Origin of the sequence: Rossellomorea sp. NRS-1567, from assembly GCF_050467885.1 — a bacterium.
Classification (GTDB): domain Bacteria; phylum Bacillota; class Bacilli; order Bacillales; family Bacillaceae_B; genus Rossellomorea; species Rossellomorea aquimaris_C.
Window position 1 is genome coordinate 1 of sequence record NZ_JBITPL010000002.1, and the last position, 230,686, is coordinate 230,686.

Here is a 230,686-nt window from a genome sequence, read left to right on the forward strand (position 1 = left end):
CCCCGCGGAAAGCGAGCATCCTGGAGCGGAAATCAACTATTACTTTCTCCTCTACAATAGCAACAAACTTTACGAAAAGAGCCAAATAGAAAGAGGCTGACCTAAGACAGCCTCTTTGACTATTTGGCTAATGTTTGTAAAAATGCTAATGCTTCATCAAAGGTTTTCACAGGTATTACCTTCATATCAGTACCAATGTCTTCAGCAGTCCTTTTGGCAGCAGTATAGTTCGATTCAAGTTCAGGATACTTTTCTTTCATTTCTTTAGTAACAGTTTCATGTGGAGCAAGGAAATATTCTGCCCCTGCTTTGTCAGCAGCAATGACCTTCTGCTCTATACCGCCAATTCGTCCTACTTCCCCTTTTTCGGAAATCGTACCCGTCCCCGCAATAGAATGACCCTTCGTAATGTCATCCTTCGTTAGTTGATTGTAAATCTCCAAGCTAAACATCAACCCTGCTGAAGGACCACCAATTTCTTCAGTATCCAGTTCCACCGAGGGATCGGTTTTGATTTCTTTATCGTCACTTAGCGTAATTCCAAGACCAACTTTATCCGGCATATCAGGGAAAGCCTCCAAGGAAATCGTTTCCACCTTTTCTTCCTTACCCCGAACGTAAGTAATCTTCACAGAATCCCCACTTTTTTTCTTACTGACATATTCAATGAATTCCTCTGAAGATTGAAATGTATTCCCATCAACGGCCGTAATACGATCACCAGGCATTAAGACTTCTTCTGCCGGCATAGATGGGTAAATATTCAAGACATATATACCATTGTAGGTGTATTCATAGAATTTACCCGCTTTTTTATAGGCCACTTCAATGGCATGGTTTTGAGAGTCAGCCATAAGGTGCAGTTGACGAAGATTATACTCCTCGTCACTTTCATGAGGACTTCTGATTTCCTCAACCGGAAAGATATATTCGTACTTTTTTAAGCTGGCCAAAAGATAGGCATAGATATTTGCTCTTCCCATCCTGACGGTTGTAAGCATTAATTCACCTTCGTCCTCATAGCCATTCTTCACCTCTACGATCGGATCCAGTTCATGGGCCCCTCCCGGCTTCGTTACATAAAAGGGAAGATAATAAAAGGATGTAGCAACCATGATAATGGTCATGATGACTAAGGTTCTGATTAATGTTTTCGTTTTCATGCTCTTTACTCCTTCCAATTATCTAAAGCTTTCTGAATAGAAGGAATAACCTTCTTCGCCTCTTCCTCCCCCATATCGATAATTTCATCAATATTTTTAAAGGCTCTGGTGCTATACATTTCCACATGGGGTCTGATCATAAAGTCAGAAGCAAATTCACGGTGTGCGACGATTTCTAATTGAAGGATATCGATGCTTTGCATAATCACGTCATAAATCGTTGTGATTTCAGCATTCCTTTTTACATGAGATACATCGACGCCGATGACGATGTCAGCACCCATCTCTTTAACAACCGAAACAGGTACCCGGTCAATGACTCCTCCGTCCACTAGTAAGCGGCCGTTTATTCTTTCAGGTACAAATATACCCGGGATCGCAATACTTGCCCGGACCGCACTTGAGATAGGGCCGGTCGTAAACACCACTTTTTCTCCATTTGTAATATCTGTGGCAACAACACTTATGGGAATATTTAAATCTTCAATATTTTTATTATGTGTAAAAAGCTGAATGAATTCTTTTATCCTCTTACCCGAAATAAAGCCCATCTTCGGAACGGTAAAGTCTAAATAATATTTTCTTCTGAAGGTGGTGGAAAGCTTGTAAAGGTCTTCCATCTTATGCCCTACCCCATAAAAGCAGCCCACAAGAGCCCCCATACTGCTTCCTGCAATCATATCTACAGGGATCTTTGCATCATCAAATGCCTTTAAAACCCCTAAATGTGCAAATCCTCTTGCCCCACCCGAGCCGAGGGCTAATCCAATTTTGGGTCTGTCCATGCCCTTCCCCCTTTTGCCGAGTTATCGGTACATTTCATCATATGGTCTATTTCAATTATGTATGAGTATATTGAATAATATGAGGACAAGTTGAATTAATCCCATTTTATCATTCTTTTCCCGATTCACAAGGAATTGATATAGAAGGTACTATTTCATAAGAGGGGGAAGTCCGGTTGTACAAATCGAAAATCAAAACCTTGGCTTTATCGATGAGCGTGACTTTATTTGCGGCATCTCTCATCATAATGCCGGGAGAATCTCTTGAGGCCTCCATCCGGGGATTAGATATGTGGTGGGAGATCGTATTCCCCTCGTTATTGCCATTTTTCATCGTGTCAGAAATGTTGATTGGTTTTGGTGTAGTCAGATTTATCGGAGTCATGCTGGAACCCTTGATGAGGCCACTATTCCGGGTCCCAGGGGTCGGCGGGTTTGTGTGGGCAATGGGAATGGCCTCAGGATTTCCATCGGGAGCCAAACTGACGGCCCGTCTGAGGCAGGAAGAACAAATCACGAAATTGGAAGCGGAACGCCTTGTTTCCTTCACGAACTCTTCCAATCCTTTATTCATATTTGGAGCTGTGTCGGTTGGGTTCTTTCAAAATGCTACCCTCGGAATTGTTTTAGCTGCCGCTCATTATATTGGAAACATCTGTGTAGGTGTCGTCATGAGATTCTATGGTGGAGAAGAGAAGGAAGAATTGAGAAATCGTTCTTCCGGGAAAAAAGGCTTTATCATTCGGGAAGCCTTTTCTGCTCTTCATCGCACCAGACTGCAAGATAAGCGCCCTATAGGGAAACTTTTGGGAGATGCTGTCACCTCTTCCATTCAAACCTTACTGATGATCGGTGGTTTCATTATCTTATTTTCGGTCATCAATAAAATGCTTTATCACTTGCATATTACAACCTTTATTGCAGAAGCCTTTTCAACTCTATTTATTCTGCTGCAATTACCAGAACAATTAAGCATTCCTTTTATTTCAGGCTTGTTTGAAATCACGTTAGGCTCTAAGCTGACAAGTGGAGTAAATGAAGCTACTCTGCTTCATCAAGCCATTATTACAAGTTTTATATTGGGGTTCAGTGGGTTCAGCGTCCAAGCGCAAGTGGCAAGCATATTAGCAGAAACCGATATCCGGTTCAAGCCCTTTTTCTATGCCCGATTTGTTCATGGAATAGCCGCGTCCGTCACGACCATCATCATTTGGAAACCGATATACGAGAGATTTTCCGATGAGCAGCTCTCCAATGCCATACCTGTATTCGCCATGAAAAACAATGCATTCTGGACGGAAATGCTGTATTGGTTTAAGACAGCAGGTCCAGTCATCACGATATTCAGTTTGATTCTCTATATTGTTCTGTATGTAAGAAGAAAAGATTAAAAATAAAGAATGGGGTTGATCCCTTTGGCTATGACAATACCCTTCTCACAAACTGAGAAGGGTATTGTCTGCACACTTGGATCAACCCTGTATTCATTATTGGGGCTTATTTAAATCACTAAATTTTTCCTTTAATGATTCTTCCACCCGTTTCGGCACTAATTCGGATATGTTGCCTCCATATTTAGCCACTTCTTTTACTATACTCGAGCTCAAGAAAGAATATTGATTATTCGTCATAATGAAGAACGTCTCGATATCATCTTCTAAAACCCTGTTCATTGACGTAATCTGCATCTCATACTCAAAGTCTGATACCGCACGCAATCCTCTAATGATTGCTTTCGCATTCACTTTCTTTGCGTAATCAACTAAGAGCCCTTGAAAAGAATCGACAACTACATTAGGAATGTCTCCCGTAACCTCACGAATCAATTCAATTCTTTCCTCTACAGAGAATAGTGATTGTTTAGAAGAGTTATTTAAGACCACCACATAAATTTGATCAAAAACTTTCGCACCCCGTGTAATGATATCTAAATGTCCATATGTAATGGGATCAAAACTACCCGGACAAACTGCAATGCTCGTCATTATATTACCCCCTATTTATCGTTTCTTCCTTCGTTCCCCTTGGAAAAAATGGAGATTCTTATGATTCCATACGTTTCTTCCCTTACTTTCTCCAAGCACCCGGCTCTATCTCCCAGTGTAATCTCCGAGTCATGTTCACACATGACGTAACCGCTTTCATTCAGAAGATTGTGCTCGTCGATGAATTCCAGGAGTTGTTGAAGCTTCTGCTGTTTATAAGGAGGATCCAGGAATATATAATCAAAGGTTATCTCTCTTTTTAAAATTGCCTTTAACGCCCTTGTTGCTTCGTTCCTATATACTTCGCTTTGCTCCACCAGGTCACAATCGTGGAGGTTTGCCTTAATGGTTTGAAATGCTTTTGCATCACGGTCCACGAAAATCACAGAATGGAGTCCACGACTCAGGGCTTCTATTCCTAGTCCACCGCTTCCTGCAAATAAATCCAATCCTGTACCCCCTTCAAAATAGGGACCTAACATATTAAATATAGACTCTTTCACCTTATCTGTTGTCGGCCGTGTCCCACTGCCAGGAACAGCTTTCAACGGTCTTCCTTTTAACGTTCCTGATATTACTCTCATAATCATCCACCATATATGTATTTTTTCTTCACTATCCTATCATATCTCGACAGATATCGCTACATACTGAAATTGCCCCAAAACATGTATAAAATCATTTTGATAGGTGATAATGGAAGTAACAGCATCCTAACTGATGTTGTTGCCAACCGCGGAGAAGACTTACGATTCCCCATAAGTTCTTCCTCCGGTTTCTCCTCTCCCTTTGCCTTCTTTCCAGAAATGGATATAGAAGGACCCTGCAGAAAGTTCTGCAGGGCTTTTTACGTTCTTTCATCATCTCTGTTGGAAGCTTCCTTATTCATCACTTCTACCTTGAACAATTTCTCAAACCAGTGAACATCCATATAAATGGAACCCCCAACCGTTTGGATGGGATTCGTTAATAAGCCGTAATTTTCTTCATTATAAATAAAATAATCTTCATTCACATAAAACCTGAATGTATTTCCATTCAACGATGTGAAAAATACGTTTGGCTTTATCTCTTGAATGTCCAGCCCCAAAGCCGAAACTGCTTGTGGAAATTGAATAAGTTCTTTCTGTTTATACAATATGTAAGACAGGTTATGTGAATTTTTGTTGAGGAGTACAGGATTATTGCTTTTAAGAATCATTGGGACATTCTCTTTTCCATTTACACTTTCAGTAAAAAATGTAGAGTCAAAGCCTGTAACTTTTCCTAAAATCATATCTAATTTTGTTGCATCAACGGTTTTGGTCTTGTCCTCTTCCATCCTCCGTTTAAATGCATCCAATTGGGAAGAGGTCAGTCCTTCCATTACTTCTTTATAAGCCCATGCAGATTTTGAAGTGTGCGGTTGTTTCCCCAAAAGGATGCTAACGATAAATTCTTTAAGCCAAGCCTCTTCATCAGTGGAAAAATACTGTTGATACAGTAAGCTCCCTTTCAGTTCATTCAGCAGCTCCATATCAGCTGTGTTCCTCACAATCAAATATGGAGATACATAGTGCTGGATTTTATCCGTGATGATGACGGTCACAAATCCTTCAAATGAACCTGGTTGGACTGCCTCAGCCTCTTTTATGTCAGTCCGATCGTACAACATTCTCACTGTAGATGAAGCTTTCTCCATCAGTGGATTTCCTGTCCAGTATAATGCGGAAGGCTCCCCCCGACCAATGAAAGAATAATAATCGATATAGTTCTTTTTTTTATGGCTGGCAGATTTATATCCTGCTACCCATTTCCCAGTCCTCAAACTCTTTTCTGTTATGTGAATATCTGTATTTAACGTTTCGATAGAAGATAGTGCAGGGTGCCAATCTTTCACTAACATACCTTCTGTTTTGGTCTGCTGCTCGAATGAATAGGTAATCGTGATCTCTTTAAGGTCTTTATAGAGATTACTTAATTGGAATTCTCCATTTTCTTTCGTTAAACACTTATCCCCTCTGTCATTTACACATGAAAAATCCTTTGCATCACTTGGCCATTGAATGGTTATTTGTTTAGGGATTGTTGATAAGAAATGAAGGGTTTGTGTCACAAAAAATGTGTTTTCCTCATGTGTGATGGAATAAGATTGATTTACCTTTACAGCCCCAGACTCTTCGGCACTTTCTGTTGTGAATCCCATCCATTGAAAGAAAAGAATGCTGGAACTAATCAAAATCATAAGTAGTCCAAATGTAAATAGGGTGCGTTTCATACTATACTCCTTGACTCCGTCTGTTACATAAAGAATAGCAGATTCCGGCAGCTAATGGTTGAATATTTTTAGATTATTTCCAATCATTTAACCAAAATCAAGGTCTTTACTGTCTGCGGGAAAAGAAGCTTGGTTTAAATGATCTGCAAGCATATGATCCCATTCATTTTTATCCACCAAGCCATTACTTAAAAGAGTTTCTTGTAAATCTTGAAGCGTAGAGTTTTGCCATTCATCCTCCTCTACCAGAGATAGAATTCCGTGCGCCGCAAGCGTAGACAAAATGGCGGTCACGATAAAAGAATCACTATTCTTTAATTCAATTTCTTTCTTTTCATGTCTCCCGCCAATAACATACAAACATGATAATCCCAGGACGATAAATAGAAATAACCATACCATCACGATCACCCCTATAAGTTATTTTGAATCTTTACTTATCACTATATGTTTGAAATAATAAGGAATTGATAAACTCGGTAAGAAAAGGAGATTGAATGAATGATTCAACGTTTTATTGAATTAGGAGAAGGATATTCAGATATTTATGAACTAATGGAGCTTGCAAAAACCAATAAAGAGCGCTTGCAGCATATGATGGCATTTCATACTATTGTTAATAACCGTGCCGTATCATCCCTGGCGCTCGTGATGAAACCTACAGAACAGGGCAAATTCCAAGCCATTTATGTTTGCCGGGAAGGAATTCCAAATCCGAATATCACACCAAACCAGCGCTACTCCCTTTTTGAAGAAACGGCTAAGGAATTAGACAGGGTCATCATCCAAATGGATGTGAAACCCTCCACTCTCTATCCGGAAAAAGCATTGTACTATCAGCATCTGATCGCGATATTGCGATTAAATCATTATATACTGCCTTTACAATAAATGAGGTTAATCGTGCAGCTTTTTTCTTAGGGGAGATGTATCACCCCTAAGAAAAAAGCTGCCAAAATAACTCTCTTTGGCAGCAAACATTAAAATCCCATTTTGTAATCATATTCCTTTGCCTTATCCGGGCGGGAATTTTCAAAAACAGACTTAATAAATGGCTTATGCGAAGGATCTACCTTTTTCACATAGGAATAGGCAGCTATTCTTTCCATTACCGTGTCGATTTCATCTTGATTACAATAAAGTACAACATATTTCATTTTCTTCGAAACATAGTGAACATTCCCAAATCGCCTCAGGGACTTGGCATGCTTCAAACTATGTAACCAAACAACTAAACCTTGTCTCTCTGTTAACATATAGTTTCCCCTCTAGGAATCACTTTTTTATAAGTCTAGCATAATAATGTGGCGGTAAGCAATACGTAATGGTGTGAACTTTCATTTAAACAAAGCGTACAGTGAATACTACATTATGAAGGACAGAACGGAGGGTCACCATGGATTTGAATATGATTTGGGACTTTTTTATCGATCAACTTCGACAAGAGGACGGGATTGAAGATGCGCATGTGAAATCGAGCGCAGGCATCCCATTTATCTATATAAGATCCAAGAAAGAGAAGAGTGACATCGAGTACTCCATTAAAAAATGGTCGGCTAGAGCGATGCGGGGAAAGAGACTGCATTCTGATACGATTTTTTTCAGGGAAGAAGTATCATTGTATGTATATCGGCATCGGTTCTATGTCCCCCAGGAAAAAATGTTTTGCTGCGGGAACCTCTGTGTGGACTGTGTTCGGTTAAGACAGTAAGGAATAAGGATCAATACCACAAAATGAAAAGAAGAGCAGACACATTGTCCGCTCTTCTTTCCATATGATCAGGCTGAACAACCGCAGCTTCCGCCAGAACCGCAGCCTCCCCCGCATGATCCTCCGCTTGAGAAGAAAGGATTCCCTGAAGGAACCTTTACATTTTTAGACACGGAATGTCCAATTAGCAGGCTCACTTGATCAAGCAGATCCTGCAGCTCGTTTTCCACTCTTCTGAACTCCGCTACATTCTCATCAAGGTCCATTTCTCTTTTCACTTCACGGATTTCTTTCATGATGGTTTTGTAGTCCGGGTGGTAACGACCGAAGCGTTGAACTTCTTCGTAACTTTCTTTCATTCGCGAAAAGGTTTGTACTTTTCGTTGAGTTTCAGAATTGTTGCGAAGTTTATATAAAGACTTACGATAATTTTCTGCCACATCAGATTCTAAAATCCACTGAGATAATTCATCAGCTGAATCCAATATTTCCATTCTTTCTATAGTAGCAAGCATAACGCTCACCTCCGTAACGATATTTTACCACGTTTCACGCAAGGAAGCGAATATGTAAATTGAATTTTTTGGTTGTATCCACTTTATCCAGTGATGTATTTATCCCCATAAAATACCGCCGTGAAAAAATATTTTCACGACGGACATTAAGAAACAATGATTATTGAATCGTCACATAAAACTGTTTTTCCATCCCTAACGGTTTGTTATTCGTCCCTACTATTTCAACGTTGAGAAGATGCACACCTTTTGGTAACCCTTTTACAACAAAGGCGGCTGTATGATACTCCTTATACAAATTGCCGGTATTTGAACGAACGACGATCTTTCCTTTTTTCGCTCCGCTTTTTTCTGATGTGAATGTTACATTGGGAACGATACATTCAATATACACTTGACTTCCTTGTACCATATGTTTGATGGAAAGAGGCTTTTCCTCAGATTTCGCAGCTTCAACTTTTTTAGTAAACGTAAAGCTTTCCGGTTCAGGCATTTTTTCCTTACAGCCGCTTAATAACATAAGTAACGCAATGGATAGAAATATGATTTTCTTCATCGTGTACACCACTCCTTACTAATAGCCTTGCCCAACCGTTTCTCTTTTTACTCAAAACTTTTTTTGGACTTTCACACAAAAAAATAGTGCCTAACTCTCGGCACTATTCATTGATTGGAACATACTGATCATCATGGAGGCCATTTGGACTCCGTTTGAGAATTTTTGTACTCGATGAGGAATCGTTTTTTGAAAATGGTTAATCGACGCAATTTCGAATTTCTCTAATTCATTGGGATTTCGAGAAAGTGTACGATACCACTGTGGCTGATCTCTTAAAAATAATTTCAGATCTTCTTTGGTATAAATATACTCAATAATGTCCGCTCGCATCTTTAGTCACCCTCCTAATCTTTCCGGAATGAAAATGGATGGGAGGGTTTAGATGGTGTTTCAGTTTTGGTTGCTGTCCCTGATCCTCTATTGTTATTTGACTGAAATTGACTAAGTACTCCTTGTACTGCTCCCAAGGCCTCACTTAAGCTGTTAATATGTTGTTGCAATTGATTAGCGTCCATTTTTTTCACCATATCTCCAACCTGATCCATCCAGCCGCTTTTACTTCCTTGGTTGGTTGGGTTTGATTCTTTCGCGGCTTCGTCTTTATACTTATCCCACCTTGTATCATCTTCCCCCAGTAAGTACCAGTCTTCAAAGAGATCCTGCCAATTGGCATCACCATTACGCACATCTTTCACAATTTTCGGATGCTTTCTCACAAATCCTTTAAACTCTTTTACCTTAGGGTGTAGTGATTTACCCATTATATGAACACCTCCATTACAGGCATCTACCTACTACACTTTATGAAGGATTCAAAAGAATGGTGATACATTCCTTTTTGTAGTAATATTTACATGTATATTAACGTTGATTTTACAGTACCCAATGAATGTTTTGGCTGTGAATAAAGAAAAGGATGTATGAAAATGAAAGAACAGGTACAACAGTTGTTTGATGAATGTCTTACAGGAGCATCGGATGAGGATCTTCTAATCTTGAAACAGCTTCTCGAAGGAGTTAAACGTAAGAAAGACAATGAAAATGGATCAATCATAGGCGGAATATTTGCCATGGACCGCGAAGTGAAAGACGGGAATTTCGAAATAAGTATTCCGATTACGCCCGTTACACATAATTCACTGCAGATCGTTCACGGAGGAGTAACCGCTACTTTAGTGGACTCCGCTATGGGCACATTAGCCAATATGATGCTTCCAGAAGGATATGGAGCTGTAACGACAAATTTAAACATTCACTACTTGGCACCAGGGATAGGAGACCGTTTAACTGCTCATGCTACTGTCGTTCATCAAGGAAGCAAGACCATTGTAGTGGACGGGAAAGTTATCAGTTCAGACGGTAAGATTGTTGCTCATTCTACCGGCTCGTTTTTTATTTTCAAAAAGAAACGGTAAACTTTTATCAATAAAAAAGGTTGTTTCCCTGAGACATAAGGGAATCAACCTTTTTATTCTTTGTCTTCAAATTTCTCTATAAAGTTTTGTGTGTAGTACCTTTTATATACCCCTACGCCAAGATGGGTGAATTGTTGTTCCAGTAGAATCTTTCGGTGGCCTTCTGAATTCAGCCAGCCATGAACGGCTTCTGGAGCGTCCGAGTACTGGGAAGCGATGTTTTCCCCTGCAGTCTTGAACATAACATTTTCACTTTCCAGACGCTCAGATAGGTTCCCGAAGGTGGGTGAATCATGTGAGAAATAATCTTCTTCATACATTTCTTGACTATGACCCCTTGCTACCATTGCCGTTTCTTCATCCCATTTTAGTATATCTGCTTCGAATTGATGTCTGATTACATTTGTAATATCAAAAATCTGCTGTTCACTCGCACTATTCACTTGATCCCATTCGTCCTCGCTTGGCTCTTGTTCCTCAGCCAATTCCCCTCTATACATCATTTCATATGGATGCATCTCGATCAGTGTTTGACTATCAAGAAAGCGGATACTCGTAAGTCTTCCTGTGAATTTGTCCAGATAAAGCTGGGCATAAATATCTCCAAGGGTTACGAGAAGCCGGGTATTCAGGTCTTCTTCATTTAATTCAAACTGATAAGCACCTGATTCGTCATTTACAACGATTTCAGAATCCACAATGGTAAAACGGTAAATGTCTTCTAAACGTTGTCCCAATTTATAAGGAGCCACATCCACCTGATTCCCAATGGCAAACAACGTAACGACTTTATGATTGTTAACGCCCATTTGTATGTATTGTTTATCCGATATCGGGTAGATCCACCATTCATACCCATAGGAGCTTGGTTCGACCCGCTCTGGGTCTCCAAAAGCTTCAGTTACCTTTTTCGTATCTTTGCCAATCCAAGTTGATAAACCTGATGCAGGTCGTTCACCTGGAGCTTCGATTGATTGATTTAATTGGTTTTCGTTGTCTTCTTTAAGAGTTTGGGTTTCTGGTCCTTTAAGAGGCTCATTTTCTTGTTTTTGACCTTGATAAATACCAATAAATAAAATAATGACAAGAATGATCAAAATACGCAAAACGGTTCTCAGAAATTTCCCTCCTCTCTACTTTCTCTATCAGGATATGCCACATATACTAGAATTATTATACCATTGTTTATGATTCAAAAACTTCAGTCTAGTATAAAGGATAGCATATTTTCATTCCTTCTAAAACAAATGAATCTCGGGTGGGGAAAGGTTTCTAGAACCAAATGAAATAGAGATGATCCTGTTTGGATCATCCCCTCGAGATTAAAACGGTTTATTTCTGAAGTTTGATTCGGATATATTTTCTAACGCAACGTAGGCCTGTCTGCCCAGAGAATCCCTTATAGCAAAATCCCCTAAAGTTATCATGCCGATCAATCGATCTCCCTCGACAACTGGAAGTCTTCGTATCTGATGCTCAGCCATGATGTTGGCCGCTTCTGATGCTTCGGTGTCAGGTCCTACGGTTATTAGGTGTTGACTCATGATATCTTCTACTTTTGAAGAAGCAGGATGTTTTTCAGCAATACAGCGGAGGACGATATCCCTGTCTGTCATCATTCCCACAATCTTTTCACCATCCACGATGGGAATGGATCCTACATTGTGTTCTTTCATTTTTAAAGCAACCTCATACACATTGTCCAGTAACGAACAAGTTTCAATATCCTTTGTCATCATGTCCCTGATTTTTGTCATTTGGATCCTCCTCATACGTTCCGAATTCCTTCCTATATCTTTCACTTTCTCCTGCAGGATATTCATTTTTTTAAAAATGACAAATTCAAATGATTGAAGACATTGCAAGATAAAGGTTTTTCCACTATTATTAAGAATGAGAAATACCGCATTTAGTATCATTGTACATACACCGATATAAATGCTTCTACCATACGAAAAGCATCAGGGCTCTTAAGTCCTCATGCCGGACAATATAGGAGGGAATTTTTATGCGTTTTGAAGGAACTGAATTTGAAAGCTTAAAAGTGGACTTAAACCGGTTAGACGAGATTATGGAATCTCACGGACTTGTTCGTGCAGGTCAATGGGATTATGAAAGAGTCACGTACGATCGTAAATTCGAAATCAGGGAAGGAATCTTCTATTTACGAATCCAAGGTCTTGCTACTGAGGGAGATATCGGAAAGCATGACGCCGTTATTCAACTTATGACTCCATTATTAGGAAAACATTACTATCCACACGGTATAGAATACGGTGAAGGTGAAGAATTCCCTAAACATCTGATCACTTCTTGTGAAAAACTTATTGCAGATGTTAAAAAAGAAGCAACGAACTTTGCCTGGTAATATCAGTTTATGTAAAGACTGTCTATCTTCGGACAGTCTTTTCTCTATCATCCATTCAGCATTTATCCAAACTCCACTAAGTGCCCTATTCTAGATACGCTTGGACTCTAATATAAATAGATGTAAAACCTTCGGAATTTCACTTTCTTCCTACTGTTCATTCTTCTCATTCTCTCATATAATGATAGTAATAGGTTTCTGTTAGAAAGGGGTACACCATTGTCCAAGTTTTTCACGAAAAAAGTTTTAATGATCACACTTATCATCTTAATACTGGCTATAGTTGCTTTTTTTATATTACCTGTTTCAGTCCCCTTGATTACTGCGATTATAACAGCTCTTTTCCTTGAGCCTGCCGTTAGTTTTATACAAAATCGTTTCTCTGCAAAACGCCGAATGGCGGTACTTTCAGTTTTTATTCTGTTCCTGCTACTTATAAGCGTATCCTCGTTCTTCGTTACTACAAAAGTCGTTGGTGAAGGTATTAAGCTGATAGAAGATGCACCTAAATATGTAAACCAATTAAGCGATATTTGGCTTGATTACGAGGATCGCCTGCTGAATGCGACAGAGGATCTTCCTGATGAACTAGTGAGAAGCTTCAGTGAAGACGTACAAAGCTTTTTAAATAGTGGAAAGACGAAGATTCTTAACTCTGTCAATATTGAAAAGATAAGTGTGTTTTTATCTTATATACCCAATTACTTAGTGAGTTTTCTTGTATACTTAATTGCTCTCTTTCTTTTCATGTTGGACTTACCTCGAATTAAGAAATCCATTTATGGTCACCTGACAGAAAGAACAGCAGAGAAAGTGGCGTTTATGACTTCCCGACTCACCTATGTTATTTTTGGATTCTTTAAAGCACAATTCCTGGTGAGTATCATCATCTTTGTCGTTTCCTTGATTGGACTTCTATTCATTGCTCCAGAAGTTGCGATCGTGATGTCGATTATCATATGGGTGATTGATTTTATTCCTTTGATAGGATCAATCGTCGTTTTGGCACCATGGGCTATTTTCCATCTGCTGACAGGAAATATCGCTTTAGGAACTCAACTCGCAGTATTGGCAGCCATTCTTCTAATCATAAGAAGAACAGTAGAGCCTAAAGTAATGGGTACCCACATTGGTTTATCCCCGCTTGCTACATTAATCGCCATGTACCTCGGCCTAAAACTCTTTGGTGTATTGGGCTTTATTATCGGGCCGCTCATCCTGATCGTGTTTAATTCGGCTAAAGAGGCTGGTATTATAAAAACGAATTTCAAGTTATGAAAATAGACCAATTCCCATTCGCAGGGAATTGGTCTTTTATACTTTATTTTCTCTTAAAAGAAATCGTAAAAGAATGGAGGCTTGCCCTGGGATAAGGATTGGAGCTTATGAAAATCCTCCTCCCCAGCCGGAAGTTTTCCCATTTGGAGCAGCTCCTCTGGGGTATGCACTCCAAAGATCAATGCCGTGAAAGCTTTGATGTCCAGCGAAATCGGTGCCTCAATCTTTTCACCAACCACCACTTCATTTTTATTAAGAATAAAAGTGCTGTTATTCCAAGCCGCTGTCGAATCCGTAATGGAGAATTCAAGTTGATACGGAAAATCGATCTCTTTTACATATCTCTTCAAGAAGTTTTCTACATCGACGATTCTTGCCATGAAGTATGGGTGCTTCTCCACTTTAATTCTTGGGTCCTTCAACATATAAGGTAACACTTCACAGGGGTTCAATATAAGTTCAGCTTCATTCACCATGGAGTCATGCTGACAAATGAAGTTCCATAAACCAATTCTTGCATCACTTGTCAGTGGAACAAACTCTTCCACCTTCATCTTTTCCTTTTTCACTTCATAAGTAAGGTACCCGGTTGCTTCCCCTGCATCGTTATAATATATCGCTATCCACAGATTGGTGATGCTCCTTTCCCTCCACCAGTTTTTTGAACGTACCAGCATCCCGTTATGCTGCTCCGCATAGCGGTCATAAATCGATTCCAATTCATTTGGGTATGTATCCTTCTTAAATCTCCTGATTTGGCCATTGTATGGCTTTAATGGTACAAGATCCTTCTTCTCAAGCTGTACCTTGTGGAAAGATGCAAATACTTCCCATCCAAATTTCCGATAGAAATCAATGGAAAATGGATGAAGCATGGATAGGAATGTGCCATCTTCCTTCATCTTCAGTAATGAATGATTCATTAATTGGCGCACATACCCTCTTCTTCTGAACTCCGGATAGGTGGCGACACCGGCAATACCTCCCATCGGATACACATGTTCACCCAGTTGTACTTGGAGCGGGATCAAATGAAGCTTCGCAGCTAAGTTCTCTTCTTCATATATTCCATACACAGTATGATCTTTGGTCTGTTGAAGGCGTCTCTTCCTGTCTTCACTTGGTACTACATATTGAAACGCATATTCGGATAACTGTAACGATTCTTCAAACTGCCCGTGATTCAATTTTGTAATCATAATCTATCTGCTCCCTTCTACTATTTCTACATTCGACGGTCCTTCTACCATTCCCTTTAGTAAAACACCTTTTAATAGTCAAAAAAAACCTATTATGTGATTGTTCACATAATAGGTTTTTGTTTAATATCCGAGTATGGCCCGAATGACTGAGGTTGTTTCTCCGCCTTTATAGAATACGTAAAGAAGCAGATACACAGCGACTCCTGTAATAGCCGTAAAGAACCAGATAAAACTCGTAATCGGCCCCAGCTTACGGTGCCTTGCTAAACGGTCTTTATAGCCCGTCCACAAGCTCATCAAGCCAAATACTGCCCCGGTTGTGGCCAATGTTATATGGAAAACAAGGAAAATCGTATAATAAATCTTGATGCTATCGGGGCCGCCAAAGGACGTGTTTCCAACAAAAATCGTTCTGCTCATATAAATAATGAAAAAAATAAGCGCAAAAACACCTGCAAGTGTCATGGTTTTTTGATGTTGCTCAATCCTTCTCTGTTTAATCTGCCACCAGCCAATTGCAACTGTGACTGCACTCAACACGATAAAGGTGGTACTAATGGTAGGTAAAATAGGTAAACCCATCTCTGTTCCTCTCTTTTCTAAAGATAATATGCTATGTAATCAGAGGAATGACGTTCATCATCCCTTCATACTTTACTGTTCTGTCAACTTAGGATCAACGGGATCATAGGAGAGCTTTTCTTGTTTCTCCTGATCTTGGCGATACCATTGAAAAAACAGGTTGAACAACATAACTCCAAATACAATTTCCTGAACAATCTTCATGATCACTCCGCCAAGCTGTTGATCATTTTGTGTAGACATATCCGTAAATAGCTCCGGACCAGTCAGCGTCAACCCTTCCAGAGTGTTAACAGGTACACATAGTGCCAACGCTTTAAGAAACTCCTGTGGATCATAGTAAGGGGCATATAAAGGATTCTCTGCAAAAATGATCAATCCGCATGCCGGAGTCAATAAGACTGCACTCCCAAGAATATATCCAATACGCTTGAGCCCGCTTAAGTCAATATCGTCATCCACTGGATTTAGTAAAGGCCACCACATAAATAAAGATAATAAGAATAGTATAACGGTTGCCAAACCGTGAAGAGTGGCATCAGTTCTGACATTATCAAACACTAGAGGGATATGATAAATCGAAAAGATGATATTGAAAGATAGTAAAGAGATCAATGGTTTTGTCATAAACTTAAATACTTGCTTAACCACCGGTAACTCAACTGCAGCTTTCCAGACCCATTTAGGAATTCCCAATACGAGCAGTGGAGTGACCACTAAATATAGTAACGCCATCTGAGTCATATGAGCAGAAAATAAAATGGTACCTAGTACCTCCACCGGCGAACCCTTAATTCCATATAATAGGACCATTGCCAGAATAAAATAAGTGGCTTCTTTGCTGGTCAATTTTTCACTTTCTTTAAAGCCGTCTCTCCATTTGACAGTGATCAAGAAATACACGACCGTAATAAATACTAAAGCCAATATAAAGAATGGGCTCCATAAAGCCATAAAACCAAAAATACCCAAAGGCATTTGCTCACCTCATTTCACATTTAACACCTATCCCCATTATACTGACAACCCTCCCCCACTTCAACGGAAGGTAATGACAAGTTCTTGACAATTAGAAAAGCGGAAGCGGCTTGAACAGGCCCGACAAGCATAAGACGATTCTGCCGGAAAGGCGTTTTTTGCCTTTTTGGCAGAATTGGCTTATGACCTCGAGGGCCTAGCCGCTGGAGCTGGACAATGAAAAGCGGAGGGGCTTCGCCTAGAGGCGACAAGCATAAGTCAAACATACCGGAAAGGCGCTCTTGGCCTTTTTGGTATGTTTGACTTATGACCTCGAGCCTCTAAGCCCCGTAGCTGGACAATGAAAAGCGGAAGCGGCTTGAACAGGCCCGACAAACACATAAGAACTCCAGCACAACAAAAAAAGCCAGCCATCCGGCTGACTTTTTTCTTTAGATCCATACAATCGTTACAAATGCTAACACTGTGATAAATGCAACAAGTGCACCAGAGTACAGGAACAATGCAGGTGCTTCATGTCCTTTATGACTCATATGCATGAAGTAATAAAGTTGAAAAATTAGTTGAACGACCGCAAGTAAGAGGATGAAAGGTACAATAAAGTACTTATCAAAATCTCCTGCCACTGCAATGAACGCCACCAATGTTAAGAAAATCATTAACATGAAGGATGTAACCTGCATTCTCATGTCCTCTGCATTTTTCTTACGACGATATTCGTAATCTACACTTGGGTTACCTGAATTTGATTGTTGATTCGCCATCAGTTTATCCCACCATTCCCATTAAGTATACTACTGTAAAGATAAATACCCATACAACGTCGATAAAATGCCAGTATAGAGAAGCTAAATAGAACTTTGGAGCATTGTAAAGGTTTAGACCACGTTTAGCGTTACGAAGCATTAAGCTTACAATCCATAGAAGACCGAAAGCTACGTGCCCTCCGTGGAATCCAACTAGTGTGTAGAAGGCTGAACCAAATGCACTACTAGTAAAAGTATGCCCGTATTCATGTACGTAATGATTAAACTCATAAATCTCTAATCCAAGGAATGCTGCACCTAGAAGAACCGTGACTAATAACCAAGCCTGCATGCGTTGGAAATTATAGTTCTTCATATGATACATTGCATAAACACTTGTAAGAGAACTTGTTAAAAGTAACATAGTTGCAATAAATGCAAGTGGTAAATCAAAGATGTCAGCAGCAAGTGCATGACTGTCACTGGGAACTCTGTCTTTAAGCGCTAAATATGTTGCGAAAAGAGATCCGAAAAGAACCGTTTCTCCACCAAGGAAAAACCAAAAGCCCATAAACTTGTTTTTCCCCTCAAGGGTTGCCTTTTCAGGGGAGGCTGGCCAGGTCTTTGGCGTGAATTTTTCTTCAGCATGCATTATGCCTTACCCCCTTTATCATCATCCATTAAATCTTCTTTATGAACATGATATCCATGATCATCAATTACAGAACGGAAGAACATTGCACCTAATGTGATAAGCATTCCAATTACCAGAACAGGGATTGCCCATGCTTTATCACCATCCGGATGATACATAGCACCAAATGCTGCTATGAATAACCCAAGTGAAATGATTACCGGTAAAATCGAGTTATTCGGCATATGGATATCTCCGATAGGTTCTGCCGGTGTCAAATCTTTTTTACCTTCCATTTTTTCTAACCAATAAGCATCCAAACCACGGATAAGCGGAGTTTGCTTAAAGTTATAGAATGGTGGTGGTGATGGAATCGCCCATTCAATGGTACGTCCGTCTCCCCATGGGTCATTAGAAACTTTAACCCCTTTGACTTGAGTCATGATGACGTTAACAAGAAGTACAATTACCGCGACTCCCATGAAGCCTGCTCCAATAGAAGAGATTAAGTTTCCTGTTTCTAATCCTTGACCAGGTAAGAACTTCCAAATACGACGAGGCATACCCATTAAACCAAGGAAATGTTGAATAAAGAATGTTAAGTGGAATCCGATAAAGAATAACCAGAAAGCGATTTTTCCTAAGAAATCATTTAACATTGTACCGAACATTTTTGGCCAGTAATAGTGAGTACCTGCCAATAGAGCAAATACTACCCCACCAACGATAACGTAGTGGAAATGGGCAACAACGAAATACGTATCATGGAACTGATAGTCAGCTGTTGCAGCTGCGTTCATGATTCCGGTTACTCCACCTGCTACGAAAGTAGGGATAAACGCTACTGCGTAGAGCATTGGAGTCGTGAAGCTGATACTTCCTCCCCACATCGTAAGGAGCCAGTTAAAGATTTTGATACCTGTAGGAACGGCAATGGCCATTGTCGCAACGGCAAAGATTGCATTTGCGATTGGTCCAAGACCTACTGTAAACATATGGTGAGCCCAAACCATGAATCCTAAGAAACCGATAAGTACGGTCGCAAATACCATGGATGAGTAACCGAATAAACGTTTTCTAGAAAAGTGTGGAATGATCTCCGAGAAAATTCCGAAAGCAGGTAATACAAGGATGTATACCTCAGGGTGACCAAAAATCCAGAAGAAATGCTCCCAAATAATGGTGTTACCGCCATTCGCTACATCAAAGAAATTCGATCCGAACATACGATCAAATAACATTAAGAATAATCCTACCGTTAAAGCAGGGAACGCGAATAAAATAAGTGCCGAAGTAACAAATACTGTCCATGTAAATAGAGGCATACGCATATATGTCATACCCGGAGCACGCATATTAATGATGGTTACAAGAAAGTTGATCCCACCTATTAATGTACCTGCACCTGAAATCTGTAACCCCAGTACATAGAAATCAATCCCATGTCCTTTAGATGCCATTGAGAGTGAAGCATATGAAGTCCACCCGGCATCTGGTGCCCCACCTAAGAACCATGAAAGGTTAAGGAAAACTCCACCTGCGAAGAATAACCAAAAACCTAATGAATTCAGGAAAGGAAATGCAACGTCACGAGCACCGATTTGTAAAGGTACAACCGCATTCATGAATGCGAATATTAACGGCATGGCCGCTAAGAAAATCATCGTTGTACCGTGCATTGTTAAAACTTCGTTGTATAAGCCAGCACTAACAAAGTCATTGTTAGGAACAGCAAGCTGTATACGAATGATAAGAGCTTCTAATCCACCGACTAAGAAGAAGAATCCTCCAGCCATAAGGTAAAGGATGGCGATCTTTTTATGGTCTACTGTTGTTAAATAGTCCCAAACAGTCGCGCCGAAGCCTTTTTTCTGTGCATAGCTACTCACGATTAAACCTCCCTTTAACTAATCCCCAATTAATCTTGAACTTTTAATCCCATCAGATATTCTGCAAGGGCATCAAGTTCGTCTTCCTGCAGGTTACCATATGTACCTGTCATTTTGTTACCTGGCTTATACTGTTCAGGATCTACCAGCCAATTTTTCAGCTCTTCTTTGTTGTGATCCAGAATACCTGCGATTCGAGTACGCTCACCAAATGTTGCTAAGTTAGGAGCAAGACGAGCTGATTCCGGACGTCCATCCTGAGGTGATACTGCGTGACAGCTTAAGCATTTTTGGTTGAAGATTTCTTGTCCTTGTTGTGCTAAATCAGAAGATGGTTTAGGTTCTCCTGCATTTTTCATATCTTCTACCCATGCCGTAAACTCTTCCTTAGGAAGCGCTTTTACTTTAAAGTCCATTAAAGCATGAGAAGGTCCACATAGCTCAGCACATTTTCCGTAGAATAATCCGCCTGCATCTTTAGACTTTTCTCCATCAAATTCAAGGAAGAATGTGTTTACGTTGTCGACGTTTGTATCAATCTTTCCTCCAGCAGCTGGAATCCAGAAAGAGTGCTTAACGTCAGAAGCTGTAACATTGAAGTAAACCCTTTGATCGGTTGGTACAACTAAATCCTGTGAAGTGATGATTTTTTCATCCTCATACTCAAATTCCCACCAGTAAAGGTTTGCGCGAACGTTTATAACTAAAGCTTCGCGATTACCATCTGCGTCTTTTTTATCCATAGCCTTTGTATCAGCTAATTCGAAAGTAGACGTTACGGTCGGAACAGCCAGGATAAGAAGAAGGATAATTGGAATGACTGTCCACACGATTTCAAGTGTGTGACTTCCTTCAACTTGTTTCGGGATAGTAGTATCTCCCTTTTTTCTACGGAAACGAATAATCGCTACCATATAGACGATGACTACTACAATGATTACTAATACCATTATTAATGTAGACAGTATCATTAAATCATATTGTGACTGTGCTACTTCACCAGCTGGCTGTAATGTGGAGAGAAATGGCTCTCCACAACCAGAAAGAACTAGCGCTAACATTGCTACAATTGAGAATAAGCGCCACTTAGATAGCCTTGCTTTCATAGCTTAATCAAACCCCTCTTTCATGTAATATACTTTTGAATAAAACAAGGACTCATAAAAAATATCTATTTGGATTTCTTATCAGAAAGAATTCCCACTAATCTTATAGTACGGTAACGATAACCATCGCTACGAACAAGATAGTTAAATAATTTAGTGAATAGACAAACATAAGTTTTGACCACTTAATATCATCTTTCATTTTGTAACCTGCGAGTCCCAGTGCGAGCCAGCCAATGTTAAAGGCTGTTGCAAGGATAAAGAAGAACATTCCTAAATCCATCAAGAAGAATGGCAGTGGCAGTAAAGCTGCAACCCATGCAACGATATGGTGCTTTGTTGTAGCAAATCCCTTTACTACGGGAAGCATCGGTATATTCGCTGCTCTGTATTCTTCCACTCTCTTCATCGCTAAAGCGTAGAAATGAGGCGGCTGCCAGATAAACATCATCAGGAATAGAACCCATGCAATGATATCCAGATTTGCATCTACAGCTGACCAACCGATTAGTGGTGGCACCGCACCTGAGATACTTCCTACAATTGTGTTACTTACGTATTTCCTCTTAGACCACATTGTATATAATACAACGTAACTAAATACCCCAATGATTCCTATCACACCTGCAGTGACGGTGGTCATAAATAACATTATGATTCCCACTGCAATCATAATTAATCCCAAAGACAATGCTTTGGGTGCATTGATTTTACCTGTTACGGTAGGACGTCCCTTCGTACGTTCCATCAGAGGATCGATGTCTCGATCATACACATTATTTATGGAGCAGGAACCTGCGATAATAAGGGAAGAACCTATCAATGTCAGGAACATCGTATCAAGAGAATTTAGAAAGTGTGTATTAGTAAAGTAAAAAGCTAACCACATACCTGTAAAGGTAGTAATTAAGTTGGAATTAACGATACCAATTTTGATTAGTGCTAAAAAATCCTTCCAAGCAGTTGAGGTTGTCAAATCTGCTTCTTGAGTGTTAGTCATCATTCGACTAGACATTCTCTTCCTCCTCTCTATAAAAAGCCAGAGGCCAGTTACCACCTCTATACTATATAGGAAATGATTCACTATTTCTATATCCATCTGTTAATTCATGCACAGATAAGAAATAGTATATATGCTATCAATATTATATTAAACCATATATTTTTTCCTATGGGGGGGAGAATTAGACAATAATGTGAAGAAATTGTGAAGAAAGAAAAACGCAGACGTTTCTTCATATTTCTACAAACATTTTAAACCCATCATACCATAAAACGAAGCTAAGCGCTTACAGATTTTGTTTTTCTGCAAATTAGTCATTATCTACTAATAGTTATTCTCTTCATATAAATATATATCATGCTCATAATTCTGTAACATTTTATCGGTTGAGTTTTACTGACCTTTTATGTATTATCGTAGGGGCATATATATTTTTCTACTATATTTATAATTTAGAAAGTGTGTAGAGTCTATTAATTAAGAAGGTGAATAGATTGCATAATAAAGGTGTCCACAAAGGATTAAAGTGGCTTGCCGTTCTCACTACTCTTGGTATGTTATTTGTTCTATTGGGTGGAGCCCTGGTAACGAAGACCGAATCCGGTATGGGCTGCGGACGATCTTGGCCACTATGTAACGGACAATTGATTCCAAGCGATATAACGTTCGAGCTTGTCATAGAATTGGCACACCGGGTTGTCTCCGGTGGTGTAGGATTATTAGTATTGGCATTATCGATATGGTCATGGAGAGCGATTGGATATAAGCGTGAAACAAAATTCCTTGCTGCACTCTCTTTCTTTTTCTTAGTATTGCAAGGTTTAATCGGAGCTGCCGCTGTACTCTGGGGGCAATCGGACTTCGTACTTGCCCTGCATTTTGGGATTTCTCTTATATCATTTGCTTCAATTCTATTATTAACACTTCTGATTTTTGAAGTCGATCAGAAATTTGATGCTAACTCATTGGTCATTAATAAACGTATGCGATTCCATACAATAGGAGTCACTTTATATAGTTATATTGTTGTTTATACCGGTGCTTTAGTCAGACACACGGATTCGAGCTTAGTGTGTAAAGATTGGCCGTTATGTGTTAACTCTTCTCCGGGTCTCCCCTCCAATCTCTATGAGTGGATTCAAATGGGGCATCGGACAGCAGCAGGACTCATTTTCTTATGGATTGCCTATATCACATATATTGCGATTAAAGAGCATAAGCACCAAAAGGTTATTTATTGGGGATGGATCATCGCATTTACGCTGGTATCCCTTCAAGTCATGTCCGGAGCACTCGTGGTGTTCACAAGATTAAACTTGGGAATCGCTTTATTGCACGCTTTGATCATCTCTTGTCTATTTGGATTACTCTGTTACTTTATCCTGCTCATTTCAAGAAGTAAGCTGAAAGCATAATAAAAAAGGATTCCGGTCATGACCGGAATCCTTTTTTATTATGCTTTTTGAACTTCTATTAATAGGTCACCAGGACTGATGGCGTCACCATTTTGCACATAGATGTCTTTCACTACCCCTGCAAACGGAGCTTGAACGGTCGTTTCCATTTTCATGGCTTCGGTGATCATTAAATGATCCCCTTTTTCAACCGCCTCTCCTTTTTCTGCAATTACCTTAATCACGGTTCCAGGCATGGAAGCACCAATATGAGTCTCATTTTTAGCGTCAGCTTTCATCTTGGTTGCCACTGTCGACTTAATGTTTTCATCTTTTATCACAATTTCACGTGGCTGACCATTCAGTTCAAAGTAGACGATTCGTGTACCATCTGCCTGAGCCTGGCCAATGGAAACGAGCTTGACAATAAGTGTTTTCCCGGTTTCAATTTCAACCTCGATTTCTTCACCAAGTCTCATTCCGAATAAGAAAGTAGGCGTATCGAGAACGGAAATATCACCAAATTGATCCATTGTATGTGCGTATTCCATAAACACTTTAGGATATAGAGCATATCCAAGAGCATCGAAACTAGTGACAGGGCGTTGCAGGTCTTCGAAGAGCTTTTCTTTGAGTGCTGTGAAGTCTACGTCATCGAGGAGCTCCCCAGGTCGGACGGTTAATGGAGTGCGGCCTTTCAGAATCACGCTTTGTAAGTCTTTCGGGAATCCGCCATGGGGCTGACCCAGATATCCTTCGAATAACTCAACCACTGAATCAGGGAAATCAATCTTTTCCCCTTTTTCGATGACATCTTTCTCTGACAGATCATTCTGAACCATGAACAATGCCATATCCCCAACAACTTTTGATGAAGGAGTAACCTTTACGATATCCCCAAAGAGGTGGTTGACCCTTGCATACATTTCTTTTACTTCTTCCCAGCGATGACCCAATCCTACAGCTTTTGCCTGCTGCTGAAGGTTACTATATTGTCCCCCGGGCATTTCGTGCTTGTAAACCTCTGAATGAGGAGACATCATGCCGCTCTCAAAGTCTGTATAGTATTTTCGAACGTCTTCCCAGTAGTGGGAAAGAGTCTCCAGTGATTGAATATCTACATTCGGTTCTCTTTCGGTTCCTTTCAAGGCGTAATAAAGTGTATTGGCACTTGGTTGAGATGTTAATCCAGACATCGTGCTAAGGGCTGTGTCGACAATATCCACACCTGCTTCAACGGCTCTTGCGTATGTGTATATACCGTTTCCACTTGTATCATGGGTGTGTAAGTGGATAGGCAGACTGACCGTATCTTTCAGTTCTGAAATAAGTCGGTAGGCAGACTGTGGTTTTAAGAGCCCCGCCATGTCTTTAATCGCTAAAATATGTGCTCCGCTTGCTTCTAACTCTTTTGCCAGATTCTTATAGTAATCAATACTATATTTGGTCCGGGTAGGATCTTCAATGTCCCCTGTATAACAAATGGCTGCCTCGGCGATTTTCCCACTTTGCCTTACCGCATCAATGGCTACTTCCATCCCCTTAACCCAGTTTAAACTGTCAAATATCCTGAAGACGTCAATACCTGCGAATGCTGATTTCTCAACAAATTCTTTAATGACATTATCAGGGTAGTTCTTATATCCAACGGCATTTGAAGCTCTCAGCAGCATTTGGAATAGAACATTGGGAATGTCCTCTCTCATTGTTAATAATCGATTCCAAGGATCTTCCTTTAGAAAACGGTAGGCTACATCGAACGTTGCCCCTCCCCACATTTCATAGGAGAACATATCAGGAAGCAGGTGAGATGTCGGTTCTGCAATTTGCTTCAAGTCGTTTGTTCTGACACGCGTAGCCAGTAAGGATTGGTGAGCATCCCGGAAAGTTGTATCAGTCAGGAGCACTGAATTTTGTTCCTTGACCCAATTGACCAACCCTTCGGCACCATGTTGATCTAAAATTTGCTTTGTCCCAGGTTTAAAGTCTTGTTTCAAGTCAAGAGCCGGAATCCTCGGCTTCGAAAATACAGGCTTTTTCTTCTTCTCGATTCCCGGGAAACCATTCACGGTTACATTTCCGATATAAGAAAGCATCTTCGTGCCACGGTCTTTTCGTTTCGGAAAAATAAACAGTTCAGGTGTCGTGTCAATAAAGGATGTATCGTATTTACCTGTTATAAAGTTTTCATGCTTAACGACATTTTCGAGGAAAGGAATATTCGTCTTTATTCCACGTATTCTAAATTCTTGAAGATTTCTGACCATTTTGGATGCAGCTTGTTCAAATGTCAAAGCCCACGTGGACAGTTTAACAAGAAGGGAATCATAGTATGGAGTAATGACGGCTCCCTGGAACCCGTTACCTGCATCCAATCGAACCCCGAATCCGCCGCCTGAACGGTAAGCCATGATCTTCCCGGTGTCAGGCATAAAGTTGTTCAATGGGTCTTCTGTTGTCACACGGGATTGAATCGCGAACCCATTTGTCCGGATTTCTTCTTGAACAGGTATGCCAAGCTTACTACTATGTAGTGCATGACCTTCGGCAATCATTAATTGCGATTGAACGATATCCACTCCGGTAACCATTTCCGTAATCGTATGCTCTACTTGAACGCGAGGGTTTACCTCGATGAAATAGAACTGCTCATTTGCAACCAGGAACTCAACCGTCCCTGCGTTCACATACTTTACTTTATCCATCAACCGGACGGCTGCCTCACAAATATCCTCTCTCAACTGATCACTCAAAGATACGGATGGTGCTATTTCAACTACCTTTTGGTGACGTCTCTGGATGGAACAATCTCGTTCATATAAGTGAATAATATTGCCGTCTTCATCCCCAAGAATTTGAACTTCTATATGTTTAGGGTTCTCAACAAATTTCTCAACATAAATTTCATCATTACCAAAAGCTGCTTTTGCTTCAGATTTAGCGCGCTCGTACGCTTCCTTTAAGCTTTCCAGGTTACGGACGATACGCATTCCCCGTCCTCCGCCACCTAATGAAGCTTTGATGATGATCGGGAAGCCGTGGTCCTTCCCGAAGGCAATGACCTCTTCCAAAGTCTCTACGGGGCCATCTGTTCCAGGAATAACCGGTATATTCGCTAATTGAGCCTGATGACGTGCCTTTACTTTGTCACCGAACATATTTAAGTGCTCTGAATGAGGCCCTATGAAGGTAATACCCTCTTCTTCACATCGTCTGGCAAAATGAATATTTTCGGACAAAAAACCATAACCGGGATGGATGGCATCGACATCGGCGTTCTTTGCGATTCGAATGATCCCCTCTATATCTAAATAAGCATCAATTGGTTTCTTTCCTTCTCCTGTCAGGTAGGCCTCATCAGCTTTATATCGATGATATGCTCCCGAATCTTCCTTACTGTAAATGGCGACGGTTCTAATATTAAGCTCCGTACAGGCACGAAACACACGGATGGCAATTTCACCGCGATTTGCTACTAATACTTTTTTAATTTTCTTCAATACACTCTCTCCTTTAGGCTATTCATGATTGAAAATCTTTGTAAAGCAGTCTATGAAAAAAGGGCTGACCCGAAAGATAATAAAGAAGTATCTTAGGGGGCAGACCCTAGACTTAGAGTTTTAGATACTCTATCAAAGTGACCTACATTTTTACACCATATATTTTTTTGCTATTATCCATATTCTCCGAAGGATAGCCATTTTCCTTCTTTATTTTATATTTTTCTTCATATTTTACAAACATCGACACATTCACAAGGACACCCATCGACAAAGATAGCACTAATAGTGATGATCCTCCATAGCTGATGAATGGAAGTGGGACACCTGTAATCGGAATTAGTCCCGATACCCCTCCTAAATTAATGAAGGCTTGAATACCGATCATACTGGATATTCCGATGGCCAGCATGGTTCCAAACGGGTCCTGGCATTTAACTCCCGTATATATCCCCCGAAGCACGATATAAGAAAGTCCGAGTATGACGAAGCTTACACCGAATACACCCAATTCCTCAGCAATGATAGCCATAATGAAATCCGTTTGCGGCTCAGGAAGATAACCCAGTTTTTGAACACTCTGCCCTAATCCAAGCCCTTTTACCCCTCCAGAACCAATGGCAAGGTATGAGTTCACCAAGTGGTAGCCTTCCCCTTGGGCATATTTAAACGGTGATAAATACGCTTCAATCCTGCTAAGTCTTTCTCTCGTAAAAATAAAGCCTCTTGCCAGGTATATGACCGGTGACAGTACGACCAACAGACCTACTCCCAGACCAGCCAGCTTGAAGAATGTTTTAAAACTGATCCCTGAACAGGAAATAACGATTGCTCCAATGGCGAAAATGATAGCCGCCGTACCAAAGTCAGGCTCTAAAAAGACTAAAAAACATATAAAACCTAAAAATAGTAATGGCGGGGCAAGGCCCTTATTAAAATCATCTATGTATGCCTGTTTCTTGGAGTATACAGAGCCAAGATAAATAATGACGGCAAGCTTGGCGAACTCCGATGGCTGAATGGGCATGAAACCTAAATTAATCCAGCTTTTTGCGTTGTTTACTTCATAACCGAAAATATGGACCCCAATTAATAATCCGATAACGATAAACATGAGTCCCTTGATTATTTTCCCCACTTGGAATGCTTTGTATGGAAACCAAGCTGCTATCGTAAAGGCAAAGAACCCGATAAGAATATTGATCATCTGCCTTTTATAGAAATGGTCACTTTCCCAACCAAATCGTTCTACAGCCATGACCATACTCGCACTATAAATCATTACCAGACCAAACAGACAAAGAAATACATATACAGCGATTAACGAATAATCATAGGACTTTGCTATTTTTTTAATCATGACATTTCAATCCTTTTTCTCTTATATCATTTAAATTAATCCCAACCAGTCAGAAACTGTAACAAAAAAACTCAAACAACAGATCTATGTATTGTTTGAGTTGTCATGACTATTTTACTTTTTTGTAGATGCTTCATGAAGGGCAGAAAGTTGTCTTTCTAAAGAATCAATCAGCTCTTTTCCATCTTGATCATCTACTAATCCTAAACGGACTGCAAATTCTATTTCACGAGATAATCCGAACATTTGGGTATCCAATACTTCCTCATAAAGAGGACATTGGGGCATCGTTAAATTATCCATTTGTACTTTAATAAGTTGTAAAATCTTTTCTGCGTCGGCCTTTAGCAGTTCATAGGCTTTTTCTCGATGATTAATTGTCATTTCTGACGCCACAGTGATCCCCCCATTCCGAACAAATAGCTTTCCTGTCTTAAAATTTTATCGTTAAATCAGAGAAATTGCAAGAAAAATAAGTGTATTCCCCGGGATTCTATGACAGAAATTCGAATTATTATTTCGGAGGGATCCTCAAGAAAATTCTTTTACAAACGCCTATCCGAAAACTCTCTAAAAAAACATACCCTTATGTGACATGTCGTGACCCTTCGTTAAAATATACTCCAGGAATATTCATCACTGAGCATTTCAAGAAGCTTTAGCCCTGCACTGCTATTCCCGACATGATCTAGTGCAGGACCAAAGATACCGATTCCACACTTCCCGGGAATAGCACCCATGATTCCACCTGACACTCCACTTTTCGCCGGAATACCCACTTTAATGGCAAATTCACCGGAAGTATTATACATCCCGCACGTAACCATGAACGTTTTACAAATTCTCGCAACATCTCTCGTAATAATTTCGCGCCCGCTTTCAGGGTCAACGCCATCATTGGCAAAAACGGCCCCCATCTTAGCAAGGTCGACACAGCTCATTTCCACCGCACATTGTTTTGTATAGAGAACAAGTAAATCTTCGACATTTCCGGTAATCACACCGTGCTGCTTCATATAATAACAAAGCGATCTGTTTAAATTGGCTGTTTGAAGTTCTGAATAAGCCACATCCTCATTATATGATACCTTGTCCCCGGTCATATGATTGATGAACTCTATTAATCGTTCCCACTTTTCCATTCCTGTATTTCCTTTAATCATATTCGTAACTGCGAGTGCACCAGCGTTGATCATCGGATTAAGGGGTTTGGAGGGCTTATGTGTTTCGAGCTTCGCTATGGAATTAAAAGGATCACCAGTAGGCTCCATGCCAACCTTGGAGAAGACATGATCCTCCCCATAGTCCATTAAGACAAGAGCAAGAGTGATGACTTTCGATATACTTTGCAGTGTGAACTTCTTTAAATGATCTCCTGCATAACAAGAATGATTTTCCAGAGTATATATACTTATCGCCAAGTCACTTGGGTTTTGATCCTTTAATGCAGGTATATAATCTGCAACCTTTCCTTCAGCTGAAAAAGGTCTTGCTTTCTCCACTAATTCTTCCAACAGCTCCTGAGTTCTAATCACTATAGTATCATCTCCTTTAGTCCTACCTTTAGTTTCCCTACTTTCACCGATTGAAAACGTTGAAAATGCTTTCAGCTTTGTGTGACAAACCTTTAAATAACAGATATACTGAAACTATCAGCGAGAGGAGGAGTCTCAATTGGAAAGCATAGTACCCATAAAAGGTAAGGTGAAATTCACAATAACTCTGGATTCCGGCGTTTGGATATTTGATGATCGAAAAGTGGATTTAACTACATATTTTGATGAAAAAAATGAGACGATCGACGAATTGGAAGAATATACAAAAGCCGTGTCCAAGCATTGGTCACGGGAAATTCAGGAAGGTGCAACCTATCCCCCTACACTTAAGACAGAGAAAAAGTATGAAAAGGAAAGAATTCTAAACGGATCATTCGCTATTCCGTTTGCACCTTTTCTTACAAATGCGGAGCCTCTTGAGAATGCAGCATCTCTTGTGATTGAAACAGAAACGGATGAACATCGCATGGATCTTGCACACGCAGATCAATTACTCATCGGGTTCTCAAAAGACGGAAAGCCACTAAAGGAAAATGGCCCCGTTCATATCTACTATAAAGACGGATCAAATAGAGAAACCCCCATTACCGATGTAAGAGCCTTTCGGGTAGAATAAGAACATCAAGAAAGCGCAGTGTCGAAAAAAACCGGTTCAGGAACCCCTGAACCGGTTTTTTCATACGTTATTATTGTGTTTAAAATACGGTCGTATTAAAGAAGATCAGCAGCAAGTTGAGCAAGACCCGATCTTTCACCTTTCATGAGCTTAACATGCCCGGCCAGTTTTTGATCTTTAAATTTTTCTACCACATACGTTAAGCCATTATTGTATTCATCCAGGTATGGATGATCGATCTGAGCTGGATCTCCCATCAAAACGATTTTACTTCGCTCTCCCACCCTGGTTAAGATCGTTTTCACTTCATGTTTCGTTAAGTTCTGGGCTTCATCAATGATGATATATTGATCTGGAATGCTTCTCCCCCTTATATAAGTTAAAGCTTCCACTTCAATTGAGCCCATACCCGCGAGGATATCATCCAGCTCACCAGGCTTCTTCGTGTTGAATAAGTATTCGAGGTTATCGAAAATGGGCTGCATCCAAGGTCTGAGCTTTTCTTGTTTTTCCCCTGGAAGATAACCAATATCCTTACCTACCGGGACAATTGGACGAGCCACGAGCAATTTATTGAATTTATTGAAGTCCTCTGTCTGAAGAAGACCTGCGGCCAGAGCAAGCAGGGTTTTTCCAGTCCCGGCTTTTCCAATCATGGTGACCAGCGAAATATCATCTCTCAGTAACAGTTCAGTTGCCATTGTTTGCTGAACATTGCGGGCCTTGATTCCCCACATATGCTCTTGATCATAGACCAGCTTCTTCACTTTCAGTCCTGATGCATCCACCATTCCAAGTGCAGAAGCAGAGCTTCCGAGAGCATCCTTCATAATGAGGAATTGATGGGAATAAAATCGTTGTTTCGTTATATCGGTAAGGGTCAGTTCACCTTTATCATAAAATTTGTCGAGTAACTCTCTCTCTGTGTACAGTTCAATAAAACCTGTGTAAATATCGTTTACCTCGATGACCCGGTCACTCAGAAAATCCTCTGCCTGTAATCCCAACGCATCAGCCTTTACCCGAACGAGGGTGTCTTTACTAACCAGAATGACCGATTTTCCATCCTTTTTCGCTTCTTCTTCGAGAGATAAGTTTTTTGCTACGGCAATAATCCTGTTATCGTTTGTTTTCTCTAAAAATATTTCCTGAAGCTGTTGAAATGAGCGGTGATTTAGTTCAATTCTTAGTGATCCTCCCGTATATAGGGGAATTTTTTCATGAAGTTTTCCTTGTTGCCGTAAATTATCTATCAGCTTCGATACATGTCTTGCGTTTCTTCCGATTTCATCCATATAACGCTTTTTGGAGTCCACTTCTTCTAAAACGACTGCAGGTATAACCACCTCATTATCTTGAAACGAAAAGATGGCTTGTGGATCTTGTAATAAGACATTGGTATCTAATACATAAATTTTATTCAAATCGATGCCTCCTGCTCCTGATTTCTTATTACTATTGTATGTAGCCAATGTTGATCCGGTTATTCCCAGCTACTCAAATAGGACGGCCCGTTTCTTAAAATATATGAATAAACGTATAAAGATAGAAGAAAATTACACAATAAGAAAAGATATTGATTCTAAATCGGGAGGTATTCACATGTTTAAACTCATCTCTCTACTTGTGGTAACCATCATTCTTGGTGCCTGCGCCAATAAGAATGAGGTCGGGTATGATAATGATTCAAACAGTAACAACAGTAAACCAATCACTGTTCAGGATAGCAATATCCAACATGCTGAACGAAAATCAGGACAGCAAATTTCAAGGCATTTAGTTGACCTGACGACGAGTGTACCAGATGTTAAAGACGCAACAGCTGTAGTCTTTGGTAAATATGCGTTTGTTGGAATAGATATCGATTCCGACATTGAGCGCTCACAAGTCGGTTCAATCAAATATTCTGTAGCAGAAGCTCTTCAAAAAGACCCATATGGTGCAGAAGCCATTGTCATCGCTGACCCGGATCTTTATGCCCGTTTGAATGAAATCAGCAAAGACATTCAACGGGGTGAGCCTGTCCAGGGGATTATGAACGAACTGGCTGACATATCCGGCAGGCTAATGCCTGAAATCCCTCGATCGTTAAAGCAAGCAGATCCAGAAAATGCTCCGAATGAACCAAAAAAGAAAATGAATAACACCAAAGAGAAACAACTTAGGGAAAAACAGGAAAATCAGACTTACGATAAGATTGAATAATCCTTTAGATCACTTAACAAAATGAGAAAAAGCCATGAAAAAGCTTAGAGTACTAAGCTTTTTTCATGGCTTCAATTACTTGACGGTCCAAACGGTCTGCGGCCGCCTTATCATAAGTCTTCACATAGGCAGGTTCTGTCGATATTTTCGATCCATAGAACATGACATCTCTTACTTCATTGATAGCAAGTTTAACAAGAGTCAGCTTTAAAGGCACTCCTACCAGTTTTTCCTCAGAAACCCCTGCTTTTCCGCTTATGGAATAGGTTGATTCATTTGCTATCAGATTCACAACGGCAAGTGGATTGTTCTTTAGATTTGCAACAATCCTGGAGCGCTGATCAACAGCAAATAACAAGGTGTGTTCGTCCTTTGCATAAATCCAAGAGATCGCACTTACATTTGGTCCATGCGTTTGGTGATCAATTGTCGCGAGTGTAACAAATTTTTCTGATTGAAGTTCTTCAAAAAGTGCAGGAATCAAGCTGGGTTCCACTTGGTTAGCCATACAATCCCCCCTTATGCAGACTCATTTTTTCTCTGTTAGTGTTTCATTTCATTCGTGATTCACCTTGATTATACTATACCAAATTCTATTGTTAAAAGCATACAGGAAAGTTAAATAAAGCGTTTGACTATACTACATGATATACTAAAAAGACTAGACTTATGATTAGAACAAATTGAGGTGTAATGTATGAGAGTAAAATGTGCTCTATGTGAAGTGATAGAAAGTATTGATGATTATTCCTTACAAGCGAAGAAGTTGCGTAACCGGCCCATTCATACCTATATGTGTGATAAGTGTCATGATCGTATTAAAGAAAAGACGGAAGAACGTGTGTCGAGTGGGAATTTCAGGTTTTACCGTTCTCCTCAAGTAGAAGATGACTTTTAGACAAGTCGGTTCAGGAACTATTATTGGTCTTGTTTCTGGTACCTTGTTAGGATTATTTCTAAAATGGATGCAAGTATTAACTGGCATCAAGGTATACGTCCTGTTATTGAATGTGGATTTCATCCCTGGGTTCGGTAATAAAGACCTGCCTGAATGGATGGAATTTTTGTTCCACTTGGTTATTTCATGTGTGATCGGGGTAGTGTTCGTGTATATGATGGAGAGGCTGAAAGTTTCTAGTAGTGGCTCTTGGCTTCTCTCCCTTGTGCTGACAGTCCCGACTGTGTTTCTGTATTTCCCTCTTTCGTACCTGGCAATTAAAGATGTACCCGGTCTAATGTATGGAGAGGCAATTTTCTTATGGACAGCTGGACATATCCTCTACGCTCTGTCTTTACCCCCACTATATCATCTATCTTCTGCACGAGGTCCATCCACATAACGAAAAAAGCTGTAGTCTCATCCATTTGAGACTACAGCTTTTTTCAGCTTAAAACGTGCCTTTTTTCTTCTCGTTCGTTAGTCGAATCTTATAGATCACTAAGATAAGAGCTGCAACGACCAGACCTTCTGCTACTGGTAAAAAGATACCCAGAAACGTTAATACGGTACATCCCAGAATAAGAAAAGAATAAATCAATATTGATTTCATCACCGGCAGTTTCTTCGCAAAACCGAGCTTATATACTAAGATTGAGAGCCCTACTATGGTTATATAAAGCAACCACATACCCATTTCCGCGTTCTGATCAACACGATAAAGGGATGCGAAAAAGGACAAACGCTCAGTTACATCCATTTCCTACTCCCCCTCACTTAGTTTATTGTGACACCTTGCTCTTCTTTTCTGCTCTTTCACGTTCATTCTTATCAAGAATCTTTTTACGAAGACGGATCGATTCAGGAGTTACCTCACAATATTCATCATCGTTTAGATATTCAAGAGATTCTTCTAAAGTCATGATTCTTGCCTTTTTAATGGTTACGGTTTGATCCTTGTTAGCCGAACGAACGTTTGTCGCTTGTTTAAGCTTTGTGATATTAACGGTAATATCATTTTCTCTTGTATGTTCCCCAACGATCATTCCACCATAAATTTCTGTACCGGATTCAACGAAGATAATACCACGATCTTCCACTTGCATGATTCCGTATTGTGATGCTTTCCCAGTTTCCATAGAAACAAGTACACCTTGACGACGTCCGCCAACGCGTCCTTTTTGCAGGGGCTGATAGCCGTCGAATGTGTGGTTGATGATTCCATATCCACGAGTAAGAGTCATAAACTCCGTTGAATAACCGATTAATCCACGTGCAGGAACCATAAACATTAAACGGACCTGTCCGTTACCGTTGTTTACCATATCCAGCATTTCGCCTTTACGTTGACCAAGTGATTCGATTACCCCACCCATGTATTCTTCAGGGATGTCGATTTGAACACGTTCTACAGGCTCACTCTTCACGCCATCGACTTCTTTAATGATAACCTGTGGTTTAGATACCTGTAATTCGTAGCCTTCACGACGCATGTTTTCAATGAGGATGGAAAGGTGAAGCTCTCCACGACCTGAAACCGTCCATGCATCAGGTGAATCTGTTGGTTCAACACGTAAACTTACATCCGTTTGAAGCTGAGCCAATAAACGTTCTTCAATTTTTCTTGAAGTAACAAATTTACCTTCTCTACCCGCAAATGGACTGTTGTTCACCAAGAATGTCATTTGAAGTGTAGGCTCGTCAATACGAAGAACAGGAAGTTGATCCTGATGTTCAACAGGACAAACCGTTTCACCGACATTAATATCTTCCATTCCGGAAACAGCGATTAAATCACCCGCTTTTGCTTCTTGGATTTCTTCACGTTTTAATCCGAAGAAACCGAAGATTTTTGTTACACGGAATTGTTTAACAGAGCCGTCAAGCTTCATTAATGCTACCTGTTGGCCAACCTTCATTGTCCCTCTGAATACACGTCCGATTCCGATTCGACCAACGTAATCATTGTAATCGAGCAATGCAACTTGGAATTGCAGTGGATCTTCAGAGTTGTCTACTGGTGCAGGAATATGCTCAATGATTGAATCATATAAACACTGCATGTTTTCGTCTTGTTTTTCCGGATCCGGATCTGTACTTGCTGTACCGTTGATAGCTGAAGCATAGACAACCGGGAATTCAAGCTGTTCATCATTTGCATCCAGTTCAATGAATAATTCCAGAACTTCATCGATTACTTCTTCCGGACGTGCTGAAGGCTTGTCAATTTTATTTACAACTACGATAGGTGTAAGGTTTTGCTCAAGTGCTTTCTTAAGGACGAAACGAGTCTGAGGCATACAGCCTTCATACGCATCTACTACTAGTAAAACACCATCTACCATTTTCATGATACGTTCAACTTCTCCACCGAAGTCAGCATGTCCTGGTGTATCAAGAATGTTGATACGAGAATCTTTATATTGAATCGCCGTATTTTTCGCTAAGATTGTAATACCGCGTTCTCTTTCCAAATCATTTGAATCCATCGCGCGTTCAGAAACTGTTTCATTTTCGCGGAAGATTCCAGATTGCTTTAAAAGCTCGTCTACTAATGTCGTTTTCCCGTGGTCAACGTGAGCAATAATAGCAATATTTCTAAGGTCATTTCTTAATTTCATATTTCCACTCCTGAATATTGGATTTCTTTATACTATTAAAGATAATATATTTCAGTTCAACTAGACCATTATATCACAGCATATAGAAAAGCCCTAATAAATATTTCATAAAGCCTTTTCTTCCCACTAAAAGTTTCCATAGTAAATTCAATCACATCGAGATACCTCTTTGTCTACTCTACCCATTGCACATTATCGAATTGATAGGTAAAATTTAATTGGAAGAGCTATTATGGTTTTAATCTAAAGAGGAAAATGATTTTTTTCATTTTATTTGGAGGTTTTTTCTTGGGGAATATTAAATGGATTTTTGTATTATTTTCTATATTAGCGGCTGTTTCTCTTATGGGAATCGCAATTTCAATCAGTTTACAAAGCATCCTGCTTGCTATTGTCAGCTTCATTTTTCTATTTATAGTGATGGGATTCGGTTTCAAGACAAAGAAGAAATATCGTGATGAAGGACGATTGTAGATTAAAAAGGGGAGACGAAGCAATGAAATTGCCCGTCTCCCTTCTTTATTTCTTTCGTTCAAGATAGTCAGTCAAGATGGTTTGGTGCAGTCCGGGTTTTCCTACAAACAGCGAGCTTTTATTCAACGGATTCAGGGTTTCCCCATTAAGATCAGTTACAATTCCCCCAACCTCTTCAATCATAATTTTCCCAGCTGCAAAATCCCATGGAGCCAGGCGCATTGTTAAGTAAGCATCCAGTCTACCTGAAGCGACATAAGCCAATTCAATGGCAGCTGATCCATAGGACCGCGTTCCCCTGACATCCTTCACGAGTGGTTCAAGAATTGTTCGGTCAATCCGTTTATTCTCAGTCACCCACAGTGCATTTAAAGCTACAATGGCATCTTGAACCGGAACTGGATCAAGCTCCGGCAGCTTCACATCATTCATATAAGCTCCGTTTCCTTTATTTGCAAAATATAGCTCATCATGGACGACATCATATATGTATCCCAATTTACCTTCTTCTCCATCGTAGATGCCGATAGAGATGGCAAAATTTCGTTGTTGATGAACAAAATTCATCGTTCCATCGATCGGGTCGATTATCCATGTGATACCTGATAACTCCTTAAAGTCATCGCCATATCCTTCTTCACCGAGGATTTGGTGATCCGGGTACGTATTACGGATATTTTCAGTAAAGAAATGCTCTGTCGCTTCATCCATATCGGTTACCAAATCGTTTCGATTCGACTTCGTTTTAATATTCAACTCTGTCTTGAATGATTGACGAATTCTTTCTCCGGCTTCCCTTATCCACGATCTAACATTGTGATCTAATTCCGTCCAATTTGTCATTGATCATTAGCCTCCAATTTATGTAACGAAAATCTTATTACTAATATGGTCGTTTTCATTAAATCCGACTCATAATCATCCTTTAAACAAGAGCCGAAATATACTACTACTCCCTTAGCTAAATAGCTTAATGGAAATTAAAGGCTGTTTCAAGTTATTCACCTTGTCGTCTACTGCAGTATTAGACTGATCATAATCACAGGGCTTTATTAATACCCACAAAAAAGCGAACTCTCTATGCCTATGAGCTCGCCGTTCAACAGTTGAATTTTGACAATATACTTTATACCCACTAGAAAGGATTAAAGCTTTATAAGGCCTTCATTTTCATTAGTTCTTCCCGAATACTCATGAGTTTCTGTTTGGACTTGGTCTGGGTTTCTTTATTCTTCATTTGAATTGCTTCGAACAATACAGCTAATTCATAATCCATTTCAAGTCTTAATACATTCATTCTTTGCTGCTGGACATCACGTTTTTTAGAAGTGTTCATTACTTGTTTCATGGCCATACACCCCTTCCGAGTTTTCAATTTATCTGATTGTTCTGATAATATTTACTACATGTTATGAAGTATCATCCAATCTTGTAACTAAAATGTGCAGTCACCCATAGATAAATCAATTCACTACAAGCTTGTACCTCATTATGTTAAGATATTGGTGGTTATAAGGAGGATACAACATGAAATTTAATGGTTTCACACAAGAAGATTTCCAAGTTTTCACGATTAATGGGTTAGAAGATCGAATGACTGCCATCCAAGAACAGATCAGACCTAAACTTGATTATTTAGGCGATCATTTCGCACCCACTTTAAGCGCCTTAACAGGAACGGAGATGTTTTATCATGTGGCTAAACATGCACGTCGATCGGTTAACCCTCCTGATGATACCTGGGTTGCGTTCGCGAACAATAAACGGGGTTATAAAAAACATCCACATTTTCAGATAGGTTTATGGGAAACCCATGTTTTTATCTGGTTCGCTATGATCTATGAAGCTCCAAATAAAGTTGAATTCGGTAAAAAAGTTGAAGAAAATGCAGTTAAGATAAGATCAATGATTCCAGGTCACTTTGTTTGGTCCGGAGATCATACAAAGCCGGATGCCACTACTTTTTCTTCCATGTCACAAGATGAATTCATCGCTTTAAGTGAAAGAGTACAGAATGTTAAAAAAGCTGAGCTTCTATGCGGACTTCATCTGGACCGGGATATAGCTGTCAAGCTGAATGGTGATGAATTTATCCAAGAAGTTAACAGTGCCTTTGAAACACTTTTACCCCTTTATAAAATGAACTAAACCATATCACCGTTGGGAAAAATGCAGAAAGAACGACTGCCAAAAATGGCAGTCGTTCTATTGGTTTAGTTCATTGAAATTTTGTCAGACTCCTGAAGCTCCTTCATCTTCTTTACCACACGATAGGAGGAATAGCCACTGGATTCTTCAAATTCATTGCATATTCTCTTTTCATCTGCTTTACCGGGGACGATTTCTTTAAAACGCTTATACCGATTCATAAGGTCATCTCTAGAGACACCTTTTTCATAAGCTTTCTCGATTGCTTCGAAAAAGGCAATAACGTCGATGACTTCTTCTGTTGACCAGTCTATATCAAAAGGATATTGATATTCCATTGTTTACAACAACTCCTTGAATGATGATGTATTAATTCCATTTCTTCCGGATGCCCTCTGCTTGAGAGATCATTCGTTGAATGAGATCTTTAACCGATGGGACGTCATTGATCAACCCCATCACTTGTCCTGCCCACGCAAACCCTCCGTCTACTTCCCCATCGTAAATGAATCGTTTATTGGCTTCACCGCTTATGTATGCTTTTAATCCTTCATAGCCAGCGTTCGATGTTTCAGCAGCCAGTATCTGTTTGGTCCAAGAGTTTGAAATGGCCCTTGCCGGTGCCCCCAAAGATCGTTTGATGACTACTGTACCATTCTCGTCCCCTTCAATCAAGGTACGCTTATAAACTTCAGAAGCATGTACACATTCCTTTGTAGCAATAAATCTCGTACCCATCTCAACTCCCTCTGCACCAAAGCTGAGAGCAGCCATCAATCCCCTTCCGTCTCCAACGCCTCCGGAAGCAATGACCGGAATGGAAACGGCATCCACCACTCCGGGAATCAAGACGAATGTACCAATATCATCTTTCCCCAGGTGACCTCCTCCTTCTTGACCAACAACCATCACTGCATCCGCACCCAGCTCTTCCGCTTTGATTGCCTGTCTTTTCGAGGCGACCAATACAAGCTTAACTATGTCCATTCCCTGGAGTTGCTGAAACAGGGGAGTCGGGTTCCCTCCTGTAACGGAAACGACCGGCACCTTCTCTTCAATGGCAACGTCAACAAACTCGCTAAAGGGGCGTCCATTTTGACCTATGGCAAAGTTCACCCCGAAAGGTTGATCTGTTAATGACCTTACCTTTAGAATTTCTTCTCGTAACTGTTCAGGATTGTCTAAAGACATGGCAGTGATCTGGCCAAGACCACCCGCATTCGACACCGCCGCTGCCAGCTCTGCATACGCCAGATGTGCAAGCCCTCCTTGTATAATTGGATATTGAATGTTTAATAACTCTGTTACCCTCGTATTCCAATTCAATTGAATCCCTCCATTCACTGAACTATTCTCGGTAAAGGAGGGAAAATCCTTTTCTTGATGGGACCATAATAAAAAAGAGTTACTGAAAGACAGTAATATATGATCAATGGCGGTAAAAAATAAAATAACAATGGATGGGCACATGCCACTATGCAAAGATTTTCTTAAGTGCTATAATTCATTTGTTTGTTGAAAATATAGTGAGAAAAGTTATGAAATCATGAGCAAGATCCTATATAATAATAACTTTAGCGTGGCTATTAAAATTGCTATTAAGAATATAAAGAGGTGTTGAATGAATTGTCTCAGAATGAAACGCCGTTATTTTCCGGCTTAATTGAACATAGTAAAAAAAATCCCGTCCAATTTCACATTCCCGGTCATAAAAAAGGTGCAGGTATGGATCCTGAGTTTAAGGATTTTATTGGAGTAAATGCCCTTTCCATCGATTTGATTAACATTGGTCCTTTAGATGATTTACATCAGCCTAAGGGGATGATAAAAAAAGCTCAGGACCTTGCAGCCGAAGCGTTTGGTGCCGATCATACCTTTTTCTCTGTACAAGGAACGAGTGGTGCCATCATGACAATGGTCATGAGTGTATGTGGGCCCGGAGACAAGATCATCGTTCCCAGGAACGTCCATAAATCCGTTATGTCCGCCATTGTATTCTCAGGAGCCACACCGATCTTTATCCACCCGGATATTGATGAAGACCTGGGAATCTCTCACGGAATCACAACAGATGCCGTAGCAAAAGCATTGGAACAAAATCCGGATGCCAAAGGTGTTCTGGTCATCAATCCAACTTATTTCGGAATTTCTGCAGATCTCAAAAAGATTGTAGAAATCGCTCACTCGTATAATGTTCCAGTACTTGTGGATGAAGCTCATGGCGTTCATATACATTTCCATGACGAGCTCCCCCTTTCAGCAATGCAGGCAGGTGCAGATTTAGCGGCTACCAGCGTACACAAACTTGGCGGTTCTATGACTCAGAGCTCAGTCCTTAATATGAAAGAAGGACTTGTTTCATCGAAACGGGTACAAACGATTTTAAGTATGTTGACGACCACTTCGACTTCCTACTTATTACTGGCTTCCCTCGATGTTGCCAGAAAACGTCTTGCAACTGAAGGTCGTGAGCTCATCACCAAGACGATTGAACTGTCACAGGATATAAGAAGACAGATCAACGAAATTGGCGGTTTATACTGTGTAGGAGAAGAGATCCTTGGAACGAAAGCCACCTATGCCTACGATCCAACAAAGTTGATTGTGTCTGTGAAAGATTTAGGGATCAGTGGATTTGATGCTGAGAAGTGGCTTCGGGAAGCTCATAACATTGAGGTTGAGATGTCTGATCTTTATAACATCCTTTGCATCATCACTCCTGGTGACACCGAGGTTGAGGGAAATCAGTTGGTCATGGCTTTAAAAGAGCTTGTGACGAGTCTCAAGAAACAGGGAGAAATGATACCTGTTAAAGTCATGCTCCCTGATATACCTGTTCTCTCCATTACTCCCCGGGATGCTTTTTACGCAGATACGGAGGTCATTCCGATTGATGAATCCGTCGGGAGGACAATCGCTGAATTCATTATGGTTTATCCTCCGGGAATTCCGATTTTCATTCCTGGTGAAATCATCACACAGGAAAACATCAACTATATTAAAACCAATATAGAAGCAGGTCTTCCTGTACAGGGACCTGAAGATTATGATTTACGTCACTTGAGAGTCATTAAAGAGCATAGAGCGATCAGGTAACAAAAAAAGGATGAAGAAGGCCCCACCCTTCTTCATCCTTTTATTTATAAGAACCCCTTTAAGATACTTACACTCCCTGCTCCCCTTGGCAGGTAGGTATCAGTCGTCTAATTCTTTATCGTCGTTGCAATCACAGCAGTTAGAGAATAAAACAGAAACCTTCTCATCCTCATAGTGATCGATAGTGTTAAGGCATGATTGACATACAATTGTTCCCATCTTTTTTCCTCTCCTTCACGTTGTTTTTTGTAAACGCTTTATCTTATCTGTTTCTATAATAATATAACACATTTAAAATATCAAGCCTAATTTGTATAACATATTTAACTTTTTATCCTCTTAATCAATCATACTATTAAACATTAAACTATATGTAAGTGTTTTCATTAACATACCTGATTTTTAATTGATTTTTTTGCTCAACAGCCTTTGGATGGTGAAGAGCAAATAAAAAAAACTGCGCGAAAGAAGGCTTCTTTCACGCAGTTTATTAGCATTATTCAACGGTCTTGATTCTATTTGGATCCAAAGTTTCATACCCCTTATCCCGCAGGCCCTTTACAATATCGGATAAACCCTCGCTCGTCCACGTGCGATCATGCATGAGCAGGTTTGCCCCATCATTCAGGTAAGGGCTGTTAACCATAATATCGGTGATTGCTTCTTTGTTCTGATATTGCTTTTCCCAATCATATCCATATGTCCAGTTCATTAGTGACATCTTTTCTTCTGCTGCAATTTGTCGGCTATAGTCAGTATTCTGACCAAATGGAGCCCTGAAGAATTTAGGTCGTTCCCCAATGATGGATTCAATAAGATCATTCAGTGACACAATTTCTTCTTTTTGTTTTTCAGGAGAGATTTCTTTCAGACTGCTGTGACTAAATGTGTGATTACCAATCGCAAATCCCATATCATGAATCTTTTTTAAAGTCTCTTTTTCTTCTGGTGTATCAAGAAAATGACCATTAACAAAGAAGATAGCCGGAGCATTCAGTGCTTTGAGATCATTTGCCATCTGTAAGGCATGTTGATCCGGTGCATCATCGATCGTAAGGAGGACCACTTTTGGATTTGCATCACCTATAGGATTAATGCTCCAATTGTTTTCATTGATCGTATAGTCCTTTGATTGAACTGCCTCTTCTGATGGCTCAGATGTTTCTTCTTGCTCAGTATCATTTTTTGGTGAAGCGGTACCCTCACTTGTCTTCTTGTTTTCTTTATCCACTTCAGACTGTTCAGGCTTCTTGGCTTCTTCATTGGTGGTTGTTGCTTCACTCGAGCATGCTGTTAATAGTAGTAGAGTTAATCCAGTTGCTAAAATCTTTTTCATGTCTATCACCTTTCCGTATTCACTTTGAATATTTTAACATATTCTTAAGTGAATCTGGGAAAGAATTAAAATATTTCCAGTATATTTTCAAATACTACTTTGAAGGCAAAAAAGCATGTTAAACTGAACGACGTAATAAACAAGGTCAGCTTTCTTGACTGAACGATTTTCTTCGCAGCAATAAACGCCAAGTAAAAAAATATAACAAACATGATCCACTTATATTCTAAATGATCCTTATCGGACATCCATTCAGCTATATAAAAAACACTCCATAAAATCATTTGTACCAAAAAAGCAATATACGATTTCATGTTCATTACATCCTTTAAATGATTTATTTTAAGCTTCCTTCTTTTTATTTACCCCGATTCATGGATTGAAACCTAAAGATTATTTGATAAAGGCAAGGAGCAGCCTTCGATCATCGTATTATTATAGTATATTCTTTTAAGATTACTTTCATTATGTATGTCTTTTCAATTATGTAACATTTCAATGACTTGACCCTTTTATGATTTTTCATATGATAAAATGTGACTGAAGATCAGTACAAAAGTCATTTATTTACAAATCCAAAGTTCATAGCATCGTTTAAGAAAAGAGGATGATGTATGAAACATATACTCGCTTTAGCAATACTAATCATTTCCACGATGTTGTTTTTGACTTCATGTGATTATATTTCTTCGAACAAAGTTGTTTTAGCAGAAGATCAGTTTATAGAAAAACAGGTTATCTTTTTTACCGATGAACGAAACGTTTCTAAAGAAATACCCTACTACGATGCAATCATTGAGCTGAAAAAACAGTACCCTGATAGCCTTAAACGTTTAAAGGTAGTGAGCCTTAATAACGAAGCACCCAATAAAATAGCAGATTCTCCCCCTGCTTCACCGGCAATCGTTGTGGTAGAAAACAATCAGATCATATGTAAAGTGGAAGGCGATATTACTAAAGAAGACATTATAAAACCCGTTTCAAGTGCAATCGAAAGTTGGGAGCAATAATTTTCGTAAAAAAAGGGATTGAAGCAAAAAACGCTTCAATCCCTTTTTTTTAATAGCACCAAATAGTAAAAGGAGTATCCTGGCAAACCGGGATACTCCTTAATTAACTTATATTATTTTACGATGTGAATCGGGCTTCCCATAGCAACTTCTGCTGCTTCCATGGAAATCTCACCTAGTGTTGGGTGAGCATGAATAGTCATTGCAACGTCTTCAGCTGTCATACCGGATTCAATAGCAAGTCCAAGTTCAGCAATCATGTCTGATGCTCCTGCACCAACAATTTGTGCTCCGATAATTAAACCGTCTTCTTTACGAGTTACAAGCTTCATGAAACCATCTGTAGCATTAAGTGCCAATGCACGGCCATTAGCCGCGAATGGGAATTTAGCAGCGATTACTTCGATGCCTTCTTCTTTCGCTTGAGCTTCAGAATAACCTACTGTAGCTAATTCCGGATCTGTGAAGCACACAGCTGGAATACCAAGGTAGTCGATTTCTGCTGGTTCACCAGAGATGACTTCAGCAGCAATTTTACCTTCATAAGAAGCTTTGTGAGCAAGTGGTGGTCCATCTACGATGTCACCGATCGCGAAGATGTTCGGGATGTTCGTGCGGCATTGCTTATCAATTTTGACAACTCCGCGGTCCGTCATCTCGATTCCTACTTCTTCAAGACCGATTTCATCCGTATTCGGGCGACGACCTACCGTTACTAGAACGTAATCAGCTTCAACAGATTTTTCCTCGCCTTTTACTTCATATTTAACGACAACGCCGCTGTCACTTTCTTCAACGCCTTTAGCCATGGCCTTGGTAACAACCTCTACGCCTTTTTTCTTAAGATCTTTTTTCACAATTGCTGTCATTTGCTTTTCGAATCCGCTAAGAATATCGTCAGCACCTTCTAAAATTGTTACTTCTGATCCAAGATTTGCGTAAGCAGTTCCAAGCTCAGTTCCGATGTAACCTCCACCGATTACAACAAGCTTGCTTGGGATCTCTTCTAATGCAAGAGCACCTGTAGAATCAAGTACGCGTTTTGAGAACTTGAAGCTTGGGATTTCAATTGGGCGTGAACCTGTTGCAAGGATCAAGTTGTTGAACTTGTATGTTTGGGCAGAGTTATCATCCATCACACGAAGTGTATTAGCGTCTACAAGATAAGCTTCACCACGAACGATTTCTGCTTTGTTTCCTTTAAGAAGACCTTCAACACCGCCAGTTAATTTCTTAACAACGCCAGCTTTCCACTCTTGAACCTTATCAAAGTTCACTTTTACGTTTTCAGCAACAATACCCATGTCATCAGAATGTTGAGCATTGTGAAAACGGTGACCCGCTGTGATCAAAGCTTTAGATGGGATACAACCAACGTTTAAGCATACTCCACCTAAATTTTCTTTTTCAATGATTGTTACTTTTTGTCCCAGTTGTGCTGCACGGATTGCAGCTACATATCCTCCAGGACCTGAACCGACTACTATCGTATCTGTTTCAATTGGGAAATCTCCTACTACCATTGTATTACGCCTCCATTAATAATAATTCTGGATCGTTCAACAAACGCTTGATATGGTTAAGTGCATGTTGAGCAGTAGCTCCGTCGATCATACGGTGATCGAAGCTCAATGATAATGCTAACACAGGTGCTGCTACAATTTCACCATTTTTAACTACAGGTTTTTCTGCAATACGTCCAACTCCAAGGATCGCAACCTCTGGGTGGTTGATGACCGGAGTAAACCATTGTCCACCGGCAGAACCAATATTAGTGATTGTGCATGAAGCACCTTTCATTTCATCACCAGAAAGTTTACCATCACGAGCTTTTCCAGCTAGTTCGTTAATTTCATTTGAAATTGAGAACATAGATTTACGATCAGCATTCTTCACAACAGGTACTAATAGACCTTTGTCAGTATCTGCAGCGATACCAATGTTGTAATAATGTTTTTGAACGATTTCGCTCGTTGAATCATCAATGGATGTGTTTAGTGCAGGGTATTCACGTAAGGCACTTGTTAATGCTTTAACGATGTAAGGTAAGAACGTTAATTTCACACCTTTTTCAGCTGCAACTTCTTTGAACTTCTTACGGTGAGCCCAAAGTTTCGTTACATCGATTTCGTCCATTAATGTTACGTGAGGAGCTGTATGTTTAGAATTCACCATTGCTTTGGCAATTGCTTTACGCATACCACTCATTTTCTCACGAGTTTCAGGATATTCACCCTCTGGAGCTTTTGGTGCAGCCGCTTTAGAATCAGCTTCTGGTGCTTTTTCTTCTGTTTTCGCTTCTTCAGCAGTTTCAGCCGGCTTAGAATCTCCGCTTAAGAAAGCATCGATATCTTCTTTAACGACACGTCCGTTTTTACCGGAACCGGATACTTGGCGAATTTCCACACCGTTTTCTCTCGCATATTTACGAACGGAAGGCATAGCGATAACACGCTTATTAGGATCAACTTCTGCGTCAGCATTTTGATTTACACCTTCAGATTTCTCTTCGGCAGCTTCTGGTGACGCATCTTTCTTAACATCCCCGCCTTGTTCTGCGGTTCCTTGAACTTGACCTTCTGTTTTCTCGTCAGCTTTAGGAGCTTCTTTCTTCTCTCCATCGTCTCCTTTGAACTGAAGATCTTCGTAACCAGGAGCATCGAACTTAATCAGTGTATCACCTACTACTGCTACAGTACCTTCGTCAACAAGAAGTTCTTCAACTGTTCCTGCTACCGGAGATGGAATTTCTACTACTGCTTTATCATTTTGGACTTCACATAGTACATCGTCTTCTTCAACTTTATCGCCAGGCTTAACAAACCATTTTACGATTTCACCTTCATGAATACCTTCACCAATGTCTGGTAATTTGAATTCGAATGACATGGATTCTACCTCCTGTATTGAATAATGATTAAAAATAGATGAATGTAAACATTATCTCTGTCTAATTTTCTTATATCTATAATTGGAAAAGAGAAGGGTGGAATACCCTTCTGTTTTCATTTAAATATTAAGGAGGAGCGTAAATACTCCTTACCCATTAAAAGTTAAGTACTTTTTTCGCCGTTTCAAGAACATCTTTGTGGTTTGGTAACCAGATTGGCTCCGCTTGGGAGAAAGAGTACACTGTATCAGGCGCCGCTACACGAAGTACCGGGGCTTCGAGGCTAAGAATTGCACGGTCATTGATCTCAGCAACAACGTTCGCTGCAATACCGGCTTGTTTTTGAGCCTCTTGAACAACAATGGCACGATTCGTTTTTTCAACAGATGCCATGATTGTATCGATATCCAGTGGGCTGACTGTACGTAAGTCGATTACTTCAACTGAATGGCCTTCTTTTTCAAGCTCTTCAGCCGCTTTTAATGATTCGTGTACCATAGCTCCGTAAGTGATGATGGAAAGGTCTGTACCTTCACGTTTAACCTCGGCTTTACCAAGTTCGATCGTGTACTCCTCTTCTGGAACCTCTTGACGGAATGAACGGTATAATTTCATATGTTCTAAGAAAATGACAGGGTCATTATCTCGAATGGATGAAATTAATAAACCTTTAGCGTCATAAGGTGTTGATGGAATAACAACTTTCAGACCAGGTTGCTGAGCCATCAATCCTTCTAAGCTGTCCGCATGAAGTTCTGGAGTATGTACTCCACCACCGAATGGGGAACGGATTGTGATTGGAGAAGTATACGTTCCACCTGAACGGTAACGCATACGCGCCATTTGTCCACTTACTGAATCCATTACTTCATATACGAAACCGAAGAATTGGATTTCCGGTACTGGACGGTACCCTTCTAATGCTAAACCGATTGCTAAACCACCGATTCCTGATTCTGCTAGTGGAGTATCGAATACACGGTCTTCACCGAATTCTTTCTGAAGTCCTTCCGTTGCACGGAATACACCACCGTTTAGACCTACGTCCTCACCAAAAACTAAAACGTCTTCGTTGTTGCGTAGCTCTGTGCGCAGTGCATCAGTGATCGCTTGAATCATTGTCATTTGCGCCATGGCTTATTTCGACTCCTTTTCTTTGTAGATTTCTAATTGTTCTTTCAAGTTGTAAGGAAGCTCTTCATACATATTGTTAATGAAATCAGTAACTTTTTGTTTAGGAGTTCCATCTGCTTCTTTAATAGCTTGTTTAATATCTTCTTTCGCTTCTTCGATCACTTCGTTTTCTTTCTCTTCACTCCATAATCCTTTACCTTCCAGGAATTTACGGAAACGCACCAATGGATCTTTCTTTTCCCAGTCTGTATCCATTTCTGAAGTACGGTAACGAGTTGGATCATCACCAGCCATTGTATGTGGTCCATAACGGTAGCAAAGTGTTTCGATCAATGAAGGACCTTCACCATTCACAGCACGATTACGAGCCTCTAATGTAGCTGAATACACGGCTAATGGATCCATTCCATCCACTAATATACCAGGGATACCAGCAGCAACCGCTTTTTGAGCAATTGTACGGCCGGCTGTTTGTTTATCACGCGGTGTTGAGATTGCGAACTGGTTGTTTTGAACAACGAAAATAGCTGGAGCTGCGTACGCACCTGCAAAGTTGATTCCTTCGTAGAAATCACCTTGTGAAGATCCTCCGTCACCTGTATATGTAACGGCAACAGCTTTCTTACCACGTTTCTTAAGACCTAATGCCACCCCGGCAGTTTGGATGTATTGAGCACCGATGATGATTTGAGGTGATAATACATTCACTCCTTCAGGAGGCTGATTCCCTTTAAAGTGTCCACGTGAGAATAAGAATGCTTGAGCTAACGGAAGACCGTGCCAAACGATTTGTGGAACATCACGATATCCAGGCAGGATCCAATCTTCCTTCTCCAAAGCAAAGTGAGAAGCAATTTGTGATGCCTCCTGTCCAGCTGTTGGTGCATAGAAACCTAAACGTCCTTGACGGTTCAGGGAGATTGATCTTTGATCAAGAATACGAGTATAAACCATACGACGCATTAATTCCTGCAGATCCTCATCAGAGATCTCCGGCATTGCGTCTTCGTTTACTACTTCGCCTTCTTCGTTCAAAATTTGGAACATTTCAAACTTGTCTTCAATTTGTTCGAGCGTCTTAACTGCATCGAATTGTGCCTTCTTTGATTTAGAAGCCATCGAAGTCACCTATCCTTTCTTTATACATTTATTTTGGTTTTTTACATACAAAGTTTAGATTACCCAAATTCAGTATGACCTACTACAATACTTGTGGATACACACTATTACTAGTTTTCCACAAATACCAAGAAAGAAAACCCGAAATTACATTCGAGCTTATCTGTATCAGTCATAATTTCACAATGACTAATACAATCCATGAATACCTTTACTAGTTTACAATATAGAAATTCAGGAAGTCAACGACAAAGTATTATTAATTCTTGTTTCCAATTGACCCCGAAAATTATCACTACCAATTATTTTCAAAACTGTATCAATACTCATTCAAACTCTGTTATATATAAACACCTGAAACAACTTCATCTGTTATAGAGTAAGGATGCCCCTAATCTCCTATCTTCCCTGATGATCTTGTGACCTATTAGGAATGAAGATCATTCTTATGGCGTCCAAAGACAAAAAAAGTGATGGACGCGGAAGTTTTCCTCGTCCATCACTTTTTATCATCCTTTATTCTGAATCTTTCACATCAAGCCCGGCGCTCGAATAAAATTTTTGTTTCAGATTATTGAATTCTTCTGTCTTTTTATTATAGTCCTCATTATAATTCACTATTTTTTCATATTGGTCATTAATAGAGGAAATTTGTTTCTCAAGCTCTTCCATTGTAAGTTCTTTCTTTTTGAACATATTATAAAGTTCTTTATCCAGAGATAGAACATCCAGATAAGAAGATGTTAGCTTTTCATGAAGCTGATAACGCTCTTCCATCGTTTTTTTCAGCTTTTCTGCTTCCTTTTTAAGGTCTTGGCTTTCTAACTTATCAACATATTCATCTGCTTTCGCAAACTCTTCCTCGGCTTCACTCATGGACGTACGTTCTTGATCGATGAATTCTTTTCTTTTTTTGATGTTGTCCAGAGCTTCATCGGAAAGCTTTACAATTTGGTCAAACTCTTTCATCCCAAGATCCATAATCTTAGTGTAAATCTCTTTTTCTTTTTCTTCTAATTCTTGAAGAGGTTTTTGAACTTCAACATATTGACCTTCTTTAGATACTGTTTCTTCAAGAACATTATACATATTCTCTTCGGGTGAAGAACCACCGACACAGCCCATTAGTACAAAGATAGCGGCTCCTAAAATGAAAGCAAAACGAAATTTCGACACAACTAGATCCCCCTTAACTATTTACCACCTTCTACTATATCTATGTCTACAACATTTGACAATAGGGATTTACAACTGTGGAAAAAAATGTCGATTAGCCTATTCTTCCTATTAAAATGAATATGTCATTTACTCGGTGAGTATTCCACCTTATAATAAATCTCATTCATTAACTTTTCCGGAGTAAAATGATAGACTATTATCATACATAATAGATAATTTTAATGAATAAAGTAGAGAAGTGATTGATCATCCGGCCCTGTCTGTAAGTGTTCTTTAAAGACATGTTACGCCTTTTCATTCATATCTCTACCGTACCTGAGGAGGAAAATCAATGATTACGATGAATGACATCATCCGTGAAGGTCACCCTACATTAACAATGGTGGCAAAGGAAGTGGCTATCCCGCCATCACAAGAAGATCAGGAAACATTAAGAAGCTTGTTAGAGTATGTAGTAAATAGCCAAAATCCTGAAACGGCAAATAAGTATGGGCTTAGACCGGGGATTGGTCTTGCTGCACCTCAAATCAATACTTCTAAGCGGATGTTAGCTGTGAATGTGACTGACAATCAAGGTAAACTATACAGCTATGCTCTATTTAACCCGAAGATTATCAGCCACTCAATCGAGAAAGCTTATTTAACATCAGGTGAAGGATGCTTGTCAGTAGACCGAAATGTCCCCGGATTTGTTCCCCGTTATGCCAGAGTGACGGTTAAAGGCTGGGATGTTGATGGAGACGAAGTGAAGCTGCGTTTAAAGGGACTCCCATCCATCGTGTTCCAACACGAAATCGATCATTTGAATGGGATCATGTTCTACGACCATATCAATCCGAATAATCCTTTCGAGCCGATCCCGGATGCGATTGCCATAGAAAGATAATATAAAAAGACTTCTTCCCGTCTTCAGAAGAAGTCTTTTTTGTTATTCATTATATTAATTCAAGTTCCTTCAAACCATGATATATTCCATCGTCATCGACGTGTTTCGTAATCAAATCTGCATGTTTTTGTACTTCTTGCACAGCATTCCCCATGGCAACACCGGTACCGACGGATTGAATCATTTCAATATCATTTAATCCATCTCCAAACGCATATACATCTTCCATTTTAAAACCGAGCTTCGCGATCATCTTTTTGATGCCTTCTGCTTTCGAACCACCTTTTGGCAGGATATCCATAGAAAATTGATGCCAGCGTATGAACGTGAAGTCATTGTATTTCTCCCGGTAAAAGCTCTCATCTTCCTTTGTACAAAATAACAAGGATTGATAAATATCTCTATCCTTATAAAAATCCGGAGCATAATCGGGATGTGGAAATTTCAAACTTCCCATACTCTCTTCTATATATTTATGATGTTTCAGGTTTGACTTCATCGTTTGATGATTTAAGTGAACCACCGGATGCTCATTTGTATACGCATCCTCGAGTAACTCTTCTAACTTTTCGATTTTTAATGGGTTTGTGTAGATTACCTCATTTTCAAAAACCACATACTGCCCATTAAAGGAAACAAAGGACTCGATTCCTAATTCTTCCCTCAGGCTCTCATACATGAATGGAGCCCTGCCAGTTGCAATGGCTACATAAGTACCGTTGGATTGTAATGTTTGGATGGCTTCTTTCGTTGCTTGAGGCAGCTTCTTATCGTGGTCAAGCAGTGTACCATCTATATCGAAGAAAACTATTTTAGACATATCTGATCTCCTTTTCATACGTAATCGATCATCTGTTTTACCCGTTGTTTAAAGTAATCCTTTGCGGCATAAATGTCAATGAATGAGTATAGACGCTTCCTTTTACCAAACTTAACCATGTAAGAGATTCAATAAATTCCGTACAATATAAGTAAGACAACAGAGACTTCGGTATTATCTTTCCTTTACTTCAAAGGAAAATCTCGGTAAACTATTGATAAGGAGTGATCCACCATGTTAAAAAAGCTCAGAAAGAAGCTTTTAAAACAGTGGAAAGAATTGCTTAGAAAAAAAACGATTGCATAGTATTTCATGCTGCCGGACGAACTTAAGCAGTCACACTACTAAAATACATGCAATTCGGCTATACTGTCATACGTTTACACAAATAATAAGGGACTGATGCCACTAGTGAGCTTTTTCGTCTCCATTGGTTCAGTCCCTCTTCTCTATTTTTGTAATGTTTTAATGAAGGATTCTCTCAAAAACTTTATTTACACGAAAGAATCCTTTATAATTTATAGCATACATAAACAAGATGATTAATCCCTACATAAATGATAGGGTCATTTAGAAGAGTTAGAGTGAGGACCGTCCTCTATGGTGAATTCTCGTGAAGGATAGATTTCACTCGCCTTTCGTTCATATCGAAAGGTCGCCCTGTGTTAAGGAAATGATTCATGGATCAATCGTTTTTTTACCACAGGGCGTAAATGAGCCATATATGAACATAGTAACTGTTCAGACCATAATGGTATATCTATACCTATTAGCAGGGAAGCTAGCCCTCTAATGTCCAGCTCCAGCGTCAAGCCCTATTCGTCATGCCATATCCCTCAAGCGGAGACTGGTATTATGCCTATAGGTGCCTAGACGCCGCTTATGTTATGTTAGTTGATAACTTTTTTATCATAGATGAAAGTTAGATTTTTTGAAAACGGATAAGGAGAGAGAAAAGACATGATTTTTAAAGTATTTTATCAAGAAAGTAAAGCAGAAGTGCCTGTTCGCGAATGCACTCAATCTCTTTACATGGAAGCAGATTCAGAACGTGAAGTACGTCTGAAATTAAAAGACAAACCGTATAACATTGAATTCGTACAAAAGCTAGAGGGCGCTTTTTTAGAGTATGAAGAAAACCATCATTCTTTCGAGTTGGAGCAATAATCCATGAAATTTGTCAAGAATGACCAAACCGCAGTATTTGCCCTTGGCGGTTTAGGTGAAATCGGTAAAAACACATACGGCGTACAATTTCAAGACGAAATCATCCTGATCGATGCGGGAATCAAGTTCCCTGAAGACGAACTTCTCGGTATCGATTACGTAATCCCGGACTATACGTACCTGGTGAAGAATGCGGATAAAATCAAAGGCCTTTTCGTGACACACGGACACGAAGACCATATTGGTGGAATCCCCTATTTACTGCGCGAATTAAACATCCCGATATACGGCGGGAAGCTCGCACTGGGACTTATTAAAAACAAGCTTGAAGAGCACGGTCTATTAAGAAATGCGAAACTAAATGTCATTCAAGAAGATGACATCATTAAATTCCGCAAGACGTCCGTAACCTTCTTCAGAACGACTCACAGTATTCCGGATTCATACGGAATTGTTGTGAAAACACCACCTGGTAATGTTGTACACACAGGTGACTTTAAATTTGATTTCACGCCGGTTGGCGAGCCCGCGAACTTAACCAAAATGGCTGAAATCGGAAAAGAAGGCGTACTTTGTCTTCTATCTGATAGTACGAACGCTGAAGTTCCAAACTTCACAATGTCGGAACGTAAAGTCGGAGAAAGCATCAATGACATTTTCCGCAAAGTGGACGGTCGTGTCATATTCGCTACTTTCGCATCTAATATTCACCGTCTTCAACAAGTGGTGGAAGCAGCTGTCTTTCATAATAGAAAAGTCGCTGTTTTCGGAAGAAGCATGGAAGCGGCCATTACGATCGGTCAAGAATTAGGGTATATTAACGCCCCTAAAGATACATTCATTGAACATAACCAAATAAATCGATTACCTGCGAATGAAGTCGCGATATTATGTACAGGTTCCCAAGGTGAACCAATGGCTGCATTATCCAGAATCGCAAACGGTACTCACCGTCAGATTCAGATCCAGCCCGGGGATACCGTTGTATTCTCTTCTTCACCGATCCCTGGAAATACGATCAGTGTAAACCGCACAATCAACCTATTATACCGTGCTGGAGCAGAAGTCATTCATGGACCATTAAGTGATATCCATACATCTGGTCATGGTGGACAACAGGAAATGAAGTTAATGCTCCGCCTGATGAATCCAACCTTCTTTATGCCGATACATGGTGAATTCCGCATGCAGAAGATGCACGCTCAGCTTGGTGTAGACTGTGGAGTACAGCCTGAAAACTGCTTCATAATGGACAATGGTGAAGTTCTTGCATTAAGCAATGACTCCGCACAAGTAGCTGGAAAAATCCCTTCAGGAAACGTCTATATCGACGGAAGCGGTATAGGTGATATCGGTAATATCGTACTTCGCGATCGCCGTATCCTTTCAGAAGAAGGCTTAGTCATCGTCGTTGTAAGCATCGACATGAAAGATTTCAAGATTGCTTCCGGCCCGGACCTGATTTCAAGAGGATTTGTGTACATGCGAGAATCAGGTGACCTTATAAATGAAGCACAAACGCTTATTTCTAAACATCTGAACAAAGTTCTTGAGAGAAGAACTTCTCAATGGTCAGAAATCAAAAATGAAATCACAGATACACTGGCTCCATTCTTATATGAAAAAACAAAACGACGTCCTATGATTTTACCAATCATCATGGAAGTCTGATCTATCAAAAAAGAGGCTGACCCGATAAAAAGGTCAGCCTCTTCTTTATGATTATAAAACCTTCTTTTCAAAACGATTAATATCCGTATCTGCACCGATTACAATCAGGATATCACCTTCACGAATTTGTTCATCGGCTTGTGGAGACACAATAATATCCTTTTGTCTCTTAATCGCCACGATATTGATCCCGAATTGAGCACGGATATCCAAATCAATTAAAGAATTCCCACTCAGATGTTCATTCGCCACAATCTCTACGATGGAGTGTTCATCCGACAGTTCCAGGTAATCCAATACATTATTCGAAACGATATTATGAGCAATCCTTCTTCCCATATCGCGTTCTGGATGAACGACTTGGTTCGCACCTATTTTCCGCAATACTTTTTCATGATAATCATTTTGAGCCTTAACGGTAATTTTTTTCACACCGATTTCTTTCATCATCAAGGTGGTTAAGATACTGGATTGGATATCGTCTCCAATAGCCACGATGACGTGATCAAAATTTCTGATTCCCAGGCTTTTTAAGACGGATTCATCCGTTGCATCTGCCACTACCGCATGAGAAGCAATGGAAGAGAATTCATTTACTTTATCTTCATCCTGATCAATCGCCATAACCTCCATGCCTTGATCTGATAATGAACGGACAATACTGCCTCCAAATCGTCCTAAACCAACAACCACAAACTCTTTTTTCACCATACATCCCCCCGCACTCTCTATATCCTTTATTTTAGCATAAAAAAAAGGAGAAAATGAAATTTCTCCCTGTTGTACTCTGTATTAAATTTAGATGGGATTTGTAGATCGATCACTTCTTGCCTTTAATATAATCTGCATCAAATAAAAACAGCCTCATTAACAGATATAGAGATGGAATCAATAATAGCAACCCTGCTATGAAGACGATGACCAGGGCCATTCCCATCGTTGGATTCGTCACACTTGTTTCAATCGTAATAAACGGTTTAAGAATATAAGGTAAATGCGATGCACCATAGCCAAAAAAGGCAAAGAAGAATTGCAGCATAACCAATATAAATGCCGTTCCAAAATTCTTACGCATGTATATCATTAGCGATGCACCAAAGAAGCAAAGAAGTGACAACCCAAACATCCACCAAATATCAATCGCCTTCGCAAAATGCTCTGCATTATGCTCTCTCAACGATACAAATACTAATAAACTTGCGAGAATCGTAGGTGCACTCCAAAACAGGGAAAACGTTCTTAATTCCTCCCTGGAATCCATATCTCCTGCACGGTTTGCATAATAGGTTAGAAATGTCGCACTGATAAATAACACCGACACAATGGAGAGGGCGACTACACTCCATGAATACGGGCTGGTAAAGAGTTCCTTGGCGAGGAAGATCACCTTATCCCCCTGTTCTTCCAGAAATCCACCTTCTGAAATGGTTAAAGCCGTTGATAAGGAAGCAGGAATTAATAACCCCGTCGCCCCATATAAAAACAGATATACGATATTGTCCTTTGACCCGTAATTCCCGAAAGCATAGAAGCTCCCTCTTATGGCTAATAAAATGATGGCGATACTTCCCGGAAGTAATAATGCCGTTCCATAATAATAGGCTGTGTCAGGAAAGAATCCGACAAGACCCACAAAGAAAAAGACAAAAAAGACGTTGGTTACTTCCCATACCGGAGAAAGGTATCTGCTAATCAACACGTTCAATGTATGCTCCTTGCCTTTCAATCTTCCATAAAAGGCGAAGAATCCGGCTCCAAAATCAATCGAAGCTACTATCAGGTAACCATAAAGGAAAATCCACAATACGGTAATCCCCACAAATTCCAAACTCATACCCATTCCTCCCTTAAAGCTTGAAACCCCTTCTTCTCAGGCCACCTGAAAAGAAGGAGTACTTTTATATCTGCTTAACTCGCTTTCTTAGGAAAACGTTGTTCTAATTCCGCCTCTGCAGGCTTGTCTTTAAACATTTTAATCAATACAACCACACATAGCACACCCAGAAGGATATAGAGGCCTACAAACAATGCAAACGTCAAGCCTACTCCATCGGCTTTCGTTGCCGCATCCGCCACTTTCATATACCCTCTCATAATCCATGGCTGTCGACCCACCTCGGCATAAATCCATCCGAATTCGATTGCCAGCATCGCCAGTGGTCCACTCGCTACAATTCCCCATAACAACGGTTTATTCCATTCATTCCGCTTCTTCCACTTCCAGAATAAAACAAATGCTGCAGAAATAAAGATACTGTAGAACCCAATTGATACCATCAGGTCAAACATATAGTGAACCCATAAAGGCGGCCGCTCATCTTCAGGAAATTCATTCAAACCTATAACCTCTGTCTCAAAAGAACTCCCGGCCAGGAAACTTAAGAATCCAGGTAAGCGGATCTCATTATGGACCTCATTATTTTCATCCAGCGTTCCGAATACGATTAGGTCAGCATTCTCTTCCGTTTCAAAATGCCATTCCGCTGCTGCAAGCTTTTCGGGCTGATACTCGGCAAGAAATTTAGCCGATAAGTCCCCTGCCAGAGCAGTGGCAAAAGCGAAAATCAAAGCAGAAACCATCGTTAAACGCAGGGCTTTCTTATGATATTCCCCGCCTTTTTTACGAAGAATCGCGAATGCCGTAATCGCCGCCAACACTAAAGCCGACGTCAAATAGGCAGTCGTCAACACGTGAAACACTTTCGTAGGCGTCGCAGGATTCAGCATCGCAGCAATCGGGTCGATATTAATCGCTTTCCCATCCTCTAATTCAAATCCTTGAGGAGTGTTCATAAACGCATTCACCGTTGTAATAAACAGCGCTGAAGCCGAAGAACCAATCATAACCGGAATCGTCAACAGCCAGTGAATCCACTTATTCTTAAAGCGGTCCCAAGTATAAAGATAGATTCCTAAAAAGATAGCCTCAAAGAAAAACGCAAAAGTTTCCATAAATAATGGCAGTGCAATTACCTGTCCGGCCACCTGCATAAACGAAGGCCACAATAAGGACAGCTGCAACCCTATGGCTGTACCTGTTACAACCCCCACCGCAACCGTAATCGTAAAACCTCTTGCCCATCTTCTGGCAAGCAAAAGGTAATGAGGATCATTTCGTTTGATTCCCATGAACTCCGCAATGGAAATCATAATCGGCACCCCTACCCCAATCGTCGCAAAAATAATATGGAATGCAAGGGTTGTCGACGTGAGCATTCTGCTCAAAATCACACCATCTAAAACCATTCTATACTCCCCCTACTGATCTACTTACTATCGTAAACAGCTCTTTTCTACTGTTTATCACTTATTGTTCATTATAAAACCTGAAAATGAGTTTGTGATGTGTTGAACATGAATATTTTGTGACGTTTTTCACAAACATCGATTTGTCTTTTATTTTAGAGGTTTTTGGGGTGGTTGGCAATGATGTTGCTTGGGGGGATGGGGCTTGTTTTTCAAGATGGTATTGGTACTAATTTTGACTACGGATTATTGATGAATGAAGTTTTTGGGGAGAGAGTAGATTCGACCTTTTCCTTTACCTTGTAAAGAAAGGTTCATGTTATTTAGTAGAAGATAGGCCACTCTGGAGGATTCAACACCTAAGAACTCTCTTGCTTGTTTGTTGGTAATAATCGGGCTTACAAGGAGTAAGTAATCGTAAATGGCCTGTTGGTGAGCATTCCGGTCAAATACTCCACAATCAGGACAGTACCAAGACCTCATGTTACGTACCATATTGAATCTCTCGCAGCGGGTACACCTAACACCGGGTATGATTCCTTCATGCTGTTGTTTAAATTTAGAATATGGAGCATGCTCCTTCATTAGGGAATTGGCAATCTTTTTAATTTCCTTCATTTCAAGAATTGAATTCGAAACTGAGCAGCTATGTTGAATGGTAAGAAATTTTGCAACGAGATTCTCTATTCTGATAGCCCTACCTAAAGTATCCTTACTCTGACTAGAGGTAGATATTAATGAAGAAGAGTTTGTGAATACAACTAAAAATTCAATTGGGATAATAGGGAGTTTTTTCTTTTGGAGCCATTGTGTGAGGTGTATCTTATATCTATTCGCTTGAGAGAGGGGATTGGGAAAGCCTGTTACTTCTCCCTTAAGAGTCCGGGAAAATTGTTCAAATTGAGTTCCGAATTCCATGGATCCCGCTATATTTTTTATTTCTAAAATCAATATAAAATTTCTAGTGAGAATTAGAGTATCAATTTGAAAGAAACTCTCCCCCATTGGTATACAAAGATCGTTAAGGACGAGCATATGTTGATTATCAATTGTACTCAATTGTCGGTCTACTTTACATTCTCCATGGTAACCTGCCCAAGCCTTGAGCAAGTTTTCTTCAATCTTAGATCTGAGGCTGGATTCTCGGGGTAGTCTCCTTACCAAGGCTTCAAAATAGAGGATAGTTAGGGGGATTTCTCTTACTTTAATGATCAAATTATCATTCCTTTCGAATTTGGTAATAATAGTATTCTACTTTCAAACAAGAATTCCCTTTATTATTGGAAAAATTTCAGTAATGATTTTTTTATCGACCGTTATAGAGATTTATCAACCGTTATTTTGTTTTATCAACCGAAATTTGAATTTATCAACCGTTTTTTCATTATATCAACCTTATTTTCACGATACCGACCGTTCTGCAAATTCTGACAAATCCCGCACCACCACCACCTCCACCACTCCCCTTCCATAAACAAAAGAAAAGAACCCCACACACACCAGTGCAGGGGTCCTCCTAACTTACATCGCATCCAACATTCTGAACTGTGATTTAACCAGCTCATAATAATCACCCTGTTGCTCCATCAGCTCATCGTGGTTACCGGATTCTTTGATTCTTCCATTCTCCAGAACAAAGATATTGTCCGATTCACGAATCGTAGATAGGCGGTGGGCGATGATGATCGCGGTCCGGCCGTTCAACAGTTGTTTCAATGCGTTTTGAATTTTGACTTCTGTTTCTGTATCGATGGATGCTGTCGCTTCATCCAATATGATGATACGGGGGTTCGCCAAGAGTGCTCGAGCGAATGACAGTAATTGTCTTTCACCGACGGATAAAACGTTGCCTCGTTCTTCTACTTCGGTTTCGTAACCATTTGAGAGTTTTTCGATAAATTCATTAGCTCCGATCGCTTCGGCGGCTTTCTTTACTTCTTTGTCCGTAGCATCAGGGCGTCCGAATCGGATGTTATCCATGATCGTTCCCGAGAAGATGAAGGTATCCTGCAGGACGATGCTGATTTGGCTCCGTAAGCTTGAAACCGATGCATCCCTCAGGTTCACCCCATCAATTTTCACTTCACCCTTCGTCGGATCGTAAAAGCGGCTGATCAGGTTGGCGATCGTGGTTTTACCAGATCCGGTATGACCGACTAAGGCGACGGTCTGGCCGGCTTTCATTTCAAGGTTGATGTTTTGGAGTGCTTTTCGTGTGTCATCATAGGAGAATTCTACATTCTCAAACTGTATTCTTCCTTTGATGTCAGTCAGGTTCAGCGCATTTGTTTTTTCATTTACAATCGGCTGTTCATCAAGGAATTCGAAGATACGCTCTGATGAAGCCATTCCGATCAGTAGTTGATTGTATACTTGACCGAGCCTTGAAATGGGTTCCCAGAACATCCCCAGATAGAAGGCGAATGAAACGAATTCTCCCAGTTCCAGTGAGCCGCCTTGGATAAGATGGGCACCGTACCATATGAGGACCGCTGTCCCGATGGCGTTTGTCAGTTCTACCAGCGGGCGGAACATGGCATTTTTCTTTGTGGCCGTTCTCCAGCTATCGAAGTTCTCGGTGTTTACCCCATCGAAGAAGGCCATGTTTTCTTTTTCTTGAGTGAATGATTGAGTAACCCGGATCCCCTGGATGCTTTCATTCAGGTGGGAGTTCAATTTCGATTGCTTGAGACGCACCATTTGCCAGGATCTGCGGATGTTTTTTCGTAAGCTTGTTGAGATAAAGAACATGATTGGCAGAATGACCATGACGGCAAGTGTTAACTCAGGGCTTAACGTAAAGAGAATGACGATGATTCCAATGAGTAGAATGATATCCATCAATAGATTAATAACTCCGTTTGTAAAGAGCTCTTGAAGGGAGTTTATGTCATTCATGATTCGAACCAGGATGGAACCGGCTGATCTCTGATCAAAGAAGCGATGGGATAGCCATTGAACATGGCTGAATAAGTGCTTTCTTAAATCATAAATAACCCCTTGCCCCAGTTGATTCATCCACCTGATCCTGAGCACATTTGCTACGTAGTTCAATACATAGAGCCCTGCGATAATTCCAACGAGTGTAAATAGTAAATTGGAATCCTTCTGCCTGATTGCTTTGTCTAATGTGTATACCCCAATCAGAATAGGTACGATCAACCTTACTGCTGTTGTGATTAGAACGGTAATGATGGATAAGGGCAGAAGTTTTTTAGAATAGGGCTTTAAATACGTTAATAACCGGTAGAGTTGTTCCCAGTTAAACGACTTATCGATCACTTGATCTGTAGAGTAATGGAATCTGCTTAATACACTTTTGTTCACTTTGTATTTCTGACTCAAACCCTCTCACCTACCCTTCCTGAGTTTGTAATATTTTTTTCTGGTCTTTGTATTGGATGTCATAGATTCGTTGATACGGTCCATTATTTTTCAGTAGGAAGTCATGAACTCCCCTCTCTACGATTTTCCCATTTTCCAGTACAAGGATTTCATCTGCATGCTTGAGGGATGAAATCCGATGGGCAATTATAAAGGTCGTTCGATCCGACATGACTTCTTTTAGCGCTCTTTGAATCCTGAATTCAGTTTCCATGTCTACGGCGCTTGTTGCGTCATCAAGGATCAGGATCGATGGATCTGTACAAATCGCACGGGCAATGGCAATCCGCTGCTTTTGACCACCTGAAAGACCTAAGCCTCTTTCACCAAGCCTTGTGTCGTAGCCATCGGGTAATTCTGAAATGAAATCATGGGCTTGTGCCCGTTTTGCTGCTTCCATGATTTCTTCCATGGTTGCTTCCGGCCGTCCATACGATATATTTGCTTTGATGGTTGAGGAGAATAAGAAAGATTCCTGAAGTACGAAACCGATATTTTTTCGAAGTGATTTTAAAGAGTAGTCCTTCAGATCCCGCCCATCGATAAGGATTTCTCCCTCTTCAGGTTCATAGAAACGAGTGATAAGCTGGGTGATACTCGTTTTACCAGAGCCGGTACCTCCGATCAGACCGATGACTTTTCCGGGTTCAGCCTTAAAGGTAATATCCTCGAGGGCAGCTTCATCATGAACGGTGTAATTCAGTGACACGTGCTTGAACTCTACTTCACCATTCATCCGATCGACGTGAAGAACCCCTTGATGATCTTTTATCTCTTCGTCCACTTCAAGAATTTCGAGCAAACGTTCCCCTGATGCTTTCGATTGGGAAAACAGGTTAATCGTAAATCCTAGATTCATGATCGGCCAGATAATGTACCACACTAAACTGTAAAACGCGACCAGCTCTCCAGGTTGAAGATTACCATTCATCACCAGATAACCACCATATGCGAGAAGTGTCACCACACTTACATTTCCCAAAAACTCCATTAACGGAAAGTACTTTGCCCAGATGTCCGAGGTGAAAAGGTATTTATCTTTGTAATCCCCGTTTGATTGGTTGAATTTGTTGATTTGATGATTTTCTCTCGATAATGATTTTACTGTATTGATTCCTGAAATATTTTCTTGAACATTGGTATTCAGTTTTCCGAATGATTTACGGATACCCCTGAAAGCAGGGTGAACCGCTTTATCAAATTTGTATACGGCTATTGCCAGAAATGGTAACGATACTAGGGTAACGAATGTCAACTGAGGTGAATAATAGAACATAACACCAAAGCTTACCGTTACTAAAAGGAAAAAGCGAAGCAGTTCGGAAAAACCAAAGGATAAGAAGAAACGGAATGCTTCTACATCTGCCGTCAACCGGGACATCAGATCACCAGTTTTGGCGTTATCATAGTAACTGAATGGAAGGAATTGAAGCTTTTCATACAGTTCATTTCTCATTCGATAAACCGAGGTTATACCGAATAGATCCCCATGGTATTGTTGAATAAATGTGGCAACGCCTTTCACAATCATAATGCCGATAAATCCAAAAGCTAAGTATGGAATCCACTGATAGTTCCCTTGCAGAATCACATCATCTATCGTGATTTGCAGGATCATTGGATAGACGACAGTGATCAGTGTAACAAAAATCAAGAAAATCATTGAAATGATAAAATGCCTTTTATATGGCCAATAAAAGGCTTTCAATTTTTTAAAAGTATCCATATTTTCTCCCCCTTCAACGTTGCATAAAAAAAGAACGTACTAATAAATATATCGGCTTTCGAAATATTTATCTACCCTTTTTTAGAATTTTTTACTTTTTTATGAATTATCCTTCTAGTCTTATTATTCATATTAATTGTAAAAATGAATCCAAAAAAATAGATCGGTCTTTTGACCGATCTATTCCCACATATTTCGTTTGAACTTATTCGCTTTTTTCCATTTCATCCAGCACACGATTGACGCGCTTTTCAAGCATTTTCATTCCGCTTCCGCCCGCTTGGAAGTGACGAAGATTCCCGTCTTTATCAAATACATAGTAAGCTGGTACATATTGATTTTCGAATGCATCTGTCAGTTTATGCTCACTGTCTACGAAGATTGGCTGAGTAATATCGTGCTCAGCTGCTACCTTCTTTATTTCGTCCAGGTTCAGATCATCCTCGGACCGTGGCATATGGACAGCAATAACATTCAGTTTATCACTGTATTGATCGCGAAATTCATTTACTTGTGGCATGGCTTCTTTGCACAGGTGACATGAGATGGACCAGAAGTGAATAAGTGTCGGCTTTTCTCCTACCAAATCTCCCTTTTTCACTTCTCCATTTAACCATTCTGTTGCACCGTTTAATTCCGGCATCGGTTCACGAAGCTTCATTATTATACCCTCCCTTAATTTGTATCGATCCTATTTCTATTGTTCGCAGGATGGATTTGTACTACTCCTGAAAAAATCAACATGATAAGAAAAAGACCTAACAAACGGTTAGGCCTTTATTCATTTGAAAATTATAAAGTTTTTTGACCTGGCTTCCAGTTTGCCGGGCAAAGTCCACCGGTTTGAAGTGCTTGAAGAACACGTAGAGTTTCTTCAACGTCACGGCCGATATTGTTGTGGAATACTACTTGATATTGAAGTTCCCCTTCTGGGTTGATGATGTATAGTCCGCGAAGAGCAATACCTTCATCTTCAATTAGGACTCCGTATTCGCTGGATACGCTGTGGTTTGTATCTGCAGCTAATGGGTATCTTAACTCACCAAGACCATTTTCTTTACGGTCAGTGTTGATCCAAGCTAAGTGTGTATGAATAGTGTCTGTAGAAACACCGATAACTTCTGCATCTAAATCTTCGAACTCATCGTAACGGTCTGACATTGCTGTAATTTCAGTTGGACAAACGAAAGTGAAGTCCATTGGGTAGAAGAACAATACTGTCCATTTACCGTTTTTCATATTTTCTTCGAGTGACACTTTACCGAATTCTTTGTTTGGCAATACAGCGTCCATTTCAAATCGTGGAGCTTGTTTGCCTACCATGCGTTCTGCCATGAGTGAATCCCTCCAATGAGTTTTTAATGAAATATTTCACCTGAGAAAGGAAGACGTGACAGCCTGTCCTTTCTGAATCACAATTTTCATTATAAAGGATTAGTTTTTTTAAGTCAATGTTAAATTATAATCAATTTAATATTAAAATAATTATAATTTAATGACTGCATCCCTTACTTGGTTTTCCCTATTATATAGAAGTTTACTCACTTTTCCCCTCGAATAAACATCTACATAAAGTTTACCATTTCTCAACTGGGGAATAAAACAATATGGTTTTTGATATACTCTTTGACATGCCCTATGGTGAATTGTGTATACTAGAATGGTCATTATTTAAAAGGAAGGATGTTTTGGATTGAATTACATACTTGGTCTTAGTGCTTTAAGTGACCGACTTTCCAATTTTAATTGGGGCGGTCTATTGGTGACGATCGGAATTGGCGCCTTACAGATAGTAGCGATCTGGATCGCTTTCATTATCGTGAAAGGTGCGGCTAACAAAGTGATTGAGAGAGTCTTTGATAAGTACCGAAAGAGAAATGAAGTTTCTGAAGGTCGCGCCCAAACATTACAAAGTCTTTCAAAAAATATAATCGGATACATCCTGATTTTTGTTTTCTTTGTCACGATTTTACAAATCTTCGGTATCCAGGTGACGGCGATTCTTGCAGGAGCAGGAATTATTGGTCTTGCAGTCGGCTTTGGTGCTCAAGGATTAGTAAGTGATGTGGTGACAGGATTCTTTATTCTATTGGAAAAGCAAGTGGATGTAGGAGATTACGTCTCCACTGGAAATTTCTCAGGGATTGTAGAAGAGGTTGGTTTACGAACGACTCATATTCGTGGGTTCGATGGCACTCTTCATTTTGTGCCAAATAGAGAAATCACGAGTGTCAGCAATCATTCCCGCGGAAATATGAGAGCACTTGTTGATATCGGGATCTCATATGACGATGACATTGACAAAGCGATGGTAGTACTTCAGCAGGTTTGTGATACGATCGCTCAAGAAGATGACAATATTGTAGATGGACCAAATGTGTTAGGTGTTCAGACACTTGGGGCTTCCGATGTAGTACTGAGAGTGTTATGCAAAACGAAAAACATGGAGCAATGGGGAGTGGAACGGAAGCTTCGTAAAGCTCTAAAAGAAGCTCTTGATCAAAATGGAATTGAAATTCCTTACCCTCATCAGGTTTACATTGAGAAAAAGGAAGGCTGATGAAAGTAAAAAGAGAAGGCGCCGGCCTTCTCTTTTTTATTTGTCTCTTCTCCTTTTTGCTTCAAGTAGACGCTGAAGGCGATCATCATCCCTGGTTTCTTGAGGCTCCTGTTTAACCTTGGGTTTATTTATCGGCCCCTTTTCCCCTGAAACTTTAGGTATAGACTGCTTGTTGCTTATAGGTTTCTCCCACTCATTCGGCTTGCGGTTATGTTTCACTTTTCTGCCAAGTTGTTCAAAGCTTGTTTGTTCTTTAGGAACGGAAGCGGGTATACTTCTTTTAAGCTTATTAACAACTCCCAAAATTTGGTCTAATCCAAACCTTCTAATGGCAATTTCAGCAAAGAAGAGTAGAAAGCCTATAATAATAAAGAGAGATTGAGTCGATTGTTCTCTGGATGATTTGGTTTCAAACTTTCTAAAGACTTCTTTAGTTGAGAAATACCTCTTTCCCCCTGTTTCTTCTACTATTTCGTCAAGCGTCCGGGTTCCCCCCTTGTAGGAATACTCTTTCGAATATGGAACCGAAAAGCCTGTTTGGTATGAGCTTCCACTCTCTTCACCTGTCTTGGAGATGTTCATATGATATAGTCCAGGAGATAACCGGCTCTCAAATTCGACTTCATAGTCTCCCGGATCCTTGATTCTTGTCGTTGCAGGGATCTTTTTTCCACTTTCATCAAGTGCCGTTACCTCAAGTTGTGAGACATCTCCCTCCGATGACGAAAGCTTTAGCTGAGTACGTCCCCGATCCTCCTTCACATCAATGGTGTACGGGTTGGATTGAATATCAGGAAACGATTGTGTAACAAGCTGATTAACGAACGTCGGCCATCCTTTCCACCTGATGAAATCCCCTGTCCATTTTCCAGTTGTATCAGATGTAAATGCAAATGTCCTCCCAAGACCATATCTCCAAGAGGCCAAGATTGGATCATTCTTTTCACTCTTCATTTCAACTAGAGCAGTTCCTTTAGGACTTGTGGCAATATAGGCATTCATTTGCGGAATGCCTTCGGTGAATAAAGATTCCCATTTAGACGAAGAAATCAATGGATAAAATGGATTGTCTTCAATATAGGTCCTTGTAGTAATGACAGTCTCCCTTGTTAAGATACTCGGTATCACACTGGCGTCGACAACATCATAAAATCGACCTTTTCCCCATTGGGACAAATCATTTAACAGACCTCTATCTGCTCCTTCACCGATTGAGACGGTGGATAGCGTGATTTGTTTATCGTGACCATCCTCTACAAGTGACTGGTAACTACCTGTCGTCGCAGACTGCCCATCTGTTAAAAGAATAATATGTTTTCTTTTTAAAGGTAGATCTTCTAAACTTTTATACGCTTGCTGTAAGGAGGAAAAGATTTCTGTCCCCCCACCAGGAGAAATGGAACGTATTTGCTTTTCTGCTTTTTTCCGATCAGAAAGTGGTTTGGTCTCGACGATTTCCCATGGTCGATCGTCAAATGCAATGACTCCTAACGTATCTTTATCTCTTAGAAGAGAGACGGTTCTTGCAGCTGCTTCTTTTGCAAGGGCAATCTTGTGACCATTCATACTGCCTGATCGATCGAGAACAATGACAAGACCAAGAGATGGAAGCTCCTTTTTCCCTTTCACATCCATATCGACGGGCAGCAATCGTTCAATCGGTGTTTTAAAATATCCTCCAAGGGCAAAACTGTCGCTTCCGCCAAACATGATAAATCCTCGTCCAAATTCTTTGACGCTATTTTCCATGAGAAGCATCTTATTCTCAGGGATGCTTGTGGCAGATACATTATCAAATAGAATCGTCTGATATTGCAGATAGGAAGTCAGCTTTCCCGGTAACTGCTCAGGTTTGTATGAATCGACGCTAAACCCAGCTGATTTCAGTAGGGGAGTTAATGGACTTTCTCCAGAAGGGTTTTCCACCAGGAGAACTTTGGCCGGACCTTCTGAACGGGCGAGATTGTATAAGGTATTATTTTCTTTGCTTCCATCCCCTGCAGTAAACACTTCAGCCTTATATTCCAATAAACCCGATTCACCTACGACATGCTTGAACTGAAATTCATTGTCACCTTCTTGCACTTGTACAATCTCTTTAATGATTAATCGATCATTTAAGGAGATCCTGATCTCTATCTCTTTTTTTGTTGTGCTGTACGCATTAACGGTTATGGTTGTTTCTTCTCCCTCATATTGGATCGAGGGCGTTGCAACATTTGTTACAGCCACGTCTTCTTTCGTATCCGATGAAAGAGGCATCCAGTCCACTTCAATCCCTTTTCCCTTTAATAAAGGTATGACATTTCCCCCGGAACCCGTCGTTTCCTTCCCGTCAGTGATGGCGACGATCCTTCCTCCACGGGTAAGGAGATTCGATGCATATTCCAGTCCTTCTTCGAGGTTTGTTTCCCCTGCTTTGATCTCACCTGCAAACTGATCGATGGGATTTCTTTCTAGTGAGGTTGTTCGTTCAATTTCCGGGTTTTCTCCAAAGGCAACGATTCCGTATCCATCATGTTCCCTCGTGGTTCTGGTTGCTTGATTGATCAGATTCAGGATGTGATTCTCTTGTTCCGCCACAGATGCAGAACGGTCAGCTAGAATGATTACCGACCTTCCTTTATCCGGCAACATAATAAACGGGTTAGCAAGGGCTATGATCAATAGACCCATCCCACATCCCCTTAATAGGAGGACGAGCTGTTCTTCCTTCCTCTTTAATCCCTGTTTGGCAAATAGGAAGAGTACAAACCCGAGGGGAATCATTAGCCATAACCAAAGGATTTCTTTAAAATCGATTCCCACGTCTGTACACCTCCCATTCGATGAATAATAATAGAATCGCCAAGATTAGAAACCAGACAGAAAAGGTTTGAGGAATGCTCTTTGGTTCCTCATTTTTCATTTCTTTAGTGGGTGCAAGTGAAAAAGAGGACCCTTCTGATAATTGTTTTTCACGATCGTCAAGTACAACACTGAAATATTTCGTTTCACTACCTCGTATAGCCTGATATACTCCCGGGGCTTCGGGTGCCTTGAACACTCCCTCCCCATTCCATTCTTTTACAAACTCACCTTCAGTGGAGTATATATCCCATTTATCACCAGAAAGAGGTAATGTCCTCTCTTCTTCCGGTTGATAATAGCCTAGAAAACCGTGATTTTCTGATAAAAACTGATAAGAATTATAAAGAAAGATCGGAAAACCCGGATGTAATGGGAAGTCTGATTCGTTAAGGTGCAGATTTAACAGGACAAGCTTCTGACCATTCACTTCTCCCTTCTGTATGAGAGGAATGGAATCACCTGTGGCAACTGATTGGAGATTCTTAATTTGGATGGAATGCACTTTTTCCACATACACTTTTTCCAGGTCAACATGTTTTAATAGGGGATCTTCATTCGCTGTTTTAATCCCGTGTTTCAGAGGCGTAGATTCTTTTGACCGAGTCGGAACGATCATGGCAGGGCTCTCGACCGATAATTGCTGCCACTTCTCCTTTGTGGTCAGGATGATTTCATCCCCGGACTTCTTTTGATCCTCTTCAATGGTTTTCACGTCAACTCCGATCGATTGGAATCCTTTTAATAAGAAGGGGTTAATTTCCCCTATGACGTGAATGGCTGGTTTTGAAGCAGCCTGGATACTTGAAAGACTGTTATCTTCCATGTAATCATCATTGAAATCGATGACCGCCTTATAAATCGGGCTATGGGAAAGATCAGATAATGGAACAACGGTTTCCTTTCCTGAATCCAATGTCAGTTCCACTGAAAAGATTTCTTTCTTTTCATCGAAAATGGAGAGGTGACCCCTTCGTGATACATCACTTTGATTTTCGATCACAGCGACTCCTTGATAAGAAGATCCTAACCGTTCAACCCCGAAACTTGTAAGGGAAACATTTACAGGATTAGTCAAAAGATTATGTACCTGAATAGGACTGGTAAGTTCTTCTGTAAAATCCTCTTTTTCCATTGAATCTGAGAAGATATGTATGATTGATTCCGACCCAATGGCCAATGCCTCTCCAAGGTGAATCGCTTTTTTCATATCTTCGTTGTCATTAGATAATGAAAGGTTCTTTAAACCATTGAGAACAACCCGGTCGTTTGTTTCTTCTGAGACAATGGTGGTTACAGATTTCCCCACTCCTAATAGGGTTACCTTTCCATCAGATCCTTCAATTAATGATTCAATGTCTTCTTTTGCTTCTTCAAAGTGAGATCGGTTGTTCACCACTGCGTTCATAGAGGCAGAGGTGTCGAGTAAAATGACGAGATGATCTTTTGGGGCCATTTCGTTAAATGTGTAAGGCTTTACCAGGGCAATCATTAAGAAGATAAGGATCAGAACTTGTAAAAGAAGTAAGAGATTTTTCTGTAATCTATGAAACCATGGAGAAGCTTGCCACTCCTTCATAACCTCTTCCCATAGTAGATTAGAAGGAACAACTTGATCTCTGTATTGTTTTCGAAAGAAATACATTAAAATAACAGCGGCTATAAATAAAGAAAATAAAAAAAAGATTGGATTCCCTATTCCCATCATATCACCTCAGCGGATCCATCCATTTTCTTTGAAATCCTTAAAGAATACTTCGTTTAAGGGTGGCAGGCAACTTGTTTGGATATAGCCGAACCCCCATTTTTCGCATAATGCTTCAATCTCTTTGTTGTGGTTCAGTAATCGCTCCTGATAGAGCTCTACCATCCTGGGACTTAATGAAACATTCGTTTCTCGGTGTTTTTCACTATCTAATAATTTGACATCACCTTGATAGGATGGCGTTAGCTCTTCTTCATCGAGGAGTTGAATAAAATAAACCATTTCTCTTTTAATCGAAAGTTTTCTGAGTGCTTCCTCTATCACTGAGAGTGATTCGAGTCCATCTGAAAGAATAAAGGAAACAGAGCTTTTTTTTCGTACCCCTTTTCCTACTTCCTCAAAAAAGGAGATTCCATCCTCCCCTGAAGAGTCAAGGGAAAGCTCTTGAATGTCATGGAGAATCGCTTTTGCGTCCCGTGCCCCTTTTTTCATAAAGCACTTTTGGTGATGAACTCCCATGCAATGCAATGAAAGCCGATCATCATTTGAAAGAGCTAAAAATGAAAGTGCTCCAGCTAATTCTTTTGCTCTCTTCCACTTTCTATCTTCTATTAACATGGAGTTCGAGCAATCAAGGTAAATATGAACCTTTATTTCTCTTTCATCCAAATACCTTTTGATATATACCTTTTCCGTTCTGGCATACACATTCCAGTCGATTTGCCTTACATCGTCCCCAAGTTCATACATTTGATAATCGGAAAATTCCAGGGAACTCCCATGATTGGTTGCGAGACGGGAGCCTTTATGATGACCGCTCTTTAATCGTTTACTGGTAATCCTGTGCCTTTTCAATTGAGCTAGAAACTGGCTGTGCCAAAGTGTTTTCATCGACTATCACCTTTTTGAACGTAATCGATCATTTCAAGGATGAGTTCATCCGTTCCAACACTCATTGCTTCTCCTTCAAAGTTCAGGATCATACGATGCCGCAATACGAGAGGAGCCACCTTTTTCAGGTCCCCCATGGAAACATGGTACCTACCTTGTGTTAATGCTCTCGCTTTGGCCATAAGGATGACATGTTGAAGCCCTCTTGGTCCACTTCCAAATTCAACATATTGTTGGATCCTTTCCGTTGTTCTTTCACTTTTCGGGTGTGTTGCATCAATAAGATCAATGGCAAAGTCAATCATTTCATCTGTGACCATAATTTCTTTCACCAGACCCTGAATATTTAATAATTCAGCTTTATTCAGCTTTTTCTCAAGAACGATGTCATCGGTTCCTGTTGTACGCTGGATAATTTGTTTCAACTCTGCTTTAGTAGGATAGGAAACTAAGATTTTACACATGAACCGATCCATTTGTGCTTCAGGTAAAGGGTACGTTCCTTCAAGATCAATGGGATTCTGTGTGGCCAAGACAAAGAAGGGCTTCTCCAATGTCATCGTTTCGCCTACCACCGTGACCGTGTTCTCAGCCATTGCCTCAAGAAGGGCACTTTGCGTCTTGGGAGTCGAACGGTTGATTTCATCCGCTAACACCAAGTGATGAAACAAAGGACCTTGATGGAAAATAAATGGATGTTGATCGTCCCGGCTTTGTTTCATGACCATTGTTCCCGTGATGTCTGTAGGCATCAGATCCGGGGTAAACTGAATTCGTGAAAAGCTAAGGTCCATAACATCCGAAAGGGTACGCACCAACATCGTTTTCCCTAATCCGGGTAAGCCTTCCAACAGAGTATGCCCCCCTGCAAGGATGGACCAAAGCACCCCCTCTACAATTTCCTCCTGCCCTACGATAAAGCGCTGAACCTCTTCCTTCACTTCTGTTATCTTCGAAGAAGCCCTCTTAAATGGCTGTTCCTTATCTTCTATGTTCACTCTACCAACTCCCCTGGATCAATTTCACTAAAATAGGATTGTACGATATTCTCTAAATCTTTAGGAATCGTGGATCGATCTGACGACTTCCGATAAGAAGAGTAATAGTCTTGATACACTTCCTCGTATGGACGAAGGGTTCCCTTTTGTACCGGTCCATTGCTCTCAAATCGCTCTCCACGTTCACCCTCACCTAATTTGCCGGTATCCCGTTCAATATGGTTCTGTCCTTCGATTTTTTCCGGGACAGATAGCCTCTCTCTTGATCCTTGCCCCTTACCGGCTCCGTTTCCTGCTCCAGGAGAAGAACCGTTTCCAGTTCCGGCACCATTTCCATTCCCTCCCTGGCCAGGTGAATTTGAAGCACTGTTGCCTGATTGATTTCCATTTGCAGATGAAGAAGGATCCGTATTTGCCTGTGACTTACTGTTTGCCTGATTAGATGGTGCTTTTCCGGAATCCTGTGCCAAAGAATCTGAGCCTGTTGTATCACTCTGTCCGATTGCATTCTTTAAGAGATCGGCTTCATTTTGTAGTTCATCTTGAAGTTTAGCAAGTTGATCTAATTGTTCTTCTACGCTATTCGGTTCTTTCATTAATCCTGATAATTCTTCCAAGGAGGCAATGTCCTGTGATTTCAAAGCCATTAAAAGCTGGTCTTTTTGTTCTTTTGTCATTTCATTAAAAGCTCGCTGAAGTTTATCGTTATTTTTTTCTTGAAGTGCTTTTTTTACGTATTCTACATTTATATTTGCTATCTTTTTCTTCACTTCCTGCAGCTTTTCATTCTGTTTTTCTATTAATTTCTTCTGAAACTCGAGCTCTTTAACTTTTTTGATTATTTCATCATATCGTTTGGTCGCTTCCTTTACTTTCTCGAGCTCTTCATTTTTTTTCAACAACTTTTCTTTTATAGAAGCGTTTTCTTTCTTTTTCGCCTGTTCTGCTATTCTCTTATTTGAGTCTGCAATGATCTCCTTTTCTTTCTCAATCCGATTCGCTTCTTGAAAAGAGTCATCCCATTGAGTGAAAATCAGTGAGGATAAAAAGATAAGAATTCCGCTTGATAACAGGAATGAAGGCTTGATTCTCTTCTTTCCATATTTCAATACTTCCGGATGAACCCTCTTCATCTTCTTCAATGCATCATGCACAACCAAGGAGGATAGGGCATGGCCACTGTGAAGGCTACTATAAGCAGCAGTTACACGATTGTCGTCCACGAACCTATCATAGATTAAGGCACTGTCCTTCAAGGTGGCTCTTCTTCGATAAAACAATTTCGCAACACCAATGAAAACAGAGGCGCAACCTACCCATAGGATTCTTTCCCAATATGGGATTACAACTAAGGCTGCCGTCGAAACGATGCATAGAGCAAAGACTCCTGCATATACAAGCAGGAGCTGACTGTAATACCATAATTGATTGACCCAGAGCTTTTTTCTTATTTGCCGAAGCAATTGAAGAAATTGTTGAGTATGTTCCATCTTCTCACCCTTTATTTAGCGCTCTTCACCTTCATGCTTGGTCTTAGCTTCATGATACTGAGGGACAAGGAAATCACTGCAAGAACAGTGTATATGATCAGGAATGAAATCCATAGAGGAAACGTAATTCCGCTTCGAGTGTATATTTCTTCAATCGCCATGGGTTCAAAATGCCCCATCATGACGATCCCGGGATTAAACATGGCGATTAGATACGGTGCAGGATTGGTCTGATTCTGGTAAGGACCGTTTCCGATTGCCATTGAGAGCATAAAGAGGAATAACGTCCCCCCTGCAAGAAACAGAACCGTTGCATAGGTTGTGACCATTGACACGATCGTCTTTCGAATAATGGTTGAATATAAAACTCCGACAGAACCAAATGCAAAAACCAGAAACAAACTGTATCCGAACACAAAAAGTAAATCCGTTGGGGAAACTCCCCCGAACAAGAACACAAAGCTGTATAGAGGCAAACTTGAGACAACGAGTAATAACAAATAAGATACGGACGATACCAGCTTACTCAGGATAATACTCATTGAGCTTTGATCCGTCGTCAACAACATGCTTAATGTTTGCTTCTCTCTTTCTCCGCTGATGACACCGCCTGTTAACCCGGGTGTAATAAATAACACGAGAGCAAGCTGTAAGAATGAGAGAATCATAAACATCACCCGGCTTTCTTCAGGGCGAAAGTAACCAGTATTTGAAAACCTCGTCTGCATATAGATGAAGCCGATCACGACAATTCCTACGGCAATCAAGTAGCATAACATCCCGATAAATGCTTTAAAGGAACGAAAGCGAAGTTTAAATTCTTTATTTAACATGGGATTGATGAGTAACTGCTTCATGAAAGTGTCACTCCTTTCGTGATCTCCATAAAGACATCTTCTAAATTCGTTTCAGTCTCTTTGAAACTCACAATCTGGATGTCGTTTAAAACAGCTTTTTTCAATAGCCCTATTTGCTCCGTTTCTTCTCCTTTATAAAGGAATTGAAATGTTCTATTCTCCTCGTCTACTTCGACCTTTGAAACAAAGGGGTCGTCTTCAAAGAATGCCACAGCACTCTCCACCATCCCCCTTACCCTCACGACAATCAGTTTATCTGCCTGCAGTTGAAAGTGTATATCCTGAACAGAGCCATGAGCTACGAGTTTCCCATTATCAATCACGCCAATTTCATCACACATTTCCGCAAGCTCAGGAAGGATATGAGAGGAAATTAAAATCGTTTTTCCCATTTTCTTTAATTCTTTAAGAATTTCCCTCATTTCGATTCTGGCCCTCGGATCAAGACCTGATGCCGGTTCATCGAGAATCAGCACTTCCGGATCATGTATGAGGCACCTTGCTAAACAAAGACGCTGCTTCATCCCCCTGGATAAAAGGTCAACATAGGAATCTTTTTTATGAGATAGATTCACCAGTTCCAACAGCTGGGGAATGAGCTTCTTTCTTTGCTCTGCAGGAATTTTATAGCTTGCACCATAAAAGTCCAGATACTCGTAAGCTTTTAATTGATCATACACTCCAAAGAAATCAGGCATATAGCCGATTTGCCTTCTGACCAATTTTGGATCTTTACTTATATTGAATCCGTTCACGGTAGCCGTTCCTGCAGTAGGAGCTAAGAGAGTAGCCAAAATGGAAAATGTCGTAGATTTCCCCGCTCCATTTTGACCAACAAAACCGAATACGGTCCCCTTTTCAATGGATAAGTTCAGATCATCAAGGGCCAGGAATGACCCATAGCGTTTAGATAAGTTTTGAATCTCGATCATGGTTGAACCTCTCCTTTCAACACAATGTTAGGAAGACGAACAAAAGGATCCCCTTGAGATCGTTTTTCAAACTCGAAAACGATTTCCCCATTGTCATTCATATATTTGTTCAATTTATCTTTTACTTCGATTGAGTTCGTGGATGATTCAGAAAGCACCAGCCGTTCATCTGTTTGTGGATCGACCAGAGAAAACTGAAGCACCCCTCCTGTATGAAGAGTCATATTTAAAGAGTGAAGAGTGACCTTCGATAAATCAATTTGATTAGGGAGGTGAATGGATAGCTCATATGTTCCATCTTCGAGTCCCATCTCATCTGCACCATTATGTGAGTAATGCTCTATCACCTGTCCCTTAACAGGCAACACATCCAGATCAAGTTGTTCATTTCTAAGTGTAAAAGCACCCTTATAGTTTCCCAGGGAAGGAAAGTGTTGATAGAATAATGAGAAATTTTCAGACTTGGATTCTTTGTTTTTAATCTTCATATGGAATATCTCCGCATCTGTATACCCAAAAATGACCGGGGAGTTATTTTCTTTATCCGAAGAGATCATTTGAGATGCGAAACTTTCCAAACGTTCTTTCTTTTGCTGCTTAATATTTTGCTGATTCGGGAATGGCGCTGACATATTTGAGTTCCCAATCGGAGAAGATAAATAATTCGTTGAAAGCTTTTTATCGACGTCGAGTGTATCCCCGGCTTTCATATCCCCCAAACGATACATTCTGGAACCCGACCAAATATATACATCTGTAAAATCATATGGAAAATCGTTTTGAATCGTACCGGATAAGGTTTGGTCCTCTAACACTAATTCAGGTATAAACCTTCCTACTTCTTCCTTTTCGCTTGAGCCGAGTAAAGTCCTCGTGGACCAGTATTCTACATCCCGAAATGTAATGGATCGATTATCCTTCGTCATCTCTTCAACTGCAAACTTATACTGATTTACTCCCCCCGCACTATTCCTGACCCTTGCAGGTGTGATATCTAAATGATGCCTATCTGAAACAAAAGCATAGTCTCCGCCTGAGTTTGATAATGCGCTAAAAGCTGAAATTCCATGTACGCTCTTATCTTCCTCGACTTTTAAGATACTCATTTGATTCAAATGAGGCTTCGAGATTCTATCTTTAGCTCCGGTGATAAAGATCCCTGAGGAAACGAGGACCGAGATAGCAGGAATGATCCACCATGCTTGTTCACGCTTATCCACTTTTCTTAATAAGAAATAAAGCAGAGGTACAAGGACAAGCAAGTAAATGATGAGAATGATGACGAGTGTACTTACTTTAAAATTGGTAGTCGGAAAAAGCTCATTACTGTCAGCTACTTCATAATAAATTCTCTCCAGGAAACTTTGATCTCCGTTGGACTGTCCAAGCAGAAAGTATGGCTCTGTTTTAGAAAGGACATTCGAAAACCATTCGTCATAGCTTTCCCATGCATTTAATGCAGGGTCACCCAGTGAGAATGCCGTCTGCCACACTTCTCCTAATCCTTCAGAACTTTTCACAACCAACGGGATCCCGTCTTGCTCAACCAGAACATCCGATTCTGGTTTAACGGTACCTTTAAAGATTGGTAATGAGTTAAAGGAAGCCTTAATATTCTTCTTCACATTAAAGGTGGAAGTGTCGGAGAGTGTCGATTCTTCCCTGAAAGTAAGAGGAGCCATATTTGCTACAGATCCAAGAGTATCCTCTAAATGAGGAGCCCCCCCTATAAATAAAACCCCACCTGTGTCGACCCAGCTTTTCAACGCTCTTTGTTGATTCTTGCTAAGTTCTGATATGTTATATTGGTCAATGATAAGATAATCAAGCATTTGAAATCCGCTCTTCTCTTCAGGAATATTTTCCTTTGTGAGCGTTAGAGCCTCTACCCGATTCCCTCCCATGTTTGTCCCTTTAATCCCCTTCAAACGGTCAGGGTTTTCACTCAATAAACCGATGGTCGTATAATTGCTATAGATGAAATTAGGAGTTAATCGTTTATCTCCTTTAAATTTTATCTCTTTCCCTTTTTCCCAAGATCCTTGGAACAAATGAATGGTTTCCTGATTGGAGTTATGCCTGATTTCATCATTGAATCCTGGGATGGATAATGTGTATGTACGTTTTGAATTTGCTGGCACATCTATGGATAACGCTCTTGCCCCTCCAGTCTGATAGGAAGGAGCATAGTCAAACAATAGATCTCCCTTGAAATCAGAACCTGTATTTTCAACGGTTACCTTAAGGAGGAATCCTCTTCCCTCCTTCACCTTTCCATCGATTCCTTCTTCCACTGAAATTTTAATTTGCGCTTGTGCGAGTGATGTATCTTCCAAGAAAAGAAACATCAAGAACCCTAATGACATCACAAATATTGCTTTCCTCCATCTTTTCACATGCATTCCCCTCTTTCTTTCTCTCTACAAGATAGACGAAATTATTATGGGAAAAGTTTCTATTATTTTTATCTTTTTCCTTATTCTCCATCTACCTTAAGTGTAATTTTACACTATTCTTAACTCTTATCAAGACCATTTTAGAAATTTATGTTAATTAATTTTTGAATAGCTCTTTTCATAAACATCGGTGAGAATCTTGTCGCTCCATTATGGCCTCTCCGACTGGTTATGCACAGATTTCTAATAAAGGAAATTTATCTTATTAATGAAGGTAATGTGAAACGTGGACCGTTCCTTTCCGCTCCAGGCACTTGCTTTCCGCGGGGAGGAAGTCGAGCCTCCTCGGGCATGCCCTGTGGGGTCTCGACTTTTCCTCTATCTCCCGCAGGAGTCAAGCGCCTTCCGCTACAATCCACTCTGCGCTACTACTTTCTTACTGCCTATAACGATAGAAAAACAAACTGTCTACAAAGGAGGAAAAGAAAGTTTTATGGTAACTCATAATTATCACACGATAAGTAACCTCTTGTAAAGAGAGCAGTAGTCCGTATGTTATTTTCAAATTTAGCTCTGTCACGAAATCTCTTTTTAGATGGTGAGGGGAACTGCGTAGACTCCTGCGGAAGTACGGGCGTGCCGAGACCCCGGAAGCGAAGCTGAGGAGGCTCGGCCGAACGTCCGCGGAAAGCGGAGCAGTTCCCCTCACCATCCAGCACAAACTGATTGACAGAGCCAAAGCAGATTCAATGGTATTGAATACCAATCTTTGCGAAAAGAATCTTTTAAATTGACAAAAAAATCACGGAACGATATCCGTAGATAACGTACCGTGATTTATACTCATTATTTTAATCCGCCAATATAATCTGAGAGAAGGGAGATGGCAAAGTCTATCGCTTCCTCATCAGGGTTTAATTTAGAATGATGCAGTCCAAATGAAGAATTCACGCCAAGCCAAAACATAAAGCCTGGTATTTCCTCAAGCATATAACCAAAGTCTTCACCCGTCATAGCTTCTTTACAGATTACGAGGTTCCGATTCGTTTTTTGGAGGAAAGAAATGAAATGATTTGTCCATTCCGGATCATTGTAAACCTGGCGATACATGCTGCCATAATCCACTTCAATATCACAATCATAACTGATTTTCATACCTTCGATTAACGCTTCCAAGCGTTTTTTTACATTTTCCATCGATTCGGCTGAAAGGGTACGGATGGTACCTTCCAATCTTGCTGTTTCAGCGATGATATTCTGCACCGTCCCACTTACCATTTTGCCGACAGTGATGACCGCACTGTCTAATGGATCGACATTCCTCGAGACGATCGACTGCAATTGTGTGACAAAGGAAGATGCCACGACAATCATATCCTTCGTATGGTGAGGATAAGCAGCATGGCCTCCTTTTCCTTTAAAGTCAATAAATAACTCAGACGTATTGGCAAAAAGCAGCCCCTCTTTAACAGCAACCGTCCCTACTTCATATTCCGGTGCAATGTGAAGTGCGAAGATCACGTCGGGCATCCAGTCCTTCATGATCTCACTTTCAAGCATGGGTTTCGCTCCTCCAGGTCCCTCCTCTGCCGGTTGGAAGATGAACAGAAGATCATCTTCTATCGGGTGGTGAACGAAATGAGTTAAAACCCCCAGTTCAATCGACATATGAAAGTCATGGCCGCAGGCATGCATCCTCCCTTCATGTGATGAAGGAAAATCCAATCCCGTTTCTTCCGTGATCGGCAGGCCATCAATGTCCCCGCGGTAGCCGATCATCCTTGTAGGATCGGTGCCATGAACCTTAACGAAGAGCCCTGTTCTCCAAGCCTTAATCTCTAATCGGTCAGCAGGCAGGCTTGAAATATAATTCAATAGGTATTGGTGTGTTTTAAACTCTTGAAACCCAAGTTCAGGGATTTGATGGAGATCTCTCCTGATCGACTTAAAGTCTACTGTAGACATGGGTACCCTCCTTACATGAATAATAGATGGATAGTTAGCGAAAATGAGACCTTACAAGAAAAGAACAGACGCCAGCCGTCCGTTCTCACCTTGATCATGCTATTGTTGAAATGATTACAGTTGACGTAATTCTTGTTTTATTTCAGTCTTTGATTTTGTCTTTTCATCAATGTCTTTCAATTTCTTTGCGGGTGTGCCTGCCACAACCGTGTATGGAGCTACATCATCCACGACAATCGCTCCAGCTGCAACGACAGCTCCTTTTCCGACTGTTACACCTTCAAGGACAACGGCATTGGCGCCAATGACTACATCGTCTTCGATGACGACGGGTTTTGCAGATGGCGGCTCAATTACCCCGGCAAGCACGGCACCCGCTCCAATATGACAATTCTTCCCTACTGTAGCACGTCCACCAAGTACAACATTCATATCGATCATCGTTCCTGCACCTACTACAGAACCGATATTGATCATTGCACCCATCATAATCACCGCATTGTCACCGATTTCCACTTGATCTCGAATGATGGCGCCTGGCTCAATACGCGCTTTAACCCCTTTTAGGTCAAGAAGAGGAATCGCAGAATTACGGCGATCATTTTCTAATACGTAGTCTTCGATTTTATCTTTATTTTCTTCGAGAATAGTAGAAAGCTCGCTCCACTCCCCGAATACGACACCGGAATTTCCTTGAAGGAAGGTTTGGGAAGATGAACCAAAGTCGATTCCCTCTATGTCACCTTTCACATAGACCTTCACAGGGGTTGATTTGGTGCTATTTTGAATAAAAGAAATAATTTCGTTTGCGTCCATCATTTTCATAAGAATACCCTCCGTAATTATGTATAAATTCAGAATTTGTTTCTTGAATTACTTTATCAAATTAAAGGATGTAAGACAAGCCTAAACGTCAAAACTATGAGTTTTCATGAATGAATTCGTTTACAACTTCAACAAATGCTTCTACTTGTCTTAATTGAAAGGCGGATTCATAGCCCAGTAACCAAGTGTCCCTGTGTATAAGGGAATCATGTTCATCAATTAAAGGGATTTTATAAATGTCTTCTTCCATCCCGTCTAATGTGATTGCGGGTAATATGGCGTAGCCGATTCCGTTTAATGTCATCTGCTTACATGTTTCAATTTGATCAACAACGATCGTTCGCTTTGGGGTTGTCTGGAATTGCCGATGCCACCAGTCCTGAATTTCCTGATAATAATTCGAGTCACTTTTAAATTGTATAAACGGTCGATCCGTTTTCATGACTTCTTCAATCGATTGAATTTCTCTATCGACTAAGTACAGTGTATCTTGAAAGAGATGGTGTTTGGGGCCCTTCCAATCGGGAGTGCCCCGAATGATCCCGATATGCACTTCATTTTCATAGATCGCTTTAAGAATTTCACTGCTCCACCCTGTCATTAACGAGATCTTGGCATGAGGATAGGTTTCCACGAACCTTTTAAGTACTTTAGGAAGCCAATTCTGACCTACAATCGAGGCACATGCAATCTTCAAGGTTCCATGAACCTCGAACTCCAATGCTTGAATTCTTTCCTTCACGCTTTCTTCCTTCAGCAGCATTTCTTCAGCCAACTTCACCACAAGTTCTCCGGCCGGGGTTAAGGCCAGACCTTTTTGAGAGCGAAGGAATAATCTGGTACCCCAATCCTTTTCAATCGTCTGGAGTCTTTGTGACAGTGCCGGCTGTGATACAAACAGCCGCTCTGCTGCTTTACGCATGTTCATTTCCTGAGCCAGTACGTGCAGTAATTGATATTCTGAGAACGCCATCATTTTCACCTTCATAAGTTTTTCTTATATTATATCTTAATTAATATAAAATTTCATTATTATAAAGAATGGAATAGACTGATAGTAGAAACAAAGGGAGGTGCCTGAAAATGGAAGTGATTCTCTTTTTCACTGGATTGGTGGTAGCACTTATTGGAACGTTGGCAGGAAGCGGGGGATTGATTGGTATGCCGGTGATGCTTTTACTTGGTTTACCCATTCATACAGCTATTGCCACGGCCAAATTTTCAAATATCATGAGTTCTTTTTCAAGCTTTGTTTATTTAATAAAGGATCGAAAGGTTACGTGGAAAGAATGTTTACCTATTCTACCTCTTGCCCTTGCAGGCGGGTTGACAGGGGCATTTTTCTCGGATAGAATTTCTCCTTCTTTGCTCGAATGGATGGCCTTTTTCTTTCTGTTATTCGCCCTTTTACTAAGTATCATAAAAGGATTCAAGCCAAAGGAGGTGAACCGGAAGCCATTTCGGGTTTATGGATTTTTGTACTTAATCAGTACGTATGACGGATTGTTCGGGCCAGGGCAGGCAACCATGCTCATGTACACTCATCTGTTACACGGGCTTTCATATTTAAAATCGGTAGCCCTCACCCGCTTTCAGACTTTTGTAAGCTGCTTGGGAGCATTTACAGTCTATTTTCACAATGGCCACGTAGAATGGGGAGCTGCCATCCCTTTTGCTCTGGGTGCACTAATCGGGGCTCAAGTGGCAGTAAGGGTAGCAGCTAAGCTTTCTACGAAACATGTACAAATTTTATTAAACGTGCTCACGCTCACTCTAATATTACAACTGGGGAAAAATCTATTTCTTTAGAGATTGGTCCCTGGGTAGAAATAAGATGCCGATAAAGCTAAACAGGGCGAAAAGTAAAACGACTAGATATACAGATTGCAAGGAACCTGTAAGTGCATTTTGTAACAACTCGAGTATATCGGAAGACAACTGCTCCCTCTCTTGTTCATTCAAGAGCATATTCACATCATTGATGGAATAATCATTACCGCTCTCTTCTAAGTGTCTCTGCAGGCGGCTGTTCAAGATTCCTCCCAATAACGCAGCCCCTATCGTCGTACCTAAATTCCTCATGAACATATTGGTGGCTGTCGCAATCCCTCTGACCTGCCACTCGACAGTAGACTGAATGGAAACGATAAAGGATGTAGAGCTAAGTCCCATCCCTACCCCTACAAAGAATGATCCAATTGCTGCCCATAATGGACCGTATGAGGGATCCATCAAGACAAAGATAGTTCCACCTGCTATAAGGGATATCCCCCCCATCAAGGAGGTTTTAAAGTAGCCGATCTTTAATAATAAGCTGCCGGCGATTGTAGCCGATATCGGCCAGCCTATAGACATGGCCGTCAATGTAAACCCTGCGACCGTTGCACTCCGCTCCATGACACCTTGTACAAAGGCAGGGAGGAAGCTCGAGATGCCTATTAACATAACCCCTGTTGTTAGTGATACGATATTGGCGACCAAAATGGAGCGAATCTTCCATAGATCAAAAGGCATCATTGGTTGTGCCGTTCGTCGTTCGTGGTAAATAAACACAGCAAACCCCAAGATGATAATGTTGATCAGAAACATCGCCTGCCAGGAGTCCCAAGGCAAGCTTACCCCTCCTTCCACCAGTAAATACATTAAAGATGAGAGGGTTACGACTAATAGAAATGCACCACCATAGTCGATAACCGGTTTTTTCTTTTCAATATTCTCGTGTAAGTACAGCCATAGGACCACAATCGATAGTAAGCCCAGAGGGATGTTGACCCAAAACACGTACCTCCAACTCGCATATTCAACCAACAAGCCTCCGACGAGAGGTCCGCTAATGGCGGAAATCCCCCAAACACTTGATAAATACCCCTGTATTTTGGCACGTTCTTCCTTTGAATAAATATCTCCCACAATAGTAGTGGCCATAGGTAATACCGCTCCCGCACCAAGCCCCTGGATGAATCGGAATAGAATCAATTGCTCCATCGTTTGGGCAAATCCGCATAAAACGGACCCAATGAGAAAAATCACGATCCCGATTGTGATAATCGGTTTCCTGCCAAATAGATCAGATAGTTTACCGTAGATAAGAACGGTGATGGCATTCATTAATAGATAAGCGGAAAATACCCAACTATACAGAGAGAAGCCACCAAGATCACCAACGATGGCAGGCATGGCGGTAGAGACGATTGTTGCTTCAATGGCCCCCATGAACATAGCCAGCATCACAGCTATCAATACAAGCGGTTTTTTCGTCCTTTTGCTTGAACCCAATTCTAAACTGTTCATCTTGTTCTCCTTTGAATCGTCTTCAATAAACAAAATAAAGAGGATGACAAATTTGCCATCCTATATGATCTTACCGTTATGTAACTGTCATGTAGGGTTCAATCCCTTTTAAACAGTTGTCGTTGAAGTTGCTTTAATACAACTCTCCTTGTCATGATCCCTTCAAAGTATCCATCATCAGAAACCACACATAAGAATGGATGGTCCACTAAAAGCTCAAGTGCTTTCTTAAAATCTGATTCTAAGGAGACGCTGGGAAATTCAGTTGTCATGACTTCCTCTACCTTCTTTGCTTCAAGTTGTTCAAACTCAAAGCGTTCAAGACCAAGAATGGAATCTGTGATTAAACTGGAACTGATTAAGCCCTGAAATCGAAATGTCGGATCAAGCACAGGGATGGCTGAGTAACCACTCTTAGTGAGTAATAGTAACGCATGCTCCAAGGAATTCCCCACTTGAACATGAGCCACCTTCTCAGAAGGAATAATGAAATCTTTAATATTCGTTTCTAATAACTCCTTGCTACTCAATGAAATCATGTATAACCCCTCATTTTAATAAATAAGAATTTGCGTGCCAATCTTAAACAAAATAAGCAGACACTATCCATCTTAACATATTGGAAGAAAAATGTATGTTTTGACGATTGGTTTAAAGACTAAAAAAGATAACCGAATGGTTACCTTTTTTGTACATTAATCTTGTTGAGCTTCTTGTAGAAGTTCAAAAATTTCAATCGCTGTAATGTCTATGTTATCAAAAGGAAAACTGTTTCCTTTTTCATTCATTACTTCAATTTCGAATGTATCTTGTTTTGGTAAATACTTTACCTCACAAATTTTCTTTCCATTGTATTCGAAAAATCGTTGTTGAGTTTCCCCTTGTTCACCTTGTTCTTGTAATGATTTTAATCTTTGTATAATTCCAAGAAGCTGAGACATAACTGGTCTCTCCTTTCCTGTTCTAATTCTTGGTCATAGCTTTTGCATTGTACCAGATTCTATCCTGTAAAATCTAATGTTTTGTCCTTTTTCTACTTAAATTCCTTTATAATGAAAGGGTAGAAATATATTCTCCCCGAAAGGATGGATCCGATGAGTATTTATCGTATAGATTCGCGAATATCGTTAGTTGATCTAATGGATTTATCACTACAGGAACGTACAGGAAGTTATATTATAAACGAAGAGTCCCTTACCATAATCGAAACATCTGCCAGTCCTTCTATACCTCATCTAAAAAAAGGTCTCTCTAAGTTAAACATTAATCTTAAAGATATTCAATACATAATTTTAACTCATATACATCTTGATCATGCAGGGGGTGCCGGTCTTTTCCTGAAGGAATGCCCCAATGCAAAGGTCATCGTTCACCCGAAAGGACGTCGTCACCTTTCAGACCCCACACGCTTGATCCGAGGAGCAAGAGCGGTATATGGAGAGAAATTCGATGATCTTTTCCACCCGATCGTACCAATTCCGGATGACCGGATGATTGTGATGGAGCATGAAGAAAAACTGACTCTGAGCGAAAACTGTACATTAACGTTTTACCACACCCCTGGTCATGCAAATCACCATTTAAGTATCTTTGATCCTGTATCAAATGGGATGTTCACCGGGGACACATGCGGAATCCAGTATACGGTGGGGTCAAAGCACTTCTATATCCCTTCTACTTCTCCCAATCAATTTAGCCCTGAAAACATGAAGGATTCCATACGCATGTATAGGGATCTGCAGCTCGATCGCTTGTATTTTGGGCACTACGGTGTCACTGAAGAAGTATCATTTGCATTAGGGGAAGTACAAAGATGGCTTGATCTTTTCATGGAAAAAAGCGAGGAACAGTTCTCTTCCAAAAGAACAGTAGAAGAGAACGTAAAATCGATATCCGCTTTACTTTTTGAACTTACAAAGAGTAAGATGGTCCAAAAGGGCGTTGATCCTGACAACCCGATTTTCAAAATAGTAACACTGGATACGAACGTTTCTGCAATGGGAATCGTAGATTATTTCCTAAGGCAAAGCAAAGGAGAAAAACCATCATGAAAAAAGTCACCTTATACACTCAACCAGAATGCCCACCCTGTGAAGTGGTCAAAATGTATTTGAAGGAACACAATGTTGAATACAAAGAAATCAATATCAAAGAAGATGAACAAGCAAGAGATTACCTGGTAAAAGAGCTGAAGTCATATTCCACTCCGACAATCACAGTGGACTCTGTAGTGATTTCAGGCTTCAACCTAGAAGCCCTAACGGCAGCATTAAACAAATAAACATTAAGTTATTCAACAAAAAAAGTTGGCCTATTCACTTTTCACGGCCAACTTTTCTTGTATTATTCGGATTGAATTTCCTCTGGTACCTCGTAAGTAATGGATGAAATCTTCCAAGTACCTTCTTCTTCACTTAATACGACAGCTTCTATACCTGAAACCTGGGACACAGGGCCTTCTTCCTCAGCTGTTCGTTCTTCCCATACGTACCATTTCCCATCTATGTATTTTACGTTAGTAGAATCATCATACTTAAAAAATGGAACATAGTGTGGTGCGAAGTCCGATCCAAATGTGATATAACCACCTTCAACTTCATATACATTTTCCTTTATGAAGCTTGCTGTTAGATCCTTTGTGAAATACTGTGACAGCTTGTCATTAATCTGTTTCTTCGATTGTGGTTTTTCACTTAATGATACTTGGGTACGAAAGGCATCTTCCACAAGAGATAATGCGTTATCTTCAGTAAATTCTGATGCCTGGGTTTGACTGACTTGCCCGCATGCCGCTGTAACGAGCCCTACAATTAGTAATAATAGCCATAATTTTTTCATTTCCATTTGCTTTCCCTCCCTTAATAAACTTGTTGAAATTATTGTAGCAATGGAAAATTGTCGATTGGTTATCATTTGTTCGTTAAATCCTAACAAAGACTGACATATATTTTGGTTTGGTTGTAAAATTCCCCCTATTGGTGTCAGTCAAACACAAAAATCAATGGTACATTTAACCAAAAAGGGTGCCGCATGATTTCATGCGGCACCCTTTTGATTATGATAAATAGCGAACGGACCAATATATAATAAACAGTGTAATGAGAATGGTGGCAATTAAGATAGACAAGAAAATAGGATTTCGAATATAAGGATGCTCCTTCACAACATCCGGTATATCTGTGTCATATTCACCCTTCAGCCGCTTTTCCTGTCCAGCCAGTTTAAAGGTATACACCAACGAATAACCTGCTATCCCTATAACAAGCAGGGCAAGCACGATCATATATATACTCATCATAGCCCCTCCTTACAAAATGTCCTTAAGAATAATTTGTCCCAATAGGAAAAGGCTATACAAGAAAAGCGGAAGGGCTTTGCCCAGATGCGACAAGCATAAGACAAAGCTGACAGAAAAGCGCATTTTTGCCTTTTTGTCAGCTTTGGCTTATGACCTCGAGCCTCTAAGCCCTGTAGCTGGATCAAGAAAAGCGGAAGGGCTTTGCCCAGAGGCGACAAGCATAAGATGAGCATACCGGAAAGGCGCTCTTTGCCTTTTTGGTATGCTCATCTTATGACCTCGAGCCTCTAAGCCCTGTAGCTGGACATCAAGAAAAGCGGAAGGGCTTTGACCAGAGGCGCCCAGGATTTAAAAGATCAAACCATCCTCCTCAAATAAAAATTCATACGAAAGATCCATAAATAAATACAAGCCGTTGCCAAATGGGAAGGAATACGTCCGGATGGATTCTCCTGAATCAATATCGCTGTAAATGTCCGATAATAGACCTTTCTTATTGATCCTCATACGTATGATATTTTCCAGAAAGTACGGGCGCCAGCTCCAGTTCTTTCCTTTGTACCTTGGTTCTATCAGCCACTTTTGATCAGCTTTTACTACGTTACTAGTCACTTGGAAGCCATTTTCATCACAAATGTATAGCCGGAAGCATTTGTCGGTAAAATACTTCCCCAAGTCAAAGAGTATGTCATCGAACTCGGTGCTTTGTTTTTTTATCATATTCAACTTTTGACTGATTTCTTTATGTAGGACGTCTGCGAATTCATACCCTGCTTCAAGATGCTTTTTCTCATATCGAATATAGTCCTGACATTTTTCCTTCAATTTTTCTTTAAGGATATCCGGCTCCAAAAATGAGTCTGACGGGTGCTGCAGATAATATCCTTGATAATAACGACCACCGTTCAACCAGGCAAACTGCAGTTGAAAGTTGATTTCGATATTCTCAAATAAGAGGGACGCCCCAATCTTTCTCGCAAGCATTGACAAACTGTACAATATATCTTTATAGACTTTATTCCCCGCATCATTTCTCAGTTGGTATAAATCCACCTTCAAAATATCAGGTGAGAATTGAGATAGCCGATCCAACTGACCACTGTTTCCGCCCACGTTATCAATTGCAATCTTAATTCCATATGTTTTGTAATACAGAAGCAAATGAACCAGCTGATCAAAGTCCCCAATAAACGTTTTTTCAGACAGCTCAATGACCGTCCGGGTCAAATTCAAACCCTTTTTTTCGTACTCTTGAAGGAGCTCCAGAAAAGATTCCCCGTGGTCAATCATCAATAGCCTTGCATCACGGTTTAAGAAGATATATCCCTCTTCTTCCTCATCTAAAAACTTACTTAAAGCCAGTCTGGTAATTCGTTCGTCCACTTCCACTTTATATTCATCCGGTATCTCTTCATCTCCAAAAAATGGACCAAGACTCTCGATCGTTCCTTCATCCACACCTATTCTCCCTAATACCTCGTAGCCGATGATTTTATGTTCATCCGCACTGAAAATCGGTTGAAAGTACGGAATCACTTTTTCTATATTGGTTAACACCTCTAATGCGTCCATGGGCACTCCCCCACCATTACTCATGTTTTTTTGGATAATTATATCACAACTATAAAGTGGAATCGAAAAGACATAAACAAAAAGCTTTCCCCTGCCCTGTCATCTAGACATATGGGGGAAAGCTTTTAATCCTTAGTTCATCCTTATATTAGAACGGAAATTGATTCAGCCATTGGCCCCCGTCCATTGTGATGCATTCTCCGTTTATATACGCCGCCTGATCTGACGCAATAAAGTAAGCAAGACCCGCGATCTCTTCCGGTGTTCCTAATCGTTTTAACGGGACGCTATCAATAGTCCTTTTCGCCGCCTCTTCAGAAATCCAAAGCTTCTCGGCCCCGCCGGTTCTTTCAATCGGTCCTGGTGCAATGGCATTTGTACGAATACCATACTTATGGCCCCACTCGACGGCAAGAGTGCGGGTTAACGATAGGACTCCGGCTTTGGCAGCCGCTGAATGAGCCACCCCTGCACCTGCATTCCAAGCGTAAGTGGCAACCATATTAATGATGGACCCCTTTTGATTGTTCTCAATCCAATAATTTCCTACGGCATGTGAGCACAGGAACGTTCCATTTAGAACGATATCAATAACAGATTTCCAGCCATTAGGTGTAAGCTTTTCAGCAGGACAAATAAAATTACCAGCTGCATTGTTAATGAGTACATCTATTTTGCCGAACTTCTCAGCCGTAAATTCAACCATGGCCTTTACGTGTTCCTGTTCCCTGACATCCATTTGGAATACTTCAATCTTTCCATCAAGAGACGAAAACTCATCTTTCACCGATTTTAGTCGTTCTTCATTTCTCCCTGTTACGACGACGCTTGCGCCAGACTCTACAAAGTGCTTCGCCATATATTTCCCCATACCATTCGAACCGCCTGTTACAATTACAACTTGTTGCTCTCCCATATGTAACTCCCCCTTATTTATGAATGAATGTTCACTCACAATTTTATCATATAGTGATGCGCTGCAACCAATTTAAATATAAAAAAACTGATTTTTAAGAAAATATCTTTTTCTTAAAAATCAGTCTAAAAAATCAACTATCCGGATTGTTAACAATGGTATTGTGTAATTGTGCCAACGCCTTAATAATGGTTTTGTTTCTTCTATATCCTTTTGCCTCAACAGAAACATCATTATATGAAACGACTACCCGACCTAAAGATCGAGGAGTTTTAAAGCCATAAATATATGCTTTAATCGTTCCTCTTTCGGTAGGGAGAAATAGGATTTCCATACGTTTTGTCTTTTTCATAATCCCTCTCCTTTATAAAGCATTCGGAACTCTGATTCACACGGATTTCGATCCTTTTATGCCTGTCTATGAATCTTTTACTCTCCTCACTTTAAAATAAGTCATAGGAACTACTCTGTCAAACATTTCATCGCTATTTACAGACGTATGGGAAAAAGAATTTAAATAAAACGTATCATCATGGCTGCCTCAAGTAGTGGGGCAAGAACGTTACATAAGAACAAATTGCTGCTGCTCGATCTCCTTCGGGCAGATCGGTTTACTAAAGAAATAGCCTTGAGCTTTTTGGCAGTTCGCCTCTTTAAGAAAGTCAACTTGTCCCTCTCTTTCCACACCTTCTGCAATTACTTCAAGACCCAGGCTATGTGCAAGATGGATGATGGTAGTCGTTATGGCAGAATCCTTCTGATTCAAGCCAATCTCTTTCACAAACGATTGATCGATTTTCAGTATGTCAATGGGGAATCGTTTCAGATAATGAAGAGAGGAATATCCTGTTCCAAAATCATCCACAGAAATGTACACACCAAGCTCTTTAAGCTTTCTCAGCATTTTTAATGTTTGTTGGGTATCTTGCATGGCTCCCTCCGTAATTTCAATTTCTATGCAAGAAGCGGGAAGATTATACGTTGATAAATAGAAATCAATGGTATCTACTAACTGCTCCTGAAGAAATTGCTTGGGAGAAATGTTGATGGCCACACGTACCGTCTTATATCCTTTGTTTCGCCACTTTTGAAGCTGTATACACACCTGCTCCAGAACCCATTCGCCAATTTGATGAATCAAGCCTGTTTCTTCTGCCAACGGAATGAACTGTGCAGGGGATACAAACCCAAATTTACGGTTGTTCCAGCGTACTAACGCTTCGAAGCTATCAATGGTACCTGTCGCTAGGTTTACCTGTGGCTGATAGTGTACGTATAGCTCGCCCTTCTCTATGGCTCTTCTCAGATGAGCTTCCATGATGATATAATTCGGAAAACTTGATTTCATATGCGTTTGGTAAAATCGATAATGGGCTCTTCCTTTTTCTTTTACTTCAAAGAGTGCTTGAGCAGCTTTTTGAATGAGTGAATTAGAATCATATCCATCTGCAGGATAACGGCTGATTCCAACCGAAGGAGAGATGTAAAATTCCTGCTCATCTATAGTGAAAGGGTCTATGAAAAGTGCCAAGATTTCCTTCGCTTTCATCTTGGTATCTTCAAAACCGCTATTCTTCAACAGAAAAATGAATTCATCCCCTCCTTGTCTGTATAATAAACTTTCTTCATTCGTAAGGGTTACCAAACGCTCTGTGATTTTTTTGAGGAACCGGTCTCCTCCCTTTAAACCAAGGGTATCATTTACAAATTTAAACCGATCTAGATCCAGGTATAAAAGGGAGAGCTCTATCCCTCTTTCTTCCATATTATGAATGATCAAAGGGACATGATCATCCAGTGCTTTCCTGTTCCATAGACCCGTTAATTGATCATGCAGAGCCATATAATGGATCATTTCATTCTGTTCATGATGCTTGGTTATATCCTTCACGATAATATAACAGCCGTCACACTTTTCTTTTACGACGATGGGAACCATTTTCAGCTGGGTTATTTTCTCCTCTCCGGCTTCGTTAAGAAGAAGACTATAATCAATCGTTGAAGGAGTTCCCATTAGTGTTTGCATTAGCGATTCTGTCAAGAGTTTCTCATTTTGAGAGTGAAATAAATCATAGATTTTCATATTTACCAAGTTTTCTTTTGAATAGCCTGTTAATGAGCAGCCTGCTCCGTTAGATTCCTTGATGATACCTTGTCCGTCCAGAATGAATATGGCATCCAGATTATGCTCGATAATGGATTTGTATCGTTCTTTCGCTTTCATTAATTTCTTCTTCTCCAGAATGGATGAAGTTATATCTCTCGTAATGGAAACAACGTACTCTACCTTTCCATATCCATCCTTGATGGGAGTCAGTATCGATTCGTTCACAACCTGACTTCCATTCGTATGAAAAAAAGTATCCTGATAGGTAACGCTCTCACCGTTTTGAACAAGTTGGGTGTATTTCTCCTGTAAGTCCGTGGCCATCTCGAATGAAACCACTTCTTCCAAAAGGCGTCCCATATCTCCAGGCTGAATGGATGTGTACCTTTTGGCTGATTCATTTATGTATAGGTACCTGAAAGAAGGTCCCTCTTCAACCTTCATAATGAAAATCATATCATGTATATGATCTAAAATAAGTTCTTTCAATACAGTGTCAAGGACCCGTTGATCTTGACCGTTGGTGTCTATAATAGTAGTCCATTTCATGGCTTCGTCATCCTTTTAGCCTTCTGTCATTTTCTATATAATGCATCCTAATTATATTTTACTAGTTAATCCAAGAATTTCCTACATTCTTATAAGAATATTCGTTATTTTCTTTAATACCCATTACTTTATACCTATATTCCACTCCATTCGTCTGCCTATTATAGATGAGACAGGCGCGCAGCTCGGATATGAACCATACACTAATGTGAATAGAGAGAGGAGGTTTATTGTATATGTATCAACACGCATATTACCCATATCACCGTTATCCTCAGTATAGAGGAGGAGATCAGCGCTTCTTCCCTTTCTTTGGATTACCGTTTTTAGTAGGAGGATTAGCCGGGTTGGCCATTAGCCCGTTCCTTTTCAACAGACCTTGCTACGGTCCTGCATGCTATCCACCTTATCCGCCTTACGGGGGGTATCCTTACCCTCCTTACCAACAACCCTACGGAGGTAATAATTTCCAATCTTCACCGTACAACTTTACAGAGAATATTAATATATACCCCCAAAGATAAACATAAGGCTCACCTGAAAATGTATGTGTTACATTCTTTAGGTAGAGCCTTTATGATATTTACCCTCTACAGCTTTCACTTTAAGGCCTGGCTACCCCGTCATATCCTTTTAAGGTAACGCTATAATTCCTCCTACTATAAAAATGGACCTGTCAAAATATTACTAACTTTCAACAAGAAACTCCCCACCGTACCTTTCCAATCCCTTAAAAAGGAGGTATAATGAAGATTAATACAATGGAAAGGAGCCAATAACTTGAGGAATACTAGTAAATCTACCCCTTCTTCCACATCCGTAATCACCCTCTCTCAAGCTATTTTCACTGTGAATCGTCATGCGAAAACAGCAGGTAACCCAAAATACTTATATTCATTAAAAAAACGAGCCTTAATGAAAATGATCCGCGAAGGTAAGGCGAAGAAAGTTGGACTTCACTTCTCCAACAACCCAAAGAATAGTCAACAACAATCTGACGTATTGATTGATTGCGGAGAGTATACCTTTCATATCCCTCCAACAAAGGAAGATTTCAAGGAACTGCCTCACCTTGGTTCACTTGATCAATCGTTAAGGAATCCCAAATGTAAAATGGGACTTCAGCAGGCTAAAGGGATTTTAGAACATTATACAGGGATGTCTGATCGTAATGAACAGCCACCTAAGCACGGGAAGAGTAGTTATCAAAAACCTGTTTTTAAAAAGTTGGGCGATAGCTTCTTTTAATACTCAAAGATTTTAGCAGATTAACGCATATATGTCATAAAGGGTTCAGACAAATGTCTGAACCCTTTATGATTATCCTCGATCTCAATTGACTCTACAATATATGTTGATCAATTTTTAAAATCAGATCTGCAATCTCGGGTTTACTGATTTGATCTTCTGCTCCTACCATCTCACCTTTATGTTTTAAATCATTTGTAATCAGTGAAGAAAAAATGATGACTGGGAGTTTATTGAGCTTAGAATGACTTTTGATTCTTTTGGTCAAATGATGTCCGTCCATTTGCGGCATTTCAATATCTGTAATGACAAGCTGAACTGACTGTTGAATATCATGATTTCCCTCAACAAGTGATTCCAGATAGTTGAATGCATCGGCTCCATTTTCAAAAAACTCAACTTCATCATATCCTGCTTCACTCAACGTATCATTCAAAAGCTTGCGGAGTAAAGGGGAATCCTCAGCAGCGACAATCTTCTTATTCCTTCTCTCCCTTGGTCCTAACTTCTTCACTTGTTCCACCCGGATCCCTGTATCAGGATTGATTTCCAGCATGATACTCTCAAAATCCAGTAACAATATCATTGATTCGTTTCGCTTGATGACTCCTATTATTCCGGAATGCACACCAGAATACATTTCTGAAGGCTTTTCTATTTGATTCCAGGAAATGCGATGAATTTGAGTAACGTTATGTACATGAAAAACGACTTTCTGTTGATTAAACTCAGCGACAATGTACTTCGAATTGGATGTTTCCACCTCTTCCACTCCCAGTACCCTTGCCATATCAATTACTGGAAGTACCTCTCCCCTCAATTGAATGAGTCCTTTCACATGAGGATGAGAATGGGGAATAGGGATGACAGGAGTTGGTTGAATGATCTCCTTCACTTTAATTACATTGATACCAAATGTATTGTGATGAACTTCAAATTCAACAATCTCAAGTTCATTGGTCCCGCTTTCAAGAAGAATACTGTTTGATTGATTCAATTAATTTCGTCCTTCCATACAAACATGAGTATTTGCCTTACTCTTCTTATATCGAACAATCGAGGAACATGTTTACAGGTAATCATGAAAAAAGTCGTAAGACCCGTCCGGGAAGCAGACGTTTTTCAACCCTCACTTTCCATACCGTGAACTAAGTGGTAATAGAAAATGAATCCCTATGCATACTAAGGGGAGGAGGTGTATATATGACCGATCGAAGGGACTTAGAGAACCGGAACCTGCCTGATTTTGATGAAATTAGTGACCACATCCTTCCCTCACAAAACAATCTTCCCATTATTGCTTTTGGGAAGAATGCTGATGGAATAGATGAACCAGATGAACTTTCTTATTTCGAAGGACAAAGGAGAATAAATCAGGAGCACCGTGAAAACCCTCAAAAATAAAAGAAAGCGATTGAAGACATTCCTTCAATCGCTTTCCAATTATACTCCGCGCTTGTTTCCCCATACCAAAGTATGCAGCTGCGGGAGCACCCGCACATGATTTAATTCTTCCTTCTCACAAACCTCTTCAATGAGCGCTTCATAATCCAATAATAGATTTGACACAAGCTTTGGTGTATCTCCTTCGGAAACAGAAGGGTTACCTGTCTGAATATAGAATGGAACTTCAGGATAGAGTTTATGAATCTTTGTGGCGTATTCCAGATCTTTATCATCAAACACCACAACTTTTAAGCTGAATTGTGAGCCGTTTTCAATTAAACGCTGAACAATGAAATCCAGCTTCTCAAAATCAGTCTCCATTTTCGAACTTGGAGGCTTTGGAGAAAGTGTCAGGTCATCTATATCATAGAACCAATCCTGCCAGCGGCTTCCTTGCGTCTCTAAGGCGGAAGCTATGCCATTCTCCTTTAAGATGTCGACAAGCTCCTTCAAATGAGCCAACAGAGCAGGATTACCACCCGAAATGGTTACATGAGAGAACTTGTTCCCACCGACTTCTTTCAGCCTGTTCCACACTTTTTCAGCCGTCATAAGCTGAATATCCTCTTTCGCAGATCCATCCCACGTAAAGGCTGAATCACACCAGGAACAACTATAATCACATCCCGCAGTTCGAACAAACATCGTCTTTTGACCTATTACCATACCTTCCCCCTGAATGGTGGGACCAAATACTTCTAAAACGGGGATTTTCTTCATGATTGTCTCACCTTTGGTCTGTAAATGACGTAACTTGTCGGTGTTTCTCTTAAAAATACTTGAAGGCATTTAGGTTGGTGAGACAGTGTATCTAAATGAGCCTGAATGATTTCCCACATCACTTTCGCTACAACTTCAGTGGTCGGGAACACATTGCCGTTCTCTGCAGAAAACAATTCATCTTCGTTCATAACCTTATGATCAAAGCGCTTATGAATCAGCTTTTTAATGTGTTGGAAATTAATAAGAAACCCGGAATCATCAAGCTGATCCCCGCCAATCGTAATATTGGCAAAGTACGTATGACCATGGATCTCCTGACAGCTTCCTGCATCCACATGTGGAATATAATGGGCCGCCGCAAAATGCATATCTTTATTTAATTCAAATTCATAAGTGTGGTCAGGAGTCGGGTAGATTTGTTGTATCATCTTCCCTCTCCCCCTTTTTTTGCCCTTTTATATTCTTCCAGCCCTTTTTGTCTAAGCTCACATGCAGGGCACTCACCGCACCCGCTGCCTTTAACCCCATTATAGCAAGTGAGTGTATTTTCCTGTACATAACGGAAAGCACCTAAATCATCTGCCATTTCCCACGTTTGTGCCTTATTGATCCACATAAGTGGAGTATGAATCACAAACTGATCATCCATGGATAGATTGAGGGAAACATTCAAGGATTTCACAAAAATATCCCGGCAATCAGGATAGCCGCTGAAATCCGTTTCACATACACCTGTTACAATATGCCTCGCTCCGATTTGCTTCGCTAGTATGCCCGCAAATGACAGGAATAATAGATTTCTCCCAGGAACGAATGTGGACGGTAATTCACCATCCTGATGAGTGATTTCTTCATCTGCCCGTGTTAAAGCACTTGGTGCCAATTGATTTAATAAACTCATATCTAATACATGGTGAGTGACTTCCAGATCCTCTGCAATCTCTTTTGCACAGTCCAGCTCTGCAACATGCCTCTGACCATAGTTAAATGTCACCGCTTCTACTTCATTAAATGCTTTCTTTGCCCAAAATAAACACGTTGTACTATCTTGACCTCCGCTGAATACGACTAACGCTTTCTCTGTGTTCATAAAAGGTTCTCCTTTCTTTTCTACAGGCTCTTTTGCCATGAAAAGAAGAAAGAGATTCTGTGATACCCTATAACATTGGCTTTAAAGCCGTCATTAACAAAAAATAACGACACCTAAGGATGCCGTTTTCCTTAGTTTTTTATAGAGGGTTGTGCTAGAACCTCTCGAGACTTATCTATAATCCCAGTTCTTCTTCTTTTGTCATCAACCAATATAACGTTTTTTCTCAAAAAAATCTACCGTTTACGGGAATTTCATAGGAAAATTAATCTCCATCGTGACCAGGTCTCCATCTAACCGGCCGTCGTGCTTTTTAGCCTTCTTATTTTAAACGAAGGAGCCTTCTTCGTTTTCTCCGTTTTTTCGTGCTGAACCTGAGCCAGCCGATTTTCATAAAGAAACCAAACATGATCAGTGCGATGATACCCATAACCCCGAGAACGATAAAGTATCCGCTTCGCTCATCGAGTTCCGGCATATAGACAAAGTTCATCCCATACAGGCCCGCAATAAACGTAAGAGGCATAAAAATCGTCGTAATGACGGTTAAAGTCATCATGATATTATTCATTTTATCCGAGTTAATGGATAAATAATTATCCCGGATATCAGATGAAAATTCACGATACGATTCAAGCATCTCGACAAGCTTAATTAAATGATCGTACACATCATTAAAATAAAGCTGCTCTTCTTTAAGTGCATTCAATCTGCCTGAATTGCTGATTCGATATAATAAATCCCTCATGGGAACGAGGGTTCTTCTTAACTTTGACATATCATGACGAATATCGAATAATTCATCCATCAAATCACTATCAGCATCTTCATTCGTGTTATCTTCAATTTTATTGAGGCGGTCTTCAATACTATAAACAAGCGGAAAATAATCGTCCACTAACCGGTCACCAATTCCATGCATGACCTTAAAGGGACTTAGCTGATCCCCTTCTTGCTGAACTTTTTCCCATACACTATTTAATTCCCTTACAGGCTGCTTATGGAAGGTTACGATAAAACTTGCGTTCACAAACATATTCACTTCGTGAGAATCCAGGGTTTTCTGATTAATGGCATGCAGAAGGACAAATATGTACTGATCATAAAAATCTAGCTTAGCCCGCTGACTGAAATCGTCAAGGCAATCCTCTATTGCAAGTGGATGGAATCGAAAGTACAGTTTAAGTAACCGAATATCCTTACTGGTCGGCTCTGAAAAATCCACCCAATACCATTTAACCCCCTTTTCTTTTATTCTGGATAAGGGAACATTCTGTTCAATTTCCCCATTCTCCATAATAATACTCGTTCGAATCATAAGGCTCTCCCTAACTTACATTTATTTTTTTATCCATTCCCTTTTTCTTCAACATTCAAACAAAATCACTACGTAAAAGCTTGAATTAATGATAAAATATGAATCAAATTATTAAAGTAGGTGTACGTATTGGAACAGTATATTAACCCTCGGGTCAAGGACATCCAGATATCGGGTATACGAAAGTTTTTTAATATGGTGGCAGACATAGACGACATCATTTCCCTGACAATCGGTCAGCCGGATTTTCCTACCCCACAACATGTTAAGGACGCGGGGAAGGCTGCCATTGATGATGACTTCACTTCCTATACCCATAATGCAGGATTCCTCGAATTACGAGAAGCTGCGGCTTCATATGTAAAAGAAAAATATAATGTACATTATAACCCTGTAAATGAGGTCATAGTCACAAACGGCGCTTCTCAGGGGATCGATGTGATTCTTCGTACTCTATTATGCGAAGGAGATGACTGCCTTATCCCCGGACCTGTGTATCCAGGCTATGAACCGATCATTAAACTTTGTGGTGCTAATCCCGTACATGTTGATATCACACAAAATGATTTTAAGTTGGATGCCGCTCTTATTGAGGGTAGCTTAACTCCTTCTACAAAATGTGTCATATTGCCTTATCCATCCAATCCAACAGGGGTAAGCCTATCAAAAGCGGAATTAAAAGAGATTGCCGACTTGCTTAGAAATAGAAATATCTTTGTGTTGGCTGATGAAATTTATAGCGAGCTTACCTTTGATGATTCACATTATTCCATTGCTGAATATTTAAGAGATCAAACCATCGTCGTCAATGGTTTATCTAAATCACATAGTATGACCGGTTGGAGGATCGGGCTGGTATTCGCTCCAGAATCGATTGCAAACCATCTTCTAAAGGTTCACCAGTACAATGTTTCCTGTGCTTCTTCTGTCTCCCAGAAAGCTGCCTATGAAGCTCTTACAGACGGAAAAGATGATGCTGTAGATATGAAGAAAGAATATAAAAAACGAAGGGACTATGTATACAACCGATTAGTTGAGATGGGATTTGAAGGAATCGTCAAACCTGACGGGGCCTTCTACTTTTTCGTCAAAATACCTGATCGGATTCTTTTGAGTTCATTTGATTTCTCGTTGGCACTTGCCCAAGAGAAAAAGGTGGCTGTCGTACCCGGGGATGCCTTTTCAGAGCTCGGAGAAGGTTACTTCCGACTATCCTATGCCTGCTCCATGGAACAGCTGAAAGAAGGACTCGACCGTATCCACTCCTTCATCCAAACCTGACAAGAGGGACGGACCTTGTATAACAAGGTCCGTCCCTCTTCATGTTACCCTTTATATTCACCGTTATTTTTAGATGCTTCTTCTTTTTTGGCTTTGTCTTTGTGTATTTTGTTTGTTGCCGCACTTCCGATTTCGTGGGCAAATTCCGCATTGATCTTAGAAGAATCGAACCCTTTTTTGTTCTTTTGTTGTGGATCATTCTTTTTTGTACGTTTCGCCATTTCTTTTACACCCCTTTTATTGATCATGCTTATCCTTCAATGGATTAGCATAAGATTATTATTCGCTTTCTTCTTTTTCACTATACGAACCAACTCCCGTTATAAAAATGCAAAAAAAGAACCAACCCAGTTAGCTGAGTTGGTTCAAAAAAAGGAAAAGGGGGTGTTAGTGAGAAATTAATCTCCAATTTCATGCTTAATTATAGAATACCCGCTTTCCAGAATGATAAACCGCCCTTCTGCAAAAAATTCAATTTTTTTTCAGAAGAAAAGTTATTTCAGTAAAACACTTTAAAAAAGCGCTTTCATAACGTATAATGAACAAGTAAATTCTGAGAAGAGAGGTTCTGACATGTATGTGAAAGAACAGTACGTTTTCAGAAACGATCAGATTTATAAAGCTGTTATCAGAAATTATTGCAAGGATGATTTCGACGACTTGATATCCGTTCAAAAAAGAGCATTCCCACCTCCCTTCCCATCAGAATTGTGGTGGAATAAAGACCAACTCGCACATCATTTGTCTCATTTCCCTCTTGGGGCCATGTGTGTGGAAGTTGACGGGAAGTTAGTGGGGAGTATGACAAGCTTAATCGTCGACTTTGATCCGTTAGAACCTCATCATACGTGGGAAGACATAACTGATGATGGATATATCCGGACTCACAATGAGAATGGAAATACATTGTATGTGGTAGATCTATGTATCGACCCTGATTATAGGGGATTTAAACTTGGAAAAGTCTTGATGAATGCCATGTTTGAGATTGTGGTTCATTTAAAATTGGATCGCTTACTTGGCGGCGGTCGGATTCCTACCTATCATAAAGTGGCCAAAGATTTTCCGATTGAGGAATATATACAGAAATTAACGAGTGGAGAATTCAAGGATCCCGTCATTACGTTTCTTCTGCAAACAGGACGCACTCCATTAAAAGCGGTTAAAGGGTACCTGAAGGATGAAGAATCATGTGACTATGGGGTTTTAATGGAATGGAAAAATCCCTTTAAAAGTTCAAGGTTCTAGCGTGTTTTGTAAATTGATGCACTCCCTGAAAAGAAAAAAGGGATTGAAAGAACTATAAGTTCCTTCAATCCACAAGAAAGGGGGAAATGAGAATGAAAAGGCCCAAAGGGTGTGCCTTATTCTTCACAGATATAATACCCTCATTTCCACCATCTAAACCTAAATTCATTCCATTGATGTCGCTTTTTTCACAGCAGAAATGACAGCATCATTGGTGTCTAATTGTAGTGCTTGCTCTGCCAGTTCTTTCATTTCGGCACGGTTCAACTGACGAATTTGAGAACGAGCGCGTAAGATCGATGTAGCACTCATAGAGAACTCATCCAAACCTAATCCCAGAAGGATCGGAACAGCAATCTCATCTCCGGCCATTTCACCACACATACCTGCCCATTTGCCTTCTTTATGAGCCGCATCAATTACCATTTTGACTAAACGTAAAATGGCAGGGTTATACGGTTGGTATAAGTAGGAAACCCGCTCATTCATGCGGTCGGCAGCCATTGTGTACTGAATCAGATCATTGGTTCCGATAGAGAAGAAATCTACTTCCTTGGCAAAAACATCCGCCATTACGGCTGTGGATGGAATTTCTACCATGATTCCCACTTCAATATGATCAGCTACATTTGTACCATTCTTAAGAAGAGCTTCTTTCTCTTCTTCAAGGATAGCTTTCGCTTCTCTGAACTCTTGAAGATTTGAAATCATCGGGAACATGATTTTCAGATTTCCAAATGGACTGGCCTTTAATAACGCTCTAAGCTGAGTACGGAAGATATCCTGTTCGTCCAGACAAAGTCGGATCGCACGATACCCCAGGAATGGGTTCATTTCTTTCGGAAGATTTAAGTAAGGAAGCTCTTTATCTCCACCGATGTCAAGGGTACGAACCACTACAGGTTTCCCTTCCATACCTTCTAATACAGCCTTATAAGCTTCGTATTGCTCGTCTTCAGACGGTAATTCATCACGACCCATGTATAGGAATTCTGTACGATACAGACCTACACCTTCTCCGCCGTGATTCTTCACCCCTTCAAGGTCCTTAGGTGTCCCAATATTGGCAGCAAGTTCAACATGCTCCCCATCCTTGGATACCGTTGGTTCATTGACAAGCTTCGCCCATTCAGCTTTTTGTTCTTCATATCGGGCATGCTCTTTCTTATACTCTTCGATGACTTCCGGAGTCGGATTAATATGTACTTGTCCATTTAATCCGTCAACGATGATCATGTCACCATTTTCAACAGAGGAAGTAATGGATTTCGTTCCCACTACAGCTGGAATCTCCATTGAACGGGCCATAATGGCCGAGTGGGATGTTCTTCCACCGATATCTGTTGTAAATCCTTTAACAAATTCACGGTTTAATTGTGCCGTATCAGATGGTGTAAGATCCTCTGCGATCACAATCACTTCTTCTGTCACCATGCTAGGGTTCGCAATCTGCACGCCCAGAAGGTGTGAAAGGACACGTTTCGTCACGTCACGAATATCTGACGCGCGTTCTTTCATGTATTCATTGTCCATGGATTCAAACATGGATACAAACATATCCGCTGTTTCTTTAAGGGCGAATTCAGCGTTTACATTTTCAGATTTCACTTTGTCTTCGATTGGTGTCAGTAGTTCTGGATCGCTTAGGACAAGAAGATGCGCTTCAAAGATTTGAGCTTTATCTTCACCTAAATCTTCTCTTGCTTTATCACGGATCGCTTCAAGCTCTGACTTTGACGTCGCAATGGCTTCCTGGAAGCGTGATACTTCCTGTTCAGCATTTTCCACGTTTTTCTTTTCAAAGCTTAGGTCGGGTTCAACTAAGCGATATGCTTTCGCTATGGCAATACCATTTGATGCCGCAATTCCTTTTAAAAGACTGGACATTACTCAGCTAAACCTTCTTTGTTCAATGTTTCCTGTAAGCTGTTTAACGCTTCATCTTCGTCGCTACCTTCAGTAATGATTGTGATTTCTGCACCTTTACCAACACCTAAAGACATAACACCCATGATTGATTTCAAGTTTACTTTCTTTTCTTTGTATTCTAGATGTACATCGCTGTCGAATTTGCTTGCCGTTTGAACCAGTAGAGTTGCCGGACGAGCGTGAATTCCTGTTTCAGCTGTAACTGTAAATGTTTTTTGTGCCATGTAAATCGACTCCTTAATTTATCTTGTTTTTGGTTGCTTCATTAAAGTAATGGATTATGTAGAATACGTCAACTATTTCTAGTAAATAATCCATTCCTACTATAAAGCTGTTCAATAAAAAAGAATAGCATGCAATGAAGAGATACACAATTGTAAAGCTTGATTTTTTTAGTATTTCATAAATTTCCCACTGTTATGAACCTATTTATGTAAAATTTCATGTGCCTTTATCAAAAAAATCCCCCTCAGCAATGTGGGAGGGAATCTTTAGTATGAGTCATTTAATTCAAAATAATACTATTCTCTTTCTACCGTTTCTGATTTAGTCTTCATGATATTGTAGCCGATTTTTGCTTTTATGATGGTTCCCTTCAGTGTCATTTCATGATCTTCAGAGGTGTTTGTATATACGTTTACTAAGTCACATATGCAGCGAGAGAATAATTCTGAGAGTTGTTTTAATTCCTGTACCTCATGCTTGCCATCCTCTTTCATTAGTTCTTCTATGACATCCATGGCTAAACTCTTCACTCTTAGCGCCTGTTCTGTTTGGTAATTCATATAGCACTATCCCCTTTCCTTCCATTCTTTCTCTATCATATGCAGGAAAAACTAGATTAGAACAGGAGTGCTATATGGTATCTATACATTTAATTGGGCATCTCTCGTAAATAATTGCTTATATCCCATTAATATAAAACTGATGACCGTTAAGGCTACACTCCCCACTATACCTAAAAGTATGGCAATCTGATACTCGATGGCTACTAATGGACTAATCCCCGAAAGGATCTGCCCTGTCATCATTCCAGGTAAAAAGATGATGCCCATCCCTAACATATTATTGAGAGTGGGAAGAATCGCTGCATCAAAGGCATTATCTACATATTTCTTGGAGGCTGCTTTAGGGGTTGCTCCGAGCATGAGGGCCCCTTCTACCTTTTCTCTTTGATCCTTTAATCCCCCTAATAGAGTATTGATCCCCAATGTGATGCCCGTCATGGAATTGCCCACAATCATTCCCGCAATGGGTATGAAATATCTAGGTTCGTACCAAGGTGAGAAATGGATCACCACCATATTAAAGTAGAATAAGCTAATGAGTGTTCCAATTAGTAAAGATAGGGCCGCAATCCCTTTCAGTTTCTTATCCATCTCGTATTTAACCTGTTTAAATATATTCCTGATGGCGAAGGCTTCCATAATCACAATGATACCTATCGTAAGCCACGGACTTGGATGATCAAAAATATAAGTCAGTATGTAACCTGCCATGATTAACTGAATGGTCATTCTAAAAGAGGCCAGGATGATCTGCTTCTCCCTGGAAATCCCTCTCCACTTCACAATGAATAACAATAGAAGAACGAAGACGTATGCTGCTATAAATCTCCACAACTCAATATCAATAATGCCTTTATCCAAAATACTCTCTCCTTCTTTTATTTTGCTATGGTAATGATCTCTTCACCATATTGCTCGGCAACGTTGGTCGAATGAGTGACCATGATGATGGTTCCTCCATGACCTTTGGCAGTTTCGATAAAGCTTCTCATCACTTCAATTTCCATTTCCTCATCTAGAGCAGACGTTGGCTCGTCCAATAAATAGACAGGTGGCTTCATCAATAGCACCCTAGCAAGGGACAGGCGCTGTCTTTCCCCTCCGGATAACCGTTCAGCAATTCCATCCAAAGGTTTATCCAGCTTTACGATTTCCAGTGCCTTCATGAGCTCCTCACGACTTGCAAGGGGCTTTTCCGAAAAAATAAGACCCTTCTGCAAATTCTCTTCTACTGTATCCCCGAACAATAAGGGGGTTTGTGAAATCATCACTACTTCTCTACGAAGTTTTACAGAGTCAATTTCTTGTAAGGGAGTCTCATTATAATAAATCGTTCCTTCATCTGGTAGATTCATTTTATTCAGCAATTTTAGAAGAGTAGACTTTCCCGCACCGCTTTCACCGATGAGGCAGGTTGTTCGGTTTGAGGATACCTCCATATGATCGATGCTTACTATATTTTTAAATATTACGTTTTCTATTTGAAACAGCATTAGCCCCACCTCTCCTAAATTTACATTTATCATACCCTAAAGAAGCATGAAATAAAGAAGCTGGTGCTCGAAAGGAGAACTTCGAGCACCAGCTTCATTCATGTCGTGTATTCAAGGATTCGATATGTTCACGGATTCGTTTTGTGAATAAATCCACTTCATCCTGTTCCGGAACTCCACGTCCATATCTCACGCGTTCGTATATAGTGAAAAATTGGGCACTTTCCTTCAAATCAATTCTAGCGAACCAAGCTTGGACATTTTCATTCGGAAGCCTGCCCACTTCATTCTTGTAAGCTTCTTCTTCTAACATTTCCATCGATTTCCTGATTGCGTCCCTTGCTTTAGAATATTCGACCTGCTCTTTTTGATTATGCGTATCAGCCTCTCCTCCTGCCCGGGTCATCATGACAGGTGTTGTCCCCTCATTCAATGATAAATGCAAGGACGTTTTTCTTTTCTTGAACAAATAAATGATTGCAAATAAAACCAATAGGGCCAGCAATGCCTCATCTACCCATGAAAACGAAAGTCCGTCACCAAGGGTACTGAGCTGGGATTCATCATACATTTGTTGTTCCATCTCATTTCCGTCTCCCTTTTCCGGATTACTTTCAAAAAACTTCATGATCAAATCCCTTAATTTAATCAATATATTAAAGATCGGGTCGATCAAAAAGGAGAATAACCAAAACACTTTTTCAAGGAGCCAATAGACTCCTTGGCTGATCACTGAACTAACAGCTGCAAGTATCCCACCGCTTACAAACACGATGAGCAGGAGGGCAAAAGGCTTGTATATACTCTTCTTTACTCCTTTACTATCGCTGGCCAACATCCTTTGAAACGAAGTGAAGGTCCCAATGAACGCGAATAATAGAAATAGCAGACTGTAAACCAGATATGTGTTTTCCAACTCTCTTATGGATCCCGAGAATAAAGAAACAGCAGAGATAAATAGAAAAATCAATACGTTCCCACTGCTGACTTCAATTGATGGGTCCTTGATCTGTAGATAGGAGCTGACTCTCCAGTGCAGAAAGATCGCAGCGGGAAGCAAAACCCACCAGGACGCCGAGAATAATATGATCCCAATTCCAACCCCCAGGGCAAACACAGCAAATAACAGGAGAGGATTGAAGCTCTGCACTTTGAAGGATATGGCCGTGTAAGTCAGTATCAAGACCAACATCATTGCAAAAGCGGGCACGTATTGGTTCAACACGACGTCTCCAGTAAATAGAAACGTAATGGCCAGCAGGACAAACAAAAGATCAATTCCTGCATACAGCCCCATTTTGATAAAAAGCATTTTTTTATGTTTCGCTAGGAAGGAATTTTCAATGAACGATTCCATAATGTGACGACTCCTTGTTCTTCTTCTAAGCTCAGCTTAAAGATATGTGGATGGCCTTTGCCGATATTCTGCAATAAGTCCTCTTCCCTTGACCCAAGCGAACCGGCGACAATAAAGACGGACGGTACCAGTCTACGTAGATATAAATGCTGGAGGACGATGTGGAAGGGCATGGTGAATTCATCGGTAGATAAGGTAGCTAAAAGCTCCAGCCCTCTCTGCCGGTGCTTCCTTCCTGTCCCTGGTTGCAAATAGTAATAAGGGGTAAGTCCCGGTGTTCTCACATTTAAGACCAGGGAAAAAGAGATGTTTTGCTCCACGGCAAGTTGCATAAGGTAAGCAGCATGCTTGATGATTCCCTCCAACTTGCTTGTAATGGCAAAACGGTCAGAGATATTGATGGCAATCATCCACTCATTTTGAGTAGCAGGCGCGAAGATTTTCGTTTGCAGCTCACCGGTTCGCGCAGAAGCCTTCCAATGAACGTCCTGAAATCGGTCTCCCTGTACGTACCCCCTTGTGCCTACGGGGTGGAACACATCATGAAACAAAGAATGAGGGGTAGATACGTCCCCTTGCCTTAATGTAAGCTGTTGTTCCACCATTTTTACAGGTGATGAAGAAGGAAACACCATAATGGTGGTTGGAACTGAATCGAGCAGATTCAAGAGAACCTTACCACTTCCGAAAAGATGAGGGATCTCAAGTTGCATATTGGTAATACGGCATAATCCTCTTCTCTTGCCTTTGACCGGCAGCGTAATCTGCCCCTCTTCATTTTTCCGAATGGAGAATGGGATGCATACCTCGATCTCGTTTGCAATGCCCAATGAATATGGATGCTTCGTAGGCTCTACAATATCTTTAAATGTCATCTTCAATGTTGCTCCCCAAATGGGAAGTCCTTTGTTTTCAAGTTTAAACACCCAATTATCTTCCTCGTCACAATGAAGCTTTAATCTGCGTTGGAATCTTTCAATCATGATTCCCTCTCCCACTTTTAACAGATACCATTGATGAACGCGAAAATAGAGGATGATCAATAGGAAAATCCCCAATCCAACATACGATTGTACATAGAAGCTTGCTGCCCCGACAATGACAAGGAGCACTAAACTCATGGATATATAAGGGTCTTCTACTACTTCGCGCTTCCAGTTCACTGCGCCTGCCTCGCTTCAACAGGCAGCATGGCCATCTCTATTATTCTGTCAATCAATTCTTCAGGTGTTTTGGTAAGGGAGGCCTCAATGGTTAATTGAACTCTATGCTGAAGCACAAATGGTGCTACCGCTACGACATCCTGGGGTCTGACGAAGTCCCTCCCCGCTATGAATGCCTGGGCCTGGGATGCTTTTAAAAGAGCTAAACTTGCACGTGGACTTGCCCCTACTTCTACCCATTCATGCTCCCTTGTCTCCCTTGTGATCTGAAGGATATAAGATTCGATATCCTCAGAGATATGTACCTCTTTAACGAGACTTGAAAGAGATTGAATTTCACCCAGGCTCATCACCTTCTCTACTGTCTGTAAAGGCTGTGATGATTTAAATCGATTAAGAATACTGCGCTCCTCTTCGAAACTTGGGTATGCAAATGGAATCTTCAACAGAAAACGATCCAGCTGGGCTGCTGGTAGAGGAAATGTCCCCTGCTGTGATTCAATCGGGTTTTGCGTCGCTACTACAATGAACGGAGGCTGTAATGATACCGTTTCTCCATCGATGGTGATCTGTTTCTCTTCCATCACTTCAAGTAAACTTGCCTGGGTTCTGGGAGTAGCTCTATTAATTTCATCTGCTAATAACACATTAGTGACAACTGGTCCGGTTCTCAATTCGAATTCCTGGGTTTTTGGATTGAAAAACTGAATGCCTGTTACATCACTCGGCAATACATCCGGTGTAAATTGTATTCGCTTAAAATCTCCTTCAATACAATGTGAAAATGTCTTAGCCAATAACGTTTTACCGGTCCCCGGTACACTCTCTAGCAAGACGTGCCCTTCCTGAAGTAAGGCAATCAATAGAAGATCCACTTCTTTCTCCCTTCCAATCAGGACTTTGCTCATTTCTTTTTTTATGTTTTGTATAGTAGACACTTTTGCTCCCCCTCTATTTATCTATTATTTTTTAAAACAACAGTAAATATTTATCGAATATTCTAAAAATAAAACCATCCTCATTATACCATAGTATGTTGTTAAAATATCCCTTTTTTATAACGATAAAGAGCCGGTCACCATCCCTGTCTTGGGTTCGTAACCGGTAGGTCTTCTATGTTCATACAAATTTTTATTAATACTTATCCTATCCCCCGAACCGTGTTAATGCTCATAGATCATCTTCCTTGTCATCCCACCATCCACCACTAAGTTTTCTCCAGTAATGAAATCATTATCAGGATGAGCAAGAAATAAGCATGCCCTTGCTATATCTTCGGGTTTTCCGACTCTGCCCGAAGGATGCTGGTCATGGTCCTTGTCCCGTAATGATTCATAATCTTCGGTTTGAATCCAGCCGGGACTAATTGAATTCACCCGGATTCCAACCTTACTCAGTGTAATGGCCATGGAATGAGTCAAACTCACGATGCCCCCTTTTGTTGCAGAGTAGGCTTCCGTATCCGGCTCAGACATTGAAGCTCTGGTAGAGGCCATATTAATGATGCAACCTCCTCGGTTCTTCATTAGAGCAGCCCCCTCTCTACTGCAATAGAAGACACTGCTTAAGTTTGACGATAGAATGCTGTCCCAGTCCTCGGGAACCATCTCCCAAAAGGACATGAACCTCGAAACACCTGCATTGTTAATAAGTACGTCCACTACGCCATGATCTTCTTTTATCTTTGAAAAGACATTTTTTACTTGTTGATAGACTCCCACATTCACCTTATGAAACCGTGTTGAATAACCTTCTGAATTGAGCTGCAGGGATAATTCCTCCCCTTTATCCCCATCCATGTCCATAAATTCAACAGCTGCGCCTTGCTTCGCAAATTCTTCAACCAGCGACTTACCGATCCCATTCGCTCCACCTGTTATGCAGACAATTTTATCATTCAACCTTGTCATCTCCCTCTATCTTCAATTATTTTCATTTGCGATCCACTGATCATTCTTCCTAAAAAGCATACCCTTTCCCCGTTGCCCTCAACCCTCTCTCAGACATATAGAAAAGGATCAACCTGTGGAAATGCCGGGACATTCCAAGGTTAATCCTTTTATTTATTGTACTATCTTATTTTTTGTAGGTTTATTACGATCATTACGCTGATGAATATTGATTAAGGCATCCAGCTCTTTACTAAGTTGAATGGTGGCTGGACTGGTAAGCCCAAAACGAACGCCTGACTCTATCATCTTCCATCTTACCGTTTCAATTCGAGCCACAATGGTTCCATTCATCAACATCACCTCTTTTTCTTTCCTCTATTTTACTATTAATTCCACGTAGAGAAAAGAAAAAAGTATTCGAACGCTATTTTGATATTGAGTGAAATCCTGCGCAATGATTATTTTGCGAAGCGGTGTTTTCCAATGGTTAGCAATGTGTCTCTATTGGTAATCCAATCGCTTGTAGATGTTACTGGGTTATAGAAGAAGAGAGAACCTTGTCCCTGACCTCTGAAAGCCAAAGCCTCTTGAACAGCGTCTCTCGCTTCCTGAGAAGGCGCTTTGTTGATTTCCCCGTTTTGAACAGGTGAAAAGGCATAATGACCGTTTGCTACCTGGTAGATTACTTCTTTAATAGAATTAGGGAATTCAGTGGAATCCACTCGGTTTAAAACAACGGTTGCGACAGCCACTTTACCTGCATATGATTCTCCTTTAGCTTCTGCATGAACCAGTTTTGCCAGTAACTCACGATCTTCAACTGTTACTTCATTTTCCGGTATCGCTAACGTTTGACCTGGATGAATTTCATTGTCTTTCAAGTCGTTCTCTTTTTTGAGTTGAAGGACAGATACAGATTTCTCCTTACCTATATCCCAAAGAGACTCACCATTTTCTACAGTGTGTACTCCTTTAGCTGCAATAGTTTGAGTAGAGAATGAAACAATCGAAAGGGCTGCAATCCCTACTAGTAAGCTTTTCTTAATCATATTTCTACCTCCTAATTAGCGCTCCCCACTAAGATAACAACGAATAAACAGGATTTCATCAGGTAATGGTTACCACCTTCCGTTTTTGGTAGCCTGGCAAGGCATTCTAAAAAACCATAGTGCTTCATATATTGGAAATGAACAAAAAAAAACGGAGGATCTCATCCCCCGCTTCTTCTAACTTCTTGGTGTATCTAAATAGTGATAAAGAATATTACCGCCATGCTGAGCCACTCCACGAAACTGTTTAAAATCCTCTTGTTTAACGAGTACAGATCGAAAGGGAAGAAAGTCTTCTTTCATCACTCTTATTTCTTCAATCTCTCTTGTGCGCAATAAATTTAATTGTTCAAGAATTTCTGTTTCACTCATATCCAAACCTCCATCCTGAATGTCTCTATTGTAGGTTTAAAAGGATGTAAACCTCAAGAATAATTTTTTCGATGAAATTTTTAGAAAACTCTTTACCTTTTCTTGAGTTTACGTCAGAATATTAGTAATCGTTTGTAGAATTTTGGCAAAAAGGGGCGACCTCTCATGAAAAAAGCAGAAATTGGAAATGTGATCGAATTTAGAAAAGGTTTAAAAGGCATTGTAGAGAAAGTAAATGAAAACTCAGTTATCGTTGATCTGACGTATATGAAAAATTATCGGGACCTTGAACTGGAAGAAAAAACAGTTGTTAATCATAAAAACTATAAAATAGTTGAAGCATAGTACGATCATCTAAAAGGTGGAGAATAAAACTCCACCTTTTTAAATTGAGTTCTTAAACAAGAGAAAGGTTTACGGAAATGTCTTTAAGGATACTCTTATAGCATACTGTATCGTAAGGTGGACCCCCGTCATGAATTTAAATATTCACATTGTTAACAAAGCCAGGAAAAGCTTTTGGTTTGTACCCTTTTTATTTTCACTCATTTCATTAGCACTTGCTCTCATCACCTTCTATTTTGATTGGTGGTTGAGTCAGCATGAGTATCCTTTGTTCCCTAAGGTACTGTTTTCCAATTTTGATTTATCCATGACTATCATCAGTACGATTGCGTCTTCGATCATGACCATGACGACGATTACCTTTTCAACGATTATGGTCGTATTAACCACTTTTTTGTCCCAATATTCACCCAGGACCCTGCAGAACTTCATTAATGACCGTCCCACACAACGGGTTCTAGCCATTTTTGTTTCGGGTGTGGTCTATTGCATCACGTTGTTGATTCTCCTTCAGGACGAGTCCGGACAAAAATTATATATTTCTTCGGCCTTTGCCGGTATAGTGGCGATTATTTGTTTATTTGTTTTCGTCTACTTTGTTCATCATGTTTCCAATTGGGTGAAGGTAAGTAATTTAATACATAATATAACAATCAAAACGAATCAAAAAATCGATAATAGTTATTTATATAGAAAGAATGCCATCAATGAACAGCCTTCAACCTTTAATGAGGCGCTCTTTGACGAGACGGAGCCCATTTTGGTGTATAGTGAGCAATCAGGTTACATACAACAGATCAATATTGAAGGAATGATCAATAAAGCCGCCAAGGATGAAGCAGTTATCCGCATGGTGAAAACACCCGGTGAATACTTACTTGAAGGAACCCCTGTCATGACAGCCTGGACGACGAATAAAGAGATTGATGTAGAAGACTACTTGGAATACCTCGTATTCGGGCCTGATAAAGAGCCCATGGAAGACATTGAACTTGGGATAAGAAAGCTGGTTGAAATAGCCTTGAGAGCCATTTCCCCCGCCATCAATGACCCGAATACGGCAAAAAACTGTATAGAAGAAATCGGGATCATTCTATCGAAGCTGGCTAAACACAAGCTTCCAAGCTCTTATTTATCGGATGAAGAAAACAATGTGCGAATCATATTGGAACAGCCGACCTTTGGTGATTTTCTATACAAGAGTTTTTACCAGTTAAGGCATTACGGGAAGCAGGACATATCCATTATTGCAGAAATCCTCCGTTCACTGAGAATGATAGGGGAAAACAACAGCGAAGAAACGAAGCGCATGGTCTGGACGTTTAAAGACTATATTCTCGAAGGAATCGACTATGACAGCCTCCAAAACCTCGACATGCAGTACATTATGAGACATCTGGATGAATTGGCTGCAGCTTGCAGACAAACGAATTGGGATAAGGATGAAGTGCGGAATAAATATTTCCCCGAACAATATAAGACAGGCGACTCTTACCATCATCAGAAAGAATAGTAATTGGAGCCAAGAAAAAACGGATGCCCGAGGCATCCGTTTTTTCTTATTCTTTTCCTTTTTTTCCTTCTGAAAGCTCCTTGAAGGATGATACTTTGCCATGAGGATGCTGTTCCTGTTTTCTTACATTCCACTGTCTTTCTTTTTCGTGTTTTGATTGCGTCATGTTCACCACTCCTTTTTTATTAGTCTCTATTAACATGAGCAGCAGACCCGCATTTTACTCTCACCTCCATGATTATTTATTGGGTTTCATCCAAAGAAGAATGATGAATAATAAGCTCATATATCCAAAAAGCGGGTACAGATAGGACAGAAGTTCACTATATTCAAAAAAGCTTAACGAATAGATCACGAGGAAGATACCCGTAAAGGTCATTAGGGAAGAACCCTTCCAATAATTCGTTAATTGTTTCTCCAGACCAAATACCCCCCCGATCACGGAAGTGAAAATTTCACCATAAATGATGATGATATAAATCATATAAAAGCCGGAAACAAAGGATTTCATCACCACGGCCATCGGAATTTGGTATTGTGTCACATTCGGGATCATGACTAAGGTAATATGACTAGAAATAAGGATCAGTGTAAGGAAGAAACCGCCAAGATATCCTCCATACTTAATGGTATCCCGGTCTTTCACTTCTCCGGCAACGGGAACGAGAACAGCCTGAGCCATGGCCAAATTAAAGGCCACATATGAAAATGGTGCTACCACGGATTTCCATCCATCCTCAGCATGCGGTATCATAAGAAATGCGTCTAAAAAAGCTGCGTTTCGAACTGAATAAACCATCAAAAAGAGATTAAAGACAATCATAAGAGGAACAACGAACGTATTGACTGCAAAAAGCCCTTTGATTCCTACCATCATCGTGATGAAACCGAGTCCGATCGTCAACAGTATCCCTACTTGCTTAGGTAACAAGAGCTGCTCTTGAAAAACAGCTCCGGCTCCTGAAAGCATAACCGCAGAAACCCCGATCAGCATGATCATCATGACGATATTCATGATCTTAGAAAACCATTTTCCAAAAAGATATTCGTTAAACTCTTCAAAGGACTTCGCTTTAATATCATGGGACTTCAACATAATCTTCGTTCCCATTGTAATAAATAAGTAACCGCTCAATAAAATCGCAATAAACCCGACAAAGCCAAATCGGGTGAAAAACTCTACAATTTCCCTGCCGGTGGCAAACCCGGCTCCTATTACAGTACCTACGTAAACAGCAGCTATTTGAAACGAACCAGCTAATTTTTTCATCCCATCACCTCTGACAACCTTCTACTTCACCTTATGTACAAGCAGGGAAAATCAGAAGCAAAAAAACATTATTCTTCCGGAATCCAATGAATTCTGTATGTAGAAGAGTACTTACTAAAAAGGGCAGACGCAACGTATGCGCCTGCCCTTTTTTAGTTTATAGTGATTGATCATCTATTCCATTCAGCCATTGTCTGATCGGTTCAATGACTTTTTCAACTGTCCCTTCCTGGAATGGAGAATCCAGTTTGGCTGCTTCTACAAGCCCGGTGAATGAAAAGCTCCCTCCCAGTTTACAAAGATCAACATAGGCACCCCACGCTTCCTCACGATTAAGATTCATCTTCTTCCAGAATTGGAATGCACAAATTTGAGCCAATGTGTAATCGATATAATAGAATGGAGAATTATAAATATGGGATTGGCGCTGCCAGAATCCCCCATTTTCCAAGTACGAAATATGGTCGTAGTCCTTATGGGGAAGGTATTCCTTTTCAATTTTTCTCCAGGCGGCATTCCGTTCAGACGGGGAAGCTTCAGGGTTCTCATACACAAAATGCTGGAACTCATCAACTGCCACCCCGTAAGGAAGGAATTCTAGTGCTTCACTTAAATGTGAAAATTGATACTTGTCTGTATCCTCTTCGAAGAAATAATTCATCCATGGCCACGTGAAGAACTCCATGCTCATGGAATGAATTTCACACGCTTCATACGTGGGCCAAATATATTCAGGGATATCGAATCCTCTGCTGGAGTAAACCTGGAACGCATGACCTGCTTCATGAGTCAATACATCAATATCCCCTGAGGTCCCATTGAAATTCGAAAAGATGTAAGGAGACTCATGGTTTGCAATATACGTGCAGTAGCCGCCTCCAGCTTTTCCTTTCTTCGCTTCCAGGTCCATGAGATCATGCTCAATCATGAAATCAAAAAATTCCTTTGTTTCCGGTGACAGCTCTTCGTACATCTTTTTGCCATTATCTATGATCCACTGAGGACTTCCCTTAGGAACCGCGTTTCCGGAAGTAAACTTAAAGCCTTCGTCATAAAACTTCATGGATTCTATCCCAATGCGCTTTCCTTGTCTTTTTTTAAGCTCTGTAGCCAGAGGAACGATATGCTTCTTCACTTGATCGCGGAAAACCTTTACCATATCAGGCGTATAATCCGTCCTCGTCATGCGATAGTATCCTAGTTCGACAAAGTTCTTATACCCTAATGTAGTCGCAATCGTGTGACGCAGCTTGACTAACTCAGCAAACAGACGATCCAATTCTTCTTGATTTTCTTCAAAGAAAGCAACGGTTGCTTGAGCGGCCTCTCTTCTTGTATCCCGATTTACAGATTGTGTGAAAGGGCCCATCTGAGCCAATGTTCTTTCTTCCCCCTCAAAGGGAATCTTTGCAGACGCCATCAGCTTTGTATATTGGGAAGATAACTTATTTTCCTTCTGCAGCAGAGTCACGATGTCAGGCGAAAAAGTCTTCATTTCACTTTCTGCCAGAGCGAATAGCTGCTTTCCCCACTTTTCTTCTAATTCTTTACGATAAGGAGAGTTAACGAGTTCCTGGTAATATTCCGTCACCATTCCGTGAACCTCAGGCATCATTTCATCGATATAATCTTGCTCTTTTTTGTAAAACTCATCATTGGTATCGATAGAATGCCGGATATAGCATATATTTTGCATGGTATCGATGTTCAGACGAATATCATTCAGTTCCTTCATGACATCCACCTGTTCTTGTACATTGGACGCAGACTTGAATTTCCCAAGTAATTGTTGGAAAACGGGTTTAACCTCTTCTAAATTAGGCCTTTCATATGTAAACTGATCAAACTTCATTCCATTGCCTCCTCATAAAATAATCCCGATTATAGTTATTCGACTTTTGATAGAAATTCTCCTGTTTATTGTAGTATCGAATTTCAATATTGGAACCGATGTGAACGGGACGTGCCTTTAAGACAAAATAAAAGCCCCATCTCAAGAGAGACGGGGCACAGGAAGTTCGACTCAATAAGACAAGTCTTTAATCGATAATCCTAATTTCTTCAACATTTCTATCGTTTCTTTCTTCTCATCAGGAGATAGAGCTGACATCAGTTCATGAATTCGATTTTCGTGATTGGGGAATATCTCATCAATTAACTTTCTGCCGTTTTCTGTTATTTGAGCATAGGTAACCCGACGGTCCTTTGGACAAGCATTCCGCTTTAGGTAGCCCTTTTGTTCAAGTTTATCCACTACATACGTAATGCTGCCGGAGGCTAATAGAATCTTTCCGCCAATTTGTTGCAAAGGCTGATCTCCCTTATGATAAAGAAGCTCTAGGACGGCAAATTCAGTAGGGTTTAAACCGTTCTCCTGGATGTTTTTATTTATCTCTTCATTTAAGGCTTTGAAAGCTCTTGACAGGACAATGAAAAGTTTTAATGATTGTTTTGTGTCTGGAGTTTCGTTCATTCCATTCATTCCTTTTAAATAAATATCTCAGTTTCAAAATATTATACAGATAATACCTATCATTGTCAAACAGGAATCACTGCTCAAAAGTTAATAAACGAAGGGCGTTACGCATATAGCGAACCGCCCTTCGTTTATTGAGATAACGACAAATTAATTTGATTGTCTTGGTTTAAATGTGGATATTGTTGGAGATTATTGTCTCTTGTAAACCTTGAATGGTGAGGAAAAACCTTGGTGAGTAGTCTCAAGAAGCAGTTCGTTTTAATAAGCCCTTAATGTATTGCCCAAATTCGTTTGATGTTTCTTGGAGGGTTAATGACACTACTTTATTTGTGCACTTTTCATAGTCGTTCAAAAGCTGATCTAATTGCTGACTGCATTTGATCGTCTCCGCTGCACATAATCCTAAACTCTCCCCCAACCCAATCATTTCTGAACGTTTCTGATTAATTCTCATTAATAACCACTTCTGTTTTAGTAGACGACCCATTTCTTATAAACTCCTTTTTAGCTCCTAGCCTTTATTAAGTAAAATCTTTACTTGAGAATTATCGCAAGTATTATCAGAAAAGTAAATAGATTCGCAAAACAAGACAAAATATCTAGAAATGTATCTTAATTAGACATTTTCCGCCAAATATCTCTTCTACTAAAAACAAAAGGATAGACAATGGTTTCCACCTTTCGCCTACCCAAAAGTTATATTAATAGATTGGTACCCAGCCTTCCTGTGTGACGAAAATACGGACGGCAACTACTTGCTTGTCTTCACTCAATGTAAAATAATGGCGGATGTTTTCAGGAACTGAAATTAAGTCACCCGGGTTTAGATGCACTTCAAAGAAATTACCATTACTTCCTTGAATGACAAATACACCATGTCCGTTTACAATAAAACGGACTTCATCATCTGTGTGATGATGCTCCTGTTGGAAATTCCTTAAAAGCTCTTCAAGATTTGGTGTTCGCTCGGAAAGGGAAATCACATCCCAGGCCTGATATCCTCTTCGCTCTGAAATATCTTCAATCTCCTCTTTAAAAGCAGACAGAATTTCCGCTTTATCATCTTCGGTTAAAGCGTATCGGTCCCTTAGTCCTACGTCCAGCTTTCCAATATTCCAATGCTCATATATGACTCCTTGTTCACTTAAATACCTCACTACCTCTTCCTGATTATCAATGACCTGATTTTTTCCCTGGATTTTGATTGTCGTCATAATCGTACTCCTCCTTTAGTAATGGATCCCGCGTTCGTTATAGATAAAAGAGTGAGTTGATATTGAAACATAAACTCACAAGCTTCTAATAGTTTCTTAGCTTCAAAACCGGTTCTTCCCCATACTGTAATCCCGTGGTTGCGAATGAGCACTGCTCCTTTGTCTGCTTTAATAAAGGACCGAAACTCCTCGGCAAGCGTCGGGATATGCGCATGATTACAAATGATTGGAATGGACAAAGAATCATCTTCCTCCCATTTATCCCAAGCTTTAATTAATTCTTGGTTTCTGAATGTGACGACACCTTCATCCCCATACAGTTCACTGATCACATTATTCGCAACGGTATGAACGTGTAAGCTGCATCCCGCTGAACTTTCTGTAAAAACATGACTGTGCAGCAATGTTTCGGCTGATGGTCGTGCAGGAGTATCCTGGATGGCCTCACCACGTGCGTTTACGAGCAGGAAATCTTCTTCTGTTTGCTTCCTTTTATCCTTTCCACTTGCCGTAACCAGGAAAGTAGCAGGGGAAGAACTCACTCGCATCGCAAGGTTCCCGCTCGTTCCCATAAACCAATCCCTCGCTGCCAGTTCCCTTTTAATATCAGCGAGTTCTTCCCACTCCGATTGATAGGAATTCATATTTTCACTCCTCTTTCAATGACGTCCATACAATCGTGGAAGGATTCAAACGGATGATAGGGTATTCCTTTTTCTTCACATGTATGTGCCAAATAGTCTCTGGCGATCACAGTGTCTCCAAGCTTTGCCATTTCGATATCTGTTACAGAATCCCCTATCACAATGACCTCCGTACCTTTTGTTAAAGACAGCATCCTCAAGATGGAAGGCTTGCAGCATCCACATCCTTTGCTTTCACAGTGATCATCGCAAGGATGTGGCCAATGAATCTCTATGGTTGAATCGTTAAAGTTTGCTTCATTACAATAAATCCCATTAAAAGGCCCATAATCTTTTAGTAAAGGATGAACAAAGAAGTCGATTCCACCGCTTACGATATACAAAGGAATCTCATGTTCTTTTGTATACTCTACAAACTCCTTAAACCCTTTACGTATGATTGCTGTGTCTAATAGATACTGAATCATTTCCTCTTTCTGTGATGAAGGAATAAGTGAAAATAGCTTGCTTACCCCTTCTTTAATGGACAACGACTGATTTAAGATGCCGTCTTTGATAGGTTCCCATTCTGGAGGGGCAAAGGATTTCATCAACGAGATGATATTGTCGGTTTCTGTAATCGTTCCATCAAAATCACAAAAAATGATCGGACGCGTCACTATACCTTTACCTCCTCTCCCCATAGGGATAGTGCTTTACGAAGCTCACCATGAGTATCTGCAGCATCTGTGAGAGTCTCTCCCATTAAAACTGCCTCAATTGCTTGGACGAATGCCTTTCCCCCTCCAATTGCCCCATCTGGATGGCCATGGATGCCACCCCCTGCATTAATGACACAGTCTACACCAAAATCCTTCACCAAATGCGGTACAAGCGCAGGATGAATGCCTGCTGACGGTACCGGCAATGCTCTTCTTAGATGATCATCATCCTTCGTTAACTCATGGCTGAGGGACAGGACTTGGTTCTTTTCTAATGCGACACTTCCGTATGGAGATGGAAATAAAGAAAAATCAGCTCCGGCCATGCGTAGGAATTTCCCTAACCATAAAGAATAGCTCACACCATATGCAGGAGATGAAGCAACAGCACCTGCAAATGCAGGATGGGCCATAATCGGCAACCTGATCTCAGGGTCCTCCCTCAATTCCTGGAGAACATCCAGGCCGTAAGTAAACACATTGAATAAAAGGGCTTGGGCTCCAAGCTCACGTGCTTTTCTTGCTTTATCACGTAATTCTGAAGTCCTTCCTGTCAGGTTTACAGCATACAGTGTTTTCTTGCCTGTCTCTTCATACAGCTCGTGTAACACTTTTTTCCCTATACTGATCCTCTCAGTGAAAGGTGTCAGTGAATTATCAAAGAGAATCTCATCGTCTTTTACTAGGTCAACTCCCCCAAGAGCCTGGGCCCTTAATTGAGTTTCAAGGTAGGTAAGATCCCTGCCGATTACGCCTTTAAAGATGCTCATTAACAGGGGTCTATCTTGTACTCCCGTCAGCTCCCTTATTCCCTCTATTCCAAACCGTGGTCCAGGATAGGCTTTTTTCAATTCACTGGAAAACTCTATATCTACTAATTTCACTTCACCATCCAGGGAAAGCTTGCCGAATACCGTAGTAAGGATGGCCGGAATATCATTGGAATAATTATGACCGGGATAGCCAATCTGCACTTCACCCCGGGAGCCACCTTCCTCTTCCCACTCCTTTACGGAAACGACTCTCCCCTTGTACTTCCGCAATTGATCCTGTTCCAGGAGAGGTAAGTCCGTCCATGAACCGACCGTCAATCCCAGGGCGATCCCTTCTGCCTTTTTCTCGAATGAACCACTCTTTCCCTTCAGTTCATATGTAGCTATCACTTCACTCATTGTTGTCCTGCCTCCTTTTAATAATGCTATTTTAGCCGCAAGTTGACTTCATAAGCCTGTGCAAACCAAAAAACCTCTTCCAAATAAGAAGAGGTTTGCATTCGTCACTCTTTCTTATCTGTCAGCATTATTGCTGCAAGAATTAGCACCGTGCTTGAATAAGTCGGTTGCCGGGCTTCATTGGGCTTGTCCCTCCGCCTGCTCTTGATAAGAATTTCATTATTCATTATTTCAGTTGGATTATTGCACCAATTTCAACTTCTGTCAATCCCTTTTGTGGAATAATTCTAAATTTTCTATACGCGAAATCGCTTCTTTTATCCGCTCGTTTGTGGTTAATAGTCCTACTCGTACATACCCTTCTCCGAATTCTCCAAAGCCTACACCCGGGGCTACAGCGACTTTGATTTTTTCAAGTAAATAAGTAGAGAACTCTACAGAGCTGAATCCATCAGGTACTTTTAACCAGGCGAAGAAGGAACCTTGTGGAGCTTTTACATCCCACCCTATATCCTGAAGTCCGGAGATTAATAGTTTTCTCCTTTCTTCGTATGTTGAAACCAGTGCATCTACACATTCCTGGGAACTTAAAAGGGCAGTGGTAGCCGCTTCTTGAATAGCACCGAACAGACTCACATATAAGTGATCTTGCAGGAGGTTGATCGCTTCTATGACACTTTTATTCCCTACTGCAAACCCCACTCTCCAACCAGCCATATTATACGTTTTCGATAATGTATAAATCTCAATCCCCACATCCTTTGCTCCATCTGTTTCCAAGAAGCTTATGGGCTTATTTCCATCAAACCCAATAGCTCCATAGGCAAAATCATGTACAACACATATATCATGCTGATTGGCAAGAGTGACTGTTTCTTCAAAGAATGATTTTGTGGCGATTGCTCCAGTAGGGTTATTAGGGTAGTTCAGAAACATTAGCTTCGCATTTTCCAGCTCATTACGGGAGTGTTCACGATAATCAGGCAGGAATCCATTCTCCTCTCGTAGTGGCATTTTAATCATACGAGCTTCTGCCAATGCTACCCCTGATAAATAATCGGGATAACCGGGATCGGGCACCAATACCCCATCACCAGGATTCAATAAACATTGAGGGATTTCAACTAACCCGGCTTTTCCTCCGAACAGAACGGCTACCTCTGTTTCCGGGTCTAATTCCACACCGTATTCACGCAGGTAGAAAGCCGCAATCGCCTCTTTAAAGGACGATAAGCCGCGAAATGGAGGATACTTATGATTGGACGGGGAAGCTGCTGCTTCTGTCAGTTTCTCCACAATATGTGGAGGAGTCGGTTGATCCGGATTTCCCTGGCCCAAATTAATGACATCATGTCCCTCTTTGACCACAGCATTCACTGTTTTTGCGAGGGATGCGAAAAATTGTTCAGGTAATAAATCTAATCGTTTTGCCTTACCAAAGGTTTTCATACACTCACCCACTACATTTTTTTGAAAATTAATTACTTTCAAATTCTAGTCACAAATGATATAACGGGAAATAAAGAATGTAAAGGATTAAATTCCAAAAAGTCATTAATGAGGTGAAAGAAATGATTCAAAAGATAGGTCTTGCTCAGATGGATATTGTGTTCGGACACCCAGAAGAAAACAAGAAAAAAGTAGAGAAATGGGTGAAAAAAGCAAGTGACGACGGCTGTGATACGGTTGTGCTCCCTGAGCTGTGGACGACTGGATATGACCTTACAAGAATGGATGAAATCGCTGATGAAGGAGCAAAGGATTCAACCTCCTTCCTGTCTGCCCTGTCAAAGAAATATTCCATTCACATTGTAGGTGGTTCTGTTGCACAGAAAACGCAGGATGGGGTGTCCAACACGCTTTTAGTTACGAATTCAAAAGGCGAGTTGGTGAAAAAGTATTCGAAACTTCACTTGTTTAAGCTGATGGATGAACATCATTATTTACTTCCTGGGCATGAAGATGGCATCTTCACCCTTCAAGACACAGAGATGGCGGGTTTGATTTGTTACGACATCCGTTTCCCGGAATGGTTCAGAAAACAAGTTCTACTAGGTGCCAAGGTTGTTTATGTCGTAGCAGAATGGCCGGCAGCACGAATTGATCACTGGCAGACCCTCTTAAGGGCAAGAGCGATTGAAAATCAATGCTTCGTGATCGCCTGCAACCGGGTGGGAAGCGACCCGAACAATGAATTTGGGGGTTGCTCCCTCATCATCGATCCCTGGGGAGAAATTCTTTCAAAGGGATCACAAACGGAAGAATTGGTTTCAGCTGAAATCAATTTACAGGAAGTAGATCGAGTCCGAAAACAGATTCCGATATTCCAGGATCGAAGACCGGATTTTTATTAGAAAGGTTATTTTTTCAAAAAAACGTTGACATGGAAAATACTTCGATGGTACTATTCAAATCAAATGAAACATTCTGAAAGTTTAATTAAATAGTTTACGCAACTCTTATCAAGAGCTGGCTGAGGGATTTGGCCCTATGAAGCCCAGCAACCGACCATAACACCGTTGTAAAACGGGGCGCAGCATGCGCCGGATTGAATGATCCAGTAAGGCACGGTGCTAATTCCAACAGAAAGATAGTCTTTCTGAGAGATAAGAGGCGACGAAGATACCTTCTTCAAGCCTCTTTCGAACATGGAAAGAGGCTTTTCTTATGCCAAGGAAAAGCCTCCACAACACAGTCTCAATGTGACTGTACTATAAGGAGGAACGACAATGGCGATTACGAAACTCAATACATATCAACCCCTTACTGAACAGTCGGCAACTGCGCTGGCGATTGGCTTAAGGATTTTTGCAGACGGCACTCTCTTAACGTGTGAAGAAATTGGAAACGGGAATTTAAATCTGGTCTTTCGTGTATTAGAACGGGAAACAGGTAAAGGAATCATCATCAAACAAGCCCTTCCATATGCAAAACTTGTAGGCGAAAGCTGGCCGTTGACAATCGAACGGGCAAGAATAGAAGCGAGTGCCCTTAAGCTTCAGCGATTATTTGTAGGGGATCTCGTTCCTGAAGTGTACTACTCTGATCCGACACTTGCGATTACAGTCATGGAAGATTTGAGCGCACTGACCATTGCCCGGGCTGGCCTTATCAAAGGGGAAAAGTATCCCCGGCTCTCCCATGACGTTGGAACATTTTTAGCTAATACCTTATATTTCACTTCTGATTATGCCCTTCATCCTTTTAAGAAAAAGGAATACGTGAAAGAATTTTCAAATCCTGAGCTGTGCAAAATCACAGAGGACCTTGTATTCACGGATCCATTCTTCAATAGTGAAACCAATGAATTTGAAGAAGAGCTTTCCCGGGACGTCCAACATTTATGGGATGATTTCACCTTGAAACTCGAAGTGGCCAAATTGAAAAAGAGCTTTCTTACTGAAGGAGAGGCCCTTCTTCATGGAGACCTTCATACGGGAAGCATCTTTGTAGATCAGAATCAAACTAAAGTGATTGATCCCGAGTTTGCCTTTTATGGACCGATTGGCTTTGATATCGGGCAGTTCATTGCCAACCTTATTTTCCAGGCCGTTTCAAAAACTGATGAGGAGGAAACGATTCTCTATCACATCGAGAATACGTGGAACGTCTTCTCCACTGCGTTCTCCCGCCATTGGAAAGAAAGCGGAGACGTCTACACGAAAGTGAATGGCTACCTTGAATATGTATTGGAGAAGAGCTTCCAGGACAGCATCGGCTTTGCAGGATGTGAATGCATCAGAAGAACGATTGGCCTCGCTCATGTTGAAGATTTGGATGCTATCCCGGATAAAGAACGAAGATTACAGGCAAAACGGACCTGCTTGAGACTCGGTAAGGAACTGATTATAAAACGAAAACAGATCCATTCGATCGAAGAGCTCCTATCCGTAATAAAGTTCCATTTTGAATAACCAAAGGGAGATTATCATGACACAAACATTGACCGTTCCAACTTCACTAGAGTGGCATGAAGATTATTTACTGATTCTTAATCAACAAAAATTGCCTAACATAGTGGAATACATTAAACTGACGACCATTGAAGAGTATTATGATGCGATTATCACACTAAAAGTGAGAGGTGCACCTGCCATTGGTCTCACGGCTGCTTACGGTTTAGCCCAATCTGCATGTCAGTATGAAGTGAAAACGTTAGAGGAATTCATCGATCTGTTTCAACGTGAGAAAAAACACCTCGCCGCTTCACGCCCTACAGCAGTCAACCTGGTTTGGGCTTTGAACCGGTTGGAAAAGGTATTAGAGAAAGTTTCTTCTGTTAATGAAGCGAAAACCAATCTACTCCATGCTGCTATCCAGCTTCATGCAGAAGACGAAGCAGTGTGCCGTCTTATAGGGGAAAATGGATTGAGTGTATTGAAGGATAAACAAATCGTAATGACCATCTGTAATGCCGGGTCCATTGCAACGAGTAAATACGGTACTGCATTGGCCCCTTTTCATTTAGGAAGAGAAAAAGGAAAAGCATTTCAGGTATATGCATGTGAGACACGGCCCGTTCTGCAGGGAGCCCGCCTGACCGCTTGGGAGTTACAGCAATCAGGAGTAGATGTCACCCTCATCACAGATAGCATGGCTGCCCATACAATGAAGGAAAAAGGTGTAGAGGCCGTCATTGTCGGGGCTGACCGGATTTCTGCCAACGGGGATACGGCAAATAAAATCGGAACGTCCATGCTTGCCATTTTGTGTAAACATTTCAATATACCCTTTTATGTCGCTGCTCCTTCTTCTACTTTCGATCTATCCAGCATAGACGGAAACGATATTCCCATAGAAGAGCGTAACCGGGAAGAGATCACAACGATCGACGGGACGTTGATCGCTCCAGAGAACGTTCATGTTTATAATCCTGCATTCGATGTTACACCTCATGAACTGATTACCGGCATCATCACGGAAAAAGGTGTCCTGTACCCTCGCTTCGAGGAAAGTATCCAACAAACCATAGGTATTGAACAATAGCGAAAAGAAGAGCTTCCTCCTGCTCTTCTTTTGGCTTTCACATTATTCCACTAATAACTTTGTCGACGCCCACATTTCCCTCGGATTCACTTCATAAATGCTATTTTCCCGGTACATAAACTGATGAATGATAAATTCTCTTCTTAAGGTTGCAAAGTCTTCATGAAATTGCTGAATATATTCGTTCAAATCTTTTTCCTTATATTTTTCTTCCACTTTTAATCCTTCCACCATATGCTCGAGGATGAATAATTTCTTTTTCTGTTGCGAAGGAATATTTTTAATTCGCCCATTTTTCTCCAGAAAATTATTCATCACCTTCTGCTTTTCTTTCATTCGTTTTTCTGTCATCACACTGTCCCCTTTCTCTTCATGAGCGAACTGATGAAGAACACTCCCATGATGACTCAGTACTTTTTTATTCAAATAGTAGTAAACCGTGTTCTTCTCTCTTCGTGAATAAACAAGATTGCACTCTTTGAGTTTCGTTAGATGATGGGATATTGTCGGGGCGGTGAGTCCAAGTTTTCCCGCAATGGCTCCTACATGCAAGCTTTCTGATGCCAGTAAATAGACAATCTTGATCCTGGTCGGGTCCCCCATCGTTTTATGAAAAGCTACCTGCTTACTTAATTGCAACAGGTCTCCCCCTTTATATTTAGATTAGTATCTAATTAGATACTAATCTAAATAGTGGAAAAAATCAATCACTAATAAAAAAACAGGCCTTCTCCCTATGGAAAATGCCTGTAATTGAATCTATTTTTCTAACAACAGTAAGGTTTCTTTCTTATCCACCTGCTTACCGGCATAGCCTGTAAGTGTGTTATTCTTTCCGATGACACGGTGACATGGGATGATGATGGGGAATCGATTGGCCTTATTCGCTTGTCCCACTGCCCTTACAGCTTTAGGTCTTTGAATCGCTAGGGCTACATCCTGGTAAGACCAGGTTTCACCAAATGGAATCTCCTGCAGGATGTTCCATACTTCTTTCTGAAAAGCTGTTCCTTCTATCTTTAAAGGAAGATCAAATTCTCTTCTCTCTCCTTTAAAGAATTGACTGATTTGTTCTTGTGCAACCTTTAATATCGGATGATCCGTGTCAGAATCCGCTTTCCCTTCATCTTCTACAAATTGTACCGAAATAAGATGGCTCTGATCTGCTTGAAGCTCTAATTTCCCAATCGGGCTCTCCATCACAATAGCATGAAATGACATGTTGCAGGACTCCTTTAAGATTTAGGTAGATAAATGTGGAAGATCGTCCCTTCCCCGACGATACTCTCAACCTGAACGATTCCTTTATGCTCTTTAATAATTTTAAAGCTTACCATCAGTCCAAGTCCAGTTCCCCGTTCCTTCGTTGTGTAAAAAGGTTCACCAAGCTTTTTAATCTTATCCTTTGATATCCCGCCACCCTGGTCTTTTATGCGAATGTGAATCATTTCATCATCCGTCTCTTGGATCCGGATGGAAATGAACCCACCGTCCGTCATGACTTCAATCGCATTCTTGATGACATTAATGAATACCTGCTTTAACTGATTGGGCTCTGCGATGATGGTCGGGAGGTCCGTTTGGTAACTCTCCTCGTACTGAACGTTATGCATGACTGCCTGAGCACTTAATAGTTCAACGGTATCTTTCATGATCCTGATTAAATTCGTTTCTTGATATTGAATTGCCTGTGGCTTTGCTAATACCAGAAACTCAGTAATGATGGATTCAATTCTCTGAAACTCAGAAGTAATCACATTAAAGTACATTTCATGATCTCGACCCACACTATTTTCCAACAATTGAATAAAGCCTTTAAGGGCGGTCATCGGATTTCTGATTTCATGGGCAATCCCTGCAGCAAGCTCCCCAACCACACTCAATGTATCTGACTTTCTCAATTGCTCCTGCATTTCAATTTGTTCTGTAATGTCACGAATGATCGTTAAATTTAAATTAGAGAGCAAATTGTACTTGGATGACAGCTCAATGTATTGGACCTTATCCCTATGAGAAGTCAATGTTTTTAAAAATGTCGCCTGCCCGTCTTCTTTCAATTGTTGTAAGTATTCATCATATGATTCTTCACCGGGTTCTATATTCAATATTTCACGTACATCTTTACCAATTAAGTGATCTTTCTCGATATCAATGATCTTACTCACTTCAGGATTTGCGTCTACGACAACATAATTGTGATTGGTAAGAATCAGGCCGTCCAGTGAACCTTCGAAGATCTTCCTGAACCTCTCCTCGCTTTCCCGTAATTCCTTCTCCATTTGATAACGCTCACTGACATTTCGGAAGATCGTCATATTATACCCATCAACGGAATGAAGCTTAGAAGTAAATTCCAAATGCTTCAACTGATTGTTAGGCATTAGAAACAATACTTCATCCCTTACTGCACCGCTCCTGTTTAACTGTTCCATGACCAAATCAAACTTTTGGCTTTCCAGAGGATAAACAAAGTCACGGATCCTTTTGGAAAGAAGCTCTGAAAGGGAGCATTCAAAGATCTTCAGGGCTGAAGTGTTCGCTTTAAGTACTCTGCCATCCTGATCCCATAACACGATCGCATCAATCGCTTCTTCAAATAAACCTTTAAACAACTCTTCGTTTCGTTTTAATTGTATCTCCATCTGCCTCTTCTCGGTTACATCCCTAAGAATGGCCATATGAAGCTTGTGATGCACATACGGACTTGTCGTAAATTCCACAATTGAAATGCTGTGTGATTTCTTTATTGGAATTTCCCCACGGGCTTTTTTGTTTTGAGCAATCAGTTCTTTTATCTTTTCAACCTTATAATGGGCATTTTCAGGGATAAATGAGCTTATGTTCCTGTTTGTGATTTCATCCTTTTCCAATCCTACCTGTGAACTGAACGCCTGATTCACATCGTTAATATTTCCTTCAATATCAAAGAGAACGATTCCTTCTGATGCATTCTGAAAGATATTCGATAACAAATGAACATTCATATGATCTTTCCGCTCTTTTTCCTTTAGTGCCGTTACATTTTTGAAATACAGATAGGCATTAGGGGAAATGGTCGATTTTTTAAGCAATAGTTCAATATGGATGATTTTCTTATCACTAATATTCATCAAGGTTTCATCTTCAAGGTTCTTTCCTGTTTCCATAACTTCCTTATAATGAGCCACAATCGGGGCCGGAACAGAAGAAAAAAAGTTGCTGAACAATGTGCCTGCAATCCTTTCCTTCGAGGTCTCGAGCGTTTCACATGCTTCTTCATTGGCAAAGACTATTTTCAACTCTTTATTGATTACGAACATCGGCATGGGTGATGCTAAGCAAATTTCCCTATCGACGGGATGACATTCTTCCTTATTCAGCTCTTTCTGCAATTCACTTCTATTAGTCATTTCTTCATCCCCCTACTATTTTAAAAGACGACTATTGGCTCAGGTCATTATAGAGTTCGCATAGCTTCCCATACTTTTGGTGATAATTAACAGTGAAATTCATGTTTTACTCATTGTATCCTAGGGTAAGAATGAATTAGGATAAATCTATTCTAAGAGATGGTGAAGATATGAAACAGCGTGACTATTACTTCGACAATGCCAAATTCATTTTGATCTTCCTGGTTGTATTTGGACATTTGATCCGGTCCTATATAGAAAGCGATCCCTTTATCCTTTCTCTGTACAAAACGCTTTACACCTTCCACATGCCAGCCTTCATTCTTGTGGCAGGGTTTTTCGCAAAAGGATTTTATAAAAAGGGATATATTCAAAAACTGGCGAAAAAGTTAATACTTCCTTACCTTGTGTTTCAATTGATTTACACGGTGTATTACTATTTTCTTTATCAGAAATCAACATTTGAAGTGGATCCACTTAATCCGCACTGGTCATTATGGTTTCTCATCAGCTTATTCTGTTGGAACGCATTATTGTATGTTTTCATCAAGTGGTTTAAGTTCAAGCCCGCCGTCGGTTTGACAATCGCTTTTTCCATCGGGCTGCTTGTAGGATTTGCTGATGTAATTTCAAACTATCTAAGCCTGTCCAGAACATTTGTTTTCTTTCCGATTTTCCTGATGGGCTATTATTTGGATAAGGAGCACTTCGAATATTTTAAAACGAGTAAAGCTCGTATAGTGGCAGGTACATTATTTGTTCTCGTATTTTTAGGAATGTATTTCATCCCTGAATTCTCCGATAAATGGTTACTTGGCTCTAAGCCGTATGGAGACTTCGAAGGGAACAACACCATTAGTTTAGCAGTCAGGGCATTTGTTTACCTGCTGAACGTTGTGATGGTCTTTAGCTTCTTTACCTTTGTCCCTACGAAAAGAAGGTTCTTCACTAAATGGGGCAAAAATACGCTATATGTATACTTGCTGCACGGCTTTCTTATCCGATTATTCCGGGAAAGCCAGCTGAAGGATACCATTGATCCCACTACGAGTTTATTAGTCTTACTCGGTGTATCATTGGTTCTGACAATGATTTTTTCGACAAAATTTTTCACAAGCATAACGCAACCGATAGTGGAGTTTAAATCAACCAAACTACAGAAACTTCTTTCAAAAAGAGAAATGAAAACAAGATAATCCTCACTAGAAAGGGCTGACCCAATAGCAGACACGGGTCAGTCCCTTTTCATGAGTATCTATTCTCTTAAGGTATACATCGATTCATCCTTCTACACAATTTTCAATAAACTAACTATTTTATTATACTATTCGTAACTTTTCCTTAAATTCCTTCTAATACTTACAATAAATTTAAATTCATTCCAGACAAACATTGAGCTTTCTCTCTTCCTTAGATAAAATGATAATCAGTACGGTTTGTATTAGATGTACGAACAACTCGTATATGTTGGAAAATATGGTTTACAATGGTTCACATGGCTCATCCATGTGAGGTTAGTATAAAAGGAGCTTATTTATGAAGAAAGTCGTTTTAAGTACGTTAAATGCAAAATATATTCACACCAATCTGGCCATTCGTTGTCTGAAGGCCTTTGCAGAGCCCGAACATGAGATAGAACTGGCTGAATACACCATTAAGGATCCCACCCTTAACATCGCTAGTGACTTGTTCTCGAAAAAACCTGATATTATAGGATTCAGCTGTTACATTTGGAATATCGAAGAGACGATCAAAGTGATCAAGATCCTTCGCAAAATCCTGCCTGAAGTTACCATTGTCCTGGGAGGTCCGGAAGTCACATATGATGTTCCCTACTGGTTGGAGCGGCTGGAAGACGTTGACTTTATCGTGATCGGTGAAGGGGAAGAATCCTTTAAGCAGTTATTGGATGAACTGAATGGTGACAGGGACTTTTCAAAGGTCCATGGAGTGGCTTACTTAGCAGATGGAAAGCCGGTCATCAAGCCACAGCAGAATAAAATTGATTTAAGGGAAGTACCTTCACCGTTTCGCTTTCAAGAAGACCTGCCTCAATTGGGTAAAAGGGTTACGTATATCGAGACAAGCAGGGGTTGTCCATTTCGTTGTCAATTCTGTCTCTCTTCGATCGAAGTAGGTGTACGTTACTTTGACAGAGAAAAGGTAAAAGATGACATTCGATTCTTAATGAAAAATGGCGCAAAAACCATTAAATTTGTGGATCGTACGTTCAATATCAGCCGTAGCTATGCCATGGAAATGTTTCAATTTCTAATCGACGAACACTTACCTGGAACCGTCTTTCAATTTGAAATCACAGCCGATATCATGAGACCCGAAGTCATTGAATTCCTGAACGAAAATGCCCCAGCAGGGTTATTTCGCTTTGAAATTGGAATCCAATCAACAAATGACGAAACGAATGATCTTGTGATGAGAAAACAAAATTACTCGAAACTGACAAGAACCGTTACGATGGTCAAGGATGGAGGAAAGATCGATCAGCATCTGGATTTGATTGCCGGTCTGCCTGAAGAGGATTACAATTCATTCCGGAAAACCTTCAATGATGTATTTGAACTGCGTCCAGAGGAACTTCAATTAGGATTCCTGAAGATGCTTCGCGGTACAGGCTTAAGGATTCGTGCCAACGATCATCAATATACGTACATGGACCATTCACCTTATGAAATCCTCGGGAACAATGTATTATCCTTTGATGATATCGTTAGAATCAAACAGGTTGAAGATGTATTAGAAAAGTATTGGAACGATCATCGTATGGACCGGACGATCGAATATCTGGTGACCGAATGCTTTGAAACACCATTTGATTTCTTCCAACTATTCGGCTCCTACTGGGAAAATCGTGGTTGGTCAAGAATCGGACATCAACTGGAGGATTTGTTTAAAAGACTGCATGAGTTCTTATTTACAGAGACAAGCTACAACATTTCGATTATTGAAGGTCTAATGAAACTGGATTATTTGGAGAATCAGAAGTACAAACCAAGAAAGCCTTGGTGGACACATGAACTGACGAAAGAAGAAAGGTCTGCTATTTATCAAACCTTGCTGTCACAACCATCTATCGCAGGTGAATCTTTCGCTCGACTAAACTTAAATGAAAAAGAATTGTATAAGCATACACTCCTTGAAACGATTCTGTCGAAGGATGGACAAGATCAGTTTGTATTAGCTTATTTTGAGCCAGCCTCAGGCCAATCTACCGTATTTGAGTTTGACCGACAATCTGTTTCACTATAAACAAGAAAAAATGTTAAGCGAACCGCTTAACATTTTTTCTTGTTTTCTTTTGCTTTTGGCTGTTTTTGTGTCACTTCCAGAATCTTAGCCGCATTAACATCTCCAAATTCCTGACCAAATTCTTCACGGAAAGATTGTTTTTTATCCTTCATCAGCTTCTGCCCTTCATCCCTTTAGAAGAGTTTCTATTCTTTCCCTTCGCTGGATCTTCTCCTTGTGAGAATTCAGCGGAGAATTCTGCCTCTTGCTTATTCTTTAAAGGTGTTTGATTGTTCTTTTCAGCAGCATTATACTGAGCTTTACGTTTCATCATTAACTCATCTCCTTTGTATCCTTACTTTCCCCACCCGATACTCTTTCCATTCCAAAAGAAATATGATTTTGGCTGCGAAAGGTATTCCATTACTAGAAGAAAAAGTCTGAATAAATGAAGCATTTAACCAAAAACTATGCAAAAATGCTAAATGAGGATATAACATGATACTTGTCTTCTTATTTTGTTACGCTCTACTTGGATGGAAATTCGGGAATTGGAAAGATTTTTACAGCTATTATCCAACATTGTTGTTTTTTATTATTGGAGATCTACTTTCACAGTTTCTTTTGTATGACTACTCTATGTGGAAATTCCATGCGATTACAGCATTCGGGGATCACATCAGCCTGAATCATACGATCATTTCCCTATGTAAAATGGTTGTTCAATACACCTCAACCATTTCCATCTTTATCGGCAGGCTCCCCTCGTCATACCGGGGAAAAATAGCCTGGATACTATTGTGGACGGGTATTTATGGTGTGACGGAAGGCTTGTCCCATTTACTTGGAATGATGACCTATCACAATGGCTGGCATTTGGGATGGGATATCCTATTTAATATCATGATGTTCACCGTACTCATTGTTCATCATAAAAACCCGTTGGTAGGATGGATTATATCCTTCCCCATCATTCTCTTCCTTTGGATTTACTTTGATGTCCCCTATTCTGTGCTCAAATAAAAAAACGATGCGGCATGCATCGTTTTTCTATCCAATAATGACCCTTTCCTTTGGATAATGATATTTGGTTGTTTTTTCTTTTCCACCTATCATAAACAAGAAGGATAGAATGCCGACACGTCCTATAAACATGAGTGCTATAATCACGCTCTTTCCAATTGTAGAAAGATCAGAAGTGATTCCCAATGATAAACCTGTGGTTCCAAAGGCTGAAGCTACTTCAAATATTATTTCAATAAGACTGTGGTCTTCTGTAATCGTTAGGATAACCACCGACACAAAACACATAAGGATGGCCACCATCGTAACGACTAGGGACTTGATGATGTCCTGTTCGTGTACTTCTCTCCTAAAGACCTTGATCGTTTTATTGCCCCTGGCGAAGTGGAATAAGAACAAAATATTCAGGGCAAAGGTTGTTGTCCTAATTCCCCCACCTACTGAACTTGGAGATGCCCCAATGAACATTAACGCACTCAATACCAGTAATGTAGGAGTTGAAAACTCTGCTACATTCATGGTAGCAAGCCCTCCACTCCTCGTCGATGAAGATTGAAAGAGGGAGTAAAAGAAAGATTCATGCCAAGTCATACCTGAAAAAAATCGATCATACTCGAACAACCATATAACCAACGTACCGAAAATTAATAATATACCGAATGTAATGGTCGTAATTTTAGTGAATAATGAGAAATGATGTTTGCTTCTTTGCTTGTTCAATAAAAAGTCTTTTGTCTCGATTAATACCGGAAATCCAATTGCTCCTAAAGTGAGTAAGATGATCGTGATGAATTGGACAAAATAGTCATTTTTAAAAGGTATGAGTGACTGACCAGTTATATCAAAACCAGCGTTAGTCGTCGCACTTACTGAGGCAAATAGTCCTTGTGTAAATGCTTCCTGCCAGCTTGGATAATAACTCAGGAAATAGCCCCCTAATATAAACGCACCGACTAATTCAATCACAATAATGAGTAATAATATTTGTTTTAATAGATGAACAAGACCCGACAGGTTGGATTGATTTTGATCCATCATAATCAATCGTCGTTCTTTCAAACCAATTTTCTTTCCTACCAAGAGCCAGAAAAAAGTTCCAAGGGTCATGATTCCAATTCCACCGAACTGTAAAACAAATATCAATAAGAAAATCCCTACTGTGTTAAACGTATCCGCAGTACTAACAACCGTCAAGCCGGTTACGCTCACGGCACTGACGGAAGTGAAAATAGCATCAATAAAACTCCACTCTGCCCCGGGTTTATGGGCAAATGGTAAGCTCAAAAGAATCGTTGCCACAGTTACAGCGATAAGATAGAAGGTCACAATGACTTGAGCTGGAGTCAATTTATTCAAGTTTAATCTAAGTTTATACCACATATCTGTTTTTCCCTTTCAAGGTTATTTCCTTTTCTATCTTAATGAATATGTACGAAGAATGAAAGGAAAAATGGGTAATTTCCTATATGTTTATTCTTTCTTTAAGGAAAGCAGCTTAAACCACCAAGTATCAGTGATTCATTTCCTCCCATACAAACTATACAATTTCGGCGAAATATTACCATTCATGTTCGAAGAAATAAGACAAATAATAGTACTACAGAAACATCATTGTTTCAAGTCTACTACTAAGGAGGAAACAACCATGGCTAGAAGCAGTAATAAATTACTCGTTCCTGGTGTTGAACAATACCTTGATCAAGTGAAATATGAAATCGCTCAAGAGTTTGGTGTGACACTCGGATCAGATACAGTAGCTCGCTCTAACGGATCCGTTGGAGGAGAAATTACAAAACGACTGGTTAAACAAGCTCAATCTCAACTTTCCGGACAACAAACTAAATAATATTGGCTTGGGGTAGCTGGACTCACCAGCTACCCCTTATAAATGAGAACGACCCATTTAATAAATGGGTCGCTGTTTATTAGTCTTTATCTTTTTTATTCTCTTTTCTTTCTTGATGATCATTTTTCTTTTCTTCGTTATTCTTTTCGTGATTATCACGGTTTTCTTTGCCTCTGGTTTGATCTTTATCACCCTGTTTAGAAGAACCATTGTGTTTCCCATTGGACTCATTCCATTTGTGGTGGTCAGAGGAATTGATTTTGCCCTGGGACTGTGCAGGTTTTTCTTGAGGCTTATTTTCATTTGAAAGAGGTTTATTATTTTTTGGATGGTTCTCAGGTTTTGATGGTTTCTGCTTCTTCTCTTCAGATGGTAACTCCACATTTTGATTCTCGACCTTTGAATTCTCCTCTTTCTTCATTCCCTCTTTGAGCACATCTTGCTCTTTACTATCCTCTATAGGATCCCCTGCTGGTTTCGGTTTTTCAACTTTTTCAGTTTCCCGTAATAAAGACCCAGCAGTCATTCCTTTATCAGAAGCTTCTTTTCTCATTTCCTGCGATGTTTCTTTCACCGTAATGTTCATGTTGTGGTCTGTGCTGTATTCTTGAACAAACTTATTTATTTCAGCAACCAAATCATCTTCACGCTGATCATTTGAATCCTCAATAAATGAAGAGGTGATGAGAACATTCTGATTTTCTTTTAAATATCCCATTTCTTCACATAAGAGGAAGATTTCCTCTGTTACTTCACTTACATCCATGTTTTCCCAGTCAGCTAACTCTTTTAGAAGCACTTTGGCATCTTGATTGTAAGGGGTAATCTTGATCACCTGTTGTTTTTCATTCAGTGTCAATTCCATACTTGGGTTGATATCGACAGACACATAGGCATATGCCTGGTTATTCTGTAAGAAACCACTTGAAAACAGGGTGAGGATGATGATTATAGTTGTTAATAATGCAGTCGATACTTTCCAATTCCATTTAATAGATGGTTTGGCGATAGCAGTTTCATGATGCAAAGGAAAGAAAGGAATTTCATCTCCTATTGTATAATGTTGATTGGGCTGCCTTCTTCCCGTCAGAAATTCCCCTTCTGACGTCATCATAACGAGGATATCACGTCTAATTTCCATAATAATCCCATTTTTCATATCTCTAACCGCCCTTTTAAGTAATCCCGTAAATACACATAATCTCCAATAAGAATAAGAGTAATGGCAATAATATATTTTCTATTTCTCTCAATTGTTTTTCTACTAACGTTTACCTGTTTCTCTAATTTTTTTATGGGTAATCGTTTCTTTTCAAGGAGGTACTCCAATAATTCCTTGGAATTCACCACCGTTTTAGCAATGTCAATGGCATTCAGTCTGGCATCTTCATGCTTAGGTGATTGTTCGACCAGCTCATGGAAGGATAATTTGAAGTGAGAAAGATGTTCTTGGAAGGAGATGATCTCTTCACGCCTCTTCTTTCCTTCTTGCTGCTTTCCATATTCTTCAACAGAAACGATTTGCTCGATTGTTAAATTCGGGGTCTCTTCATCGTCCTCAACCAGACTCATGTCGATGCTCACATCCTGATACCTTCCGTTTTTTCTGATATAATCTATTACTTTCCGTTTGATGATTACTTCAGAAAAACTAATGATGGATGACCCTCGCTGATGATTATATTTTAAGATAGCGTCATGAAAGGCAATAAGACCGATGCTGAATTCATCATCACTTTCATAGATATACCGCTTGCAGACTGAAGATACCGTCTTTTTTATAAATGGCTTATAGTCTTCCAGAACTATGTTCAGTAATTGTTCATCACCATTTTGTACTCGTATCGCCATGTCTTCGAGCGTTTGTTTCTTCTTTTGTTTGGCTAGTAAAATTAGTAATACATTTAGCATCAGTCTCACTCCATCCTGCACACTATTATACTCATATGAAGTTGATATTAAAAGGATAATAGAGAGGAAGGGGTACTGCTTAAGTAATCTTTACAGATGCACTCAACTCAGCAAATGAAGTATCACTTTAAGTTCAGCATCCCCTTCGAGACTGACGAATCATTAGTTTCAGCCTATCCTGAAGCTATTGCTCTATACTTAGTCTTTATTGTGACCCTTGCCGTTTTCTTTTCCGCTTTTACTGTTCTGACCCTGTTGTTCCTTCTGTTTTGAAGCTGGCTGATGCTGTTTCTTTTCTTCTTTAACATCATGACGAGCTTGTTTTTCCTCGTTTTTCATTTGTTTACGAACTTCTTTTGCTTCTTTTTTCTCTTGCTTTTGTTGTTCCTTTAATTCTTTTTTTGCTTCTTTTTCTACATGCTTAGCTTTTACTGGAGCAGTCTTTGCTGCTTGAGGAGATTCCTGAGTTGTATTTTCAGCTGCATTCTCATCATTTGTTGTATCGGTTGGTGCTGGTTCCTCGACTGGTGTTTCAGGGTCTTCCACTACCAATTCATTGGATTCTGTTTCTTCTTGAGCATTTGCTTTTTTCGCCCATTTCTCTTCAAGTTTTGCAAGCTTTTCGGCTAATTTCATATAACTTTCTTCAATATTTTTTTGAAGGGCGGCTTTCGCTTTAGGGTTCTTCACTTTCTCGAGATTAGCTTGAAGTGCAATGATATTTTGTGACATTAATTCTTCCATTTGAGTCATTTCATCCGATTTTACTTCGGAATCTGATTCTTCTACAGTTTCTTCTTCATTACTTTCTTTGGTTTCTTCAGTTTCAATGTTTTCCTCTTCAGTATTCGATTCATCTGTGGTTTCGTCCGCTGACTCTTCCATTGAATTATCGTCAGAAGCTTCTTCGTTCTTACCGTGTGATGATTCGTCTCCAGAACGTTGAATCATTTCAATAGCATGATTGATTGCTTCGATGGCTTCCTCTTCTTTTCCTTCTTCAAATAAAGCTTCTACTTCAGCAAGCCTTTCTGCTGCATACTCTGCAAGTAATTTTGCTTCTTTCGCATCATCCATCGTAAAGGCAAGCTTCACTTTCTCTAAAGCAAGCTTAGCAAAATAGAAGAAATCACCAGGAAGTAATGATGGGGTTTCAGTCTTTTCCAGTTTTTCAATTTCTTTTTTAGCAGAATCAATCATGGCTTCGTCATTCACTGCAACGCCTGTACTGCCCTTTTGCTCAATTGTAACCGTATCGAACGTTTTTTCATCGTCATTCGCATAAGCCAATGAACCTGAAAAGCTAATAGATCCTGCTACTAATACAGCTAAAGATGATTTCATTAATTTGGATTTTTTTGTCATATGTACACCTCGGAAGTTAAAGTTTTATTGGTCGATCGATCGCCTTATTAAAGGAGTTACGTTAAGAGAATTTTTTTTGAGGGGGTTTATACAAATTTAAATTGAAAAAGTTCTTAAGGAGGGACTGAATGGTACAGGAGAGGTAGACATATGATTTTTCATAGTAAAAAAGCTAACGTGAATTTTTCTCACGTTAGCTTTCGATTTTTCTTTATTCGGCTTTGGCTTCTTTGGCTTCTTCTTTGGCTTCTTCCTGTTTTGCTTTCTTTCGTGATAATAAATATCCTCCAACTGATAAAAGGATTAAAACGGTCCAGAAGACGAGCTTCCATGGCTTCGATTCAGGAAAATGATGATCCAGGATCGCCACATCAGGATGAGCAAGCGTAAAGACAGCCAGCTTCACCCCAACCCAACCAACAATTAAAAACGCCGCTGATTCCAATGTAGGATATTTCTCCAATAGCTTCACAAACCAAGTTGCAGCAAATCGCATGATCACCAAGCCGATGATTCCACCAAGGAACATGACGATAAACTGACCTCCATCAATTCCACCGACATCAAACCATCCGGTTGGCTGCAAAGTAACCGCTAAAGCTACGGCAGCTAACATGGAGTCAACTGCAAAGGCGATGTCTGCTAGCTCTACCTTCAATACCGTCGTCCAGAAACCTGAGCCCTTGTTTGACTCTGACTCGACAATTCCCGTATCTTTCCTCTTTTTAACGAAATGATGAATCGACACATAGAATAAATAAATGGCCCCGATGGCTTGAACCTGCCATACATTCACTAAGAACGAAATGAGGAATAGTGCAGCAAATCTAAATACAAAAGCTCCCAGCAGACCATAAAAGAGTGCTTTCTTTCTTTGCTCTACCGGCAGATGTTTAACCATGACTGCCATAACAACTGCATTATCGGCAGCCAGAATTCCTTCCAGACCAACAAGGATGAGCAGCACCCAACCATATTCCAATAACATTGAAGCATCCATTAATGTAAGTCCCTCCTATTTACACAGTTAGTTTTCCAATAGGCAAGGATTTTTATAAAATAAAAAGACCCTTGCCTAAAAAAGGCAAAGGTCTTGCTGAGCATAATCATTATGCCAACAAAGCCGATGGAGTAATCCATGAACTGACGACTTTGTTTAGGTATGACACCTATAGCTACTCCCCTTTGACAGGTAGAAAACGTTTAAGTTGTATAGCCATATCTTACCTCATGAATGACGTTTCGTAAAGAGATAAAACTTATTGGATCCGGATTAGGATTGATCGAATGATCAGCCCAAGTACCACTCCTGGAATCACAAACAACATCGGCAAAAAGACAGGTCCTATAAATTCACCAAATAAATATACCTTCGGAGAGTACATCAAGCCAACGGTCACCATATAAGCAGACATGACAAAAGGTAAAAATATATAAGGTTCTTCCTTTGTTTGAGCAAGCTTATAAGCATCCCACATGGCAAACATATATAGACAAGGATAAAACATCAACCATTGATAATCGATTACAGAAGCTGCTTTATGGGTTTCCCCTAAAAAACTATACATGATCCCTTGATTGAAATTACTTTGGACATTGATGATAATCTCAAGAAGCACAAATAACGTTCCCTTAAACCAAAGTCCAACCAATAATTGCGGAAAACCAGGAAGAGCAATGCTCCATAGAATTCCTTCTAATTTTGTAATAGAAGTTTTCATGGGCATCCCAGCAATTGGCGTTGAAGTGAATGAATGATAGGATGTATGTACCGGATCGAATCTTGCGTAAGGGAAAATGACATCTCGAGAATCCTCCTATTGATGCTTCTCTCATTATTTTTACCATTTCCCTCCCAATTATTACGAGGATTAAGACACTATCTGACAATCTTCATGAATACGTCCTTAATTAATCTTTACATGTAATTTTTCGTTAGAAGAATGTTCAAGATAAAATTCAACCATTTTTTCAATTTGACTTGAGAGGGTTGGGCATTGAATGTGAGACCCTCTTAAGTCTTCTTGGGCATATTGACAATTAAACCTTCCTTCAAGTGTAAAATAATCAAGCGCTTCACGTTCAACCTTCAAATATCTGCGTACAAACCGAAAGCCCAGTGCCCAATTGGAAAGAGACAAGGGAACTCTTCCCCGAGGCTGTTTCTTGTACATATGCCATAGAATCTGTTCATACACTTCCTTTACCGTCACTGGTTGTGGATCGGTAAGGTGATAGGTTTTTCCTGTTCCGATCTCTTCATGGCCGAGGTATATCGAAGCTCGGACGACATATTCGACAGGAACGATATTGATGAGGGCATTTCCTTCTCCGAGAAAGGGTATCCAGGGTAAAAAGGATAATCGCTTAAACATATTCATAATAAAATACGGACCATCAAACTTAACTGTCTCACCCGTCTTTGAACTTCCTTTAACGATACCCGGACGGATGATCGTAATCGGCAGGACTCCCTTTAGTTCCGCAACGTATACCTCTGCTTCATACTTTGTCTGTTCGTAGAAATTATTAAAGCTGTCAGGATACAGAAGCTCCTTCTCATAAACCTCTCCTTTACGTGTACCGGCCACAAACGCAGTAGAGAAATAAACATATCTCTTTAATCGGTGAAGAGTTTTACAGAAAGAATTAACGTGTCGTGTTCCCTCGACGTTTACTATATAGGCAAGATTTTCAGGCACGGCAAGATCATAGATGGCAGCTAAGTGCCAGACATACTCCACTGTTTCGCGTATTTCAGCTATGTTCCCTTCTGACATTCCAAGATCTGGCTGGGTAATGTCCCCCTGCACTAAAATGAGGTCGGTTCCCCTATTTCCTGCAAGCTTACCGGCTAATACCTCTGCTTCTTCAGTCATAGTGGCCAAATGAAGCAAGTAGATCGATGATGCCTTCTCTTGACTAATTAGTTCTTCCACAATATTAAGACTCAAAAATCCTGGAAACCCCGTGATTAAATAGTTCCCTTTCTTCATATCGATTCCCCCCGCCAAGGACTGCTTTCAAAATGGGTAATAAAAAAAGCTAACCTGCAGTCTAAGGTACCTGCTCGATATGAGGAGATGACTACTTAGCTGTCAGGTTGGCTCGTTTGACTTTGACTATTCTTTATTACCGTATGCTGCACGATTTCTCTTCATTCTTCTCGTTTCCTTATCAAAGAAACTGTATACGATCGGAATGACATAAATCGTTAACAGTGTGCTGCTTATTAACCCACCAATGACTGCTATACCCATCGGCTGATTGATCTCAGTACCTTCCCCGAGTCCCAGGGCAAGAGGTAACAAGCCAAGTATAGTCGTCAATGCGGTCATTAATATCGGCCGTGCCCGGTCTTGAACAGCTTCAACAATACTATCAAAGCTATTGATTCCTGACTCTTTACGCTGGTTGATGTAATCGACAATCACAATCGCATTGTTAACAACAATGCCTGCCAGGACAATGACACCAATGATCGCTGAAATGCTTATAGGTGTTTGAGTTACCGCCAGCGCTATTGCGACCCCGATGACCATGAGCGGCACTGTAAACATAATGACGAATGGATATTTAAACGATTCAAACTGTGCAGCCATGACCATATACACAAGAACAATTGCCAGTCCAAGTGCCAGTGCCATATCGTCAATGGAGTCTTCCAGTAACTCCCTGTCACCACTGAATGAAACCAATGTCTCGTTCGGAAGTTCCAGAGATTCTATCTTCTCATCCACAGCTTTCGAGATTGCCCCGAGATTGGTGGACGAAGAATACTTCAAAGTGAATTGAACTGCGTGCTGCTGATCGATTCTCTGTATACTGACAGGACCATCTTCTATCGAAAAATCCACTACAGAATTTAATTGAATATACTTCCCTTGTCCGTTAGGGATAAGTAGTTTCTTCAAAGAGTCCAGATTCTCCGTAATATTACGGTCATATTGTACGAGGACGTTTATGACATCAGACGTCTCTGTAACCATTTGAGTCGCCAATACACCTCGTGTTACATCCTGTACAAGGGTGCCTATCTGAGCTGGTGCCAACCCTTGTTCGAGAGCTTTGTCGCGGTTCACTTTCATTTGGACTTCTTTGACCGTTTCCATTTGATCCGTCGTCACTTCTGAGACGTTTTCCATACCCTTCAAAGAATTGAATAATGCATCGACAGATTGATCCAATCGATTTGGATCTGTATCCCTTAAATTGAACGTCAGGGTTTGAGGGCTAGAACCTGATGTTGACTGAAGATTAAAAGAAATTTCCGATGAATCATTTACCTTTTTCGCAGCTTTTTCTATCTCAGGTTTTACTTCATCTGCAAAAGTGAATATGGATCTCCCACGATCTTCTAAAGGCTTCATTTTCACGTACACTTCAGCAATATTCCCTTTTGAACTTCCTCTAAAGGACTCTTCCTGAGTTGTACCGACCAGGCTTACAAAAACATCGACATCTTTTTCCTTTTCCAGCCTATCTTCAATTGCATTTACAACTTTGTTTGTCTCTTCCACGGATGCTCCATTATCTAATTCGACCCTCATATTGAAAAACCCTTCATCCGTAGGAGGTAAAAACTGTGTTCCTACTGTCGTTAAGCCGAAACCGCCAGCGACCAGAGTGAGTGCCGTAATAAACAGGACGATGAATCGGTGACGAAGGGCCCACTTGATAGATCTGGCAAATGTTTTTCTGCTTTTTGAGCGCCTGCGCTTCGCTTCGAGATTTCCTTTAGGCTTCTTCAATAATCTGCTTGCTAACATCGGGATGACCGTTAAGGCTACAACAAGGGATGCTAATAAGCTAAAAGAAATGGTCAGGGCAAATTCGGTAAATAATTCACCAAGCAAACCTGAAATAAAGACAACAGGTAAAAACACTGCAACTGTTGTTAAAGTAGATGCCGTAATGGCTCCACCCACTTCTTTGGCTCCGATACTCGCAGCCTCTCTCGGTGTTTTCCCAAGAGAAAGGTGCCGATAAATATTTTCAATTACAACAATGGCATTATCCACAAGCATTCCAATTCCAAGGGCAAGTGCTCCGAGAGTCATGATATTCAAAGCAAAATCAGCAAAGAACATTAAGACAAATGTAACGATGACAGAGTATGGAATCGCCACACCAATGATTAACGGACTCTTTACATTCTTCAGGAATAGAAATAGAACAAGCATGGCAAAAGCCCCGCCAATGATAAGGGAATTTGCAATATTTCCTATCGCTTGTGTAATGTAGTCCCCCTGATCAAAGAGAATGTCTGCTTTGATTGATTTGTATTGGTCTTGTTGAAGTAGACGATCCAGCTCATCTTGAAAGGCTTTTGAAACAGAAGCCGTGTTTGCGTCGGATTGTTGTAACACACTAAAAAGGATGGCAGAGTCCTGATTGGCACGAGTGATCGTATTCGTGTCCTGCTGCTTCTTCTCAACAACCGCTACTTCCCCAAGGGTAATCTTCTTACCATTTTGAGGATTCACTTGAAGCACCAATTTTTCCAGTTCATCAACGGACTGTAATTCACTCATAACACGGGTGGTTAAGGTTTGTCCATCAGTTTCTATGGTATCCCCAGGTGATGTTACATTATTTGCTCTAATCGTGTTAATAACGTCAGATTGACTTAGACGATTATCTTTCAGCCTTTGTTGATTTAGTTCAATGACCACTTCATCCTGGAGTGAACCAGAAACGTTTACATTGGCCACTCCTTCAACCCGGGTTAATTCCAATTTCAAATTCTCGGATAGCGTTTTTAAATTACTTTCCTTACCCTCTTCACGCAAAGAGAATTGAATGATAGGAAATTGGGCAGGGTCGAACTTAAGAAACCTGGGATTATCCGCCCCATCTGGAAGCGGAGTTTGATCTATTCTTTGAAGTACATCATTTTCTATCTCATCAATGGAGGTTGTCCATGAAAATTCAAGGAGAATGAAGTTTGAGCCTTCCCTGGAAGTAGATTGGATGTTTTTCATTCCTGGTAAAGTGGACAAGCTCTCTTCCAGTGGTTTTGTCAACTTTTCCACCACTTCTTCAGGACTTGCGCCAGGATAATTAGTCACGACGACCCCAACTGGAGGATTCAGATCAGGAATGAGCTTTAATGGGATTCTGAGGAGGGATACTCCTCCAAGAATAAGTATGAGTAGCATTGTGACAATGGTGAATACAGGACGGCGTATGGAAAAATCACTAATTTTCAAACGGGCGCTCCCCTTTCTATATCTATATCGTTCACTACGGTTCGGAAGCAGTTAATGTTAACTATAGTCTCTTCAGGAAAATCCTTCAATATTAAAGCTGCTCCAATAAAAAATGTTCACAATTTATTCACCTCGATAAATAAATACACCTAATCTGTAAACACTATTTTTATACTGAAACGTTAGGAGCATTAGCATGGCGAATTGGGTTCCATTTGTATTCCTTAGTCTTATCAGCATTATTTTGTTAGTCATAATTGTCGTTAAGAACCGTCATATGTCTGCTCGGATTTTATTATTTTGGCTTTTCATTTCCGGCTTAGCTTATGTATTCGAATATATCATCTTTGTTCTATTCAACAGCTATACGTATCATCCCCATATTTTATCGAATAATTACAATGACAGTGTGTTAGGATCGATTAGTTCTCAGGCCTTTTCAGTGCCGATCGCGCTCACGTATATTGTTGTATATCATTTAAGAGCGACCCGGATTGCCTTGATCATTGGTTTTTTCTTTCTCATTGAAACATGGTTCACCTATTCAAATTTTTACGAACACCATTGGTGGCAATCGTATTACACATCATTTTTCTTAATCATTTCTGTCATCCTGTCTAAAGCGTGGTGGAAACTTCTTGAAGATGATCCTAATCACTATGCACTATTCATTACCTTGTTTTTTGCTCTGTCGACCGTCTCCCTTTCATTTGCCTGGATTCTTTCATCCCTTTTGGAGCTATATATCCTTCCATTGCATCATTTCTCTAATCCTACACGGGACTTGATTGCGGGAAATGCGATGTACATTTGGTTTACCACCTACTTTTATACACTGGTGATCTTCTTTAGAAATAACGATAAGCAATATACATTGTTGACCATCCTTTTCCTGTTAACCATAGAAGTATTCATGGTCCAAGAAGGTGTGTTGCTATTAAAGACCCCGATCATGATGATGGTCCTTCCCCTTTTTCATTTTTCTGTGATTGCAATAGGCGGATATTATTACAATCATCATTTCCCTAATTATGTTGAACTCACACGAAAAGGACTGCCCTCTCGATAATTCATCTTTTTGAAAAAATGCGATGAATGACGAGGACAGTCCTTTTTTATTGGCACTTTTGTTTAAGATTTGCATTTAAGATGAGTGTAGGAAGAATCATGGTCCGTTCCTTTCCGCTCCAGGCACTTGCTTTCCGCGGGGAGGAAGTCAAGCCTCCTCGACGTTCCGTCTGTGGGGTCTCGACCTTTCCTCTATTTCCCGCAGGAGTCAAGTGCCTTCCGCTACAATCCACTCTGTGCTTCTACATTTTGATTCCCTAATAACGGATAAACAACAAAAAAACTCCAATTGTAGATAGGTTGAGCGTTTGTTCCCTAAAACAAACTATCTACAATGGATCATAAAATTAACATCATTATAATAGCTCAGAAATTAGTTATCATTCAATGTTTATCGTTATTGCACACCGAGGATTCAGCTTGTTTTTTTGACACTTTTTAGCTCTGTCACAAAAAACCTCTTAAAGATGGTGAGGGGAACTGTGTAGACTCCTGCGGAAGTACGGTCGTGCCGAGACCCCGTTCAGCTAAGCTGAGGAGGCTCGGCCGAACGCTAGCTGCAAGCGAAGCAGTTCCCCTCACCATCCAACTCACACTAATTGACAGAGCCCAAGCAGACTTTATGTTAATAAACAACAACCTTTGTGAAAAGAGCTTCTTATAAAATGTTAGTTTGATGCAATTGGATTCGTTTCAGTTTGTTCTTTTTCGATGGTCCAGCCGGTAAATCCATATAGAATGGTTATGACGGGAGAAATGAGACAAAAGATAGCGAACGGTAAATACTCTATCGTGGCGACTCCTAATACATCAGTTAAGAATATACCACATACACTCCATGGCACTAACGGGTTAATGACCGTTCCAGCATCCTCCAACGTACGTGATAAGTTCTTGGGATGTAACCCAAGCTTCTTATATTGAGATTGAAAGGCTTCTCCCGTTAAAAGGATGGACAGATACTGTTCCCCTACAACGAGGTTTATACCAATGGCCGATAGAGCCGTTGAAAGAATCGTTCTTCTTCCTGATTGAAGGATCGTTGAAACTTTATTAAGCAACACAGGAATAATACCAAGCTTAAATAATAATCCACCGAGACTTAAAGAGAGAATGACAAGGGAAATCGTAAACATCATGCTGTTCACTCCTCCTCTTGTTAAAAGTGAGTCGATGGATTCCACCCCTGTTTTGGATTCAAATCCTGAAAATAACACCTGAAACAATTCATTCAGCTTCAAGGACCCATGTAAGAACGAAAGACCGATTGAGACAACTATATTGATCGCAAGTGTTAGTAATGCAGGGGTCTTAAATACAATGAGAACAATGAGTAATAATACAGGAACGAGACTGTACCAATGAATCAGACCTGTTTGATCCAATCCTTCCTGTAACGATTTCAGCTGTGTTAAATTAACATCACTTGTTTCCGGTGATAAAAGCCCAAAAACGATGAGTGTAATAATGAATGCAGGGACAGTTGTCCAGGCCATATTACGAATATGAGTAAATAAATCTACCTTCACTATAGAAGAAGCCAGGTTCGTTGTGTCTGATAATGGTGACATCTTATCTCCAAAAAAAGCTCCTGAAACAATCGCTCCTGCAGTGATACTCATTGACAGTCCCATCGCCTCACCAATTCCGATAAGTGCCACACCTATGGTTGCCGCCGTAGTCAATGAACTTCCAATAACGATGCCGCTCAAGGATGTAAGCAAAAACGCAATCGCATAAAAATAATTGGGTGATACAAATTCAAACCCATAAAACATCAATGTGGGAATGGTTCCACTGAGTAACCAACTGCTCACAAGAAGACCAATGAAGAAGAAGAGTAAAATAGCTCCTAAGCCACCTTGTGCCCCAACAATCATTCCCTGTTCAATCTCTTTGAATTTTACCTTGCGACTAAGCCCATACATCATTAAAAAGAAGAGTGATAGGATAATGGGAATGTGAGGGACTGATTCGAGGCCAATAATACTGCCACTGATAATCCCCAGTACAGCGAGCAATATCACTGATGCTTCTATAACCTTTGGTTTGTTTACGCTTTGAATGTTTAACATAGTAACACTTCCTTCTCTAAGGTGAAATTGATGAATGGGAATAGAAAGAACAACAAAAAGAACTCTCCATCCCGAATAGGGACGAAGAGTTCTCCGCGTTACCACCCTAATTGGAATAAACCTATTGTCATACATTCCCACTATTCACTCACTACTATTCAAGAATAGTTGACAATTTGTTTATTCCCACTTCATAAAGGTTTGTCCCTGGATAAAGCCTCATCTACTTAGAGGATTTATAAGCAATGTAATTCAGAAATAATGGACCTAGGCTTACACCTGCCGCCTAGTCTCTGATTGCTGTCTACCTATTTCCTACTTCGTTGCTCAAGACAAAGATATGTGATTGAACCGTTAAAAGTTCGAAAGGGCACCAGCCTCTTTCACTCTTAAACGCTTTTAAGCTTTTATGTGCTAAAGTAATTATAGTAGTATTTTATCATTGTATTGAAATATGTCAATGATTTTCATTAAAAAAATGACCTCCTTTGTAAGAAGAGAGGTCATTTTAGCTATACAAATAGAGAGTGTGTAAATGGTTCTTTTGCTTCACGAACAGGTTTTCCGATGAAATAACCCTGGGCATAATGAACACCGATTTCTTTACAAAATAGCAGTTCTTCTTTTCTCTCAATCCCTTCTGCTAATACAAGGATGTCCAACTTCCTGGCAATCTTCATGACCTTACGTAAAAACTCCTGTTTTTCTGCAACGCTATCACAATGGTTGATAAAAGAACGGTCAATTTTCACATAGTCAGGCTTAAGGAGAGTCAGCATTTCGACCGTGGCAAACCCGGATCCAACATCATCAAGCGCCACTTTCATTCCTTCACGCTTATATACATCAAGGACCGATCTTAGATGTTCCACATCCTCAATTTTCTCTGTCTCGACCACTTCGAATACGAGATCTTCAGGATTCACCCCGACCTCGTTTACGATCTTAAAGGTATGACGCAAACAAAATTCCGGATTATAAATCGTGGAAGGAAGGAAGTTAATGAAACTTTTAATACCAGGATTCACCTGACCCTCCCGGCATTCGATTGCCGATTTCCTTGCTTTCTGGTCTAACATGGAGTGAAAGCCTGTTATTGCAGCAACTTCAAATAATGTTCCTGGATTTATCCTTTTGGAATGATCCTCTGCACGCAAGAGAGATTCATAACCAAAGAGACTGTAATCTCTTAAATCAATGATTGGTTGAAGATGACTGGTGAATTTACCATCCTGAATCATCTCTACCATCTCTCTATGCTTCATTAATAGCATGAATTTGCCTACTGCCATCAACGATCCGGGCTGGTTGATACAATTAATGCTGCACGTCCATCCTTCCCCTTCCAATAACTCCTCTACTCTAACAAGCTTTTCATATAGTACATTCAGATTTTCATATAGAAAAACATATGTACCATCTTCTAATTGCGAAGCATATCCCTCCAACGGTACAGTATCATTTTGAGCATTATGTAAAAAAAAGTACCCTGTATCATGATACTCCATGGTTACAGCACAATTTGCACAATCGATGTTCATTTTTCAACTCTCTCCCTTACTTATGAAAATATCCCCTTTATGTATACACTAAGACTATTCACCTATAAAATGCTACTAATATACATTTATTCCAGGATAAATTCACTTGATAATGGTAAAAAGTTCAATTGACTCCAGGTGACACCCTCCATTCCACCTACCAAAAAACACCCCTCCAAGTCCAATCCTTGAGGGGTGTTCACTACCTTTACATCAAACTATATAATCGAATATCCGGATTTTTATCATTGAACCATCTCATGGCAAAATCATTTTCAAACAAGAAGACCAGGTTGTCATGACGGTCTTTTACCAGCATGCTTCGAGAGCTTGACATTGTTTCTTTTACATCTTCTTCGTTTTCAATCCATCTTGCTATTTTTGATCCAATCGGTTCCATTTTCACATCAACGTTGTACTCATTTTTCATTCTGTGCTCAAATACTTCAAACTGAAGCTGCCCGACTGCACCAAGGATGATATCTTCCGTACGGGTCTTATAATATTGGATGGCCCCTTCTTGAACCAGTTGAAGAATTCCTTTTTGAAAGTGCTTCTGTTTCATGACATTCTTAGCTGTAACACGAACAAAAAGTTCAGGTGTAAATTGAGGGAGCTTTTCATATTGGAAGCCTTGCTTTCCTTGCACAAGCGTATCACCGATTTGATACGTACCCGTGTCATAAACCCCGATAATATCCCCACTCACAGCTTCATTTACTGTGCTTCGATCGTCTGCAAGAAATTGTGTAGACTGAGCAAGCTTAATGGATTTACCTGTGCGGGCAAGATTAACCGTCATCCCTCTCTCGAATTGTCCTGAACAGATGCGGACAAATGCAATCCGGTCACGATGAGCGGGATTCATATTGGCTTGAATCTTGAACACGAAACCAGAAAATTCCTCTGCCGTCGGCTCAATTTCACCAGCGTCAGAATTCCTTGGCTGAGGAGATGGTGCAAATTGTAAATATGTTTCAAGAAACGTTTGAACACCAAAATTCGTCAATGCACTACCGAAGAAAACTGGAGAAAGCTCTCCATTCGCTATTCGCTCACGTGAAAACTGGTTTCCTGCTTCGTTCAGAAGCAACACATCTTGAAGGGTTTGATCATAAAGATTGCTTTCCTTAAGGGAGTGTGCGCCCTCAATTTCCCCCTCATCGTTTAAGGGAATAAAACGATCTTCATCCTCCACGCGGAATTGCTCAATTCGATTATTGAAGCGATCATAGATGCCTAAGAATTCTTTCCCCATTCCTATCGGCCAATTCATCGGATAAGATTGAATTCCAAGTACTTCTTCAAGCTCTTCCAATAATTCCAAAGGCTCACGTCCTTGACGGTCGAGCTTATTAATGAATGTGAAAATCGGTATGCCTCTCATTCGGCAAACTTTGAAAAGCTTTAAGGTTTGTGTTTCAATCCCTTTCGCTGAATCGATGATCATAACCGCACTATCAACAGCCATCAACGTTCTATAAGTATCTTCAGAAAAGTCCTGGTGGCCAGGTGTATCCAGTATATTCACCCGATAAGCATCATAGTCGAAAGCCATCACAGAAGAAGTGACCGAGATCCCTCTCTGCTTCTCAATTTCCATCCAGTCAGATGTAGCGAACTTACCTGATTTCTTACCTTTTACAGTTCCAGCTGCGCGAATCGCTCCTCCAAAGAGAAGAAGTTGCTCAGTTAATGTTGTTTTCCCGGCATCCGGGTGGGAAATAATAGCGAAAGTCCGTCTTGACTTAACTTCCTGTATAAAGTCTATTTTCATTCATAAAATCCTTTCTCGTCATTCTCACTTTCTCATCATATTCGTTCTAAAGTGACAATGCAACTAAGAATCAACACCTTGATAAATCAGGCATGTTTCCCGCATCATTTCCTATAGGTATGAATTTGCATTTTTCACTACTGTGAACTGATTCACCAGAAAATTGGCTTTAAGCAGTCTTACATTTCCCTTGTCCATTGAACAATCCGGGAACTTAATGTTTCTGCTGATTCTTTTGATACCCTTTCCTGTAATGACTCCAGTAACTTTGTTTGTATATTATCTTCATCATAGGTAAAAGAATAAGACCATCGAATATCCGGAACGGCAATTAATATGAACTCATCTTTCTTGTTTTCATAGATATATACTTTTTGTTCCAAGCCTTCCAAAAAATTTTTTCTGATCTTCATAATGTGTATCCCCTTTCATGAAAACGCTTTATTGGCGCATACTAAAGACGATGTTGTCCGTACAACTTTACGAAAATCGTGTAATTGTAGGTTGTCAGACGTCTGAAAGAATTGTAAAATAAAAAACCGAAAGCATCAAGTTACAAACTTAAAATTTGAAGAGGTGAAAGAAGTGCAATATTTATGGGGTATCATGGGTATCATTGTCGTTCTGGGAATTGCTTTTGCATTTTCTACGAACAAAAAGAGTATTAATTTCAGAACCGTCCTTGGAGGACTAGCTATACAGTTATTCTTCGCTTTTCTCGTGTTGGAAACTTCTTGGGGCCAAAATTCTCTTAAGGGATTGACTCAAGTTGTAAACGCTATTATCAATTATTCAAACGAAGGAATCACCTTCCTTTTTGGTGGTCTTTATACGGAAGAATCCAATATAGCATTTATTTTTGCGTTTAATGTCCTTCCCGTCGTTATTTTCTTTTCTGCTTTAATTTCAGTCCTTTATTATCTTAAAATCATGCAATTTTTCATCAAAATTTTAGGTGGCGGACTGGCAAAGCTGCTAGGAACAAGAAAGGCCGAGTCACTTTCTGCAGCAGCGAATATTTTCGTCGGACAAACCGAGGCTCCGTTAGTAGTAAGACCATATCTGTCCAGAATGACTGAATCGGAACTTTTCGCAGTCATGACAGGTGGACTGGCTTCCGTTGCCGGTTCCGTATTAGTCGGGTATTCCTTATTAGGTGTTCCTTTGGAATATTTACTGGCAGCAAGCTTCATGGCAGCTCCTGCAGGCCTCGTCTTGGCAAAATTATTTGTACCTGAGACAGATCATACGCCTGAACCAAAAGAGCTTGATATGGAAGCGGATTCTGAGTCGGCAAATGTGATCGATGCAGCGGCTAAAGGTGCCAGCGTCGGTCTTCAATTAGCTTTAAATATTGGTGCAATGCTACTGGCATTTATTGCACTTGTCGCGATGATCAATGGATTGCTTGGCTTGGTAGGCGGCTTGTTCGGCATGGACAGCCTTTCACTGGAACTTATCCTTGGCTATGCCTTTGCTCCACTTGCTTTTGCTATCGGTGTTCCTTGGAGTGAGGCAGTCATCGCCGGAAACTTCATTGGACAAAAGCTTGTCATTAATGAATTTGTTGCTTATTCCGCGTTTGCTCCTGAAATCGGGAACTTATCGGATAAAGCGGTAGCCATCATCTCCTTCGCTCTTTGTGGATTTGCGAACCTTTCTTCATTAGGTATTTTACTTGGTGGACTTGGTAACCTTGCCCCTGACCGCAGAGGTGATATCGCCCGCTTAGGATTAAAAGCCGTCATTGCCGGTGCACTTGCTTCGTTACTAAGTGCTGCAATTGCTGGTATGTTTGTATAAAATTTATGATCCAAAAGAAGCTGTCCTCGGGTGAGGACAGCTTCTTTTTATTCTAGCCTGCAGATGGAATGAAAAGTTCATCATTTGTAAGACAGGTTCTTCTCTTCCCGGATTTTTTTGCTACATACAATCTTTGATCGGCAAGTGCGATTAGTTTTTCCGGACCTTTGGCTTCCGTTGTTTCAGCCTGCCCGAAACTCATGGAAATCGGCAAAGGCTCTAAGGTCTTCAACCGGCTATATAAGTCATTTAAAAACTGATGGATAACTTGGTCATCCGTATGAGGCAATAAGATGACAAATTCTTCTCCCCCATATCGAAATGCCTGTCCCTTATAGGTCTCCGAGAGAGTCCGAAAGACTTCCCCAACCTTTCGAATCACTTCATCCCCTGTTAAATGCCCGAATTCATCATTCACTTTTTTGAAATCATCGATGTCACCCAGGAGTATAGTGAAGGATTCATTCGCATCCACTTTCCGCCTAAACTTTTCCTGAAAGGATAGTTGATTGAATAAGCCAGACAAATAATCTCGATGGGCGAGATGATGATAGGCTTCCTTTTGCGCATAATGAGCACGCTCCCGCAGCATGATCAAAGCCCCGAAAAGACCAATGATCCAGAGGAAAAACAAATTTAAAGAAAGAGTGAAATAATGTTGAAATTCAGTTAAGTTGACGGTCACCATTCCCATCAAAAGATATGCCAGGCTAAATACCGCAAGAGAAATGAGGGCCCCTTTGGTTCTCCAATAAATGGTCGCATGCATGACAAACAATATGGAAATCGGATAAAGCGGACTATGAATCCCTTCTGATAAAAACATCAGCCAGATCAATGCAAAAAAATCGAATATTATCCCTGCTTTTAAGATGAATTGGAGACTTCTTTTATCATCCCGGGCCCGTATAAGTGCAATTTGAGTCACAAGCATATAAATGACACCCGATACTAATAAAAAGGGAAAGACCGCTTTATTGGTAGTGATATGATCAGAAAAAGGAGGTACGTAAAATATGAGTGTAGCGATCACTACAAACAGCCATCTCAAAGTAGAAAATAACTTCTCTGTTTCGTAATCATTCAAATACAAGGAAAATCTCATCAGCTTCATTCTCTCATCGTTTAATTTATAGTTTAAATTTACCAAAGATTGTGAAATCCGTCTATCACCTTATAAAAAAACAGACCAATATCTGTCATATTGGTCTGTTACTCAGAAGAAAATTATTCAGTTACACCGTACTTCAACTTGCTCTCTTCTATCGCAATATTTTTGTCACTATGAGGATATTTCGTATTTTCGATGATCTGATAATTCTCATGTCCTTTCCCGGCAAAGATGATAATATCCCCAGGTTCACTTACTTCCACTGCATGCTTAACCGCTTCTGCCCGATCACCAATCAAAGCATACTGTTGATGCTGCATTCCTTTTTCAAGATCTTTTAGAATGCTATCGTATTCTTCATATCGCGGGTCGTCTGTTGTTAAGATGACATAGTCTGCTAGTGATGCCTTTTCTGCCATCGTAGGACGTTTTGTCTTATCACGATTTCCTCCTGTACCAACGAGGAAAATGATTTTGTTTTCTTTAAACGGCAGGACAGATTGAATGGCATTTTCGATTGCATCCGGCGTATGTGCATAATCAATGTAAACGGATAGTGGTGCTTCCATTTCAACCTTCTCCATTCTCCCGCTTACAGGTGGGAGATCGCGAACAATTTCCACTAGTCTGGACACTTCCATCCCCTTCGCATACAAACAAGCCATAGCTGTCAGTACATTGTAAACATTGAATTTCCCTAATAACTTCATTTCCACCTCAAAGCTTCCTTGAGGAGATACAAGCGTAAACTTCGTTAAATCATTAAAATATTCTACATTTTCTGCTTTGAAGTCTGCGTGCCCTTCAAGTCCATAGCTGATCACTTCATGAGGAGTCATATAGCTGTAGCGCTCATACCATTCGTCATCCGCATTAAGAACAGCGTACTTTGGATTTTGAAGGTCCTGACCTAATTGAGAAAACAATAAACCTTTGGCATAGCCATAGTGTTCCATCGTTCCGTGATAATCCAAATGATCATGACTTAAGTTGGTGAAAGCCACCACATCGAAGTCGATACCCCATAATCTTCCCAACGCCAGTCCGTGTGAGGATACTTCAAGGGTGAAATTGTGAATATCACGATCTATTGCTCTTTGAAGCATCTGCTGGTTCGTTAAATTGTCGCAGGTTGTGTTTTCACTCGGGAGTAACTCTCCATCTAAATTAAAGCCGATTGTGCCGGATAATGCAGAGCTGCGGCTGTCTTTTTTCAGGATGGAGTGAATCAGATTACTCACTGTAGTCTTTCCATTTGTTCCCGTTATGCCGAAAACCGTCAGCTTCCGGGAAGGGTAATCATAATACTTATTTGATAATTGAGCCAAGGCTTTGAATGAGTCTTTGACTACGACTAATGCGGCTTTATTTAAATCAATGTCTAATTGTTTTTCTGCAACAATCAGGGTGGCCCCTTTTTCAACGGCCATCTGTGCATAATCATGTCCATCCACTGTGTAGCCTCTTGTACATACAAATATACTGCCTTCAGTCACTCTTCTGGAATCGACATGAATTTCGTTTATTTCTGAAGGTAATTCACCGTAAATGGTTTTTAATTTAATGCTGTCTAATAGATTATATGTAATCATTTGCTTACCTCTTTTGTATTAATATTGTATCTATTTTATCTTATCATCTTCGCTTTGATAAGAGAAATACCTCCTATAATCAAAACAAACTTTTCTCACACAAATGTCACCATACCCCTATTCACAATGACTAAAACAAAAAAGTCTTTGATCACCCCCATAGTAAGGGTAATCAAAGACTTCATATTTACTCTACAACCATCTTTGATTGCACATAGTGCCAAAGTAATTTTTCCGTATTGAGGATGGACGATTCATGCGTTCGCTCATATGCATGAGAAGCATCGATACCTGCCCCTATCAATCCGTGAACGATATCAAATCCTGCCCGGATTGCAGCTGATGCATCAGATCCATAAAACGGATATATATCGACTTTATATTCGATTCCGTTTTCTTCCGCTAATGAGACTAAGTGTTTACGTAATTCGTAATGATAAGGTCCACTTGAATCCTTTGCACAAATAGAAACGGTGTATTCATCCGTTGATTGTCCATCACCGATTGCTCCCATATCCACAGCCAGGTATTCTATGGTTTCGTCAGGAATATTAGAATTCCCTCCGTATCCGATTTCTTCATTATTGGATATTAAGAAGTGGGTCGTATAAGGAAGAGTGATTCCTTCTGATTTGATTTGGCGAATCAAGCAAAGAAGCATACCTACACTTGCCTTATCATCTAAATGACGAGATTTAATAAACCCGCTTTCTGTTATTTCAGCACGGGGATCGAAAGAAACAAAGTCACCGACCTCAATGCCAAGGTCCCTTACTTCTTTTGCATTTCGGACTTTTTCATCAATGCGGACTTCTATATTGGTTTCATCGCGTTTCGCTTCACCTGCATTTTTATATACATGGACGGATGTTTGATGCATAAGGATGGTACCACTGTAGGTTCTGCCTGAAGAGGTTTCAATCTGACAATACTCCCCTTCTACTGCATTCCACCTGAACCCGCCTATCATGGATAAACGCAAACGTCCATCGCTCTTGATTTCCTTGACCATGGCGCCGAGTGCATCCACATGGGCCGTCAGCATACGATGTCTTCCTGTGTCTTCGCCAGGAATTGTAATGATAAGTGCACCTTTTCGGTTTCTTTTCATTTCTACATTTAGGTCTGATAGATATTCCTCAACAAAACTCATAATCTTATTCGTGTTTCCTGAAGGACTTGGAATTTCGACAAGCTCCTTAATGATTTGAAGTGTTTTCTTTGTATCTGGATATGTATTCATTTGACTCCCTCCCTTATCGTATTATACCGTCAATTGGAAGCTTACTACAAATGTTGTTTACCGAATATTCCATCTAATACGCTCTGATCTTTTAATCGCTTCTCTTTCATATTTCTTTCTTTTCTCTTTTTGAAACGGATGAAGATAGCCACAGTTCTCACAACAGTAAAAGCCAATATTCCCTCCAACCTTCTGTCCATGGGGCAAAATCGTAAGCCCATCACCATATTCTTCTCTAAAAGTTAATTCGCTTTCCGTTAAACTTGGGTGACCACAATATAAACAACCGTTAAATCCCATATTTTCCACCATCCCTTTTTGTACATGCCTATGTAAGGAACGGGGATACTATGAATGGATTTGTAGGAAGGTTACTGTTCCCCTAATCAAGCATTAAAAAACATCAAAGAAACAGGAGTGATATAGTGAACTCATCTACACTGGACAGTTTACCTCAAGGAAAAAAACATCCGAAAGGATTATATCTCTTATTCTTCACGGAATTATGGGAACGGTATAGTTACTATGGAATGAGGGCTCTTCTCGTCCTTTATTTAACCACTGCATTTGTTAGTGGGGGATTGGGTGTGGATCCTGCCAAGGCTTTATCCATCTACGGAATTTATACAGGAAGTGTATATTTCACTCCAATATTTGGAGGGTGGCTTACGGACCGCTATATTGGGTTAAGAAAGGCCATCACCATTGGGGGCATCACAATGGCATGTGGAGATTTTTTAATCTTCCTTACCCACTCCCAAACTGGCCTGTATGCAGGGTTAGCCCTGCTGGTGATCGGAAATGGATTCTTCAAACCGAATATCTCAACCCTGGTTGGTGAGCTCTATCCACGACATGATAAACGAAAGGATGCAGCCTTTACAATTTTTTATATGGGAATTAACCTGGGAGCATTATTCGCACCGCTTATTGCAGGGTTTCTCGCAGAGGATTTATTTCTCAAAACGCTTGCGGATGGTACGATGCACTATGGATTTAAATGGGCTTTCCTTGCATCCTCCATCGGAATGGTTACTGGACAAATCATCTTTAGTACATTAAATAATAAGTATCTCGGAAACGTTGGACTAAAGCCCAATAAAGCATTAGCTGAAGAAGCGAACGAAAACCAGAATGTTCCTTTGACAAAGAAAGAGAAACAACGGACAACAGCCATCCTTATCCTCGCCTGCTTTGTCGTTTTCTTCTGGGCTGGCTTTGAACAGGCAGGAAGTTCTTTCACTTTGTACACGAAAAACTTCATCGATCGTGAAGTGTTCGGCTACACCATACCTGTTGCCTGGTTCCAATCCGTTAACCCATTGTTTATTGTGATCCTGGCACCGATTCTATCGAGTGTCTGGTTAAAGCTTTCAAGATCAAATCGAGGCGATCTGAACATGACGACAAAAATGGGAATCGGAATGATTCTCCTCGGACTCGGATTTATGATCCTCATTCCCGCAGTCATGCAAACGGGTTCGGATGAACAGAACATCACCGTAAAGGCAAACTTGTTGTTTATCGTCTTTACTTACCTTCTGCACACCCTTGGGGAACTGTTTTTATCTCCCGTTGGTTTGTCTCTGGTCAGTAAAGTAGCACCTGTTAAAATCGCATCCTTGCTAATGGGTGTTTGGATGGCTGCCATCGGTGTGGCGAGTCTTCTTGCCGGACAATTGGCTTCCCTGACAGCCACACTGGGATATTTAGAAATTTTCGCTGTCATCGGTGCAACCGCCATTATTCTCGGCTTCGTCTTACTCTCCATTTCGAAAAAACTTGTATTAATGATGAGGGAAGAAAACCATACGTAAAGAATAAGAAAACCGCTGGGCAATTAAGCCAAGCGGTTTTCCTATTTCACCTTCTTCTCAGCTACACTGCCATTCAATAATCCACCAATCAATAAAATCGTGGAGGATATGTAAAACCATACAACCAGGGTAATGACGCTGCCCAGCTGTCCATAAAACTGGGAGTAGTCATTCAATTTAACATAGGTTCCATATAACCATGAAACACCTTGCCATCCAAAGGTAGCGACCAGTGCACCGGGAATGACATGAAGGAACGAAATTCGTTTACTTGGAACCACCATATAAAGAAACAGAAAAAGTATGAACATAAAAATGGAACTTAATCCCCATTTCCCAATCACCCAAGCTTGACTCCATTCTCCGTTAATCTTCCCCTCGGTGAACCGTGCATGACGGATATATTCCTCAACCACCGGTACAATGAGTGAAAACGAAATAAGGAACATAAATCCGACTGTCAGTAACAGATCATACAATAACGCAATTAAAAATGGTTTCTTCCTCTGGATTTTATACGCTTTATTCAGTGATCTCACCATGGATTGGACAGCCATAGAAGAAAGCCAGAAGGTAAAGAAGATGGAAATGGACAACACATCTCCCCGTTGGTCATACAAAATACGATCTATATTATTTTGAATGATAGCGTACGATTTATCAGGTGCAAAAGGTTTAATCAGAAGCAATACATTGGTTTCCGAAATGGGCAGATAACTAATCAACGAAAATACAAAAATTAAAAACGGAAAGATCGATAACAACAAATAATACGCCAACTGTGCAGAATGATCGAAAAAACGTTCCTTAAAAAATCGAACTGTCACATTCTTTGAATGATGTAAGATATTCATGGTTTTAAACCCCTAAATAGGAAAAGATATTCTTATTTTCCCCTTTTATGCATAATTCAATCATTTTGAACAGCTTTGCATTATCATTTGTCCTCTCTTCATTTTCCCTGTCAATATAAGGTAAGCGTGCAGATATACTTAGAGTATCCGGGATAGCCCCTATCCTCGCCTCATTTCCCTCCTTTTCTCCACTCATCCTCTAATAAACCAAAAAGCAGAGAGTCTCTCCACCCATTTTTTATTTTCAAGTCATGACGGATTCTTCCTTCTAACGTCATACCGATTTTTGTTAACACTTTCTGAGAGGAAATGTTTTGAGGGTCACATGTCGCTGAAATTTTATGTAAATTCAACTCAGAAAACCCTCTCTTCACTAACGCATTTCCAAGGAGAGTCCCGATACCCTTCCCCCAGTAATCAGGATGTAGAACATACCCAATCTCACCAGATTGGTGAACGAAGCTTTTGATGATGATTTCACCTGCCCCAATCACTCGATCCGTATTCTCATTTACCAGGGCTTGAACATACCTTGTTTGCGGAACCATCTTTTCAGCTTTCAGCACTTCTTCTACATACGCTAATGTGTCCATCTCTGAATTCGGACCCCATGGCTGATACTGAGAAACATTTTCTTGAGACGCATAGAGATGAACGTCCTTCCAATCTTCTTTCTTTAACCTGCGTAAATATAAATGAGAAAAAAGATAAATCTTTTCCACGTCACTTCCCCCTCACATGCATTATAAATTGTTCTAATATTAACATGATTTTCTTTTTTGCGTGTAATTTTCTAAAAAGCTGTTTTATAATGCTCTGTTTGCAATGTTATTGTTATCTTAAGGAAGGAAGAAAGTAGTAGTTGTTTTCCGCTACAGGATGCTCGCTTTCCGCGGGGCTGGCGGTGAGCCTCCGGGGTCTCACCTGTCCAGCTATTCCCGCAGGAGTCGAGCATCCTTTCGCTCCAAACAACTTTCTGAGCATGTATCTTTAATAGAACTAAATAAAATCAAAAGCTTTTAGCAAACAATTTCTTTTGAGGTGAGTAGAAGCAATGTCCTATTGAAGAAGAATTCTGTCTTCTAATTAGTTTGTTATTAACACCTTGTAGCTCTGTCACGAAAAATACTATTAAAGATGGTGAGGGGAAATGCGTAGAGTCCTGCGGAAGTACGGGCGTGCCGAGACCCCGTTCGGCTAAGCTGAGGAGGCTCGGCCGAACGCTAGCTGCAAGCGAAGCGGTTCCCCTCACCATCCAGCACATACTGATTGACAGAGCCCAAGCAGACCTTTTGTTAAAAAACAACAATCCTTAAGAAAAGAGCCTTTTAAAAAAGCTAACCCAATCTTAGAATGTTGATTCTCACGTCCTGTTGTGGAAATCAATTACTATTTGCTATTGTCATAGCACCAAAGTTTTATGAAAACTGACATATTTATAAAGGATTTCTCCCTCTCATTCAAGAAATCAATAAGAGGAAGAAAATTTTCTTGCATCACTGTATGAAGCAGACGAAAGGAAAGGGAGATTCGATATGGTAAACAACAAGGAAACAATGGGGAATGAAGATGTATACACAGACTTTATTAATAAAATGACCTATGGTGAATATCTTGGCCTGGATACACTACTTGACAGTCAGAAACGTTTATCCGGTCACCATGATGAAATGTTATTCATTATCATTCATCAAGTAAGCGAATTATGGATGAAATTGATTCTGCATGAAATCAAAGCTAGTATCACCTCCATCCAAAAAGGGGAACTTTCTCCTGCATTTAAAATGTTGGCACGTGTTTCAAAGATTCAATCACAAATTATTCATGCCTGGGATGTGCTATCCACGCTTACGCCTTCAGAATATGTTCAATTCAGGGACAGCCTTGGGCAAGCCTCGGGATTTCAATCCTACCAATATAGAATGATCGAATTTGCCCTTGGTTACAAAACGAAACATGTATTGGAGATTTACAAGAAGGATCCTGTGTTATCAGTTCAGCTTAAAGAGGCATTCGTGGCCCCTTCCTTATATGATGTTTCCATCCTTGCCTTATCAAAAGCAGGTTTACCCATTCATGAAGATGTACTTCGTCGGGATTATAAGAAGCCTTACACGGAAGACCAGACTGTATTGGATGCATGGACAGAAGTCTATAAGCATCCGGATAAGTATTGGGATTTATACGAATTAGCCGAAAAATTGATCGATATTGAGGATTGGCTTCAGCAATGGCGCTTCAGACATATGAAAACCGTGGAACGGATCATCGGTCATAAAATAGGGACGGGCGGCTCAAGCGGCGTAGGCTATCTAAAAAAGGTTCTGGATCATCGTTTCTTCCCTGAGCTGTGGAATGTCCGGACGAACCTCTAAATCCTTTGCATTATGTAATTTTTTAAGGGCTCATATAGTTAAAATGAAATTCACACATTTTTCTGCCTATTTTCCAATTCCTTGTTTTATAAGGGTTGCCTTTTAAATGGTTACCTGATATTATGTAAGAGAATTATTTTTGTTCGGTATGGAAGGATAGACAAAGTTTTTAAAGCTTTTCGCCTTGAAGTTACGTGAGCAAGAATAGTAATACAATTGTGTGGAGAACACACGAGGAGGTAACATTATGTTAGAAGGTACAGTTAAATGGTTTAACGCAGAAAAAGGTTTCGGATTCATCGAGCGCGAAGGTGGAGACGACGTGTTCGTACACTTCTCAGCTATTCAAGGCGAAGGATTTAAAACTTTAGAAGAAGGTCAAAAAGTTTCTTTCGAAATTGTTCAAGGAAACCGTGGCGACCAAGCTGCTAACGTTACTAAAGCATAATTCATGCTAATTCAAAAGACTCTACTCTGTAGGGTCTTTTTTCTTTGCCATCACATAAAAAAGTGTATACAATAACCTTACCATGCTTAATAGGAGGTTTATTCTTATGGCTAGACACTCTTTTCATATATCTACTGATTGGCCGGGGCTGCGAAATGATACAGGTACTTTGAGCTCGGAAAATTTTCACACGAAAATATCTATCCCAACTGAAATGGACGGACCTGGAATAGGAACAAACCCTGATGAAATGCTTCTTGGAGCAGCAGCTACGTGTTACATCATCACCCTGGCCGCGATGCTTGAACGAAGTCATATTGAGAAAACGGACTTATCGATGACATCCGAAGGAATTGTGGAAGTCCAAAAAGGAATCATTACATACAAAGAAATCATCCACCGTCCTGTGCTGACATTAGCTCCCTCCACTACTGAAAAAGACATAACCCTTACGAAGAAATTGTTGATGAAGGCGGAGCAGTCTTGCATGATCACCCGTGCCATCAAAGGGAATGTGACAGTAAAGGTAGACCCTGAAATACATATGTAAAAAAGCATAAGCAAAGGGCATCCATTCAGATGCCCGAAGTTTTTATGATTCAGCGTGAACAAGCTTCACTAACATATGGGCAAGCATATGCTGCTCTTCCTTGTTACCTGCTTTCCATAATTCATGTAATAACTTTTCTTCTCTATTCTTCGGTTCCTCATGAGCTGCAAGATAGTCTCCCACCTTCTGGGCTGCCTTTGCCTGCTGCTCTTCATTCATCCCTAACTTATCCGCCAAGGAAACTTTATTACCTAAGTATTGTTTGAAATGATCAAAGTTTGATAATATATCCTCTTTTTTGTCCTGGGACATATTATCTAACGTTTTATCTACCTTTGACTCCATTTTTTCTTCTGTAGAATGATTTGCCATGTAAATCTCTCCTCTCATTCAATCTAGTATGTATATTCCCACCATTGGGAGAGTTAAACATTTATTTTCATATTATTGGTAATGGAACCTCCAACTCTCTCCTTCTTGTTTAAGCACTTTCTCCAGAGTGTAAACAATATAGTGGATACTGAATAATGAGGAGGACGAAATAAAATGAAGAATGTTAAGAAGGAAGTTGCCATTATTACAGGAGCAAGCAGTGGAATCGGACAAGCGACCGCAAAGGAATTAGCCTCAAAAGATATAACCGTGATGCTTGCGGCAAGACGTGAAGAACGATTACAAGAATTGAAGAATGAGATTGAACAAATGGGCGGAACGGCTTTTTACCATGTAACAGATGTGACGAACGCAGGAGAAATGGAACAACTGGCTAAAGAGACGGTAGAACTGGCCGGTCATATTGATATTTTAGTCAATAATGCAGGACTCATGCCCCTTTCATTAATAAATAAAAGAAAAATTAAAGAATGGGATCAAATGATTGATGTGAATATTAAAGGAGTACTTTATGGAATCTCTGCTGTCCTGCCGTATATGGAAGAACAAAAGTCAGGACATATTATCAATATCTCTTCTGTAGCCGGTCATAAAGTCATGCCCGGAAGCTCCGTCTATAGCGGGACGAAATATGCCGTTCGTGCGATTACAGAAGGCTTAAGACAGGAAATGAACGCTTCTCACAACATTCGAACAACGATCATCTGTCCTGGTGCAGTTGCAACCGAACTGACAGAAACGATTACGGACGAAGATATATTAGCCGCGTTTAAGGATCGTGACATGAAGCCACTCGACAGTGAAAATATTGCGAAGTCGATCTCTTACGCTATTGAACAGCCAGACCATGTAGATGTAAATGAAATCATCGTACGCCCTACGCAACAAGACATGTAAACAACAAGGAGGACTAATCATGAATACACAATTTGATAAACTATTTATTAATGGAGAATGGGTAAAAGGAAACAGTGAGAATATGATTCCCAATAAAAACCCATTCAATAATATAGAGCTTGGTTCCATTAAAGCTGCCAATAAAGATGATCTTGACACCGCTTATAAATCAGCACAAAAAGCTCAAGAAAGCTGGGCGAAAGAACTTCCTCAAGTAAAAAGAGAAGTGATGGAAAAAGCCGTTGAAGTCGTCGAAAACAATCAGGAATTAATCATTGATTGGCTAATTAAAGAGTCTGGCAGCACATACATGAAAGCGGCAGGCGAAGTGAAGGTCTCCATAAATAGTATGAAGGAAGCGGCAACCTACCCTTACAGAATGGAGGGGAAAATACTACCTTCTCAAGTACCCGGGAAAGAAAACCGTGTCTACAGAGAACCGCTTGGGGTTGTGGGAGTAATCAGCCCCTGGAACTTCCCCTTCCATTTAGCAGTTCGCTCAATTGCAACGGCTTTAGCAACCGGAAACGGTGTTGTTGTTAAACCGGCTACTCACACCCCTGTGACAGGCGGTTTATTATTTGCAAGTATCTTTGAGGAAGCCGGACTGCCGAAGGGGTTGTTAAATGTAGTCGTTGGAAAGGGATCAGAAATTGGTGATGATATCGTTGCTCACCCGATTCCCAGATTGATTTCCTTTACCGGTTCGACTGAAGTGGGCCGCGGAATAGGAGCGCTCGCAGGAAAGAACCTGAAGAAGACTGCTCTAGAGTTAGGTGGAAACAACGTCTTTATCGTTCTTGATGATGCAGATCCCGATCAGGCAGTTGAATCAGCCCTATTCGGAAAATTTTATCATCAAGGACAAATTTGCATGTCCATTAATCGGATCATGGTTCATAAAGAGATGTACGATAAATTTGTGAAAACTTTTGTATCTCGTGTAAAAGAACTAAATACAGGAGATCCTTCAGATAAAACGACCCAAATCGGGCCATTAATTGATCAAAATCAAGTAAACAGAATATTGAAGGATATTGAAATCAGCAAGGAACAAGGAGCGGAAGTGGTATTAGGAGGCAACGCTGATGAGAACTTATTGTATCCTACAGTAATGACTCATGTGACCAACTCAATGCCGATTGCAAAGAATGAAATCTTCGGACCTGTAGCAGCCATCATCCCGTTTGAAGATGACGATGAGGCGATCCGCTTGGCCAATGAACATCCATATGGCCTAAGTGGAGCAGTACACTCTTCCTCCATAGAGAGAGCGACGAATTTGTCTCACCAAGTAAAGACCGGGATGATTCATATTAATGACGAACCTGTGAATGATGAGCCGCATATGCCATTCGGGGGAGAAAAGGATTCCGGCCTTGGCCGCTTTAACGGAGAATGGGCCCTCGAAGAATTCACAACCGTTAAATGGGTCGCCGTTCAGCATAAGAGAAGAGATTACGGGCCATTTATTGAAAAGAAATAATAAGAAAAGCGAGTCGTGATGACTCGCTTTCTTTGTTTTTATAGTTCATCAAACCCATTAGCATCCGATGTCTTCGTATATTGCCTTGATTTCTGTTCAAAGAAATCAGTCTTCCCTCTATCCACTTCCTGATAGGCAATGATCCATTTTAGTGGGTTGGTCTTATATCCTTGAAATGGTTCTTCAAACCCCAGCTGTTTGGCTCTTTTATTCGCCATGAATTTAATATAATCTTCAAGGTCGCTCATTAGCAGCCCTTCAACGTGAGATCCGATGATATCTCTTCCCCACTCTATTTCCAGGAGAGCTGCCTGTTTGAAAGCATCTTGTCCAAATTCACGCAGCTCATCCGTTTGATAATCAGGATTCTCGTTAAGGACTTCTTTATATATTTTTTCAAATAAGCCGACATGCAGCTGTTCATCCCGATTGATATAATTAATCATCGTCGATGTCGCCACCATCTTTTGATTTCTGGCCAGATTATAGAAGAAGGCAAAACCGGAGTAAAAGAACAATCCTTCCAGAATGACATCATATATGATTGACTTTAATAGATTCTCAATGGTGGGGGATTCTACAAATCCTTTATATCCATTCGTTATAAATTCGTTCCGCTTCTTCAAGATTGGATCGTTCTTCCAGAAATCAAACACTTCATCCTGCTTCTTTTTGGACACGATGCTGGATAACACGTAACTGTACGAATGGTTATGGACGACCTCTTGCTGTGCCAAAATGATCATCAATGCATTCAGGCTGGAATCCGTGAGATAGTCTGCCACTTTACCGGCGTAATCGGTCTGCACACTATCAAGGAGAGCCAGTAAGCCGATGATTTTCAAAAAGGACTCCTGCTCCCTTGTTGAAAGAGTAGGGAACTGCTTGATATCCTTTGCCATGTTGATCTCAAAAGGCGTCCAGAAATTCCCCAGCATTCTCTTATACTTTGGATAGGCCCATGAGAACCTGACATCATCCCAGTTTAATATATTCGAGCTTTGTCCATTTACAATTCCGGTAGATTTATTTGGTGCCTCAGAATCTATTAAGATTCGCTGCTTTAATCCATTCACGTTATCATCTTCCTCCCTGCTAGCTATGGCAGCTTTCACATTCTTCAAAATTTGAAACAGATGTTGATCTCACATAGTAGGTCGTTTTCAATCCTGACTTCCATGCATCTAAATGAAGAGATAGTAACTCGATCGCCTTGATATCATTCCTCACATACAAGTTAAACGATATTCCTTGATCTATATGTCTCTGTCTCTTCTCATTTTGTTTAATACTCCAGTGCTGATCTACGTTATAAGCCGTTTTGTAATACCAGGTCGTCTTAGGTGATAAATCAGGTGCTGTAACGGGAATCTTATAGTCTTTCTTTTCTTCCGAGTACTCTAATCTGAATAAGGGATCTATACTGGCTGTAGAGCCGGCAATGATCGAAGTGGACGAATTGGGCGCAACGGCCATTAAATATCCGTTTCGGATTCCTTGTGAGGAAACACCATCCCTGAGTGCATCCCACCTCGGTCCGGAATACCCTTTCTTTGAAAAATATTCTCCAGTCGACCAGTCGGACCCGCTGTAATAGGGATAGGAGCCTTTTTCTTTCGCTAATTCATGACTGGCTTTGATCGTGTAATAAGCAACATCCTCGTATAGGGAATCACAATAATCAACTGCTTCATCGCTCTCCCATTTCAAACCTTTCAATGCAAGGAGGTGATGCCATCCAAAGGTTCCTAATCCAATCCCTCTATAGCGCCTGTTTGTCTGTTGGGCTTGCAGGACAGGAAGCTTATTAATATCTATGACATTATCAAGTAATCTCACTCCTATGGACACGACTCTTTCCAGCTCATCATCCATGATTGTTTTGGCTAAAGAAACAGATGCCAAATTACAGACGACATAATCTCCCGGAGATTTATAGGTAATGATTTTACCGTCCTTTATGACCTCTTCTTCCATGACGGTCGCACTCATATTCTGGGCGATTTCCGTACATAAATTACTACAGTAAATCATTCCCTTATGCCCATTGGCATTTAGCCGATTGACTGTATCGCGGTAAAACATATAGGGTGTCCCCGTTTCGAGCTGGGAAATCATGATCCGCTTGAAAATTTCAATCGCAGGAACTACTTCCCTGGAAAGATCGTGACATTCTACACACTCCCAATACTTATCCCTGAATGAACCTTCTCCATCACACTCATCATAGTAATCTTCCAGGGAATATCCCATGACCACCCTCACTTCATGAGGATCAAATAAGTACCAATCCCCTCTATCCTCCACTTGTTCCATGAATAAATCCGGTACACTTACTCCAGTGAAAAGGTCATGAGTACGCTGCCTTTCATCTCCATTATTTAATCGGGTATCAAGAAAAGGAAAAATATCCTTATGCCATACATCCAAATATACAGCGATCGCTCCTTGACGTTGACCTAATTGATCAACGGATACGGCTGTGTTATTTAATTGCTTCATCCATGGTATAACACCTGAACTTACTCCCTTGAAGCCTTTGATATTACTACCTCTGCTCCGGACCTTCCCCAGATAGATACCGAGGCCGCCACCGTTTTTACTTAGTGTGGAAACATCTGTATTACTGTCATAAATACTTCTTAAATCATCGGCTACCGTATCAATAAAACAGCTCGATAACTGACCATGGCTTTTGCCGGCGTTGGCAAACGTAGGGGTTGCAACCGTCATATACAAATTAGACAGGGCCCAGTAAGCTTCTTCAATAAGCGCCAGTCGCATATCACGGGGTTCGTTCATAAAGAGCGTCATGGCGATGATTAGCAATCGCTCCTGAGGCAATTCAAGGATTTCACCATCATGGGACTTAGTTAAATACCTCTCTGATAGTGTGACGATCCCTATGTACGTAAACAGATGGTCTTTAGATGAATCCATGACCCTCCCCAAAGAGTCAATTTCTTCCTTGCTATATGATTCCAATAGTGCGGGTGTATATAGTTTCCTATCAGTCAAGTCTTGAATTAATTCATAAAAGGAACTGTACAACACGCTTTCTTCCACTCTCCTTGAATAGGCGATTGTACGATAAAGTTTCATTAAATATAATTCTGCAGCCACATACGTCCAATCAGGTTCATGGGCAGAGATCCGTTCGACTGCCGTAAGTATCATGAAATGATAAAGCTTTTCTTTACTCCATTCAGATTGACCGTCTGCATACTTAAAAGTCTTTTCATCGAATTCTTTAAAATGAAGTTGTGGAAAGCGACTGTGGAGATTTGTAAGAATCGCTTTTGCGTCCCCTGAAATCCTTTGATCCTGTGATACGATTGACATCATCATTCCTCCCAATTTATACAGTGTGGGAAGGATTCAAAAAAAAGCCCATCCTTCTAGAAGGATGGGCTTTATGTACGAAAGATATATGAATAGACTAAAGTGCCTATTCCAATCCTCGCTTTATCCTCCCAATTCCCGAAGAAGATAACACGTGATAAACAAGGCAGGTCTCCTGACTCGTGCTTCACTCTACTCTAAGGCCTTCCCATCGTATATGACAGTGGCAGTTCCTTATTTCGTCAGCACTTACAGTTGCGGGGACAGTTCCGGATTCACACCGGATTCCCTTTTAAGTCCATTCAGACACCCTATTCACAGGTTATAATCAATATATAGTTACAATCATCAAAAAGAACACTAAATGTTGTGTTCTGTATCATCATAAACGATTAAAAATGAATTTACAAGTGAAACTATTGATTTTGTTTAGACGTTGAAATCTTTTAATAGTATCACTCTATTACACTCGTAAAGTCAAGAGTTGTAACAAGTTGAACAGAAGGAATAATCCTTCCTTTGAATTATGCTTATAACTATTATTTTCCATGAAAAGAATAGGAGAAGATTGAATACTACCTTCAAATGGACACTAGTCAGCCGACACCTGCCTACATGTTAGTTGAAGAAAATGTTACCACTCTCTATAATTCAAATAGAAGGTTGTTTGACAGTATTCTTTGGTCCCCAATATTTTTTATAGGCTGTTTAAATGGAGGAAAGCACTCGATTTAAACAGCCTCTTTTTTTAGCTACCAAGTGAAAACCTTCTTACATTTTCATTTCTGCCCGGCAGTTGATAGTCGAATGTAATCGTATACATTCTAGTGAAAGAGGGACCATATTAGTAATTCACTGTATTTCAACCTCATTACAATCTATACTTTTTAGCTTAAATACTTTCTTTTTACGGGTTTTTCCTTTAAAATGCGCATTAAGTGATTTTTTTGGAAATCACACCTTACTTCTGAAAGGGGTCTATTATGAAAAAATTATTAACGACTTTACTAGTAGCATTATTAGCGATTGGACTAGCCGCTTGCGGTTCGAACGAGGAGAGCCAAAAACAAGCTGACGATAAAGCGAAAACAGAAGAAAAAAGCGATGGAAAGGCTCAAGAAGAGCAAGCGAAGCAAATGGAAGAAATGCAAAAGAAAATGGATAAACAGAAGGTTGAAAAAGATAAGATCGTTGCCATTGTAAATGACGAAAAAATAAAAGGTGAAGATTTCAATAACGTATTGACTCAATCACAAATGCAGTATCAACAGATGGGGCAAGACCCAACAAGTAAAGATGCAGCAAAGAAAATAAAAGAACAAACGATTGATAGCCTGGTTGGACAAACACTCCTTATGCAGCAGGCCGATGAAAAAGGCTACAAAGCATCAGAGGATGAAATCAATAAACAACTGGAAGAAGTTAAAAAGCAGTACGGTGATGAAAAGAAGTTTGAAGACGCAATGAAGAAAGCCGGATTCACGATGGACGAGTTAAAAACGCAAATCGCCGAAAACATCAAATACACTAACTACGTTGAAAAAGAAATCAAAGTAGAAGAAGTCTCTGAAGATGAAATGAAGAAATTTTACGATCAGTACGCAAGTCAGCAAGGTCAGGGTGAATCAAAGGATGCACCAAAATTTGAAGAAGTGAAACCTCAGATCAAGACTCAATTAGAACAACAGAAAAAACAAGAAAAACTTGTTCAGCATGTAGAAGATTTAAAGAAAAATGCTAAAGTTGATGTAAAAATCTAATGCACCATGAAAGAAAGCCACCTATCTGTGTAGGTGGCTTTCTTATAATCTATTCCCCGATGTTTTTCTCTGCCCACGAAGGGTATGGTACAACAACGACTCAGTAAGGAAGGGTGAAAAGATAATGACGAAAAGAGCCAATGACAATCCAGAGCAGATCAATAAAGATCATGACGGCATTCTCGATCAGCATGAAAGTGAGCAAAATGTGGATCCAATTCCCCTCGATGACTTAAAAAAAGAGCAGCGGGACGAGAAAAATAAGCATCATACGAAAGATGACTCATCAAGCAAAGAATAATGCGTTAATCAAAAGCCCTGTGGGATTCCCACAGGGCTTTCTTTCTTCTTATTTAGATAACCAGTCCGTATGGAATGTTCCTTCTTTATCCACACGCTGATACGTATGAGCTCCAAAATAATCACGTTGGGCTTGAAGAAGGTTGGCAGGCAGTGACTCAGAGCGATAGCTGTCATAATAGGCCAAAGCACTCGCAAGACCCGGTACAGGGATACCTAATTTGATGGCTGTAGCCACCACTTCTCTCGCTTCCTCCTGATAGTTTTCAACGATTTCCTTGAAATATGGATCAAGAAGTAAATTCGTTAATCCCGGTTCACGATCATACGCTTTCTTGATATCTTCCAGGAAGCCTGCACGAATGATGCATCCACCTCTGAAGATCATGGAAATCTCGCCGGGCTTCAAGTTCCAGTTATACTCGTCCGAAGCAGATTGAAGCTGGGCGAAACCCTGTGCATATGAGCAAATCTTGCTTAGATATAGCGCTTTACGAATCATTTCGATAAACTCTTCTTTGTTACCGGAGAACTCCTTATTTCTTGGTCCTCTTAAGATTTTACTTGCCTTCACTCTTTCTTCCTTCATGGCAGAGATGAAACGGGCAAACACAGATTCAGTAATGATCGATAATGGTACACCTAATTCCAGTGCAGAAATACTTGTCCATTTCCCTGTTCCTTTCTGCCCTGCTGTATCCAGGATTACGTCAACAAGGGGCTTTCCTGTTTCTTCATCCACCTTTGTGAAAATATCCGCCGTGATTTCAATCAGGTAGCTGTCAAGCTCCCCCGCGTTCCATTCTTTGAATATCTCATGCAGCTCTGTTGCGCTTAAACCCAATACATTTTTCATAAGATAATACGCTTCACAGATAAGCTGCATATCACTGTATTCAATCCCATTGTGGACCATTTTCACATAATGTCCTGATCCATCCGGACCGATATATGTACTGCACGCATCGCCTTTTACCTTGGCCGCAATCGCTGTCAGGAAAGGCTCGACTAAATCGTATGCTTCCTTCTGACCGCTCGGCATGATAGCAGGACCGTATAAAGCACCTTCTTCTCCGCCCGAAACACCTGCACCGATGAAGTTGATTCCTTTTTCACCAAGTTCCTTATTGCGGCGAATCGTATCTTCAAAGTATGTGTTTCCTCCATCAATCAGAATATCTCCCTGATCTAAATGTGGAAGCAATGATTCAATCGCTTTATCGGTAATATTACCGGCTGGGACCATAATCAATATTTTTCGTGGTGTTTCTAATGACTGCACGAACTCTTTTACATCGTGAGTACCCACCATTTTCTTGTCGGGATGCTCCTCAAGAACTTCTCTTACCTTTTCATCAGACACATCATAGATGGAAACGGAGTAGCCTCTGCTTTCGAAATTTAAAGCCAGACTCTTCCCCATCACTCCGACACCGGCAACACCTATTTGTTGTTTTGTCATATATTTATCAATCCTTTCACTTCGAGTAATCATATTTCCACCGTATTTATTATAATATGAAAATAATTTTCCGTGGTGGATTTTTATGAAATAATATTTTTTTATTTCATGAAGTAGGTTAAAATTATTTTCATAAAGATTTCGCTTAGAGGAGGTTTCCCCTGCATGAAAGAAGAAAAAGTACAGCATTGTTTACCTCGTATCCGTTCTCATTACTCTCAATTCAGTGAAAAAGAAAAGATGATTGCAGATTTTATTATTTCTAATCCAGAAAAAATTATCCACTCTACCATTAGTGGTGTAGCAGAAGAATTGAACGTTGCAGATGCTACAGTCTTCCGATTCTGTAAACGATTGGGCTTTAAAGGCTACCAGGCCATGAAGATTTCTCTTGCATCCGACCTGGTGACCCCTATCGAAGATATTCATGAAACAATCAATGAAGGGGACTCTGAAGGTGTTATTGCCCAAAAAGTGTTCCGGTCCAATATCAGGACGTTAGAGGATTCTTTAAGCATGCTGAACGAAGAAATGTTTACGAAAGCTATTCAAGGGATGATAAGTGCCGGAAGAATAGAATTTTACGGTACGGGTGGATCGGGGTTTGTTGCCATGGATGCTCACCATAAGTTCCTCAGAACCGGCATGACCACTACCGCGTACAACGATCCTCATATGCAGCTGATCTCCGCTTCCCAATTGACCGATAGAGATGTGATTGTCTTTATCTCTCATTCAGGATCGAACAAAGATCTATTGGAAGTGTTGGACGTAGCCAAGAAAAATCGGGTAACGACCATTGCCATTACTCACTTGGCCAAATCCCCTCTGAGCAACGGGGTCGACATTCCTCTTTTTACGGTATCTCAAGAAACCGAATATCGATCTGAAGCACTTGCTTCAAGAATCAGTCAGCTTAGTATTGTCGATGCCCTGTACGTCAACACCATGATGAAAAGAAAAGATCTATCCAAAGCTTCCCTGCAGAAAATGCGTGACGCGATTTCCATTAAGAAAATATAGTAAGAAATAAAGGGACGGACCTTTACTTAAGGTCCGTCCCTCATCATTACTTCGGATACTTCAGGGCATTCTTTTCAAGCTTCTTATACACTTCTTCTTCTAAGTCGATATCCATTTTATCAGCCAGCTGGACTAAATAAATCAGGACATCAGCCATTTCTTCTTTAATATTTTGATTGGTCGCTTCCACTGCTTCCCGGCTAGTTTTCCATTGGAAATTTTCCAGGAGTTCATTTGCCTCTAATGAAATGGAAATGGCCAGATCCTTTTCATTGTGATTGGCATCCCAGTTTCGTTCATCCCTGAATTCAATGATTTTTTCATACAGTTGTTTCATCTTGTCTCTCCCATTTGCCTATCATCTTACCACTTCTTTACTATACCACGGGTGGCACAAAGATTGAGACAGGAAAAACCGACTTTCTTGTGCTTAAGCATCCAGTCTTTCAATGATTGTTGCATTTGCCATCCCATGGCCTTCACACATCGTTTGAAGGCCGTATCTTCCTCCAGAACGCTCCAGCTCATGCATCATGCTTACCATGATGCGTGCCCCGCTGGCGCCTAATGGATGCCCCAGGGCAATCGCCCCCCCGTTTGGATTCAGTCTGGAAGGGTCGGCTCCTATCTCTTTTAACCAGGCAAGGGCAACAGGTGCGAATGCTTCATTCACTTCGAAAATATCAATTTCCGACAATGACAATCCTGCTTTCTCCAGGACTTTCTTCGTTGCAGGTATAGGTCCGGTTAACATGAGGGTAGGATCAGACCCGACCACCACGCGGGTATGAACCTTGAATTTTGCCTTCAACCCTAATTCTTCAGCCTTCTCACGAGTCATTAAAAGAAGTGCGGCAGCCCCATCACTAATTTGACTTGCATTACCTGCATGAATGATCCCATCTTCTTTAAATGCAGGTTTTAAATTTGAAAGCACATCCATCGACGTTTCCTTTCTTGGTCCTTCGTCTTTAGAAAACGGAAATACAGTTCCATCCGGAAGGTTAACCGTCACCTCATAAATTTCCCGGTCGAAATAACCAGCCTCTTGAGCTTTTAACGCCTTTTGATGACTGGAATACGCGAACTGATCAAGATCTTCACGACTTAATCCGTACTCTTCAGCAATCCGTTCTGCAGATAAACCCTGGTGGATGATTTCGTGTTGACCCCTAAGCTTTTCACTAAATGGAGCACCCTGATAGTTTGAACCGATTGGCGTTCTTGACATATTCTCCACCCCGCCAGCGATCACGATATCCATGTCGCCGGAAAGAATGGCTTGTGACGCAAAGTGGACAGCCTGCTGGCTCGAGCCGCATTGTCGGTCGATTGTCGTACCAGGTACTTCGATTGGAAAACCGGCAATCAATGCAGCCACCCTGGCAATATCACCAGCCTGCTCACCTGATTGAGTAACACAGCCTAATATGACATCATCGATAAGCCCAGGGTCAATCCCGGCTCTCTCCACTAACCCTTTCAGCACTTCCCCTGCTAAATCATCTGGCCTCATATCTTTCAACGAACCCTTTCGTCTGCCAACCGCAGATCGTATTCCTTCAACGATAACAACCTCTCTCATCCTGCTCTTCCTTTCTATAATCCAAGATTCTTCGCTATGATCACTTTCATGATCTCATTTGTCCCTGCATATATACTGGCAACAGGAATATCCCTGTATCTTCTCGCAATTTGATACTCTTCCATGTAGCCGTATCCACCATGAAGCTGCATGCATTCAGTGGCGATTTGCCTTGCCATTTCAGTCAATTTATATTTGGCCATGGAAACCTTCGTCACGACATCTTTCCCATCTATATGTTCGGCGATCAAACCATCGAGGAATACCCTGCCCATCTCAATATCCGTCGCCATTTCCGCCATCTTAAATTGTGTATTCTGAAATTCACCAATCGCCCTTCCGAACGCTTGACGGCTTTTCACATAATCCATCGTAAGAGAAAACATTTCTTCTGAAGCAGTCTGAGCAGCAATCGCCACGATAAGACGTTCTTGCTGGAGCTTATTCATCAGATATTGAAATCCTTTGCCCTCTTCACCAATCAAATTATCTTTCGGCACCTTGCAATCCTCAAAGATCAGCTCGGCTGTATCCTGACAGTGCAAACCAACTTTATCAAGCTTCCTTCCCCTGGAGAATCCGGGTGCATCCCTTTCGATGGCCAACAAACTGATCCCTTTGTGAGGCGGGCTGATGGTCGTATCTGTTTTACATGCAACAATCACTAAATCACCTTGAATCCCATTTGTGATGAAGGTCTTTTGACCATTCACAACATAGTGGTCCCCCTCAAGCTTAGCCGTCGTTTTAATCCCGGCTAAATCAGATCCTGTACCAGGCTCCGTCATGGCAATGGCCGTAATCATTTTTCCACTCGTGCATGCGGGAAGCCACTTTTTTTTCTGTTCCTCACTTCCATACTCCGATATATAAGGGACTACAATGTCACTGTGCAATCCTATCCCGATTAAACCAGAGCCTACCCGTTCCAATTCTTCATTGATAATCACGGAAAATCCCCAATCCACCCCGCTCCCACCGTACACTTCGTCAAGATCCGGACAAAGAAACCCCTGCTCTCCCATCTTCGTCCAAAAGGCCCTTGGAACCATCCTGTTTTTCTCCCATTCATCATAAAAAGGATAAGCCTCTTTTTGTAAAAATTTCCGAAGTGCCTGCCTGAATATGCTATGATCCTCCGTTAAATAATGATGTTTCATACGTACTCACCCTCCTAACAAAGTGTTGTATTTTTATTAAGCGCTTTCATTTTACGGATAATGAATGAACATGCATTCATTTATTGAGCAAACACTTTCATAAGCTTCAACCACTTACTTAGGTTGCATTCTAATCGCACCGTCTAGCCGGATCGTTTCACCGTTCAGCATTGGATTCTCGAGTATACTCTTCACTAATTGAGCATATTCAGATGGATGACCGAGCCTTGGTGGAAAGGGTACCATCTTCCCAAGTGAATTTCTTGCTTCTTCAGGAAGTGTGTCAAACATCGGGGTATGAAATAATCCCGGAGCAATGGTCATGACTCTTATACCATCCCTTGCAAGCTCCCTGGCAATCGGAAGAGTCATCCCGACCACTCCACCTTTAGATGCACTATAAGCAGCCTGACCGATCTGCCCATCAAATGCAGCAACAGAAGCAGTATTGACGATGACCCCTCTTTCTCCGTGGTCATTTGGTGTATTACCCATCATCTTTTCTGCAGCCAAGCGTATCACATTGAACGTACCAATTAAGTTAATCTCAATTACCTTGGAAAATCGATCGAGAGAGTGAATCCCATTTCTTCCTACCACTTTCCCTGGTGGAGCAATCCCTGCACAATTCACTACTGTATTAAAACCGCCAAAAGCCTGTATCGATCCCTCCAAGGCTTCTAACACCTGATTTTCCTTTGTAACGTCTGTTTTATAAAAGCCAATGGAATCTCCATACTCCTCTTTCAAGGAAGCTGCTCTCTCTTCATTGAGATCCAATATAAACGCCTTACCGCCTTCATCAATAATCCTTCTTACTGTAGCTTCACCCAGCCCGGATGCACCACCTGTCACTACGGCGACTATTTCTTTCATTTTCACGATAAAGTCCTCCACTCATGTAAAGCATATATGTTAATTTTAGCGTTGTATGGAGAAAAAAGATACAATATTTTTATAATTCTGTCTACTCAAAATTCCCTTCCCTTACTTACCAAGGATAACGAAGCATCACTTGTTAAGAATATGAATGTAAGAATCATTTACAAACAGGAGGAAACAAAGATGACAAATAAAAATGATAATCGTGAACGAAAAAACAAATACCCAAACAACAAAAAAAGCGATACTGAATTCTCGAAAGAACTCAATATTCGCAGTGAAGTGACGAAGAAAGATTTAGGAAAATAAATTATACACTATGTGAAGGTTCCTTTTTATAGCGACCGTTTCAATTCGGATATATTGGAAAGACGCCCATTAATTTTCTCATTTATCCCCGGTTACTTAAATATCTCCATAAAAAAAAACAGACTCACGAATGAGTCTGTTTTTGGAGTTGTAAAGTTAGATTATGCTTTACGTACGTTAGCTGCTTGTGGTCCACGAGCACCTTGTTCAACGTCGAAAGATACTTCTTGACCTTCGTCAAGAGATTTGAAACCTTCACCTTGGATCGCTGAGAAGTGTACGAATACGTCGTCTCCACCTTCTACTTCGATGAATCCGAAACCTTTTTCTGCGTTAAACCATTTTACTTTACCATTTTCCATGTTTGTTGCCTCCTAAAGTGCTTTACACACAATGTATTACTATTCTTGCGATATCAGGTGAAAAATCAAATCTTGTTCTTCCCTCGTATACCGGACAAAAATAATTCTTCTATAGAATAACAGGAATAAAACAAATAAGCAAGTTCTTCAAGGAGAAGTTTTGAAAGTCAGACCTCTGACAAAACCTAACCCCCAACAAATGGTCTCTTGATATGACTAATGATTATTACCTTAACGCCCGTTAAAGCGCTACCATTATATTTATCAAGATTTATCACTAATGGGACTCTAAAATGAAGGGTAAACTGTGGTATAATGAGAGAATATGAAAGGGAGTGCCCAATGAAATCCACAAAAAATCGTTTTAGTAATGGCGCAATGGTTACGATAAAGGAAACTGGCGAAACAGTGACAGTATTGAAATGGCAATACGTAAAAAATATGAAGCGATTCTCATATATCGTAAAAGAACATCCTGGCACATTTTATTTTGAGGAAGAATTAGAAGTCAACTAAAAAGAAGTGATCATATATAATATGATCTTGGCAAGGACTCTTACGTGAATTCCCATAGAGTCCTTTTTACTTTTAATGGCAAGACGGCGCTGACCGTTTAGAATAATTTATAAAGATTGATCTACATAAAAAGAAGAAAGCCTGCATCTTTTAAATAAGATGCAGGCTTTCTTTATGTATGACCTGTGAGGGATTCGAACCCACGACCCCTTCCCTGTCAAGGAAGTGCTCTCCCACTGAGCTAACAAGTCGCAATGGGGAAGGTATATATTAAATTATAATCATGATGAGAAAAAAGTCAATCATTTTTTGTTCTATACATTCCCCATCTGGGAATTCATGCATAAAAGAACATTCGTTCGCATATACTGTGGGTACACTTCCAGGAGAGGAGCTCACAAATGAATACGGTATTACAGCGCTCATTCATGGACCAACGCACCATTGAAATCATCTATATGAATCCTGAGTCCATATGTACGAAAAGAAAAATCATCGTAAAAAAAATCGACGGGGATATTATTCTCGCCTATTGCTTATTACGAAAAGAGTTCCGCAGATTCAGACTAAATGATATTTTGGCCGCCTATCCTCTTCTTCCTGATAAGGAACGAACCATATCCTAGTTGGAAACTAAAACACGTGAGGCCGACCTGATAAAGGGTCAGCCTCACGCATTTTTGTTTATGCTGTTGCTTTTTTGGGTGTTTTGTCTTCTCTTTTAATGAAGAATTGTAACGCGAGCATAATAGCAAATAATACTAAACCAATGATGTCTGTGCTTCCCTCCGGGTAGATCAGCAATAAACCGGCAGCAACACAAAGGAATCGTTCAATCACAAACACTCTTCTGTACCAATACCCGATCATCCCTGCCCCTATGGCCATCATTCCGGTTATTGCCGTAAAGACAACCCATAATAGTCTCGGAATGGTTGTATCAATCATCAGCAACTCAGGAGACAGGACGAACATATACGGAATAATAAAGGCGGCAATCGCTAATTTAGCAGAATTGACCCCTGTCCGTATCGGCTCTCCCCCCGACACCCCGGCGGCGGCAAATGCTGCAAGAGCCACCGGTGGCGTAATGTCTGCAATGATACCAAAGTAAAAGACAAATAAGTGAGCCGCTAACTCAGGTGCACCTAACAGGATGATCGCAGGTGCCGCGATTGTGGACGTAATTACATAGTTGGCCGTTGTAGGTGATCCCATCCCTAATACAATCGATGCTATCATCGTAAATACCAGGGTCAGGATTAATTTACCTTCTGATGAATTTGTTAGATCGGCAGCAAGGTCAACTAAACCATTCGCAAGCGTCAGCCCTAATCCCGTTTTCGTCACTACGCCGACAATCATCCCGGCAGCCGCAGTTGCTACAGCTACGGAAAGCGCAGTACGTGCACCGTCTACGAGTGCGTCGACAGCATCTTTAAAGCCAATCCTTGTCTCTTTTCGAATCGCGCTAATCACGATCGTAGCAACAATTGACCAAAGGGCTGCACGCATAACACTCATACCGCTGACTAATAAAATAATGACCGTAAGAATCGGCATTAATAAGTAAATTTTCTTTAAAACTTCTTTGCGATTAGGCATTTCTTCTTCTGAAAGACCGCGAAGACCGATTCGCTTCGCTTCAAAATGAGTCATAATCCAAATTCCTGTAAAATACAAAAGAGCTGGAATGGTGGCAGCCTTTGCGATATCCCAGTAAGAGATTCCACCTATGAATTCAACCATTAAGAATGCTGCAGCTCCCATGATTGGCGGCATTAACTGACCACCCGTTGAGGCTGCTGCCTCTACTCCACCTGCAAACTCTTTACGATAGCCGAGCTTTTTCATCATTGGAATCGTAAAGGAACCAGATGTTACAACGTTCGCAACGGAACTCCCGCTGATCGTTCCTTGCAGGGCACTCGAGAAAATTGCAACCTTAGCAGGACCACCAGTGCGTTTACCAGCAATGGCCACAGCTAAATCATTGAAATATTGCCCTACGCCTGTTTTAACGAGGAATGCCCCGAATAATAAGAATAGGAAGATGAAGGTTGCTGAAACATATAGTGGTGTTCCAAGAATCCCTTCACTTGTAAAGAACATCGTCTTAACAATATCGTCCCAATCATATCCCCTGTGTGCAAGGAACCCAGGCATCAATCGACCATAATACATATAGAGAATGAAAGCAGAGGCGATAATCGTAATGGGTAAACCGACTGCACGACGGGTTGCCTCCAATACTAAGATCATCGCAGCAAAACCAACATAAAAATCAAGTGATGTCATGATGCCGACTCTGCTCACAATATCATCTTGCATAATCGGCCAGTATGCACCTATTCCTACAGATATGACAGAGAGGATGACGTCATACCATGCCACTTTATCTTTTCGCAGATTCTTTTTCCTGGCAGGAAACAGAAGAAAGACAAGTGACAAAGCAAACCCTAAATGAATGGATAACAATAATTGTCTAGGGATAAATTGAAAGATTGATGCGACTAATTGAAATAATGAAAATGCTAATAGACCATAGAAGATCACCCATTTAAACAGTCCATGGTGCAGCTTTCTCGTTGATGATTCAGGATCATATTTTTCTAATAATTCTTGTTGTTGTTCAGAGGTTAATGATTCGAATTCTTTATCTTTTCCCAACAACGGTCACTCCTTTCCACTGATCATATAGTGTTTGTTTCTTTAAATGCATCCGAACGACAGACCCTTTATCGAAATAGTCAGCTAAAGGATAGTCTTTACCATCCAATACGAGACGATGATTGGCTACCACTTGTCCGATGCGAATATCAATGTATGGAAACACTTTATTCATATTTGAAATCAAGTATTTTCCTTCTTCTGTCATCTCGAAGGTTTCATTTCCTTCTGCATTTGCAGGCATACCAATTGCAGTATCCTCATAAAGCAGCTTTGTTTGTTGAATTTGATTTGTAGATTGGCGATAAAACTCTTCTACTTCTGAGAGATGAATAGAATGAGTGTAACGAACCGAAAATGTATGATCTTCAGGAAGTGCGAAAAGGACTGGATCACCCTCAGTACTCCTCGGTTCAATTACCAGATATGTTTGAAAGGGAATAAAGATGATGTATAAAAGAACAAGAATAATGAGAGTTGTTCCTATGAATGAAATTTTCTTCATAACAAAGTCCCCACCATTCCATTTATTACTGCTGTACTTACCATTTTTTTTAGCCTATACCAAAACAAAAGAATAGACCGTTTTACGCGGCCTATCCCTTCGTCCATCTGATGGTGTGGATCTATTCCATTGAAACGCCTTTTTCATCAAAGTATTTCTTCGCACCAGGATGTAATTCAATCCCCATACCCTTTAGTCCATCTTCAGCCTTGATTAACTCACCTTTGGCATGAGTGATTGCATCTGTATTTTCAAAAATGGCTTTTGTAACATCATAGATTACATCTTCGGAAATATCAGCATTTGTTACTAACATTGCACGAACCGCAACAGTTGTAACTGCCTCATCGACTTTACTATACGTGCCTGAAGGAATTTCATCTTCAGAGTAGTATGGATATTTCTCGATCAGCTCACTGATTTTACCGGATTCAACCGGTACGATTGTGATATCTTGCGTTGCAGCCAATCCTTCAACCGCTCCTGTAGGAGTACCTGAAGTAATGAACGCCGCATCGATTGTACCATCCTGGATACCAGTAGTTGAATCATCGAATGATAGATTACGTGCTTCTAAATCCTCTAACGTAATTCCGTGAACCTCAAGGATTTGTTTCGCGTTCAGTAAAGTTCCAGATCCGGCTTCACCGACAGAAACAACTTTACCTTTCAGATCTTCAACGGACTTGATACCAGAATCCTTTGTTGTAACGATTTGAATCGTTTCAGGATATAGAGTGGCAATTCCTCTTGCGTTTTCTACTTTATTATCGCTGAACATTTCAGTTCCTTCCGATGCATAAGATGCGATATCGGTTTGTGTAAAAGCGATTTCAGTTTTACCATCTTTAATGGCCGCCATATTTTCAGCAGATGCCCCTGAAGTAGAAGCCGATGATTTGATTCCTGTTTCATCTTGAATGATCTTAGCGAATGTTCCGCCTAACGGGTAATATGTACCCCCTGTTCCACCTGTAGCAATCCCAATGAAGTCAACCTCTTTGTTACCTTCACCCTCAGATGATCCTCCACCTGATCCTCCGCCACATGCAGCAAGAATGACAGATAGAACTAGAAGTAGTGCAGTACCTAGAAATAAACTGCGTTTTTTCATATTCTAATTCCCCCTATATAATTTTATACTTTAACGAAATAATTGTAACACAGTCTGTAACAATCTTGTCAAATCAAATACATAAAATTTTAACAATTTTTATAAAAAACCCATTCTACAGCCATTACACTCTTAATGAAATCTATAGTACGGCTTGTTCTTGCCATGTCAATTATCTTACAAATGTATATTGAATGTATAAAGCGTTCAAATTTCTCCCCTCCATTTTCTACCCCAACGCATGTTTGTCTGTCCACAGTAAAAAGGACTGGAGAGGAATTATTCCTCTCCAGTCCTTCTGTTATATATCAGGAAGTAATCTAGCCTATTAATTCCTCATCCTCGAATTTCATCTTATCTTCTTCTGAAATATTTTCTTCACGGTCCCGTAGGCTATGTGCAATTCTCGAAGAAGCATTTGCCGCAATACTTGCCACGATATCATCTAAAAAGGTATGTACACCCTTCCCGTTCTTTGTATCCAGGTCACGGATGATACCGATTTTATTCTTATCAAGATGACCAAAAGTGGTAACAGCAATACTCCCATATCCTAATGCTGCACCTAGAGCAATGGTCTCGTCTACTCCAAACAACCCTTCATCTGATTCTACAATGGATTGAAGTGGTTCGGAAAGCTTCTTCTCTTCAGCAAGCTGATCCAGTTCTACCCCTACAAGTATCGCATGCTGAATCTCTCTTTTTAATAATACTTTCTTCACACTGTCGATACAATCTTCCATATTTAACTCATGATTATATGGATACTGCATTTCATAGACGATTTCAGCAATATCTTCTATAGATACTCCTCTATCTTTCAGCCTCTGTAGTGCAGCTTTCGTTACATCCCTTGAATGTACAGGTTTATTCAATGTAATACCCCTTTCTGAACAGTACATTAACTCACCTGAATTATACCATTCTTTTGAATTTTCGTATTGCAATCCGCTTTAGAGAATTATCGAAGAGAATATGATACAATCTTTCTGTAAACGTTAACACTTATTATAGGAGGATATCGTCATGACAACCGCAAGAGGAACTGTAACCGAATTAAACCTCTTTAGTAAAGAACTAAATGAAGAGATTAAGATGCTCGTATATTTGCCAGCTACTTTTTCTCCCCTCTATAAATATTCACTACTGATCACCCAGGATGGTAAGGACTATTTCCAGCTTGGAAGAATCCCTCGTCTGGCTGATGAACTTCTCGGAAATAAGGAAATAGAAAACATGATTATCGTGGGAGTCCCATATAAAGATGTTGAAGACCGGAGAAGAAAATACCATCCACACGGTGAAGAAAATGATGCTTACATTCGCTTTTTAGCACATGAATTGGTCCCGTATCTGGACGAGCATTACCCAACTTATCATATGGGAATGGGACGTGCCCTCGTTGGTGATTCATTAGGAGCGACTGTCTCATTGATGACTGCATTAAAATACCCAAATACCTTTGGCAAGGTTCTCCTGCAGTCACCTTTCGTCAACGAGAAAGTGTTGGAAGCCGTAGAAAACTTCTCACAACCTCCATTGTTAAGCATTTACCATATCATTGGTAAACAGGAAACAGAGGTGAAAACGACGGACGGCAAAGTAAAAGACTTCTTAAAGCCAAACCGTAAGCTCCACGAGACATTCGATCAAAAAGGATTCTCTTCCTTTTACGATGAATTCGACGGAGATCATACGTGGAAACATTGGCAACCCGATTTGAGACGTGCTTTGAAGATGATGTTTAACTAAACCCCGACCAGGCAAGGGACCACCCTTGCCTCTCTTTAAATGAATGCAGGGAGCTGCAGGTATCACTTGATAAAAGGAGAACCTATCCGTTCGCCCTATATTAAATTTTTGAAAAATTTGCTATACTATACATAATACAAAGATAGTTATATAGAGGAGGATTGAAGAAAATGAATTATGGTATAGTCATTTTCCCATCGAAAAAACTGCAAGATATCGCAAACTCTTATAGGAAACGTTATGATCCTCATTATGCATTGGTTCCACCACACTTGACATTAAAGAATGTCTTTAGTGCAGATGATGATCAAATCAAGGATATAGCTGATAAATTAAATGTTATTTCAAAGAAATACGATCCCTTCAATTTAAAAGTGTACAAAGTAAGTTCTTTTCAGCCTGTGAACAATGTAATCTATTTCAAGGTGAACTCCACTCCTGAACTGCAAGGGTTACACGATGACATGCATAATCAAAACTTCATGGGTGACGAACCTGAATTCGCATTCGTTCCTCACATTACTGTCGCTCAAAAGCTTTCGAATGATGAGCACTCGGATATTTTTGGATCCCTTCGTATGCTGGGAATCGATCATGAAGAAACCATTGACCGATTCCACTTGTTGTATCAATTGGAAAACGGCTCTTGGACAGTTTACGAAACCTTCCGTTTAGGAAAGGAAGAGTAAGAGTTGAAGGTCGAAGTTGCAAAAACAGAAGATCAGATCCAAGAGGTATTCAACATAAGAAAGACAGTGTTTGTGGAAGAACAAAAGGTTCCTCTTGAAGAAGAAATCGATGAATTCGAAAACGATTCCACTCACTTTGTCCTTTACGACCAAACACACGCTGTAGGTGCAGGCCGTTTCCGAATTCTAGATGGACTTGGGAAAGTTGAAAGAATATGCGTCTTAGAATCCGTCAGGGGAAAAGGAGCTGGGCGTGAAATCATGCTTGCCATTGAAAAATATGCGAAGCAGGAGCACTTATCCCAATTAAAATTAAATGCCCAAACATATGCCATCCCTTTTTATGAAGGCTTAGGTTATAAAGTTACATCTGATGAATTCCTGGACGCAGGAATCCCTCATAAAACAATGAAGAAGGATATCTAAAAGGAACAAGCAATGAAGCTGATCAGCTTCATTGCTTGTTCCTTTTTTGCTTTATCAATTCCCATATAAAGAAGTATATTACAATATCAACTCGTCGATAATGGGGAAGTGTATGGGAAGGGGGATCCTTATGGGAATCACATCGATTGCCATCGAGTTAATCGTAGGATATTTTGCTTTATTGATCCTTACAAAAATTCTTGGTAAAACTCAAATCACTCAAATATCTGCCTTTGACTTCATTTCAGCATTAATTCTTGGTGAACTTGTAGGAAACTCCCTCTATGATGGAAAGACCACTGTGCTTCCGATTCTTGCTGCCATTTTTATCTGGGGGAGTTTGATCTTTTTTACAGAGTATTTCACCCAGAAATCCCGACGGTTTCGTCATATGCTGGAGGGTACGCCTGCCTTGATCATCAATAAAGGGAAGATCAGCTTCCATGAGCTGAAGAAAAATCACTTAGATCTGAATCAACTGCAGCATCTACTTCGTGCTAAAGATATTTTCTCAGTAAGGGAATGTGAATATGCCCTTTTGGAGTCTGACGGTACGCTGAGTGTCATTCGAAAACCGCTTTATGAAATCGTACAGCGCCAAGACCTTAATATACCGGCAAAAAATGCTTCCCTCCCACTTTCTTTAATTGTGGATGGAGAAATCGTTTACGATAATTTAAAGCTGGCCGAACAAAGGGAGGATTGGCTTTTAAGCGAAATAAAAAAACAAGGCTTCCTCTCCTCCAAGGACGTTTTGTATGCTGAATGGGAAGAAGGAGAAAGCCTTTTAGTACAAGGTTATTAATGAGGCTTAATGATAAGTTCATTGTTTCTAATTGTGAATGATAGGAGTTTCTTTCGTTCGAGACTGGTAAGGTATGCGGTTACCGATGTTCTGAACAAAAGCCACTGTCCAACATTTGATACAGTTATTTTATGTACATTCAAATACTCTTTTATGATCTTTTCAAAAGTAAAGCCTACTTCACTATCATTTACAAGTGTTAGAAGAGATTTCATACGTTCTTCATGAAGATCGATATTCTCGTGAACCGTATTAACAAAGTTTTCTTCATAATCCCCGTGTCCCGGAATCGCTCCTTTGCATGGAATGTGAAGGAGTTTTTCTAATGAATCCAGCGTTTGATCCGCATCAATGATAAACGGAATGACATGCTTTTCCAACGTATCCCTTCCAAAATAACTGTCCGCTGCATATAAAACATCTTCAATAAGCAACCCCACCTGACCATATGAATGACCCGGTAAGTCAATTGCTTCAAAAGTGAAAGGACCAATGCTATTTACACCAATCTTTAACTCATCATCAATGACCACTGATTGTCCTTCAAGAAACTTATTTCTCAAATCATTAATGGGATTAGCCCCATTAAATAGATAAATCGGTTCCAGGATTGAATTCTCCATGATCGCTTTTTCAAGTTTTGGAGCAACCAATGGAGTCCCATGTTTTTTCTTCAGGAAGTGAGCTCCTCCAAAATGATCGGCGTGGGCGTGGGTGATGACACAAAAATCCAATGGCAGTCCTTCATTGGATAAAATTTTGATCACTTTCTTCATGGAAGAATCATCCAAACCACTGTCAATCAGAAGACCCTTTCCTTCTTTGATGCAGTAGCCAATGGTAACACTCCCGGTAAATGCATAGCAATGCTCGGCAAGGTTTTGTAGTTTCAAGTGATTACCTCCAAATATGTCAGGGGCCCGATATGGGCAGTTAATGTAAAAAATGCCATCAGGAATGCTCCTTTTGGGATTTTTTAAAGTGCCTAAAAAACGCCCCTCAAAATTCTCTATACATATTCGTTAAAGTGCTTTCCTTTTCCTGTTAGCTGGGCTAATAATGTTGTTGGGATGGAAGGTTTAGAGAGTGATTCGTATGAAGTTTTGCGTTGTTTTGATTGAAGTACATGATAGGACGATTCTGCTTCTTCAGTATGTCCTTGAGTTTTATTTTTCATGGGTTTTACAGGTTGTACGGGGAGAAAGGTAAACGGATGTTTTTCAACTTTTAATTCTCGTTCCTGATACTGTTTATACTGATGATGAGGAATTGGAGCAATGTATCCCATTTTCATTACCTCCTTGGTAGTAGTTACCCATATAGGGTGGTACATTAAACTTTTTATAGGCTTTATCGATTCTAGGGTCTGTACAGATATTGTTGAAATATGTATCATGCCTGGATGAATAATCTGACCAGTCCTACACCTTGGTCAAAAAATAAATAGGAGAATTAACATAAAATACGTGTTGGCACGCACCTTTATGTCCATTCTCCTTCATTTTATTTATAACTTTTATTTCTTCCCCTTGTTTAACATATTGGAGATGGTTCCAAAGTCTAATTGCTTCCCATCGTTCACAATCGACTGCACAATCTTATTTTCCATTTCCTTGTTTACGGGTTTATTGGCAATTTTAGATACGCGCTTAATGACGCTTCTAACGGTTGCTTCATCTTTGAAGTTTGCGTTTTGTAATGAGTTCGCAAGCTCTAACACTTCGTTCATGTTTACGCCTGTCTTCTTCTCTAAATTCTTAAAAAAGTTATTATTCATTTCCTTCACGCCTCCTTTGAACTATAAGCATCATATGTTAAAAACCCAGGAGCGTGATTATGAATTTCCCAAATAAAACAAAAAGACAAAATCTCTCAAATGAGGATTCTGCCTTTTGTACCCCTTTCTAACAGAAGCTAGCTCCAACGATAATCAAGAGAATGAAAAGCACAACAATCAATACAAATGTTGAGCCATAACCGCCGCCGCCATATCCACAGCCACCGTATCCATATCCATACATATAATTTCACCTCTCTTTTACCTTTAGTCTCTTATAACATATGTATAGAGAGAACAATACGTATGGGCTTTTGGAGAATTTATTGTGTGTTTGTCCAATTGTACAGGTCGAAGGTCAGGTTTCCTTCGCAGTCCAGTTGGGCAAGGAAAATGGATTCAACTTGCAATTGTCTTTTGGCTAGCTCTTTTTGTAACCAGGGCAGGGGAAATCCTACTTCTTGCAGGGCCGCTTCATCTATTTCCCCATCTGAAATGACTGCCTGTGGGGGGGTGGACTTTTGTGAGATTTTATATACATCTTCTCGAACAAGCGGTCTTTTTTCTCTTTTGAGCAAGACACTTAGATCTCCGTTGGTATCCAGTGACGCGAATTCCACATCTGCAGCTCTGAACACGTCCTTCTTTCTCAATTGTTCCAGCAGTTCATCAACGGAATACTTTTCTTTCTTTAAAGCCTTCTCATCAATATTTCCATCCTTTATGAAAACAGTCGGTTTCCCCTCAGCAAATCGCCTGAATCGAACGCTCTTAAGAGAAAGAAAGGAGAAAATGAGCGGAAAGGTAAACCATAAAAAGATGCTCATCAGCCCTTCAATTAAAGGAAGACCCAGGTCCATTGATAGTGTCCCTGCAATGCTCCCAACCGTGATTCCTGTAATGTACTCAAAAAAAGACAATTTAGATAACTGCTTCTTCCCAAGTAACTTGGTTATGGCAAATAAGGAAAGTAAGATAAATATACTGCGTAACGCCACCTCTAAATATTCAGGCATCGATTTTCACCTCTATCATCCTTTTGGTTTGAAAAGGAGTGCCCCAATGAAACCGAATATGATTGCCGATGAGATCCCTGAGCTTGTCACTTCAAACATCCCGGTCAGGACTCCCACTATACCATGTTCCTGTGATTCCTGCATGGCTCCATTGACCAGGGCGTTACCGAAACTTGTTATGGGAATGGTTGCTCCTGCACCGGCAAAATCAATGAGAGGTTCATACAATCCAAATCCTGAAAAAACCGCCCCTGCCACCACTAGTAAGCTTAGTGTGTGGGCTGGAGTTAATTTAGCAACATCAAACAGTAATTGACCAATCACACAAATGATCCCGCCTACTGTAAAGGCCCAAAAAAACATCGCTAACACTTCGTTTCCTCCTTTCCTTTACATATATTCAATGGAAACCGCATGAGCAATACAGGGTATTGTTTCTCCTTGCTGAAATGTCAATGGTGATAACAAGGCTCCCGTCGCCACAACTAAAATGCGTTTATATGTCCCTTTTTTCATTTCATTTAATAGGTGACCGTACAGGACTGTAGCTGAACAGCCTGGACCACTTGCTCCGGATTGGACCGGCTGATTTTCTCCATAAATCAGTAATCCACAATCTTTAAATTGATGATCCGAGAAGTTGTATCCTTTTTCTTTCAGCATTTCAACAGCTGTCCGCCTGCCGATCTTAGCCAGATCACCTGTGATGATCAAATCGTAGTAAGAAGGATCTCTCCCCAAATCTTGAAAATGACCTGCAATCGTATCAGCAGCAGCCGGTGCCATGGCTCCTCCCATGTTAAAAGGATCTTTTAATCCCATATCCATCACCTTGCCGATGGTTGCAGAGGTAACTCTCGGTGCAGGGGCTGTAACAGACTTTCCTTCTCCAATTACTGCGAAACCAGCACCTGTTACAGTCCACTGAGCTGTTGGAGGCTTTTGACCGCCATATTCAGTCGGGTAGCGGAATTGTCTCTCAGTTGCAGAGTTATGGCTGGATGCCCCTGTCACTACATGCTGAGCCCCATGATAATTAACCAAGAATGCAGATAACGCCAACCCCTCCATCGACGTCGAGCATGCTCCGAATAATCCGAAGTATGGGATTCCATTGGTCCTGGCAGCAAAGCTTGATGGGGTAATTTGATTAATTAGATCCCCCGTAAGGAAAAACTGTACATCGCTTTTTTGGAGAGACTGTTTTTCCAACGCAATTTGAACCGCATCTTCAATGAGAGTTCGATTGGCTTTTTCATATGTGTCCTGTCCCATCCACAGGTCATCGTAAAACTGATCAAAGTCCGAAGCTAAGTTCCCTTTTTTTTCAAATGGACCGCCAACGACACCGGTAGACAGGATGGCCGGATGTGTAGGAAAGACCCATGACCTTGAACCCTGAAGCATTAAATCACCCCCAATTGAATTAAGATTGTCTTGATTAATGCTACGACAAAGGCCGAGAAAACTCCGAATACAATGACCGAACCTGCAAGCTTGAATATATTGCCGCCGACACCCAAGACATACCCTTCCGTTTTATGTTCGATGGCTGCTGATATAACTGAGTTTCCGAACCCGGTGACAGGGACAGCACTACCCGCCCCTGCGAATTGACCGATATGATCATACACGCCAAAGCCCGTCAGAAGCATTGATATAAATACCATAGTGGCAACAGTTGGATTCCCTGCCGTCTGTTCAGTGAAATTAAAGAAATAAATAAATATATACGTAATGACCTGACCGACTAAGCAGAAGAATCCACCCACAAAGAAAGCCTTCAGTACATTTTTGAGTAGAGGTCTCTTTGTTTCGTATTGTTTTTCCAACTGTACGTATTTTTTCTGTTCGGGCGTTTTTGGTGATTTCCCCACAAAACATTCCTCCTACGTCTTTTCCTTTTGAAGCTTCACAATATCCTGGAACTTCTTTTCCGCATCTTTCTTTGGAATCGAACCTTTCTTAAGCTTTTCCTTTAAGCGGATGGTTTCTAGAAATATCTTGTAATCACTGGACAATATAAAGTCTTCATCCGGATATTTATCTTCTAAATAACGATCCATCTTTTTTTCGATTTTCTTCATATGAAATCTTTGCAGGTGCTTCACTTTATATACCACGAGCGTTTCTTCTTTTCCTTGAATGACCGCTACGTCATATAGCTCTTTCATTTTCGAAATTTCTCTCTTAATGGCATGTCCATAGCTGTCTGTTTCAGGATTGTCCACTAACTCAATGGGCGGCGGATCGGTTTTCTTCATAAGCGCAATCTTGCTGTCGTTTCCATCTTGCTTATTGGCGCAGCCTATTAAGACAAGTATCGTAAGTGGAACGATGATGATTCGTTTTTTGTTCATGACATATCCCTCTTTTATTTGTACTCATGTTTTATTTTTTTCTTAAAGTGAGATTTTATGAAAAAAAAAGACTGCCCATTTTGAGCAGCCTAACTTTTCTTCACTTTTGATCCACAACCGCACCCTTTTTTCTTAATGGGGGAATTTATTGGTTTCTTGCTATTTGTAGAAGTATTCTTCATAATGATCGCCCTCCTTTTACCATGACCCTCACGACCATTATATGTGCGATAGTGCAAGCTTGTTTCCACTAATTACCTAATGAACTACTCTCTTAACCAACTTTGGACAGCCGCCTCTAATATGGAAGCAACTCCAGCAACTGCCAATACTGTGATAATCGGGATGAAAAATTGAGGAAAAAAAACATTCCCTCCATAAAGGAATACAGCAACCCACATACCTGTACACCAATAACATGATAATAGCTCACCTATAAACCCTTTTATTCCACCTTTTTTGGGTACAAGGAAGATTTCTTCCACCCCATCTTCTGACATTTCAGGTACTTCATCAAAAAAAGGAGACCTTAAGAATTCCGTTATCTTATCAAATACGATGAGGTGAGTCATTCTAAACACAGCAATACCCAATATAATTATGTCAAGTATCTCCATATTCCCACTCCTTATATAAACTATATCCCGCCCAATTTAGTTAAAAGGGGCATTTGTCCGTTACCCAATTTCCTCTTCTACAATATGTTATTAGTGTAGTGAAAATTATTTAAGGAGGAAATTCTTATGGGTTGCGGTAATCACAGAAGAGATGACATTGCAGGTGCAAGAGACCGCGGTTGTGTATGCCTTGCTGTTCGCGCTATTAAAGATGTTCAAGATGCAGCAGATCAAGACTGTTTTGATTGTAAAAATGATTGTTTTCTTGAGCCATTAGGATCTTTGGTAAGTCCAGTTGGAAATGCACCAAATACTCGTGTTTTCAAACTTTATAATAAAAAAGGAGACCTATTCAAGGTTCACCCTAAACATTATTGCTGGAAAACACCTTACTTCCGTGTGAAGAATGTATTTGACGACTGCTGTGCCACACTTCAAGTATTGAAGAAAGTTCATGTTACAGGTGAAGACGTAGAATCAGAAGACGAATTAATGGGGTTAAACAATAACTTCATTTACGAATTGACTGGAGATTGTATCACAGTTGATCTGGATTGCTTCTGCGCTATTCAATGTATCGATGATGTAAGAGTAGAAGGAGTTTGTGACTAATCAGCACGAGAATAAAAAGCCAGTCGGAATTTCCGGCTGGCTTCTTTTATTTCAATCCAATGATTTTGATCGCCTTTATAGAATTTCTTTTTAACGTGATTTCTTCACCTTGAAACGTTTTGATATCAATGGATGCGCCATCTGCACTGGTTAATACACCACGATACACCCCTTCTTCTGTTTGAAACGCACATGGGAATGGGGCTCTCCCCATTATACTCTGCTGCATATATTCAATTTTCCCATCCAGATCCAGGTCTTTAAATGGGGTAAGTGGTTTAAAGTAACCGTCATGTGAGTGTTCCCGCCCTACTTCACCTTGATTTGGTTCTTCACTATTAGGAGTCTCTTTTATAATGGGCCGAACCTCTTGAGTTTCTCTTTTTACAATCGTATGATACTCAGGCTGCTTTAACCTCCCTAATGGAGCAGCTTCAAATAACTCAGCGCTTTTCCTTTTCATTTCGATTGGCCCGGTGTTTCTTTCTTCTTTTTTTGGTTGAACGATACTTGACGACCCTCTAAAGACTTCCTGCATGCTGCTTTTCACATCATTCAATCTGGGTTGATGTATATATAATAGTGGCTTTTTCTGTCTATTCAATCCTATCCCTCCTTACATTCTACATTTATATGTATGCAGGAACCGCCTATGAGTTTCATATTAGCTATAGATAAATACTATCTCTACATAACAAAAGAACCCCGGCTGCAGTATGCAGCCAGGGTTCCGTATGTCTTTATTTAACCTAATACATGATAACCGGAGTCTACATGCAGGTTCTCACCTGTAATCCCTCTTGAATAATCACTAAAAAGGAATACAGCCGTATCACCGACTTCTTCTTGTGTTGTATTGCGGCGGAGCGGAGCACGCTCTTCGATTTCTTTCAGTATGCTGTTGAAGTCACCTACACCTTTAGCAGACAGGGTGCGGATCGGTCCTGCAGAGATCGCGTTCACACGAATGCCGTGCTTTCCAAGATCGCTGGCAAGATATTTCACACTCGCTTCAAGAGATGCTTTTGCTACACCCATTACGTTGTAGTTTTGCATCACTCTCTCACCACCAAGGTAGGTCATGGAAACGATACTTCCACCTTCAGTCATAAGATCCTTCGCTACTTTAGCAACTGCTGTCAAGGAGTATGAGCTGATATTGTGAGCCAGAAGGAACCCGTCTCTTGTTGTATTCATGTAATCACCAGCAAGCTCCTCTTTATTGGCAAAAGCGATACAGTGGGCAAGTCCGTGAATCACTCCGACTTCTTCCTTAATCGTTGCAAAGCATTTTGCGATGTCTTCATCACTTGTTACATCACAAGGCAGCACTAATGAATCTTCTCCACCTTCCAAAGTCCCGGCAAGATCCCTAACCCCTTTTTCAAAACGCTCGCCTGCATATGTAAAGATTAAACGTGCACCTGATTGATGTAAGGAACGGGCAATTCCCCACGCTATGCTGCGTTTATTCGCAACTCCCATAACGACATATGTTTTACCTTTTAATGAAAGAGTCATTGTAATCCTCCTATTTTATACATGTTATTAGTACCTGATACTAATTCTACAGTAATATACCACAAAAGAAAAGAAGAATTCCTACAGGATTCGCCTTTTAACTTCTTCAATTTGAACTAAATGCCTTTGTTCATGTTTACCGAGAAGCTCTAACACTTGCCAAATGGGCATATCTCCAAATCGATGATGGTTCATGGATTGATTTTTCAAAGCTTCTTCCGTGTATAATTCCAGGAAGCGTGAAGTGTATGACCGGGATTCATCTAAGGCTAGAATTAAATCTTCCTTTTTTTGAAACTCAGAAGTTGGTTCTATTGGTGCCTTCAATTTCTTGGATGGATCATCAAACACGGATAAATCAGCTCTATCTTCACATGTTCCAGATTGATTCTCCGCTGACTCCAGTGCCAATGTTAAAAATCTTTTTTCAGCTCCAGCCAGATGGAGAACAATTTGAGCTATGCTCCATTCCTGTGGCGAAGGCTTTTCATTCAGCTTCTCAACAGGTACATCCATGAAGCTTTCTTTCACCTTATCTCTAATTTCCATTACCTTTGTTTCCCACATTTTCATGCCCCCCTTTAGTATCTCTTTCTTATTAGATATTAGTGATAAGAGTGTAAACTCCTCTAAAAAATAAAACTTCCCAAGAAAGTTTCTTGGGAAGTTGATTATTCTTAGCAATACTCACAGAATTCAAGCTCGCGTTTTAGTTCATCTACATATTCTTTTGAACCGGTGACGATCAAGCGGTCGTTCATGTGAAGTTCTGTATCTCCGTGTGGAACAATGGAATCTTTTCCTCTAAAGATCCGAACAAAGATAACATCTCCTGTAAACGGAAATTTCCGAAGGGTCATACCTTCAAATTGACTGTTCAGCATGCGAATCTCATAAAGCGATGTCTCTTGGTTCGTAAGGATATTCATGACAGATGGTGACTCAATGAGTGCACGCAGTAAGGCTTTCGTTGACAGGAATACAGAATATACTTCAATGTCCTGTTCTCGGAGTGTCTCATGTAAGTCAGGACTCTCTACCCTTACAATGACACGATTCACACCATATTCTTTAGCGGTAACGGCAAGTGTTGCATTGATTTCTTCATCACCGGTTGAGATCACAATGATGTCCGAATCAAAGATGTTGTTCTCTTCGAGCGTGTCTAACTCGTAATTATCAATTTCATTGATGGTAAACAAAGAATCAGCAATATTACGATCAGACTTATCTTGTTTTGTATGATACAAGACAGGTTCATAAAGGGAGGAATGGAGTTCCCTTGAAACCGGCATCGTAAGTTGATTCGCTCCCAGGAATGTAATCTTGAGCTTTTTCTCCTTTGCGCTTTCCCTCGGGAAGAGCTTTTTGAAGAATATTGGCGTAATGATACACGTGATTACGGCTACTAATATGAGCGTCCCACTCATCTGTGCTGAGATGATTTCCATTCTCTCAGCGATTTTCGCAGCTGCAATGACAAGTGATAACGTTGATGTTAGTAAAAATGCTGATGCAATCGTTGTTTTCGTATCATACCAATACTTTAATAAGTAAACCGGGATGATTTTCGAAACCAGGAAAGCAAGCAGAAGTAATGGAATCAACAGAAGCATCTTTTTATCACTGAGCAGTGAGCCAAGATCCAATTCAACCCCTACCATCACGAAGAAGATCGGGATTAAGAATCCATAACCAAAGGAATCAAGCTTATGAACCATTTCCTGATTTGGTGCCAATAATGATACCAGTACACCGGCAAGGAATGCACCTAGAATGTTTTCGGCCCCAACGGTTTCAGATACAGCCACAAGGAGGATGATTAATGTAAAGACCGCTCGTGTGCCGATTTGAACGGTACCTGTCGACAAGCTCTTGATGAAGGAATTGTTCTTCAACCTCTTTGCCAGGAAATATAAGAGCACCCCAACACCGAACAGGATCAGGAGAAGCCACATGTTTCCATGACCTTCACCGTAAAGTGACACGAATACAGCCAGTAAAATCATCGTCACAAGGTCTGCAATAACCGCCACAAGCAGAATGATTTGCCCGATGGCGCTTTTCATGATATGTGCTTCCTTGAGTGTAGGAACCACAACCCCAAGTGAAATCGTGGAGATGATAAGGGTCATTAAGAATGCATTATCAATGAGCCCGAATAAGACGAACAGATAAGACAGGCCAAGTGAAACAAAGAATATCCCGATGAAAATAATAGTCGCTACCTGGAGGCGGTTCGGTTCTTCCTTTCCATTCGGTAACCTTTCTTTTTTCTTCTTACCTCCTGAAAAAGCAGTGAAATCAATTTCCAGTCCACTTAAGAACATGAGGAAGATAAATCCAAGTGTAGACAGTGTTTCCAACCACATGTCCTGGTGAACGATGTCAAATCCACTCTTACCTATTATTAACCCCATAATGATTTCTGCGATGACTACAGGGATAAAATTGAGTTTGAATTTATGCAGCAATATGGGAGTTAAAAAAGCTACAAGAATGACAATAACTAATGATGTAACGGACGCATGCTGTTCCATCTATACCTCCCCCTCTCTCTTCTCTCTATATTAAATAATTCATAAACAATGTCGCTAAACCAAAATAAATTAAAATACTGATAATATCATTTATCGTCGTAATAAAAGGACCTGAAGCGACAGCTGGATCCACTTTTAGTTTGTGCATAAGTAGCGGTACTAATGTACCAGCGAGCGTTGCAACAAATAATGAGACCAACACGGAGATCCCAACGAGAACCCCCAGGAAGAATTCACCTTTCCATACATAGACCACGATGCTGACGACTACCCCGCATGTAGTACCAGTTATAAGTCCGGTTCCCGCTTCACGTATTACAAGAGACATCTTGTTTTCCTTTTCCAGGTCACCGGTCGCAATCCCTCTAACAGCAACAGCAAGGGCCTGAGTTCCCGTATTACCTGCCATTCCGGCGATTAAGGGTATAAACACGGCAAGAATCGCTACTTTATCTAACGTGGCTTCAAATCTCCCGATAAGGCTTGCGGTGAACATTCCTAGAAAAAGTAATGCAATCAGCCATGGAAGACGCTTCTTGGCAGCATTAAATGGACTTCGGTCGATGGAATCCAAATCGGCGATACCAGCTAACTTTGAATAGTCATCAGATGCTTCTTCTTCCATAACGTCCATAATATCATCTACGGTAATGATCCCCAATAAGTGATACTGGAAATCAACAACAGGCAAAGCAAGGAAGTCATAATCTTTCATTTGTCTCGCGACTGCCTCCTGATCTTCACTGACGCCTACAGCCATGACGCGATCACTCATGATTTCGCCTATCATCACATCATCATGGCTGATGATGAGATCCCTTAGGGAGATAACCCCGACTAGCTTTTTATCATCATCCACTACATAAATGTAGTAAATCGTTTCAGCATTAGGGGCTTCATTTTTTAATATATACATGGCAGATCGGACGGTCTGATTCTTTGATATGGCGACAAACTCAGTAGTCATGATACTACCGGCTGTATACTCTTCATAATGAAGTAACTCTTTAATTTCTTTAGCTGATTCATCATCCATGATCGTTAAATAACTAACTACCTGGTCCTTATCCAGCTCATTTAAGACATCCACCGCGTCATCGGCATACATATTCGATAGCATTTCAGCGGCGTATGTAGGATTCATCTCCGCCAATATATCCTGATAATCCTCTTCATCTATATCCAGACTTTCAAAAAGCTCCGCCATCTCTTCAGGAGACAGATAATGATACAGACGGCTTCGCAGGGCTTCATCTATTTTTGAAAAAAACTTTGCTTGGTCATAAGAGTGTAAATGGACGAATTCTGAGCGGAATAAATCCAGATCTTCTTCTTGAAGGGCTCTAATGAGAAGGTCTTCATCATACATTTCTTTTTCTTGTTTATCTCTTTCTTTTGCTTGATCCTGGGTTACTTCAGACATCATATACGCCCTCCTTCTTATCTTGAATTGTATATAGTCGTAATAATACTAGCAAATCTTAAGACGAATGTCTCTTATGAAATGATAACCGTCTTTAATATGGTTTGGGTTATGTAAGGAAGGTATATTAAATATGAATAAACATCCCTTCGATATGAAAGACTGAATCATTAATATGGCATAAAATAAGCGAAAAGAAAAGAAAAATGCCACAGGAAAGTAGGTATCATATGAAAATAGATATAATCGGAGACATTCATGGCTGTTACAATGAGTTCAAAGAATTAACACAGAAGTTAGGGTACGAGTGGACATCCGGTCTCCCCGTTCATCCACATGGAAGACTGCTCGGCTTTGTAGGGGATTTAACTGACCGTGGTCATCACTCGCTTCAGACCATTACAACGGTCTTTCATCTGTTTAAAAAAGGATCTCTTTACTATGTCCCTGGAAACCATTGTAATAAACTCTATCGCTACTTTCTTGGGAATAATGTGAAAATCCTGCACGGGCTTGAAACGACCGTGGCAGAACTGAGTGCCCTTCCCCGGAGTGAAAGAGACCGTTACCGGGATATGTTTCTCTCCTTGTATGAACAGTCCCCTTTATATCACGTGTTGGATGACGGAAAGCTGATCATTGCCCATGCCGGTATAAAAGAAGAGCTGATTGGAAAGCAGAGTAATAGGGTGAAAACATTTGTTCTGTACGGTGACATCACAGGTGAGAAAAATGAAGACGGTACGCCGGTCAGAAAAGATTGGGCTTCGGATTATAAGGGTGACGCTTGGATCATTTATGGCCACACCCCGGTAAAAGAGGTCCGAACCGTCAATAAGACTTGCAATATTGATACAGGAGCTGTGTTTGGCGGGAAGCTGACGGCTTTAAGATACCCTGAGATCGAAGTGGTGAGTGTAGGGTCGAGCATGCCCTTTGTAGAGGATAAGTTTCGGGAGTTTGAATGATGTATAGTAGTGCTGGTTCCCCCTCCAGACAAAAAAAGAGATTCTTTTCAGTTCAACCGAAAAGAACCTCTTTTTTCATTGTCTTTCAAGTAAAATCCGCATATCCCGAGGCATCACAGTCTCCAAATGCACCCATTCTTTTATAACAGGATGAAAAAAAGACAGATTCTTACAATGAAGTGCCTGCCTTCCTATCAACGCCACACTGCCTCCATACAAATCATCCCCTGCAAGTGGGTGTCCGATAAATGACATGTGAACCCTGATTTGGTGGGTTCTCCCTGTTTCCAATCTCAATTCAATATGAGCGAAATCCCGGAACCGCTTTTTCACTCGATAGTGTGTCAGTGCATACCGGCCATCCTGCCGCACTTCTCTTTCAATGATACTATCCGGTTTCCGGCCGATAGGCTCTTCGATCGTACCAATGTCCGGGTCCAACCCACCTTCTGCAAATGCTTCATACGTTCTCTTAATTTCCCGCCCCTTCTGCTGAAGGCTGAATAAATGATGAACGTGGCGGTGTTTGGCTATTAGAACAAGCCCCGATGTATCCTTATCTAATCGAGTAACGATATGAACCGTTGAACCAATACCTACCCTCTCATAATAACCGGCTATGGCATTGGCGAGACTTCCTGTCGGCTCATTCTTGGTCGGAATGGATTTCATCCCCCATGGCTTATCCACTACGAGAACATCCCCATCCTCATATATGATGGACAATGGAATCTCTTCAGCAACTAACGACTCACTCCCTTTTTCTTCAGGGAACCTCATCTCAAGAATATCCCCTTCTGTAAGGTGATATCGGACATTTTCTTCGTTTCCATTAACGGTTATAGTCCCTCCATCAAACTTCACAGCAGTCAGTGTACGTTTTGAGATCTGCTGATCGATTAGAAACTCTCTCATCAGTTTCCCGTCATAGGAAGAAGGGATAACCCATCTCAATGTATAAAATTTCATCGTACACTTCCTAGCCTTAAGTCATTCATCCGCCACAAAGGAATCATGCACCCTCTTCCAGAACGGAAACGGACGGAAGCGGGCAAAACGGATTTTCTCATCAGCGACACGATATTGAATGCTCTTCACATCTTTATGAAGAAGGGATAGATGGTCGATGGTGATCAGAAAATCCGGTCCATTCACAGGCTTTAGCATGCATGTATGATGGGCAGGTAAAATCAAAGGTGATCCGATGGTACGAAATACACGATTATTGATGGAAGCCATCTCGGCAAATTGAATAGCTGGAAGAGACGGGTGAATGATTGCCCCACCAAGCGCTTTATTGTAAGCCGTACTACCTGATGGAGTCGATAAGCAGAGTCCATCTCCTCTAAATCGTTCAAAATGCTGGCCCCTGATTTCCACGTCCATGACCAGGGTTCCTTCGACGCTTTTGACCGTCGATTCGTTTAACGCCAAGTAACGGGTTTCTTTCCCTCCATGCTGATAGCGGATGATCGTTTCTAATAATGGGTATTCGATAATTTGATAAGGTGTCTTCGCTATGGCGATCACGAGCTTCTCGATCTCTTCCGGCACCCAATCGGCATAAAAGCCGAGATGTCCTGTATGAACACCTACAAATGCTGTCTTATCTAACCGGGATCTGTAGCGATGAAATGCATAAAGCAGCGTCCCATCTCCTCCAACCGATATGACGATATCCGGTTGATCATCATCATAAGTTAAATTAAAATCTTGGAGATAGGTCCTCATTTTGTGCATTAATGTATTGGACTTCGAATCACCTTTTGATGTAATCGCAAACTTCATTCGTGTACCCCCTTCAAGTCACTGCTGATTTGGTTAAGAGCTTTTCCCCCGTTGATCCTTTTCCTTTTTGTTTGTAAATATGACTTGGGCTTCCTGAATTTCTTCACGAATCAAGCTCATTTCTTCATCCAGTCTGAATGCTGCTTCAGCAGCGCTTTGAATGCGAAGACGTACTTGCTCGGGAATCTGTCCACTGTACTTATAATTCAAAGAATGCTCTATCGTAGCCCAAAAATTCATCGAAAGTGTCCGGATTTGGATTTCTACCAGAATGTTTTTTTCTCCGTGAATCGTTTGTACCGGATAGTCAATGACAATATGATAGGAACGGTACCCGCTTTGTTTCTTATGGGTCACGTAATCTCTTTCTTCTATAATAGTAAAGTCATTCCGTCCACGAAGCTTTTCCACTACCACATGAATATCCTCCACGAATTGGCACATCATCCTCAGTCCGGCGATATCTTGCATTTCTGTTTCAATATTCGATAGCTTGATCCCTTTTTGATTGGCTTTATCAAGAATACTCGCGATTGGCTTTACTCTTCCAGTCACGAATTCAATGGGAGAATGTGTGTTATGAAGTTCATATTCTCCCCTCATCCCTTTAAGCTTAATCTTCAATTCGTCAACCGCTTGCTTGTAGGGAGCTAAAAATTGTTCCCAGTGATTCATTCTCCTCACCTCTACGCGACTACTTATTAAGAAATATGCTCTCTACCTTTTTAACCATTTCGTCACCGTAGTTCCCATTTCCTTCTATATTGGTCACAAGATAGTCGAGCTCTTCAGTGAATTGATCCAACTCCAAAGAATAATCATCGCTCTTTGCAATGACTGCACTCTTATCTTGAAGTGCTTTTTTCAATTCATCCCAGATCGACTCTTCAAGGTATAAGTATACATATTCCTCTTCATTTTCTGCTAAGTATACGAAAGCATAGCGATCGGAGTCTGCAATAATTTGACCAGCTGCCGTTGTCCCTTGCAGGAGATCTGCTTGCTCGGTATGTAAGTATAATGTACCGTTTTCATATGTTGTGTGTTTAAATTGAACAATTTTCCTCATGCTTTTCTTCATCCTTCCATTAAACAATCAGTATCATTTTAACATAAGACAACCATTTCATCTAAACATTGAAGTTCTCTTTTAATAAAGAGATAATAGAAGAAGTATGCAAGGAAAGGATGCTTGTTATGGCACAGGAAATTGAAATAGAATTCAAGAATTTGGTGACACAAGATGAATTTACGAGATTAATTTCACATTTTCATATAAAAGATGAGGATTTCTCATCTCAAGACAATCACTATTTTGATACGCCGGACTATCAATTAAAGGGTAAACAATCTGCCTTAAGAATCCGGGAGAAGAACGGGACTTACACGCTGACCTTAAAAACCCCTTTAGAAGAGGATCTACTAGAAACGAATCAAAGGTTAACAAAGGAAGAGTCTGAATCTCTTTTACATGAAGGGGCATTTCCTGAAGGAGAAGTGAAAGATGTTCTGATTTCCCTTCAAATCCCCACTGGGTCCCTTCATTATTTCGGAACGCTGACGACCAGCCGGGCTGAAATCGACTATAAAGACGGGCTCCTGGTCTTCGATAAGAGTTCATATTTACAAAAGGAAGACTTTGAGCTGGAATATGAAGTGAAAGAGCGTACATCAGGTGAAGCTATATTCCTGAACTTACTGGAGGAACTAAACATTCCACTACGGGAGACGGATAACAAAATCAAACGTTTTTACCTGGAAAAATTAAAAAAGGATTGACGATTACCGATATAGTATATGAATAAAAGTCTTCCAGAAGAGGAGTTATACTCATGAATGTTCAGCAGTTGAGAACGATGATGGAGTTGCAAGCTCTAAACAGCTTGGGTTCAATATCTTCTGTTCAGCAAAACACCGGCGGGTCCAGTGATCTATTTCAACAACTATTAAATCAGGCACTTCACACTAACCAGAACCATTTAAATATGAATCAAACATTAGGGGCCGTTAAAGAGGCACTGGAAACCAAAACAGCTTTCTCTGTTTCACCTCCCCCTGGACTTTCCGCTTTGAGCGAACCGAACCGGAATGCTCCCCAGGAGATTGATGAAATCATCTCCCGAGCGGCCGATCACTATGGTATCCCCATAAAATTGATTCAAGCGGTTATTAAACAGGAGTCCAACTTCAACCCTAATGCAGTCAGCCATGCAGGTGCATCCGGGTTAATGCAGCTCATGCCCAGTACAGCAAGGGGGCTTGGCGTAAACAACATCTTTGATCCGGAAGAAAACGTATTCGCCGGAACGAAATACTTAAAGCAGATGCTCGATAAGTACAATGGGGACGTTAAACTTGCTCTGGCAGCCTATAACGCAGGTCCCGGAAATGTTGATAAATACAACGGCATCCCACCGTTTCAAGAAACCACTGCTTATGTAAAAAAAGTGACCGATCGCTATTTCACATGACCCCTCAAGCAGGCTGACCTCTACTTCCAGGTCAGCCTTTTCTAATGTATTTCCCTATTGAGACTTAAGACAAAAACTACAGTCTGATAGTCCTGCCTCCTCTTAAATCCACCCCCGCAAAGTTCCCGAAATCGGGATAGACATCAGAAAAAAGGCTACACTAATTTTGAATAATAAGTTGATGTAAGGCTATTTGTTTGAGATATAAATAAATGCTTGCTAGAATAAACATACAATCTAAGTAAAAAGGAGTCATTCTTATGGTCGAGAAACCACAAATGCCTTATAATCTTATCGGCGAAAAGAAACTCTCCATGCTCGTTGAAGCTTTTTATAATAAAGTAGCGAATCATCCCGAGTTAGCACCAATATTCCCTAATGATTTAACCGAGACAGCTCGAAAACAAAAACAATTTCTAACTCAATATTTAGGTGGTCCTGCGCTTTATACAGAAGAGCATGGTCACCCCATGCTGCGCGCAAGGCATCTCCCATTTCCCATCACGGAGGAACGGGCGAAAGCTTGGTTAAGCTGTATGCATGAGGCAATGGATGAAGTCAATCTAGAGGGTCCAGTAAGAGATGACTTTTTTCACAGACTCGTATTAACCGCCCATCATATGGTGAATACAGAAACACCAAAGGGTAATAGCATTGACTAGAACAAATAGCTGGCATCACCTTAAAGGGTGTGGACATGATAAGAAACCACTGGAAATATATATGTTTGTTGACCCTCTTTGCCCGGAATGCTGGGCTCTTGAACCAATCTTAAAGAAATTGCACATTGAATACGGACAATACTTTCGTATTCGTTACATTTTGAGCGGCCAGCTTGCCTCTTTAAACATAGCGACCAAACGTAAGCAGGAAGATTTAGCTCAGCAATGGGATAAAACAGCCAGCCGTTCAGGGATGTCATGCGACGGAAGCTTATGGATAGATAATCCAATTGATTCACCTTATCTTGCTTCTTTCGCCATTAAAGCTGCCGAGCTTCAAGGAAAGCATTCGGGTATCCGGTTTCTAAGGTTTTTACAGGAACGGTTATTCTTACAGAAACAGGACATTTCCAATATCGAGGTACTCAAGGAGTGTGCTCAAGCCGCCAAGCTTGATTTGAGTGAATTTATGAACGATATCAATTCATCATCTGCGTCCAAAGCCTTTCAGTGTGATGTAAAGATCACATCTGAGATGGAAGTGGAAGAAATTCCTACATTGGTTTTCTTTAATGAAAATATTGAAGATGAAGGCTTAAAGATCACAGGATTGTATTCCTACGAGGTATATGTTCATATTATTGAAGAAATGCTTGGAGAGAAGCCTAATAAGCAACCATTGCCTCCACTGGATGTATTTATGAAATATTATCGTGTTGTGGCATCCAAGGAAATAGCCGTTGTCTATGATTTATCCATTGAAGAAGTAGAAAAGCAAATGAAGAAATGGACACTTCAGCAAAAAGTAAAGAGGCTCCCTGCAAAGCACGGAACTTTCTGGAAATATATAAGTAATTAATTATTTCAATATATTAAAATAAGCCTATAAACAAGAAAAGCCGATGTTGTTTCCAACATCGGTTTTTCAATACGAACAAAGGGGATGGGAGAAATTTTTCACGGTCAAACAAAGGGGTATATGTTTGCTTGTGATCAACTTCACACTGATAATATATCACGCATCCACTTGTATTGGCAAGTTGTTTGTATGGTATTTCACAATATTGTCAAAAACCATTCATGTTCCCCTCTCCTCCTTCATATACATGTGTATAAGACAACTTATCACCGGAGGGAAAAGATATGGCATTAAAAATAAAATACGGAATCCTCCTGCTGTTAATCCTGATCAGCTTCTTCATAAACATCCTCGGACTCATGCGCCTTGTTCCGATCTATATAACATCCCCGATCCTCTTTCTCTCACTCCTGCTCTTCTTCCACTCCCTCGGAACCCGCAACCGCTTCAAAGGATTTAAATCAATGAAATGAGGGACGGACCTTTCTTTCTTTCGAAAACTTCCCCCAAAATAAAACTCCCCTTAGAATATTTTCATTTCTAAGGGGAGTTGATTTTTAAACCAGTAGGTTCCTGATCTCTATTTACTGTAACTTTTCAAGCAGTTCTTCCATTTCATTCAACTTTTCTTCAAAGACTTTGCATGCGTCTTCTACCGGCTTGGAGGTTGTCATATCCACTCCTGCTTTTTTCAATACTTCAATCGGATAATCAGAGCTGCCCGCTTTCAGGAAATCAATGTAGCGTTCTACGGCCGGCTCTCCCTCTTCAAGGATTTGCTGACTGAGAGCGGTCGCAGCCGAGTAGCCCGTTGCATATTGATAAACATAGTAATTGTAGTAGAAGTGAGGAATTCGAGCCCATTCCAATCCAATCTCCTCATCAATCGAGATGTCCTCTCCAAAATACTTTTTATTCAATTCATAATATTCTTTTGTTAAGAATTCAGAAGTAAGAGCTTCCCCTTCTTGGGCTTTCTTATGAATGAGGTGTTCAAACTCTGCAAACATGGTTTGACGGAAAACGGTTCCTCTGAATCCTTCCAGGTAATGATTTAATAGGTACAGACGCTTTTTCTCATCATCAATTGTGTTTAATAGATAATCATTCAATAAAGCTTCATTACATGTAGAAGCCACCTCGGCAACAAAGATGGAGTAATGGCCGTACGTGTATGGCTGAGCACTGCGCGTATAGTAGCTGTGAACACTATGTCCGAACTCATGAGCCAGTGTAAATAGATTGTTCACATTATCCTGCCAGTTCATGAGGATATAAGGATTGGTGCCGTATGCTCCTGAAGAGTATGCCCCACTTCTTTTTCCTTTGTTCTCGACAACATCCACCCAACGGTTATCAAAGCCTTCTTTCAGGACATTGGCATATTCTTCTCCTAAAGGCTTTAAGCCATCCAGGATCATGTTCTGTGCTTCATCATAGCTGATGTCCATCTTAACTTCCTTCACTAACGGTGTATATAAGTCATACATATGAACTTCATCCAAGCCTAATACTTTCTTGCGAAGCTTTACATAGCGTTGCAGCAAATGAAGGTTCTTATTGACCGTATCAACCAGGTTATCATACACCTGTTCAGGAATATTGTTATTTGATAATGCCGCATGTCTTGCTGAATCGTAATGTCTTACGTTTGAGACGAAATTATCTTTCTTTACTGCGCCACTTAATGTAGAGGCAAACGTATTTTCGAATTTGCCGTAGGTTTCATACACCTTTTTAAACGCTTCTTCCCGTACGCGTCGATCACTGCTCTCCAGGAAACGAATGAAACGGCCATGTGTGATGTCTACTTCTTCACCGTTTTCATCTTTAATGCTCGGAAACTCCAAGTCTGCATTGTTCAGCATACCAAACGTGTTACTCGCCGCACTGAACACTTCGGAAGCTTGAGCAAGTAATGCTTCCTCCTCCGCTGAAAGAACATGTGGACGCTGGAGATTAATTTCTTCTAAAGCATGCTTGTATTTCTTCAGCTCTTCTTTTTCGTCAAGAAACCCTTGAAGCTTACTTTCCTCAATCGAAAGCACTTCAGGTACTAAGTAGGCAAATTTACTCCCTAACTGTGTATAAAGACTTTTGGCACGGTCATCGAGTCCTTGATAGTATGAATTGGTTGTGTCCTGGTCATAGCGCATATGAGAATATGTATAAACCCTACCCATACGTTCCATAATTTCATCTTGGAAGGCAAATGCTTTATAAAGCTGATCTGCACCCTCACCTAAAGTTCCTTTAAACTCTTCTGCTTTACCCGTTAACTCTTTAATTGCTTTGTATTCTTTTTCCCACGCTTCATCACTTTCAAAAATATCTTCCAATCTCCACGTTAACTTCTCCTCTACCTCTTCCCTGCCAGGCAGACTTTTCGTAGCTGTATCTTTTGACATATACATCCTCCATTCTGAAATCTACAGAAAATTCCTTATAGTTACATTCTCTCTTATCTAAGATTTTCCTGCAACAAAACAATCTTTATCAGACCTTTTTTAATATATGCTTCCATTTAGGAAAAAAATCATGCTGATGCTGTTCGAAACCCGGAAAGTTGTCTGGACAATTCCACGCCTCCAAGAGCTGATATTGCCCACCCTCCATCCTTCTGACCACTTGCATATCCTTCAAGAGAGCCAAATAACTCTTTACTATTTCCTTTAGCAGTTGGTCCCCCCCTACAAAAGGAAGCGCACGGAATTCTAAATATCCTCTATCCATCCTTCTTTTAATTACCTTAACGACTTTTTCCTCTGAAATAAATCGATCCTTCTTCAGACAATCTTTCCATATATAGTATTGCCATTCGATCGCATGATTCTTAAAATGGAGTCCATGAGGGAATACAGGCATTCCAACAAACAAAGGTAAATATAAAAATGTATCCCCTTCTCTATACACTTCCCGTAAAAATAAATCGCTTTTTGCTTTACTATAATGAAGTTTGTTATAGATCCACTTCATTCGGTATTGATTCCAGTTTTTTAATAGATATGGGTGATTGACTGTAGAATGTGGGATGGATAAAGGAAGAGTGAATTGCTCAATAGGGATTCTGACAGGTGCTGCACTAATAAAAGCTGAGACTGAAACAGGTATGAGATGAGTAAATAATGTAAAGCTTCTATCTTCAGGGGAAAAATGGAGAAGAAAATGGTGGAAATGGGGTGAATACCGAATAAACGCTTGCTGAAAGGACGGTAAATGCAGCAATCCCTTTTGTTTTACTGTCACCGGTTGGGTAAGCATCCAAAACGGAGTGATGTTCTGACTGTGATATCCCCCAGTTCTAGAAAGGATGTCGGGAATGGGAATGGAAGAACATTGAATCTCAATGGCAATTTTTTTAGATTCCGTTTTTACATAAATATCAGCGATTTGTTGAAGCTCTTTTATATAATACTCAACACTCACCTCCGTATAATGTTCTCTTAACCTTTCATATAGCAGTTGCTTACTAAGTAGATGTCGCGGTGACTCATGCTGCTTTCCAATCGCACATTGTAACTGTGAATGATGAGCAAAATGTGGAACGTTTTGGTTTCCGATGCGAAGGTTCAATTCGGATGAACAATGAGGACAGAGAAATATAGGACGCTTACTTCGCAGATTCTTTAGTTCCTCTCTTGTGTAATGGATGGTTGAAAACACTTTCTCTCTAAATAACGCTGTTAACATAGAACACCTCCTTCAATAACCATTCGCCAAAAATCGTGAAAATCCTTCAAAAAAAACCTTCAAGCAAAAAATCACTTGAAGGCTTTCTCTTATAATAGAGGTGACATTAAGCGTGAAGTGGATTCCAATAATCGGTAGCCAAGATGTCTCTTTTGAAACTCTTCCAGCTGCAGTTCTTCTGCATCCTCTAAGTCATGTAAATATTCTTTCACAAGAGAGTCGGTACTTGCTGTTTTATATAGAAATGCATTGACTTCAAAGTTTAAATGAAAACTTCTCATATCCATATTTGATGTCCCAATCGATGCCATTTCTTCATCGACAATGACAATCTTACTATGCATAAAGCCCTTTTGATATTCAAAGATTCGGGCACCTGCTTCGAGAAGATCGGGGAAATAAGATCGTGAAGCGTGAAATACAATTCGTTTATCAGGCTTATGGGGAACCAATAGCCTTACATCCACACCACTTAAAGCAGCAATTTTAAGTGCTGAGAAAATATCTTCATCCGGTATGAAATATGGTGATGCAACCCATACGCTTTTTCTTGCAGAAGTGATCATCGAGAAGAAGATATTCTTCAAAACGCTCAACTCATTATCAGGTCCTCCTGCAATCATTTGAACTCCACCATCGTTTGCATTTTCCAATGAATCAGGGCTTAAATACCCTGGAGTCAAGAAATCGTCATTCGTCATATAATACCAATCTTGAAGAAAGATGAGCTGCAGCGTACGTACCGCTTCACCCCTTACAAATAGGTGGGTATCCCTCCAGAAACCAAAATGAGGATTTTTACCTAAGTACTCATCGCCAATATTGAGTCCCCCAACAAATCCAATACTTCCATCAATGACGATGATCTTGCGATGATTTCGAAAGTTAAACTTATTATTGAGAACAGGAATTTTGACGGGACCAAAGGGAACCACTTCAATCCCTGCATCTTTTAATTCAGTTATATAATCCTTTGACAATTGCCATGCCCCAACCGCGTCATAAAGAAAGCGGATTTTCACCCCATTATTGGCTCGTTCAATAAGGATATCTTTAATCTGATTTCCAATATCATCATGACGGACAATATAATATTCCATATGAATGTGATGCTTGGCCGTTTTCAACCATCTGAGGATTTCTCCAAATGTCTCGTTACCATTGGTTAAAAGCTTCGTTTCACTGGAAAAAGATATGGCACTGTTTCCTATTCGCTGAGCAAGCTGAAAGTGCTTTTCCTGAAACAAGCCAAACATTTCAGCATTCATTTCCTTAGGACCAGGCTCAAATTTATTGTAGGTTTCCTTGTCCAATATGTACTTCTTCTTATACATTTTCTCTTTCCGATAGTTTCGGCCAAACAATAAATAGAAGATAAAACCAAGGAATGGGAAAGCACCTAAAACAACTAACCACGTTAATGTTTGAGTGGGGTGACGATTCTCAAAGAAGATAAGAAATCCTATCACAATGACAGAGAAAGTAAAAACCAGACTAATATATTTGACCATACCTGAAAGGTACTGATCAAAATAGAAAATATAACTTAATACGAGAACAGCAATAAATAAGAGGACCCTCACTGTATTTTTCATACCTCTAACACCTTCCACTGGCTTAATGATGCTAAATAAAAAAAATACCGATTTCTAAATGAAACCGGTATGATCCTTAAGAAAAATGTTCACTTAATGTCCCAAACACATGTTCATTAATGACTACTTTTCCATACTCTTCTAGGCGATGAACGGTCATTCGTGACTCATCCGCATATTCAAGTAGTATACTTAACATATTGTCGATATCTTCTTCCGAGAAGTGCTCTTCTGAAAATTTAACGTAAATAAAATATTTATTTTCGAATGCAAGCAGCTTTGTTTCCAAATGATCTAAAGACATGTCTTTCATCCGATGTGATAAAGAAATCGCATCTTCGAAATCATTGAACTTCAAAGTGAAATCCAGTGCCACTTCTGCTTCCCCATCTTGATCCTGCTTGATTTGGAAATGCTGATCCAGAAGCTCCTCTATCCGCTCATCTACAGGAAGTTCCTTAAGTTTATCCTCTGGAATAGGCAGCTCAAATCGCTGACCATCCTTTGAAACCTGAGCTCTTGTAACTAGTACTTCAAGCCCTTTATCTAACGCTTGAACTTGAATCCATAGCGGTCCTTCAATTCCGAAATCTTCCTCTTGATGAACTTCATCCATCATTTCCCAGAAGAGTTCTTCACTTCTTTCACGATTATACCAGATCTCCTCGCGGTCAAAGCCGCGATCTTCTATATCTCCGTAAGATATATAGAACTTGACCGTATTTTCATTAATGCGTTCGATTTCCAATTAACACCTCTCCCTTCTTGCATGATGTTGGTGAAGGGACTACACCCTCTGAGCAATTTTGCTCGATTGCTGGTGAAGATAGAAGATACATTTAGGTTAGTTTGTACCTTGTACTTCTATTTTATGATATAAACACTGAAAATGGAATAAAAATAACACCCATTTTTTTCTTCACAAATCCCACTATTTAACGTGTTTTTGACATTTTAGCGAATATTTGCAGAAAATTCAAGTGTTAATACTTATACTAATATAAAAGGGGTTGACCCGAAAGGATACGCAACGTTCCTTAAAGGGTCAGCCCCTTTTTCCTTATATATTCTCAAACATTAATAATATGATGAGAATGTAAGAATACTTTAGTTTACCATTCTTTGAGCTTCTAGAAGTTGGAATGTACGAACCTTTCTCGGTAGGAATCGTCTGATTTCATCTTCATTGTATCCTACCTGAAGACGCTTCTCATCCAAGATGATTGGACGTCTTAAAAGACCAGGATTTTTCTGGATAAGCTCGAACAGTTCTTGAAGTGGTAAAGTTTCTAAATCTACATTAAGCTTTTGGAATGTCTTAGAACGGGTTGAAATGATTTCATCCGTTCCGTCCTCAGTCATACGCAGGATTTCCTTAATTTCATCAATGCTTAATGGCTCAGAGAATACGTTACGCTCTGTATATGGAATCTCATGCTCTTCTAACCAAGCTTTTGCCTTACGACAAGATGTACAACTAGGTGAAGTGAATAATGTAACCACGAATCATTCACACTCCCTTAAGGATTTTTTTATTATATAGAGTATTTCATTTTAAACATCGTCTGTTAATTAAAATAAGTTTAAATAAGAAATCTCTATTATGTATTATACATGAATTACTGTCCCTTGAACATAGTTTTAACCAATTTGTCAAATTTCCTATACATAGGTTTAACATACGCTATATGATCTCTTTCTACTATGGCTTTACCCGGTTCAAAAAGAGCCTAAACATGATATAGTACATTTTCATTTTTTCATTTAGAAAACCTTATTGCGAATGGACAATAAGGTTCTTTTGGTTTAAAGATTTTTCAGTACATCTCCATCACGGTCTTTGTCTTTTTTCAAGACCTCTTCAACCGGCTGGTAAGACGCACCATAAAACTTCTTATCATTATAGGTGTGGATTAATTCATATGTTTTCTTCATAGAATTGAAGATCAGATCTTCTGATTCGTTGTTTGGAGCCCAATAAAGGATTTCCATTTCATTGATTTCATTTGTAGCGAGGGATCTACGTGCATATCCGATACTGACAGCATGTTCGAATCCTTCACGCTTGTAGAACTTTAAACGCTTTTCCGTGTCAGTGTCATCATAATCCACCGGCTCTACTTCTAAAATAATCGCTTTGTTCTTTTCTTTTAACTTCTCGAGCAACTTATGACCCAATCCTTGCCCGCGGGCATCCTTTGAGACAAAAAGATAATCGATAAAGATAAAATCATCAAGTTCGGCATACATAAGTACGTGGTATTGACCTTCATCTTTATGATAGATGTCGCTTCTTTCTTTGAGTAATGACTCAAGGTGTTCTTTTGATTTCATTTCCTCTACCGGGAAATACTGATTTAACTTTTCATACCAATGCATGGATCTACTCCTTTAAAAGAATTTTAGGTGACATTGACTAACGGGATACAATTATTTTTCTCAGAAAAAAAATGTTTATGTTAGATGTTAGTCTCATCCGTGGGATAAAAATACGGAATCACAGGCTTGAAACACCTATGAAGAGGGTAATGTGGTTGAAAGCGGTTAATCTTACCAATACTTTAATAATAACAATGTTTGAGTATTTTTTCAAATCGAAAAGCCCCATTAAGAAAGACCGGCCTGGAACTTCCCAGACCGGTCTTTTCGATCAAGGTGTATAGTCTACACCTTCTGTATACGTATTACCGGCATCCCATAAAAGGAATTCTTTAATACCTTGATCATTCAATGCTTTAATCTGCGCTTCAACTTCTGCTTTTCCGTAGGCCTTATAGTTTCCACTTCCTAACCAGGAGGCAGTGAAATCCTGCAGCCATGGTCTTGAAATAGGCGGGTTATCTAATTCTGCTAACTTGGAATTTTCAAGCTTGGCATATTCAGAAACCAGTTCATAAGGTTGTAAATCGGGCTTTGCGATTCCAAAGTAGGGAGTCCAGTGACTTGGATAAATCATGGATGAAATCACATCGACGTTTTCAGATATCTTTGAGAAGTTCTGTCCTATCCCAGGCGCCTCTGGAAGCGTTGCTGTATAACCGAAAATGTCTACAGAAACCTTAACTCCATACGGCTCAAGTTTTTCATGGGCGTACTCTACAAAGTCTGTTACTGCCTGCACACGTTTTTGTACATTATCTGTGTCTTGCTCCGCATATTCACCACCGTTATATAGTAGTTCATCGTCACGTTTTTCAAAGCCTTCAGGGAAACGGACATAATCAAACTGGATTTCCTGGAATCCCATTTTGGCGGCTTCGATTGCAATTCCCACATTATAATCCCACACTTCTTTCAGGAATGGGTTCACAAAGGATTCACCTCTGCCATTTTTCCATACCTGACCTCCATCTTTAAAGGAAAGCTCGGGTTTCTCATTCGCCAATACCGTATCTTTGAATACCACAACCCTTGCGATGGGATAAATCTGTTTTTCTTCGAGTGTCTTTAAAATCGCTTTAGGATCTTTGATATATGGCTTACCTACTTTAGCATATGGAGAAGATTCCTCGGGTTCGTATGTAACATATCCGTGATCATCTTTAATATCAATAACCATGGCATTTAGATCCGTATCATCCATTAGTTTCGTTAAGCTGTCAAATCTCGCTCCACCTGCAGAGTGACCGGTAACATAAACCCCTCTAACCGCATCAGGATATTCAAATTTAAAGCCGGAATCATAAGCAAATCTTGGGGCGGGACTTGCGATTTCTTTCTTACTTAAAGAAAGACTTCTCTTCTCGTGGGCAGCCTTCCCTTCTCCTTCAGCATTCGCTGTTTGGAACGGCAATACGCACATTGTGACTAAACATAAGGATGTCGCTACCTTACTCCATTTCAAAATAAACCTCTCCTCTATTAAATAAGCTATCTAGTAAAATATGTAACACCTTATACTATTCTAACAAGGAAATAACTTGAAAGAAAAGGGGTATTACTCCTAATCTGTCGAAATTTCCAAGGAAATTAAATATCTTCATTATATAGTATGATTTTCATGTTAAAAAAGAATAAAACTGCCCTTCAATAAAAAAAGCTCCCCTCATTAAAGGGAGCTTTTGTAAAATGTTCAGCTTTTGTACTGAGCTTTATACTGCGCAAACTCTTTCTCTGAGCAATACACGAAATGGCCAGGCGCCACTTCACGCATTTCAAGATTATCATCCTCTGTATAATTGTGAACAGAAGGATTATATTCTTTTCTTCTGCGTGTGCGCTCATACTCTGGATCCGGTAACGGAATCGCTGATAATAGAGATTGCGTATAAGGATGTAGCGGGTTCTTGTAAAGGGCATCACTTGGTGCCAACTCGACTAACTTACCAAAATACATAACCCCGATGCGATCACTGATGTATTTTACCATGGAAAGATCATGGGCGATAAATAAGTACGTTAACCCTTTCTCTTTCTGAAGCTCTTGCATAAGATTAACTACCTGTGCCTGAATCGAAACGTCAAGAGCCGAAATTGGCTCATCGGCAATGATGAAGTCCGGATCTACTGCCAAGGCACGGGCAATCCCGATACGCTGACGCTGACCGCCGGAGAATTCATGTGGATAACGACCGGCATGCTCTTTATTCAAACCAACTGTCTCAAGTAGGTCATGAACTCTTTTAATGCGCTCTTCTTTGGAAGAAGCCAGGCCATGAATGTCGATACCTTCAGCAATGATATCAGCAACCTTCATACGGGGATTCAAACTTGCGTATGGATCCTGGAAGATCATTTGCATCTTACGGTTGAATTTCTTTAATTGTGAACGTGATTTCTTACCATGAACGTCCTCACCATTAAAGAGAACCTGGCCGTCTGTGGCATCATACAAACGAATGATCGTACGACCAGTCGTTGATTTACCGCAACCTGATTCACCAACCAGGCCAAGGGTTTCCCCTTTATAAATATCAAAACTGATATCATCAACAGCTTTCACCATATTCGGTTTTCCCGGGTTAAAGTACTGTTTTAAATTCTTAATTTCTAATAATTTCTCTGCCATTATGAACGAACCCCCTCAACAAGTACCGGCTCTTTATAATTAGAGGGCATTTGTCTATGTCTTAATTTCACGATTTCAGGCGGCTCTACTTTTGGAGCACTTGGATGCAATAACCAGGACTTCACATAATGAGTATCTGAAACCTGATAATATGGCGGCTCTTGTTCAAAATCCACTTTCAATGCATACTCACTGCGAAGAGCGAACGCATCCCCTTTAGGTGGATTTAATAAATCCGGTGGAGTCCCAGGAATGGCAACGAGCTCCTGCTCACCTTCTGTTTCAGTTGTCGGCATAGAGCCGATCAATCCCCACGTATATGGGTGGCGTGGATCGTAGAAAATTTCATCCACTGTTCCTGTTTCAACAATTTGTCCTCCATACATAACGGCTACACGATCAGCTACGTTCGCAACAACTCCAAGATCGTGAGTGATGAAAATGATGGAAGTTTCTATCTTTGTTTGTAAATCTTTCATCAATTCAAGGATCTGAGCCTGGATGGTAACATCCAATGCCGTCGTCGGCTCATCGGCAATCAGAATTTTCGGATTGCAAGCAAGGGCGATTGCGATGACGACACGCTGACGCTGACCGCCTGAGAATTGGTGAGGATATTGCTTAAAGCGTGTTTCAGGGCTAGGCAGGCCAACAAGTTTAAGTAACTCAATGGCACGTTTTCTCGCATCATTTTTACTCATATTCTGGTGCTTCACCAGTGGTTCCATGATCTGTTTACCAATAGTCATTGTAGGGTTCAGGGACGTCATTGGATCTTGGAAAATCATAGAAATATCTTTCCCCCGGATCTTCTGCATATCCTTTTCCGGCAATTTCGCTAAATCTTTACCCTCAAATAACATTTCTCCACCCTTGATGAAGCCTGGAGGGTTTGGAATCAATCTCATGATCGCTTTCGTAGTAACTGATTTACCTGAACCAGATTCACCAACGATCGCCAGTGTTTCACCTTTATCTAAATGGAAATCTACACCTCGGACAGCCTGAACTTCTCCTCCATGCGTATTGAAGGAGACGTGTAGATCTTTCACTTCTAAAATTTTTGACATAATATTATCTCCCTTCCATTACTTACGCATTTTCGGATCTAGTGCATCACGCAGACCATCGGCCATTAAGTTAAAGCTTAAAATGACTAATGAAATAACAGCGGAAGGTACTAGCATCATATGAGGAAATGACTGGATTGATCTGTATCCTTCATTAACCAATGATCCCAGAGATGCTCTTGGTGGAGCAATCCCCAATCCGATAAAGCTTAAGAATGCTTCTGTGTAAATCGCAGCAGGAACAGTGAACATTGTAGTGATAATAACAGGTCCCATTACGTTTGGAAGCAAGTGTTTAAAAATTAAACGGTTGCTGGTTGCTCCTAAAGTACGGGAAGCAAGTACAAATTCCTGGTTCTTTAATTGAAGTACCTGTCCACGGACGATACGGGCCATGCCGGTCCAACCGGTTATAACCATGGCCATGGTTATGGAGAATATACCCGGCTCAAATATCAGGATAAAGAGAATTACCACAATTAAGTTTGGAATCCCTACAAGGATTTCGATGATCCGTTGCATGATATCGTCGACTTTCCCACCGTAATAAGCAGAAATTCCACCATAAGAGATACCGATTATGAAATCGATAATCGCTGCTAATATACCAATGTAAAGAGATACACGCGTACCATTCCAAGTACGGGTCCACAGGTCACGGCCTAAGTCATCAGTACCAAACCAATAGGTTTCTTTAATTTGTCTTGATTCATATACATCAAATCCATCTGCATCTTTTCCGTCAAAGGGTAACCAGCTAATCCCTGAAAGCGCTTCAATTTTTGGTGGCAGCTTTGCATGTCGGATATTTTGATCGCTAAACTTATATTCGTTCATCATTGGCCCAAAAAGAGCAAAGAACATAATGATTGCGGTGATAACAATCCCGGCAATCGCGCCTTTATTCTTACGTAAACGAATCCATGAGTCCTGCCAGAAATTCAAGCTCGGACGCGAAATTTTCTCTGACTCATCTCCACTAGCCTTTTGAGGTTGGAAGAGTTCTGGACTAAGTTGATCTAGTTTCTTTTTGTTTGCTTCCATTATTTCTTCCCTCCAGCTAAGCGAATACGTGGATCAATAATTCCATAAAGAATATCTACCAAGAAGATTACACCAATAAATAAAGCACTAAAGAAGAGGGTAATCCCCATAATAACCGTGTAATCATTTGTATTGATCGATAGTACGAATTGTTCCCCTAAACCAGGGACTGCGAATATACGTTCAACAACAAGAGATCCTGTCATTACCCCAACAGTCATTGGCCCAAGAATCGTTACAATCGGGATTAAAGCATTTCTAACAGCATGCTTTACAACTGTAGATGTTTGGGAAATCCCCTTTGCCTTTGCAAGTAAAATATAATCGGAGTTTAATATTTCCAGCATTTCAGTACGCATAAAACGAGCAATGGTTGCTACTACAAACACCGTCAACGCTAATGTTGGAAGAATAGTATGTTTGTATTCTCCCCATAATGCTACCGGCAACCATTCAAGCTTAACCCCAACATAGTACTGCAGAAGTCCTGCGAAAACGAAGGAAGGAATCGATATACCCAGTACAGCAATGAATGTTGATCCATAATCTAACCATGTATTATGCTTGATTGCTGCAATAATTCCAATAAGTAGCCCTAAGAATGTACCTAATACCATAGCTTGGAATCCAAGAAGTGCGGAAGGACCAATACGATCTCCAAGAATTTGTGTTACTGGACGATTGTCATATTGGAAGGACAACCCTAAATCACCTTTTGCCAACCCAACCATATAATTCACATATTGTTCTGGCAGCGGGTCATTCAGACCGTATTTGTCCAGGATGATTTGTTGTTGTTCCGGAGACAGCCTTTCTGTGTTTTGTAGTGGAGATCCAGGTAGGAGCTTCATCAGAAAGAAAGTGGCGGTTGCAATGATAAGCAAAGTGATGATCATATAGACGATACGTTGAATTGTATATCTGACCATTCTTTAGCCCCCCTTTTTTATCTTTTTTTTTACACATTTTAATTATATCGATTTTCGACAAATATTCAATATATTTTTACTTTTTTGATAATTTTCGACATTCACTGGAAAAGGAGAGCGTATGCTCACGCATACACTCTCCTCTGAAGGTTTGTTAATTGAGCTTATGATTACTCAATGTAAGCCCATTTGTATGATGCATCTGCACCAAATGAGTGACGTAACAGACCTTTAACATATGGACGCTCTAAGAAAGCAGTTCCACGTTGGTACATCGGGCTGATCGCTTGATCTTCGAAAAGAATCTTTTCTGCGTCAACCATTGCTTGCCAACGAGCTTCCGGATCATCAAGAAGTTCACCTTTAGCTTGTTCGATTAACTTGTCATACTCAGGATTAGAGTAAGCCATTTGGTTATGTGCACCATCAGTAACGAACATGTCAACAAATGTCATCGGATCTGGATAGTCAGGACCCCATCCGGCGAATGAAACATCATAATCACCTTTAGATTCTAACTCAAGCTTTTGCTTGAATGGTTGTGCTTTGATTGAAACAGTTAATCCTTCTAAGTTTTGCTCTAATTGTTCTTTTAAGAATTCACCGATTTTCTTAGAGCTGTCAGAGTCATAGTTTAGTAGTTCTAATTCAATAGAATCTTTACCTAACTCTTCTTTCGCTTTAGCCCAATGTTCTGCAGCTTTGTCAGGATCGAAACCACCGAAATCACCTACAGCTTCACGATACTCAGCACCGTCTGGACCAGAAACGAAATCTTTTGGTACTAAGAAGTACGCAGGAATAGAACCATTGTTAAGAAGAACGTCAACCATACCTTGCTTGTCATAGGCTGCATCAAATGCTTTACGAGCATTTACATTAGCCATAACTTCATTCTTTTGGTTTAAACGAAGGAAGAATACCGCAGTATCAGCCTTTGTTTTGAAGTTTTCATCTGATTTGTATTTGTCAACAAATTCAGCAGAAAGACCAGCGATATCCGCTTTTTCTGTTTCGTATAAGTTAACTCCAGTAGCAGTATCTTTAACGATGTTAAAGTTTACTTCTTTTAACTTAACAGCATCTGCTTCCCAGTAACTGTCGTTCTTAGTTAATTTGAAGCTTTGCTCATGCTTCCACTCAGAAAGTGTGAATGGACCATTGTAAACGGCAGTGTCAGCTTCAAGACCGAATTTATCGCCTTTTTCTTCAACGAACTTTTGGTTTTGAGGATAGAAAGTTGCGAAAGAAAGTAAAGCTTTGAAGTAAGGAACAGCTGTTTCAAGCTGAACTTCTAATGTTTTTTCATCAACCGCTTTAACACCTAATTCTTCAACTGGAACTTCACCAGCATTTACTTTTGCAGCGTTTTTGATATCGTACATGATGTACGCATACTCTGCACCAGTGTCAGGGTTTAAAGCTTTTTGCCAAGCATAAACGAAGTCGTTAGCAGTAACTGCATCTCCGTTTGACCATTTAGCATCACGGATTTTGAACGTGTATGTCTTTCCATCTTCACTGATTTGTGGTTCTTCTGCAGCCATACCAAGTACAGCCTCATCATTTTCACCTAAACGGTAAAGACCTTCAAATACGTTGTTCATGACTTTGAATGATACAGAGTCAGTTGCTAGAGTAGAGTCCATTGATGGGATCTCAGAACCCTCAATTAAGTTAAGTACCTGTTCTCTTTGTTCAGCGGACTCGCCGCCTTCGCCAGATGCTCCTTCATTGCCCTCAGTTTTCTTGTCGCCGCCACAAGCAGCCAAGAAAGTACTTAGAGCCAGAAGAAGAACTAGCAAGAATGAAAACTTTTTCTTCATCTTGAAATTGACCTCCTCGTAAATCTCATATTTATTTATCTTCTAATTTTCAGAAGATTTGTTACTTATTATACATGATAGAGAAATTATTGCAATATGAATTTAACAGTTTTTTTGCAAAATTATCAGATTAGTAGGTATATTGACGACAAAACGTTGGTATCAATGGGTTTTAGTTAAACATTTTAGAGAGTTTGTCCCATTACAATTGTTACAAATGTAAATTCCCGAGCATGTAATATATTGTTATTATGGGTGTCAGGTAACAATCATTGGCTCTATTTCTGTTATAAATATAAATACACAAGACTAAATATAAAAAATAGAATACATACTTTATTCCATTCATATTTTTATGATTTTACTGATGTTTTAATTGAGTTCCTAATGCGGATTTATGTTATCCCTTCCCATACAATGCATGATGGCTTGAATATATATGAATGATTGAATTCTTCTAAGGGCTTCATGTATACTTTTGATAAAAACATTTTAAGGAGAACTATGAAACGATTAAATTTTTTCTACCTACTTACCCTGCTGTTCTTCATCATCGCCATCGTCACTGCTATATTTCAGGGAAAAAACATGCTTCTCTCTATTATAGATAGCTTGTTTGTTATCGGAATAACGTATGTTGCCGCAGGTTCCCTCCTATATATATTTCAAAAAGGATTTTTCAATGGCATCGTGTATGCCCTTAAGAGATTCCGAAACAGCACGAAACAAGGAAAGTACATTTCCCAGTTTGACGATCTGGACGATACGAAGGATGCCCATGAGGAATACGGAGTCAAGCGATCTTTTTCCATTACCAGGTCAGTTCTGATCATCGGCTCCATCACCCTGTTTCTTTCTATCGCTTTGTCCTATCTGTTGTACACTTGAATTACCATATTATTTTTCATATAATAAAAATATATTATAAATGATAGTAAAGAGCGTAGATGAAGAGTAGTACTTTTCCATATGATTTATAGAGAGCTTGTGGCTGGTGGAAACAAGCATTCATTGGAAAGGGAATGGACTTCTGAGCTTTATTTGTGAAATGGAGTAGCATATAACGGATTAACCTCACGTTAAAGAGGTTCCATGCCCGTCATGGACTAAGCTGACTCATCTGAGTACTTAGGGTGGCACCGCGGAAATCATCCCATTCGTCCCTATCTTCAATAGGACGGGTGGGTTTTTATTTTGTGAAAAACAGGAGGAAAAAAGATGAAAACAATATTTAGCGGCATTCAACCGAGCGGTACGATTACACTTGGGAACTACATCGGGGCCATGAAGCAATTCACTGAGCTTCAGGAAGAATACAATTGTTATTTCTGTGTAGTGGATCAGCATGCAATCACGGTAGCGCAGGATAAAATGGAGCTTCGCAAAAACATCCGCAGCCTTGCTGCACTCTACATTGCGTGTGGTATCGACCCTGAGAAATCAACCTTATTCATTCAATCAGAGGTTCCGGCTCATACACAGGCAGGATGGATTCTGCAATGTGTGACGTATATTGGTGAACTAGAAAGAATGACGCAATTCAAAGATAAATCACATGGGAAAGAAGCCGTTTCTGCAGGCTTGTTAACTTACCCACCATTAATGGCAGCCGATATTCTTCTATATGGAACAGATTTAGTACCTGTGGGAGAAGATCAGAAACAGCATTTGGAATTAACGAGAAATCTCGCAGAGCGCTTCAATAATAAATACAACAACATCTTTACGGTTCCTGAAGTCCGGATTCCTAAAGTGGGCGCCCGTGTCATGTCCCTTCAGGATCCTCTGAAGAAAATGAGTAAGTCCGATCTTAACCAGAAATCATTTATTACACTCCTCGACGATCCGAAACAGATTGAAAAGAAAATCAAAAGTGCTGTGACGGATTCAGAAGGAGTCGTTAAATACGATAAAGAAAACAAACCAGGAGTATCAAATCTCCTTTCCATCTATTCGATTCTTGAAGGCAGTTCAATAGAAGAACTTGAACAAAAGTATGAAGGTAAGGGCTACGGAGACTTTAAAGGTGACTTAGCTCAAGTGGTCGTTAATGCCATTAAGCCTGTGCAGGACCGCTATTATGAATTGATTGACTCTGAAGAGCTGGATGATATCCTGGATCGCGGGGCAGAAAAAGCTAATTTTACCGCAAACAAAATGCTGAAGAAGATGGAAAAGGCCATGGGACTCGGGCGTAAAGAGAGAAAGAGAAAATAGCATTGTAGCTCAGAGCTTGGAGTGTGAGGCTCTGGGCTTTTTTATTGGGATCGATCTTCATCGCCTCCCCCTCTATTCCTAAACAAAAAACCCCAAGCCCATCACAGACTTGAGGTATTCATCCACCTATCAATTTACCTTAGGACGATTTTCCACTTCCCATAACTTTTCAAAGAAGGGTTGTCCTTTAATTAAGTTCTCGCAGAGGGTCAGGTGCTTATCCGACCAGCCAAACTGCGTTTCTTCGTATAACATTTGCCAAATTTCTTCAAAGTCCAATTCCTGGATGGTACGGTATCGCTGCGGAGCCCATTCTGTGTACCAGTAGCGGATTTCCGCCGTGTTGTTTGAGCTGTGGAGCTGGTCCAGGGCCATAAACAATAGTTGTTTTAACTGTCTTTCTTTTCTTGTCAGTCCACTCATCATATAAGGACTTGGTGAAAGAATATGATAGGAATCCTCTCTCTTAGCCTCAGGCTGAATCGCATATTGCATTGTTTCATGACTTTCCACCATTTCATAGACGAGCTGTTCCTGTCTTGGGATCAGCCTGCTTTTTCTGATTGGAACGGTATACCCAATCGTATCCACTGCAAGTATTCCTGTCCCATCTGTGACTATGAAGCAGTAATCCAGTTGAATTCGTTCATGGTTTTTTCGTAAGTAAGCTTTTTGATAGACATTATTAAGCAGTTGTTGAGGTAACTCTGATAAATCATTCTCGATGTAATGAAATAGAACAGTGTCCACTTTAATGAGAGGAACTTGATCCAATAACTCAATAACGTCCTCTTTTCTCCATTCGTGAAAATGACAGACATTGTAGCCATTTTCTTCGCCTTCGAACCAATTTACCCATACATCATGAAGATATAACATGATTGACCCCTCGCTTTGCTACAATCTTATTTGTCAATCAGTATAGGCAAATCGGTGTAAATTTATTCCTATTCAACAAGGGTTTTATAGATAGTGATTATTTTTCCTCCGGGGGATATAGATCGAGAGTGTGATGATGAGAATCCCTAAGAGAAATAAATAGCATTCGACTCGGGTGGATACGAAAAGAATATAGTCTGAAAAAGTCATTCCGGTGGTGAGAAGATTTAAATAAATAATTAAGCTCACTCCTCCTGAAACAGCCAGTCCAAACCCGATAAACAATACAAACATTCGAAACACCATACCTTCCGCCTCTATCCTCGCATTTAGAGATTTAGCTCGTCCATTCTTACTATAGTTTATGAGGGTAAATGGAAGATATGACGAAATCAGGCTCCTATTTTCATCACCTGCCTGCTATTCAGAAAAATACCTGACTGATTTGATCACCCATCCTCCTATGGTAAGAAGGTTGATGATGCTTTTCCTACCAGGGCTATGGTAGATGCATGCTTTTTCTTCAAATAATTTTCAACCAGGTAATAACCAGCAGCATAACCCAGCATGTTGGGATACGATTTCTTACCAAGAAGTAAGTGATCGTGAAGGGGACTGCTTCTTGTTACATCCAAATTAGGCTGTATCCATTTCTCGTAATAACGTGACATTTCTTTTTCTTCATATGCTTTTGTCCAGGAAGCTGTGTATTTTTCTCCACAGTACTCTTTAACGGCATGTTCTGCCAGTCCTTCAAAAATGATTGAATCCAATAAGGTATATTGTTTGTCTTTTTTGTTTAGTAATTTCATTCTGACACAGTGATGGTATTCATGAACAAAGAGAGCTTCGTACTCTTTCGTATCTTCCTGTTCCGTTATAAAAAAGAAAATCTCGTCTTTAAAGCATACACCTGACTTTTTCATTGAGGATTGGAACATACCTCTCTTTTCCTGCACGGGAAATAAGTAAATCGGAACATTGGGACCCTTCCATTTTCGTTTATACTTTTTTTCATAAAGGGAAAAACGTTCCCATATGTTATGTTCTTTCATCTTTTCGTAAATTTCTTCGGCATGATGTGATGATTTGTACATTCCATGCCTCATAAGGTATTGATAAAAGGATTTTTGATCGTCTTTTCCGTTTATTGTATTCTTTAAAAGCTCTATAGGCTTATGAATGAAGTCTTTAAGCCATTCATCAGTAGGAGCAACGGTCACCTTCATCCCTCTTTCCTGGCTTTTTATCATGTATATGTATAGGAAAGAGAGTTCACAACAAAAAACGAGCCTGCTAACGCGTTAGCAGACTCGTTCTCATTTTAGTTGTTATATTTTTTAAAGACGATCGTAGCATTATGGCCACCGAAACCTAATGAGTTACTCATCGCCACATTCACTTCCTGTTTTCTTGCTTCGTTCGCTACATAATCAAGATCACAATCCGGATCTGGTGTTTCTATATTGATTGTTGGAGGCAACACGCTGTCTTTCATCGCGAGTACTGTGAAAATCGCTTCAATTCCTCCAGCGGCTCCCAGAAGATGACCTGTCATGGATTTCGTTGAGCTCATGGCTAATTTATATGCATGTTCCCCAAATACTTCTTTAACAGCCATCGTTTCGTATTTGTCATTGTAAGGAGTGCTTGTTCCGTGAGCATTGATGTAATCCATTTGCTCAGGAAGTACTCCACCGTCTTCCAACGCCATTTTCATTGCTCTCGCTCCACCTTCTCCAGCCGGTGCAGGAGCGGTGATATGATACGCATCTCCCGTACAACCATAGCCAACGATTTCAGCATAGATCGGTGCTCCGCGTTTCAATGCATGCTCAAGCTCTTCCAGAACCACGATACCTGCTCCTTCTCCCATGACAAATCCGTCACGGTTTGCATCGAATGGCCTTGAAGCTTTTTCAGGATCTGTATTCGTCGATAGAGCTGTGTTTGCACAGAAGCCCGCTACTGACATCTTGGTAATCGGTGCTTCTGCCCCACCTGAAACCATGACATCCGCGTCTCCACGCTGGATGACTTTAAATGCATCTCCAATCGAATTTGTCCCTGTCGCACATGCAGTGACTGTACAAGAATTAAAGCCCTTTGCTCCCAGCATGATGGAAACTTGTCCAGCAGCCATATCAGGAATGATCATGGGAACGAAGAATGGACTTACTCTGCGATACCCCCGCTTTTGGAAGGTTTCATATTGCTGTTCGAACGTTTCCATTCCACCGATACCTGAACCGACCCACACGCCGACACGGTGAGCGTTTTCGTCTGTAATGTCGAGCTTGGAATCTTTGACTGCCATTAACGATGCTGCAATCGCATAATGAGTGAAGCGATCCATTTTTCTTGCTTCTTTTCGCTCGACACCGAAATCCTCGATATTGAAATCTTTCAATTCAGCTGCCACTTTGGCCGGATAATCGTCTGCATTCAAGCGCGTTAACGGACCTACGCCCGTCTTCCCTGCTAAAATTTTTGTCCACGTTGATTCCACATCATTCCCTAACGGGGTAACACTTCCCAATCCTGTTACAACTACACGTTTCTTGTTCATTTATTCCATCTCCTTTGTCTGCAAGTTATAGAAGGGAGTTCTATTTATTTGCCCCAGCGCATAATGATTGCGCCCCAGGTTAAACCGCCGCCGAATCCTACCATGACGACTACATCGTTTTCTTTCACTCTTCCTGCTTCTAAATCTTCCACTAAAGAAACAGGGATAGAAGCTGCTGAAGTATTACCGTATTTATTTACCGTTTTAGACATCTTTTCAATCGGCAAATCCAATCGTTGTCTTGCTGCTTCCATAATACGGATGTTGGCTTGGTGAGGAATTAAGAAATCAACGTCCTCTTTGTTTAATCCCGCTTTTTCGATTACATTTATACTGGATTCACCCATTTGACGTACTGCAAACTTATATACCTCACGGCCATTCATAATCAGTTTTTCGTCTTGATATAAATGCTTTGCCCCAGATCCATCTGCCCCCAGTTCAAAGGCAAGGATCCCCTTACCGTCCGGAACCGGTCCCAGAACCGCTGCTCCTGCTGCGTCTCCAAATAGAACGGCAGTATTTCGGTCTTCCCAATCTGTGATTTTTGATAATTTTTCTACTCCCACAACAAGTACATTTCTATATGCACCATTATCTATGAATTGCTTTGCCGTAATCATACCATACATAAATCCTGCACAAGCAGCACTGATATCCATGGCAGCAGCCCTTTTTGCTCCTAATCGTTCTTGTAGCAAGCAAGCCACCGAGGGGAAAGGATAATCAGGAGTGACCGTTGCAACCAGAATTAAATCGATATCTTCTGGATTAATCTCCGCATCTGTGATTGCTTTCTTCGCAGCTTCAAAAGCCATGTCAGATGTATTTGTTTCATTATTTGCTATTCTTCTTTCTTCAATCCCTGTTCTTGTCCGAATCCATTCATCCGATGTATCCACCATTTTCTCGAGGTCTGCGTTCGTTAAAATTGTTTCAGGTAGATAACGCCCAATTCCAATAATTCCTGTATTCATACCGGCATTCCCTACTTTCTTTTTTTTTATGTTTTTTTCATATACTTAAGTTTATTATCAATTATTATGAGTTGGTACTAATTTTACCGAAGATTTCTACTTTCTGCAATTATTTTTTCTTCTCCCTTTCTTCTACGCGTTTGACTATACTCGTACAACCCATCTTTTCATAGGTTACATAGTAGGTAGAGGAGGTGAGAATATGTCTGAAGAAAAGAAGCTGCATCCATTTGATAGGATGATGTACGGAGGAAAGACCCTAAAAAAAGAAGCCGCTCCTGCCCAGGAAAAGCATGAAGGAAAAAATGAAGGAGGCTCATTACTCGATGGAGTTCATTCCATAATGAACTCCATCGATGACTTGAAACCACTCTATAAGAAAATCAGTCCATTATTAAAGCAATGGAATATAAAATAAATAAAAACGGTTCATTGAATTTTTCAATGAACCGCTTTACTGTACACTTATTCTTTATGTAAGGCATCCTGTTTGCCTAATTCATAGGCTTCACTCATGACTTGTGTGAATAGCGTCATGAATGGTTGCAGCATTTCGGGGGAGAACTCAACACCCGCTTGATCCAGTTGCTCTTTTGCTTGTGGGAAGTACTTCATGGCAATCTGCATGAATTCCATCGTTTTGTCTTGATTCATTGCTTCGATTCCTTTCCGTTTGGCAATTTGCCTGTTTCGATGTAGGCTTTAACATGTTGCTTCATCTCATCTTGAAAATCTTTTGGAATGACAGGACTATATTTACCCATGGAAATGGCTCCGTCTTCAAAATCAAATTCGAGGTTTCCAGAATCGAGTTCGTCATTCGCGAATCTTTCCGCCACTATACTATACAGCTTATCTGCATGCTGCACAGTACTCGTTAAAACCGTGGATTCCCCTAAATCAGATTGATCCGAGACATAGCCAATGGCATAGAGACCCTTTTCCTTCAGCTTTTCGATTACAGCTACATTATAGCCGTCGCCTGCAGGATATACAACATCGACACGGTGATTCATTAATCCCTTCAGCTTTTCAAAGGCAATATCTTGATCACTCCAGTGATTGGTGTACTCGACAATGAGCTCCGTTTCGCTATTTTGGTACTTCACTCCATCTATAAATCCTTGAACCTCGGGCTGCCATTCAAAAGCAGCAATCACCCCGACTTTATTCGTATTGGATTGATAGGCTGCTGTCATGCCTCCGAAGAAGCCCATAGCATAGCCCTTAAACTGTAGACTTGTTGTATTCTCTTCTGTGGCATCGCCATTAAAGCTTACAAAATGCATGTTGGGATAATCACCGGAAAGGGTGTTAAATATCCCGGAATATTCACTTCCGTGGCCAAACACTAAGGTAACTTCATCATCATTATACTCTTTTACCGCTTGTTTAATTGATGTATCATTCTTTATACTCTCTTTATAGAAAACGTCTGCATTGTAATCGGATTGAATTTTCAATAATCCTTTGTAACCTTTTGTTCCCCATACCCCATCGCTTACGGTTTCCGGAACCAGTAAACCAACTTTTTCTATTTCAGCGCTGTCTCCTGTTGAACAACCACTTATTCCAATAAGGAATACCATCATGAAAATGGTGTAAAATTTCTTACTCATGTGCAGCAACTCCTTTAAAGCCCGTGCAGCATCTATAAAAAGAATCAATAGAAAATTATTACATCATATTTATTTTACCCTCATCCCTATCCACAAGGAAAGAAAAAGTTTTCTTATTCCTGAATTTCATGCAAATGAATGCCTCTTAATTGTTCTTTGATAATCGATTCATGAGACTTGGACGGCTTGACAATTAGCTCTTTACCATTTCGTTCAGCATCCATTCTGACGGGAGAAATAGACTTCTTCGTTACGTACGATAATGCTTCACTCCAGCTTTGATTTGAGAGTGCTTTCATCTTATATATTTCTTCTGTATTGGATGAATGCTTTATGATAGTTCGGGCAGCGTCCTTTACATAGATCGCTCCACTTGGATCATCAATGTATGGTGAGTCACCCTCTTCTCCATTTAAAAGTTGTGCGAACAGAAATTCTGTCGGCTGGTGAATTCCGTACAGGGTAGGAAGGTAGAATACGGTTCCTTCATGGCATTTTTGATCTCTGTCCAGATTGGAATAAATCCGAATGATTGAGAGGGGTTGTTCAATTTTTGACAACAGCCCTTCTACTTCTGACAAGTAACTTCCTTTATTCTCTCTCACCTGGTCATAGTATGGAAGGAACACGCTGCATCCTGAGTGTATTTCCTTATCCCAGTCTTCATAAGGAACATATTGAATGTTTGAGTTCCTTCCAATTCCTAACCACTTATCCTCTGTTTCTTTGTTTTCATCAACTGCCGTTACGGTCCATCCATTCTCAAGAAGCGCATCACAAAGCTCAAATCCCAAAAACTGTTGAGCGGCAAAAACGAATGCATGATTCAAGTCAATCACTCCAATGTGTTTGTTATAACTCTTTCTCATGTAAAGAAAAATATGAAGCAAACTTCCTTCCCAGAGAAGCACGTTTTTCAGGGAGTACAAAGAATAAATCGGTTGATGTACCTTTTTCTAAACGCTCCGTATATATATCTTTTATGAGAGTAAATTGATTTTTATAACGATTAAGAGTTGTTGATTGAACAATGTAAAGGGGAATCGAGATGTTTTTAAATACTTCGTAGTCCTTCGATTGTTGAGAGATGAAGGATTCGCACTCCTCCTCTTTCAATCGAAACGTGTGTGCGAGTTCTTTTATTACCTTTTTATAAAAGAATTTCTGTTCCTTCTCTTGTTCGAGATGATCATATAAAGACACGCAAGGCGCAAGCATAACAGCACTTCTAATATCCTGCTCCATTTTCGGATAGAGGTTTTTCAGTACCAAAGCCCCCATTCCTTCGGCCAATATATGAATCTTTCCATTAATGATTTCATTTCGTTTTACATGCTGATAAAGTCGTTTGGCTAACTGCACGGCTTGATTGCTACCCCAATTCGCTCCGTAAAGATTACTATAATACACAATGTATCCTTTGGCGGTGAGTTCTTGAATCCACTTGTAACGTGCCTCATGTTGAACCCAAAAGCTGCTCTTATCGTCTACATAGTGATGGGAATCTCCTATTACCATTACAGCGAATCCATTTGGGCGTTCAGGATAATGAATCATGCACCACTCTTGCTCTAATTGAAACAATCGCTGATACATTAGAATTTCTCCTTTTACATAGTAAGTCATTATAGTTTATGTAAGGAGACAACAATGGTAAGGGAGATAGCCCAAAGAACCCCTGATATTTGCAAATTTAGTCAAAAAACAGATTATCCCAAAAAGATTTCTACTGTAAAATGATAAGGGTTACATTTCACAGATTAGTCATTTATTAATTCATGAAGCTGTGGTAAGATAAAAAAGATTGAAATGGGTTAGAACACTCTAATAATGTATTAGTTGATTACATAGGAATGAGGTGACTTGACGTGAGATTTTTCTGGATGTTTTTCTGGGCATTTGCTCTGACTGAAATGTTAACTTACGTTGTAAGTTCAATGAATGGAACTGCTTTTCACTTTGAAACAGGATTAATTATTTCGGTTTGTGTAACGATATTAGTATTCCTTATCACGCTTGTTATACCAAACGAGCCAGTAGAAAAGCACTAAAAAAAGCAGCCAAATCCGGCTGCTTTTTTTATTTATCCTTAATGATTGATAAACCATTCTCTCCTCTGTCGATGGTGATGGCTTGGTTTGATCTGATGTTTCCTGCTATCAGTTCTCTTGCCAGTTTGGTTTCGATTTCTCTCTGCAAGTACCTTTTTAAAGGGCGGGCACCATAAACCGGATCAAAGGCTTCCTGTGCTATAAATTCTTTTGCACTTTCCGTTAATGACACTGATATATGCTGTTCTTCCACTCGGTTTTGCAAGTCCTCTACCAGCTTACCGATGATCCCTTTTATATTCTCAATGCTCAATGGCTTAAAGAGAATAATGTCGTCGACCCG

Annotated in this window: 239 protein-coding genes, 1 tRNA gene, 5 riboswitches and 1 other annotated feature (1 of these 246 cut by a window edge); of the genes, 64 read left to right on the forward strand and 176 right to left on the reverse strand. The window is 40.3% G+C overall.

Translation table 11 applies throughout. The annotated features are described in order from the left end of the window. Positions 1-119: 119 nt before the first annotated feature. Together ACIFOD_RS01660 and ACIFOD_RS01665 are read right to left on the reverse strand one after the other, a co-directional pair. Positions 120-1,163, reverse strand: coding sequence for a SepM family pheromone-processing serine protease (locus tag ACIFOD_RS01660; RefSeq protein ID WP_430313255.1), 1,044 nt, complete (start codon positions 1,161-1,163; stop codon positions 120-122). Between the two features lie 5 nt (positions 1,164-1,168). Beyond that, a complete protein-coding gene (locus ACIFOD_RS01665; RefSeq protein ID WP_113968323.1) occupies positions 1,169-1,948 on the reverse strand; it encodes a patatin-like phospholipase family protein in 780 nt (259 codons plus the stop codon). Positions 1,949-2,124: 176 nt separating this feature from the next. On the opposite strand from ACIFOD_RS01665, the gene ylbJ reads away from it, so the two are divergent. Then, positions 2,125-3,339 (forward strand): sporulation integral membrane protein YlbJ, encoded by a 1,215-nt coding sequence (ylbJ, locus tag ACIFOD_RS01670; protein ID WP_397553923.1) that lies wholly within the window; start codon positions 2,125-2,127, stop codon positions 3,337-3,339. 96 nt (positions 3,340-3,435) lie between these two features. On the opposite strand, the gene coaD is transcribed toward ylbJ, so the two are convergent. The 4 genes from coaD to ACIFOD_RS01690 form a co-directional block, all read right to left on the reverse strand. Beyond that, the gene (gene coaD / locus ACIFOD_RS01675; RefSeq protein WP_113968325.1) at positions 3,436-3,933 is read right to left on the reverse strand and encodes a pantetheine-phosphate adenylyltransferase; all 498 of its coding nucleotides are present in this window, start codon (positions 3,931-3,933) and stop codon (positions 3,436-3,438) included. 11 nt (positions 3,934-3,944) lie between these two features. Further along, positions 3,945-4,517 (reverse strand): 16S rRNA (guanine(966)-N(2))-methyltransferase RsmD, encoded by a 573-nt coding sequence (gene rsmD / locus ACIFOD_RS01680; protein WP_430313256.1) that lies wholly within the window; start codon positions 4,515-4,517, stop codon positions 3,945-3,947. A 263-nt stretch (positions 4,518-4,780) separates the two neighbouring features. Next, positions 4,781-6,190, reverse strand: coding sequence for a hypothetical protein (locus ACIFOD_RS01685; protein ID WP_430313257.1), 1,410 nt, complete (start codon positions 6,188-6,190; stop codon positions 4,781-4,783). 87 nt (positions 6,191-6,277) lie between these two features. Further along, entirely contained in the window at positions 6,278-6,592 is a 315-nt protein-coding gene (locus ACIFOD_RS01690; protein ID WP_397553920.1) for a hypothetical protein, read from the reverse strand. Between the two features lie 99 nt (positions 6,593-6,691). Between ACIFOD_RS01690 and ACIFOD_RS01695 the strand changes: the two genes are divergently transcribed. After that, positions 6,692-7,081 carry a DUF7147 family protein gene (locus ACIFOD_RS01695; RefSeq protein ID WP_430313258.1) on the forward strand — a complete coding sequence of 130 codons (390 nt, stop codon included), beginning with the start codon at positions 6,692-6,694 and terminating at the stop codon, positions 7,079-7,081. 89 nt (positions 7,082-7,170) lie between these two features. Here the strand turns inward: ACIFOD_RS01695 and ACIFOD_RS01700 are convergent, their stop codons facing one another. Beyond that, positions 7,171-7,446 (reverse strand): YlbG family protein, encoded by a 276-nt coding sequence (locus ACIFOD_RS01700; protein ID WP_113968329.1) that lies wholly within the window; start codon positions 7,444-7,446, stop codon positions 7,171-7,173. 140 nt (positions 7,447-7,586) lie between these two features. On the opposite strand from ACIFOD_RS01700, the gene ACIFOD_RS01705 reads away from it, so the two are divergent. Continuing rightward, entirely contained in the window at positions 7,587-7,901 is a 315-nt protein-coding gene (locus ACIFOD_RS01705; RefSeq protein ID WP_430313259.1) for a hypothetical protein, read from the forward strand. Positions 7,902-7,969: 68 nt separating this feature from the next. On the opposite strand, the gene ACIFOD_RS01710 is transcribed toward ACIFOD_RS01705, so the two are convergent. The 4 genes from ACIFOD_RS01710 to ACIFOD_RS01725 form a co-directional block, all read right to left on the reverse strand. Next, positions 7,970-8,416 carry a YlbF family regulator gene (locus ACIFOD_RS01710; RefSeq protein WP_113968331.1) on the reverse strand — a complete coding sequence of 149 codons (447 nt, stop codon included), beginning with the start codon at positions 8,414-8,416 and terminating at the stop codon, positions 7,970-7,972. Between the two features lie 160 nt (positions 8,417-8,576). Beyond that, positions 8,577-8,972, reverse strand: a complete 396-nt coding sequence (locus tag ACIFOD_RS01715; RefSeq protein WP_430313260.1) for a hypothetical protein — start codon at positions 8,970-8,972, stop codon at positions 8,577-8,579. Between the two features lie 90 nt (positions 8,973-9,062). Then, positions 9,063-9,305, reverse strand: a complete 243-nt coding sequence (locus ACIFOD_RS01720; protein WP_430313261.1) for a YlbE-like family protein — start codon at positions 9,303-9,305, stop codon at positions 9,063-9,065. Positions 9,306-9,319: 14 nt separating this feature from the next. Continuing rightward, positions 9,320-9,736, reverse strand: a complete 417-nt coding sequence (locus ACIFOD_RS01725) for a YlbD family protein (protein WP_397553915.1) — start codon at positions 9,734-9,736, stop codon at positions 9,320-9,322. Between the two features lie 165 nt (positions 9,737-9,901). Here ACIFOD_RS01725 and ACIFOD_RS01730 point away from each other — a divergent pair, with 165 nt between their 5' ends. Further along, on the forward strand, positions 9,902-10,390 hold the full coding sequence (locus ACIFOD_RS01730) for a PaaI family thioesterase (RefSeq protein ID WP_430313262.1): 489 nt from the start codon (positions 9,902-9,904) through the stop codon (positions 10,388-10,390). A gap of 53 nt (positions 10,391-10,443) precedes the next feature. Here ACIFOD_RS01730 and ACIFOD_RS01735 read toward each other — a convergent pair whose 3' ends face one another. Both ACIFOD_RS01735 and ACIFOD_RS01740 read right to left on the reverse strand, forming a co-directional pair. Continuing rightward, positions 10,444-11,496, reverse strand: coding sequence for a CAP domain-containing protein (locus tag ACIFOD_RS01735; protein WP_430313263.1), 1,053 nt, complete (start codon positions 11,494-11,496; stop codon positions 10,444-10,446). 216 nt (positions 11,497-11,712) lie between these two features. After that, a complete protein-coding gene (locus ACIFOD_RS01740; RefSeq protein WP_430313264.1) occupies positions 11,713-12,147 on the reverse strand; it encodes a CBS domain-containing protein in 435 nt (144 codons plus the stop codon). 251 nt (positions 12,148-12,398) lie between these two features. Here ACIFOD_RS01740 and ACIFOD_RS01745 point away from each other — a divergent pair, with 251 nt between their 5' ends. After that, the gene (locus tag ACIFOD_RS01745) at positions 12,399-12,758 is read left to right on the forward strand and encodes a YugN family protein (RefSeq protein ID WP_113968337.1); all 360 of its coding nucleotides are present in this window, start codon (positions 12,399-12,401) and stop codon (positions 12,756-12,758) included. Positions 12,759-12,977: 219 nt separating this feature from the next. Further along, positions 12,978-14,036, forward strand: coding sequence for a sporulation integral membrane protein YtvI (ytvI, locus tag ACIFOD_RS01750; RefSeq protein WP_430313265.1), 1,059 nt, complete (start codon positions 12,978-12,980; stop codon positions 14,034-14,036). 53 nt (positions 14,037-14,089) lie between these two features. Here ytvI and ACIFOD_RS01755 read toward each other — a convergent pair whose 3' ends face one another. From ACIFOD_RS01755 to cyoE, 8 genes are all read right to left on the reverse strand, one after another. Next, positions 14,090-15,235, reverse strand: coding sequence for a GNAT family N-acetyltransferase (locus ACIFOD_RS01755; protein ID WP_430313266.1), 1,146 nt, complete (start codon positions 15,233-15,235; stop codon positions 14,090-14,092). Between the two features lie 123 nt (positions 15,236-15,358). Next, on the reverse strand, positions 15,359-15,820 hold the full coding sequence (locus tag ACIFOD_RS01760) for a DUF420 domain-containing protein (RefSeq protein WP_397553909.1): 462 nt from the start codon (positions 15,818-15,820) through the stop codon (positions 15,359-15,361). 72 nt (positions 15,821-15,892) lie between these two features. Then, entirely contained in the window at positions 15,893-16,798 is a 906-nt protein-coding gene (ctaG, locus tag ACIFOD_RS01765; protein WP_324747991.1) for a cytochrome c oxidase assembly factor CtaG, read from the reverse strand. 431 nt (positions 16,799-17,229) lie between these two features. Beyond that, positions 17,230-17,562 (reverse strand): cytochrome c oxidase subunit IVB, encoded by a 333-nt coding sequence (ctaF, locus tag ACIFOD_RS01770; RefSeq protein WP_044337517.1) that lies wholly within the window; start codon positions 17,560-17,562, stop codon positions 17,230-17,232. 4 nt (positions 17,563-17,566) lie between these two features. Next, entirely contained in the window at positions 17,567-18,196 is a 630-nt protein-coding gene (locus tag ACIFOD_RS01775; RefSeq protein WP_397553908.1) for a cytochrome (ubi)quinol oxidase subunit III, read from the reverse strand. Further along, positions 18,196-20,067, reverse strand: coding sequence for a cytochrome c oxidase subunit I (ctaD, locus tag ACIFOD_RS01780; protein ID WP_148968622.1), 1,872 nt, complete (start codon positions 20,065-20,067; stop codon positions 18,196-18,198). The genes ACIFOD_RS01775 and ctaD overlap by 1 nt, the downstream gene beginning before the upstream one ends. A gap of 29 nt (positions 20,068-20,096) precedes the next feature. Next, positions 20,097-21,173 carry a cytochrome c oxidase subunit II gene (gene coxB / locus ACIFOD_RS01785; protein ID WP_397553906.1) on the reverse strand — a complete coding sequence of 359 codons (1,077 nt, stop codon included), beginning with the start codon at positions 21,171-21,173 and terminating at the stop codon, positions 20,097-20,099. 103 nt (positions 21,174-21,276) lie between these two features. Next, positions 21,277-22,188 carry a heme o synthase gene (gene cyoE / locus ACIFOD_RS01790; protein ID WP_397553905.1) on the reverse strand — a complete coding sequence of 304 codons (912 nt, stop codon included), beginning with the start codon at positions 22,186-22,188 and terminating at the stop codon, positions 21,277-21,279. A gap of 482 nt (positions 22,189-22,670) precedes the next feature. Here cyoE and ACIFOD_RS01795 point away from each other — a divergent pair, with 482 nt between their 5' ends. Next, complete coding sequence (locus tag ACIFOD_RS01795) at positions 22,671-23,591, forward strand: COX15/CtaA family protein (protein ID WP_262371621.1); 921 nt, start codon at positions 22,671-22,673, stop codon at positions 23,589-23,591. 38 nt (positions 23,592-23,629) lie between these two features. Here ACIFOD_RS01795 and pyc read toward each other — a convergent pair whose 3' ends face one another. From pyc to glsA, 4 genes are all read right to left on the reverse strand, one after another. Further along, the gene (gene pyc, locus ACIFOD_RS01800; protein WP_430313267.1) at positions 23,630-27,070 is read right to left on the reverse strand and encodes a pyruvate carboxylase; all 3,441 of its coding nucleotides are present in this window, start codon (positions 27,068-27,070) and stop codon (positions 23,630-23,632) included. Between the two features lie 142 nt (positions 27,071-27,212). Then, positions 27,213-28,430 (reverse strand): FtsW/RodA/SpoVE family cell cycle protein, encoded by a 1,218-nt coding sequence (locus ACIFOD_RS01805; RefSeq protein WP_397553903.1) that lies wholly within the window; start codon positions 28,428-28,430, stop codon positions 27,213-27,215. 114 nt (positions 28,431-28,544) lie between these two features. Continuing rightward, positions 28,545-28,826, reverse strand: a complete 282-nt coding sequence (locus tag ACIFOD_RS01810; RefSeq protein WP_113968349.1) for a YlaN family protein — start codon at positions 28,824-28,826, stop codon at positions 28,545-28,547. Between the two features lie 215 nt (positions 28,827-29,041). Continuing rightward, positions 29,042-29,968, reverse strand: coding sequence for a glutaminase A (gene glsA, locus ACIFOD_RS01815; protein WP_397540915.1), 927 nt, complete (start codon positions 29,966-29,968; stop codon positions 29,042-29,044). A gap of 136 nt (positions 29,969-30,104) precedes the next feature. On the opposite strand from glsA, the gene ACIFOD_RS01820 reads away from it, so the two are divergent. Further along, complete coding sequence (locus ACIFOD_RS01820; RefSeq protein WP_430313268.1) at positions 30,105-30,602, forward strand: peptidyl-prolyl cis-trans isomerase; 498 nt, start codon at positions 30,105-30,107, stop codon at positions 30,600-30,602. Between the two features lie 95 nt (positions 30,603-30,697). Here the strand turns inward: ACIFOD_RS01820 and ACIFOD_RS01825 are convergent, their stop codons facing one another. After that, positions 30,698-32,026: a PhoH family protein gene (locus ACIFOD_RS01825; RefSeq protein ID WP_113968351.1), complete on the reverse strand. Its 1,329-nt coding sequence runs from the start codon at positions 32,024-32,026 to the stop codon at positions 30,698-30,700. A gap of 178 nt (positions 32,027-32,204) precedes the next feature. Here ACIFOD_RS01825 and ACIFOD_RS01830 point away from each other — a divergent pair, with 178 nt between their 5' ends. Then, positions 32,205-32,807 (forward strand): YhcN/YlaJ family sporulation lipoprotein, encoded by a 603-nt coding sequence (locus ACIFOD_RS01830; protein WP_397553900.1) that lies wholly within the window; start codon positions 32,205-32,207, stop codon positions 32,805-32,807. A gap of 52 nt (positions 32,808-32,859) precedes the next feature. Here ACIFOD_RS01830 and ACIFOD_RS01835 read toward each other — a convergent pair whose 3' ends face one another. Beyond that, positions 32,860-33,315, reverse strand: a complete 456-nt coding sequence (locus ACIFOD_RS01835; RefSeq protein ID WP_397553899.1) for a pyridoxamine 5'-phosphate oxidase family protein — start codon at positions 33,313-33,315, stop codon at positions 32,860-32,862. Positions 33,316-33,504: 189 nt separating this feature from the next. Between ACIFOD_RS01835 and ACIFOD_RS01840 the strand changes: the two genes are divergently transcribed. Both ACIFOD_RS01840 and ACIFOD_RS01845 read left to right on the forward strand, forming a co-directional pair. Continuing rightward, positions 33,505-33,705 (forward strand): YlaI family protein, encoded by a 201-nt coding sequence (locus ACIFOD_RS01840; RefSeq protein WP_397553898.1) that lies wholly within the window; start codon positions 33,505-33,507, stop codon positions 33,703-33,705. Continuing rightward, positions 33,695-34,147, forward strand: a complete 453-nt coding sequence (locus tag ACIFOD_RS01845; protein ID WP_430313269.1) for a hypothetical protein — start codon at positions 33,695-33,697, stop codon at positions 34,145-34,147. Before ACIFOD_RS01840 ends, ACIFOD_RS01845 begins: the two co-directional genes overlap by 11 nt. A gap of 48 nt (positions 34,148-34,195) precedes the next feature. Here ACIFOD_RS01845 and ACIFOD_RS01850 read toward each other — a convergent pair whose 3' ends face one another. Both ACIFOD_RS01850 and typA read right to left on the reverse strand, forming a co-directional pair. Beyond that, on the reverse strand, positions 34,196-34,504 hold the full coding sequence (locus tag ACIFOD_RS01850; protein ID WP_113968356.1) for a YlaH-like family protein: 309 nt from the start codon (positions 34,502-34,504) through the stop codon (positions 34,196-34,198). 22 nt (positions 34,505-34,526) lie between these two features. Continuing rightward, entirely contained in the window at positions 34,527-36,365 is a 1,839-nt protein-coding gene (typA, locus tag ACIFOD_RS01855; RefSeq protein WP_397553896.1) for a translational GTPase TypA, read from the reverse strand. A gap of 288 nt (positions 36,366-36,653) precedes the next feature. Here typA and ACIFOD_RS01860 point away from each other — a divergent pair, with 288 nt between their 5' ends. Further along, on the forward strand, positions 36,654-36,839 hold the full coding sequence (locus ACIFOD_RS01860; RefSeq protein ID WP_113968358.1) for a YlaF family protein: 186 nt from the start codon (positions 36,654-36,656) through the stop codon (positions 36,837-36,839). A gap of 45 nt (positions 36,840-36,884) precedes the next feature. On the opposite strand, the gene ACIFOD_RS01865 is transcribed toward ACIFOD_RS01860, so the two are convergent. Both ACIFOD_RS01865 and ACIFOD_RS01870 read right to left on the reverse strand, forming a co-directional pair. After that, positions 36,885-37,682 carry an inositol monophosphatase family protein gene (locus ACIFOD_RS01865; protein WP_430313270.1) on the reverse strand — a complete coding sequence of 266 codons (798 nt, stop codon included), beginning with the start codon at positions 37,680-37,682 and terminating at the stop codon, positions 36,885-36,887. Between the two features lie 310 nt (positions 37,683-37,992). After that, a complete protein-coding gene (locus tag ACIFOD_RS01870; RefSeq protein ID WP_113968360.1) occupies positions 37,993-38,187 on the reverse strand; it encodes a hypothetical protein in 195 nt (64 codons plus the stop codon). A 179-nt stretch (positions 38,188-38,366) separates the two neighbouring features. Here ACIFOD_RS01870 and ACIFOD_RS01875 point away from each other — a divergent pair, with 179 nt between their 5' ends. Continuing rightward, a complete protein-coding gene (locus ACIFOD_RS01875) occupies positions 38,367-38,987 on the forward strand; it encodes a YktB family protein (protein WP_430313271.1) in 621 nt (206 codons plus the stop codon). A 65-nt stretch (positions 38,988-39,052) separates the two neighbouring features. Here ACIFOD_RS01875 and ACIFOD_RS01880 read toward each other — a convergent pair whose 3' ends face one another. Then, positions 39,053-39,325: a UPF0223 family protein gene (locus ACIFOD_RS01880; RefSeq protein ID WP_113968362.1), complete on the reverse strand. Its 273-nt coding sequence runs from the start codon at positions 39,323-39,325 to the stop codon at positions 39,053-39,055. 31 nt (positions 39,326-39,356) lie between these two features. Continuing rightward, positions 39,357-40,313 carry an NAD(P)H-dependent flavin oxidoreductase gene (locus tag ACIFOD_RS01885; RefSeq protein ID WP_430313272.1) on the reverse strand — a complete coding sequence of 319 codons (957 nt, stop codon included), beginning with the start codon at positions 40,311-40,313 and terminating at the stop codon, positions 39,357-39,359. A gap of 300 nt (positions 40,314-40,613) precedes the next feature. On the opposite strand from ACIFOD_RS01885, the gene ACIFOD_RS01890 reads away from it, so the two are divergent. After that, complete coding sequence (locus ACIFOD_RS01890; protein WP_430313273.1) at positions 40,614-42,083, forward strand: aminotransferase class I/II-fold pyridoxal phosphate-dependent enzyme; 1,470 nt, start codon at positions 40,614-40,616, stop codon at positions 42,081-42,083. 99 nt (positions 42,084-42,182) lie between these two features. Here ACIFOD_RS01890 and ACIFOD_RS01895 read toward each other — a convergent pair whose 3' ends face one another. The 3 genes from ACIFOD_RS01895 to ACIFOD_RS01905 all read right to left on the reverse strand — a co-directional run bounded on the left by ACIFOD_RS01895 (position 42,183) and on the right by ACIFOD_RS01905 (position 43,733). After that, the gene (locus tag ACIFOD_RS01895) at positions 42,183-42,302 is read right to left on the reverse strand and encodes a GapA-binding peptide SR1P (protein ID WP_148968604.1); all 120 of its coding nucleotides are present in this window, start codon (positions 42,300-42,302) and stop codon (positions 42,183-42,185) included. Between the two features lie 277 nt (positions 42,303-42,579). After that, positions 42,580-43,419: a polysaccharide deacetylase family protein gene (locus ACIFOD_RS01900; protein WP_430313274.1), complete on the reverse strand. Its 840-nt coding sequence runs from the start codon at positions 43,417-43,419 to the stop codon at positions 42,580-42,582. A gap of 65 nt (positions 43,420-43,484) precedes the next feature. Beyond that, a complete protein-coding gene (locus ACIFOD_RS01905) occupies positions 43,485-43,733 on the reverse strand; it encodes a hypothetical protein (protein WP_397553890.1) in 249 nt (82 codons plus the stop codon). A gap of 300 nt (positions 43,734-44,033) precedes the next feature. On the opposite strand from ACIFOD_RS01905, the gene ACIFOD_RS01910 reads away from it, so the two are divergent. Then, entirely contained in the window at positions 44,034-44,429 is a 396-nt protein-coding gene (locus ACIFOD_RS01910) for a hypothetical protein (protein WP_430313275.1), read from the forward strand. Positions 44,430-44,542: 113 nt separating this feature from the next. Here ACIFOD_RS01910 and lpdA read toward each other — a convergent pair whose 3' ends face one another. The 5 genes from lpdA to ACIFOD_RS01935 all read right to left on the reverse strand — a co-directional run bounded on the left by lpdA (position 44,543) and on the right by ACIFOD_RS01935 (position 50,748). Further along, complete coding sequence (gene lpdA / locus ACIFOD_RS01915; RefSeq protein WP_113968369.1) at positions 44,543-45,952, reverse strand: dihydrolipoyl dehydrogenase; 1,410 nt, start codon at positions 45,950-45,952, stop codon at positions 44,543-44,545. A 4-nt stretch (positions 45,953-45,956) separates the two neighbouring features. Next, positions 45,957-47,318, reverse strand: coding sequence for a dihydrolipoamide acetyltransferase family protein (locus ACIFOD_RS01920; RefSeq protein WP_430313276.1), 1,362 nt, complete (start codon positions 47,316-47,318; stop codon positions 45,957-45,959). 157 nt (positions 47,319-47,475) lie between these two features. Further along, positions 47,476-48,453 (reverse strand): alpha-ketoacid dehydrogenase subunit beta, encoded by a 978-nt coding sequence (locus ACIFOD_RS01925; protein ID WP_113968371.1) that lies wholly within the window; start codon positions 48,451-48,453, stop codon positions 47,476-47,478. Positions 48,454-48,456: 3 nt separating this feature from the next. Then, positions 48,457-49,572 carry a pyruvate dehydrogenase (acetyl-transferring) E1 component subunit alpha gene (gene pdhA / locus ACIFOD_RS01930; RefSeq protein WP_044337545.1) on the reverse strand — a complete coding sequence of 372 codons (1,116 nt, stop codon included), beginning with the start codon at positions 49,570-49,572 and terminating at the stop codon, positions 48,457-48,459. A gap of 516 nt (positions 49,573-50,088) precedes the next feature. Continuing rightward, complete coding sequence (locus ACIFOD_RS01935; protein ID WP_397553887.1) at positions 50,089-50,748, reverse strand: YkyA family protein; 660 nt, start codon at positions 50,746-50,748, stop codon at positions 50,089-50,091. Between the two features lie 334 nt (positions 50,749-51,082). Between ACIFOD_RS01935 and def the strand changes: the two genes are divergently transcribed. Then, a complete protein-coding gene (def, locus tag ACIFOD_RS01940) occupies positions 51,083-51,637 on the forward strand; it encodes a peptide deformylase (RefSeq protein ID WP_430313277.1) in 555 nt (184 codons plus the stop codon). A 49-nt stretch (positions 51,638-51,686) separates the two neighbouring features. Here the strand turns inward: def and ACIFOD_RS01945 are convergent, their stop codons facing one another. Further along, positions 51,687-52,457 (reverse strand): Cof-type HAD-IIB family hydrolase, encoded by a 771-nt coding sequence (locus ACIFOD_RS01945; protein ID WP_430313278.1) that lies wholly within the window; start codon positions 52,455-52,457, stop codon positions 51,687-51,689. A 960-nt stretch (positions 52,458-53,417) separates the two neighbouring features. Here ACIFOD_RS01945 and ACIFOD_RS01950 point away from each other — a divergent pair. Next, on the forward strand, positions 53,418-53,624 hold the full coding sequence (locus ACIFOD_RS01950; RefSeq protein WP_044337548.1) for a DNA-dependent RNA polymerase subunit epsilon: 207 nt from the start codon (positions 53,418-53,420) through the stop codon (positions 53,622-53,624). Between the two features lie 3 nt (positions 53,625-53,627). Further along, complete coding sequence (rnjA, locus tag ACIFOD_RS01955) at positions 53,628-55,295, forward strand: ribonuclease J1 (RefSeq protein ID WP_148968594.1); 1,668 nt, start codon at positions 53,628-53,630, stop codon at positions 55,293-55,295. 51 nt (positions 55,296-55,346) lie between these two features. Here the strand turns inward: rnjA and ACIFOD_RS01960 are convergent, their stop codons facing one another. From ACIFOD_RS01960 to ACIFOD_RS01995, 8 genes are all read right to left on the reverse strand, one after another. Further along, positions 55,347-56,003: a potassium channel family protein gene (locus ACIFOD_RS01960; protein ID WP_113968471.1), complete on the reverse strand. Its 657-nt coding sequence runs from the start codon at positions 56,001-56,003 to the stop codon at positions 55,347-55,349. A gap of 112 nt (positions 56,004-56,115) precedes the next feature. Further along, positions 56,116-57,129 (reverse strand): cytochrome d ubiquinol oxidase subunit II, encoded by a 1,014-nt coding sequence (locus ACIFOD_RS01965; protein ID WP_430313279.1) that lies wholly within the window; start codon positions 57,127-57,129, stop codon positions 56,116-56,118. A 74-nt stretch (positions 57,130-57,203) separates the two neighbouring features. Beyond that, on the reverse strand, positions 57,204-58,541 hold the full coding sequence (locus tag ACIFOD_RS01970; protein WP_397553882.1) for a cytochrome ubiquinol oxidase subunit I: 1,338 nt from the start codon (positions 58,539-58,541) through the stop codon (positions 57,204-57,206). Between the two features lie 246 nt (positions 58,542-58,787). Beyond that, positions 58,788-59,756 carry a nuclease-related domain-containing protein gene (locus tag ACIFOD_RS01975; protein ID WP_430313280.1) on the reverse strand — a complete coding sequence of 323 codons (969 nt, stop codon included), beginning with the start codon at positions 59,754-59,756 and terminating at the stop codon, positions 58,788-58,790. A gap of 306 nt (positions 59,757-60,062) precedes the next feature. Beyond that, positions 60,063-61,886, reverse strand: coding sequence for an ABC transporter ATP-binding protein (locus ACIFOD_RS01980; RefSeq protein ID WP_430313281.1), 1,824 nt, complete (start codon positions 61,884-61,886; stop codon positions 60,063-60,065). A gap of 10 nt (positions 61,887-61,896) precedes the next feature. Next, positions 61,897-63,651, reverse strand: coding sequence for an ABC transporter ATP-binding protein (locus tag ACIFOD_RS01985; protein WP_397553880.1), 1,755 nt, complete (start codon positions 63,649-63,651; stop codon positions 61,897-61,899). Between the two features lie 205 nt (positions 63,652-63,856). Then, positions 63,857-64,312: a TlpA family protein disulfide reductase gene (locus ACIFOD_RS01990; protein WP_430313282.1), complete on the reverse strand. Its 456-nt coding sequence runs from the start codon at positions 64,310-64,312 to the stop codon at positions 63,857-63,859. A 131-nt stretch (positions 64,313-64,443) separates the two neighbouring features. After that, positions 64,444-64,986 (reverse strand): peroxiredoxin, encoded by a 543-nt coding sequence (locus ACIFOD_RS01995; protein WP_113968382.1) that lies wholly within the window; start codon positions 64,984-64,986, stop codon positions 64,444-64,446. Between the two features lie 358 nt (positions 64,987-65,344). Between ACIFOD_RS01995 and ACIFOD_RS02000 the strand changes: the two genes are divergently transcribed. Further along, positions 65,345-66,211 carry a mechanosensitive ion channel family protein gene (locus tag ACIFOD_RS02000; RefSeq protein WP_113968383.1) on the forward strand — a complete coding sequence of 289 codons (867 nt, stop codon included), beginning with the start codon at positions 65,345-65,347 and terminating at the stop codon, positions 66,209-66,211. A gap of 36 nt (positions 66,212-66,247) precedes the next feature. On the opposite strand, the gene ACIFOD_RS02005 is transcribed toward ACIFOD_RS02000, so the two are convergent. From ACIFOD_RS02005 to ACIFOD_RS02055, 11 genes are all read right to left on the reverse strand, one after another. Beyond that, the gene (locus ACIFOD_RS02005) at positions 66,248-69,019 is read right to left on the reverse strand and encodes a VWA domain-containing protein (RefSeq protein WP_430313283.1); all 2,772 of its coding nucleotides are present in this window, start codon (positions 69,017-69,019) and stop codon (positions 66,248-66,250) included. Beyond that, positions 69,003-70,766, reverse strand: a complete 1,764-nt coding sequence (locus ACIFOD_RS02010; RefSeq protein WP_430313284.1) for a vWA domain-containing protein — start codon at positions 70,764-70,766, stop codon at positions 69,003-69,005. Before ACIFOD_RS02010 ends, ACIFOD_RS02005 begins: the two co-directional genes overlap by 17 nt. Before the next feature lie 6 nt (positions 70,767-70,772). Further along, complete coding sequence (locus tag ACIFOD_RS02015) at positions 70,773-71,654, reverse strand: DUF58 domain-containing protein (RefSeq protein WP_430313285.1); 882 nt, start codon at positions 71,652-71,654, stop codon at positions 70,773-70,775. Further along, entirely contained in the window at positions 71,651-72,652 is a 1,002-nt protein-coding gene (locus ACIFOD_RS02020; protein WP_430313286.1) for an AAA family ATPase, read from the reverse strand. Before ACIFOD_RS02020 ends, ACIFOD_RS02015 begins: the two co-directional genes overlap by 4 nt. Continuing rightward, positions 72,649-74,142: a hypothetical protein gene (locus ACIFOD_RS02025; protein ID WP_430313287.1), complete on the reverse strand. Its 1,494-nt coding sequence runs from the start codon at positions 74,140-74,142 to the stop codon at positions 72,649-72,651. Before ACIFOD_RS02025 ends, ACIFOD_RS02020 begins: the two co-directional genes overlap by 4 nt. Positions 74,143-74,153: 11 nt before the next feature. Further along, positions 74,154-74,999 (reverse strand): ABC transporter permease, encoded by an 846-nt coding sequence (locus ACIFOD_RS02030; protein ID WP_430313288.1) that lies wholly within the window; start codon positions 74,997-74,999, stop codon positions 74,154-74,156. Next, positions 74,996-75,931, reverse strand: a complete 936-nt coding sequence (locus tag ACIFOD_RS02035) for an ATP-binding cassette domain-containing protein (protein WP_430313289.1) — start codon at positions 75,929-75,931, stop codon at positions 74,996-74,998. Before ACIFOD_RS02035 ends, ACIFOD_RS02030 begins: the two co-directional genes overlap by 4 nt. Further along, the gene (locus tag ACIFOD_RS02040; RefSeq protein WP_430313290.1) at positions 75,928-78,327 is read right to left on the reverse strand and encodes a hypothetical protein; all 2,400 of its coding nucleotides are present in this window, start codon (positions 78,325-78,327) and stop codon (positions 75,928-75,930) included. Before ACIFOD_RS02040 ends, ACIFOD_RS02035 begins: the two co-directional genes overlap by 4 nt. Positions 78,328-79,173: 846 nt before the next feature. Continuing rightward, positions 79,174-80,292, reverse strand: a complete 1,119-nt coding sequence (locus tag ACIFOD_RS02045) for an N-acetyldiaminopimelate deacetylase (RefSeq protein ID WP_430313291.1) — start codon at positions 80,290-80,292, stop codon at positions 79,174-79,176. A gap of 114 nt (positions 80,293-80,406) precedes the next feature. Then, complete coding sequence (gene dapD / locus ACIFOD_RS02050; protein WP_148968577.1) at positions 80,407-81,117, reverse strand: 2,3,4,5-tetrahydropyridine-2,6-dicarboxylate N-acetyltransferase; 711 nt, start codon at positions 81,115-81,117, stop codon at positions 80,407-80,409. A gap of 94 nt (positions 81,118-81,211) precedes the next feature. Next, positions 81,212-82,090 (reverse strand): LysR family transcriptional regulator, encoded by an 879-nt coding sequence (locus ACIFOD_RS02055; RefSeq protein WP_428974267.1) that lies wholly within the window; start codon positions 82,088-82,090, stop codon positions 81,212-81,214. Positions 82,091-82,200: 110 nt separating this feature from the next. On the opposite strand from ACIFOD_RS02055, the gene ACIFOD_RS02060 reads away from it, so the two are divergent. Continuing rightward, the gene (locus ACIFOD_RS02060; RefSeq protein ID WP_430313292.1) at positions 82,201-82,926 is read left to right on the forward strand and encodes a sulfite exporter TauE/SafE family protein; all 726 of its coding nucleotides are present in this window, start codon (positions 82,201-82,203) and stop codon (positions 82,924-82,926) included. Here the strand turns inward: ACIFOD_RS02060 and ACIFOD_RS02065 are convergent. The 3 genes from ACIFOD_RS02065 to ACIFOD_RS02075 all read right to left on the reverse strand — a co-directional run bounded on the left by ACIFOD_RS02065 (position 82,915) and on the right by ACIFOD_RS02075 (position 85,349). Continuing rightward, positions 82,915-84,408 (reverse strand): MDR family MFS transporter, encoded by a 1,494-nt coding sequence (locus tag ACIFOD_RS02065; protein WP_430313293.1) that lies wholly within the window; start codon positions 84,406-84,408, stop codon positions 82,915-82,917. The two genes, ACIFOD_RS02060 and ACIFOD_RS02065, sit on opposite strands and share 12 nt — an antisense overlap. Positions 84,409-84,506: 98 nt before the next feature. Next, positions 84,507-84,947, reverse strand: a complete 441-nt coding sequence (gene cbpB, locus ACIFOD_RS02070) for a cyclic-di-AMP-binding protein CbpB (protein WP_113968397.1) — start codon at positions 84,945-84,947, stop codon at positions 84,507-84,509. Between the two features lie 156 nt (positions 84,948-85,103). Continuing rightward, positions 85,104-85,349, reverse strand: coding sequence for a YkuJ family protein (locus ACIFOD_RS02075; protein ID WP_034756109.1), 246 nt, complete (start codon positions 85,347-85,349; stop codon positions 85,104-85,106). 153 nt (positions 85,350-85,502) lie between these two features. On the opposite strand from ACIFOD_RS02075, the gene ACIFOD_RS02080 reads away from it, so the two are divergent. Together ACIFOD_RS02080 and ACIFOD_RS02085 are read left to right on the forward strand one after the other, a co-directional pair. After that, positions 85,503-86,459, forward strand: a complete 957-nt coding sequence (locus ACIFOD_RS02080; protein ID WP_430313294.1) for an MBL fold metallo-hydrolase — start codon at positions 85,503-85,505, stop codon at positions 86,457-86,459. Next, positions 86,456-86,689: a glutaredoxin family protein gene (locus ACIFOD_RS02085; RefSeq protein ID WP_430313295.1), complete on the forward strand. Its 234-nt coding sequence runs from the start codon at positions 86,456-86,458 to the stop codon at positions 86,687-86,689. Before ACIFOD_RS02080 ends, ACIFOD_RS02085 begins: the two co-directional genes overlap by 4 nt. Before the next feature lie 62 nt (positions 86,690-86,751). Here ACIFOD_RS02085 and ACIFOD_RS02090 read toward each other — a convergent pair whose 3' ends face one another. The 6 genes from ACIFOD_RS02090 to ACIFOD_RS02115 all read right to left on the reverse strand — a co-directional run bounded on the left by ACIFOD_RS02090 (position 86,752) and on the right by ACIFOD_RS02115 (position 92,850). After that, the gene (locus ACIFOD_RS02090) at positions 86,752-87,252 is read right to left on the reverse strand and encodes a DUF3993 domain-containing protein (RefSeq protein WP_430313296.1); all 501 of its coding nucleotides are present in this window, start codon (positions 87,250-87,252) and stop codon (positions 86,752-86,754) included. 211 nt (positions 87,253-87,463) lie between these two features. Continuing rightward, on the reverse strand, positions 87,464-87,703 hold the full coding sequence (locus ACIFOD_RS02095; protein WP_258549563.1) for a hypothetical protein: 240 nt from the start codon (positions 87,701-87,703) through the stop codon (positions 87,464-87,466). Between the two features lie 351 nt (positions 87,704-88,054). Then, positions 88,055-89,278 carry an EAL-associated domain-containing protein gene (locus ACIFOD_RS02100; protein WP_430313297.1) on the reverse strand — a complete coding sequence of 408 codons (1,224 nt, stop codon included), beginning with the start codon at positions 89,276-89,278 and terminating at the stop codon, positions 88,055-88,057. A 148-nt stretch (positions 89,279-89,426) separates the two neighbouring features. Then, positions 89,427-90,194 carry a 2,4-dienoyl-CoA reductase gene (fadH, locus tag ACIFOD_RS02105; protein ID WP_430313298.1) on the reverse strand — a complete coding sequence of 256 codons (768 nt, stop codon included), beginning with the start codon at positions 90,192-90,194 and terminating at the stop codon, positions 89,427-89,429. Between the two features lie 133 nt (positions 90,195-90,327). Continuing rightward, a complete protein-coding gene (locus ACIFOD_RS02110; protein ID WP_113968404.1) occupies positions 90,328-90,546 on the reverse strand; it encodes a hypothetical protein in 219 nt (72 codons plus the stop codon). 210 nt (positions 90,547-90,756) lie between these two features. Further along, the gene (locus ACIFOD_RS02115) at positions 90,757-92,850 is read right to left on the reverse strand and encodes a sensor domain-containing protein (RefSeq protein WP_430313299.1); all 2,094 of its coding nucleotides are present in this window, start codon (positions 92,848-92,850) and stop codon (positions 90,757-90,759) included. 780 nt (positions 92,851-93,630) lie between these two features. Here ACIFOD_RS02115 and ACIFOD_RS02120 point away from each other — a divergent pair. After that, positions 93,631-94,098: a YkyB family protein gene (locus tag ACIFOD_RS02120; protein ID WP_430313300.1), complete on the forward strand. Its 468-nt coding sequence runs from the start codon at positions 93,631-93,633 to the stop codon at positions 94,096-94,098. A gap of 94 nt (positions 94,099-94,192) precedes the next feature. Here ACIFOD_RS02120 and ACIFOD_RS02125 read toward each other — a convergent pair whose 3' ends face one another. Further along, a complete protein-coding gene (locus ACIFOD_RS02125) occupies positions 94,193-95,095 on the reverse strand; it encodes a chemotaxis protein (protein ID WP_430313301.1) in 903 nt (300 codons plus the stop codon). 206 nt (positions 95,096-95,301) lie between these two features. On the opposite strand from ACIFOD_RS02125, the gene ACIFOD_RS02130 reads away from it, so the two are divergent. Beyond that, on the forward strand, positions 95,302-95,502 hold the full coding sequence (locus ACIFOD_RS02130; protein WP_397553858.1) for a hypothetical protein: 201 nt from the start codon (positions 95,302-95,304) through the stop codon (positions 95,500-95,502). Between the two features lie 39 nt (positions 95,503-95,541). On the opposite strand, the gene queE is transcribed toward ACIFOD_RS02130, so the two are convergent. The 4 genes from queE to corA form a co-directional block, all read right to left on the reverse strand. Next, complete coding sequence (gene queE / locus ACIFOD_RS02135) at positions 95,542-96,264, reverse strand: 7-carboxy-7-deazaguanine synthase QueE (RefSeq protein WP_430313302.1); 723 nt, start codon at positions 96,262-96,264, stop codon at positions 95,542-95,544. Continuing rightward, positions 96,261-96,695 carry a 6-carboxytetrahydropterin synthase gene (locus ACIFOD_RS02140; RefSeq protein WP_430313303.1) on the reverse strand — a complete coding sequence of 145 codons (435 nt, stop codon included), beginning with the start codon at positions 96,693-96,695 and terminating at the stop codon, positions 96,261-96,263. The genes queE and ACIFOD_RS02140 overlap by 4 nt, the downstream gene beginning before the upstream one ends. Beyond that, positions 96,692-97,357 (reverse strand): 7-cyano-7-deazaguanine synthase QueC, encoded by a 666-nt coding sequence (queC, locus tag ACIFOD_RS02145; RefSeq protein ID WP_430313304.1) that lies wholly within the window; start codon positions 97,355-97,357, stop codon positions 96,692-96,694. Before queC ends, ACIFOD_RS02140 begins: the two co-directional genes overlap by 4 nt. A gap of 125 nt (positions 97,358-97,482) precedes the next feature. Next, positions 97,483-97,527: riboswitch (PreQ1 riboswitch) on the reverse strand. A 152-nt stretch (positions 97,528-97,679) separates the two neighbouring features. Then, positions 97,680-98,675 (reverse strand): magnesium/cobalt transporter CorA, encoded by a 996-nt coding sequence (gene corA, locus ACIFOD_RS02150; protein ID WP_430313305.1) that lies wholly within the window; start codon positions 98,673-98,675, stop codon positions 97,680-97,682. A gap of 129 nt (positions 98,676-98,804) precedes the next feature. Between corA and ACIFOD_RS02155 the strand changes: the two genes are divergently transcribed. Then, entirely contained in the window at positions 98,805-99,956 is a 1,152-nt protein-coding gene (locus ACIFOD_RS02155; protein WP_430313306.1) for an aminotransferase A, read from the forward strand. 44 nt (positions 99,957-100,000) lie between these two features. Here ACIFOD_RS02155 and ACIFOD_RS02160 read toward each other — a convergent pair whose 3' ends face one another. Continuing rightward, complete coding sequence (locus ACIFOD_RS02160) at positions 100,001-100,177, reverse strand: hypothetical protein (protein WP_430313307.1); 177 nt, start codon at positions 100,175-100,177, stop codon at positions 100,001-100,003. A gap of 352 nt (positions 100,178-100,529) precedes the next feature. On the opposite strand from ACIFOD_RS02160, the gene ACIFOD_RS02165 reads away from it, so the two are divergent. Then, positions 100,530-101,204 carry a GNAT family N-acetyltransferase gene (locus tag ACIFOD_RS02165; RefSeq protein WP_430313308.1) on the forward strand — a complete coding sequence of 225 codons (675 nt, stop codon included), beginning with the start codon at positions 100,530-100,532 and terminating at the stop codon, positions 101,202-101,204. Positions 101,205-101,369: 165 nt separating this feature from the next. Here ACIFOD_RS02165 and ptsP read toward each other — a convergent pair whose 3' ends face one another. The 12 genes from ptsP to ACIFOD_RS02225 form a co-directional block, all read right to left on the reverse strand. After that, positions 101,370-103,091, reverse strand: a complete 1,722-nt coding sequence (gene ptsP, locus ACIFOD_RS02170) for a phosphoenolpyruvate--protein phosphotransferase (RefSeq protein ID WP_430313309.1) — start codon at positions 103,089-103,091, stop codon at positions 101,370-101,372. Then, positions 103,091-103,357 (reverse strand): phosphocarrier protein HPr, encoded by a 267-nt coding sequence (locus tag ACIFOD_RS02175; protein ID WP_098440935.1) that lies wholly within the window; start codon positions 103,355-103,357, stop codon positions 103,091-103,093. Before ACIFOD_RS02175 ends, ptsP begins: the two co-directional genes overlap by 1 nt. A 297-nt stretch (positions 103,358-103,654) precedes the next feature. Then, complete coding sequence (locus ACIFOD_RS02180; RefSeq protein ID WP_430313310.1) at positions 103,655-103,918, reverse strand: hypothetical protein; 264 nt, start codon at positions 103,916-103,918, stop codon at positions 103,655-103,657. A gap of 81 nt (positions 103,919-103,999) precedes the next feature. Beyond that, entirely contained in the window at positions 104,000-104,782 is a 783-nt protein-coding gene (locus ACIFOD_RS02185) for an ABC transporter permease (protein ID WP_430313311.1), read from the reverse strand. 17 nt (positions 104,783-104,799) lie between these two features. Beyond that, entirely contained in the window at positions 104,800-105,414 is a 615-nt protein-coding gene (locus tag ACIFOD_RS02190; protein WP_430313312.1) for an ABC transporter ATP-binding protein, read from the reverse strand. A gap of 94 nt (positions 105,415-105,508) precedes the next feature. Next, a complete protein-coding gene (locus tag ACIFOD_RS02195; RefSeq protein ID WP_430313313.1) occupies positions 105,509-106,771 on the reverse strand; it encodes a hypothetical protein in 1,263 nt (420 codons plus the stop codon). Then, positions 106,741-107,934 (reverse strand): DUF58 domain-containing protein, encoded by a 1,194-nt coding sequence (locus ACIFOD_RS02200; protein WP_430313314.1) that lies wholly within the window; start codon positions 107,932-107,934, stop codon positions 106,741-106,743. Before ACIFOD_RS02200 ends, ACIFOD_RS02195 begins: the two co-directional genes overlap by 31 nt. Further along, positions 107,931-108,872 carry an AAA family ATPase gene (locus tag ACIFOD_RS02205; protein ID WP_430313315.1) on the reverse strand — a complete coding sequence of 314 codons (942 nt, stop codon included), beginning with the start codon at positions 108,870-108,872 and terminating at the stop codon, positions 107,931-107,933. The genes ACIFOD_RS02200 and ACIFOD_RS02205 overlap by 4 nt, the downstream gene beginning before the upstream one ends. A 225-nt stretch (positions 108,873-109,097) precedes the next feature. After that, complete coding sequence (locus tag ACIFOD_RS02210) at positions 109,098-109,844, reverse strand: SDR family NAD(P)-dependent oxidoreductase (protein WP_430313316.1); 747 nt, start codon at positions 109,842-109,844, stop codon at positions 109,098-109,100. Between the two features lie 153 nt (positions 109,845-109,997). Further along, a complete protein-coding gene (locus tag ACIFOD_RS02215; RefSeq protein ID WP_430313317.1) occupies positions 109,998-110,177 on the reverse strand; it encodes a Spo0E family sporulation regulatory protein-aspartic acid phosphatase in 180 nt (59 codons plus the stop codon). A 107-nt stretch (positions 110,178-110,284) separates the two neighbouring features. Continuing rightward, positions 110,285-110,875 (reverse strand): cell wall hydrolase, encoded by a 591-nt coding sequence (locus ACIFOD_RS02220; RefSeq protein ID WP_397553843.1) that lies wholly within the window; start codon positions 110,873-110,875, stop codon positions 110,285-110,287. 177 nt (positions 110,876-111,052) lie between these two features. Continuing rightward, complete coding sequence (locus ACIFOD_RS02225; protein ID WP_397553842.1) at positions 111,053-111,247, reverse strand: hypothetical protein; 195 nt, start codon at positions 111,245-111,247, stop codon at positions 111,053-111,055. A gap of 165 nt (positions 111,248-111,412) precedes the next feature. On the opposite strand from ACIFOD_RS02225, the gene ACIFOD_RS02230 reads away from it, so the two are divergent. After that, positions 111,413-111,592, forward strand: a complete 180-nt coding sequence (locus ACIFOD_RS02230; RefSeq protein WP_113968422.1) for a YkvS family protein — start codon at positions 111,413-111,415, stop codon at positions 111,590-111,592. A gap of 130 nt (positions 111,593-111,722) precedes the next feature. Further along, positions 111,723-113,105, forward strand: a complete 1,383-nt coding sequence (locus ACIFOD_RS02235) for a DUF2254 domain-containing protein (protein ID WP_430313318.1) — start codon at positions 111,723-111,725, stop codon at positions 113,103-113,105. A 46-nt stretch (positions 113,106-113,151) separates the two neighbouring features. Here the strand turns inward: ACIFOD_RS02235 and ACIFOD_RS02240 are convergent, their stop codons facing one another. The 10 genes from ACIFOD_RS02240 to ACIFOD_RS02285 form a co-directional block, all read right to left on the reverse strand. Further along, positions 113,152-113,271: a DUF6254 family protein gene (locus tag ACIFOD_RS02240; protein WP_220154054.1), complete on the reverse strand. Its 120-nt coding sequence runs from the start codon at positions 113,269-113,271 to the stop codon at positions 113,152-113,154. A gap of 72 nt (positions 113,272-113,343) precedes the next feature. Next, a complete protein-coding gene (locus ACIFOD_RS02245; protein WP_430313319.1) occupies positions 113,344-114,375 on the reverse strand; it encodes a YkvI family membrane protein in 1,032 nt (343 codons plus the stop codon). A gap of 157 nt (positions 114,376-114,532) precedes the next feature. Continuing rightward, positions 114,533-116,227 (reverse strand): M3 family oligoendopeptidase, encoded by a 1,695-nt coding sequence (locus ACIFOD_RS02250; protein ID WP_430313320.1) that lies wholly within the window; start codon positions 116,225-116,227, stop codon positions 114,533-114,535. Between the two features lie 171 nt (positions 116,228-116,398). Beyond that, complete coding sequence (locus tag ACIFOD_RS02255) at positions 116,399-116,857, reverse strand: MarR family winged helix-turn-helix transcriptional regulator (RefSeq protein WP_397553838.1); 459 nt, start codon at positions 116,855-116,857, stop codon at positions 116,399-116,401. 238 nt (positions 116,858-117,095) lie between these two features. Continuing rightward, positions 117,096-117,341 carry an aspartyl-phosphate phosphatase Spo0E family protein gene (locus tag ACIFOD_RS02260; protein WP_397553837.1) on the reverse strand — a complete coding sequence of 82 codons (246 nt, stop codon included), beginning with the start codon at positions 117,339-117,341 and terminating at the stop codon, positions 117,096-117,098. 214 nt (positions 117,342-117,555) lie between these two features. Then, on the reverse strand, positions 117,556-118,068 hold the full coding sequence (locus ACIFOD_RS02265; RefSeq protein WP_430313321.1) for a 1,2-dihydroxy-3-keto-5-methylthiopentene dioxygenase: 513 nt from the start codon (positions 118,066-118,068) through the stop codon (positions 117,556-117,558). Beyond that, positions 118,065-118,712 (reverse strand): methylthioribulose 1-phosphate dehydratase, encoded by a 648-nt coding sequence (locus tag ACIFOD_RS02270; protein ID WP_430313322.1) that lies wholly within the window; start codon positions 118,710-118,712, stop codon positions 118,065-118,067. The genes ACIFOD_RS02265 and ACIFOD_RS02270 overlap by 4 nt, the downstream gene beginning before the upstream one ends. Further along, complete coding sequence (locus tag ACIFOD_RS02275; protein WP_397553834.1) at positions 118,709-119,371, reverse strand: 2-hydroxy-3-keto-5-methylthiopentenyl-1-phosphate phosphatase; 663 nt, start codon at positions 119,369-119,371, stop codon at positions 118,709-118,711. Before ACIFOD_RS02275 ends, ACIFOD_RS02270 begins: the two co-directional genes overlap by 4 nt. After that, entirely contained in the window at positions 119,371-120,585 is a 1,215-nt protein-coding gene (locus tag ACIFOD_RS02280; protein WP_430313323.1) for a 2,3-diketo-5-methylthiopentyl-1-phosphate enolase, read from the reverse strand. Before ACIFOD_RS02280 ends, ACIFOD_RS02275 begins: the two co-directional genes overlap by 1 nt. A gap of 111 nt (positions 120,586-120,696) precedes the next feature. Next, positions 120,697-120,799: riboswitch (SAM riboswitch) on the reverse strand. 50 nt (positions 120,800-120,849) lie between these two features. Next, positions 120,850-122,034: a pyridoxal phosphate-dependent aminotransferase gene (locus ACIFOD_RS02285; RefSeq protein WP_430313324.1), complete on the reverse strand. Its 1,185-nt coding sequence runs from the start codon at positions 122,032-122,034 to the stop codon at positions 120,850-120,852. 122 nt (positions 122,035-122,156) lie between these two features. Here ACIFOD_RS02285 and ACIFOD_RS02290 point away from each other — a divergent pair, with 122 nt between their 5' ends. The 3 genes from ACIFOD_RS02290 (at position 122,157) to mtnA (ending at position 125,571) form a co-directional block, all read left to right on the forward strand. After that, positions 122,157-122,939 (forward strand): carbon-nitrogen family hydrolase, encoded by a 783-nt coding sequence (locus ACIFOD_RS02290; protein WP_430313325.1) that lies wholly within the window; start codon positions 122,157-122,159, stop codon positions 122,937-122,939. Positions 122,940-123,041: 102 nt separating this feature from the next. Further along, positions 123,042-123,198: riboswitch (SAM riboswitch) on the forward strand. A 116-nt stretch (positions 123,199-123,314) separates the two neighbouring features. After that, positions 123,315-124,499 (forward strand): S-methyl-5-thioribose kinase, encoded by a 1,185-nt coding sequence (gene mtnK, locus ACIFOD_RS02295; protein ID WP_430313326.1) that lies wholly within the window; start codon positions 123,315-123,317, stop codon positions 124,497-124,499. Positions 124,500-124,515: 16 nt separating this feature from the next. Further along, positions 124,516-125,571 carry an S-methyl-5-thioribose-1-phosphate isomerase gene (gene mtnA, locus ACIFOD_RS02300; protein WP_430313327.1) on the forward strand — a complete coding sequence of 352 codons (1,056 nt, stop codon included), beginning with the start codon at positions 124,516-124,518 and terminating at the stop codon, positions 125,569-125,571. 42 nt (positions 125,572-125,613) lie between these two features. Here mtnA and ACIFOD_RS02305 read toward each other — a convergent pair whose 3' ends face one another. The 3 genes from ACIFOD_RS02305 to ACIFOD_RS02315 all read right to left on the reverse strand — a co-directional run bounded on the left by ACIFOD_RS02305 (position 125,614) and on the right by ACIFOD_RS02315 (position 128,960). Beyond that, a complete protein-coding gene (locus tag ACIFOD_RS02305; RefSeq protein WP_430313328.1) occupies positions 125,614-126,210 on the reverse strand; it encodes a metalloregulator ArsR/SmtB family transcription factor in 597 nt (198 codons plus the stop codon). Positions 126,211-126,330: 120 nt separating this feature from the next. After that, the gene (locus tag ACIFOD_RS02310) at positions 126,331-126,792 is read right to left on the reverse strand and encodes a methylated-DNA--[protein]-cysteine S-methyltransferase (RefSeq protein ID WP_430313329.1); all 462 of its coding nucleotides are present in this window, start codon (positions 126,790-126,792) and stop codon (positions 126,331-126,333) included. Positions 126,793-126,806: 14 nt separating this feature from the next. After that, positions 126,807-128,960: a PAS domain S-box protein gene (locus tag ACIFOD_RS02315; RefSeq protein WP_430313330.1), complete on the reverse strand. Its 2,154-nt coding sequence runs from the start codon at positions 128,958-128,960 to the stop codon at positions 126,807-126,809. Positions 128,961-129,130: 170 nt separating this feature from the next. Between ACIFOD_RS02315 and ACIFOD_RS02320 the strand changes: the two genes are divergently transcribed. Together ACIFOD_RS02320 and ACIFOD_RS02325 are read left to right on the forward strand one after the other, a co-directional pair. Next, entirely contained in the window at positions 129,131-130,156 is a 1,026-nt protein-coding gene (locus ACIFOD_RS02320; protein WP_430313331.1) for an acyltransferase family protein, read from the forward strand. Between the two features lie 340 nt (positions 130,157-130,496). After that, a complete protein-coding gene (locus ACIFOD_RS02325; protein WP_430313332.1) occupies positions 130,497-132,227 on the forward strand; it encodes a B12-binding domain-containing radical SAM protein in 1,731 nt (576 codons plus the stop codon). 26 nt (positions 132,228-132,253) lie between these two features. Here the strand turns inward: ACIFOD_RS02325 and ACIFOD_RS02330 are convergent, their stop codons facing one another. Together ACIFOD_RS02330 and ACIFOD_RS02335 are read right to left on the reverse strand one after the other, a co-directional pair. Further along, positions 132,254-132,379 carry a hypothetical protein gene (locus ACIFOD_RS02330; RefSeq protein ID WP_258549568.1) on the reverse strand — a complete coding sequence of 42 codons (126 nt, stop codon included), beginning with the start codon at positions 132,377-132,379 and terminating at the stop codon, positions 132,254-132,256. Further along, a complete protein-coding gene (locus ACIFOD_RS02335) occupies positions 132,379-132,540 on the reverse strand; it encodes a hypothetical protein (RefSeq protein ID WP_324747899.1) in 162 nt (53 codons plus the stop codon). Before ACIFOD_RS02335 ends, ACIFOD_RS02330 begins: the two co-directional genes overlap by 1 nt. 164 nt (positions 132,541-132,704) lie before the next feature. On the opposite strand from ACIFOD_RS02335, the gene ACIFOD_RS02340 reads away from it, so the two are divergent. Further along, positions 132,705-133,229, forward strand: a complete 525-nt coding sequence (locus ACIFOD_RS02340) for a CBO0543 family protein (protein ID WP_430313333.1) — start codon at positions 132,705-132,707, stop codon at positions 133,227-133,229. A gap of 27 nt (positions 133,230-133,256) precedes the next feature. On the opposite strand, the gene ACIFOD_RS02345 is transcribed toward ACIFOD_RS02340, so the two are convergent. Further along, positions 133,257-134,609 (reverse strand): TrkH family potassium uptake protein, encoded by a 1,353-nt coding sequence (locus ACIFOD_RS02345; protein WP_430313334.1) that lies wholly within the window; start codon positions 134,607-134,609, stop codon positions 133,257-133,259. Positions 134,610-134,874: 265 nt separating this feature from the next. Between ACIFOD_RS02345 and ACIFOD_RS02350 the strand changes: the two genes are divergently transcribed. After that, positions 134,875-135,075 (forward strand): alpha/beta-type small acid-soluble spore protein, encoded by a 201-nt coding sequence (locus tag ACIFOD_RS02350; RefSeq protein WP_044337619.1) that lies wholly within the window; start codon positions 134,875-134,877, stop codon positions 135,073-135,075. A gap of 79 nt (positions 135,076-135,154) precedes the next feature. Here the strand turns inward: ACIFOD_RS02350 and ACIFOD_RS02355 are convergent, their stop codons facing one another. The 7 genes from ACIFOD_RS02355 to ACIFOD_RS02385 form a co-directional block, all read right to left on the reverse strand. Continuing rightward, a complete protein-coding gene (locus ACIFOD_RS02355) occupies positions 135,155-136,216 on the reverse strand; it encodes an anti-sigma factor domain-containing protein (RefSeq protein ID WP_430313335.1) in 1,062 nt (353 codons plus the stop codon). A gap of 14 nt (positions 136,217-136,230) precedes the next feature. Continuing rightward, a complete protein-coding gene (gene sigI / locus ACIFOD_RS02360; RefSeq protein WP_430313336.1) occupies positions 136,231-136,986 on the reverse strand; it encodes an RNA polymerase sigma factor SigI in 756 nt (251 codons plus the stop codon). Positions 136,987-137,184: 198 nt separating this feature from the next. After that, positions 137,185-138,351, reverse strand: coding sequence for a hypothetical protein (locus tag ACIFOD_RS02365; RefSeq protein ID WP_430313337.1), 1,167 nt, complete (start codon positions 138,349-138,351; stop codon positions 137,185-137,187). A gap of 211 nt (positions 138,352-138,562) precedes the next feature. Further along, on the reverse strand, positions 138,563-139,351 hold the full coding sequence (locus ACIFOD_RS02370; RefSeq protein WP_397553817.1) for a TerC family protein: 789 nt from the start codon (positions 139,349-139,351) through the stop codon (positions 138,563-138,565). 98 nt (positions 139,352-139,449) lie between these two features. Continuing rightward, positions 139,450-139,547, reverse strand: a riboswitch (yybP-ykoY riboswitch). A gap of 63 nt (positions 139,548-139,610) precedes the next feature. Next, positions 139,611-140,072: a hypothetical protein gene (locus ACIFOD_RS02375; RefSeq protein ID WP_430313338.1), complete on the reverse strand. Its 462-nt coding sequence runs from the start codon at positions 140,070-140,072 to the stop codon at positions 139,611-139,613. A gap of 186 nt (positions 140,073-140,258) precedes the next feature. Further along, the gene (locus ACIFOD_RS02380) at positions 140,259-141,347 is read right to left on the reverse strand and encodes an SDR family oxidoreductase (protein WP_430313339.1); all 1,089 of its coding nucleotides are present in this window, start codon (positions 141,345-141,347) and stop codon (positions 140,259-140,261) included. 126 nt (positions 141,348-141,473) lie between these two features. Continuing rightward, entirely contained in the window at positions 141,474-144,563 is a 3,090-nt protein-coding gene (locus ACIFOD_RS02385; protein ID WP_430313340.1) for an efflux RND transporter permease subunit, read from the reverse strand. Between the two features lie 196 nt (positions 144,564-144,759). Between ACIFOD_RS02385 and ACIFOD_RS02390 the strand changes: the two genes are divergently transcribed. Beyond that, the gene (locus ACIFOD_RS02390; protein WP_430313341.1) at positions 144,760-145,632 is read left to right on the forward strand and encodes a hypothetical protein; all 873 of its coding nucleotides are present in this window, start codon (positions 144,760-144,762) and stop codon (positions 145,630-145,632) included. A gap of 667 nt (positions 145,633-146,299) precedes the next feature. Here the strand turns inward: ACIFOD_RS02390 and nhaC are convergent. From nhaC to ACIFOD_RS02410, 4 genes are all read right to left on the reverse strand, one after another. Beyond that, complete coding sequence (nhaC, locus tag ACIFOD_RS02395; protein WP_430313342.1) at positions 146,300-147,706, reverse strand: Na+/H+ antiporter NhaC; 1,407 nt, start codon at positions 147,704-147,706, stop codon at positions 146,300-146,302. Positions 147,707-148,218: 512 nt separating this feature from the next. Then, the gene (locus tag ACIFOD_RS02400) at positions 148,219-149,247 is read right to left on the reverse strand and encodes an EAL domain-containing protein (RefSeq protein WP_430313343.1); all 1,029 of its coding nucleotides are present in this window, start codon (positions 149,245-149,247) and stop codon (positions 148,219-148,221) included. A 208-nt stretch (positions 149,248-149,455) separates the two neighbouring features. Next, complete coding sequence (locus tag ACIFOD_RS02405) at positions 149,456-151,024, reverse strand: peptide chain release factor 3 (protein ID WP_430313344.1); 1,569 nt, start codon at positions 151,022-151,024, stop codon at positions 149,456-149,458. A gap of 179 nt (positions 151,025-151,203) precedes the next feature. After that, positions 151,204-151,437 carry a YueH family protein gene (locus ACIFOD_RS02410; RefSeq protein WP_113970012.1) on the reverse strand — a complete coding sequence of 78 codons (234 nt, stop codon included), beginning with the start codon at positions 151,435-151,437 and terminating at the stop codon, positions 151,204-151,206. Between the two features lie 172 nt (positions 151,438-151,609). On the opposite strand from ACIFOD_RS02410, the gene ACIFOD_RS02415 reads away from it, so the two are divergent. Then, complete coding sequence (locus ACIFOD_RS02415) at positions 151,610-152,827, forward strand: NupC/NupG family nucleoside CNT transporter (RefSeq protein WP_397553809.1); 1,218 nt, start codon at positions 151,610-151,612, stop codon at positions 152,825-152,827. 52 nt (positions 152,828-152,879) lie between these two features. On the opposite strand, the gene ACIFOD_RS02420 is transcribed toward ACIFOD_RS02415, so the two are convergent. From ACIFOD_RS02420 to ACIFOD_RS02435, 4 genes are all read right to left on the reverse strand, one after another. Continuing rightward, positions 152,880-153,914 carry a GGDEF domain-containing protein gene (locus tag ACIFOD_RS02420; RefSeq protein WP_430313345.1) on the reverse strand — a complete coding sequence of 345 codons (1,035 nt, stop codon included), beginning with the start codon at positions 153,912-153,914 and terminating at the stop codon, positions 152,880-152,882. 140 nt (positions 153,915-154,054) lie between these two features. Next, positions 154,055-155,530, reverse strand: a complete 1,476-nt coding sequence (locus tag ACIFOD_RS02425; RefSeq protein ID WP_430313346.1) for a UDP-N-acetylmuramoyl-L-alanyl-D-glutamate--2,6-diaminopimelate ligase — start codon at positions 155,528-155,530, stop codon at positions 154,055-154,057. Between the two features lie 187 nt (positions 155,531-155,717). Then, positions 155,718-156,773, reverse strand: coding sequence for a M42 family metallopeptidase (locus ACIFOD_RS02430; RefSeq protein WP_430313347.1), 1,056 nt, complete (start codon positions 156,771-156,773; stop codon positions 155,718-155,720). 57 nt (positions 156,774-156,830) lie between these two features. Then, positions 156,831-157,073 (reverse strand): hypothetical protein, encoded by a 243-nt coding sequence (locus ACIFOD_RS02435; protein WP_142675587.1) that lies wholly within the window; start codon positions 157,071-157,073, stop codon positions 156,831-156,833. A 122-nt stretch (positions 157,074-157,195) separates the two neighbouring features. Here ACIFOD_RS02435 and ACIFOD_RS02440 point away from each other — a divergent pair, with 122 nt between their 5' ends. Next, complete coding sequence (locus ACIFOD_RS02440) at positions 157,196-158,590, forward strand: peptide MFS transporter (protein WP_113970007.1); 1,395 nt, start codon at positions 157,196-157,198, stop codon at positions 158,588-158,590. A 41-nt stretch (positions 158,591-158,631) separates the two neighbouring features. On the opposite strand, the gene ACIFOD_RS02445 is transcribed toward ACIFOD_RS02440, so the two are convergent. Next, positions 158,632-159,444, reverse strand: a complete 813-nt coding sequence (locus tag ACIFOD_RS02445; protein ID WP_430313348.1) for a YihY/virulence factor BrkB family protein — start codon at positions 159,442-159,444, stop codon at positions 158,632-158,634. A 170-nt stretch (positions 159,445-159,614) separates the two neighbouring features. After that, positions 159,615-160,166 carry a GNAT family N-acetyltransferase gene (locus ACIFOD_RS02450; RefSeq protein WP_430313349.1) on the reverse strand — a complete coding sequence of 184 codons (552 nt, stop codon included), beginning with the start codon at positions 160,164-160,166 and terminating at the stop codon, positions 159,615-159,617. An 813-nt stretch (positions 160,167-160,979) separates the two neighbouring features. On the opposite strand from ACIFOD_RS02450, the gene kynA reads away from it, so the two are divergent. The 3 genes from kynA (at position 160,980) to ACIFOD_RS02465 (ending at position 162,817) form a co-directional block, all read left to right on the forward strand. Then, positions 160,980-161,819 (forward strand): tryptophan 2,3-dioxygenase, encoded by an 840-nt coding sequence (gene kynA, locus ACIFOD_RS02455; protein WP_430313350.1) that lies wholly within the window; start codon positions 160,980-160,982, stop codon positions 161,817-161,819. 247 nt (positions 161,820-162,066) lie between these two features. Further along, the gene (locus ACIFOD_RS02460; protein WP_034763568.1) at positions 162,067-162,267 is read left to right on the forward strand and encodes a cold-shock protein; all 201 of its coding nucleotides are present in this window, start codon (positions 162,067-162,069) and stop codon (positions 162,265-162,267) included. A 106-nt stretch (positions 162,268-162,373) separates the two neighbouring features. After that, the gene (locus ACIFOD_RS02465) at positions 162,374-162,817 is read left to right on the forward strand and encodes an SACOL1771 family peroxiredoxin (RefSeq protein ID WP_430313351.1); all 444 of its coding nucleotides are present in this window, start codon (positions 162,374-162,376) and stop codon (positions 162,815-162,817) included. Positions 162,818-162,859: 42 nt separating this feature from the next. On the opposite strand, the gene ACIFOD_RS02470 is transcribed toward ACIFOD_RS02465, so the two are convergent. After that, positions 162,860-163,189 (reverse strand): DUF3243 domain-containing protein, encoded by a 330-nt coding sequence (locus ACIFOD_RS02470; RefSeq protein ID WP_148968507.1) that lies wholly within the window; start codon positions 163,187-163,189, stop codon positions 162,860-162,862. A gap of 174 nt (positions 163,190-163,363) precedes the next feature. Between ACIFOD_RS02470 and ACIFOD_RS02475 the strand changes: the two genes are divergently transcribed. Together ACIFOD_RS02475 and ACIFOD_RS02480 are read left to right on the forward strand one after the other, a co-directional pair. Next, positions 163,364-164,107 carry an SDR family oxidoreductase gene (locus ACIFOD_RS02475; RefSeq protein ID WP_430313352.1) on the forward strand — a complete coding sequence of 248 codons (744 nt, stop codon included), beginning with the start codon at positions 163,364-163,366 and terminating at the stop codon, positions 164,105-164,107. A gap of 19 nt (positions 164,108-164,126) precedes the next feature. Then, positions 164,127-165,593: an aldehyde dehydrogenase family protein gene (locus ACIFOD_RS02480; RefSeq protein WP_430313353.1), complete on the forward strand. Its 1,467-nt coding sequence runs from the start codon at positions 164,127-164,129 to the stop codon at positions 165,591-165,593. Positions 165,594-165,631: 38 nt separating this feature from the next. On the opposite strand, the gene ACIFOD_RS02485 is transcribed toward ACIFOD_RS02480, so the two are convergent. Next, positions 165,632-166,669: a ribonucleotide-diphosphate reductase subunit beta gene (locus ACIFOD_RS02485; RefSeq protein WP_430313424.1), complete on the reverse strand. Its 1,038-nt coding sequence runs from the start codon at positions 166,667-166,669 to the stop codon at positions 165,632-165,634. A 19-nt stretch (positions 166,670-166,688) separates the two neighbouring features. Continuing rightward, a complete protein-coding gene (locus ACIFOD_RS02490; protein WP_430313354.1) occupies positions 166,689-168,935 on the reverse strand; it encodes a ribonucleoside-diphosphate reductase subunit alpha in 2,247 nt (748 codons plus the stop codon). 148 nt (positions 168,936-169,083) lie between these two features. Next, positions 169,084-169,264, reverse strand: a riboswitch (cobalamin riboswitch). A 654-nt stretch (positions 169,265-169,918) separates the two neighbouring features. Here ACIFOD_RS02490 and ACIFOD_RS02495 point away from each other — a divergent pair. Next, positions 169,919-170,695 (forward strand): SurA N-terminal domain-containing protein, encoded by a 777-nt coding sequence (locus ACIFOD_RS02495; RefSeq protein WP_397553796.1) that lies wholly within the window; start codon positions 169,919-169,921, stop codon positions 170,693-170,695. Positions 170,696-170,819: 124 nt separating this feature from the next. Next, positions 170,820-170,996 (forward strand): hypothetical protein, encoded by a 177-nt coding sequence (locus ACIFOD_RS02500; protein WP_181778144.1) that lies wholly within the window; start codon positions 170,820-170,822, stop codon positions 170,994-170,996. A gap of 48 nt (positions 170,997-171,044) precedes the next feature. Here the strand turns inward: ACIFOD_RS02500 and gndA are convergent, their stop codons facing one another. Beyond that, positions 171,045-172,457, reverse strand: coding sequence for an NADP-dependent phosphogluconate dehydrogenase (gene gndA, locus ACIFOD_RS02505; RefSeq protein WP_397553795.1), 1,413 nt, complete (start codon positions 172,455-172,457; stop codon positions 171,045-171,047). A 165-nt stretch (positions 172,458-172,622) separates the two neighbouring features. Here gndA and ACIFOD_RS02510 point away from each other — a divergent pair, with 165 nt between their 5' ends. Continuing rightward, positions 172,623-173,480, forward strand: coding sequence for a MurR/RpiR family transcriptional regulator (locus tag ACIFOD_RS02510; protein ID WP_430313355.1), 858 nt, complete (start codon positions 172,623-172,625; stop codon positions 173,478-173,480). A 46-nt stretch (positions 173,481-173,526) separates the two neighbouring features. On the opposite strand, the gene ACIFOD_RS02515 is transcribed toward ACIFOD_RS02510, so the two are convergent. The 4 genes from ACIFOD_RS02515 to ACIFOD_RS02530 all read right to left on the reverse strand — a co-directional run bounded on the left by ACIFOD_RS02515 (position 173,527) and on the right by ACIFOD_RS02530 (position 177,107). Beyond that, entirely contained in the window at positions 173,527-173,817 is a 291-nt protein-coding gene (locus ACIFOD_RS02515) for a nucleotide pyrophosphohydrolase (RefSeq protein WP_430313356.1), read from the reverse strand. 93 nt (positions 173,818-173,910) lie between these two features. Next, positions 173,911-175,065, reverse strand: coding sequence for a thiolase family protein (locus ACIFOD_RS02520; RefSeq protein WP_430313357.1), 1,155 nt, complete (start codon positions 175,063-175,065; stop codon positions 173,911-173,913). Between the two features lie 14 nt (positions 175,066-175,079). Continuing rightward, positions 175,080-176,225: an acyl-CoA dehydrogenase family protein gene (locus tag ACIFOD_RS02525; RefSeq protein WP_430313358.1), complete on the reverse strand. Its 1,146-nt coding sequence runs from the start codon at positions 176,223-176,225 to the stop codon at positions 175,080-175,082. A 114-nt stretch (positions 176,226-176,339) separates the two neighbouring features. Then, the gene (locus tag ACIFOD_RS02530) at positions 176,340-177,107 is read right to left on the reverse strand and encodes a 3-hydroxyacyl-CoA dehydrogenase (RefSeq protein WP_430313359.1); all 768 of its coding nucleotides are present in this window, start codon (positions 177,105-177,107) and stop codon (positions 176,340-176,342) included. Between the two features lie 183 nt (positions 177,108-177,290). Here ACIFOD_RS02530 and ACIFOD_RS02535 point away from each other — a divergent pair, with 183 nt between their 5' ends. Further along, on the forward strand, positions 177,291-177,416 hold the full coding sequence (locus tag ACIFOD_RS02535; protein WP_258549658.1) for a hypothetical protein: 126 nt from the start codon (positions 177,291-177,293) through the stop codon (positions 177,414-177,416). A gap of 161 nt (positions 177,417-177,577) precedes the next feature. On the opposite strand, the gene ACIFOD_RS02540 is transcribed toward ACIFOD_RS02535, so the two are convergent. Next, entirely contained in the window at positions 177,578-177,778 is a 201-nt protein-coding gene (locus tag ACIFOD_RS02540) for a cold-shock protein (protein ID WP_034763533.1), read from the reverse strand. Between the two features lie 342 nt (positions 177,779-178,120). Here ACIFOD_RS02540 and ACIFOD_RS02545 point away from each other — a divergent pair, with 342 nt between their 5' ends. After that, positions 178,121-178,294 carry a hypothetical protein gene (locus ACIFOD_RS02545; RefSeq protein ID WP_181778143.1) on the forward strand — a complete coding sequence of 58 codons (174 nt, stop codon included), beginning with the start codon at positions 178,121-178,123 and terminating at the stop codon, positions 178,292-178,294. Positions 178,295-178,473: 179 nt separating this feature from the next. On the opposite strand, the gene ACIFOD_RS02550 is transcribed toward ACIFOD_RS02545, so the two are convergent. Continuing rightward, a tRNA-Val gene (locus ACIFOD_RS02550) sits at positions 178,474-178,545 on the reverse strand. A 150-nt stretch (positions 178,546-178,695) separates the two neighbouring features. Here ACIFOD_RS02550 and ACIFOD_RS02555 point away from each other — a divergent pair. Next, positions 178,696-178,920 carry a hypothetical protein gene (locus ACIFOD_RS02555; protein WP_430313360.1) on the forward strand — a complete coding sequence of 75 codons (225 nt, stop codon included), beginning with the start codon at positions 178,696-178,698 and terminating at the stop codon, positions 178,918-178,920. 58 nt (positions 178,921-178,978) lie between these two features. On the opposite strand, the gene ACIFOD_RS02560 is transcribed toward ACIFOD_RS02555, so the two are convergent. The 4 genes from ACIFOD_RS02560 to ACIFOD_RS02575 all read right to left on the reverse strand — a co-directional run bounded on the left by ACIFOD_RS02560 (position 178,979) and on the right by ACIFOD_RS02575 (position 183,485). Beyond that, on the reverse strand, positions 178,979-180,964 hold the full coding sequence (locus tag ACIFOD_RS02560; protein ID WP_430313361.1) for a TRAP transporter permease: 1,986 nt from the start codon (positions 180,962-180,964) through the stop codon (positions 178,979-178,981). Further along, on the reverse strand, positions 180,951-181,469 hold the full coding sequence (locus ACIFOD_RS02565) for a DUF1850 domain-containing protein (RefSeq protein WP_397553787.1): 519 nt from the start codon (positions 181,467-181,469) through the stop codon (positions 180,951-180,953). Before ACIFOD_RS02565 ends, ACIFOD_RS02560 begins: the two co-directional genes overlap by 14 nt. A gap of 121 nt (positions 181,470-181,590) precedes the next feature. Then, on the reverse strand, positions 181,591-182,583 hold the full coding sequence (locus tag ACIFOD_RS02570; RefSeq protein WP_113969990.1) for a TAXI family TRAP transporter solute-binding subunit: 993 nt from the start codon (positions 182,581-182,583) through the stop codon (positions 181,591-181,593). Positions 182,584-182,903: 320 nt separating this feature from the next. Next, on the reverse strand, positions 182,904-183,485 hold the full coding sequence (locus tag ACIFOD_RS02575) for a phosphatidylglycerophosphatase A family protein (RefSeq protein WP_397553786.1): 582 nt from the start codon (positions 183,483-183,485) through the stop codon (positions 182,904-182,906). A gap of 124 nt (positions 183,486-183,609) precedes the next feature. On the opposite strand from ACIFOD_RS02575, the gene ACIFOD_RS02580 reads away from it, so the two are divergent. The 4 genes from ACIFOD_RS02580 (at position 183,610) to ACIFOD_RS02595 (ending at position 186,255) form a co-directional block, all read left to right on the forward strand. After that, the gene (locus ACIFOD_RS02580; protein ID WP_430313362.1) at positions 183,610-184,335 is read left to right on the forward strand and encodes an alpha/beta hydrolase; all 726 of its coding nucleotides are present in this window, start codon (positions 183,610-183,612) and stop codon (positions 184,333-184,335) included. A 170-nt stretch (positions 184,336-184,505) separates the two neighbouring features. Further along, positions 184,506-185,024 (forward strand): YjcG family protein, encoded by a 519-nt coding sequence (locus ACIFOD_RS02585; RefSeq protein ID WP_113969987.1) that lies wholly within the window; start codon positions 184,506-184,508, stop codon positions 185,022-185,024. A 3-nt stretch (positions 185,025-185,027) separates the two neighbouring features. After that, positions 185,028-185,450, forward strand: a complete 423-nt coding sequence (locus ACIFOD_RS02590) for a GNAT family N-acetyltransferase (protein WP_113969986.1) — start codon at positions 185,028-185,030, stop codon at positions 185,448-185,450. Positions 185,451-185,580: 130 nt separating this feature from the next. After that, positions 185,581-186,255 (forward strand): DUF421 domain-containing protein, encoded by a 675-nt coding sequence (locus tag ACIFOD_RS02595; RefSeq protein ID WP_430313363.1) that lies wholly within the window; start codon positions 185,581-185,583, stop codon positions 186,253-186,255. Here ACIFOD_RS02595 and ACIFOD_RS02600 read toward each other — a convergent pair. The 10 genes from ACIFOD_RS02600 to ACIFOD_RS02645 form a co-directional block, all read right to left on the reverse strand. Further along, positions 186,252-187,148 (reverse strand): MBL fold metallo-hydrolase, encoded by an 897-nt coding sequence (locus ACIFOD_RS02600; RefSeq protein WP_430313364.1) that lies wholly within the window; start codon positions 187,146-187,148, stop codon positions 186,252-186,254. The two genes, ACIFOD_RS02595 and ACIFOD_RS02600, sit on opposite strands and share 4 nt — an antisense overlap. 116 nt (positions 187,149-187,264) lie before the next feature. Continuing rightward, on the reverse strand, positions 187,265-187,543 hold the full coding sequence (locus tag ACIFOD_RS02605; RefSeq protein WP_430313365.1) for a hypothetical protein: 279 nt from the start codon (positions 187,541-187,543) through the stop codon (positions 187,265-187,267). Between the two features lie 228 nt (positions 187,544-187,771). Then, positions 187,772-188,032: a stage VI sporulation protein F gene (locus ACIFOD_RS02610; RefSeq protein WP_113970022.1), complete on the reverse strand. Its 261-nt coding sequence runs from the start codon at positions 188,030-188,032 to the stop codon at positions 187,772-187,774. Between the two features lie 127 nt (positions 188,033-188,159). Next, the gene (locus ACIFOD_RS02615) at positions 188,160-188,276 is read right to left on the reverse strand and encodes a YjcZ family sporulation protein (RefSeq protein ID WP_082051146.1); all 117 of its coding nucleotides are present in this window, start codon (positions 188,274-188,276) and stop codon (positions 188,160-188,162) included. A 79-nt stretch (positions 188,277-188,355) separates the two neighbouring features. After that, on the reverse strand, positions 188,356-189,048 hold the full coding sequence (locus tag ACIFOD_RS02620) for a DUF421 domain-containing protein (protein ID WP_430313366.1): 693 nt from the start codon (positions 189,046-189,048) through the stop codon (positions 188,356-188,358). Positions 189,049-189,063: 15 nt separating this feature from the next. Next, positions 189,064-189,420, reverse strand: coding sequence for a stage V sporulation protein AE (gene spoVAE, locus ACIFOD_RS02625; protein ID WP_113969981.1), 357 nt, complete (start codon positions 189,418-189,420; stop codon positions 189,064-189,066). Between the two features lie 18 nt (positions 189,421-189,438). Further along, positions 189,439-190,455, reverse strand: a complete 1,017-nt coding sequence (gene spoVAD / locus ACIFOD_RS02630) for a stage V sporulation protein AD (protein ID WP_430313367.1) — start codon at positions 190,453-190,455, stop codon at positions 189,439-189,441. Next, positions 190,455-190,925 carry a stage V sporulation protein AC gene (spoVAC, locus tag ACIFOD_RS02635; protein ID WP_430313368.1) on the reverse strand — a complete coding sequence of 157 codons (471 nt, stop codon included), beginning with the start codon at positions 190,923-190,925 and terminating at the stop codon, positions 190,455-190,457. The genes spoVAD and spoVAC overlap by 1 nt, the downstream gene beginning before the upstream one ends. Positions 190,926-190,937: 12 nt before the next feature. Continuing rightward, positions 190,938-191,408, reverse strand: coding sequence for a sporulation protein (locus ACIFOD_RS02640; protein ID WP_428973677.1), 471 nt, complete (start codon positions 191,406-191,408; stop codon positions 190,938-190,940). Positions 191,409-191,674: 266 nt separating this feature from the next. Next, positions 191,675-192,025 (reverse strand): DUF1360 domain-containing protein, encoded by a 351-nt coding sequence (locus ACIFOD_RS02645; RefSeq protein WP_113969977.1) that lies wholly within the window; start codon positions 192,023-192,025, stop codon positions 191,675-191,677. Positions 192,026-192,151: 126 nt separating this feature from the next. Here ACIFOD_RS02645 and ACIFOD_RS02650 point away from each other — a divergent pair, with 126 nt between their 5' ends. Then, positions 192,152-192,637 carry a CotY/CotZ family spore coat protein gene (locus tag ACIFOD_RS02650; protein WP_397553776.1) on the forward strand — a complete coding sequence of 162 codons (486 nt, stop codon included), beginning with the start codon at positions 192,152-192,154 and terminating at the stop codon, positions 192,635-192,637. Between the two features lie 46 nt (positions 192,638-192,683). On the opposite strand, the gene ACIFOD_RS02655 is transcribed toward ACIFOD_RS02650, so the two are convergent. From ACIFOD_RS02655 to mgtE, 5 genes are all read right to left on the reverse strand, one after another. After that, on the reverse strand, positions 192,684-193,241 hold the full coding sequence (locus tag ACIFOD_RS02655) for a CotO family spore coat protein (protein WP_430313369.1): 558 nt from the start codon (positions 193,239-193,241) through the stop codon (positions 192,684-192,686). Positions 193,242-193,381: 140 nt separating this feature from the next. Then, complete coding sequence (gene fabI / locus ACIFOD_RS02660) at positions 193,382-194,158, reverse strand: enoyl-ACP reductase FabI (RefSeq protein WP_397553774.1); 777 nt, start codon at positions 194,156-194,158, stop codon at positions 193,382-193,384. A gap of 81 nt (positions 194,159-194,239) precedes the next feature. Continuing rightward, positions 194,240-194,725 (reverse strand): DinB family protein, encoded by a 486-nt coding sequence (locus ACIFOD_RS02665; RefSeq protein WP_430313370.1) that lies wholly within the window; start codon positions 194,723-194,725, stop codon positions 194,240-194,242. A gap of 110 nt (positions 194,726-194,835) precedes the next feature. Continuing rightward, on the reverse strand, positions 194,836-196,698 hold the full coding sequence (locus ACIFOD_RS02670) for a monovalent cation:proton antiporter family protein (RefSeq protein ID WP_430313371.1): 1,863 nt from the start codon (positions 196,696-196,698) through the stop codon (positions 194,836-194,838). A 25-nt stretch (positions 196,699-196,723) separates the two neighbouring features. Beyond that, positions 196,724-198,067, reverse strand: coding sequence for a magnesium transporter (gene mgtE / locus ACIFOD_RS02675; protein WP_113970021.1), 1,344 nt, complete (start codon positions 198,065-198,067; stop codon positions 196,724-196,726). A gap of 284 nt (positions 198,068-198,351) precedes the next feature. On the opposite strand from mgtE, the gene prpE reads away from it, so the two are divergent. Next, a complete protein-coding gene (prpE, locus tag ACIFOD_RS02680; protein WP_430313372.1) occupies positions 198,352-199,089 on the forward strand; it encodes a bis(5'-nucleosyl)-tetraphosphatase PrpE in 738 nt (245 codons plus the stop codon). Between the two features lie 75 nt (positions 199,090-199,164). On the opposite strand, the gene ACIFOD_RS02685 is transcribed toward prpE, so the two are convergent. From ACIFOD_RS02685 to ACIFOD_RS02700, 4 genes are read right to left on the reverse strand one after another with little or no spacing between them, the layout of a single operon-like run. Continuing rightward, entirely contained in the window at positions 199,165-200,058 is an 894-nt protein-coding gene (locus ACIFOD_RS02685; protein WP_430313373.1) for an RluA family pseudouridine synthase, read from the reverse strand. A gap of 21 nt (positions 200,059-200,079) precedes the next feature. Further along, positions 200,080-200,877, reverse strand: a complete 798-nt coding sequence (locus tag ACIFOD_RS02690; RefSeq protein ID WP_113969969.1) for an NAD kinase — start codon at positions 200,875-200,877, stop codon at positions 200,080-200,082. A 33-nt stretch (positions 200,878-200,910) separates the two neighbouring features. Continuing rightward, on the reverse strand, positions 200,911-201,552 hold the full coding sequence (locus ACIFOD_RS02695) for a GTP pyrophosphokinase (protein WP_113969968.1): 642 nt from the start codon (positions 201,550-201,552) through the stop codon (positions 200,911-200,913). A gap of 19 nt (positions 201,553-201,571) precedes the next feature. Next, the gene (locus ACIFOD_RS02700; RefSeq protein ID WP_430313374.1) at positions 201,572-201,946 is read right to left on the reverse strand and encodes a hypothetical protein; all 375 of its coding nucleotides are present in this window, start codon (positions 201,944-201,946) and stop codon (positions 201,572-201,574) included. A 128-nt stretch (positions 201,947-202,074) separates the two neighbouring features. On the opposite strand from ACIFOD_RS02700, the gene ACIFOD_RS02705 reads away from it, so the two are divergent. The 5 genes from ACIFOD_RS02705 (at position 202,075) to ACIFOD_RS02725 (ending at position 205,342) form a co-directional block, all read left to right on the forward strand. Then, positions 202,075-202,656 (forward strand): CYTH domain-containing protein, encoded by a 582-nt coding sequence (locus tag ACIFOD_RS02705; RefSeq protein WP_397553385.1) that lies wholly within the window; start codon positions 202,075-202,077, stop codon positions 202,654-202,656. 53 nt (positions 202,657-202,709) lie between these two features. Beyond that, positions 202,710-203,348, forward strand: coding sequence for a lytic transglycosylase domain-containing protein (locus tag ACIFOD_RS02710; RefSeq protein WP_430313375.1), 639 nt, complete (start codon positions 202,710-202,712; stop codon positions 203,346-203,348). A gap of 260 nt (positions 203,349-203,608) precedes the next feature. Beyond that, positions 203,609-204,010 (forward strand): globin, encoded by a 402-nt coding sequence (locus ACIFOD_RS02715; protein ID WP_430313376.1) that lies wholly within the window; start codon positions 203,609-203,611, stop codon positions 204,008-204,010. Beyond that, positions 204,003-204,869: a ClpXP adapter SpxH family protein gene (locus tag ACIFOD_RS02720; protein WP_397553383.1), complete on the forward strand. Its 867-nt coding sequence runs from the start codon at positions 204,003-204,005 to the stop codon at positions 204,867-204,869. Before ACIFOD_RS02715 ends, ACIFOD_RS02720 begins: the two co-directional genes overlap by 8 nt. Positions 204,870-205,153: 284 nt before the next feature. Further along, positions 205,154-205,342 carry a hypothetical protein gene (locus ACIFOD_RS02725; RefSeq protein ID WP_113969963.1) on the forward strand — a complete coding sequence of 63 codons (189 nt, stop codon included), beginning with the start codon at positions 205,154-205,156 and terminating at the stop codon, positions 205,340-205,342. A gap of 111 nt (positions 205,343-205,453) precedes the next feature. Here ACIFOD_RS02725 and pepF read toward each other — a convergent pair whose 3' ends face one another. The 12 genes from pepF to ACIFOD_RS02785 all read right to left on the reverse strand — a co-directional run bounded on the left by pepF (position 205,454) and on the right by ACIFOD_RS02785 (position 220,031). Beyond that, the gene (pepF, locus tag ACIFOD_RS02730) at positions 205,454-207,277 is read right to left on the reverse strand and encodes an oligoendopeptidase F (RefSeq protein WP_430313377.1); all 1,824 of its coding nucleotides are present in this window, start codon (positions 207,275-207,277) and stop codon (positions 205,454-205,456) included. Positions 207,278-207,365: 88 nt separating this feature from the next. Beyond that, positions 207,366-208,559: a competence protein CoiA gene (locus tag ACIFOD_RS02735; RefSeq protein WP_430313378.1), complete on the reverse strand. Its 1,194-nt coding sequence runs from the start codon at positions 208,557-208,559 to the stop codon at positions 207,366-207,368. An 89-nt stretch (positions 208,560-208,648) separates the two neighbouring features. Beyond that, a complete protein-coding gene (cls, locus tag ACIFOD_RS02740; RefSeq protein ID WP_430313379.1) occupies positions 208,649-210,154 on the reverse strand; it encodes a cardiolipin synthase in 1,506 nt (501 codons plus the stop codon). Positions 210,155-210,230: 76 nt separating this feature from the next. Continuing rightward, entirely contained in the window at positions 210,231-210,902 is a 672-nt protein-coding gene (mecA, locus tag ACIFOD_RS02745; protein WP_397553379.1) for an adaptor protein MecA, read from the reverse strand. Between the two features lie 359 nt (positions 210,903-211,261). Next, on the reverse strand, positions 211,262-211,657 hold the full coding sequence (gene spxA, locus ACIFOD_RS02750; protein ID WP_032089161.1) for a transcriptional regulator SpxA: 396 nt from the start codon (positions 211,655-211,657) through the stop codon (positions 211,262-211,264). A gap of 303 nt (positions 211,658-211,960) precedes the next feature. Further along, positions 211,961-212,533: a GNAT family N-acetyltransferase gene (locus ACIFOD_RS02755; protein WP_113969958.1), complete on the reverse strand. Its 573-nt coding sequence runs from the start codon at positions 212,531-212,533 to the stop codon at positions 211,961-211,963. Between the two features lie 271 nt (positions 212,534-212,804). Continuing rightward, entirely contained in the window at positions 212,805-214,001 is a 1,197-nt protein-coding gene (locus tag ACIFOD_RS02760; RefSeq protein WP_430313425.1) for a putative glycoside hydrolase, read from the reverse strand. Between the two features lie 225 nt (positions 214,002-214,226). After that, entirely contained in the window at positions 214,227-215,162 is a 936-nt protein-coding gene (locus ACIFOD_RS02765) for an ABC transporter ATP-binding protein (RefSeq protein ID WP_149155199.1), read from the reverse strand. Further along, positions 215,162-216,232 (reverse strand): ABC transporter ATP-binding protein, encoded by a 1,071-nt coding sequence (locus tag ACIFOD_RS02770; protein WP_397553377.1) that lies wholly within the window; start codon positions 216,230-216,232, stop codon positions 215,162-215,164. The genes ACIFOD_RS02765 and ACIFOD_RS02770 overlap by 1 nt, the downstream gene beginning before the upstream one ends. An 18-nt stretch (positions 216,233-216,250) precedes the next feature. Then, positions 216,251-217,276 (reverse strand): oligopeptide ABC transporter permease, encoded by a 1,026-nt coding sequence (gene opp3C, locus ACIFOD_RS02775; RefSeq protein WP_430313380.1) that lies wholly within the window; start codon positions 217,274-217,276, stop codon positions 216,251-216,253. Beyond that, a complete protein-coding gene (gene opp3b, locus ACIFOD_RS02780; RefSeq protein WP_430313381.1) occupies positions 217,276-218,205 on the reverse strand; it encodes an oligopeptide ABC transporter permease in 930 nt (309 codons plus the stop codon). Before opp3b ends, opp3C begins: the two co-directional genes overlap by 1 nt. A 170-nt stretch (positions 218,206-218,375) precedes the next feature. Further along, positions 218,376-220,031, reverse strand: coding sequence for a peptide ABC transporter substrate-binding protein (locus ACIFOD_RS02785; protein WP_430313382.1), 1,656 nt, complete (start codon positions 220,029-220,031; stop codon positions 218,376-218,378). 504 nt (positions 220,032-220,535) lie between these two features. Between ACIFOD_RS02785 and ACIFOD_RS02790 the strand changes: the two genes are divergently transcribed. After that, positions 220,536-220,919 (forward strand): DUF3899 domain-containing protein, encoded by a 384-nt coding sequence (locus ACIFOD_RS02790; protein ID WP_430313383.1) that lies wholly within the window; start codon positions 220,536-220,538, stop codon positions 220,917-220,919. 47 nt (positions 220,920-220,966) lie between these two features. Beyond that, positions 220,967-221,199: a binding site (T-box leader), on the forward strand. A gap of 50 nt (positions 221,200-221,249) precedes the next feature. After that, positions 221,250-222,248: a tryptophan--tRNA ligase gene (gene trpS, locus ACIFOD_RS02795; protein ID WP_430313384.1), complete on the forward strand. Its 999-nt coding sequence runs from the start codon at positions 221,250-221,252 to the stop codon at positions 222,246-222,248. Between the two features lie 129 nt (positions 222,249-222,377). Here trpS and ACIFOD_RS02800 read toward each other — a convergent pair whose 3' ends face one another. From ACIFOD_RS02800 to ACIFOD_RS02820, 5 genes are all read right to left on the reverse strand, one after another. Further along, on the reverse strand, positions 222,378-223,127 hold the full coding sequence (locus ACIFOD_RS02800) for a YjbA family protein (RefSeq protein WP_149155192.1): 750 nt from the start codon (positions 223,125-223,127) through the stop codon (positions 222,378-222,380). Positions 223,128-223,211: 84 nt separating this feature from the next. Continuing rightward, entirely contained in the window at positions 223,212-223,421 is a 210-nt protein-coding gene (locus tag ACIFOD_RS02805) for a hypothetical protein (RefSeq protein WP_430313385.1), read from the reverse strand. Positions 223,422-223,588: 167 nt separating this feature from the next. Beyond that, entirely contained in the window at positions 223,589-224,356 is a 768-nt protein-coding gene (locus tag ACIFOD_RS02810; protein WP_430313386.1) for a DUF2268 domain-containing protein, read from the reverse strand. A 95-nt stretch (positions 224,357-224,451) separates the two neighbouring features. Next, entirely contained in the window at positions 224,452-225,696 is a 1,245-nt protein-coding gene (fabF, locus tag ACIFOD_RS02815) for a beta-ketoacyl-ACP synthase II (protein ID WP_430313387.1), read from the reverse strand. Between the two features lie 44 nt (positions 225,697-225,740). Beyond that, positions 225,741-226,673 (reverse strand): beta-ketoacyl-ACP synthase III, encoded by a 933-nt coding sequence (locus ACIFOD_RS02820; protein WP_397553369.1) that lies wholly within the window; start codon positions 226,671-226,673, stop codon positions 225,741-225,743. A 202-nt stretch (positions 226,674-226,875) separates the two neighbouring features. Between ACIFOD_RS02820 and ACIFOD_RS02825 the strand changes: the two genes are divergently transcribed. After that, positions 226,876-227,091, forward strand: coding sequence for a hypothetical protein (locus ACIFOD_RS02825; RefSeq protein WP_430313388.1), 216 nt, complete (start codon positions 226,876-226,878; stop codon positions 227,089-227,091). A 47-nt stretch (positions 227,092-227,138) separates the two neighbouring features. On the opposite strand, the gene ACIFOD_RS02830 is transcribed toward ACIFOD_RS02825, so the two are convergent. The 4 genes from ACIFOD_RS02830 to ACIFOD_RS02845 form a co-directional block, all read right to left on the reverse strand. Continuing rightward, complete coding sequence (locus tag ACIFOD_RS02830) at positions 227,139-227,327, reverse strand: ComZ family protein (RefSeq protein WP_034763435.1); 189 nt, start codon at positions 227,325-227,327, stop codon at positions 227,139-227,141. Beyond that, positions 227,324-228,292, reverse strand: a complete 969-nt coding sequence (locus tag ACIFOD_RS02835; protein ID WP_430313389.1) for a BMP family ABC transporter substrate-binding protein — start codon at positions 228,290-228,292, stop codon at positions 227,324-227,326. Before ACIFOD_RS02835 ends, ACIFOD_RS02830 begins: the two co-directional genes overlap by 4 nt. A 113-nt stretch (positions 228,293-228,405) precedes the next feature. Beyond that, a complete protein-coding gene (locus tag ACIFOD_RS02840; protein ID WP_430313390.1) occupies positions 228,406-229,161 on the reverse strand; it encodes a hypothetical protein in 756 nt (251 codons plus the stop codon). Beyond that, a complete protein-coding gene (locus tag ACIFOD_RS02845; RefSeq protein WP_113969941.1) occupies positions 229,145-229,888 on the reverse strand; it encodes a hydrolase in 744 nt (247 codons plus the stop codon). Before ACIFOD_RS02845 ends, ACIFOD_RS02840 begins: the two co-directional genes overlap by 17 nt. 272 nt (positions 229,889-230,160) lie before the next feature. Here ACIFOD_RS02845 and ACIFOD_RS02850 point away from each other — a divergent pair, with 272 nt between their 5' ends. Beyond that, the gene (locus ACIFOD_RS02850) at positions 230,161-230,343 is read left to right on the forward strand and encodes a DUF2929 family protein (protein ID WP_113969940.1); all 183 of its coding nucleotides are present in this window, start codon (positions 230,161-230,163) and stop codon (positions 230,341-230,343) included. Positions 230,344-230,371: 28 nt separating this feature from the next. Here the strand turns inward: ACIFOD_RS02850 and clpB are convergent, their stop codons facing one another. After that, positions 230,372-230,686, reverse strand: partial view of an ATP-dependent chaperone ClpB gene (gene clpB, locus ACIFOD_RS02855; protein WP_430313391.1) — the end only. The gene runs 2,286 nt beyond the window's last position; only the last 315 of its 2,601 coding nucleotides appear in the window; the start codon falls outside the window, past its right edge; it ends in the stop codon at positions 230,372-230,374.

Excerpts from the sequence above, each read along its gene's own strand:
- ACIFOD_RS01660 (WP_430313255.1), bottom strand. The coding sequence starts at position 1,163 with ATGAAAACGAAAACATTAATCAGAACCTTAGTCATCATGACCATTATC.
- ACIFOD_RS01665 (WP_113968323.1), bottom strand. The coding sequence starts at position 1,948 with ATGGACAGACCCAAAATTGGATTAGCCCTCGGCTCGGGTGGGGCAAGA.
- coaD (WP_113968325.1), bottom strand. The coding sequence starts at position 3,933 with ATGACGAGCATTGCAGTTTGTCCGGGTAGTTTTGATCCCATTACATAT.
- rsmD (WP_430313256.1), bottom strand. The coding sequence starts at position 4,517 with ATGAGAGTAATATCAGGAACGTTAAAAGGAAGACCGTTGAAAGCTGTT.
- ACIFOD_RS01685 (WP_430313257.1), bottom strand. The coding sequence starts at position 6,190 with ATGAAACGCACCCTATTTACATTTGGACTACTTATGATTTTGATTAGT.
- ACIFOD_RS01690 (WP_397553920.1), bottom strand. The coding sequence starts at position 6,592 with ATGGTATGGTTATTTCTATTTATCGTCCTGGGATTATCATGTTTGTAT.
- ACIFOD_RS01695 (WP_430313258.1), top strand. The coding sequence starts at position 6,692 with ATGATTCAACGTTTTATTGAATTAGGAGAAGGATATTCAGATATTTAT.
- ACIFOD_RS01700 (WP_113968329.1), bottom strand. The coding sequence starts at position 7,446 with ATGTTAACAGAGAGACAAGGTTTAGTTGTTTGGTTACATAGTTTGAAG.
- ACIFOD_RS01705 (WP_430313259.1), top strand. The coding sequence starts at position 7,587 with ATGGATTTGAATATGATTTGGGACTTTTTTATCGATCAACTTCGACAA.
- ACIFOD_RS01710 (WP_113968331.1), bottom strand. The coding sequence starts at position 8,416 with ATGCTTGCTACTATAGAAAGAATGGAAATATTGGATTCAGCTGATGAA.
- ACIFOD_RS01715 (WP_430313260.1), bottom strand. The coding sequence starts at position 8,972 with ATGAAGAAAATCATATTTCTATCCATTGCGTTACTTATGTTATTAAGC.
- ACIFOD_RS01720 (WP_430313261.1), bottom strand. The coding sequence starts at position 9,305 with ATGCGAGCGGACATTATTGAGTATATTTATACCAAAGAAGATCTGAAA.
- ACIFOD_RS01725 (WP_397553915.1), bottom strand. The coding sequence starts at position 9,736 with ATGGGTAAATCACTACACCCTAAGGTAAAAGAGTTTAAAGGATTTGTG.
- ACIFOD_RS01730 (WP_430313262.1), top strand. The coding sequence starts at position 9,902 with ATGAAAGAACAGGTACAACAGTTGTTTGATGAATGTCTTACAGGAGCA.
- ACIFOD_RS01740 (WP_430313264.1), bottom strand. The coding sequence starts at position 12,147 with ATGACAAAAATCAGGGACATGATGACAAAGGATATTGAAACTTGTTCG.
- ACIFOD_RS01745 (WP_113968337.1), top strand. The coding sequence starts at position 12,399 with ATGCGTTTTGAAGGAACTGAATTTGAAAGCTTAAAAGTGGACTTAAAC.
- ACIFOD_RS01755 (WP_430313266.1), bottom strand. The coding sequence starts at position 15,235 with ATGATTACAAAATTGAATCACGGGCAGTTTGAAGAATCGTTACAGTTA.
- ACIFOD_RS01760 (WP_397553909.1), bottom strand. The coding sequence starts at position 15,820 with ATGGGTTTACCTATTTTACCTACCATTAGTACCACCTTTATCGTGTTG.
- ctaG (WP_324747991.1), bottom strand. The coding sequence starts at position 16,798 with ATGCCTTTGGGTATTTTTGGTTTTATGGCTTTATGGAGCCCATTCTTT.
- ctaF (WP_044337517.1), bottom strand. The coding sequence starts at position 17,562 with ATGGCGAATCAACAATCAAATTCAGGTAACCCAAGTGTAGATTACGAA.
- ACIFOD_RS01775 (WP_397553908.1), bottom strand. The coding sequence starts at position 18,196 with ATGCATGCTGAAGAAAAATTCACGCCAAAGACCTGGCCAGCCTCCCCT.
- coxB (WP_397553906.1), bottom strand. The coding sequence starts at position 21,173 with ATGAAAGCAAGGCTATCTAAGTGGCGCTTATTCTCAATTGTAGCAATG.
- cyoE (WP_397553905.1), bottom strand. The coding sequence starts at position 22,188 with ATGTCTAGTCGAATGATGACTAACACTCAAGAAGCAGATTTGACAACC.
- ACIFOD_RS01805 (WP_397553903.1), bottom strand. The coding sequence starts at position 28,430 with ATGATTAAAAAAATAGCAAAGTCCTATGATTATTCGTTAATCGCTGTA.
- ACIFOD_RS01830 (WP_397553900.1), top strand. The coding sequence starts at position 32,205 with ATGTTTAAACTCATCTCTCTACTTGTGGTAACCATCATTCTTGGTGCC.
- ACIFOD_RS01835 (WP_397553899.1), bottom strand. The coding sequence starts at position 33,315 with ATGGCTAACCAAGTGGAACCCAGCTTGATTCCTGCACTTTTTGAAGAA.
- ACIFOD_RS01840 (WP_397553898.1), top strand. The coding sequence starts at position 33,505 with ATGAGAGTAAAATGTGCTCTATGTGAAGTGATAGAAAGTATTGATGAT.
- ACIFOD_RS01845 (WP_430313269.1), top strand. The coding sequence starts at position 33,695 with ATGACTTTTAGACAAGTCGGTTCAGGAACTATTATTGGTCTTGTTTCT.
- ACIFOD_RS01850 (WP_113968356.1), bottom strand. The coding sequence starts at position 34,504 with ATGGATGTAACTGAGCGTTTGTCCTTTTTCGCATCCCTTTATCGTGTT.
- typA (WP_397553896.1), bottom strand. The coding sequence starts at position 36,365 with ATGAAATTAAGAAATGACCTTAGAAATATTGCTATTATTGCTCACGTT.
- ACIFOD_RS01865 (WP_430313270.1), bottom strand. The coding sequence starts at position 37,682 with ATGACAAATTGGACGGAATTAGATCACAATGTTAGATCGTGGATAAGG.
- ACIFOD_RS01870 (WP_113968360.1), bottom strand. The coding sequence starts at position 38,187 with ATGAAACAAGTAATGAACACTTCTAAAAAACGTGATGTCCAGCAGCAA.
- ACIFOD_RS01875 (WP_430313271.1), top strand. The coding sequence starts at position 38,367 with ATGAAATTTAATGGTTTCACACAAGAAGATTTCCAAGTTTTCACGATT.
- ACIFOD_RS01880 (WP_113968362.1), bottom strand. The coding sequence starts at position 39,325 with ATGGAATATCAATATCCTTTTGATATAGACTGGTCAACAGAAGAAGTC.
- ACIFOD_RS01895 (WP_148968604.1), bottom strand. The coding sequence starts at position 42,302 with ATGGGAACAATTGTATGTCAATCATGCCTTAACACTATCGATCACTAT.
- ACIFOD_RS01900 (WP_430313274.1), bottom strand. The coding sequence starts at position 43,419 with ATGAAAAAGATTTTAGCAACTGGATTAACTCTACTACTATTAACAGCA.
- ACIFOD_RS01905 (WP_397553890.1), bottom strand. The coding sequence starts at position 43,733 with ATGAAATCGTATATTGCTTTTTTGGTACAAATGATTTTATGGAGTGTT.
- ACIFOD_RS01910 (WP_430313275.1), top strand. The coding sequence starts at position 44,034 with ATGAAACATATACTCGCTTTAGCAATACTAATCATTTCCACGATGTTG.
- lpdA (WP_113968369.1), bottom strand. The coding sequence starts at position 45,952 with ATGGTAGTAGGAGATTTCCCAATTGAAACAGATACGATAGTAGTCGGT.
- ACIFOD_RS01920 (WP_430313276.1), bottom strand. The coding sequence starts at position 47,318 with ATGTCATTCGAATTCAAATTACCAGACATTGGTGAAGGTATTCATGAA.
- ACIFOD_RS01925 (WP_113968371.1), bottom strand. The coding sequence starts at position 48,453 with ATGGCGCAAATGACAATGATTCAAGCGATCACTGATGCACTGCGCACA.
- pdhA (WP_044337545.1), bottom strand. The coding sequence starts at position 49,572 with ATGGCTTCTAAATCAAAGAAGGCACAATTCGATGCAGTTAAGACGCTC.
- def (WP_430313277.1), top strand. The coding sequence starts at position 51,083 with ATGATTACGATGAATGACATCATCCGTGAAGGTCACCCTACATTAACA.
- ACIFOD_RS01945 (WP_430313278.1), bottom strand. The coding sequence starts at position 52,457 with ATGTCTAAAATAGTTTTCTTCGATATAGATGGTACACTGCTTGACCAC.
- ACIFOD_RS01950 (WP_044337548.1), top strand. The coding sequence starts at position 53,418 with ATGATTTTTAAAGTATTTTATCAAGAAAGTAAAGCAGAAGTGCCTGTT.
- rnjA (WP_148968594.1), top strand. The coding sequence starts at position 53,628 with ATGAAATTTGTCAAGAATGACCAAACCGCAGTATTTGCCCTTGGCGGT.
- ACIFOD_RS01965 (WP_430313279.1), bottom strand. The coding sequence starts at position 57,129 with ATGAGTTTGGAATTTGTGGGGATTACCGTATTGTGGATTTTCCTTTAT.
- ACIFOD_RS01970 (WP_397553882.1), bottom strand. The coding sequence starts at position 58,541 with ATGGTTTTAGATGGTGTGATTTTGAGCAGAATGCTCACGTCGACAACC.
- ACIFOD_RS01985 (WP_397553880.1), bottom strand. The coding sequence starts at position 63,651 with ATGGATACTTTTAAAAAATTGAAAGCCTTTTATTGGCCATATAAAAGG.
- ACIFOD_RS01990 (WP_430313282.1), bottom strand. The coding sequence starts at position 64,312 with ATGAAGCTTCGTGAACCGATGCCGGAATTAAACGGTGCAACAGAATGG.
- ACIFOD_RS01995 (WP_113968382.1), bottom strand. The coding sequence starts at position 64,986 with ATGGCAGAACGCATGGTAGGCAAACAAGCTCCACGATTTGAAATGGAC.
- ACIFOD_RS02010 (WP_430313284.1), bottom strand. The coding sequence starts at position 70,766 with ATGATGGGAATAGGGAATCCAATCTTTTTTTTATTTTCTTTATTTATA.
- ACIFOD_RS02015 (WP_430313285.1), bottom strand. The coding sequence starts at position 71,654 with ATGAAAACACTTTGGCACAGCCAGTTTCTAGCTCAATTGAAAAGGCAC.
- ACIFOD_RS02025 (WP_430313287.1), bottom strand. The coding sequence starts at position 74,142 with ATGGAACATACTCAACAATTTCTTCAATTGCTTCGGCAAATAAGAAAA.
- ACIFOD_RS02030 (WP_430313288.1), bottom strand. The coding sequence starts at position 74,999 with ATGAAGCAGTTACTCATCAATCCCATGTTAAATAAAGAATTTAAACTT.
- ACIFOD_RS02035 (WP_430313289.1), bottom strand. The coding sequence starts at position 75,931 with ATGATCGAGATTCAAAACTTATCTAAACGCTATGGGTCATTCCTGGCC.
- ACIFOD_RS02045 (WP_430313291.1), bottom strand. The coding sequence starts at position 80,292 with ATGTCTACAGTAGACTTTAAGTCGATCAGGAGAGATCTCCATCAAATC.
- dapD (WP_148968577.1), bottom strand. The coding sequence starts at position 81,117 with ATGAAAATGATGGACGCAAACGAAATTATTTCTTTTATTCAAAATAGC.
- ACIFOD_RS02055 (WP_428974267.1), bottom strand. The coding sequence starts at position 82,090 with ATGGCGTTCTCAGAATATCAATTACTGCACGTACTGGCTCAGGAAATG.
- ACIFOD_RS02060 (WP_430313292.1), top strand. The coding sequence starts at position 82,201 with ATGGAAGTGATTCTCTTTTTCACTGGATTGGTGGTAGCACTTATTGGA.
- ACIFOD_RS02065 (WP_430313293.1), bottom strand. The coding sequence starts at position 84,408 with ATGAACAGTTTAGAATTGGGTTCAAGCAAAAGGACGAAAAAACCGCTT.
- cbpB (WP_113968397.1), bottom strand. The coding sequence starts at position 84,947 with ATGATTTCATTGAGTAGCAAGGAGTTATTAGAAACGAATATTAAAGAT.
- ACIFOD_RS02075 (WP_034756109.1), bottom strand. The coding sequence starts at position 85,349 with ATGTCTCAGCTTCTTGGAATTATACAAAGATTAAAATCATTACAAGAA.
- ACIFOD_RS02080 (WP_430313294.1), top strand. The coding sequence starts at position 85,503 with ATGAGTATTTATCGTATAGATTCGCGAATATCGTTAGTTGATCTAATG.
- ACIFOD_RS02085 (WP_430313295.1), top strand. The coding sequence starts at position 86,456 with ATGAAAAAAGTCACCTTATACACTCAACCAGAATGCCCACCCTGTGAA.
- ACIFOD_RS02090 (WP_430313296.1), bottom strand. The coding sequence starts at position 87,252 with ATGGAAATGAAAAAATTATGGCTATTATTACTAATTGTAGGGCTCGTT.
- ACIFOD_RS02095 (WP_258549563.1), bottom strand. The coding sequence starts at position 87,703 with ATGAGTATATATATGATCGTGCTTGCCCTGCTTGTTATAGGGATAGCA.
- ACIFOD_RS02100 (WP_430313297.1), bottom strand. The coding sequence starts at position 89,278 with ATGGACGCATTAGAGGTGTTAACCAATATAGAAAAAGTGATTCCGTAC.
- fadH (WP_430313298.1), bottom strand. The coding sequence starts at position 90,194 with ATGGGAGAGCAACAAGTTGTAATTGTAACAGGCGGTTCGAATGGTATG.
- ACIFOD_RS02110 (WP_113968404.1), bottom strand. The coding sequence starts at position 90,546 with ATGAAAAAGACAAAACGTATGGAAATCCTATTTCTCCCTACCGAAAGA.
- ACIFOD_RS02115 (WP_430313299.1), bottom strand. The coding sequence starts at position 92,850 with ATGAAATGGACTACTATTATAGACACCAACGGTCAAGATCAACGGGTC.
- ACIFOD_RS02130 (WP_397553858.1), top strand. The coding sequence starts at position 95,302 with ATGACCGATCGAAGGGACTTAGAGAACCGGAACCTGCCTGATTTTGAT.
- queE (WP_430313302.1), bottom strand. The coding sequence starts at position 96,264 with ATGAAGAAAATCCCCGTTTTAGAAGTATTTGGTCCCACCATTCAGGGG.
- ACIFOD_RS02140 (WP_430313303.1), bottom strand. The coding sequence starts at position 96,695 with ATGATACAACAAATCTACCCGACTCCTGACCACACTTATGAATTTGAA.
- queC (WP_430313304.1), bottom strand. The coding sequence starts at position 97,357 with ATGAACACAGAGAAAGCGTTAGTCGTATTCAGCGGAGGTCAAGATAGT.
- corA (WP_430313305.1), bottom strand. The coding sequence starts at position 98,675 with ATGATTCGAACGAGTATTATTATGGAGAATGGGGAAATTGAACAGAAT.
- ACIFOD_RS02160 (WP_430313307.1), bottom strand. The coding sequence starts at position 100,177 with ATGGCGAAACGTACAAAAAAGAATGATCCACAACAAAAGAACAAAAAA.
- ACIFOD_RS02165 (WP_430313308.1), top strand. The coding sequence starts at position 100,530 with ATGTATGTGAAAGAACAGTACGTTTTCAGAAACGATCAGATTTATAAA.
- ptsP (WP_430313309.1), bottom strand. The coding sequence starts at position 103,091 with ATGTCCAGTCTTTTAAAAGGAATTGCGGCATCAAATGGTATTGCCATA.
- ACIFOD_RS02175 (WP_098440935.1), bottom strand. The coding sequence starts at position 103,357 with ATGGCACAAAAAACATTTACAGTTACAGCTGAAACAGGAATTCACGCT.
- ACIFOD_RS02180 (WP_430313310.1), bottom strand. The coding sequence starts at position 103,918 with ATGAATTACCAAACAGAACAGGCGCTAAGAGTGAAGAGTTTAGCCATG.
- ACIFOD_RS02190 (WP_430313312.1), bottom strand. The coding sequence starts at position 105,414 with ATGCTGTTTCAAATAGAAAACGTAATATTTAAAAATATAGTAAGCATC.
- ACIFOD_RS02195 (WP_430313313.1), bottom strand. The coding sequence starts at position 106,771 with ATGGAATCGTTCATTGAAAATTCCTTCCTAGCGAAACATAAAAAAATG.
- ACIFOD_RS02210 (WP_430313316.1), bottom strand. The coding sequence starts at position 109,844 with ATGACAAGGTTGAATGATAAAATTGTCTGCATAACAGGTGGAGCGAAT.
- ACIFOD_RS02215 (WP_430313317.1), bottom strand. The coding sequence starts at position 110,177 with ATGAATGGAACCATTGTGGCTCGAATTGAAACGGTAAGATGGAAGATG.
- ACIFOD_RS02220 (WP_397553843.1), bottom strand. The coding sequence starts at position 110,875 with ATGATTAAGAAAAGCTTACTAGTAGGGATTGCAGCCCTTTCGATTGTT.
- ACIFOD_RS02225 (WP_397553842.1), bottom strand. The coding sequence starts at position 111,247 with ATGAGTGAAACAGAAATTCTTGAACAATTAAATTTATTGCGCACAAGA.
- ACIFOD_RS02230 (WP_113968422.1), top strand. The coding sequence starts at position 111,413 with ATGAAAAAAGCAGAAATTGGAAATGTGATCGAATTTAGAAAAGGTTTA.
- ACIFOD_RS02235 (WP_430313318.1), top strand. The coding sequence starts at position 111,723 with ATGAATTTAAATATTCACATTGTTAACAAAGCCAGGAAAAGCTTTTGG.
- ACIFOD_RS02240 (WP_220154054.1), bottom strand. The coding sequence starts at position 113,271 with ATGACGCAATCAAAACACGAAAAAGAAAGACAGTGGAATGTAAGAAAA.
- ACIFOD_RS02245 (WP_430313319.1), bottom strand. The coding sequence starts at position 114,375 with ATGAAAAAATTAGCTGGTTCGTTTCAAATAGCTGCTGTTTACGTAGGT.
- ACIFOD_RS02250 (WP_430313320.1), bottom strand. The coding sequence starts at position 116,227 with ATGAAGTTTGATCAGTTTACATATGAAAGGCCTAATTTAGAAGAGGTT.
- ACIFOD_RS02255 (WP_397553838.1), bottom strand. The coding sequence starts at position 116,857 with ATGAATGGAATGAACGAAACTCCAGACACAAAACAATCATTAAAACTT.
- ACIFOD_RS02260 (WP_397553837.1), bottom strand. The coding sequence starts at position 117,341 with ATGGGTCGTCTACTAAAACAGAAGTGGTTATTAATGAGAATTAATCAG.
- ACIFOD_RS02265 (WP_430313321.1), bottom strand. The coding sequence starts at position 118,068 with ATGACGACAATCAAAATCCAGGGAAAAAATCAGGTCATTGATAATCAG.
- ACIFOD_RS02270 (WP_430313322.1), bottom strand. The coding sequence starts at position 118,712 with ATGAATTCCTATCAATCGGAGTGGGAAGAACTCGCTGATATTAAAAGG.
- ACIFOD_RS02280 (WP_430313323.1), bottom strand. The coding sequence starts at position 120,585 with ATGAGTGAAGTGATAGCTACATATGAACTGAAGGGAAAGAGTGGTTCA.
- ACIFOD_RS02285 (WP_430313324.1), bottom strand. The coding sequence starts at position 122,034 with ATGAAAACCTTTGGTAAGGCAAAACGATTAGATTTATTACCTGAACAA.
- ACIFOD_RS02290 (WP_430313325.1), top strand. The coding sequence starts at position 122,157 with ATGATTCAAAAGATAGGTCTTGCTCAGATGGATATTGTGTTCGGACAC.
- mtnK (WP_430313326.1), top strand. The coding sequence starts at position 123,315 with ATGGCGATTACGAAACTCAATACATATCAACCCCTTACTGAACAGTCG.
- mtnA (WP_430313327.1), top strand. The coding sequence starts at position 124,516 with ATGACACAAACATTGACCGTTCCAACTTCACTAGAGTGGCATGAAGAT.
- ACIFOD_RS02310 (WP_430313329.1), bottom strand. The coding sequence starts at position 126,792 with ATGTCATTTCATGCTATTGTGATGGAGAGCCCGATTGGGAAATTAGAG.
- ACIFOD_RS02315 (WP_430313330.1), bottom strand. The coding sequence starts at position 128,960 with ATGACTAATAGAAGTGAATTGCAGAAAGAGCTGAATAAGGAAGAATGT.
- ACIFOD_RS02320 (WP_430313331.1), top strand. The coding sequence starts at position 129,131 with ATGAAACAGCGTGACTATTACTTCGACAATGCCAAATTCATTTTGATC.
- ACIFOD_RS02325 (WP_430313332.1), top strand. The coding sequence starts at position 130,497 with ATGAAGAAAGTCGTTTTAAGTACGTTAAATGCAAAATATATTCACACC.
- ACIFOD_RS02330 (WP_258549568.1), bottom strand. The coding sequence starts at position 132,379 with ATGAAGGATAAAAAACAATCTTTCCGTGAAGAATTTGGTCAGGAATTT.
- ACIFOD_RS02335 (WP_324747899.1), bottom strand. The coding sequence starts at position 132,540 with ATGATGAAACGTAAAGCTCAGTATAATGCTGCTGAAAAGAACAATCAA.
- ACIFOD_RS02340 (WP_430313333.1), top strand. The coding sequence starts at position 132,705 with ATGATACTTGTCTTCTTATTTTGTTACGCTCTACTTGGATGGAAATTC.
- ACIFOD_RS02345 (WP_430313334.1), bottom strand. The coding sequence starts at position 134,609 with ATGTGGTATAAACTTAGATTAAACTTGAATAAATTGACTCCAGCTCAA.
- ACIFOD_RS02350 (WP_044337619.1), top strand. The coding sequence starts at position 134,875 with ATGGCTAGAAGCAGTAATAAATTACTCGTTCCTGGTGTTGAACAATAC.
- ACIFOD_RS02355 (WP_430313335.1), bottom strand. The coding sequence starts at position 136,216 with ATGGAAATTAGACGTGATATCCTCGTTATGATGACGTCAGAAGGGGAA.
- sigI (WP_430313336.1), bottom strand. The coding sequence starts at position 136,986 with ATGCTAAATGTATTACTAATTTTACTAGCCAAACAAAAGAAGAAACAA.
- ACIFOD_RS02365 (WP_430313337.1), bottom strand. The coding sequence starts at position 138,351 with ATGACAAAAAAATCCAAATTAATGAAATCATCTTTAGCTGTATTAGTA.
- ACIFOD_RS02370 (WP_397553817.1), bottom strand. The coding sequence starts at position 139,351 with ATGGATGCTTCAATGTTATTGGAATATGGTTGGGTGCTGCTCATCCTT.
- ACIFOD_RS02375 (WP_430313338.1), bottom strand. The coding sequence starts at position 140,072 with ATGAAAACTTCTATTACAAAATTAGAAGGAATTCTATGGAGCATTGCT.
- ACIFOD_RS02380 (WP_430313339.1), bottom strand. The coding sequence starts at position 141,347 with ATGAAGAAAGGGAACTATTTAATCACGGGGTTTCCAGGATTTTTGAGT.
- ACIFOD_RS02390 (WP_430313341.1), top strand. The coding sequence starts at position 144,760 with ATGGCGAATTGGGTTCCATTTGTATTCCTTAGTCTTATCAGCATTATT.
- nhaC (WP_430313342.1), bottom strand. The coding sequence starts at position 147,706 with ATGTTAAACATTCAAAGCGTAAACAAACCAAAGGTTATAGAAGCATCA.
- ACIFOD_RS02400 (WP_430313343.1), bottom strand. The coding sequence starts at position 149,247 with ATGAACATCGATTGTGCAAATTGTGCTGTAACCATGGAGTATCATGAT.
- ACIFOD_RS02405 (WP_430313344.1), bottom strand. The coding sequence starts at position 151,024 with ATGAAAATAGACTTTATACAGGAAGTTAAGTCAAGACGGACTTTCGCT.
- ACIFOD_RS02410 (WP_113970012.1), bottom strand. The coding sequence starts at position 151,437 with ATGAAGATCAGAAAAAATTTTTTGGAAGGCTTGGAACAAAAAGTATAT.
- ACIFOD_RS02425 (WP_430313346.1), bottom strand. The coding sequence starts at position 155,530 with ATGATTACATATAATCTATTAGACAGCATTAAATTAAAAACCATTTAC.
- ACIFOD_RS02430 (WP_430313347.1), bottom strand. The coding sequence starts at position 156,773 with ATGAATACATATCCAGATACAAAGAAAACACTTCAAATCATTAAGGAG.
- ACIFOD_RS02435 (WP_142675587.1), bottom strand. The coding sequence starts at position 157,073 with ATGGGATTTAACGGTTGTTTATATTGTGGTCACCCAAGTTTAACGGAA.
- ACIFOD_RS02445 (WP_430313348.1), bottom strand. The coding sequence starts at position 159,444 with ATGAATATCTTACATCATTCAAAGAATGTGACAGTTCGATTTTTTAAG.
- kynA (WP_430313350.1), top strand. The coding sequence starts at position 160,980 with ATGGTAAACAACAAGGAAACAATGGGGAATGAAGATGTATACACAGAC.
- ACIFOD_RS02460 (WP_034763568.1), top strand. The coding sequence starts at position 162,067 with ATGTTAGAAGGTACAGTTAAATGGTTTAACGCAGAAAAAGGTTTCGGA.
- ACIFOD_RS02465 (WP_430313351.1), top strand. The coding sequence starts at position 162,374 with ATGGCTAGACACTCTTTTCATATATCTACTGATTGGCCGGGGCTGCGA.
- ACIFOD_RS02470 (WP_148968507.1), bottom strand. The coding sequence starts at position 163,189 with ATGGCAAATCATTCTACAGAAGAAAAAATGGAGTCAAAGGTAGATAAA.
- ACIFOD_RS02475 (WP_430313352.1), top strand. The coding sequence starts at position 163,364 with ATGAAGAATGTTAAGAAGGAAGTTGCCATTATTACAGGAGCAAGCAGT.
- ACIFOD_RS02480 (WP_430313353.1), top strand. The coding sequence starts at position 164,127 with ATGAATACACAATTTGATAAACTATTTATTAATGGAGAATGGGTAAAA.
- ACIFOD_RS02490 (WP_430313354.1), bottom strand. The coding sequence starts at position 168,935 with ATGTCAATCGTATCACAGGATCAAAGGATTTCAGGGGACGCAAAAGCG.
- ACIFOD_RS02495 (WP_397553796.1), top strand. The coding sequence starts at position 169,919 with ATGAAAAAATTATTAACGACTTTACTAGTAGCATTATTAGCGATTGGA.
- ACIFOD_RS02500 (WP_181778144.1), top strand. The coding sequence starts at position 170,820 with ATGACGAAAAGAGCCAATGACAATCCAGAGCAGATCAATAAAGATCAT.
- gndA (WP_397553795.1), bottom strand. The coding sequence starts at position 172,457 with ATGACAAAACAACAAATAGGTGTTGCCGGTGTCGGAGTGATGGGGAAG.
- ACIFOD_RS02510 (WP_430313355.1), top strand. The coding sequence starts at position 172,623 with ATGAAAGAAGAAAAAGTACAGCATTGTTTACCTCGTATCCGTTCTCAT.
- ACIFOD_RS02515 (WP_430313356.1), bottom strand. The coding sequence starts at position 173,817 with ATGAAACAACTGTATGAAAAAATCATTGAATTCAGGGATGAACGAAAC.
- ACIFOD_RS02520 (WP_430313357.1), bottom strand. The coding sequence starts at position 175,065 with ATGAGAGAGGTTGTTATCGTTGAAGGAATACGATCTGCGGTTGGCAGA.
- ACIFOD_RS02525 (WP_430313358.1), bottom strand. The coding sequence starts at position 176,225 with ATGAAACATCATTATTTAACGGAGGATCATAGCATATTCAGGCAGGCA.
- ACIFOD_RS02535 (WP_258549658.1), top strand. The coding sequence starts at position 177,291 with ATGACAAATAAAAATGATAATCGTGAACGAAAAAACAAATACCCAAAC.
- ACIFOD_RS02540 (WP_034763533.1), bottom strand. The coding sequence starts at position 177,778 with ATGGAAAATGGTAAAGTAAAATGGTTTAACGCAGAAAAAGGTTTCGGA.
- ACIFOD_RS02545 (WP_181778143.1), top strand. The coding sequence starts at position 178,121 with ATGAAATCCACAAAAAATCGTTTTAGTAATGGCGCAATGGTTACGATA.
- ACIFOD_RS02555 (WP_430313360.1), top strand. The coding sequence starts at position 178,696 with ATGAATACGGTATTACAGCGCTCATTCATGGACCAACGCACCATTGAA.
- ACIFOD_RS02565 (WP_397553787.1), bottom strand. The coding sequence starts at position 181,469 with ATGAAGAAAATTTCATTCATAGGAACAACTCTCATTATTCTTGTTCTT.
- ACIFOD_RS02570 (WP_113969990.1), bottom strand. The coding sequence starts at position 182,583 with ATGAAAAAACGCAGTTTATTTCTAGGTACTGCACTACTTCTAGTTCTA.
- ACIFOD_RS02575 (WP_397553786.1), bottom strand. The coding sequence starts at position 183,485 with ATGTACTGTTCAGAAAGGGGTATTACATTGAATAAACCTGTACATTCA.
- ACIFOD_RS02580 (WP_430313362.1), top strand. The coding sequence starts at position 183,610 with ATGACAACCGCAAGAGGAACTGTAACCGAATTAAACCTCTTTAGTAAA.
- ACIFOD_RS02585 (WP_113969987.1), top strand. The coding sequence starts at position 184,506 with ATGAATTATGGTATAGTCATTTTCCCATCGAAAAAACTGCAAGATATC.
- ACIFOD_RS02595 (WP_430313363.1), top strand. The coding sequence starts at position 185,581 with ATGGGAATCACATCGATTGCCATCGAGTTAATCGTAGGATATTTTGCT.
- ACIFOD_RS02605 (WP_430313365.1), bottom strand. The coding sequence starts at position 187,543 with ATGGGATACATTGCTCCAATTCCTCATCATCAGTATAAACAGTATCAG.
- ACIFOD_RS02610 (WP_113970022.1), bottom strand. The coding sequence starts at position 188,032 with ATGAATAATAACTTTTTTAAGAATTTAGAGAAGAAGACAGGCGTAAAC.
- ACIFOD_RS02615 (WP_082051146.1), bottom strand. The coding sequence starts at position 188,276 with ATGTATGGATATGGATACGGTGGCTGTGGATATGGCGGCGGCGGTTAT.
- ACIFOD_RS02620 (WP_430313366.1), bottom strand. The coding sequence starts at position 189,048 with ATGCCTGAATATTTAGAGGTGGCGTTACGCAGTATATTTATCTTACTT.
- spoVAD (WP_430313367.1), bottom strand. The coding sequence starts at position 190,455 with ATGCTTCAGGGTTCAAGGTCATGGGTCTTTCCTACACATCCGGCCATC.
- ACIFOD_RS02640 (WP_428973677.1), bottom strand. The coding sequence starts at position 191,408 with ATGAACAAAAAACGAATCATCATCGTTCCACTTACGATACTTGTCTTA.
- ACIFOD_RS02645 (WP_113969977.1), bottom strand. The coding sequence starts at position 192,025 with ATGGAGATACTTGACATAATTATATTGGGTATTGCTGTGTTTAGAATG.
- ACIFOD_RS02650 (WP_397553776.1), top strand. The coding sequence starts at position 192,152 with ATGGGTTGCGGTAATCACAGAAGAGATGACATTGCAGGTGCAAGAGAC.
- fabI (WP_397553774.1), bottom strand. The coding sequence starts at position 194,158 with ATGACTCTTTCATTAAAAGGTAAAACATATGTCGTTATGGGAGTTGCG.
- ACIFOD_RS02665 (WP_430313370.1), bottom strand. The coding sequence starts at position 194,725 with ATGTGGGAAACAAAGGTAATGGAAATTAGAGATAAGGTGAAAGAAAGC.
- ACIFOD_RS02670 (WP_430313371.1), bottom strand. The coding sequence starts at position 196,698 with ATGGAACAGCATGCGTCCGTTACATCATTAGTTATTGTCATTCTTGTA.
- mgtE (WP_113970021.1), bottom strand. The coding sequence starts at position 198,067 with ATGTATGATGAAGACCTTCTCATTAGAGCCCTTCAAGAAGAAGATCTG.
- prpE (WP_430313372.1), top strand. The coding sequence starts at position 198,352 with ATGAAAATAGATATAATCGGAGACATTCATGGCTGTTACAATGAGTTC.
- ACIFOD_RS02685 (WP_430313373.1), bottom strand. The coding sequence starts at position 200,058 with ATGAAATTTTATACATTGAGATGGGTTATCCCTTCTTCCTATGACGGG.
- ACIFOD_RS02690 (WP_113969969.1), bottom strand. The coding sequence starts at position 200,877 with ATGAAGTTTGCGATTACATCAAAAGGTGATTCGAAGTCCAATACATTA.
- ACIFOD_RS02695 (WP_113969968.1), bottom strand. The coding sequence starts at position 201,552 with ATGAATCACTGGGAACAATTTTTAGCTCCCTACAAGCAAGCGGTTGAC.
- ACIFOD_RS02700 (WP_430313374.1), bottom strand. The coding sequence starts at position 201,946 with ATGAGGAAAATTGTTCAATTTAAACACACAACATATGAAAACGGTACA.
- ACIFOD_RS02705 (WP_397553385.1), top strand. The coding sequence starts at position 202,075 with ATGGCACAGGAAATTGAAATAGAATTCAAGAATTTGGTGACACAAGAT.
- ACIFOD_RS02710 (WP_430313375.1), top strand. The coding sequence starts at position 202,710 with ATGAATGTTCAGCAGTTGAGAACGATGATGGAGTTGCAAGCTCTAAAC.
- ACIFOD_RS02715 (WP_430313376.1), top strand. The coding sequence starts at position 203,609 with ATGGTCGAGAAACCACAAATGCCTTATAATCTTATCGGCGAAAAGAAA.
- ACIFOD_RS02725 (WP_113969963.1), top strand. The coding sequence starts at position 205,154 with ATGGCATTAAAAATAAAATACGGAATCCTCCTGCTGTTAATCCTGATC.
- pepF (WP_430313377.1), bottom strand. The coding sequence starts at position 207,277 with ATGTCAAAAGATACAGCTACGAAAAGTCTGCCTGGCAGGGAAGAGGTA.
- ACIFOD_RS02735 (WP_430313378.1), bottom strand. The coding sequence starts at position 208,559 with ATGTTAACAGCGTTATTTAGAGAGAAAGTGTTTTCAACCATCCATTAC.
- cls (WP_430313379.1), bottom strand. The coding sequence starts at position 210,154 with ATGAAAAATACAGTGAGGGTCCTCTTATTTATTGCTGTTCTCGTATTA.
- ACIFOD_RS02755 (WP_113969958.1), bottom strand. The coding sequence starts at position 212,533 with ATGCATTGGTATGAAAAGTTAAATCAGTATTTCCCGGTAGAGGAAATG.
- ACIFOD_RS02765 (WP_149155199.1), bottom strand. The coding sequence starts at position 215,162 with ATGGCAGAGAAATTATTAGAAATTAAGAATTTAAAACAGTACTTTAAC.
- ACIFOD_RS02770 (WP_397553377.1), bottom strand. The coding sequence starts at position 216,232 with ATGTCAAAAATTTTAGAAGTGAAAGATCTACACGTCTCCTTCAATACG.
- opp3C (WP_430313380.1), bottom strand. The coding sequence starts at position 217,276 with ATGGAAGCAAACAAAAAGAAACTAGATCAACTTAGTCCAGAACTCTTC.
- opp3b (WP_430313381.1), bottom strand. The coding sequence starts at position 218,205 with ATGGTCAGATATACAATTCAACGTATCGTCTATATGATCATCACTTTG.
- ACIFOD_RS02785 (WP_430313382.1), bottom strand. The coding sequence starts at position 220,031 with ATGAAGAAAAAGTTTTCATTCTTGCTAGTTCTTCTTCTGGCTCTAAGT.
- ACIFOD_RS02790 (WP_430313383.1), top strand. The coding sequence starts at position 220,536 with ATGAAACGATTAAATTTTTTCTACCTACTTACCCTGCTGTTCTTCATC.
- trpS (WP_430313384.1), top strand. The coding sequence starts at position 221,250 with ATGAAAACAATATTTAGCGGCATTCAACCGAGCGGTACGATTACACTT.
- ACIFOD_RS02800 (WP_149155192.1), bottom strand. The coding sequence starts at position 223,127 with ATGTTATATCTTCATGATGTATGGGTAAATTGGTTCGAAGGCGAAGAA.
- ACIFOD_RS02805 (WP_430313385.1), bottom strand. The coding sequence starts at position 223,421 with ATGTTTGTATTGTTTATCGGGTTTGGACTGGCTGTTTCAGGAGGAGTG.
- ACIFOD_RS02810 (WP_430313386.1), bottom strand. The coding sequence starts at position 224,356 with ATGAAGGTGACCGTTGCTCCTACTGATGAATGGCTTAAAGACTTCATT.
- fabF (WP_430313387.1), bottom strand. The coding sequence starts at position 225,696 with ATGAACAAGAAACGTGTAGTTGTAACAGGATTGGGAAGTGTTACCCCG.
- ACIFOD_RS02820 (WP_397553369.1), bottom strand. The coding sequence starts at position 226,673 with ATGAATACAGGAATTATTGGAATTGGGCGTTATCTACCTGAAACAATT.
- ACIFOD_RS02825 (WP_430313388.1), top strand. The coding sequence starts at position 226,876 with ATGTCTGAAGAAAAGAAGCTGCATCCATTTGATAGGATGATGTACGGA.
- ACIFOD_RS02830 (WP_034763435.1), bottom strand. The coding sequence starts at position 227,327 with ATGAATCAAGACAAAACGATGGAATTCATGCAGATTGCCATGAAGTAC.
- ACIFOD_RS02835 (WP_430313389.1), bottom strand. The coding sequence starts at position 228,292 with ATGAGTAAGAAATTTTACACCATTTTCATGATGGTATTCCTTATTGGA.
- ACIFOD_RS02840 (WP_430313390.1), bottom strand. The coding sequence starts at position 229,161 with ATGAGAAAGAGTTATAACAAACACATTGGAGTGATTGACTTGAATCAT.
- ACIFOD_RS02845 (WP_113969941.1), bottom strand. The coding sequence starts at position 229,888 with ATGTATCAGCGATTGTTTCAATTAGAGCAAGAGTGGTGCATGATTCAT.